The 187,461-nt window shown below is 66.0% G+C and carries 161 protein-coding genes, 7 tRNA genes, 1 other RNA gene, 8 pseudogenes and 1 riboswitch (1 of these 178 only partly in view); of the genes and pseudogenes, 111 read left to right on the top strand and 66 right to left on the bottom strand.

Annotated features, from left to right (window positions below):
• Together AC1D2F_RS09225 and AC1D2F_RS09230 are read left to right on the top strand one after the other, a co-directional pair.
• Nucleotides 1–216, top strand: the 3' portion of a protein-coding gene (locus AC1D2F_RS09225) for a DUF3073 domain-containing protein (protein ID WP_018774150.1). It extends 18 nt beyond the left edge of the window; only the last 216 of its 234 coding nucleotides appear in the window; the start codon falls outside the window, past its left edge; the stop codon is at nt 214–216.
• Nucleotides 217–461: 245 nt separating this feature from the next.
• Nucleotides 462–1,244: a VOC family protein gene (locus AC1D2F_RS09230; protein WP_476966580.1), complete on the top strand. Its 783-nt coding sequence runs from the start codon at nt 462–464 to the stop codon at nt 1,242–1,244.
• A gap of 77 nt (nt 1,245–1,321) precedes the next feature.
• On the opposite strand, the gene AC1D2F_RS09235 is transcribed toward AC1D2F_RS09230, so the two are convergent.
• Nucleotides 1,322–1,948, bottom strand: a complete 627-nt coding sequence (locus AC1D2F_RS09235; RefSeq protein WP_476966581.1) for a GntR family transcriptional regulator — start codon at nt 1,946–1,948, stop codon at nt 1,322–1,324.
• A gap of 112 nt (nt 1,949–2,060) precedes the next feature.
• On the opposite strand from AC1D2F_RS09235, the gene AC1D2F_RS09240 reads away from it, so the two are divergent.
• The 4 genes from AC1D2F_RS09240 to AC1D2F_RS09255 are packed head-to-tail and all read left to right on the top strand — an operon-like array spanning nt 2,061 to nt 5,770.
• Nucleotides 2,061–3,128 (top strand): succinylglutamate desuccinylase/aspartoacylase domain-containing protein, encoded by a 1,068-nt coding sequence (locus tag AC1D2F_RS09240; protein ID WP_364748517.1) that lies wholly within the window; start codon nt 2,061–2,063, stop codon nt 3,126–3,128.
• Between the two features lie 4 nt (nt 3,129–3,132).
• Complete coding sequence (locus AC1D2F_RS09245; protein WP_476966582.1) at nt 3,133–4,056, top strand: ABC transporter substrate-binding protein; 924 nt, start codon at nt 3,133–3,135, stop codon at nt 4,054–4,056.
• An 8-nt stretch (nt 4,057–4,064) separates the two neighbouring features.
• Entirely contained in the window at nt 4,065–4,991 is a 927-nt protein-coding gene (locus AC1D2F_RS09250) for an amino acid ABC transporter permease (RefSeq protein ID WP_364748513.1), read from the top strand.
• On the top strand, nt 4,988–5,770 hold the full coding sequence (locus AC1D2F_RS09255) for an amino acid ABC transporter ATP-binding protein (RefSeq protein WP_476966583.1): 783 nt from the start codon (nt 4,988–4,990) through the stop codon (nt 5,768–5,770). Before AC1D2F_RS09250 ends, AC1D2F_RS09255 begins: the two co-directional genes overlap by 4 nt.
• 84 nt (nt 5,771–5,854) lie before the next feature.
• Here AC1D2F_RS09255 and purM read toward each other — a convergent pair whose 3' ends face one another.
• The 3 genes from purM to AC1D2F_RS09270 all read right to left on the bottom strand — a co-directional run bounded on the left by purM (nt 5,855) and on the right by AC1D2F_RS09270 (nt 9,150).
• Nucleotides 5,855–7,024 carry a phosphoribosylformylglycinamidine cyclo-ligase gene (purM, locus tag AC1D2F_RS09260; RefSeq protein WP_476966584.1) on the bottom strand — a complete coding sequence of 390 codons (1,170 nt, stop codon included), beginning with the start codon at nt 7,022–7,024 and terminating at the stop codon, nt 5,855–5,857.
• Nucleotides 7,021–8,703 (bottom strand): amidophosphoribosyltransferase, encoded by a 1,683-nt coding sequence (purF, locus tag AC1D2F_RS09265; RefSeq protein WP_229995583.1) that lies wholly within the window; start codon nt 8,701–8,703, stop codon nt 7,021–7,023. The genes purM and purF overlap by 4 nt, the downstream gene beginning before the upstream one ends.
• 66 nt (nt 8,704–8,769) lie before the next feature.
• Nucleotides 8,770–9,150: a hypothetical protein gene (locus AC1D2F_RS09270; protein WP_229995582.1), complete on the bottom strand. Its 381-nt coding sequence runs from the start codon at nt 9,148–9,150 to the stop codon at nt 8,770–8,772.
• Nucleotides 9,151–9,240: 90 nt separating this feature from the next.
• On the opposite strand from AC1D2F_RS09270, the gene AC1D2F_RS09275 reads away from it, so the two are divergent.
• Nucleotides 9,241–10,089 (top strand): class I SAM-dependent methyltransferase, encoded by an 849-nt coding sequence (locus AC1D2F_RS09275; RefSeq protein WP_229995581.1) that lies wholly within the window; start codon nt 9,241–9,243, stop codon nt 10,087–10,089.
• A gap of 350 nt (nt 10,090–10,439) precedes the next feature.
• Here the strand turns inward: AC1D2F_RS09275 and bcp (AC1D2F_RS09280) are convergent, their stop codons facing one another.
• The gene (gene bcp / locus AC1D2F_RS09280; RefSeq protein WP_229995580.1) at nt 10,440–10,919 is read right to left on the bottom strand and encodes a thioredoxin-dependent thiol peroxidase; all 480 of its coding nucleotides are present in this window, start codon (nt 10,917–10,919) and stop codon (nt 10,440–10,442) included.
• Nucleotides 10,920–11,092: 173 nt separating this feature from the next.
• Between bcp (AC1D2F_RS09280) and AC1D2F_RS09285 the strand changes: the two genes are divergently transcribed.
• Entirely contained in the window at nt 11,093–12,091 is a 999-nt protein-coding gene (locus AC1D2F_RS09285; protein ID WP_229995579.1) for a serine hydrolase, read from the top strand.
• Nucleotides 12,092–12,155: 64 nt separating this feature from the next.
• On the opposite strand, the gene bcp (AC1D2F_RS09290) is transcribed toward AC1D2F_RS09285, so the two are convergent.
• The 12 genes from bcp (AC1D2F_RS09290) to AC1D2F_RS09345 all read right to left on the bottom strand — a co-directional run bounded on the left by bcp (AC1D2F_RS09290) (nt 12,156) and on the right by AC1D2F_RS09345 (nt 25,557).
• Nucleotides 12,156–12,635, bottom strand: a complete 480-nt coding sequence (gene bcp / locus AC1D2F_RS09290; protein WP_229995578.1) for a thioredoxin-dependent thiol peroxidase — start codon at nt 12,633–12,635, stop codon at nt 12,156–12,158.
• A gap of 45 nt (nt 12,636–12,680) precedes the next feature.
• Nucleotides 12,681–13,367: a winged helix-turn-helix domain-containing protein gene (locus tag AC1D2F_RS09295; RefSeq protein WP_229995577.1), complete on the bottom strand. Its 687-nt coding sequence runs from the start codon at nt 13,365–13,367 to the stop codon at nt 12,681–12,683.
• Nucleotides 13,364–14,707, bottom strand: coding sequence for an allantoinase AllB (allB, locus tag AC1D2F_RS09300; protein ID WP_364748502.1), 1,344 nt, complete (start codon nt 14,705–14,707; stop codon nt 13,364–13,366). Before allB ends, AC1D2F_RS09295 begins: the two co-directional genes overlap by 4 nt.
• On the bottom strand, nt 14,700–15,911 hold the full coding sequence (locus AC1D2F_RS09305; RefSeq protein ID WP_364748499.1) for a glycerate kinase: 1,212 nt from the start codon (nt 15,909–15,911) through the stop codon (nt 14,700–14,702). The genes allB and AC1D2F_RS09305 overlap by 8 nt, the downstream gene beginning before the upstream one ends.
• Nucleotide 15,912: 1 nt before the next feature.
• Nucleotides 15,913–17,703 (bottom strand): glyoxylate carboligase, encoded by a 1,791-nt coding sequence (gene gcl / locus AC1D2F_RS09310; RefSeq protein WP_476966585.1) that lies wholly within the window; start codon nt 17,701–17,703, stop codon nt 15,913–15,915.
• A 107-nt stretch (nt 17,704–17,810) separates the two neighbouring features.
• The gene (locus AC1D2F_RS09315) at nt 17,811–18,689 is read right to left on the bottom strand and encodes a 2-hydroxy-3-oxopropionate reductase (protein WP_229995573.1); all 879 of its coding nucleotides are present in this window, start codon (nt 18,687–18,689) and stop codon (nt 17,811–17,813) included.
• Nucleotides 18,690–18,880: 191 nt separating this feature from the next.
• Nucleotides 18,881–19,681: a hydroxypyruvate isomerase family protein gene (locus AC1D2F_RS09320; RefSeq protein ID WP_229995572.1), complete on the bottom strand. Its 801-nt coding sequence runs from the start codon at nt 19,679–19,681 to the stop codon at nt 18,881–18,883.
• Nucleotides 19,682–20,048: 367 nt separating this feature from the next.
• Nucleotides 20,049–20,210 (bottom strand): glycine zipper domain-containing protein, encoded by a 162-nt coding sequence (locus AC1D2F_RS09325; RefSeq protein WP_229995479.1) that lies wholly within the window; start codon nt 20,208–20,210, stop codon nt 20,049–20,051.
• A gap of 126 nt (nt 20,211–20,336) precedes the next feature.
• A complete protein-coding gene (locus AC1D2F_RS09330) occupies nt 20,337–21,149 on the bottom strand; it encodes a bifunctional allantoicase/(S)-ureidoglycine aminohydrolase (protein WP_476966586.1) in 813 nt (270 codons plus the stop codon).
• Nucleotides 21,146–22,432 (bottom strand): DUF6986 family protein, encoded by a 1,287-nt coding sequence (locus AC1D2F_RS09335; RefSeq protein ID WP_229995493.1) that lies wholly within the window; start codon nt 22,430–22,432, stop codon nt 21,146–21,148. The genes AC1D2F_RS09330 and AC1D2F_RS09335 overlap by 4 nt, the downstream gene beginning before the upstream one ends.
• A 78-nt stretch (nt 22,433–22,510) precedes the next feature.
• Complete coding sequence (gene aceB / locus AC1D2F_RS09340) at nt 22,511–24,109, bottom strand: malate synthase A (protein WP_229995481.1); 1,599 nt, start codon at nt 24,107–24,109, stop codon at nt 22,511–22,513.
• Nucleotides 24,110–24,144: 35 nt separating this feature from the next.
• A complete protein-coding gene (locus AC1D2F_RS09345; RefSeq protein WP_476966587.1) occupies nt 24,145–25,557 on the bottom strand; it encodes an NAD-dependent malic enzyme in 1,413 nt (470 codons plus the stop codon).
• Between the two features lie 205 nt (nt 25,558–25,762).
• On the opposite strand from AC1D2F_RS09345, the gene AC1D2F_RS09350 reads away from it, so the two are divergent.
• The gene (locus tag AC1D2F_RS09350; RefSeq protein WP_229995483.1) at nt 25,763–26,518 is read left to right on the top strand and encodes an IclR family transcriptional regulator; all 756 of its coding nucleotides are present in this window, start codon (nt 25,763–25,765) and stop codon (nt 26,516–26,518) included.
• A 98-nt stretch (nt 26,519–26,616) separates the two neighbouring features.
• Here AC1D2F_RS09350 and AC1D2F_RS09355 read toward each other — a convergent pair whose 3' ends face one another.
• Nucleotides 26,617–28,143, bottom strand: a complete 1,527-nt coding sequence (locus AC1D2F_RS09355; protein ID WP_364748490.1) for a nucleobase:cation symporter-2 family protein — start codon at nt 28,141–28,143, stop codon at nt 26,617–26,619.
• Nucleotides 28,144–28,251: 108 nt separating this feature from the next.
• The gene (gene pucL / locus AC1D2F_RS09360) at nt 28,252–29,160 is read right to left on the bottom strand and encodes a factor-independent urate hydroxylase (protein WP_476966588.1); all 909 of its coding nucleotides are present in this window, start codon (nt 29,158–29,160) and stop codon (nt 28,252–28,254) included.
• 365 nt (nt 29,161–29,525) lie between these two features.
• Between pucL and AC1D2F_RS09365 the strand changes: the two genes are divergently transcribed.
• The 6 genes from AC1D2F_RS09365 to AC1D2F_RS09390 all read left to right on the top strand — a co-directional run bounded on the left by AC1D2F_RS09365 (nt 29,526) and on the right by AC1D2F_RS09390 (nt 36,215).
• Nucleotides 29,526–29,726 carry a hypothetical protein gene (locus AC1D2F_RS09365; protein WP_476966589.1) on the top strand — a complete coding sequence of 67 codons (201 nt, stop codon included), beginning with the start codon at nt 29,526–29,528 and terminating at the stop codon, nt 29,724–29,726.
• Nucleotides 29,727–29,990: 264 nt separating this feature from the next.
• Complete coding sequence (locus AC1D2F_RS09370; RefSeq protein WP_476966590.1) at nt 29,991–30,485, top strand: nucleoside deaminase; 495 nt, start codon at nt 29,991–29,993, stop codon at nt 30,483–30,485.
• Nucleotides 30,486–30,502: 17 nt separating this feature from the next.
• Nucleotides 30,503–31,786, top strand: a complete 1,284-nt coding sequence (locus AC1D2F_RS09375; protein WP_476966591.1) for an XdhC family protein — start codon at nt 30,503–30,505, stop codon at nt 31,784–31,786.
• On the top strand, nt 31,777–32,715 hold the full coding sequence (locus AC1D2F_RS09380) for an FAD binding domain-containing protein (protein WP_476966592.1): 939 nt from the start codon (nt 31,777–31,779) through the stop codon (nt 32,713–32,715). Before AC1D2F_RS09375 ends, AC1D2F_RS09380 begins: the two co-directional genes overlap by 10 nt.
• A gap of 2 nt (nt 32,716–32,717) precedes the next feature.
• Nucleotides 32,718–35,579, top strand: a complete 2,862-nt coding sequence (locus tag AC1D2F_RS09385; protein ID WP_476966593.1) for a molybdopterin-dependent oxidoreductase — start codon at nt 32,718–32,720, stop codon at nt 35,577–35,579.
• Nucleotides 35,580–36,215 (top strand): uracil-DNA glycosylase, encoded by a 636-nt coding sequence (locus AC1D2F_RS09390; protein ID WP_476966594.1) that lies wholly within the window; start codon nt 35,580–35,582, stop codon nt 36,213–36,215.
• Here the strand turns inward: AC1D2F_RS09390 and nboR are convergent.
• Both nboR and aceE read right to left on the bottom strand, forming a co-directional pair.
• On the bottom strand, nt 36,212–36,835 hold the full coding sequence (gene nboR, locus AC1D2F_RS09395) for a nicotine blue oxidoreductase (RefSeq protein ID WP_476966595.1): 624 nt from the start codon (nt 36,833–36,835) through the stop codon (nt 36,212–36,214). The genes AC1D2F_RS09390 and nboR overlap by 4 nt on opposite strands.
• Nucleotides 36,836–36,916: 81 nt before the next feature.
• On the bottom strand, nt 36,917–39,658 hold the full coding sequence (gene aceE / locus AC1D2F_RS09400) for a pyruvate dehydrogenase (acetyl-transferring), homodimeric type (protein ID WP_476966596.1): 2,742 nt from the start codon (nt 39,656–39,658) through the stop codon (nt 36,917–36,919).
• Nucleotides 39,659–40,095: 437 nt separating this feature from the next.
• Here aceE and AC1D2F_RS09405 point away from each other — a divergent pair, with 437 nt between their 5' ends.
• The 4 genes from AC1D2F_RS09405 to AC1D2F_RS09420 all read left to right on the top strand — a co-directional run bounded on the left by AC1D2F_RS09405 (nt 40,096) and on the right by AC1D2F_RS09420 (nt 42,143).
• Nucleotides 40,096–40,515 (top strand): DUF3052 domain-containing protein, encoded by a 420-nt coding sequence (locus AC1D2F_RS09405; RefSeq protein ID WP_018773429.1) that lies wholly within the window; start codon nt 40,096–40,098, stop codon nt 40,513–40,515.
• The gene (locus AC1D2F_RS09410) at nt 40,512–41,027 is read left to right on the top strand and encodes a peroxiredoxin (RefSeq protein ID WP_229994462.1); all 516 of its coding nucleotides are present in this window, start codon (nt 40,512–40,514) and stop codon (nt 41,025–41,027) included. The genes AC1D2F_RS09405 and AC1D2F_RS09410 overlap by 4 nt, the downstream gene beginning before the upstream one ends.
• A gap of 31 nt (nt 41,028–41,058) precedes the next feature.
• The gene (locus AC1D2F_RS09415; RefSeq protein ID WP_476966597.1) at nt 41,059–41,964 is read left to right on the top strand and encodes an NAD-dependent protein deacetylase; all 906 of its coding nucleotides are present in this window, start codon (nt 41,059–41,061) and stop codon (nt 41,962–41,964) included.
• A gap of 103 nt (nt 41,965–42,067) precedes the next feature.
• A tRNA-Val gene (locus AC1D2F_RS09420) sits at nt 42,068–42,143 on the top strand.
• A gap of 68 nt (nt 42,144–42,211) precedes the next feature.
• On the opposite strand, the gene AC1D2F_RS09425 is transcribed toward AC1D2F_RS09420, so the two are convergent.
• Nucleotides 42,212–42,397: a hypothetical protein gene (locus AC1D2F_RS09425; RefSeq protein WP_229994465.1), complete on the bottom strand. Its 186-nt coding sequence runs from the start codon at nt 42,395–42,397 to the stop codon at nt 42,212–42,214.
• A gap of 184 nt (nt 42,398–42,581) precedes the next feature.
• Here AC1D2F_RS09425 and AC1D2F_RS09430 point away from each other — a divergent pair, with 184 nt between their 5' ends.
• The 5 genes from AC1D2F_RS09430 to AC1D2F_RS09450 all read left to right on the top strand — a co-directional run bounded on the left by AC1D2F_RS09430 (nt 42,582) and on the right by AC1D2F_RS09450 (nt 47,790).
• The gene (locus AC1D2F_RS09430) at nt 42,582–43,868 is read left to right on the top strand and encodes a glycosyltransferase (RefSeq protein WP_476966598.1); all 1,287 of its coding nucleotides are present in this window, start codon (nt 42,582–42,584) and stop codon (nt 43,866–43,868) included.
• 86 nt (nt 43,869–43,954) lie between these two features.
• The gene (locus tag AC1D2F_RS09435) at nt 43,955–44,233 is read left to right on the top strand and encodes a hypothetical protein (protein WP_364744024.1); all 279 of its coding nucleotides are present in this window, start codon (nt 43,955–43,957) and stop codon (nt 44,231–44,233) included.
• 248 nt (nt 44,234–44,481) lie between these two features.
• On the top strand, nt 44,482–45,312 hold the full coding sequence (locus AC1D2F_RS09440; RefSeq protein ID WP_364744021.1) for a fumarylacetoacetate hydrolase family protein: 831 nt from the start codon (nt 44,482–44,484) through the stop codon (nt 45,310–45,312).
• A gap of 166 nt (nt 45,313–45,478) precedes the next feature.
• Entirely contained in the window at nt 45,479–46,276 is a 798-nt protein-coding gene (locus AC1D2F_RS09445) for an IclR family transcriptional regulator (protein WP_476966599.1), read from the top strand.
• 164 nt (nt 46,277–46,440) lie between these two features.
• Entirely contained in the window at nt 46,441–47,790 is a 1,350-nt protein-coding gene (locus AC1D2F_RS09450) for an MFS transporter (RefSeq protein WP_229994470.1), read from the top strand.
• Between the two features lie 312 nt (nt 47,791–48,102).
• On the opposite strand, the gene AC1D2F_RS09455 is transcribed toward AC1D2F_RS09450, so the two are convergent.
• Nucleotides 48,103–49,167 (bottom strand): D-2-hydroxyacid dehydrogenase, encoded by a 1,065-nt coding sequence (locus AC1D2F_RS09455; protein ID WP_356815770.1) that lies wholly within the window; start codon nt 49,165–49,167, stop codon nt 48,103–48,105.
• Nucleotides 49,168–49,273: 106 nt separating this feature from the next.
• On the opposite strand from AC1D2F_RS09455, the gene AC1D2F_RS09460 reads away from it, so the two are divergent.
• The 3 genes from AC1D2F_RS09460 to AC1D2F_RS09470 are packed head-to-tail and all read left to right on the top strand — an operon-like array spanning nt 49,274 to nt 52,051.
• The gene (locus tag AC1D2F_RS09460) at nt 49,274–50,203 is read left to right on the top strand and encodes an NAD(P)-dependent oxidoreductase (protein WP_476966600.1); all 930 of its coding nucleotides are present in this window, start codon (nt 49,274–49,276) and stop codon (nt 50,201–50,203) included.
• Between the two features lie 13 nt (nt 50,204–50,216).
• Nucleotides 50,217–50,987, top strand: a complete 771-nt coding sequence (locus AC1D2F_RS09465; RefSeq protein ID WP_476966601.1) for an SDR family oxidoreductase — start codon at nt 50,217–50,219, stop codon at nt 50,985–50,987.
• The gene (locus tag AC1D2F_RS09470) at nt 50,987–52,051 is read left to right on the top strand and encodes an L-idonate 5-dehydrogenase (RefSeq protein ID WP_476966602.1); all 1,065 of its coding nucleotides are present in this window, start codon (nt 50,987–50,989) and stop codon (nt 52,049–52,051) included. Before AC1D2F_RS09465 ends, AC1D2F_RS09470 begins: the two co-directional genes overlap by 1 nt.
• 59 nt (nt 52,052–52,110) lie before the next feature.
• Here AC1D2F_RS09470 and AC1D2F_RS09475 read toward each other — a convergent pair.
• A pseudogene (locus AC1D2F_RS09475) lies at nt 52,111–52,839 on the bottom strand (FadR/GntR family transcriptional regulator).
• A gap of 278 nt (nt 52,840–53,117) precedes the next feature.
• Here AC1D2F_RS09475 and gndA point away from each other — a divergent pair.
• On the top strand, nt 53,118–54,554 hold the full coding sequence (gene gndA, locus AC1D2F_RS09480; protein WP_018773415.1) for an NADP-dependent phosphogluconate dehydrogenase: 1,437 nt from the start codon (nt 53,118–53,120) through the stop codon (nt 54,552–54,554).
• 106 nt (nt 54,555–54,660) lie between these two features.
• Nucleotides 54,661–55,494 carry an oxidoreductase gene (locus AC1D2F_RS09485; protein ID WP_476966603.1) on the top strand — a complete coding sequence of 278 codons (834 nt, stop codon included), beginning with the start codon at nt 54,661–54,663 and terminating at the stop codon, nt 55,492–55,494.
• Between the two features lie 68 nt (nt 55,495–55,562).
• Here the strand turns inward: AC1D2F_RS09485 and epsC are convergent, their stop codons facing one another.
• The 3 genes from epsC to msrA form a co-directional block, all read right to left on the bottom strand.
• The gene (gene epsC / locus AC1D2F_RS09490) at nt 55,563–56,147 is read right to left on the bottom strand and encodes a serine O-acetyltransferase EpsC (protein ID WP_229994476.1); all 585 of its coding nucleotides are present in this window, start codon (nt 56,145–56,147) and stop codon (nt 55,563–55,565) included.
• Nucleotides 56,148–56,186: 39 nt separating this feature from the next.
• On the bottom strand, nt 56,187–57,122 hold the full coding sequence (gene cysK / locus AC1D2F_RS09495; RefSeq protein WP_229994477.1) for a cysteine synthase A: 936 nt from the start codon (nt 57,120–57,122) through the stop codon (nt 56,187–56,189).
• Nucleotides 57,123–57,187: 65 nt separating this feature from the next.
• Nucleotides 57,188–57,712, bottom strand: a complete 525-nt coding sequence (gene msrA / locus AC1D2F_RS09500; protein ID WP_476966604.1) for a peptide-methionine (S)-S-oxide reductase MsrA — start codon at nt 57,710–57,712, stop codon at nt 57,188–57,190.
• A gap of 99 nt (nt 57,713–57,811) precedes the next feature.
• Between msrA and AC1D2F_RS09505 the strand changes: the two genes are divergently transcribed.
• The gene (locus AC1D2F_RS09505; RefSeq protein ID WP_476966605.1) at nt 57,812–58,741 is read left to right on the top strand and encodes a Nif3-like dinuclear metal center hexameric protein; all 930 of its coding nucleotides are present in this window, start codon (nt 57,812–57,814) and stop codon (nt 58,739–58,741) included.
• Between the two features lie 62 nt (nt 58,742–58,803).
• Nucleotides 58,804–59,541, top strand: coding sequence for a zinc ribbon domain-containing protein (locus AC1D2F_RS09510; protein WP_476966606.1), 738 nt, complete (start codon nt 58,804–58,806; stop codon nt 59,539–59,541).
• 7 nt (nt 59,542–59,548) lie between these two features.
• On the opposite strand, the gene AC1D2F_RS09515 is transcribed toward AC1D2F_RS09510, so the two are convergent.
• The 3 genes from AC1D2F_RS09515 to AC1D2F_RS09525 all read right to left on the bottom strand — a co-directional run bounded on the left by AC1D2F_RS09515 (nt 59,549) and on the right by AC1D2F_RS09525 (nt 62,166).
• Entirely contained in the window at nt 59,549–60,313 is a 765-nt protein-coding gene (locus tag AC1D2F_RS09515) for a YaaA family protein (protein WP_476966607.1), read from the bottom strand.
• 62 nt (nt 60,314–60,375) lie between these two features.
• Complete coding sequence (locus tag AC1D2F_RS09520) at nt 60,376–61,269, bottom strand: alpha/beta hydrolase (RefSeq protein ID WP_476966608.1); 894 nt, start codon at nt 61,267–61,269, stop codon at nt 60,376–60,378.
• A 45-nt stretch (nt 61,270–61,314) separates the two neighbouring features.
• Nucleotides 61,315–62,166: an SPFH domain-containing protein gene (locus AC1D2F_RS09525; RefSeq protein WP_229994483.1), complete on the bottom strand. Its 852-nt coding sequence runs from the start codon at nt 62,164–62,166 to the stop codon at nt 61,315–61,317.
• A gap of 108 nt (nt 62,167–62,274) precedes the next feature.
• Here AC1D2F_RS09525 and rnpB point away from each other — a divergent pair.
• The 8 genes from rnpB (at nt 62,275) to AC1D2F_RS09565 (ending at nt 69,713) form a co-directional block, all read left to right on the top strand.
• Nucleotides 62,275–62,668, top strand: an RNA gene (rnpB, locus tag AC1D2F_RS09530) — RNase P RNA component class A.
• 191 nt (nt 62,669–62,859) lie between these two features.
• Nucleotides 62,860–64,527, top strand: coding sequence for a GMC family oxidoreductase (locus tag AC1D2F_RS09535; RefSeq protein ID WP_476966609.1), 1,668 nt, complete (start codon nt 62,860–62,862; stop codon nt 64,525–64,527).
• A 231-nt stretch (nt 64,528–64,758) separates the two neighbouring features.
• Nucleotides 64,759–66,249 carry a glyceraldehyde-3-phosphate dehydrogenase gene (locus AC1D2F_RS09540; RefSeq protein WP_290369375.1) on the top strand — a complete coding sequence of 497 codons (1,491 nt, stop codon included), beginning with the start codon at nt 64,759–64,761 and terminating at the stop codon, nt 66,247–66,249.
• Between the two features lie 92 nt (nt 66,250–66,341).
• Entirely contained in the window at nt 66,342–66,551 is a 210-nt protein-coding gene (locus tag AC1D2F_RS09545; protein WP_229994485.1) for a hypothetical protein, read from the top strand.
• A 108-nt stretch (nt 66,552–66,659) separates the two neighbouring features.
• Complete coding sequence (locus AC1D2F_RS09550) at nt 66,660–67,457, top strand: HNH endonuclease family protein (protein ID WP_476966610.1); 798 nt, start codon at nt 66,660–66,662, stop codon at nt 67,455–67,457.
• A gap of 174 nt (nt 67,458–67,631) precedes the next feature.
• Complete coding sequence (gene ppk2 / locus AC1D2F_RS09555; protein WP_476966611.1) at nt 67,632–68,504, top strand: polyphosphate kinase 2; 873 nt, start codon at nt 67,632–67,634, stop codon at nt 68,502–68,504.
• Between the two features lie 30 nt (nt 68,505–68,534).
• Nucleotides 68,535–68,993 (top strand): DUF1579 family protein, encoded by a 459-nt coding sequence (locus AC1D2F_RS09560; RefSeq protein WP_476966612.1) that lies wholly within the window; start codon nt 68,535–68,537, stop codon nt 68,991–68,993.
• A gap of 9 nt (nt 68,994–69,002) precedes the next feature.
• Nucleotides 69,003–69,713, top strand: a complete 711-nt coding sequence (locus tag AC1D2F_RS09565; protein WP_476966613.1) for an alpha/beta fold hydrolase — start codon at nt 69,003–69,005, stop codon at nt 69,711–69,713.
• A 33-nt stretch (nt 69,714–69,746) separates the two neighbouring features.
• Here the strand turns inward: AC1D2F_RS09565 and def are convergent, their stop codons facing one another.
• The 4 genes from def to orn form a co-directional block, all read right to left on the bottom strand.
• Nucleotides 69,747–70,319 carry a peptide deformylase gene (def, locus tag AC1D2F_RS09570; protein WP_476966614.1) on the bottom strand — a complete coding sequence of 191 codons (573 nt, stop codon included), beginning with the start codon at nt 70,317–70,319 and terminating at the stop codon, nt 69,747–69,749.
• A 39-nt stretch (nt 70,320–70,358) separates the two neighbouring features.
• Complete coding sequence (locus AC1D2F_RS09575; RefSeq protein WP_476966615.1) at nt 70,359–71,513, bottom strand: acyl-CoA dehydrogenase family protein; 1,155 nt, start codon at nt 71,511–71,513, stop codon at nt 70,359–70,361.
• 136 nt (nt 71,514–71,649) lie between these two features.
• Nucleotides 71,650–71,722, bottom strand: a tRNA-His gene (locus tag AC1D2F_RS09580).
• Between the two features lie 201 nt (nt 71,723–71,923).
• On the bottom strand, nt 71,924–72,556 hold the full coding sequence (gene orn, locus AC1D2F_RS09585) for an oligoribonuclease (protein WP_476966616.1): 633 nt from the start codon (nt 72,554–72,556) through the stop codon (nt 71,924–71,926).
• 169 nt (nt 72,557–72,725) lie between these two features.
• Between orn and mptB the strand changes: the two genes are divergently transcribed.
• Nucleotides 72,726–74,351 carry a polyprenol phosphomannose-dependent alpha 1,6 mannosyltransferase MptB gene (gene mptB / locus AC1D2F_RS09590; RefSeq protein WP_476966617.1) on the top strand — a complete coding sequence of 542 codons (1,626 nt, stop codon included), beginning with the start codon at nt 72,726–72,728 and terminating at the stop codon, nt 74,349–74,351.
• Here mptB and AC1D2F_RS09595 read toward each other — a convergent pair.
• Nucleotides 74,348–75,031 carry a DNA alkylation repair protein gene (locus AC1D2F_RS09595; RefSeq protein ID WP_476966618.1) on the bottom strand — a complete coding sequence of 228 codons (684 nt, stop codon included), beginning with the start codon at nt 75,029–75,031 and terminating at the stop codon, nt 74,348–74,350. The genes mptB and AC1D2F_RS09595 overlap by 4 nt on opposite strands.
• A 77-nt stretch (nt 75,032–75,108) precedes the next feature.
• On the opposite strand from AC1D2F_RS09595, the gene map reads away from it, so the two are divergent.
• Nucleotides 75,109–75,876, top strand: coding sequence for a type I methionyl aminopeptidase (gene map / locus AC1D2F_RS09600; protein ID WP_476966619.1), 768 nt, complete (start codon nt 75,109–75,111; stop codon nt 75,874–75,876).
• A 9-nt stretch (nt 75,877–75,885) separates the two neighbouring features.
• Here map and AC1D2F_RS09605 read toward each other — a convergent pair whose 3' ends face one another.
• The gene (locus AC1D2F_RS09605) at nt 75,886–76,524 is read right to left on the bottom strand and encodes a GNAT family N-acetyltransferase (protein WP_476966620.1); all 639 of its coding nucleotides are present in this window, start codon (nt 76,522–76,524) and stop codon (nt 75,886–75,888) included.
• 25 nt (nt 76,525–76,549) lie between these two features.
• The gene (locus AC1D2F_RS09610; RefSeq protein WP_476966621.1) at nt 76,550–77,014 is read right to left on the bottom strand and encodes a LapA family protein; all 465 of its coding nucleotides are present in this window, start codon (nt 77,012–77,014) and stop codon (nt 76,550–76,552) included.
• Between the two features lie 193 nt (nt 77,015–77,207).
• Here AC1D2F_RS09610 and AC1D2F_RS09615 point away from each other — a divergent pair, with 193 nt between their 5' ends.
• Complete coding sequence (locus AC1D2F_RS09615) at nt 77,208–78,224, top strand: magnesium and cobalt transport protein CorA (RefSeq protein WP_229993394.1); 1,017 nt, start codon at nt 77,208–77,210, stop codon at nt 78,222–78,224.
• Nucleotides 78,225–78,288: 64 nt separating this feature from the next.
• Here AC1D2F_RS09615 and AC1D2F_RS09620 read toward each other — a convergent pair.
• Nucleotides 78,289–78,361: transfer RNA gene (locus tag AC1D2F_RS09620), tRNA-Arg, on the bottom strand.
• A gap of 243 nt (nt 78,362–78,604) precedes the next feature.
• Between AC1D2F_RS09620 and AC1D2F_RS09625 the strand changes: the two genes are divergently transcribed.
• Together AC1D2F_RS09625 and ettA are read left to right on the top strand one after the other, a co-directional pair.
• Nucleotides 78,605–79,183 (top strand): single-stranded DNA-binding protein, encoded by a 579-nt coding sequence (locus AC1D2F_RS09625; protein WP_476966622.1) that lies wholly within the window; start codon nt 78,605–78,607, stop codon nt 79,181–79,183.
• A gap of 459 nt (nt 79,184–79,642) precedes the next feature.
• Nucleotides 79,643–81,325, top strand: a complete 1,683-nt coding sequence (gene ettA, locus AC1D2F_RS09630; RefSeq protein ID WP_229993392.1) for an energy-dependent translational throttle protein EttA — start codon at nt 79,643–79,645, stop codon at nt 81,323–81,325.
• 97 nt (nt 81,326–81,422) lie between these two features.
• Here the strand turns inward: ettA and AC1D2F_RS09635 are convergent, their stop codons facing one another.
• On the bottom strand, nt 81,423–82,403 hold the full coding sequence (locus AC1D2F_RS09635) for an acyl-CoA thioesterase (RefSeq protein ID WP_229993391.1): 981 nt from the start codon (nt 82,401–82,403) through the stop codon (nt 81,423–81,425).
• A 96-nt stretch (nt 82,404–82,499) separates the two neighbouring features.
• On the opposite strand from AC1D2F_RS09635, the gene AC1D2F_RS09640 reads away from it, so the two are divergent.
• Nucleotides 82,500–83,159, top strand: coding sequence for a DUF8185 domain-containing protein (locus AC1D2F_RS09640; RefSeq protein WP_476966623.1), 660 nt, complete (start codon nt 82,500–82,502; stop codon nt 83,157–83,159).
• Nucleotides 83,160–83,181: 22 nt separating this feature from the next.
• Here AC1D2F_RS09640 and AC1D2F_RS09645 read toward each other — a convergent pair whose 3' ends face one another.
• The gene (locus AC1D2F_RS09645; RefSeq protein WP_476966624.1) at nt 83,182–83,640 is read right to left on the bottom strand and encodes a globin; all 459 of its coding nucleotides are present in this window, start codon (nt 83,638–83,640) and stop codon (nt 83,182–83,184) included.
• Nucleotides 83,641–83,644: 4 nt separating this feature from the next.
• The gene (locus AC1D2F_RS09650) at nt 83,645–84,304 is read right to left on the bottom strand and encodes a mechanosensitive ion channel family protein (RefSeq protein ID WP_229993389.1); all 660 of its coding nucleotides are present in this window, start codon (nt 84,302–84,304) and stop codon (nt 83,645–83,647) included.
• A 136-nt stretch (nt 84,305–84,440) separates the two neighbouring features.
• Between AC1D2F_RS09650 and AC1D2F_RS09655 the strand changes: the two genes are divergently transcribed.
• Complete coding sequence (locus AC1D2F_RS09655) at nt 84,441–85,454, top strand: NAD-dependent epimerase/dehydratase family protein (protein WP_476966625.1); 1,014 nt, start codon at nt 84,441–84,443, stop codon at nt 85,452–85,454.
• Between the two features lie 18 nt (nt 85,455–85,472).
• Here AC1D2F_RS09655 and AC1D2F_RS09660 read toward each other — a convergent pair whose 3' ends face one another.
• Together AC1D2F_RS09660 and pepN are read right to left on the bottom strand one after the other, a co-directional pair.
• A complete protein-coding gene (locus AC1D2F_RS09660; protein ID WP_364743979.1) occupies nt 85,473–85,958 on the bottom strand; it encodes an OsmC family protein in 486 nt (161 codons plus the stop codon).
• A gap of 85 nt (nt 85,959–86,043) precedes the next feature.
• Nucleotides 86,044–88,599: an aminopeptidase N gene (gene pepN / locus AC1D2F_RS09665; RefSeq protein WP_476966626.1), complete on the bottom strand. Its 2,556-nt coding sequence runs from the start codon at nt 88,597–88,599 to the stop codon at nt 86,044–86,046.
• 805 nt (nt 88,600–89,404) lie between these two features.
• Here pepN and AC1D2F_RS09670 point away from each other — a divergent pair.
• The 3 genes from AC1D2F_RS09670 to AC1D2F_RS09680 all read left to right on the top strand — a co-directional run bounded on the left by AC1D2F_RS09670 (nt 89,405) and on the right by AC1D2F_RS09680 (nt 92,022).
• Nucleotides 89,405–90,406, top strand: coding sequence for a hypothetical protein (locus AC1D2F_RS09670; protein WP_476966627.1), 1,002 nt, complete (start codon nt 89,405–89,407; stop codon nt 90,404–90,406).
• 150 nt (nt 90,407–90,556) lie between these two features.
• A complete protein-coding gene (locus AC1D2F_RS09675) occupies nt 90,557–91,048 on the top strand; it encodes a ribose-5-phosphate isomerase (protein WP_476966628.1) in 492 nt (163 codons plus the stop codon).
• Nucleotides 91,048–92,022: an Fpg/Nei family DNA glycosylase gene (locus AC1D2F_RS09680; RefSeq protein WP_476966629.1), complete on the top strand. Its 975-nt coding sequence runs from the start codon at nt 91,048–91,050 to the stop codon at nt 92,020–92,022. The genes AC1D2F_RS09675 and AC1D2F_RS09680 overlap by 1 nt, the downstream gene beginning before the upstream one ends.
• Nucleotides 92,023–92,150: 128 nt before the next feature.
• On the opposite strand, the gene AC1D2F_RS09685 is transcribed toward AC1D2F_RS09680, so the two are convergent.
• Nucleotides 92,151–92,221 (bottom strand) — tRNA-Gly (locus AC1D2F_RS09685).
• A gap of 131 nt (nt 92,222–92,352) precedes the next feature.
• Between AC1D2F_RS09685 and AC1D2F_RS09690 the strand changes: the two genes are divergently transcribed.
• From AC1D2F_RS09690 to AC1D2F_RS09725, 8 genes are all read left to right on the top strand, one after another.
• A tRNA-Pro gene (locus AC1D2F_RS09690) sits at nt 92,353–92,427 on the top strand.
• A gap of 68 nt (nt 92,428–92,495) precedes the next feature.
• Nucleotides 92,496–93,887, top strand: coding sequence for a trigger factor (gene tig, locus AC1D2F_RS09695; RefSeq protein ID WP_476966630.1), 1,392 nt, complete (start codon nt 92,496–92,498; stop codon nt 93,885–93,887).
• A 297-nt stretch (nt 93,888–94,184) separates the two neighbouring features.
• A complete protein-coding gene (locus AC1D2F_RS09700) occupies nt 94,185–94,823 on the top strand; it encodes an ATP-dependent Clp protease proteolytic subunit (RefSeq protein WP_229993399.1) in 639 nt (212 codons plus the stop codon).
• A 38-nt stretch (nt 94,824–94,861) separates the two neighbouring features.
• Nucleotides 94,862–95,521 (top strand): ATP-dependent Clp protease proteolytic subunit, encoded by a 660-nt coding sequence (locus tag AC1D2F_RS09705; RefSeq protein WP_026266422.1) that lies wholly within the window; start codon nt 94,862–94,864, stop codon nt 95,519–95,521.
• A gap of 133 nt (nt 95,522–95,654) precedes the next feature.
• Nucleotides 95,655–96,935 carry an ATP-dependent Clp protease ATP-binding subunit ClpX gene (clpX, locus tag AC1D2F_RS09710; protein WP_229993382.1) on the top strand — a complete coding sequence of 427 codons (1,281 nt, stop codon included), beginning with the start codon at nt 95,655–95,657 and terminating at the stop codon, nt 96,933–96,935.
• A 127-nt stretch (nt 96,936–97,062) separates the two neighbouring features.
• Entirely contained in the window at nt 97,063–97,668 is a 606-nt protein-coding gene (locus AC1D2F_RS09715) for a mycothiol-dependent nitroreductase Rv2466c family protein (protein ID WP_364744040.1), read from the top strand.
• 354 nt (nt 97,669–98,022) lie between these two features.
• Entirely contained in the window at nt 98,023–99,942 is a 1,920-nt protein-coding gene (locus AC1D2F_RS09720; RefSeq protein ID WP_364743969.1) for a glycoside hydrolase family 15 protein, read from the top strand.
• A 154-nt stretch (nt 99,943–100,096) separates the two neighbouring features.
• Nucleotides 100,097–100,390, top strand: coding sequence for a putative quinol monooxygenase (locus AC1D2F_RS09725; protein ID WP_364743966.1), 294 nt, complete (start codon nt 100,097–100,099; stop codon nt 100,388–100,390).
• A 101-nt stretch (nt 100,391–100,491) separates the two neighbouring features.
• On the opposite strand, the gene valS is transcribed toward AC1D2F_RS09725, so the two are convergent.
• Entirely contained in the window at nt 100,492–103,110 is a 2,619-nt protein-coding gene (gene valS / locus AC1D2F_RS09730) for a valine--tRNA ligase (RefSeq protein WP_476966631.1), read from the bottom strand.
• Nucleotides 103,111–103,193: 83 nt separating this feature from the next.
• Between valS and AC1D2F_RS09735 the strand changes: the two genes are divergently transcribed.
• The 3 genes from AC1D2F_RS09735 (at nt 103,194) to AC1D2F_RS09745 (ending at nt 105,633) form a co-directional block, all read left to right on the top strand.
• Complete coding sequence (locus tag AC1D2F_RS09735) at nt 103,194–103,583, top strand: DUF488 domain-containing protein (protein WP_476966632.1); 390 nt, start codon at nt 103,194–103,196, stop codon at nt 103,581–103,583.
• 27 nt (nt 103,584–103,610) lie between these two features.
• Nucleotides 103,611–104,402 carry an SDR family oxidoreductase gene (locus AC1D2F_RS09740; RefSeq protein WP_476966633.1) on the top strand — a complete coding sequence of 264 codons (792 nt, stop codon included), beginning with the start codon at nt 103,611–103,613 and terminating at the stop codon, nt 104,400–104,402.
• A gap of 166 nt (nt 104,403–104,568) precedes the next feature.
• The gene (locus tag AC1D2F_RS09745) at nt 104,569–105,633 is read left to right on the top strand and encodes a glycerophosphodiester phosphodiesterase (RefSeq protein WP_229993376.1); all 1,065 of its coding nucleotides are present in this window, start codon (nt 104,569–104,571) and stop codon (nt 105,631–105,633) included.
• On the opposite strand, the gene AC1D2F_RS09750 is transcribed toward AC1D2F_RS09745, so the two are convergent.
• Entirely contained in the window at nt 105,630–106,691 is a 1,062-nt protein-coding gene (locus AC1D2F_RS09750; protein WP_476966634.1) for an endonuclease/exonuclease/phosphatase family protein, read from the bottom strand. The genes AC1D2F_RS09745 and AC1D2F_RS09750 overlap by 4 nt on opposite strands.
• Nucleotides 106,692–107,121: 430 nt before the next feature.
• On the opposite strand from AC1D2F_RS09750, the gene ileS reads away from it, so the two are divergent.
• Genes ileS through ndk form a run of 4 tightly spaced genes read left to right on the top strand, consistent with a single transcriptional unit; the run spans nt 107,122 to nt 112,766 of the window.
• Nucleotides 107,122–110,472 (top strand): isoleucine--tRNA ligase, encoded by a 3,351-nt coding sequence (ileS, locus tag AC1D2F_RS09755; protein ID WP_476966635.1) that lies wholly within the window; start codon nt 107,122–107,124, stop codon nt 110,470–110,472.
• A gap of 3 nt (nt 110,473–110,475) precedes the next feature.
• Nucleotides 110,476–111,834, top strand: a complete 1,359-nt coding sequence (locus tag AC1D2F_RS09760) for a bifunctional folylpolyglutamate synthase/dihydrofolate synthase (protein ID WP_229993373.1) — start codon at nt 110,476–110,478, stop codon at nt 111,832–111,834.
• A 3-nt stretch (nt 111,835–111,837) separates the two neighbouring features.
• A complete protein-coding gene (locus AC1D2F_RS09765; RefSeq protein ID WP_229993372.1) occupies nt 111,838–112,293 on the top strand; it encodes a DUF4233 domain-containing protein in 456 nt (151 codons plus the stop codon).
• Nucleotides 112,294–112,352: 59 nt separating this feature from the next.
• Nucleotides 112,353–112,766 carry a nucleoside-diphosphate kinase gene (gene ndk / locus AC1D2F_RS09770; protein WP_090578496.1) on the top strand — a complete coding sequence of 138 codons (414 nt, stop codon included), beginning with the start codon at nt 112,353–112,355 and terminating at the stop codon, nt 112,764–112,766.
• A 97-nt stretch (nt 112,767–112,863) separates the two neighbouring features.
• Here ndk and AC1D2F_RS09775 read toward each other — a convergent pair whose 3' ends face one another.
• Complete coding sequence (locus AC1D2F_RS09775) at nt 112,864–113,535, bottom strand: vitamin K epoxide reductase family protein (RefSeq protein WP_229993371.1); 672 nt, start codon at nt 113,533–113,535, stop codon at nt 112,864–112,866.
• A gap of 478 nt (nt 113,536–114,013) precedes the next feature.
• On the opposite strand from AC1D2F_RS09775, the gene AC1D2F_RS09780 reads away from it, so the two are divergent.
• The 20 genes from AC1D2F_RS09780 (at nt 114,014) to AC1D2F_RS09875 (ending at nt 134,621) form a co-directional block, all read left to right on the top strand.
• Entirely contained in the window at nt 114,014–117,238 is a 3,225-nt protein-coding gene (locus AC1D2F_RS09780; protein WP_476966636.1) for an Rne/Rng family ribonuclease, read from the top strand.
• Nucleotides 117,239–117,384: 146 nt separating this feature from the next.
• Nucleotides 117,385–117,481, top strand: a riboswitch (TPP riboswitch).
• Nucleotides 117,464–119,188, top strand: coding sequence for a bifunctional hydroxymethylpyrimidine kinase/phosphomethylpyrimidine kinase (locus tag AC1D2F_RS09785; protein WP_476966637.1), 1,725 nt, complete (start codon nt 117,464–117,466; stop codon nt 119,186–119,188). Its footprint overlaps the riboswitch before it by 18 nt.
• A gap of 403 nt (nt 119,189–119,591) precedes the next feature.
• A complete protein-coding gene (gene rplU / locus AC1D2F_RS09790) occupies nt 119,592–119,900 on the top strand; it encodes a 50S ribosomal protein L21 (RefSeq protein WP_018773353.1) in 309 nt (102 codons plus the stop codon).
• A gap of 62 nt (nt 119,901–119,962) precedes the next feature.
• Entirely contained in the window at nt 119,963–120,226 is a 264-nt protein-coding gene (gene rpmA, locus AC1D2F_RS09795) for a 50S ribosomal protein L27 (RefSeq protein WP_009372867.1), read from the top strand.
• A 117-nt stretch (nt 120,227–120,343) separates the two neighbouring features.
• On the top strand, nt 120,344–121,933 hold the full coding sequence (gene obgE, locus AC1D2F_RS09800; RefSeq protein ID WP_229993369.1) for a GTPase ObgE: 1,590 nt from the start codon (nt 120,344–120,346) through the stop codon (nt 121,931–121,933).
• A complete protein-coding gene (gene proB / locus AC1D2F_RS09805) occupies nt 121,923–123,095 on the top strand; it encodes a glutamate 5-kinase (RefSeq protein ID WP_229993368.1) in 1,173 nt (390 codons plus the stop codon). The genes obgE and proB overlap by 11 nt, the downstream gene beginning before the upstream one ends.
• Nucleotides 123,096–123,121: 26 nt before the next feature.
• Nucleotides 123,122–124,519: a glutamate-5-semialdehyde dehydrogenase gene (locus AC1D2F_RS09810; protein ID WP_476966638.1), complete on the top strand. Its 1,398-nt coding sequence runs from the start codon at nt 123,122–123,124 to the stop codon at nt 124,517–124,519.
• An 80-nt stretch (nt 124,520–124,599) separates the two neighbouring features.
• Nucleotides 124,600–124,839 (top strand): hypothetical protein, encoded by a 240-nt coding sequence (locus AC1D2F_RS09815; RefSeq protein WP_229993366.1) that lies wholly within the window; start codon nt 124,600–124,602, stop codon nt 124,837–124,839.
• Nucleotides 124,840–124,894: 55 nt separating this feature from the next.
• Nucleotides 124,895–125,578, top strand: coding sequence for a nicotinate-nucleotide adenylyltransferase (nadD, locus tag AC1D2F_RS09820; protein WP_229993396.1), 684 nt, complete (start codon nt 124,895–124,897; stop codon nt 125,576–125,578).
• Nucleotides 125,579–125,585: 7 nt separating this feature from the next.
• A complete protein-coding gene (locus AC1D2F_RS09825; RefSeq protein WP_229993365.1) occupies nt 125,586–126,797 on the top strand; it encodes a hypothetical protein in 1,212 nt (403 codons plus the stop codon).
• 165 nt (nt 126,798–126,962) lie between these two features.
• Entirely contained in the window at nt 126,963–127,364 is a 402-nt protein-coding gene (gene rsfS / locus AC1D2F_RS09830) for a ribosome silencing factor (protein ID WP_364743944.1), read from the top strand.
• 154 nt (nt 127,365–127,518) lie between these two features.
• Nucleotides 127,519–127,591: transfer RNA gene (locus AC1D2F_RS09835), tRNA-Ala, on the top strand.
• A 188-nt stretch (nt 127,592–127,779) separates the two neighbouring features.
• A tRNA-Ala gene (locus AC1D2F_RS09840) sits at nt 127,780–127,855 on the top strand.
• A 219-nt stretch (nt 127,856–128,074) separates the two neighbouring features.
• Nucleotides 128,075–128,896: an amino acid ABC transporter substrate-binding protein gene (locus AC1D2F_RS09845; RefSeq protein ID WP_476966639.1), complete on the top strand. Its 822-nt coding sequence runs from the start codon at nt 128,075–128,077 to the stop codon at nt 128,894–128,896.
• 36 nt (nt 128,897–128,932) lie between these two features.
• Entirely contained in the window at nt 128,933–129,598 is a 666-nt protein-coding gene (locus AC1D2F_RS09850) for an amino acid ABC transporter permease (protein ID WP_229993362.1), read from the top strand.
• Entirely contained in the window at nt 129,585–130,421 is an 837-nt protein-coding gene (locus AC1D2F_RS09855) for an amino acid ABC transporter ATP-binding protein (RefSeq protein WP_290369346.1), read from the top strand. Before AC1D2F_RS09850 ends, AC1D2F_RS09855 begins: the two co-directional genes overlap by 14 nt.
• 71 nt (nt 130,422–130,492) lie before the next feature.
• Nucleotides 130,493–130,858: a zinc ribbon domain-containing protein YjdM gene (locus tag AC1D2F_RS09860; protein ID WP_229993361.1), complete on the top strand. Its 366-nt coding sequence runs from the start codon at nt 130,493–130,495 to the stop codon at nt 130,856–130,858.
• A gap of 13 nt (nt 130,859–130,871) precedes the next feature.
• On the top strand, nt 130,872–132,026 hold the full coding sequence (locus AC1D2F_RS09865) for an NAD(P)-binding domain-containing protein (protein ID WP_476966640.1): 1,155 nt from the start codon (nt 130,872–130,874) through the stop codon (nt 132,024–132,026).
• A gap of 106 nt (nt 132,027–132,132) precedes the next feature.
• Nucleotides 132,133–133,263 carry a class I SAM-dependent methyltransferase gene (locus AC1D2F_RS09870; protein ID WP_476966641.1) on the top strand — a complete coding sequence of 377 codons (1,131 nt, stop codon included), beginning with the start codon at nt 132,133–132,135 and terminating at the stop codon, nt 133,261–133,263.
• Between the two features lie 155 nt (nt 133,264–133,418).
• Entirely contained in the window at nt 133,419–134,621 is a 1,203-nt protein-coding gene (locus AC1D2F_RS09875) for an ROK family transcriptional regulator (RefSeq protein ID WP_476966642.1), read from the top strand.
• Nucleotides 134,622–134,673: 52 nt separating this feature from the next.
• Here AC1D2F_RS09875 and AC1D2F_RS09880 read toward each other — a convergent pair whose 3' ends face one another.
• Entirely contained in the window at nt 134,674–134,877 is a 204-nt protein-coding gene (locus AC1D2F_RS09880; protein WP_229993357.1) for a hypothetical protein, read from the bottom strand.
• Between the two features lie 429 nt (nt 134,878–135,306).
• On the opposite strand from AC1D2F_RS09880, the gene AC1D2F_RS09885 reads away from it, so the two are divergent.
• A complete protein-coding gene (locus AC1D2F_RS09885; protein WP_476966643.1) occupies nt 135,307–136,314 on the top strand; it encodes a methylenetetrahydrofolate reductase in 1,008 nt (335 codons plus the stop codon).
• 45 nt (nt 136,315–136,359) lie between these two features.
• On the top strand, nt 136,360–138,693 hold the full coding sequence (gene metE, locus AC1D2F_RS09890; RefSeq protein ID WP_476966644.1) for a 5-methyltetrahydropteroyltriglutamate--homocysteine S-methyltransferase: 2,334 nt from the start codon (nt 136,360–136,362) through the stop codon (nt 138,691–138,693).
• A 178-nt stretch (nt 138,694–138,871) separates the two neighbouring features.
• Here the strand turns inward: metE and AC1D2F_RS09895 are convergent, their stop codons facing one another.
• Nucleotides 138,872–139,378 (bottom strand): DUF2004 domain-containing protein, encoded by a 507-nt coding sequence (locus tag AC1D2F_RS09895; protein ID WP_476966645.1) that lies wholly within the window; start codon nt 139,376–139,378, stop codon nt 138,872–138,874.
• Between the two features lie 98 nt (nt 139,379–139,476).
• Between AC1D2F_RS09895 and AC1D2F_RS09900 the strand changes: the two genes are divergently transcribed.
• Nucleotides 139,477–140,871, top strand: a complete 1,395-nt coding sequence (locus AC1D2F_RS09900) for an aldehyde dehydrogenase family protein (protein WP_476966646.1) — start codon at nt 139,477–139,479, stop codon at nt 140,869–140,871.
• Here the strand turns inward: AC1D2F_RS09900 and AC1D2F_RS09905 are convergent.
• Both AC1D2F_RS09905 and AC1D2F_RS09910 read right to left on the bottom strand, forming a co-directional pair.
• A complete protein-coding gene (locus AC1D2F_RS09905; RefSeq protein WP_229994505.1) occupies nt 140,868–141,089 on the bottom strand; it encodes a hypothetical protein in 222 nt (73 codons plus the stop codon). The genes AC1D2F_RS09900 and AC1D2F_RS09905 overlap by 4 nt on opposite strands.
• 85 nt (nt 141,090–141,174) lie before the next feature.
• Nucleotides 141,175–142,095 (bottom strand): LysR family transcriptional regulator, encoded by a 921-nt coding sequence (locus AC1D2F_RS09910; RefSeq protein ID WP_229994507.1) that lies wholly within the window; start codon nt 142,093–142,095, stop codon nt 141,175–141,177.
• Between the two features lie 323 nt (nt 142,096–142,418).
• On the opposite strand from AC1D2F_RS09910, the gene AC1D2F_RS09915 reads away from it, so the two are divergent.
• From AC1D2F_RS09915 to AC1D2F_RS09965, 11 genes are all read left to right on the top strand, one after another.
• Complete coding sequence (locus tag AC1D2F_RS09915; protein WP_476966647.1) at nt 142,419–143,828, top strand: NAD(P)/FAD-dependent oxidoreductase; 1,410 nt, start codon at nt 142,419–142,421, stop codon at nt 143,826–143,828.
• A complete protein-coding gene (locus AC1D2F_RS09920; protein ID WP_476966648.1) occupies nt 143,825–144,556 on the top strand; it encodes a DUF1365 domain-containing protein in 732 nt (243 codons plus the stop codon). Before AC1D2F_RS09915 ends, AC1D2F_RS09920 begins: the two co-directional genes overlap by 4 nt.
• A complete protein-coding gene (locus AC1D2F_RS09925; protein WP_476966649.1) occupies nt 144,553–146,016 on the top strand; it encodes a class I SAM-dependent methyltransferase in 1,464 nt (487 codons plus the stop codon). Before AC1D2F_RS09920 ends, AC1D2F_RS09925 begins: the two co-directional genes overlap by 4 nt.
• A 492-nt stretch (nt 146,017–146,508) precedes the next feature.
• The gene (gene nrdH / locus AC1D2F_RS09930; RefSeq protein WP_018773329.1) at nt 146,509–146,754 is read left to right on the top strand and encodes a glutaredoxin-like protein NrdH; all 246 of its coding nucleotides are present in this window, start codon (nt 146,509–146,511) and stop codon (nt 146,752–146,754) included.
• Between the two features lie 182 nt (nt 146,755–146,936).
• Complete coding sequence (gene nrdI, locus AC1D2F_RS09935; RefSeq protein ID WP_414645465.1) at nt 146,937–147,341, top strand: class Ib ribonucleoside-diphosphate reductase assembly flavoprotein NrdI; 405 nt, start codon at nt 146,937–146,939, stop codon at nt 147,339–147,341.
• Nucleotides 147,342–147,412: 71 nt separating this feature from the next.
• Complete coding sequence (gene nrdE / locus AC1D2F_RS09940) at nt 147,413–149,533, top strand: class 1b ribonucleoside-diphosphate reductase subunit alpha (RefSeq protein ID WP_229994534.1); 2,121 nt, start codon at nt 147,413–147,415, stop codon at nt 149,531–149,533.
• 37 nt (nt 149,534–149,570) lie between these two features.
• Nucleotides 149,571–150,365, top strand: coding sequence for an NUMOD3 domain-containing DNA-binding protein (locus tag AC1D2F_RS09945; RefSeq protein WP_476966650.1), 795 nt, complete (start codon nt 149,571–149,573; stop codon nt 150,363–150,365).
• Complete coding sequence (nrdF, locus tag AC1D2F_RS09950; protein WP_476966651.1) at nt 150,362–151,336, top strand: class 1b ribonucleoside-diphosphate reductase subunit beta; 975 nt, start codon at nt 150,362–150,364, stop codon at nt 151,334–151,336. The genes AC1D2F_RS09945 and nrdF overlap by 4 nt, the downstream gene beginning before the upstream one ends.
• Nucleotides 151,337–151,794: 458 nt before the next feature.
• The gene (locus tag AC1D2F_RS09955; protein WP_364743914.1) at nt 151,795–153,552 is read left to right on the top strand and encodes a hypothetical protein; all 1,758 of its coding nucleotides are present in this window, start codon (nt 151,795–151,797) and stop codon (nt 153,550–153,552) included.
• Complete coding sequence (locus AC1D2F_RS09960; protein ID WP_364743911.1) at nt 153,549–153,680, top strand: hypothetical protein; 132 nt, start codon at nt 153,549–153,551, stop codon at nt 153,678–153,680. Before AC1D2F_RS09955 ends, AC1D2F_RS09960 begins: the two co-directional genes overlap by 4 nt.
• A gap of 392 nt (nt 153,681–154,072) precedes the next feature.
• On the top strand, nt 154,073–154,477 hold the full coding sequence (locus tag AC1D2F_RS09965; RefSeq protein WP_476966652.1) for a hypothetical protein: 405 nt from the start codon (nt 154,073–154,075) through the stop codon (nt 154,475–154,477).
• 116 nt (nt 154,478–154,593) lie between these two features.
• On the opposite strand, the gene AC1D2F_RS09970 is transcribed toward AC1D2F_RS09965, so the two are convergent.
• The gene (locus tag AC1D2F_RS09970) at nt 154,594–154,920 is read right to left on the bottom strand and encodes a transposase (protein ID WP_476966661.1); all 327 of its coding nucleotides are present in this window, start codon (nt 154,918–154,920) and stop codon (nt 154,594–154,596) included.
• Complete coding sequence (locus AC1D2F_RS09975) at nt 154,917–155,489, bottom strand: IS1595 family transposase (protein WP_476966653.1); 573 nt, start codon at nt 155,487–155,489, stop codon at nt 154,917–154,919. Before AC1D2F_RS09975 ends, AC1D2F_RS09970 begins: the two co-directional genes overlap by 4 nt.
• A 1,499-nt stretch (nt 155,490–156,988) precedes the next feature.
• Here AC1D2F_RS09975 and AC1D2F_RS09980 point away from each other — a divergent pair.
• The 3 genes from AC1D2F_RS09980 to AC1D2F_RS09990 all read left to right on the top strand — a co-directional run bounded on the left by AC1D2F_RS09980 (nt 156,989) and on the right by AC1D2F_RS09990 (nt 159,768).
• Nucleotides 156,989–157,462, top strand: a complete 474-nt coding sequence (locus AC1D2F_RS09980) for a hypothetical protein (protein WP_476966654.1) — start codon at nt 156,989–156,991, stop codon at nt 157,460–157,462.
• Nucleotides 157,463–157,950: 488 nt separating this feature from the next.
• Complete coding sequence (locus AC1D2F_RS09985) at nt 157,951–158,376, top strand: hypothetical protein (RefSeq protein WP_364746455.1); 426 nt, start codon at nt 157,951–157,953, stop codon at nt 158,374–158,376.
• A 579-nt stretch (nt 158,377–158,955) separates the two neighbouring features.
• Nucleotides 158,956–159,768 (top strand): hypothetical protein, encoded by an 813-nt coding sequence (locus AC1D2F_RS09990; RefSeq protein ID WP_476966655.1) that lies wholly within the window; start codon nt 158,956–158,958, stop codon nt 159,766–159,768.
• Between the two features lie 225 nt (nt 159,769–159,993).
• Here AC1D2F_RS09990 and AC1D2F_RS09995 read toward each other — a convergent pair.
• The 5 genes and pseudogenes from AC1D2F_RS09995 to AC1D2F_RS10015 all read right to left on the bottom strand — a co-directional run bounded on the left by AC1D2F_RS09995 (nt 159,994) and on the right by AC1D2F_RS10015 (nt 163,279).
• Nucleotides 159,994–160,808, bottom strand: a pseudogene (locus AC1D2F_RS09995) (aldo/keto reductase).
• A gap of 8 nt (nt 160,809–160,816) precedes the next feature.
• Entirely contained in the window at nt 160,817–161,440 is a 624-nt protein-coding gene (locus AC1D2F_RS10000; RefSeq protein WP_364746459.1) for a G1 family glutamic endopeptidase, read from the bottom strand.
• Between the two features lie 370 nt (nt 161,441–161,810).
• A complete protein-coding gene (locus AC1D2F_RS10005; protein WP_364746461.1) occupies nt 161,811–162,008 on the bottom strand; it encodes a zinc-binding dehydrogenase in 198 nt (65 codons plus the stop codon).
• 3 nt (nt 162,009–162,011) lie between these two features.
• On the bottom strand, nt 162,012–162,344 hold the full coding sequence (locus AC1D2F_RS10010; RefSeq protein WP_364746463.1) for a zinc-binding dehydrogenase: 333 nt from the start codon (nt 162,342–162,344) through the stop codon (nt 162,012–162,014).
• 422 nt (nt 162,345–162,766) lie between these two features.
• On the bottom strand, nt 162,767–163,279 hold the full coding sequence (locus tag AC1D2F_RS10015; RefSeq protein WP_364746464.1) for a hypothetical protein: 513 nt from the start codon (nt 163,277–163,279) through the stop codon (nt 162,767–162,769).
• Nucleotides 163,280–164,792: 1,513 nt separating this feature from the next.
• Here AC1D2F_RS10015 and AC1D2F_RS10020 point away from each other — a divergent pair.
• Both AC1D2F_RS10020 and AC1D2F_RS10025 read left to right on the top strand, forming a co-directional pair.
• Nucleotides 164,793–165,197: pseudogene (locus AC1D2F_RS10020) on the top strand (glycogen debranching N-terminal domain-containing protein); the annotation flags it as partial.
• Nucleotides 165,198–165,375: 178 nt separating this feature from the next.
• Complete coding sequence (locus tag AC1D2F_RS10025; protein WP_476966662.1) at nt 165,376–165,654, top strand: hypothetical protein; 279 nt, start codon at nt 165,376–165,378, stop codon at nt 165,652–165,654.
• A 365-nt stretch (nt 165,655–166,019) separates the two neighbouring features.
• Here the strand turns inward: AC1D2F_RS10025 and AC1D2F_RS10030 are convergent, their stop codons facing one another.
• Entirely contained in the window at nt 166,020–166,331 is a 312-nt protein-coding gene (locus AC1D2F_RS10030; RefSeq protein WP_364746466.1) for a hypothetical protein, read from the bottom strand.
• Between the two features lie 719 nt (nt 166,332–167,050).
• On the opposite strand from AC1D2F_RS10030, the gene AC1D2F_RS10035 reads away from it, so the two are divergent.
• From AC1D2F_RS10035 to AC1D2F_RS10055, 5 genes are all read left to right on the top strand, one after another.
• Nucleotides 167,051–168,220 (top strand): patatin-like phospholipase family protein, encoded by a 1,170-nt coding sequence (locus AC1D2F_RS10035; protein ID WP_476966656.1) that lies wholly within the window; start codon nt 167,051–167,053, stop codon nt 168,218–168,220.
• 15 nt (nt 168,221–168,235) lie between these two features.
• Nucleotides 168,236–168,625, top strand: coding sequence for a hypothetical protein (locus AC1D2F_RS10040; RefSeq protein ID WP_229994521.1), 390 nt, complete (start codon nt 168,236–168,238; stop codon nt 168,623–168,625).
• A gap of 845 nt (nt 168,626–169,470) precedes the next feature.
• The gene (locus AC1D2F_RS10045) at nt 169,471–173,712 is read left to right on the top strand and encodes an nSTAND1 domain-containing NTPase (protein WP_476966657.1); all 4,242 of its coding nucleotides are present in this window, start codon (nt 169,471–169,473) and stop codon (nt 173,710–173,712) included.
• 649 nt (nt 173,713–174,361) lie between these two features.
• Nucleotides 174,362–175,999 carry a sensor histidine kinase gene (locus AC1D2F_RS10050; RefSeq protein WP_229994523.1) on the top strand — a complete coding sequence of 546 codons (1,638 nt, stop codon included), beginning with the start codon at nt 174,362–174,364 and terminating at the stop codon, nt 175,997–175,999.
• On the top strand, nt 175,996–176,673 hold the full coding sequence (locus tag AC1D2F_RS10055; RefSeq protein WP_229994525.1) for a response regulator transcription factor: 678 nt from the start codon (nt 175,996–175,998) through the stop codon (nt 176,671–176,673). Before AC1D2F_RS10050 ends, AC1D2F_RS10055 begins: the two co-directional genes overlap by 4 nt.
• Nucleotides 176,674–176,711: 38 nt before the next feature.
• Here AC1D2F_RS10055 and AC1D2F_RS10060 read toward each other — a convergent pair whose 3' ends face one another.
• Both AC1D2F_RS10060 and AC1D2F_RS10065 read right to left on the bottom strand, forming a co-directional pair.
• Nucleotides 176,712–177,125, bottom strand: coding sequence for a hypothetical protein (locus AC1D2F_RS10060; RefSeq protein ID WP_476966658.1), 414 nt, complete (start codon nt 177,123–177,125; stop codon nt 176,712–176,714).
• 633 nt (nt 177,126–177,758) lie between these two features.
• A complete protein-coding gene (locus tag AC1D2F_RS10065; RefSeq protein WP_356815773.1) occupies nt 177,759–179,624 on the bottom strand; it encodes a glycoside hydrolase family 15 protein in 1,866 nt (621 codons plus the stop codon).
• A gap of 169 nt (nt 179,625–179,793) precedes the next feature.
• Here AC1D2F_RS10065 and AC1D2F_RS10070 point away from each other — a divergent pair.
• Nucleotides 179,794–180,936, top strand: a pseudogene (locus AC1D2F_RS10070) (IS3 family transposase).
• Nucleotides 180,937–182,220: 1,284 nt separating this feature from the next.
• Here the strand turns inward: AC1D2F_RS10070 and AC1D2F_RS10075 are convergent.
• Nucleotides 182,221–182,658, bottom strand: a complete 438-nt coding sequence (locus AC1D2F_RS10075) for a hypothetical protein (RefSeq protein ID WP_229994530.1) — start codon at nt 182,656–182,658, stop codon at nt 182,221–182,223.
• A gap of 330 nt (nt 182,659–182,988) precedes the next feature.
• On the opposite strand from AC1D2F_RS10075, the gene AC1D2F_RS10080 reads away from it, so the two are divergent.
• A complete protein-coding gene (locus AC1D2F_RS10080; RefSeq protein ID WP_229994531.1) occupies nt 182,989–184,860 on the top strand; it encodes a glycoside hydrolase family 15 protein in 1,872 nt (623 codons plus the stop codon).
• Between the two features lie 242 nt (nt 184,861–185,102).
• On the opposite strand, the pseudogene AC1D2F_RS10085 reads toward AC1D2F_RS10080, so the two are convergent.
• The 4 genes and pseudogenes from AC1D2F_RS10085 to AC1D2F_RS10100 all read right to left on the bottom strand — a co-directional run.
• Nucleotides 185,103–185,237, bottom strand: a pseudogene (locus AC1D2F_RS10085) (SCO1664 family protein); the annotation flags it as partial.
• Nucleotides 185,237–185,791 carry a DUF3090 domain-containing protein gene (locus AC1D2F_RS10090; protein WP_476966659.1) on the bottom strand — a complete coding sequence of 185 codons (555 nt, stop codon included), beginning with the start codon at nt 185,789–185,791 and terminating at the stop codon, nt 185,237–185,239. The pseudogene AC1D2F_RS10085 and the gene AC1D2F_RS10090, both read right to left, overlap by 1 nt.
• Before the next feature lie 24 nt (nt 185,792–185,815).
• Nucleotides 185,816–186,507: pseudogene (locus AC1D2F_RS10095) on the bottom strand (MSMEG_4193 family putative phosphomutase).
• Between the two features lie 215 nt (nt 186,508–186,722).
• Nucleotides 186,723–186,860: pseudogene (locus tag AC1D2F_RS10100) on the bottom strand (recombinase family protein); the annotation flags it as partial.
• Nucleotides 186,861–187,277: 417 nt separating this feature from the next.
• On the opposite strand from AC1D2F_RS10100, the pseudogene AC1D2F_RS10105 reads away from it, so the two are divergent.
• Nucleotides 187,278–187,461 (top strand): annotated as a pseudogene (locus AC1D2F_RS10105) (hypothetical protein); the annotation flags it as partial.

A 187,461-nucleotide genomic window follows, 5' to 3' on the forward strand; every position in this document is an offset into this window, starting at 1 on the left:
AAGGCAAAAGCTACCAAGCAGGCTCGGGACATCAAGTACTACTCCCCGAACACTGACTATTCGGCCCTTCAGCGCGAGCTCACGGGCCCGGGAAGTCGTGCCACGAGCCACTTCGCGGATGACCCGGTCGAACCGGATTATTCAGCGTATGTGGATAAGTACGCGGACGATGTGGAAGACGACGACGACGAGGTAGATTCCCGTCGCATAGGTTAGTCGACGCTTCCTTCCGGCAGTTCTCCCCGGGGGGATCCTTCCGGCACTGCGGTGCCAGCCAAAGATTTTCAGGCCGCCGGCCACACCTGTTTCAGGTGTGGCCGGCGGCTTCTCTTGTGCCCGTAGCGTCTGCCCGCGTCGTTTCGCCATGGTTTCGCCGGCGCAGTTGTCACAGACGGGGCCTCGGGCTAGGTTGTTGGTGCCGGATTTTCCCGGACGCGACCCCGATGCCCGGAAGGACTGCCATGACCATGCGCACAGAATTCGCTGAGGGCGAGCTCTGCTGGACGGACCTCCAGACCAGCGATGTGGAGGCGGCGAAGGCCTTCTACGCGGAGGTTTTCGGCTGGCGGTACGAGGATCTGCCCACCCCGGACGGGCGCAGCTACGCGAAAGCCTTCCTCGGCGACGCCTTGGTTACCGTGCTCGCGCCGCAGACCCCCGAGCAGGAAGCCGCCGGCAGGCCGGGCCGGTGGAACGTATATTTCGCGGTCGACGACGCCCGGGACCTGGCCGGGGAACTGGCCCATTCCCCCGGGCAGCTTGAATTCGGCCCCGAGGCGATCGGTGACACCGGCGTCATGGTCTTCTTCGCCCCGCCCGGCGGCGGCACCACGGGGGCCTGGCAGGCGGGCAGCCACTTCGGGGCCGGCCGGAGCCAGGAGGCGGGCACCTTGGCCTGGGCCGAGCTGCTCACACCCGAGCCGCAGGCCGCCGTCGGCTTCTTCCAGCAGCTTTTCGGGCACGAGGTGACCGAATACCCCCAGGACGACGGCGGCACCTACACTACGCTCATGGTGGGCGGCGCCGAAGTGGCCGGCATCGCCCGGGTTCCGGGCGATGCGCAGGACACCCTCGTGCCGGGGTGGCAGGTCTATTTCGGCGTCTCCGACGTCGCGGCGGCGGTGCAGGCCGCGGTGTCCGCGGGCGGCGTCGTGCTGATCGAACCGGACGAGGTCGAGGAAGCCGGCACCATCGCCACACTCAAGGACCCGCAGGGCGGCGTCTTCAGCCTGCTGGAGGTCTAAACAGATCGATTGCTCCAAAACCGCCCTTTTGGCGCTGCTAAGGGGCCGTTTTGGAGCACTCGATGAGGTTTAGGTCCTCAGTCCTTTTCGTGACAGAGGTCCAGCAGCGGAATCAGGGCTTCCGGGTCGCCGGCCCGCGCGGCGGCCAGAATTTTCCTGTGCGAATCCGCAACGCGGGCCAGCTTGGCATCATCCAGCGGATAGGACCGGCTGATCAGGCGCTGGACGGGGTTGTCCCAGACGGATTCGAGAGTGGTCAGAAGGAATCTATTCGGGCACGGTGCGGCCAGGCTCAAATGAAAGCCCCGGGTTGCGATGAACAGCGCCTCCGCGTCGGCGCTGGCGGATCCCTCGGCGATCAGCAGCTCCAGCCGGGCCAGCTCCAGGGGCGTGTACTTGGCGCCGCACTGCCGGATGGCCATGATCTCCAGTGCCTTGCGGACTTCATAGACCTCGGCAACGTTTGACGGCGTGAGCGTCGTCGCGAAGTATCCGGCTCCGGGTACCAGCGTCGCCAGGCCTTCGTGCACCAGCCGGTTCAGCGCGTCGCGGATCGGGGTGCGGGAAACCCCGTATTCGTCCGCCAGCTGCTCCTGGACCAGTGGAGCGCCCGGCTCAACCACGCCGTTGACGATCTCATCGCTGATCCGGTCGTAGACCTGCTCGCTCAGCGGCCGCATCTTCTTGGCAACTTGCGCAGCCATTCGCCTCAACCCCTTCTGATCCCACGAATTCATCAAGTCTACGTGCTTTACATCACAGTATTCACTGTATACAGTGAATCCAATCCTTCCCAGCCTAGCTGAAAGTCAGCCCATGCCCCTGCACATTCCCCGAATCCCCGGTGTCGATTTCCTTGCCACAGGCAGGCAGCTCGGCTATCTGGAGATCGAACATTCAGACAACGCCCACGACGCCGCCGTCATCCCGTCCCCCATCGCCGTCCTGAGCGGCGGGGCCGGGCCAACGGTCCTTCTGATCGCCGGCACCCACGGCGACGAGTACGAGGGGCAGATCCTGCTTCAGGAGCTCATTCGGTGCATGGACCCGGCGGAAGTCAGCGGTCGCCTGATTGTCCTGCCCGCGTTGAATATCGCCGCCGTCCGGGAAGGACGCCGCGTTGCCAGCGTGGACGGGGTGAACCTCAACAGGTCCCTTCCGGGCAACGCCGCCGGGGGTCCGGCACAGCAGATAGCTTCCATCGTGGCCGAGGACCTCATCCCGCTGGCGGATTTCGTCATGGACATCCATTCCGGCGGAATCGCCTCGGAATACGTGCCCTCGGCCTTCGTCTACCACGGACCCACGCCGGAACTTTGGGCACAAAAGACCGCAGCCGTGGCTGCATTCAACGTGCCGTATTCCGTCGTGGTGCAGCCCATGCTCAAATCCGGTTCCATCAGCGGCGCCGCCGACCGGGCCGGCGTCCCCATGATCTCCACCGAACTGGGCGGCAGGGGGACGGTTTCGCTGCAGATCCTGGAGCGCGCACGGACGGGACTCCGGTCGCTCCTGGGCCACTGGGGACTTCTCCCGGGCGATCCGCCCGCGGAACGATCCCCGGAACGGCCACCGGCCCAATCCCCGCTCCAATCCACGGTCCAGTGGGTGGAGCTCACGCCGCAGTCCCCGGTGAACTCCACCATGGCCGGGCTCTTCGAACCCACCGTTGAACTGGGGCAACGAGTCGCGGCGGGGGACCGCGTGGCCAGGGTTCATTCAGTGGAGGAACTCGACCGCCCGGCCAAGGAATTCTTCGCACCCATAGACGGGGTGGTTGCCATCGTTCGGCATCCGGCCCCCGTCAACGTCGGCACCACGCTGGTCAACATCGCCGTTGACCACGGAACCACCCACCCGGAAGGCAACTATGTCACATCGTAATTTCATGACCACCGGCACTTTGCTGCTCGCAGCCCTTGTCGGGCTGAGCGGCTGCACCAACGCGTCCCTCGACGCCGGAAGCGCCGCCGCGCAGCCCTTGCCCGGGCAGGGCGGTGCCATAGCCGCCGCGCCGCTCAGCCAGGCAGCCGCGGATCTGCTGCCCGGGGAGGTCAGGTCCAAGGGAACGCTCTTGGTGGGGACGGACCCCACGTTCCCGCCCTACGAGTTCTACGCTGAGGACAACAAGACAGTGACGGGATGGGACGCCGACTTCGCCAAGGCACTTGGGGAGACCCTTGGGCTGGAAGCCCGGATGGTCCCGGCCACCTTTGACACCATCCTCCCCGGGGTCGGATCGCATAAATATGACGTCGGGATCTCCGGATTCAATGTCACCGCAGAACGGAAAAAGAACGCCGACTTCGCCACCTACATGAACAGCGGCTCGGGCCTGGCCGTCAAGCAGGGCAACCCGAAGAATCTCGCCCTTGATGCCATGACGCTGTGCGGCACCAGGATCGGCGGCGAGAAGGGAACCTCCCAGGGCATCGAAACACTGCCGGCGTTCTCGAAGCAGTGCACGGATGCGGGCCAGTCCGCGATCGACATCCAGCTCTTCCCCTCCCAGCACGAGGCCAACCTGGCCCTCACCTCCGGCCGCGTGGACGGCGTCCTGTCCGGCGATATCGGCATGGCCTACGCCAGCAAACTCTCCGGAGGCTCCTTCGAGCTCGCCCCCGGCGCCGGCTGGGATCCCACGGCTGTGGGCATCGCCTTGCCGAAGGACTCGCCGCTGACCAAGGCCGTCGTGGCCGCTGTCGAGGCGCTCGTGGCCAGCGACACGTACACGTCAATCAACGCCAAGTACGGCATCCCCGATTCCGTGAAGGTCAGCGCGGACCAGGTCGGCGCGGGTGCCTCCCGATGAGCGGCACCATGAGCCTTTCAAAGACCACCAGCACCAGGGGAGAGTACACCGTGGTGACGGCCCGGCACCCGTGGCGCTGGGTCGCTGCAGCGGCGGTCACCGCCGTCGTCGTTCTGTTCCTTATCTCGGCTGTGACGAACCCGCGCTTTGGCTGGGACAAGGTGGCCCTGTACTTCCGGGACACCACAATCGTCAACGGCATTGGCATCACGCTGATGCTGACCGTCGTCTGCATGGCGGGCGGCGTCGCCCTGGGCGTCGTTCTGGCCGTGATGCAGCTCTCCGCCAACCCGGTGGTCAAGGGCTCGGCCGGTATGTACGTGACGGTTTTCCGCGGCACCCCGGTGCTGGTCCAGCTGCTGTTCTGGTTCAATCTCTCAGCTCTGTACCCGGAAATCACGTTCGGCATCCCGGGCGTCAGCTTGGATGCCAACCAGCTCATCACACCCCTGGCCGCGGCAATCCTGGGCCTGGGGCTCAACGAAGCGGCCTACATGTCGGAAATTGTCCGGGCCGGCATCCAGTCCATCGACCAGGGGCAAGGCGAGGCGGCGGGGGCGCTGGGCATGTCCCGCCTCCAGACCCTGTTCCGGGTGATTCTGCCGCAGGCGATGCGCGTGATCATCCCGCCCACCGGTAACGAGTTCATCGGCATGCTGAAGATGACCTCGCTGGTCAGCGTCATCGCGGTCCCGGAACTGCTGTATTCGGCCCAGATCATCTATTCCAAGAATCTCCAGGTGGTGCCGCTGCTGCTCGTGGCCAGCATCTGGTACATCATCGTCACCACCGTGTTCAGTGTGGGCCAGGGATACGTGGAGCGGCGGTTCTCCCGCGGTACGTCCCGGTCCGTGCCGCCGTCGGCCGCCGAACGCCTGCGGCGTTTCTTCAGGATCCACTCCCCGCAAGCCTCAGGAAGGGGCAGCCAATCATGACCACCGAGATAGCAGAGCCAAGGCCGCTGGTGCGGGCCGAGGGCGTCCGTAAGAGCTTTGGCAACAACGAGGTCCTCAAAGGCATCGATCTTGATGTCCGGCGCGGTGAAGTGGTGTGCATCATCGGCGCCTCCGGATCGGGAAAGAGTACCTTCCTGCGGTGCGTGAACCATCTGGAAAAGATCGACGGCGGCCTGCTCCGGGTGGAGGACCGTGTGGTGGGCTACCGGCTCAAGGGCCACAAGCTGCACGAGCAGTCCCACAATGAGATCTGCGCGGACCGGAGCGACATCGGCATGGTTTTCCAACACTTCAACCTCTTCCCGCACATGACAGTCCTGGAAAACCTCATGGAGGCGCCGGTGAGGGTGCTCAAACAGCGCAAGGACGAGGTCCGGAGTCGGGCGCTCGGGCTCCTGGAAAAAGTGGGACTGGCCGAGAAGGCGCAGGCCTACCCCCGGCACCTCTCGGGCGGGCAGCAGCAGCGCGTGGCGATTGCCCGCGCGCTCTGCATGGAACCGAAACTGATGCTCTTTGACGAGCCCACATCCGCCCTTGATCCGGAACTCGTCGGTGAAGTCCTTCGTGTTATGAAGGACCTTGCCCGGACCGGCATGACCATGATCGTTGTCACGCATGAAATAGGGTTTGCTCGGGATGTGGCCGACCGCGTGGTGTTCATGCACGGTGGCCGGATCCTTGAGGAAGGCCCCGCCGAAGCGGTCATCAACCATCCGCAGAACGACCGGACGCGAGCCTTCCTGTCCGCTGTGCTCTAGGCCTTAACCATCGAGTGCTCCGCACCTGCCGTTTTCAGGACTCAAAACGGCCGGTGGGGAGCACTCGACGTCGGGGCAGGCGGTCTAGGCGTAGGCGTTGACCAGCCGGACGGCGCCGCCGTCGACGCCCTTGGCGCCCTGGACGTAGTCCGGGCCCGTCTTGACGATGGAGTCCGAGTTCACCTCGACCGTGCCCATGACCCAGGACGGCAGGCCGCGGTCGTTGAGCCGGTTGACGGCGGCGTCGGCTGCTTCCGGCGACACGATGGCGACCATGCCGACGCCCAGGTTCAGGGTGCGCTCCAGATCGGCCAGCGGGACGTTGCCGAGTTCGGAGACCAGCTTGAAGATGGCCGGGAGTTCCCAGGTGGAGCGGTCCACGGTGGCCAGCAGGCCCTGCGGGAGGACCCGGGCGAGGTTCGCCGCGAGGCCGCCGCCGGTCACGTGGCTGAAGCCGTGGACGGCCCTGCCGGCCGCGGAGCCGTCGACCGGGAAGGTGCGTGCCAGATCCAGGCAGTCCGCGGCGTAGACGCGGGTGGGCTCGAGGAGCTCCTCGCCCAGGGTGCGGCCGAGTTCGGAGACCTGGCGGTCCAGGGCCCAGCCGGCGTGGTTGATGACGCGGCGGACCAGAGAGTAGCCGTTGGAGTGCAGGCCGGAGGAGGCCATGCCGATCACCACGTCCCCGGCGCGGACACGGTCCGGGCCGAGCAGCGCATCAGCCTCGACAACACCGGTGGCGGCACCGGCGACGTCATACTCGTGTTCGCCCAGCAGGCCCGGGTGCTCGGCGGTTTCGCCGCCCACCAGGGCGGTGCCGGCGACCGAGCAGGCGGCCGCGATGCCGCGGACGATGTCGGCGATACGCTCCGGGACCACCTTGCCGCACGCGATGTAGTCGGTCATGTAGAGCGGCTCGGCGCCCACGACGACGATGTCGTCCACCACCATGCCGACGAGGTCGAAGCCGATGGTGTCGTGGATGTCCATGGCCTGGGCGATTGCCACCTTGGTGCCGACGCCGTCGGTGGAGGTGGCCAGCAGCGGGCGCTTGTACGTGAGCAGCCGGGAGACGTCATAGAGGCCTGCGAACCCGCCGACGCCGCCGATCACCGAGGCGTTGTGGGTGGCCTTGACGGCGTCCTTCATGAGTTCGACGGCGCGGTCTCCCGCTTCGACGTCGACGCCGGCGGAGGCGTAGGTGATGCCGGCGTTCTGGGCGGCGTTCATGTCAGCGGCCGGGGAGGCGGAAGTCATACTGGCTCTTTCTTGTCGGCTGTGGTGACGCGGTCGGCATCGGTGAGCAGTTCTTCGAATTCGGAATCCGGCCCTGGATCGCAGCCGGTGGCGCCGGCCTTTTCGGCCGGGTCGTCGGAGATTGCGGTGCCGGGTTCGGCGTCGGGCGCCGCGGAAGCCGCGGACGGCGCCGTGCCGGAAGCAGCCGTGGCGGAGGCAGAGGGAAGTCCGCCGAGGTCCGTGCGTTCGAGCAGGTTCTTGCCGAGCTTGTCCGCCCCGGGCAGCTCGATCGGGTACTTGCCGGTGAAGCAGGCGGTGCAGAGGCGCTCGCGCGGCTGCCGGGTGGCGTCGATCATGCCGTCTTCGGAAATGTAGGCGAGTGAGTCGGCACCGATGGCCTGGGTGATTTCATCGATGGTGGCGCCGTTGGCGATCAGTTCCGCCCGGGAGGCGAAGTCGATGCCGTAGAAGCAGGGCCACTTGACCGGCGGGGAGGAAATCTTGATGTGGACGCTTGCGGCGCCGGCTTCCCGGAGCATCCGCACGATGGCGCGCTGGGTGTTGCCGCGGACGATCGAGTCATCCACCACCACAACACGCTTGCCGCGGATCACGGATTCGAGGGCGTTGAGCTTGAGCCGGATGCCGAGCTGGCGCAGCGTCTGCGAAGGCTGGATGAACGTGCGGCCCACGTAGGAGTTCTTGACGAAGCCGTGCGCGAAGGGGATGCCGGATTCCTCGGCGTAGCCTACGGCCGCGGGGGTGCCCGATTCCGGCACCGGGATGACGATGTCCGCTTCCTGGGTGTTTTCGCGGGCCAGCTGGCGGCCCATTTCCACACGGGATTCGTACACCGAGCGGCCCGCAATGGAGGCGTCCGGGCGGGCGAGGTAGACGTACTCGAAAACGCAGCCGGCCGGCGTCGCCTCGGCGAAGCGCTGCGAGCGGACGCCGTCCTCGTCGATCGCGATGAACTCGCCGGGTTCGATTTCGCGGATGAAGCTGGCGCCGACAGTGGCGAGGGCGGACTGCTCGGAGGCAACCACCCAGCCGCGTTCCAGCCGGCCCAGGCAGAGCGGGCGGATCCCGTAGGTGTCGCGGGCCGCGTAGAGGGTGCCCTCATCCATGAAGACGAAGCAGAAGCCGCCCTTGATCTTGGGCAGCAGCTCCATGGCGGTCTGCTCGAGGGACTTGCCCTCTTCGCCCTCCAGGAGTGCGGTGACCAGGGCTGTGTCCGAGGTGTTGCCCTGCTTCATCTCGCCGCTGAGGTTTCCGCCGTTGCGGTCCTCGATCATCGCCTTGAGCTCGGCCGTGTTGGTCAGGTTGCCGTTGTGGGCCAGGGCCACGGTGCCCGTGGACGTCGCGCCCAGGGTGGGCTGGGCGTTGGCCCAGTGGCTCGCACCGGTAGTGGAATAGCGGCAGTGGCCGACGGCCAGGTGCCCGGTCAGGGTGTTCAGCGTGGTCTCGTCGAAGACCTGGGAAACGAGTCCCATGTCCTTGTAGACGTTAATCCGCTTGCCGTCGCTGGTTGCAATGCCAGCCGACTCCTGACCGCGGTGCTGCAGTGCATACAGCCCGTAGTAGGTGAGTTTTGCTACTTCTTCACCGGGTGCCCAGACCCCGAAGACGCCGCATGCGTCCTGAGGGCCTTTTTCGCCTGGGAGAAGATCATGAGAAAGTTTTCCATCGCCGCGTGCCACTGGTCGATTATCTCACGATGTGCGCTAAGACTTTTCCGGCGGCCGTTTTATGACCTGCCGGCCTGCTCAGGCGCGGTTCTCGTCGTCGTCCGAGGTATCCGGAGTCTCCGGTGCGTCCGTTGCGGACTCGACGACGGCGTGCTCGGCGCGGCGGACGCTCATCCGGTCCAGCACCAGGGCTGTCGCGGCACCCAGGATGACGCCGCCGGCCGCGCAAAGGACCATGAAGAAGCCGAAGACCGAGCCGCGGTCGTAGCTCGCGTCACCGGGGAAAGCGTAGGCGATCACGGCCGCGGCGGCCACGCCCACGAGCCCGCCCAGGATCAGGAAGGGCACATATTTCGGCGCCCGGCGGACGGTCACCTCGCGGCGCTCCGGAACGCTGCCCTGGGCCGGCTCCCGCTGGGGGTCGGTGCCTGCTGTGCCGGGGGTTTCGTGGGAAGACATGCCATTAAGCGTACTGCCCTTGGACTCATTGCCGGGGCCCGGTTCCCGGAGCAGACTAGGGGCTACGTACAGACGAGCTAAGGAACGGCCATGTTAGCCTCAGCCGCCCGCATTCGCGACCAGCAGCGCATAATCTGGAATGAGTTCTCGGCGGGCTGGAACAAATGGGACGCTGAGCTGCTCGGCTGGCAGGCTCCGTTCGGGGAGGCATTGCTCGAGGAGTTGCCGCTGCGCCCCGACTCCCGGGTGCTGGATGTCGCGGCAGGCACGGGGGAACCTGGACTCACCGTGGCCAAGCGAGTGTCGGAGGGCAGGGTGGTCCTGGCCGACATTTCGGCGGGAATGCTCCGCGTGGCCGAGGAGAAGGCATCGGCCTGGGGCCTGACCAACCTGGACTTTGAGGTGTGCGACGCCGCAGCCATGCCCTTCGGGGACAGCACGTTCGACGCCGTGTACTGCCGCTTCGGGCTGATGTTCTTTCCGGTGATGTCCGCGGCCATGGCAGAGATGGCGCGCACCGCCCAACCCGGTGCCCGCGTCGGCGCCGTCGTCTGGGGGCGCGCGGCGGCAAATCCCTGGGCCAGCCTGATCCTGGGCACGATCGCCCGGCACCGGGAACTGCCCATCCCGCCCGCGGGCACTCCAGGTCTGTTCCGCTGCGCACCAACCGGGTTCATGACCCGGATGTTCAAGGACGCCGGGCTGGCAGAGGTGAGCGAGCGCCAAGTCAGCACCGACCTGGTGCACGAATCCCCCGAGAGCTACTGGGAGTTCATGACCGACATCGCCACCACCGTGGCGATGGGGCTGGCTAAGGCGGATGAGGAGTCGCGGGCCCTGATCCGCTCGGATGTGTTCGCGCTGTTGGGCCGCTACGAGCACGACGGCGCGATCCGGCTCCGGTCCACCGCCACGGTGGTGGCGGGAACCAAGGTGTAGCTCGGCGGGACGGGGCGGGTATTCGCGGCGTTTTCGGACGGGCGCACCGAGGACCCGCGCTGCAACCGAGGTAGTTCCATGCCCCGATGGTGGTCCGCCACGCTGGGCCGGACAACCACCCGCGGGCCGGGTGTGGAGAACTTTTCCGCGGCAGTTTCAGGCACGCGCCCAGCTATCGGACGGGCGCGCCCCGGATCCTCGCTGCATGTATCCGATTCAGCAGCGAGGGTCCGAAACCGCCGCGGAAACAGGTACGGCCCACGTCAGGGCACGCGGGTGCACCCAGTCGGGCGACGCCGGACGAGCGCTCCGACACCGGGGGAGCACTCCAGCGTCAGACGATCAGCGGGTCAGACGCCCAGCGCTTCCTTCAGCGACGCAACATGGCCCTGGGCCTTGACCTGGTACTGCGCCAGCGTCACCTTGCCCTCGGGGTCCAGCACTACGGTGGAGCGGACGATGCCCTCCGTGACCTCGCCTTGGACCAGCTTCTCGCCCCAGGCGCCGTATGCCAGGGCGACAGTGTGGTCCTCGTCGGCCAGGAGCGGGAAGGTCAGCGCGAAGTCGCCGGTGAAGTGGGCCAGGGCCTCGGGGGCGTCGGGGGAGATGCCCAGGACCTCGTAGCCTGAGCCCTGCAGGGACGCGAGGTTGTCGCGGAAGTCGCAGGCCTCGGTGGTGCAGCCGGGGGTCGCGGCCTGCGGGTAGAAGTACACAATGACGTTCTTGCCGCGGTAATCGGCCAGGGCAACCGGCTTGCCTTCGGCGTCCGGCAGGGTGAAATCCGGGGCCGGGGTGCCGGGCTGAAGCTTGACGGTCGTGTTTGCGCTCATGATGATCCTTCGGGGGAGTGGACAATGGGTCTGTGATGCACAACATCGTGGACCGAGGCTGTATTCCGCCGCCTGAGCCTATCAAGGACCCTTCCGGGGCGGCTTTGGCGGGCTCGGGCCTGACAGCTTTTTCATAGCTCCGGCATAGCTGCCGTAGCTAGATTGAAGTCATTATGGAACAGCAAAATCCACAGCAGCGACGATTCGGATTCCGGCGCACTCCCGGCCGCGGGCCCCGTCGAGGGACCGGCCGGGCACGGGCCCTGATGGGGGCGGCCTGTGCCGCGGTGCTGGCGGTCGTCCTGGCTGCAGGTATCTATTCCTTTGCGCAAGCCCGCTCGACGGCGGCGAATCTCACGACAACGTCGGCTGCGTCGGCTGCGCCGTCTGCCACGACCACAGCGGAGGCCAGCGCGTCGCCGTCAGCCAGTCCCGATGCATCTGCCCAGGCATCCGCCCCGGCTGCGGGCGCGGTGGACGCGGCACTGGACACGCGCATCCAGGCCATTCTCGATGCCAACAGCCAGTACCAGATCGGCGTGGCGCTGGTCGACCTCTCCCAGGGCGCCGGCTCCGCGGACGTCCACGAATACGGGGTCCGGGAGAAGTTCGTGGCCGCGAGCACTGCCAAAGTCCTGGCCGCGGCGGCCTACTACCACCTGGTCGAAACCGGGGCGGCCAGCCTCGATGACCCGTTGGGGAACTACACCGCCGGATTCCAGCTCCGCGAGATGATCCAGCAGAGCGACAACGACTCGTGGTCGCTGATCATGGATGCCGTGGGCCACGAGCAGTTGACCGAGTATGCGGCGTCGCTGGGCGTGAGCTATGACCCGAAAATCAATACACTGACCCCGGCGGAAATGGCGACAATCGTCTCCCGCGTCTACTCCGGGACGCTCCTGAATGCCGGGGACACAGCCCAGCTGCTGTCCTATATGCAGGACACCAACTACGAATCACTCATTCCCGCCGCAGTGCCGGAAGGGATCACGGTCTTCCACAAGTACGGGCTCCTGGGCGGTGAACTGCACGACGCCGGCATCCTCATCCGGGACGGCACCGCCTACGCCCTGGTGATCTATACCAAGGGCCAGGACCTGAGCGACGTCCCGGAACGCACCGAGGTGATCCATCAGCTGACGCAGGCGGTGGCGGGCGCCCTCTTCTAGGCCGCCTCTGGGACGAGCGTGTCAGGGGCCGCCCGCAGACGTCCGGAACGCTAAATCCGGTGCCCTAAATGCCGAGTTCCTCCCGCAGCGCCCGCACGTGGCCCTGCGGGCTGACCTGGTATTGCGCCAGGACCACGTTGCCGTCGGGACCGACAACCACGGTGGACCGGACCGTTCCTTCGCGGACCTCGCCCTCCACCAGCTTCTCGCCCCAGGCCCCGTACGCGAGGGCCACAGCGTGGTCCTCGTCGGCGAGCAGGGGGAACGTCAGCGCGTGCTCGGCGGCGAAGGCGGAGAGGGCCTCACGGGCGTCGGACGAGATGCCCAGGACCTCGTAGCCTGCGCCCCGGAGGGCAGCAAGGCTGTCGCGGAAGTCGCAGGCCTCGGTGGTGCAGCCGGGCGTGGCGGCGCGCGGATAGAAATAGACAATGACGCTTTTGCCGCGGTAATCGGCCAGGGAAATCCGGCGGCCCGCAGCATCGGGCAGCGTGAACCCGGGTGCTGGAGTGCCAGCCCGCAGTTTGGTGGTGACGATGGATTGCATGCAGTTTCCTTCGATCGAGGGTCGGGATGGTTGTGGCAGCGGACCTCAGATGCTGTATTCCGCCGGTCCGCGCACGGTCGCCCGCGGACCGGGGACGAAGCGGTAGCCGCCGCTGCGGACGGTGACGACGGCGTGCCGGCAGCCCTTGAGTTTCCGGCGCAACCGGCCGACGTAAACGTCGATGGACCGGGTTGCCGCGCCAGGGGTGTCGAACGCGTCGAGGCAATGCTGCAGTTCCTCCCGGCTGACCGTGCGGGAGCAGTTCTGCACAAGGCACCTCAGGAGGGTGAACTCCAGATCCGTCAGGGGCACCCGCTCGCCATCGAGCCTTGCGTCCCCGGCCGCGAGGTCGACGGCGAGCCGGCTGATGCTGCCGGGGGCGGGCGCCGGGCCCGCCCCGCCGTCGTCGTCCGGAGTGCCGTCCCCGGCGGGATCCCCGGTCGGGGTTCCCGGCAGGGCGCCGTCTTCTCCAGGGGACCGGACGACGGCGGACGTTGCGGCTCCGGCGGCGGGCCTAAAGTGGACTTCCGCCTCCGGGGCACTTCTTAGGGCGCGGCCAAGCACGAGTTCGGCCGCCCGGGCCAGACAGGCCGGGTCAAGGTCGGCGTTGTCCGGCACGGTGATCCAGACAGCCAGTCCCTTCGCCGCGAGGCCGGCCTGCCGCGGCTGTCCGTTGCGCCTGGCCCGTCCGTGAACGGCGCGTGCGGTGCCGGCCACGGCTGCCTGGCTCATACGTCGCCGCGGCGGATCAGCTTGCCGTTCGGAGTCCGGCCGTCGATCAGGGTGCCGCGGAGATAGGTCTGCCGGACGACGCCGGAAAGCGCCTTCCCGTCGTACGGGGTGATGGGGTTCTTGTGCTTGAGCTTGGAGGCGTCCACGACGTACGCCTCGTCCGGGGCAAACACGGAGAGATCGGCGTCGTACCCCACCGCCAGCTGGCCCTTGTTGGCCAGGCCGGCGAGCTGGGCCGGCCTGGCCGCCATCCACGAGAGAACCTGCTCCAGCGGGATGCCGCGGTGCCGGGCCTCGGTCCAGATCAGCGACAGGCCCAGCTGCAGCGAGGAGACCCCGCCCCAGGCCACGGCGAAGTCCCCGTTTTCCAGGTCCTTCAAATCCAGGGTGGACGGGGAGTGGTCCGAGACGATGCAGTCGATGGTGCCGTCCTGCAGCCCGGCCCACAGCAGTTCGCGGTTGGAGGCTTCGCGGATCGGCGGGCAGCACTTGTAGGCTGTGGCGCCGTTCGGGATTTCCTCGGCCGTCAGCGTCAGGTAGTGCGGGCAGGTTTCGACCGTGAGGCGAACGCCGTCGCGCTTGGCGGTCGCGATCAAGGGGAGCGCATCGGAGGAGGACAGGTGCAGGATGTGGGCGCGGGCGCCGGTCCGGCGGGCCCGTTCGATGACCTCGGCGACGGCCTTGTTCTCGGCCCCGCGCGGGCGGGACGCGAGGAACATCGCGTAGCGGTCGCCGCCCGGGTGGGGTGCGTGATCGATCGCGTGGGCGTCCTCGGCGTGGACGATCATGAGCGAGTCGAAGGATTTCAGCTCTGCCATGTCCTCTTCCATCTCGTCCGCTTCCAGGTGCGGGAACTCGTCCACACCGGAGTGCAGCAGGAAGCATTTGAAGCCGAAGACACCCTCGTCGTGCAGCGGCCGCAGTTCGTGCTTATTGCCCGGGATGGCTCCGCCCCAGAAACCGACGTCCACGAACACCTGGTCCTCTGCTACCTCGCGTTTGAGTTTCAGGGCCGCCACCGTAGTGGTGGGTGGGATGCTGTTCAACGGCATGTCGATGATCGTGGTGACGCCGCCGGCCGCTGCCGCCCGGGTGGCGGAAGCGAAGCCCTCCCACTCGGTGCGGCCGGGCTCGTTGACGTGCACGTGGGTGTCCACCAGGCCTGGCAGGAGGGTTTCGTCGTCGGCGAGCTCGATGACTTCACGGCCGGGGAGGCCGTCGCCCAGCGGCGCGATCGCGGTAATCACGCCGTCGCGGATGCCGACTTCCCGCGCGGCGAGGCCGGCCGTGGTCAGCACCTGCCGCCCGCGGAAGACGACGTCGTAGGTTTCTTCAGACACGGAGGGTCTCCTTTCCAGGAGCACTGTCCAGGGCGCGGGCACCCGGGACGGGGTGCGCCGCGTTGGTCAATTGCTCGCCGAGTTGCCGTCCGAGGCGCTCCAGCAGAGGAGCGGCCTCGGCTATACATGTGTCTACATTGCTTTCCAGCTCCGTCAAAGCGTGGACCGCGAGGAACCCGGAACTGCTGATCTGCTCCCCGGTCAGGACGGACCGGCCGCAGACAGCGACTACCGGAACCCCGGCGCGGCGGGCGGCCCGGGCAACGCCCACCGGAGTTTTGCCCAGCAGGGTCTGTTCGTCGAGGCTGCCTTCGCCGGTGATCACCAGGTCCGCGCCGGCCAGCCGGTCGGCCAGCCCGGTGAATTCAAGGACGACGTCGATGCCCGGCCGGCGGGTCGCGGCCAATACGGCGATCGCGGCGTAGCCCACGCCGCCGGCTGCCCCGGCGCCCGGCGCGTCCGCGGCCTTCCGTGCGCGGGGCCCGATTTCGGCCGCGAGCACGTCCACGAAGTGGGCCAGGGCGGCGTCGAGGGCAGTTACGTCCTCCGCCGTGGCGCCCTTTTGCGGGCCGAAGATCGCCGCGGCACCTTGGGCGCCGAGCAGCGGGTTGTCCACGTCGCTGGCGAGCACGAAGCGTGCCCCGTCCAGGCGGGATTCGAAGCCGGAGAAGTCGATCCAGTCCAGCCTGGCCAGGGCCGCGCCGCCGGGCGGCAGCTCGTTGCCGTGGGCGTCGAGGAACCTGGCGCCGAGTCCCTGCAGGACCCCGGCGCCGCCGTCGGTGTTGGCGCTGCCGCCGACGCCCAAAATGATCTGCCGGCATCCGGCGTCGAGCGCTGCCCGGATCAGTTCGCCGGTGCCCAGGCTGGTGGCGCGTTTGGCGTCCTTGACGCCGTCCGGCAGGACGGCCAGGCCGGACGCGGCGGCCATCTCAATGACCGCCTCGCGGCCGCGGAGCGCGAACTCTGCCCGGAGCGGCGCGCCGGTGGGGCCGCTGACGACGGCGCTTCGGCGGGTGAAGCCGGAGCCGACGGCGGCATCGAGGGTGCCCTCGCCGCCGTCGGCCACGGGAATCCGCAGTACCTCCAGATTACTGATCTGTCCGCTGTCGCGGGCGGCCGCGTGCAGCCCCGCTTCCAGGTGCCGGGCGACGTCCGGGGCCGAGAGCGAGCCTTTGAACTTGTCCGGCGCAATGACCACCCGCATCTCAGGCCTGCAGGGCCAGGATGGCGGTGGGGGCGTCCCCGGCGGTCTCGGCCAGGGCCTCGAACTCGTTGACGGCGTTGATCTCGGTGCCCATGGAGATGTTGGTGACCTTTTCCAGGATGACCTCCACCACCACCGGAACCTTGAACTCGCCCATGAATGCCTTGGCCTTGTCGAACGCGGCAGGAAGGTCCTCCGGGTTTTCCACCCGGATGGCCTTGCAGCCCAGGCCCTCCGCCACCTTGATGTGGTCCACTCCGTAGCCTCTTGCGGTTGCAGAGAGTTCGGTGGAGTTGATGTTCTCGAACGCCAAGGACACGTTTTGTTCCATGTTGAACCCCCGCTGGGACTGGCGGATCAGGCCGAGGTAGGAGTTGTTGACCACCACGTGGATGTACGGCAGGTTGAACTGCGCGCCCACGGCCAGTTCTTCGATCATGAACTGGAAGTCGTAGTCACCGGACAGGGCAACAACGGTCTGGTCCGGCTTGCCGCGGACCACGCCCAGCGCGGCGGGGGCGGTCCAGCCCAGCGGGCCGGCCTGTCCGGCGTTGATCCACTTGCGGGGGCCGAACACGTGCAGCATCTGGGCGCCGGCGATCTGCGACAGTCCGATCGTGGACACGTAAGTGGTGTCCTTGCCGAACGCCCTGTTCATTTCCTCGTACACGCGCTGGGGCTTGATCGGCACGTTGTCGAAGTGGGTCTTGCGGTGCAGCGTGGCTTTGCGTCCGGAGCATTCGGCAACCCAGGCGGTGTAGTCCGGCAGCGACCCGGCGGCGCGGCGTTCCCGGGCCAGTTCCAGCAGCCCGTCCACGGCGGCAGCGGCGTCGGAGGCGATGCCGAAGTCCGGGGAGAACACGCGGCCGATTTGGGTGGGCTCGATGTCGATGTGCACGAACTTGCGGCCGGCGGTGTAGGTGTCCAGCCCACCGGTGTGGCGGTTGGCCCAGCGGTTGCCGATGCCGATCACGAAGTCGCTGCGCAGGAAGTTCTCGTTGCCGTAACGGTGGGAAGTCTGCAGGCCCACCATGCCTGCCATCAGTTCGTGGTCATCCGGGATAGCGCCCCAGCCCATCAGGGTGGGGATCACGGGGACGTTCAGCAGCTCGGCCAGCTCCACCAGCTGCCCGGAGGCACCGGCATTGATGATGCCGCCGCCGGCCACGATCACCGGGCGCTCGCCGGCGGTGAGCATGTCCAGTGCCTTTTCCAGCTGCTTCCGGCTGGCCTTGGGCTTCTCCACGGGCAGGGGCTCATAAGTGTCGATGTCGAATTCGATCTCGGCCATCTGCACGTCGATCGGCAGGTCCAGCAGGACCGGGCCTGGGCGGCCGGAGCGCATCAGCTGGAAAGCCTTCTGGAAGGCGCCGGGAACCTGGCCTGGCTCCAGGATGGTCATGGCCAGCTTGGTGACGGGCTTGGCGATGGACTCGATGTCCACGGCCTGGAAATCCTCCTTGTGCAGCTTGGCAACGGGTGCCTGGCCGGTGATGCAGAGCATCGGGATGGAATCGGCCCAGGCCGCGTACAGGCCGGTGATCATGTCCGTGCCCGCGGGGCCGGATGTGCCGATGCAGATGCCGATGTTGCCGTCCTTGGCCCGGCTGTAGCCGTCAGCCATGTGACTGGCGCCTTCAACGTGGCGGGCCAGGGTGTGGCGGATGCCGCCGTGGGCCCTCATGGCCGAATAGAACGGGTTGATCGCCGCGCCTGGCAGGCCGAACGCCTCGGTGGCGCCCTCCTTTTCCAGGATGGCGACGGCTGCGTCTACGGTGCGCATCTTCGTCATGGTGTGCTCCTTGAAAGTCTGTTTTTGGGTGTGCTTGAGGTGCCGGCGTCGTCATTGACGACGTCGGGAGGCTGGGTTCAGGTGGTGACCGGCGCCTGGCCGGCGGTTTACTTCCGGCCGCTGAGCTGGAGGACCTGCTTGAAGAGGCCGGAGTGATCCAGGCCGCCGTCGCCCTGGTTGACAGTGGCGGCGACGAGCTGCGCGACGACGGCGCCGAGGGGGACGGCGACGTTGGCCTCGCGGGCCGCGGAGGTGACGATGCCGAGGTCCTTGTGGTGCAGGGCCAGGCGGAAGCCGGGGTCGAAGTTGCGGTCCAGCATCTTCTGGCCCTTCTGCTCCAGGACCTTGGACCCGGCCAGGCCGCCGCCGAGGACCTTGAGGGCGGCGTCCGTGTCCACGCCGTAGGCCTCGAGGAAGGCGATCGCCTCGCCAAGGACTTCAATGTTGACGGCCACGATCAGCTGGTTGGCTGCCTTGACTGTCTGGCCGGAGCCGGAGGGCCCCACATGGACGATGGTCTTGCCCACGGCGGCCAGGACATCCTGGGCGGTCTCGAAGTCGGCGGCGTGGCCGCCCACCATGATGGAGAGCGCGGCGTCGATGGCGCCTTGTTCCCCGCCGGAGACCGGGGCGTCGAGGGGACGGATTCCGGCGGCCCTGGCGTCGTCGGCGAGGCGCTTGGCGACGTCGGGGCGGATGCTGCTGGCATCGATCCACAGGGCGCCCGGCTTGGCGTTGGCGAAGACGCCGTTGGGGCCGCTGACCACGCCTTCGACGTCCGGGGAGTCCGGCACCATGGTGATGACGGTGTCGGCGCCCTTGACGGCCTCCGCGATGCTGCCGGCGCCCCGGCCGCCTTCGGAGACCAGTTTGTCGGTCTTGTCCTGACTGCGGTTGAAGCCTGTGACCGTGTGGCCGGCCTTGACGAGGTTGATGGCCATGGGCAGGCCCATGATGCCGAGTCCGATGACTGCGATGTTGCTCATTGTGGTTCTCTTTCTGAAGTCTTTTTATGCGTTTTAGCGCAGGTGTGCTTCTGTGCCGCGGCGGGTGCTGGTGGGTGGGCCCACGCCGGCCGGGTTCCCTGGCCGAGCTTGCGAGGTCAGGGTGCTGGTGGGTGGGCCCACGCCGGCCGGGTTCCCTGGCCGAGCTTGCGAGGTCAGGGTGCCGGTGGGGACTACTGCGAGACGCGCTGGCGGATGGCCCAGCTGAATGCGGTCTCCGCCGGTTCCTTGTATTCGAGGCCGATGTAGCCCTCGTAGCCGAGTGCGCGGCTGCGGGCGATCCATTCGCCGAGGGGAAGCTGCCCGGTTCCGGGAGCCCCGCGGCCGGGGTTGTCGGCGATCTGGATGTGGCCGAAGTCCTTGGCGTGCTTTTCGATGACGGCGGCGACGTCGTCACCGTTCACTGCCAGGTGGTAGAAGTCGGCGAGGAGCTTGATGTTCCTGGCGCCGGATTCCTGCTTGACCCGGGCGATGACGTCGAGGGCGTCCTGGGCCGTGAGCAACGGGTACTTGGGGGCGCCGCTGACGGGTTCCAGGAGCACCGTGCCGCCGATGCGGGCGATGCCTGCGGCCGCCGTCGCGAGGTTTTCGGCGCCAATGGCGTCCTGCTGCTCGGCGGATTCGCCGTCAATGCGGTTGCCGTAGAGGGCGTTGAAGGCCTTGCAGCCGAGGCGCTCACCGATGCCGGCGACGACGTCGATGTTGTCCTGGAATTCGGTGGAGCGCGCGGGCCAGGATACGAGGCCGCGGTCCCCGCCGGGCATGTCGCCCGCGTTGAAGTTCAGGCCCGTGAGCTGCACGCCGGCGTCGGTGATGGCGTTCTCAAACCGGGCAACCTCGGCGTCGGTGGGGACGGAGGTTTCGAAGGGCCACCAGAATTCGACGGCGTCAAAACCGGCGGCCTTCGCGGCGGCCGGGCGTTCCCAGAGGGGGAGCTCCGTCAGGAGGATGGAGCAGTTCACGGTGTACGTCATTGTGGGTTCCTTCCGGTGTGGGCGGGAGCTGGATCCCGGGCGTCTTTGCCTTGCAGATCCGATTACTAATTCCACTTCGTTGCCTGCTTAGTTCCTGCATGGTTTCCGCTTGGTGGAATTTAGATTCTGCTTTATGAAAAGTGTAGAGAAGTTGGGGCAGGGGAGTCAAGGGGTGGAGAGTCAATGGGGGTGCGTCGGGGAAGGGCCGGGCTGCGCGTCTGGGCGGCGCCTTGGGACTGTGGGGTCCTCGCGCGGCGGGCACAGCTTTGGTGCCCGGGCATTTCACGGCGCGGGCCGTTTCAGGTCAGGGGGCCGGCATTGGGTGACTGCCCCGCCGGGAACCGTCTGATCCCGGCGAAGGGCATCCCTACCGCTTCCTGGGGTCCTTCCGGACGCCCAGGCCCACGAGTGCGCCGACCGCAAGGCCGATCAACATGCCCGTGAACGGTTTGTCGGCGGTGGCGGCTCCGATGGCGAAGCCGAAGGCCGCGCCAAGGAGCAATCCGATCCACAGGGATTCGTACTTCACAGCCTCAGGCTAGCAAGCAACGCCCAGGCCACAAGGGCTCCCGGCCGCGGGCTCCGGAACCACGAATGAGTCCGCCCCGTCAGACGGGGYGGACTCCACTGCGTATTCGGTATTGGTGGATCGGTCTTAGATCAGGCGGATCTGGCGGTTGACGTCTTTGTACAGCAGGTACCGGAAGTTGCCCGGGCCGCCGGCATAGCAGGCCTGGGGGCAGAAGGCACGCAGCCACATGAAGTCGCCGGCCTCCACCTCAACCCAGTCGTCATTGAGCCGGTAGACGGCTTTGCCCTCCAGGACGAAGAGCCCGTGTTCCATGACGTGGGTTTCCGCGAAGGGGATGGAGGCGCCGGGCTTGAGCGTGACGATGTTGACGTGCATGTCGTGGGCGAGGTCCTCCGGGTCCACGAAGCGGGTGGTGGCCCAGGCGCCGTCGGTGTCGGGCATGGCCCGCGGTTCGACGTCCTGGTCGCGGGTCACGAAGGATTTCGCCGTGAAGCCGTCCAGCGGCTCATAGGCCTTCCGGATCCACTGGAAACTGGCGATCTCCCCGGACTCGTTCGCCACGGACCACTGGGCCCCGGCGGCGAGATAGGCGTAGCCGCCCTCTCCCAGCTTGTGGATTTCCCCCTCGAGGGTCAGGGCCAGGGCGCCCTTGGTCAGGAAGATGACGCCTTCGACGCCGGCCTCGGGCTCAGGCTTTTCCGCTCCGCCGCCCGGTCCCACCTCGACAATCAGCTGCGAGAACGTCGTGGCAAAACCGGCGATGGGCCGGGCAATGATCCAGGAGCGGGTGTTGGTCCAGCCGGGCAGCGTGCTCGTGACGATGTCCCGGAGCACGCCCTTCGGAATGACGGTGTAGGCCTCTTTGACGATGGCCCGGTCCGAGAGGAGCTGGGTCTGCGGCGGAAGCCCGCCCTCGGGGTAGAAATAGTTGCTCATGGGTGCGTTCCTTTAGCTGAGGGGGTGGAGGTGTTGGCCAGCCGGGGATGGGCCAGCGCGGTGAGTTGGGGGAGCCCGACGCCGGCCAGCGCCAGGACTTCTTCGGCACCGACGGCGCCGCATTGGACGCCGCGCAGAACGAAGGCCGCCAAGGCGCGTGCGGTGGCGGGTTCATCCATGACGCCGCCGGCGGTTTGTTCCACGTAATTGCGGAGCCGGGCAGCGGCGGCGGGCAGCCCTTGCCGGTAGAAGGCATAGGTTGCGGCGAACCGGCTGGGCAGCTGGGCCGGGTGGAGGTCCCAGCCCTGGTAGTAACCGCGTTCCAGCGAGCGGCGGACCAGGCGGCCGTGGAGCTGCCAGGCCTGCTCCACGTTCTCGCCCACCGGGATGATGTTGGTGGAGCCGTCGGAGAGCCGGATCCCGGTGCCGGCCACGGCAAGCTGCATGACTTCCTTGGCAAAGTCCGCCACGGGATGCTCCATGGACTGGTATTCGGCGGAGATCTGCAGCGAGGCCGAGTAGTCGTAAGTTCCGTAGTGCAGCCCGCTGATCCGGCCGGGCACCGCGTGCGGCAGGCGCGCCACCGGCGAGGTTCCGTCCGGGCCCAGGATGAGCTGCGGCGTTTCCACCTGCACCTCAAAGCGGAGCCGGCCCGCGGGGAGCGAGTGGACTTCCTCGAGGCGGGACACGGCGAAGGCCATGGCCTCCACCTGCGCCACCGTGGTGACCTTGGGCAGGGTGAGGATGAGCCCGTCCGGCAGTTCGCCGGCCGCGGCCAGCTGCGATACGAAGAGATCCAGGGTCCGCAGGCCCCGGGCGCGGGTGGCGGCCTCGAAGCACTTGAAGCGGATCCCGATGAAGGGCGGCGCGGTCCCGGCGGCGACCGCGGTGGCCACGGCGGATGCCGCGGCCGAAGCGGCGGCGTCCTCGGCGTCGTCGCCCCGGTCCCCGAACCCGTCCTCAAAGTCCAGGCGGAGGTCCTCGATCGGTTCGCGTGAGAGCTTGGCCCGGACCCGCGGCGCGACGGCGGCGGCCAGCTCGGGGTCCTGGCCCTGCAGCGCGCACAGGTTTTCGACTCCGCCGCGGGCGTCCACCGCAGCGAGGGCCTGGGCGCCCCAGTCCGCGGTGAACCCCGGGCTGAAGCGGTCGGCCGGGACGTAGACGGTGTGCACCGGCTGGCGGGAGCCGTCATCGCCAGGGTAGCTGCGCTCCAGCAGCCGGTCGGTGTCGGCGAGCTGCGCATCGATCCGGGCGAGATCGGCCCCCGAGAGGGCCGGCGTCACCGGACCCTGGCTTCGGGGCTGGCTCCGTAGATGACTGCGCGGCTGCGGCCTGGCGCTGGCGGAGGTGGCTGCCATGGCTCAGCCCACCAGCTCGTACGCCGGCGTGGTGAGGAAGTCCGTGTAGTCCTCGGACAGGCAGATGTCGCCAATGAGCTTGCTGGCGGGCAGGTAGTGCTTCGCGAAGGCGTCCTCGCCCACCTCGCCGCGGAGCTTCTCGGTTTCCTCGGCCAGGATCCCGGACACCAGCTCGCGGGTGACGGTCCGGCCTGTGTCGGCCAGCACCGAGTGGTTGCGGATCTGCTGCCAAACCTGGGACCGCGAGATTTCCGCCGTCGCGGCGTCCTCCATCAGGTTGTGGATGGCCACCGCGCCGTTGCCCGAAATCCACACCGCTGTGTAGGCGACGGCGACGTAGAGGTTCAGGCGCATGCCTGCCTCGGTGACCGTGCCATGGGCGGAGGCGACGTCCAGGAGCTGGTCCGCGGTGACCGAGACTTCCGGGCGCTGCCTGTCCAGCTGGTTCGGCCGCTCGCCCAGAACGGCGTCGAAGACGTCCCGGCAGACCGGCACCAGGTCCGGGTGGGCCACCCAGGAACCGTCAAAGCCGTCGTTCGCCTCGCGGGTCTTGTCCGCGCGCACTTTCTCGAACGCCTGGGCGGTCACCTCGGGTTCGCGGCGGTTGGGAATGACGGCCGCCATGCCGCCCATGGCGAAGGCGCCGCGGTGGTGGCAGGTCTTGACCAGCAGTTCGGTGTAGGCACGCATGAACGGCGCGGTCATGGCCACGGTGGCGCGGTCCGGCAGCACAAAGCGCGAGCCGGCGTCGCGGAAGTACTTGATGATGCTGAACAGGTAATCCCAGCGGCCCGCGTTCAGGCCGGAGGCGTGGTCGCGGAGTTCGTAGAGGATCTCGTCCATTTCGAAGGCTGCGGGGATGGTCTCGATCAGGACGGTGGCGCGGATGGTGCCTTGCGGAATGCCGAGGTAGTCCTGGGCGAAGACGAAGATCTCGTTCCACAACCGGGCCTCGAGGTGGCTCTCCATCTTGGGCAGGTAGTAGTACGGGCCATGGCCGTTCGCCAGCAGCTGCCTGGCGGTGTGGAAGAAATGCAGGCCGAAGTCCACCAGGGCGCCCACGGTGTGTTCGCCGTCGATCAGCAGATGGCGCTCGCCCATGTGCCAGCCGCGCGGGCGGGCGACAACGACGGCCAGCGGGGCATCGGTCCGGAGCGTATATTCCTTCCCCTCGGGGGAGGTGTAGGCCAGGGTGCCCGCCGCGGCGTCGCGGAGGTTCAGGATCGATTCGATCACGTTGGACCAGGTGGGGGTGCTGGCGTCCTCGAGGTCCGCGAGCCAGACCTTGGCCCCGGAGTTCAGGGCATTGATCGCCATCTTGGCCGGTGCGGCCGGGCCCGTCATTTCCACCCGGCGGTCCTGCAGGGCCGCCGGGGCTGGGGCCACCGTCCAGTCGCCCTCACGGATATCGCGGGTTTCCGGCAGGAAATCGAGCCGGCCGGTGCGGGCCACCTCGTCGCGTTTGACCGCGCGGGCCTTGAGCAGATCCCCGCGGGTGGCGGCGAATCGCTGGTGCAGTTGCTCAATGAAGGCCAGCGCCTCGGGAGTGAGGATCTCTTCCGCACGGTCAACGGGGCGGCGGGCTGAAATGGTGAGGGCCATTGTGGTCCTTCCTGGTCGGTGAATCAGGCGGCGAATCAGGCGTGGGTCGGCGCGGAGGCCGGGGCCGTCGCATGGGCGGCCGCGGCAACTGCGGCGGCGACGTCGGCGGCAACGTGGGGGTCGAAAACGCTGGGAATGATGTAGCTGGCATTGAGCTCATCGTCGGCCACCCGGTTGGCGATCGCCGCGGCGGCGGCCACGAGCATCTCGGAGGTGATGTCTGCGGCCCCAGCGTCCAGGAGCCCGCGGAAGAACCCTGGGAAGGCCAGGACGTTGTTGATCTGGTTGGGGAAATCGCTGCGGCCGGTCGCCACCACAGCGGCGTGCCGTGATGCGACCACCGGGTCGATTTCCGGCGTGGGGTTGGCCATGGCGAACACAATAGCGTCCTTGGCCATGGATGCCACCTGTTCTTCGCCGATCACGTGCGGTGCGCTGACGCCGATGAAGACGTCGGCTCCCTTGAGCGCTTCGTGCAGGGTGCCGGAGAACCCTTGTTCATTGGTGTTCTCGGCAATCCAGGTGCGGTGCTCGTCGTTGTACTGTTCGCCGAAGTGGATCGCTCCCGAGCGGCCGGCGGCGATGATGTTGCGGGCCCCCTGCGCCTTGAGCAGCGCAATGATGGCGGAGCCGGCGGCGCCGACGCCCGAAACGACAATCCGGACCTCGGCGAGTTTCTTGTCCACGACGCGCAGGGCGTTGGTCAGGGCTGCCAGCGTGACGATTGCGGTTCCGTGCTGGTCGTCATGGAAGACCGGGATGTCCAGTTCCTCGCGGAGCCGGGTTTCGATCTCGAAGCAGCGCGGCGCGGCGATGTCCTCAAGGTTGACGCCGCCGTAGACCGGGGCGAGTGCCTTGACGATCCGGATGATTTCCTCCGTGTCCTGGGTGTCCAGGCAGACCGGCCAGGCGTCGACGTTGGCGAACTGCTTGAAGAGCGCGGCCTTGCCTTCCATGACCGGCAGCGCGGCGGCCGGGCCGATGTTGCCGAGGCCCAGGACGGCGGAGCCGTCGGTCACGACGGCGATGGTGTTGCGTTTGATGGTCAGGTTCCGGGCGGCCTCGGGGTTTTCGGCGATCGCCAGGCAGACACGGGCGACGCCGGGGGTGTAGGCGCGGGAGAGGTCGTCGCGGTTGCGCAGGGCGACCTTCGGGACAACCTCCAGCTTGCCGCCGAGGTGCATCAGGAAGGTGCGGTCCGAGACGTTCCGGACCGTGACGCCGTCGAGCGCGTTGAGCGCGTCCTTGACGCGTGCGGCGTGGGCGTCGTCCGTGGTGTTGCAGGTGACGTCGACTACCAGGGTCTCGTGGTGGGACTCGGTGACGTCCAGGGCTGTGATCGCGGCGCCGGCGGCTCCGACGGCGGCGGCCAGTTCGCTGGTGGCCGTGACGCTGGACGGAGCCTCCACGCGCAGGGTGATCGAATTTCCGGGGCTGGGATTCGCCATTGAATTTCCTCCTAGTCGGCCCGTTGACGGGCTCTCGCTGAACTCAGTTATTTCGTATTATGGATATTATTATCTACTTTGTGGAAATACAAGCCCCGTAGCCCGTCGACGGCGGGCTGGCGGTACTGTATCTTGGGTCCACTAGGCACTTTTTTCACGATGTGGATAAAATTTGTCGTAAACAACCCCTCAGGAGAGCAAAGTTATGGCGGAAAAAGCCCCCGGAGGCGTGCAGTCCGTTGAACGCGTTTTCGAACTTCTGGAACTGATTACTGATGCCGGCGGTGACGTCACCCTCAGCGAACTCTCGTCCTCCACCGATCTGCCGCTTCCCACCATCCACCGGCTGCTGCGCACCCTCGTCACGCTGGGCTATATCCGGCAGCTGCCGAACCGCCGCTATGCCCTGGGCCCGCGCCTGATCCGGCTGGGCGAGGCGGCGAACAAGCAATTGGGGGCACTCGCGCGGCCGCAGCTCCAGTCCCTCGTGGAACGGCTCGGCGAGACCGCCAACATGGCCGTGCTGGACTCTGACATGGTGATGTACGTGGCCCAGGTCCCGTCCCTGCACTCCATGCGGATGATCACCGAAGTGGGCCGCCGCGGTTACATGCATGCCACAGGCATGGGCAAGGCGATCCTGGCCCAGCTGGACGATGAGACGGTGCGTGGCATCGTCACCCGGAAGGGCATGCCCACCCCCACTCCGAAGAGCATCGGCGACGTCGAGTCCCTGTTCGCCGACTTGAAGCTGATCCGCAGCCGCGGCTATTCCATCGATGAGGAAGAGCAGGAGATCGGCGTCCGCTGCTTCGCGATTGCTATCCCCAATGCGCCGACCCCCGCGGCGATTTCCGTCTCCGGGCCCGTATCCCGGGTGGACGAGTCCTTCGCGGACCGGGCGGTGCCGTTGCTGCGCGAGGCCGCCCTGGCGATTTCCCAGGACCTCAACAAGAGCTGACCTCCAGCGGCCGTGGCGCATTCTGCCAGGCCACGTTGCGGCCCCTTTACCGTCACGGGGAGGGGCCGCAACGCTCATGCCGGCCGGGGGCGCAGGGACTAGTGCCCGGATGTCGCGGCGGACTCCACCGGGACTTCCTTGCCGTCGGAGTCGATCAGTTTGCCGTTCTCATAGCGGTCGCCCTCGGCCAGGCACTGAAGGTCTTCCTCGCGGATGACCCGGCCGGTTCCGGCCACGAAGACCGACTGGTTCTCCGAGTTGCCCTTCTTCAAGTGGTTGAAGAGCAAGTTCAGCGTGATGGCCATGACGGCCGCGGAGCTGATGCCGGAGTGGAAAATCGTTCCGAACCAGCTGGGGAACTTGTCGTAGAAGGTGGGGGCGGCGATCGGGATCATCCCGAAACCGATGGAGGCGGCGACGATGATCAGGTTCATATTGTTCCGGTACTCCACCTTGGCCAGGGTGCGGATGCCGCTCGCGGCCACAGTGCCGAAGAGCACGATCCCCGCACCGCCCAGGACGGCCGTGGGAACCGCCGCGACCACGCGGCCGAGCACCGGCAGCAGGCCCAGCAGCACCAGGATGACACCGCCGGCCGCCACCACGTAGCGGCTCTTGATCTTGGTGACGGCGACCAGGCCAACGTTCTGGGCGAACGCGCTCTGCGTGAAAGAGCCGAAGACCGGCGCCACGAGGCTGGAAACCATATCGGCCCGCAAGCCCGCGGCGATCCGCTTCGAATCGACCCGGGTGCCCACGATCTCGCCGACGGCCAGGATGTCGGCCATCGTCTCGGTCAGGATCACCAGGACCACGATCAGCATGGAGATGATGGCGGCAGCCTCGAAAGTGGGCGCGCCGAGGTGGAACGGCGCGGGGAAGGCGACGATCGGGCCGTCGCCGACCTTCGAGAAGTCCGCCATGCCGGTCACGACGGCGACCCCCGTTCCGGCCACCATGGCCAGCAGGATGGACAGGCGGGAAATGGTGGCGTTGCCGACCTTGCTCAACAGGAGCACGAGGGCCAGGGTAATGGCCGCCAGCCCGATGTTGGCCACGCTCCCGTAGTCCTCCGCCTTCTTGTTCCCGCCCATGGCCCAGTTGGCCGCCACGGGCATCAGCGTGAGGCCGATGGTGGTGATGACTGTGCCGGTGACCACCGGCGGGAAGAACCGGACAATCTTGGAGAACACCGGGGCGATCAGCAACCCGATGGCTGCAGAGGCAATGACGGCGCCGAAGACGGCCGGGAGGCCACCTCCGCCGGTGACGATGGCGACCATGGTCGCCACGCTGGCGAAGGAGACGCCCTGGACCAGGGGGAGCTGGGAGCCGAAGAACGGCAGGCCCAGGGTCTGGAGCAGGGTTGCCAGGCCGCCCATGAAGAGGGCCGCGGCGATCAGGACCCCGACGTCGGCGGGCGCCAGGCCGGCGGCCTGGCCGACGATCAGGGGGACGGCGATGATGCCGCCGTACATGGTCAGGACGTGCTGGAAGCCGTAGGCGAAGCTGCTTCCGACGGAGAGCCGTTGGTCTTCGGGGCGCGGAGTGCCGCCGGAGCCGCCGGAGCCTCCGGTGCCGCCGGTGCGTGGCAGCCGGGCGGTCAGTTTCTTGCGTGCGTTCATGGCAGACCTTCTTGGTTCATGGCGGACGTCGTCGTCCGGCTAACAATGTCTGGCTAACGTTTACTTGAGTGCCGGCGCCGGAAGCCCGGGCCGGCCTGTTCGGGAGTCCTAGCAGAAGCCGGCGATCCCGGACCAGGCGATCTCGGCCGGTGCAGCGTCTTCACGCTGGACCGTGGCCTCGATCAGGCCGTAGGGGCGGTCGGCGGCAAAGAAGACCTCGTTGGGGTTGTCGAGGCCAAAGGGCGAGAGGTCAACGAGGAAGTGGTGCTTGTTGGGCATGGAGAACTTAATCTCGTCGATCTCGGTGTGCGCTTCAAGGACCTTGGCGCCCATGTCGAAGAGGGTCTGCTGCAGGGCGTGGGAGTACTTTTCGCTGAACCCCTCCAGCAGCAGGCTCTTGACGTCCTCGTAGCTCTTGTTGAAGTCGAACGTGCCGAAATCGGTGCCGGCCTTGAAGCGCCAGCGGGCCGATACGTCCGTGGCGAGGATGCGGTCGGACGTTTCCGGGAGGGTGGTGTACTTGTCCCGCGGGAAGCCGCTGAACCCGGACTGGGTCGACTTCAGCACGGTGAGGTCCTTGAGCCCGGCGATGAGGTGCTCGGTACCGCCGTCGCGGACAAGAACCGCGGTGCGGACTTCCTGGCCGCTGCGGACGAAAGAGTGGTCGTGCCCGGCCCCGTGGGCCTGGATCCGGTCCCATTTGTAGGACTCGGCCGCCCAGCGGCCGCCGGTGACCCAGCCGAAGTTCGAGGTAAAGTGCTTGCCCAGCCGCAGCAGGAAGGCTTCCGGGGAGCCGATGCCGTCCCGGGCGAAGGCGTAGATCGTGTTCTTTTGGGTGTCCGTGGCTACCACATGGCTGTTGTCGCCTTCGAGGTGGGCCGCCGCGAAGTCCCCCCGCAGCTGCGAGGTGACGTTCAGGTCTTCGATTTCATGGCGGTCGGCGTCCCTGGTGATCTTGACGACCCGGACTTCGGCTTTTCCGTACTGGTTGTGGCCGAGGACGATCTTGTTGCTCATGGTCTGATTCCCAACTTCAGGTATGTGGCACCAAAGTCCCACATAGAAATTAAGCGCTTGTTTCCTGCGCGTTTCTCATTCCGTCGGCCCACAAAAAAGAGCCGACATCAGTTGATGCCAGCTCATTACGACCCTGCCTGCTGCTCCCAGGTTACGTGACCTGCGCCACGAATTGGGATTAAGCGTAGCCCGGACCCGGCGTGGTGTACATCACTTTTCGAAAAATCCGTTTGTGACCGCGGTGGCCGCAGCCCTTGACCGCCGACTCCGGAGGCTTCTAGTCTTTTCCACATAACAATAAATTATTTCCAAATTGCGGAACTGCACTGAAGTGATCCGACCCGGTGCGAGGAAGCGGCCACACAATGAACGAGGAGGAGTCCATGGACTCGCAGGAGAAGGACAGCGCCATTGAATTTCCGGCGCCCGGGCAGGAGCTGTACCTGCCGTTCGGCGCGACGGACTTCGGTGCTACGGACCCGGACTTCTACATTCCGGCCGACTGCGAGCGGAGGGACCGCGGGTTTTCCCGATGGCTCCGCGCGCTGCCGCTCTTTGGCCGGTAGGCGTTACTTGGGGCGGTAGGGCGTTGGCGTGAAGACCCGGAAATAGAGATTTCACATAACGAAACCGGGCTTCCATCAACTAGGGCGCGCCGCGCAGACGTCCCGGTGCTACTGTCGATCTTGCCAACGGCGGGCAGCCCGATCCCGGGAAGCTATCTACCAGGCGCAACCTTCAAGGCACATGCTGAAGACTGGTCACCGTCGCATCCGGCCCTTGCGTTCCCGTCGCGGTGTACCGGCTTCCGCAGGTTAGGGAGTGGCAGCATGACTACAGCCGATACGGCCCGGAAGTTCCTGGCGAGATCCATCGAGTTGGCCACGGCCAACGTCCTGAACGGCGGCGGCCCGTTCGGCGCTGTGGTGGTCACTGCGGACGGGCAAGCGTTCGAAGGCGTCAACCGCGTCACCGCCACCAACGATCCCACGGCGCACGCCGAGGTCACGGCCATCCGGCGGGCCTGCAGCGAACTGGGCAACTTCGATCTCAGCGGAGCCACGCTCTACTGCAGCTGCGAGCCGTGCCCTATGTGCCTGGCGTCCGCGCTGTGGGCGCGGGTGTCACGAGTGGTGTTCGCCGCGGACCGGCACGATGCCGCGTCCGCGGGGTTCGATGACGCCGTCTTCTACGAATACTTCGAAAACGATCAGCGCGACGCGCTCATGCCGGTGGGCAGGCTGGAACTGACAGACCCGCAAGCTCCCGCGGCCCTGGATCCCTTCAACGCCTGGAACTCGTTCGAGTCCAGGACCGACTATTAGCGCCGGGGACTGCGGCCATGTTGGATCTGCTCCCGCACTTAGGCACATGGCGGCCTGCCGTGCCCGGGCAGCGCTGCGCGGTGGCCACCGTGGTGGGCGCTGCCGGATCGGTGCCGCGGCCCGTGGGCACGTCCATGTTGGTCTCGGAGACCGGGGAGGTGCTGGGAAGCCTGTCGGGCGGCTGCGTTGAAGGGGCCGTTGTGGAGGCGGCCCTGGAGGCACTGCGCGACGGCCGGTCGCGCCGGGAGTTCTTCGGCTACAGCCCCGAGGACGCGTTCGCCGCCGGACTGACCTGTGGTGGTGGGCTGGAAATCCACATCGAGCCTCTGGGCGCAGGGCCCGGCCGGCTATGGCTGGACAGCCTGGCCGGCCTGGCCAAGCGGCATCCGGCCGGCGGGGCGGCGCTGATCCGCAGGGTGGACGCCGGCGGAGGCGGCGCCGTCGTGGTTCCTGACCCGGCGGCTTTCCAGGTACTGGAGTCGGCCGAGCTCGCCGCGCTGCTGGGAACGGGCGGTTCCGCCGGTGCCGGGCGCGTACTGCTGGCCGCGGCAGCCCAGCTGGAACCGCTGCTGAGGGGAGGCCGTACCGGACTGGTCCGGATCGCGCCCGCGGGGGACTGCCAGCCGGAACCCGTGAGCCTGCTGGTGGAGAGCCGGCTGCCGGCGGCGCGCCTGCTGATCTTCGGCGCCAATGACTTCGGTGCGGCACTCCTGCCGGCCGCGAAACTCCTGGGCTTCCACGTCACGGTGTGCGATGCTCGCCCGGCGTTCGCGCAGCAGGACAGGTTCAGCGCCGCGGACGAGGTGGCCACTGCCTGGCCGCACCGGTATCTGGCGGACCAGGCGCAGGGTGGCCGCACCGACGCCCGTACGGCGATCTGCGTTCTCACGCACGATCCCAAATTCGATGTCCCGCTCCTGCAGGCCGCCCTCGGCCTGGACGTGGCCTATGTCGGCGCCATGGGGTCCAGGCGCAGCCACCGCGCGCGGATCGATGCCCTGCGGCAGGCCGGTGTGGCCGACGGGGACTTGGCCCGGCTGCACTCACCCATCGGCCTGGACCTCGGGGCCGTCACACCGGAAGAGGTCGCGGTGTCCATCACGGCAGAACTCGTGGCCAGCCGGAGCAAAGCCGCCGGCCTGGCCCAGGGCAGCGTGTCCCTGAAGGATGTCAGCGGCCCCATTCACCATTACGCCGCAAGTCATCACGACAGCGGTCATCACGCCAGCAGCCATCACGACAGTAGCCATCACGACAGCAGCGCCGGCATGCCGGAACCTCAGGAGGCCCAGTGGACATGAACACCATCGAGGCCGTGGTCCGCACCGCGGATCCGGCGCAGTGGCGCGAAGGCGACGCCTGGCTCGCGGGGGGCACCGTGCTTTTCTCCGCCGGGAGCCCCGGCCCCGGACAGGAACCGCTCCGGCGTCTCCTGGACCTCGGCTTCACGGACTGGACACCCCTGGCCGTCTCGGCGGCGGGCATCGAGCTGGCGGCAACCTGCACCATCGCGCAACTGTATGCCTTCCCTGATTCGGACGCTGGCCGGGGACTGGCCGGGGACTGGCCCGGCGTGGAGCTCGTCCGCCCCTGCTGCGAGTCCTTCGTGGCCTCCTTCAAGGTCTGGACCATGTCCACCGTGGGCGGCAACCTGTGCACCTCCCTGCCGGCCGGGCCCATGATCTCGCTCTGCGCGGCGCTCGACGGCACGGCTACCATTTTGGGCCCCGGCGGCGCCCGCCGCACGCTCCCCGTGCTGGAGTTCGTCACGGGCGACGGGACCAACGCCCTCGCTCCCGGCGAGCTCCTGCGCAGCGTGAGCCTGCCGGCGGCGGCCCTGTCCTCCCGGGTGGCCTTCCGCCGGCTGTCGCTGAGCAACCTGGGCAGGTCCGCGGTGCTGCTGATCGGAAGGCTCGACGCCGGCGGCTCCCTGGTCCTGACCGTCACCTCAGCCACCAAACGCCCCGTGCAGCTGCGCCTGACGTCCTCCGCGGCGGCGCTCGCCGACGCCCTCTCCGCCTCATTGGATGCCGCCATCCCCGATGAGCTGTACCAGGACGACGTCCACGGCCTGCCCGCCTGGCGCAAGGACATGACGTACCGGCTGGCCCATGAAATCCGGGCCGAGCTCACCGCACCGGCAGGCCGTGATCCGCTACGCGTATCCGGTGATTTCTGGCCGCCGCGGGGCAAGCCCTTAAGCGCCGGGTCCCGGACGGAAGAGGCCTGAACATGTCAATCGAGATCAACGGCAGCCCGGCGCAGGCCGAACCCCGTCCCGGGCAGTGCCTGCGGACGTTCCTTCGCGAACAGGGGAACCTCGGCGTGAAAAAGGGCTGCGACGCCGGCGACTGCGGCGCGTGCACCGTGCATGTGGACGGGGTGCCGGTGCACAGCTGCATTTATCCCGCAGTCCGCGCCGAGGGCCGCGCCGTCACCACGGTGGAAGGGTTGGCCGCCACCTGCGCCTCCGGCGGATCCGATGACCCCGACGGCACCGCACTCCATCCGATGCAGCAGCAGTTCCTGGACCGGCAGGGCTTCCAGTGCGGTTTTTGCACGGCCGGCATGGTGATGACGGCCGCGACCTTCGATGACGAGCAGAAGGCGGACCTGCCGCGGAACCTGAAGGGCAACCTGTGCCGGTGCACTGGGTACACGGCCATCGAGGACGCCGTCTGCGGGAGGGCGAGCCAGCCGGACACCCCTGGTACGGACACCCCTGGTACGGACACAGCATCGGAGGGGCGCGGCCGGCCGGAGCCGCGACCCGGACAACTGGGCGACGACGTTCCGGCACCCGCCGGCCTCGCCATCGTCACGGGGCAGGCCCGCTACACCCTGGACGTCCCGGCCGAAGAACTGCCCGGGCTGCTGCACGTGAAGCTGCTGCGCTCCCCGCATGCCCACGCCCGGATCCGCTCCATCGACGCCGCGGCCGCGCTGGCGATTCCCGGCGTCGCGGCGGTCTTCACCCACGAAGACTCCCCGGCGCAGCTGTTTTCGACCGCGCAGCACGAGCTCTACACCGACGATCCTGACGACACCCGCGTGTTCGATGACGTGGTGCGGTTCATCGGCCAGCGGGTCGCGGCCGTGGTCGCCGGCACGGTGGCGGCGGCGGAGGCAGGCGTGCGGGCCCTGAAGGTCGACTACGAGGTACTGGACGCCGTCTTCACCCCGGAGAACGCCATGCTCCCCGGGGCCCCCGCCCTCCATGGGGACAAGGACGCAGCCGCGGCCCGCATCAGCCAGCCCGAACGGAACGTCGTGGCCGAGCTGCATTCCGAGCTCGGCGATGTGTCGGCCGGTTTCGCCGCGGCGGACTTCATCCACGAACACACCTACCGGACCCAACGGGTGCAGCACATGGCGCTCGAAACCCATGCCTCCATCGCCTCCTTCGGCAGCGACGGGCGGCTGCTGATCCGCACGTCCAGCCAGGTCCCGTTCCTGGTGCGGCGGACCCTGTGCCGGGTATTCGGCCTGCCGGAAGAGCAGATCCGGGTGGTGGCGGGACGGGTAGGTGGCGGCTTTGGCGGCAAGCAAGAGGTGCTCACCGAGGACGTCGTGGCGCTGGCAGCCCTGAAGCTCAACCGCCCCGTGCAGCTTGAATTCACCCGGACCGAACAGTTCACCGCCGCCACCACCAAGCATCCCTTCACCATCCATCTCAAGGCCGGCGCCAGCCGCGACGGCAGGCTGACGGCACTGAAGCTGGAGGTGCTCACCAACACCGGCGCCTACGGCAACCACGCGACCGGGGTCATGTTCCACGGCTGCGGCGAGTCGCTGGCGGTGTACAGGTGCGCCAACAAGAAAGTGGACGCCCACGCCGTCTACACCAACACCGTGCCGGCGGGTGCCTTCCGCGGCTATGGGCTCAGCCAAATGATCTTCGCGATCGAATCAGGCATCGACGAGCTCGCGACGGGGATCGGCATGGACCCCCTGGAGTTCCGCCGCCGGAACATGGTCCGGGAAGGCGACGACATGCTTTCCATCCGCGACGAGCCCCAAGAGGACGTCCGCTACGGCAGCTACGGCCTGGACCAGTGCATAAAGCTGGTGGAGGACGCCCTGGCCCGTGGACAGGAACGCTACCGCGCGGCCGGCCTCGACAGGCTGGACCCTGACTGGGTCCTCGGGGAGGGGACGGCCCTGTCCATGATCGACACCGTCCCGCCACGCGGCCACTTTGCCCATTCCAGGCTCCGGCTGCTGCCCGACGGGACGTACGCCGCCGACGTCGGGACGGCAGAATTCGGCAACGGCACCACCACCGTCCACACGCAGCTCGCGGCCACCGCGCTGTCCACCACTGCCGCCCGGGTCACTGTGCGGCAGTCCGACACCGACCTCGTGGACCACGATTCCGGTGCGTTCGGATCTGCCGGCACCGTGGTGGCGGGCAAGGCGACGCTGGCCGCCGCAGAGGAGCTCGCCCTCCGCATCCGCGTCTTCGCCGCCGGCAGCCGCCGCGTGCAGCCCTCCGGCTGCGTGCTGGAGCAGGATGCCGTTCTCTGCGAGGGAACGCGGGTGCCGCTCACGGAGATTTACGACGCCGCGGAGCAGGCCGGCGTCGAGCTCGCCGCCGAAGGGCGCTGGGGCGGGACCCCGCGCTCAGTGGCGTTCAACGTCCAGGGCTTTCGGGTGGCAGTGAACACCGGGACAGGGGAGTTGCGGATTCTGCAGAGCGTGCAGGCTGCCGATGCCGGCGTGGTGGTCAATCCGCGCCAGTGCCGCGGCCAGATCGAAGGCGGGATCGCGCAGGCCCTCGGCTCCGCGCTCTACGAGGAGGTCAAAGTGGACGACGCCGGCCGCGTGAGAACGGACGTCCTGCGGCAGTACCACGTCCCCGCCTTCGCCGACGTGCCGCGCAGCGAGGTCTACTTCGCCGACACCAGCGACAAGCTGGGCCCGCTGGGTGCGAAGTCCATGAGCGAGAGCCCGTTCAACCCGGTGGCGCCGGCGCTCGCGAATGCCATCCGGAACGCCACCGGCGTGAGGTTCTCCGAGCTGCCGATCTCCCGGGACAAGATCTACCTGGGCCTGAAGGAAGCAGGGCTGGTCCCTTCCCGGGGAGCGCCCTGAATGGCCGATCCCGCGATCCGGGCCTTCGTCGATCGGCTGGCGTCCGTGCAGACCGGGCCGGACTGCCAGAACTTCTTTGATTCTGCCGCTGCCGGCAATGCCGTGCGCCGCCGGAACCTGGAGCTCTATCTGCAGGAAATGCTGGACCGGCGCCCGAAGGTGCTGCTGCTGGGCGAAGCGCCGGGATTCCGGGGCATGAGGATCACCGGGATTCCCTTCACAAACCGCTCCATGCTCGAAGGCCCTGCCAACGAGTTTGGGCTGTTTGGGCCGGGGAAGGGGTACGTGCTTCCGACCKATTCCGAAGGCATGGCCGCGGAACCGACGGCCACGGTGATGTGGCAGGTCCTGGCGGAGCTGGAGTTCCTGCCCCTGCTGTGGAGTGCCTGCCCGTGGCACACCCACGTGCCCGGGCGGCCGCTGTCCAACCGCACGCCAAGGGCTTCCGAGGCCGCCCTTGGAACTCCGTTTTGGCAGGCATTGATCGAGGCGTTTCGCATCGAAACCGTGGTGGCCGTGGGCAATGTGGCGCACCGCAGCCTGCAGCGGAGCGGCCTGGACGTCCCGAAAATCAGGCATCCGGCCCATGGCGGCAGGGCCGGGTTCAAGCGTGGCCTGCAGGAGCTGTTGGCTTAATCGAGGAGGTGCAGCTGGTCGGGTGAGTCGAGGTCCTCGCCGCCGGAGAGGTCGCTGCAGTCCACCAGATCAACCAGGTCCGGGTGGGTCCGCAGGAAGACACGTGCTCCGGCGTCGCCCGCCGCTGTTTTCGCGGCTTCAGCGCGAAGTCCGGCGTCGAGCAGCAGCGGATGTCCCCGCTGCAGCTTCCCCTCCGCATCGCGGTAGGCGGCCGCCGTCGCCCGGCCCGGCCGGTGGGCTGCCAGCAGCCGGGCCACGGTCTCCGGGGTGAGGCCGGGCTGGTCCACCAGCGCGATGAGCACATGGTCCTCGGGGGCCGCCGCGGCAACTCCCGTCCGGAACGAACTGCCCATTCCGGTGTCCCAGCCAGGGTTGTCGATGACCCGGTGACGGCTGAGGTCGGTAGCGGCGCGGACCGTTGCCGCGTCCGCGCCGAGGACTGTCACAACTTCCCGGCAGCCGCCCGCGAGCAGCACGTCAGCAAGCACTTCGACCAGTGTGCGGCCATGGAAGGGGAGCAGCGCCTTGGGCCCGAGTCCCAGCCGCGTCCCGGCTCCGGCGGCCAGCAGCACCGCCGTCGTTGATCCCGCCGTCGTGAGCGGTTCCGATGAGTCAGCCATGGTCCCAGCCTATGCACCCGGATGGCAGTTGGCGGCAGTCCCGGGGCGGAACACTGCCCGTCAACCGCCCACTCGATGGCGTCAGGCGTCGCCACCCGCTCCGCCGGTGGTCCCTGCGGTGACATCCAGGAGCTTGTAGCGGTCCATCGCATAGGCGGGCACCCCGCCGTCGACCTCTCCGCGCGAGGCCAGCAGCTGCAGGGTCTTCACCACAATCGAGTGCGTGTCGTTCTTGAAGAAGCGGCGTGCCGCGGCGCGGGTGTCCGAGAAGCCGAAGCCGTCCGCGCCAAGTGAGGCGAACTGGTGCGGCAGGAACTGGCGGATCTGGTCCGGCACGGCCTTCATGTAGTCCGTGACTGCCACGATCGGACCGGTGGCGCCGGCGAGCTGCTGGGCCACGAACGGGACGCGGGCCGGCTGGCCGGGGTTGAGGAAGGCCTCTTCCTCTGCTGCGAGCCCGTCCCGCCGCAGTTCGGTCCAGGAGGTCACGGACCAGACATCGGCGGAGACGCCCCAGTCCTCGGCGAGGATCCGCTGGGCTTCGAGGGCCCAGGGAACGGACACGCCGGAGGCCAGGATCTGGCTCTTGGGCCCTTCCGCGCCCGACGCCGACACCCGGTAGATGCCTTTCAGCACGCCGTTGACATCGAGGTTCTCGGGTTCGGCCGGCTGGAAGATCGGCTCGTTGTAGACCGTGAGGTAGTACATGAGGTTCCGGTCTTCCGACTCCGGACCGTACATCCGCTCCAGGCCGTCCCGGATGATGTGGCCCATTTCGTACCCGTATGCCGGGTCGTAGGTGATGACGGCCGGGTTGGTCGCGGCCAGGACGGGGGAGTGCCCGTCGGCGTGCTGCAGGCCTTCGCCGGTCAGCGTGGTGCGGCCGGCGGTGGCGCCGATGATGAACCCGCGGGTCATCTGGTCCGCGGCGGCCCAGAAGGAATCGCCGGTGCGCTGGAACCCGAACATGGAGTAGAACACGTAGACCGGGATGAGCGGTTCGCCGTGAGTGGCGTAGGACGTGCCCGCGGCGGTGAACGCGGCCACGGCCCCGGCCTCATTGATGCCCGGGTGGATCAGCTGGCCCTTGGCCGATTCCTTATAGGCAAGGACCAAATCCCGGTCCACGGACAGGTAGCCCTGGCCATCCGGGTTGTAGATCTTCGCCGTCGGGAAGAACGCGTCCATGCCGAACGTGCGGGATTCATCTGGCACGATCGGGACGATGCGGTGTCCGAAGTTCTTGTCCCGGAGTAGGTCCTTGAGCAGGCGGACGAAGGCCATGGTGGTGGCGGCCCGTTGCTTCCCGGAACCTCTTTTGGCCACCTCATATGTTGCGGGATCGGGAAGTTCCACGGGCGCGTGGTCCGGCCGCCGCTCGGGGACGAAGCCGCCGAGTTCCTTGCGGCGGCCCATCAGGTACTGGATCTCGGGGGAGTCCATGCCGGGGTGGTAGTACGGCGGCCGGTAGAGGTCCGCTTCCAGCTGCTCGTCGGTGATCGGGATGCGCAGGTGGTCGCGGAAGGCCTTGAGGTCCGCGAGGGTGAGCTTCTTCATCTGGTGGGTCGCGTTGCGGCCCTCGAAGTGCGTGCCCAGGCCGTAGCCCTTGACCGTGTGGGCCAGGATGACSGTGGGCTTGCCCTTGAACTCGGTCGCGGCCTTGTAGGCGGCGTAGACCTTGTTGTAGTCGTGGCCGCCGCGCTTGAGGTTCCAGATCTGGTCGTCGGTCAGGTCCTGGACCATTTCCTTGGTCTGCGGGGTCTTGCCGAAGAAGTGTTCGCGGACGAACGCGCCGGACTCGGCCTTGTACGTCTGGTAATCGCCGTCGACGGTCTCGTTCATGATCTTCACCAGCGAGCCGTCCTCGTCMTTGGCCAGCAGGTCATCCCACTCCCGGCCCCAGACCACCTTGATGACGTTCCAGCCGGCGCCGCGGAAGAAGGCCTCGAGTTCCTGCATGATCTTGCCGTTGCCGCGCACGGGTCCGTCGAGGCGCTGGAGGTTGCAGTTGATCACGAAGTTCAGGTTGTCGAGCTTGTCGTTCGCGGCGAGCTGGACCAGCCCGCGGGACTCGGGCTCGTCCATTTCGCCGTCACCCAGGAACGCCCAGACCTGCTGGTCCGAGGTGTCCTTGATGCCGCGGTTGTGCAGGTACCGGTTCGACTGGGCCTGGTAGATCGCGTTCATCGGCCCGATGCCCATCGAGACCGTGGGAAATTCCCAGAACTCCGGCATCAGCCGCGGGTGCGGGTAGGAGGACAGGGCGTGGCCTTCCTTGGACTTCTCCTGCCGGAAGCCGTCCAGGTCCTCCTCGGACAGCCGGCCTTCCATGAAGGCGCGGGCGTACATGCCGGGGGAGGCGTGGCCCTGGAAGAAGACCTGGTCCCCGCCGCCGGGGTGGTCCTTGCCGCGGAAGAAGTGGTTGAACCCGACCTCGTACAGGGTCGCGGCCCCGGCGTAGGTGGAGATGTGCCCGCCGACGCCGATATCGGCGCGCTGGGCCCGGTGCACCATGACCGCGGCGTTCCAGCGCAGCCAGGCCCGGTACTTGCGTTCGATTTCCTCGTCCCCGGGGAACGCCGCTTCCTGGTCCACCGGGATGGTGTTGACGTAGTCCGTGGTGGTGACCATCGGRACACCCACGCTCTGCGCSCCGGCCCGCTGGAGCAGGCTGCGCATAATGTACTGGGCACGCTCGGTGCCCTGTTCCTGAATCAGGGTATCCAGGGACTCCAGCCATTCGGCGGTCTCTTCCGGATCACGATCAGGCAGCTGGTTTGTCAACCCGCTGAGGATATGGGAGGTATCTTCTCCTGCAGCCACGTCCAACCTCTCTTTGAGCGCATCTATCGGCACCCTCAGCTCCGGGCAGGGTGACTGCCTGGCGTGAACGCGACGTGTGCGACATATCGGTTACAACAGCCCGGTCGTATGCGCCGGGCAAGGTCCAATCACGGTACGCCTGCCTGTAATTAGCAGGGCGGTTGCCCGCGCAGGCGTAGTCGTCATCAGCCACTCTAGCCGTGCGCGCTGGCGGATGCGTAGCCGCCCCATGGACCCGCCGCCGTATTTCACGGGCATACTGGTTGTGTGACGAAGCACTGCCCGGCAGCCTTCGGATCGTCTCGTGTGACGCAGAATATGGCGGATCGCGGGGCCAACAGCTTGAAGCGAGAGCTCAAAGGGTGTTGGCTTGGAGTAATGGAAATCACTAGTGCCATTGAAAACATGAAGCAATTCACAAAGCATAGGAGCAACACGTGAGCGAGGCCGACGCCGCCACTTCGGTAAATGTGGCGGAGAAACTGGGTTTCAAAGACGGGGACCTGATTCAGGAATTCGGTTATGACGACGATGTCGACTTCGACTTGCGAGACGATATCGAAGATCTCACGGGCTCTGAGCTTCTCGACGAGGACGATCACGAGGTGGTCGATGCCGCCATTCTTTGGTGGCGGGCAGGTGACGGAGACCTTGTTGACACCCTGGTCGATTCGCTGACCACTCTCACCGAGGGCGGCGTTGTGTGGGTCCTGACTCCCAAGTCCGGCCGGGACGGCTACGTGTCGCCGGCGGACATCCAGGACGCCGCGCCCACCGCAGGGCTCCACTACACCACCTCCGCCGGCGTCTCGAAGGACTGGAGCGCCACCCGGCTGGTCACGCGGAAGAACAAGTGACCCAAGCGGTCCAGCAGGAAGCCTCCGGGCCGGCCGCCGCCGTCGCGCCCGTTCCCGCTGTCGGCGATTTTGCCCCGGATTTCGAGCTCGCCAATCAGTTCGGCGAGCCGGTAACCCTCTCGGACTTCCGCGGGCGCAATGTCGTCATTGTCTTTTATCCCTTCGCTTTCTCCGGCATCTGCACCGGGGAACTGTGCGAAATCCGGGACAATCTGGCCCTGTTCGAAGATGCCGATGCCGCCGTGCTGGCAGTCTCGGTTGACAGCAAGTTCGCCCAGCGGGCCTACGCCGAAAAGGAAGGCTACGGCTTCGACCTGCTCGCCGACTTTTGGCCGCACGGCGCCGTGGCCTCGGCGTATGGGGTGTTCGACCCTGAGAGCGGCATGGCGCTGCGCGGCACCTTCATCATCGACGCGGCGGGAATTGTCCGCTACGTCGTGGTGAATCCCCGCGGCCAGGCCCGGGACCTTGCCGAATACCGGACTGCCCTCGCGGGACTCGGCGGGAACTGATCCGGTGAGGCAGCGGCGGCCAGGAATCGGGATGACCGGGTTTGCCAGCCTCCCGCCGGTCACGGCCGCCGGGACCGCCGCTGAGCTCCGGCGCAGCGAACTCGGGATCCTGCAGGACATCCACGGCCTCCTGTCCGGGCTACCGTTCGCCGTGCTGACCGGCGCTGGCCTGAGTACGGATTCGGGCATCCCGGACTACCGCGGCCCGGGCGCCGCGCCGCGGACCCCCATGACCTACCAGGAGTTCATCGGCGCACCCGGAAACCGGCAACGCTACTGGGCCCGCAACCACATCGGCTGGTCGCACCTGCGCCGGGCGGATCCCAACGACGGCCACGCCGCGGTGGCCCGGCTGGAGCAGCGGGGACTGCTCACCGGACTCATTACCCAGAACGTGGACCGGCTCCACGAGGACGCCGGCAGCGTCAACGTGGTGGACCTGCACGGCCGGTTCGACCAGGTTGTGTGCCTGGACTGCCACCGGCGCTTCAGCCGCCGGATGCTGGCCAGTGTCCTTGAGGAACTCAACCCCGGGTTCCTGGAACGGGCCCAGGCCGCCGGGGTGGTGGAAATGGCTCCCGACGCCGATGCCGCAGTCGAGGACTCCGGACTCATCGAATCGTTCGTCGTCGCCCGCTGTCCCGCCTGCGGGGGAACCTTGAAACCGGACTTTGTGTACTTCGGCGAAAACGTGCCCAAGGACCRCGTTGAGCGCTCTTACGCCATGGTGGACGCGGCCCGGGCGCTCCTGGTGGCAGGTTCGTCGCTCACCGTGATGAGCGGCCTGCGATTTGTCCGCCACGCCGCGAAACAGGGAAAAGCCGTGGTCATCATCAACAGGGGACCGACCCGCGGGGACGGCCTCGCCACCATCAAGCTGGAGGCAGGCGTCAGCGGGGCCTTGACCTGGCTCGCCGCCGAGCTGCCGCCACTGTAGCGGAGGGCCGGGCGGATTGGCTTGGCGATTGGCGCTTGGCCGGTGACATCCGGTACAGTAGCTGTTCGTTGGTTGAAGCGCTGAGGCGCGGATTCCGCGGTTTGGGTCTTTAGCTCAGCTGGTAGAGCGCCACGTTTACACCGTGGATGTCATCGGTTCGATCCCGGTAGGACCCACCACAGAAAACCCCGTCATTTCGGACCAAATGGTCCGCAAAAACGGGGTTTTGTGCTTCCGGTAGACCGGCTCAGGCGCTTTTCGGCGCCGATTCGTTGGGGCCGCTGATGGGCGCTACGTTCCCTTCAAGCAGGGCATATGCGTTGGCGAGCCGTTGCACGGCCTGCGACTGGTTGGTTGAAACGCCAACCTTCACGATCGAATCCAGCACAATAGCTTTCGCCTTCTCCAGTTTCTGAGCGTTCGATTCAGCCATGTTGGATTCCCTTTGGTTCTTCCAAGGCGCCCTGTGCGCCCCGGCACGGGACCGAACTTATCACTTGCCCCGCCTAATTCGGGAAATCTCCGTCATTATTGACACCGCATGCCTGCGCTATGCGGTTCGCGGGCAGGCCGGCGATACAGTTGAACGGGACGTTGAGACAATTTTGCGGAGGATCATGTTTTACGGAGTCACTCGCTACAGCCTCTTCTCACCCGGATCGCAGTCGTGGAAAACGTCCAGCAGCGGTGTCTTCAAGACTCCCGAAGAGTACATGGGGTATCTCTTTTCGGAACGACGGCTTGAGTTGCGGGAGGAAATGTTCTTCACCCGTTCCGTGCCGGCGCTGGCCGCCATGGCTGAAGATTACGACTACAAACACTTCGTTCTGTATTCCAGCCTTCTGCCGCAGCGCCATCAGGAGGTGCTGCTCGCGGCCGCGGCCCACTACCCGTTCCTGGTCCCGGTGGAATGGAACGACGTCGTCCGGGGAACTGGCATCGAAGAAGTGAAGCCCCTGATTGAGCAGGACCTCGCCAGCAAGTTCGACGCCGACGCCGGCGTGCAGCCGGTCGCGTGGTTCCGCCTAGACGACGACGACGTGCTCGCCACCAACTACCTGACACGGCTTGCAAGCTACCGGGCCTTAAGCAATGTCGGCATGGCCGTGTCCTTCGGCCTCGGCCTGACAGCCTACAAGGCCGACAGCGAACTGGTGAACCTTCGGGAGTACTACCACCCGAAGTCGGCGCAGGGCATGGCCTTCGTCGCTGCATTCGACCCGATCCGGGGCCGGCTCGAAATCAACACACCCGGTCCGCATCACGGTGTGGACCGGGTGATGCCGACCATCCTTGATTCCCGGGAGCACATGTTCTTCCAAGTGCGTCACGGCGATCAGGACTCAACGCTCAGCACCACCCCTTATGAACGCGCCGTCGCATCCTTGGCGCGGCTGGACAAACTTCCGGCTCTGCGGGCGGAAGGGATCTCCGCAGATAGGTGGCCAACCCTCTACCAAGACATCATCCGCGGTGAGCCCGCGGCGCATGAGCTGTCCTTCCCCGGCGCGGAACTCCTACGCCTGTCCCAAGAGACCGCGCTGGTGTTTCCCCTGGACCCGGAGATTACCCAGGGGCTGCTTGAGTTCGAGTTTGAGTTCGAGTCAGCGCAGCAGCTCAACGGGGCTTTTGCCGTCATCTCGTACGAGCTCAGTGCTGCAGAAGGCGTGGACGTTGAGGAACTGGGACTCAAACTTGGGCTGCGATCAAGCCCCGATTACGGATTGTACCGGCTGGCCTGGTCGCGCGAATCCCGCGGGGTGGTGCGCCACAGCCTGCCCCTGCCAGAAGGCCTTACGATTGCGGGCATCGCGCTGCGGGGCAAGAAGATACAGCCGGCAGATGTCTTCATCCGTTGGTGCGAGCCGCGTGTAGTGTCCTTGCACGCCGCCGACTACTACTGAGAGTCCGACGCCGGCCCGCGCTCCGAAAATGTCCGGGACCTAAAATGTCAGGGCTTAACCCTAATGTGACGGGCATGGAGCACGTAATGGTGAAGACAGGCCCGGACGGGCGGCCCCTGGCGGTAGTCCGCGGGGGCAGGGAATGGTTGATCGGGGTCGAGCCGGTCCGCTGGTTCGAACGGGTCAGCTGGTGGGAGGCCGAGCGCCGGATGCCCAAGGGCCTGAGCCGCGTTGACGTCGAGGTCTGGCAGGTCCAGGCAAGGCTTGGCCGCAACCGGGGATCGGCCCTGACCACCATGGAACTGATCCGGGACGGCCTCGGCGGCGGCTGGCGGCTCCGGGAAGCGGTCGCGGACGCCGCGTAAGATGGCGGGGCGGGCAACGATCGGCCGGTCCCGCCGGCTTCTGATGGTGGTCCCGGACACCGGCTCAACCCGGGCATTGGAAAAGCCTTCCACCGCGACTATTGGGGGATGCCGCGGTGGAAGGCTTGTAATGAATATACCGTGAACGTTTGGAAATGTGAAACACCGACGGCGTTTCACCGCGGCAGAATTACGCCATTCGATGGCCTATTCGCAGGCCCCGGGACCCTGCCGCCTAGGATGTTTTCATGACCGCCACGAGTGCCCGCCGAATCGCCAGAGTCCGCCCCCTTTCCCGTGCTGCCGACGACGAACACTTCTTTGTCACCAACGACGCACCGGACTTTGCCAGTGCGGCCGGCCGGGTGTGGACGGTAGCCACCTCTCCGTTCCCTGGCTCTGTGGCCAATGCCGGCAGCCGGCCGCGCGGCGGCTGGGAAATCGGCGCGACGGTGGATGAGGCATCGTTTACGTTCCTCGCGCCCAGCGTCCCGGCCAACGTCCTGGGCATGGCGCACAATACCGGCCGCGCAGGCCGCGACCTTCCGCCGCAGGCCTTCCACAAGGCGGCGACCAGCGTGGTCGGTCCGGGCGATGCAATTGAACTCCGGCCGGGGGTGGGTCGCGTCGAGCCTGAGGCCGAACTGACAATCGTCATCGGGCGCAAAGCCCGCGGATTGACGCCCGGCAACGCCAAGAGCGCAGTCCTGGGATACACCATCGGAAACGACGTCTCCGCCAGGGACCTGCAGGAATCCGACGAGCTGTGGATCAGCGCCAAGAGCCAGGACACGTTCACGCCTGCAGGGCCGTGGGTCGTCACGAAGCTGACGGAGGACCACCTGGCAATCGGAATCAAGCACAACGGGGTGGAGCTCAAGCCGGCCAGTTCCGCCGATCTCGGCTGGCGGGTAGAGGAAATCCTCGCCTATCTGACCTCCTTCATGACTCTTCACCCGGGCGACCTGGTACTGACGGGATTCCCCGCCGGGTCCGCGCCAATCATTCCCGGCGACACGGTCACGTGCCATGTTGCAGGCATCGGCGAGCTGACCAATCCCGTGGTGTCCGCCGCCTGACGAGCCGGCGGTCCACGACGGGCGGTGCTGCCAGGCGAACGGCGGTAAACGAGACCAGCCAGGTCCGGTTCACGGCGCCAGACATTATGATGGTTAGTGTTCAGCTGACTGGACGGTATTTGTTTGAGTGGCGCGGCAACTTGCGCGCGATACCTGGAGGAGAATCATGGCCGATTCCCGAGTTTCCCGAATCTCCGACGGATTGGGGAGCGCGTCACCGGCACCGGCTGTCACGCGCGCCGCCGCCGTGTTGGAGGCCCTGGCCGCGTCCGCGACCGGACGCCTCACGCTCAGTGATCTGGCCAGGGAGCTGGGAATACCAAAGTCCTCAACCTCCAACCTCCTGCTCGCGCTCGAGGAGGCCAGGCTGATCAACCGCCAGGGCGCGGAGTTCACCCTCGGCCGCAAATTGGTTGAGCTGGGTGCGGCGTATCTCAGCCGCCTCGACGAGGTCCAGGAGTTCTACCGGTTCTGTGAACAGGCTCCGACGCTGTCGGGTGAAACTGTCCGGATCGCGATGCTGGACGGAACAAATGTCATTTATCTTGCCCGCTATGAACGGCACCCCGCGGTACGCCTGACGTCCAACATTGGCGACAAGATGCCGGTCTCCCTCTGCGCCGTGGGCAAAGCCCTGATAGCGCGGCTGCATGACCATGACGTCGACGAGATGTTTCCGGACGACGCCGAACTGCCGGTCCTGACGCCGAAGTCGCTGCGCACCGGAGCCGAGCTCAAGGCGCAGCTCGATGTCATCCGGGAGCAGGGGTATGCGTTCGAGGACGAGGAATCCACCACGGGCGTCGTGTGCCTGGCCGTGGCTGTCCCGACGCGCGGCGCGCACGGTCCCAGCCTTGGYCTCTCAGTCACCGCGCTGAAGGCGACCTACTCGCAGGAGCAGGGCGCCATGATGGTCAAGGAACTCCAGGACCTTGCCCGGTCCCTGGGCAATCCCATGGGCTAGCCCCGTTCCGTCGGCTCGTCCCGGGTTGCCAAGAATAAGTCTGATTATTCATTGGCTAGTCGATCACCATGCTGTACGCTGTTCAGTATGGTGATCGACTCTTCGGGGGTTGCTCACATCCCACCAGACCAACGGGGGTCTGGAGTGTTCTTGAGGGAGTGCTTGTGACAACTAGTACTAATACACCGCTCGCTGAAGCGGACGGCGCCGTCGTCGATCCGGAACAGCTGCGACGGGCTACGCTTGCCAGCTCCGTGGGCTCCGCGCTGGAGTACTACGACTTCTACATCTACGGCCTGGCTTCGGCCCTGATCTTCGGCCCGCTGTTCTTCAAGCCGCTCGGCGAAGACGGGGCGCTGATCGCATCCTTCGCCACATACGGCGTAGGCTTCGCGGCCCGGCCCTTCGGCGGAATGGTCTTCGGCTACATCGGGGACCGGTTCGGCCGCAAAATGGTCCTCATCCTCACCATCACCCTCATGGGGTCCGCCAGCTTTGCCATCGGCCTGTTGCCGACCTATGAACAGGCGGGCATGCTTGGCGCCGTTCTGCTGGTGACGCTGCGCATCCTGCAGGGATTGGGCGCCGGCGCGGAACAGGCCGGCGCCACCACGCTGATCTCAGAAGTCGCACCGCGTCGCCGTCGTGGCTTCTTCGCCGCGCTTCCGTTCGTCGGCATCCAGCTGGGCACCTTGCTTGGCGCCGGCACGTTTGCCCTGATTGCCATGGCTGACAAGGCCACGCTGGAGGGCTGGCTGTGGCGGGTGCCTTTCCTGGCCAGTGTGTTCCTGATTTTAGTGGCTCTCTTCATTCGGCTCCGGCTGAAGGAAACGCCCGTCTTCCAGGAGCTGGAGAAGCACAAGAATGTCGCCAAGAACCCCATCGGCCAGCTGTGGAAGCACTCCAAGAAGAACACGCTGATAGGTATTGGCCTGCGGATGGGCGAAAACGGGAACTCCTCGATCTACTCCGCCCTGCTGATTGCCTTCCTGGCCGCCAAGGACGGAGTCTTCCCCGGCGACAAGTTCATCGGACCGGTCGGCCTGCTCATTGCCGCCGGCTTCGCCGCCGTTATGGTGATCACGTTCGGTGCGCTGTCCGACAGGTTCGGCCGCGTGCCCGTCTACCGCTACGGTGCGCTGTTCCAGGCCGTCATCGCCCTGCCTGCCTTCTACCTGGTGACGCTGGGCAATGTCACGCTTGTCTGGATAGTCATGGTGGTTGGCATCGCCCTCGGCGTTCAGTCCATGCTGGGCCCGCAGTGCCCGCTCCTGCCCGAACTCTTCGGGTCGCGCTACCGCTTCACCGGGGTGGCCATGAGCCGTGAACTCTCTGCAGTCATGGCCGGCGGACTCGTTCCGCTGGTGGGTGCCGCGCTCCTGGCTGTGACGGATCACTCCTGGCTGGTTCTCGCCATCTACTCGCTGGTCCTTGCCCTGATCTCGTTTGTCACCACCTTCTTCACGCCCGAGACGGTGGGACGCGACCTGCTCCTCACGGAAGATGCGCGCTAGGCGCACCCGCCCCTATCAACCCGCCGTGCGCGGGACCGCAGGCTGTGGCTCCTTCCACTCAGGAAGGGGCCACGGCCGCTTGTGCGACACGGGAAACGCCTGGCGACGCGCAAAATACCCAGCGCTTCCGAATACCCGCGTCGCCGGGCACTATGCGCGTCGCTGAGCGGAACTCGCCTCGCCAGGCGGGAATGCGAGTCGCCAGGCAGGACGCGCATGCCCTGCATCAACGCAGAGGGCGGCCCCTCCGTTTCCGGAGGGACCGCCTGGCGTGCGCTGCGGCGGGGGCCGCAGGATGGGGATAGAGCCGACTCAGTAGAAGTGCACCGTGTCCACGACGTGGGGGAGTTCGCCGCCGTCGAGGTAGGTCCGCAGGTTGCTGCAGAAGCGTTCGGCGATCAGCCGGTTTTCGGCTGCGCTGAGGGCCGAGGTGTGCGGGGACACCATCACCCTGGGGTGGGTCCACAGCGGGCTGTCCTGCGGGAGCGGCTCCACGGCAAACACGTCCAGGCAGGCGTAGGAGACCTGGCCGTTCCCGAGCGCCTCCAGGAGCGCCTCTTCATCCACCACGGTGCCGCGGCCCACGTTCACGAAGACCGTTCCGGGCTTCATGGCAGCGAAGACGTCGCGGCCGAAGAGCTTCTCGGTGTTGGGCGTGCCGGGAAGGGTGTTGACGACGGCGTCCGCGGTGCCGAGCAGGCCGGCGAGGCCGTCGTTGTCCGTGACCACCTCGATCCCGTCGATGGACTCCACGGTCCGCTTGGTGCCGCTGACGCTCATGCCCAGGGCGCGGGCGATTCGTGCGGTCTCGAGCCCGATCTCGCCGAGTCCGGTGACCACCAGGCGGGAGCCGTTGACCAGGCGGGTGGGGGTGCGGAGCTCGGGCCAGAGCTTGGCGGCCTGGTCCTGTGCCAGTTCCGCGCTGCGCTTGAAGCCGTTGAGGATGCCGAGGGCGGCAAACTCGGCGAGCGGCAGGGCGTGCACCCCGGCCGAGGTGGTGACCTTGAACTTTTGCAGCGTTGCGGCGTCCAGCCCCGATGCCTTCACGGCACCGCCGGCGCCGGCCGCCATGGCGTGGATCCACTCAAGGCGGGGATTGCTGCCGGCGATCCGGGCAAGGCCCGCGGGGCTCTCGTTGGGGAGCCCGTACAGGACCTGGGCCTTGTTGAGCATGTCCCAGTAGCGCTCTTCCTGCTCCGGCGTCCGGCGGAAGTCCGGATCTCCCGAATGGTCTGCGGGAAAGCGTTCCGGCGGCAACAGCTCGGGGTCGTAGAGGACGGTCACGGAAGGATCTACGGCGCGGATGCGTTCCACATGCTCTGCTTCGAGCGGGACGGCGATCGCGACGGTGGTTTTGGTCGTCATAGTGTTCATCATACTGAATGGAGGCTAGAATGCTGAACAGATTTCCAATATTGACTACGGCAGAGATTCACCACGACAGATTCACCACGACAGATTTACCACGATGGAGTGAGGCAACATGGAGCTGGACCGCAAAGAAGCCGGGTTTGTCGGCCTGGGACTGATGGGGGCGCCCATGGCCGCCAACCTCCTCGCGGCGGGGTGGGCCGTCAGTGCCTGGAACCGTTCGCCGGCGGCCCTGGACGCCTTCGAGGCCCTCGGCGGATCCCGCGTGGCAGCAGTCGAGGCGCTCCGCGACCAGCCGGTGATTGTCTTCATGCTCCCGGATCTGTCCGACATTGAGGCTGCCAGCGCCGCGCTCCTGGCCGGCTGGGCCGCGAGGCCGCCCGCCCCCGGAACCGCCGTGGTGGTGATGAGCAGCGTCTCGCCGTCTGGGGTCCAGGACTTCGGGAAACGGGTCGCTGAGGCGAGCGGAGGCAACGCCGTCGTCGTCGATGCGCCTGTCAGCGGCGGCACGAGAGGTGCGGTGGACGGAACACTCGCCATCATGGCCGGCGCCAGCGAAGCCGACTTCCGGCGGCTCCTGCCGCTCTTCAGCGCGATGGGCAGCACCGTGCGGCGGCTGGGTCCGGTGGGCTCGGGGTCGCTCGCGAAGGCCTGCAACCAGCTGATCGTGGGAACCACGACGGCGGCGCTCGCCGAGGCCGCGGAGCTCGCCGAACGCTCCGGCATGGACGTATCCGCGCTCTACGAGGTGCTCGCGGGCGGGCTGGCCGGCAGCCGGGTCCTGGACATCGTGGGGCCGCGGCTCGCCGCGAAGGACTACGAGCCCACCGGACCGGCCAAGTTCATGCACAAGGACCTGTCCTTCGTGCTCGACAGCGCCGCCACGGCCGGTGCCGCAGTACCGATGGCGGCCGCCGGCGTCGAGCTTTACGCGGAGCTCAAGCGCCAGGGGCTCGGGGACCGGGACCTCGCCGTCGTGCGGCAAACCATCTCCAATCTCAGTGACGACACACGTGAAAACCCAGCAGCGAAGACCAATTGAGGATCAGCGAACCATGAATGGACTTTTTGACCTGACAGGCCGGACCGCACTGGTCACCGGTTCCAGCCGGGGGATCGGCAACGCCCTGGCCCGGGCCCTGGCCGACGCCGGCGCCACCGTGGTGCTCAACGGCATCAACCCCGAGCGGCTCAAGGCCGCCGAGGCCGCGATGGCCGCGGACTACCCGCCGGGCCGTGTGCACAGCTGCGCCTTCGACGTCACCAGCGACTCCGAGGCCGCCCGGGGCGTCGCCTGGGTCGAGGAAAACGTGGGGCCGCTGGAGATCCTGGTGAACAACGCCGGCATCCAGCACCGCGTGCCGATGCTCGAGCTCGACGTCGCGGACTGGGAGCGGGTGATCTCCACGGACCTGACCAGTGCCTTCCTGGTGGGGCGGGAAGCGGCCCGGCACATGATTCCCCGCGGCCGGGGCAAGATCATCAACATCTGCTCGGTCCAGACCGACCTGGCACGCCCGACCATCGCCCCCTACATTGCGGCCAAGGGCGGCCTGCGGAACCTGACCCGCGCCATGACCGCGGAATGGGCGGCCTCGGGCCTGCAGATCAACGGCATCGCGCCGGGCTACATCCACACCGAGATGACGCAGAACCTCGTCGACGATGAGGCGTTCAACGCCTGGATCCTGGGCCGGACCCCCGCGCACCGGTGGGGGACCGTGCAGGACCTGGCCGGCCCCGCGGTCTGGCTGGCCTCCGACGGCTCAAATTTCGTCAATGGCCAGACGATCTTCATCGACGGCGGAATGACGGTGGTGGTCTGATGCGCGGCGTGGCAGGACTTCCGGCCACGGCCGCCGCAGTGGTGGCCCACGCGGCCGGCGATCTGCGGATCGAGGACATTCCCGTGCCCGCGCCGGCGTCCGATGAAGCCGTCATCGAAGTGGCCTTCGGCGGCATCTGCGGATCCGACCTGCACTACTGGCTGCACGGCGCCGCGGGGGAGTCCATCCTCAAGGCACCCCTGGTCCTGGGCCACGAGATCGTGGGAACCGTCATCCGCGCCGCCTCGGACGGGACCGGGCCCGCGGCGGGCACGGCCGTGGCGGTGCATCCCGCCACACCGGGCCCGGGCGGCGCCCGGTACCCCGGGGACCGCCCCAATCTTTCGCCGGGCTGCACCTACCTGGGCAGCGCGGCACGCTTTCCGCACACGGACGGCGCGTTCAGCCGGTATGTGAACCTGCCGGCACGGATGCTCCGGCCCTTGCCGGCCGGCCTCGAGCTGAGGACTGCCGCACTGGCTGAGCCGGCCAGCGTTGCCTGGCACGCCGTGTCGCGCGCCGGGGATGTGGCGGGAAAGACGGCGCTGGTGATCGGCAGCGGCCCCATCGGCGCCCTGGCGGTGGCCGTCCTCAAGCGCGCCGGTGCTCGGCGGATCGTGGCCGTGGACATGCATGAGCGGCCGCTGGAAATTGCCCGTGCCGTGGGAGCGGACGCCGTCCTCAAGGGGGACGACGCCGCGGCGATCGCGGCGGTGGAGGCGGACATCGTCATCGAGTCCTCAGGCAGCCACCAGGGGCTGGCCTCGGCGATCAAGGGCGCGGTCCGCGGCGGCAGGGTGGTCATGGTGGGGCTCCTGCCCTCCGGCCCGCAGCCCGTGCTGATCTCCCTGGCCATCACGCGCGAGCTGGAGCTGGTGGGCTCGTTCCGCTTCAACGACGAAATCGATGAGGTTCTCGGTGCGCTGGCCGACGGATCCCTGCTGGTGGATCCCGTGGTCACCCACGCCTTTACGCTGGACCGCGGACTGGAAGCGTTCGACGTCGCCAGGAACGCGGCTGTTTCCGGGAAGGTCCTGCTGGACTTCCGGCCGGCCCCGGCGTGAGGCGCCCGGCCGGCGTGAGGCGCGGCGCCGTCGTCGAGGCCCGGTCCGCCAGTGGCGCGCTAGTGCCGCTCGACCGGGACAAACACCCGCGGCTGGTTCTTCCAGCTCGGCTCCATCTCCGAGATGGTCTCCCGCATGATCCGGTTCGAGGCCTCGCGCGCGGCGGCGGCATCCCCGGCGGCGATGGCTTCGGCGACCTCTACGTGCCACTGCAGCGCCGTCTCCCGCGGGTGGTCCGGCATCAGGCCGTGGATGGTGCGGCCGGTCAGGGTTTCGGTCACCTGGCCCACCATGTTGGCGAACATCTCGTTGCCGGAGCCGGTCAGCAACAGCGAATGGAACAGGATGTCCAGTTCGAGGAACCGGGGAACGTCCCCGGCCTGGCCGGCGTCGCGCATGGCGTGCTAGATCTCCACGAGCTCCTGGCGGAGCTCCTCGGGGGCGTTGGCCGCTGCCAGCTCGGCGGCCACCGGCTCGACGGCGGTGCGGAGCTCGGCCAGGGAACGCAGCTGGGCGCCACGGCCCTCGCCGGCCAGGCGCCAGCGGATCACGAGCGGATCGAACGGGTTCCAGCGGCTGGAGGGCAGCACCCGGATGCCGACGCGCTTGATGGTCTCAACCAGGCCCAGGGACTGGAGAACGCGGACCGCCTCCCGGACCACCGAACGGGAGACCTTGAGTTCGTCCTCAAGGTGCTCGGCAAGCATGACGTGCCCGGGCGGCAGCTCGCCGGCCACGATCCGGGTTCCGAGGTGCTCAATGGCACGATGATGGAGACTGGTTGACATAGTCGTAAGCATAATGCGGCGGGCCTGGTCCCGGCCGACCGGCGGGGCGGGCGCCGGTGATCATAGACTGTTTATGACGCGCAGTATTCCGCTACGTGGGCGCTGCTTTCCCGCAGCCCGCGGAAATACATATGGTTTATGGACAGCCACAAATTCTCAAGAGCGGGTTCCGCCCTCTGCGGCGCACCTGCCCGAGTCCTAGATGAACGTCTTAGATGAACCGCCGTGCATCCATGGTCTACAGAAATCATGGTGCACAGAAATGAATTGGAGTTTTGATGTCAGCACACATCGGTGTTACCGGCCTCGCGGTGATGGGGGCCAACCTCGCACGCAACCTGGCCCGGAACGGCTTCACCGTTGCCCTGCACAACCGGTCGGTGGAAAAGACAGACACCCTGCTCGCCAAGTACGGCGATGAGGGCGACTTCGTCCGCACGGAAACCCTCCAGGAACTCGTTGATTCGCTGGAAAAGCCGCGCCGCGTGCTGATCATGGTCAAGGCCGGCAAGCCGGTCGATTCCGTGATCGAGCAGCTTGAGCCGCTCCTGGAGGCGGGCGACATCATCATCGACGCCGGCAACTCGCACTACGAGGACACCCGCCGCCGCGAGGCCGCGCTCGCCAAGAAGGACCTGCACTTCGTCGGCATCGGCGTCTCCGGTGGCGAGGAGGGTGCCCTCAACGGCCCCTCGATCATGCCGGGCGGTTCCAAGGAGTCCTACGACGCGCTTGGCCCGCTGCTGGAAAAGATCGCCGCCCACGTCGACGGCCAGCCCTGCTGCGCCTGGATCGGCACCGACGGCGCCGGCCACTTCGTCAAGATGGTCCACAACGGCATCGAATACGCCGACATGCAGGTCATCGGCGAGGCCTTCGACCTCCTGCGCTCCGGCGCCGGGATCGAACCGGCCGAGCAGGCCAAGATCTTCGAAGAGTGGAACAAGGGCGACCTCGCCTCCTTCCTGATCGAAATCTCCGCCGAGGTCCTCGGCCACGTCGATGCGAAGACCGGCAAGCCGTTCGTCGACGTCGTGGTGGATGCTGCCGGCCAGAAGGGCACCGGCCGCTGGACGGTCATCTCCGCGCTCGAGCTCGGCTCCCCGACCTCGGGCATCGCAGAGTCGGTCTTTGCCCGGGCCCTGTCCTCGCAGGCGGAGCAGCGCGTGCTGGCCCAGGAACTGCTCGCCGGCGGCGAGGCCGCCGTCGAGGTCCCCGAGAGCTTTGTCGAAGACGTCCGCCAGGCGCTCTACGCCTCGAAGCTGGTTTCCTACGCCCAGGGGCTGGACATGCTCACCTCTGCGGCCAAGGAATACGGCTGGGACCTGAAGCTGGATGAAATCGCCTCGCTGTGGCGCGGCGGCTGCATCATCCGCGCCGAGCTGCTCAAGGAGATCACCAAGGCCTACGCCGCGGCGGAGAAGCCGGCCAACCTGCTCTTCGCCCCGGCGTTCACCAAGGCGATCGCCGAGGTCCTCCCGGCCTGGCGCCGGGTAGTGTCCACCGCCGTGCAGCTCGGCATCCCGGTGCCGGTGTTCTCCTCCTCGCTGGCCTACTACGACGGCCTGCGCCGCAAGCGCCTGCCGGCCGCCGTCATCCAGGGCCAGCGCGACCTCTTCGGTGCGCACACCTACGGCCGCGTCGATGCCGAGGGCACGTTCCACACCCTTTGGGGCGAGGACAAGTCCGAGATCGAGGCAGTCGACACCCACTAGCCGCACCACGGACGGCCGGCACCTTCCAGATACTCTGGGAGGCGCCGGCCGTCCGTGTATCCGGCCGCTCCTGCCCAAGGAGTTCAGCGCCCAAGGAGTTCTGCACATGCCCCAGCCCGTAGCGTTTGTCACCGGTGCGTCCACCGGGATCGGCTTTGCCACCGCGAAGAAGCTTGCCGCGGCCGGCTTCACCGTCTATGCCGGGGCCCGCCGGGTGGAGAAGATGGAGCCGTTGAAAGCCTCCGGCGTCAAGGTGATGGCCCTGGACGTGACGGATGAGGACTCGATGGGCGCCGCCGTCGGGGAAGTGCTGGCCGCGCACGGCCGGATCGACGTCCTGGTCAACAACGCCGGCTACGGGACGTACGGTTCGCTCGAGGAGGTGGAGCTGGCCGAGGGGCGGCGGCAGTTCGACGTGAACGTCTTCGGGCTGGCGCGCATGACGCAGCTCGTGATCCCCGCCATGCGGGCCGCGCGGGCGGGCCGGATCATCAACATCTCATCGATCGGCGGCAAAATGTGCGAGCCGCTGGGCGCCTGGTACCACGCGACGAAGTTTGCGGTGGAAGGCCTGAGTGATTCGCTGCGGCTCGAGCTTAAGCCGCACGGGATTGATGTGGCCATCATCGAGCCCGCCGGGACGCAGTCCGAGTGGGGCGCCATTGCGGCGCAGGGGCTGCTGGCCAGCTCCGGGAGTGGCCCGTACGGGGCCCAGGCCAAGGTGGTGGCGGCTGCCCTGGCCACCACGGACAATGCTGCAACGTCGGCGCGGCCGGAGCTCGCGGCCGAGGCGATCCTGCACGCGGCGACGGCACGGCGCCCCAAGACCCGGTACCCGGTGGGTGCCAGCGCCCGGGGGATCCTGTTGCTGCGCCACCTGCTGCCGGACCGCGTGTTCGACGCCGTCCTGTGGAACATCTACAAGCGGTTCCCCGGGTAGGACCGCCCAGATCCGGTATTGGGTCTAGACGGCTCCCCGGGTAGGACCGCCCAGATCCGGTATTGGGTCTAGATGTGGTAATCGATCAGGTATTCGGCCGGGTCGACGGCGGGCTTGGTCTCGCGCTGCGCATCGCGGTGCCGCCAGGTGGCCGGCACGCCGGTGACGATTGATTCGGCCGGGGCATCCTTGACCACCACGGCGTTGGCGCCGACGGCGCTGTCCCGGCCGATAGTAATGGGGCCCAGGATCTTGGCCCCGGCGCCGATCACCACGCGGTCCTCGATGGTGGGGTGGCGTTTGATCTTGGCCAGCGAGCGGCCGCCGAGGGTCACGCCGTGGTAGATCATGACGTCCTCGCCGATCTCGGCGGTCTCGCCGATGACCACGCCCATGCCGTGGTCGATGAAGAAGCGCCGGCCGATGGTCGCGCCGGGGTGGATCTCGATGCCGGTGAGGAACCGGGCGAGCTGGGAGATGAGCCGCGCCGGGAACCGCAGGGCCGGGTTTTGCCACAGCCGGTGCGTCAGGCGGTGGAACCAGATCGCGTGCAGGCCGGAATAGGCGAAGAAGTTCTCAAAAGAACCTCGAGCCGCCGGGTCGTGGGACCGGGCGGCGTCGAGGTCTTCCTTCAGTCTTGCGAAGAAGCTCACAAAGACCTTTCTGGGGAATTGTGGGACAGCGGCAGGTACTTAGCCGCGGATGTCGTCGTACAGCACGGTGGAGATGTAGCGCTCACCAAAGTCGCAAACCACAGCAACAATGAGTTTACCGGCGTTCTCCGGGCGCTTGGCTAGCTCCAGGGCCGCCCAGACGATGGCGCCGGAGGAGATGCCGCCCAGGATGCCTTCCTTGATGCCGAGATCGCGGGCGACGCGGACGGAATCTTCCAGCGTGGCGTCGATGACCTCGTCGTAGACGTTGGTGTCCAGGATTTCCGGGACGAAGTTCGCGCCGAGGCCCTGGATCTTGTGCGGGCCCGGGGCGCCGCCGTTGAGGATGGCGGAGTCTTTCGGCTCGACGGCGACGATCTGGACGTCCGGCTTGCGTTCCTTCAGGACCTGCCCGACGCCGGTGACGGTGCCGCCGGTGCCGACGCCGGCGACGAAGATGTCCACCTTGCCGTCGGTGTCCGTCCAGATTTCCTCGGCCGTGGTGCGGCGGTGGACCTCCGGGTTGGCCTCGTTGGCGAACTGCTGGGCCCAGATGGAGTTCTCCGTGTTGGCCACGATCTCCTGGGCCTTCTCCACGGCTCCGCGCATGCCCTCGGAGCCGGGGGTCAGGACAATCTCGGCACCGTACGCGCGCAGCATGACCCGGCGCTCGGTGGACATGGTTTCCGGCATGGTCAGGATGACCCTGTAGCCGCGGGCCGCGCCCACCATGGCCAGGGCGATTCCGGTGTTGCCGGACGTGCCTTCGACAATGGTGCCGCCGGGCCTGAGGGCACCGGACTTCTCGGCAGCATCAATGATGGCGACGCCGATCCGGTCCTTGACGCTGTTGGCCGGGTTGTAGAACTCCAGCTTGACGGCCACTGTGGCGTCAAGGCCTTCGGTCAGCCGGTTCAGCCGGACCAGCGGAGTTCCGCCCACCAGCTGGGTTACATCGTCATAGATCGGTGCCATGTATGTATGCCTGTCTTTGAAGAGGGTTGACTGAGGTCAGCCTAACGAGCGCCTGCAGGCCCTAGCTAAGCATTAAGCCATGCAGAGTAATATTTCCTCGCCTTGGCCAGCTTCGGGTTGATGATGACCTGGCAGTAGCCCTCCTCGGGGTACTTGGCGAAGAAGTCCTGGTGGATTTCCTCGGCCACATGGAACTTCGGCAGCCGGCTGACCTCGGTGAGGATCGGGTGCCGCCACAGGGCCTGGTTCCGTTCGATCGCCTCCTCGAACAGGATCTTTTCCTCGGTGGTCTCGTAGAACATCGAGGACCGGTACTGGGTCCCGACGTCGTAGCCCTGCCGGTTCAGTGTGGTGGGGTCGTGGAGGACGAAGAACATGTCCAGGATGACCTCCGCGGGAATGACGTCCTCGTCGAACGTCACCGCCACCACCTCGGCATGGCCCGTGGTCCCGGAGCACACAGAGTAGTAGTCGGGGTTGTGTTCATGGCCTCCGGTGTAGCCCGAGACGACCGAGCTGACGCCCTTGGTTTTCTGGTAGACGGCGTCGAGGCACCAAAAGCAGCCTCCGCCGAGGACAAAAGTTTTCATGATCTCTTCAATGGTTCGAGGGCCCCGATGATTCCCCACCCACCTTACGAGAGTGTTACGAGTGACAGGGCCGCCCGCGGATAGGGTAAAAATGGGGGTATGGAACCTGTGAACACCGATGTTTCAGCGGAATCCGGCCGCGCTGCTGCCGCCGTCGACGGCGATGCCGGCACCGGGGAGGCCTCGGGCGCCGCGACGCTGGGCATGATCCAGCTGGCGGTGGAGGAGCTCTGGCCTGAATCGCTGGCCGAGGACTGGGACGAGGTGGGCCTCGTGGCGGGCCACCCGAACGCGGAGGTGCACAGGGTCATGTTCGCGGTCGATCCGACGACCGATGTGATCGAGGAAGCCATCGACTTCGGTGCCGAGCTGCTGATCACGCACCATCCGCTGCTGCTCAAAGGCGTGACGTCCGTCGCGGCGAACACGGCCAAGGGCAAGGCCGTGCACCGCCTCATCGAGTCCGGGACCGCGCTGATGACCGTGCACACCAACGGTGACTCCGCCGTCGGGGGCGTCTCCGACGTCCTTGCCGACGCGCTGGGCCTGCAGAACGTGGCCCCGCTGACTCCCGCGGCGAACGGTCTCCCCGAGGAAGGCATCGGCCGCGTCGGCGACCTCGAAGAGGTCCTGACGCTGGGTGATTTCGCCGCCCGCGTGTTCGGCATCCTGCCCTCTGTGGCCGGCGGCGTCCGGGTATCGGGTGACCGGGACGGGCTGATCCGGCGGGTGGCTGTCTGCGGTGGTGCCGGGGATTCCCTCTTCGGCGAGGTGCGGGCGAGCAACGCGGACGTCTACGTGACGGCGGACCTGAGGCACCACCCGGCCTCGGAAGCCCGGGAGGCGGCGGTCAACGACCGGCCGTACCTGATCGACGTCTCCCACTTCGCCAGCGAATGGCTCTGGCTGCCTGCGGCCGCCGAAGCGCTGGGCAATGTGCTCGCCGACCAGGGCCACGACGTCGAGATCCGGGTCAGTACCACCAACAGCGACCCGTGGGACTTCATTCTGACTCCGGGCGGGGACTAGAGTCTAGGGAGCGCCGATACGGTGCCCGGCTTCGGCCGGTTTGGATTTAGCGGAGGTAAATAGTGGCCAAGGCAGCACCGGCGGAACAGTTGAAGTTGCTCGAATTGCAGGGACTCGATGCCAAGCTCAAGTCCTTGTCCAACCGCCGACGAAGCCTTGAAAGTGACTCCCGGATCACCGACCTGGAAGCCGCGCTCAGCGTGGCCAACGGTGAACTTGGCGCCGCGAAGGTGGCCGTCCACGACGCCGAGCTCGAGCTCAAGCGCTCAGAGGCCGACGTCGAGCAGGTTGCCTCCCGGATCGAACGCGACGAGGCGCGGCTCAACAGCGGCACCGGCCTGTCCAAGGATCTCGTTGCCCTGCAGCGCGACCTCGTCTCCCTGAACAAGCGCCGCTCGGACCTTGAGGACGTCGAGCTCGAAGTCCTTGAACGGCTCGACTCGCTCCGCGCCCGCCAGGGGGCACAGCAGCAGATCGTGGACGACATCCAGGGCTCCTTCGGCTCCATCCGTGCCGAGCTGGACGAGCAGCTGGCCGAGATTGCTGCCGAAGCGACTGTGGTGCGCGGGCGGCGTGCCGAGTTCGCCGCCGGACTCGACGCCGGGATGCTTGCCGTCTACGAGAAGACCCTGGCCAAGCGCGGCGTCGGCGCTGCCCGGCTCTTCCACGGCACCTCGGAAGGCTCCGGCATGCACCTCAGCCCCGGCGACCTGGCCGAGATCAAGGCCGCGGCTGAGGACGACATCGTGTTCTGCCCGGACTCCGGCTGCATCCTGGTCCGCTCGGCCGAGTGGGCCTAGGCGGTTCCTAGCCCGGCAGGATGATGTTGAGCGTGTGCGGCTTTCGGGCCGTGCCCTCAACGAGTTCGGCAACCCACTTCTCCGCCGCCGCCTTCTGCAGCTGCGCCGGGGTTTGGGGAGCCTTGCCCCTGCGGCTGAGCAAATGCCGTGCCAGCTCGCCCCGGGTGTGCTTGGCAAAGTGGCTGACCACCTTGCGCATGCCGGCGGTCTCGGTGAAGACGTTCACGGCCACTGTCTGCTCCGGCGGGGGAGTCCAGGCCGCGGCGTAGGTGCTGGACCGGCAGTCCACTAACAGCTCACCCGCAGTGGCCGCCGCCAGGGCGTCGCCCAGTTGCGGCTTCCAGAACGAGGCCAGCCGTCCGACGTCGGGCAGCGAGATCCCCATCGAGAGGCGGTAGGCCGGTACGCGGTCGGCGAAGCGGATGGCGCCCCACAGGGCGGACACCACCAGCACCGAAGCGTCGGCCTTCTTCCGCTGCGCCGGGGTCAGGGAGTCGTAGCCGAGGGCGTCGAAGAGCACCCCGGAATACACCTGGTGGGCCGGGGCGGCAGGTTCCGCGTGCAGGCGGGTGTTGCGTTCGACGTCGGAACTCAGCGAGGCGCCGACGCCCAGCAGCGCCAGGGCGTCCTCGTGGGCGCTGACGGTGCCGAGGGCGTCCAGGACCCTGGCCCGGGAGCTGTTGAGGGCGGGAAAGCTCAAGGCGCTCCAGTCGGCGGCGTCCCCGCCCACAGCGGGAGTCTTGCCCTCGGAGGGCGGCAGCAGAATTAGCACCGTACGATCTTACCGGCGGCGGGGGCCGCGGGTGCCGCAGTCCGGGGCCGGCGGCGGAGGGTTCAGGCGAGGTGGTAGCCCAGAAATGACAGCACCTCGGGCAGGACGGACCGCCAGTAGCTGTAGTCGTGGCCGCCCGGCCGGAAACTCCCCTCGACATCGCCCGGCAGTCCTGCGCGGTAGGCACGGACCGTGGCGGCAAGCTCGTCCCCGGTGCCGCAATCGATCCGCTTGGGCACGGCCGCGAGCCGGGGCCGGAGCGCGAACACATCATGGGCCGCGAAGTCGGCCGGGCCGTCGAAGGCGGATTCCTGGCGTGGGTCGTAGTGGTCCCAGACCGCCGGGCTCATGGCCGCGACGGCGCGGACTCCGGGCAGCCGGCCCTGCGAGGCCAGCAGGAGGGCGCCGAAGCCTCCCATGGAGATGCCGAAGAGGCCGATCCTGCCAAGGTCGTAGCCCTGGCCGCCCAGGAACGGAACAAACTCCTTCACCAGCAACGACTGGGTGTCGCTGCCGTCGGCGCGGGGGTGCCACCACGTGTTTCCGCCGTCCACCGCGGCGATCGCGAACGGCGCCCCACCGGCGTCCAGGTGCCGCTGGAGGGCCTCATGGGCCGCCATATCCTCCAGCAGGACGGTGTGGCTGCCGCCCAGTCCGTGAAGAAACACCGCCACGGGCAATTCGGGCGGCACGCCGCCGGGCGGCAATTCGGGTGCAGCCAGCGACCAATGGCTGGCGATCCCGGGGCGGAAAGCCGAGACGAATGAACCTGTTCTGGTCCGGACTGTCAACGGGGCGGCGGGAGCCGGCAGCGCTGTCGCCGTCGGGCTGGCCGGCGCGGGCGGGGAGCTCTCGGGAGGCGCTATGCCGTCAGTACAGGCTGTCAGGGCGGACGCGCCAAGGCCGATTCCTGCCAGCTCAAGCAGCCGGCGCCGGGTCAGGGCAGACTTGTCCATCCCTCGATAATAGGCGCGCCGGTAATAGGCGCGCCGGTCCGGGCGTTACGCGGCCTTGATCGGTGACGCCGGTGATTCCGCCGGCGTCGCTGCGGGTGCAGCCGCCGACATCGCTGTCCGGGCCACATGGTCCTCGCGGGCCAGGAAGGCGGCCAGTTCGGCGATGGTGCTCATCAGGGGCGCCGGGAAGACGACGGTTGAGTTCTTGTCCACCCCGATCTCCACGAGGGACTGGAGATTCCGCAGCTGCAGGGCGACCGGGTGGGCCATCATGGTGTCAGATGCCGCGCCGAGCGCCACGGCGGCGATCGCCTCTCCTTCGGCCGCGATGATCTTGGCCCGCTTCTCCCGCTCGGCCTCCGCCTGCCGGGCCATCGCCCGCTTCATGCTCTCCGGAAGCTGGATGTCCTTGAGTTCAACGAGGGTTACTTCGACACCCCACTCCAGGGTCAGGGCGTCCAGGATTTTCCGGATGTCACTGTTGATGTGCTCGGTCTCGGACAGCGTCTGGTCCAAGCTGTGCCGGCCCACGACCTTGCGCAGGGTGGTCTGGGCGATCTGGTTGATAGCCGCCGCCACGTCTTCGATCGCCACAACGGACTTCACGGCGTCGATCACCCGGTAATAGGCCACTGCCGAGATGTCGACGCTGACGTTGTCCTGGGTGATGATGCCCTGCGACTGGATCGGCATCGTCACAATCCGCAGGCTCACCAGCTGAAGCCGGTCCACCACCGGGATGATGAACCGCAACCCGGGCATCCGGACCGCGACCACCCGGCCCAGCCGGAACAGGACGCCTAGTTCGTACTGGCGCACAATCTTGATCGACATCTTGGCGATAACAACCACCAGGACGATGGCGAGCAGCCAGATGATGATGGCGGTCCAGTTCATCGGGATCTTTTCCTTGACTAGCAGGAATCCTGCTCCAATTCTCCCACCGGCCGCCCCAAAAGACCCGGTGCGGCTGCGTCGTGGGGAGAACGTAGAATGGACAGCGGATGGGTTGACCAGGCGGCCGCGCGTCACGCAAGTGGCTCGAGGAACGTCCGGGCTCCGCAGAGCAGGGTGGTGGGTAACGCCCACTCGGGGTAACCCGCAGGCCAGTGCCACAGAGAACAGACCGCCTGCGTGCGGCGTGTGCTTGCACAGGCCGCACGGCAGGTAAGGGTGAAACGGTGGTGTAAGAGACCACCAGCTTCCCGGGTGACCGGGAAGGCTAGGTAAACCCCACCCGGAGCAAGGCCAGACAGGACACGTTTGAGGGCTGCTCGCCCGAGTGTTCGGGTAGGCCGCTGGAGGGCGTCGGCAACGGCGTCCGTAGATGGATGGCCGCTACTCCCTCGCCGGCAACAGCGCGGGAACACAGAACCCGGCGTATCGGTCAACCCATCCACCAAAACCGCCGGGTTACCCTGTCCTGCCCGGAGCGGGATTCGGCCCTCACAGGGTGCCGGCCGGGGGGCGCGTGCCTGCACGGTTGCAAGCTTGGGAAAACCTTGAGGCATGCTTGACATCATCCCGGCGAGCCCCGACACTTCAATGAACGCTTCAGGTGACGGTGCATGCGATGGTTGAGGAGTCATAGTGCCGGATGACGCAGCATACGACTATGTCATCGCCGGTGGTGGCACAGGCGGCAGCGTCCTGGCCGGGAGATTAAGTGAAGACCCAGCAGTTCGCGTGCTGCTGCTTGAGGCGGGCCGGTCCGACCGCCATCCTTTCATCCACATGCCCGCGGGCTTCCCGAGACTAAAGGGAGGCCCGTACCAGTGGGATTACAACAGCGTCCCGCAAAAGTACAGCAACGGCCGCAGCATCCCGCTCCCTCAAGGCCGCGTGCTCGGCGGCGGAGGGTCCATCAACTCCCAGGTCTTCACCCGGGGCGTGGCTGAGGACTACGACGGTTGGGTCGCGGACTACGGATGCGAGGGCTGGTCCGCCGCCGAGGTGTCCAAGTATTTCGTCCGCTCGGAGTCAAACTCCAGACTTTCAGGGCCCCACCACGGAACTCAAGGGCCTCTGGGCGTCTCTGACCCCCGGCGACCGCACACGCTCTCGGCGGCATTCGTGCAGGCGGGCCAGGAGTTCGGGCTACCCTACAACAACGATTTCAACGGCGCAAAGCAGCTCGGCGTCGGCTTCTACCAGACCACCACCAGGAACGGCCGACGGTGCAGTGCAGCCGTTGCCTATCTAAAACCCGCGCGCCAGCGGCCCAATCTTACGGTTCGAGTCAACGTAACCGTCTCAAAGGTGGTCATCAATAATGGCCGCGCCGTCGGCATCCAGGCCATCGAAGGCGGAGTGGAACGAACCTACGGCGCACGGCGTGAGGTGATCGTCGCCAGTGGCGCCTTCGGATCTCCGAAGTTGCTGCAGCTTTCGGGCATTGGAGACCCGGCGGACCTTGCTGCCGCCGGCATCGACGTTCTCCATGCGCTGCCGGGCGTCGGGAAGAACCTGCAGGACCACCTGGACTTGGACATAATCTACGAACTCAMCGACGACCACAGCCTGGACCGGTTCAATCGCGTGCGCCCGGCGACCGTCATGGCCGGCCTCGAGTACCTGGCCTTCCGCTCGGGACCGTTCGCGTCCAACCTTGTCGAGGCCGGTGGCTTCAGCTACGCCAACACGAATGAGAAGACCCCTGACCTGCAGTTCCACTTCCTGCCAGCGGCGAGGTCGGAGCCGGGCATAGCGTCGCTGCGGCCCGGGTTCGGGGCGACGCTGAACTCGTACTTCCTGCGCCCACGCAGTCGCGGGACAGTTCGCGTCGAGTCCTCAGATCCCAGAAGGACACCGCTCATCGATCCGAATTTCCTCGCGGATGACTATGACCTGGAGATGACGATTGCCGGCGTGCGGCAGAGCCGCCAGATCATGGAGCAGCCGTCGATGGCAGCGTTCATCAAGGCGGAGCACATCGGTGACGGCTCAAGGGTCAAAACCCGTGACGAGTATGTGAATTTCGTGCGCTCCTACGGACGGACCTCCTACCATCCGGTCGGCACCTGTGCGATGGGAACCTCCGATGATTCCGTCGTCTCGCCGCGGCTGAAGGTCCATGGTCTTGAGGGATTGCGCGTGGTTGACTCCTCGATCATGCCCCGCCTGATCAGTGCCAACACCCAGGCGCCCACGATCATGATCGCGGAAAAAGCTGTGGACATGATCCTCGAGGACGCAGGCAGGGCGACACCCGGCGTCGGTGGATTCGCCGGTTCCTGCAGCGTCCCAGACGGTGTGTGAGTCATTTCACGCGCAACAAGGCACCTCACCCTGCCGGGCCGCCCGTAGAATTGATGGTGAACGTAGAAGTTCTGCCGCCGGGTCTGCGTTCGCAGCCGGCGGATTTTTCTTTGCGCTCGATGAGGCGCCCGGGGTGGACCGAATCCCCGCCGGTGCCCGGTACCGGACACCCTCCGGCGGCCGACTTCCCCCTACGAGGACGTAGGGGGTGGATTCTAGGAAGGTAGTTCTGTGAGCCAGACGTCAGATTCTTGTCTTGATACGTGGATGGGCCGTGAGGCGCTCGCCGAGGCCATGATCCCCGTGATCGGCCGGCTGTACCGCGAGAACAACGTGGTGACCTCCATCCACGGACGCAGCCTGATCAACAAGTCCACCATGAATATCCTCAAGGCCCACCGCTTCGCCCGCCGGATGAGCAAGGAAGAACTGCGCCTCGAGGAAACGGCCCCGCTGTTGGAGGCCCTGACCAAGCTGGACCTCGGCGCAGCGGCAATTGATATTGCCCGCCTCACCGAGAAGTACCGCGCCGAGGGCGACGGCGCCAGCCTGGATGCCTTCCTCCGCGAGGAACTCGCCGAGGTTGTCGGCAAGCGCGGCGGCGACGACCGCACCAGCACCGACGTCGTCCTCTACGGCTTCGGCCGCATCGGCCGGCTCCTGGCCCGGCTCCTGATCGAAAAGGCAGGCGGCGGCCACGGCCTGCGCCTGCGCGCCATCGTGGTCCGCCGCGGTTCCGATAACGACCTTGCCAAGCGCGCGAGCCTGCTGCGCCGCGACTCCGTCCACGGCTCCTTCGAAGGCACCATCAAGGTGGACCTCGAAAACGACACCATCACAGCCAACGGCGTCCAGATCCAGGTCATCTACTCGGACAACCCTTCCACGGTGGACTACACCGCCTACGGCATCCACGACGCGCTCGTCGTGGACAACACGGGCCGCTGGCGCGACGCCGAAGGCCTGTCCCAGCACCTGTTGAGCAAGGGCGTCGCCCGCGTTCTCCTCACCGCCCCGGGCAAGGGCGAACTGAAGAACATCGTGCACGGCATCAACCACGGCACTATCGCCGACTCGGACACGATCGTCTCGGCGGCCTCCTGCACCACCAACGCCATCACCCCGGTGCTCAAGGCGATCAACGACCGCTACGGCGTGGTGCACGGGCACGTGGAGACAGTCCACTCCTTCACCAACGACCAGAACCTGATTGACAACTTCCACAAGGGTGACCGCCGTGGACGCTCTGCCGCGCTGAACATGGTGATCACCGAGACTGGTGCCGCCAAGGCCGTCGCCAAGGCGCTGCCGGAACTGCTCGGCAAGCTCACGGGCAGCTCCATCCGCGTCCCCACCCCGGACGTGTCGCTGGCCATCCTGAACCTGAACCTGGACAACGGCACCACCAAGGACGAAGTCAACGACTACCTGCGGGAAATGTCGCTGCACTCCGAGCTGCGCAAGCAGATCGACTACATCGATTCGCCCGAGGTTGTCTCCACGGACTTCGTCGGCTCGCGCCGGGCAGGCATCGTTGACGGCCTGGCCACCATCTCCAACGACAAGAACCTCGTCCTGTACGTCTGGTACGACAACGAGTTCGGCTACAGCTGCCAGGTGGTCCGCGTCATGGAGGAAATGGCCGGGGTCAACCCGCCGTCCTTCCCCGCCAAGGACGCCGCCTCCATCCTTGAGGCCGCCGGGCTGCCCGTAGAGGTCTAGTCCGCGGGGCCAAAGGTCCCTGACCGGGACATGTTCCTCCTTTCCCGGCCGATGCACTGGAATCGGCCGGGAAAGGGCACCACAATGGTGCCATGGAACAGAACCCGGCTCTTGAACACGAGACCACCCTGGAACACGCGCTGGACGTCGCACGGGGCAACGCGAAGGAAGCGAAGCGGCTGCTGGACGACGCCATCGTCAAACGCGGGGCCGGTGAAGTCAACGACGACCGGGTGAGCCAGCTCCAGGACCTGCTGGATCTGGCCAACGAAGACTTGAAACGGGTCACGCGGGACCAATAGCCCCGGCGTTCCGCCACCCGTCCCCAACACTGTGGACAACCTCCCGGGTGTCTGAACGCCCGGGTAGGCTCAGGGCGTGCAGCCAGAACGCCGCCAGCGGCCGCCCTCATGACCGTCACCTGGACGGAATTTCGCAACGCCCGGCGCCGCTCCCGCCAGGCGTGGGTTCTTCTGGCCGCAGCCGGACTGGCCCTCCTCGGCACCGTGGTCTGGTTCTTCACGGCCGGCCAGTTTGTCGTCGCGGAGCCGCAGACCCCGGGCCCCAGCGAGGCCCCCGTGCTTGCCGGCGGGTGGATGTACGCGGTGGACCCAGTCCGGGCCGTGCCGGAAGGACGCGCCGCCGGCGCGCTCGACACCCTTGCGGTCAAGGGACGGTCGGCGAAGGACAACTATGACCGGGGCGCCTTCGGCCAGGCCTGGCTCGACGTCGACCGCAACGGCTGCGATACGCGCAACGACATCCTCCGACGGGACTTGGCGGCCGCCGAATTCGTCCGCGGCTCCCGGTGCCAGGTGGCCGGCGGCACGTTCCAGGAACCCTACACCGGCCGCATGATCGCGTTCCGGCGCGGCGCCGAGACCAGCGCAGCGGTGCAGATCGACCACGTCGTGGCGCTGGGCGACGCGTGGCAAAAGGGCGCCCAGCAGCTCACCGCGCAGCAGCGCGAACACCTGGCCAACGATCCCCTCAACCTGATCGCCGTCGACGGTCCCGCCAACCAGGACAAAAGCGCCTCCGACGCCGCCACCTGGCTGCCGCCCAACAAGGCTTTCCGCTGCCACTACGTGGCCCGCCAGATTTCCGTCAAGGCCGCCTACCGGTTATGGGTCACGCCCGCGGAGAAGGAGGCGATGAAACGGATCCTCGCCTCGTGCCCAGGGCAGCAGACGATCGTTGCGCGGTGACGGCACTATGTCCTGTCCTGTCCCGTCCTTTCGTGCCTGGCGCAGGGATTCAGTGGCCCAAGCATAGGATCCGCCCCTCGCCCCTTCCGGGCTGGAGGACCCTTGCTGCCGTTCTGCTGTCCGGCGAGAATGGGCGCGGGACAAACCTCGCGCCGGAATACTGGAACGGAAACCATGGCACATCGCACGGACGATTCTGGCAAGGGGCACTCCGGTCACAGGAAGGGCTCCGCACGGCGGCGGGCTCGGCTCGACGTCGGAATCTACGAGGCCGAACTTCTCCGGCTCCAAGCAGAACTGGTTGCCCTTCAGGAGTGGGTCCGGAGCACCGGGGCGCGGGTTCTGGTTATCTTTGAGGGGCGGGACGCCGCCGGCAAGGGGAGCGCTATTAGGCGGGTCACCGAGTACCTGAATCCGCGGTTTGCCCGGATAGTAGCGTTGCCGGCGCCGACGGAGCGCGAACGCGGTGAATGGTACTTCCAGCGCTATGTGCCGCATCTCCCCGCAGCCGGGGAAATAGTCCTGATGGACCGCTCCTGGTACAACCGCGCCGGCGTCGAACACGTTATGGGCTTTTGCACCCCGGCGGAGCACAAACGCTTTATGGCGCAGTGCCCGGTCTTTGAACGGCTCCTCATTCAGGACGGCATTCTGCTCTTCAAGTACTGGTTCTCGATCAGCCATGCGGAACAGGAGCGGCGGTTCAAATCCCGTCTGGATGATCCCATGCGGCAATGGAAGCTCTCACAGATGGACCGGGAGGCAATCTTGCGCTGGGAAGACTACTCGCGGGCCAAGGACGACATGTTCATGCAGACGGACACCGCGGAATCACCGTGGTATGTCGTGGAAGCCGAAGATAAACGCCGGGCTAGGATCAACCTCATCGCCCACCTACTCGCCAGCATCGATTACAGCGAAGTACGGACAGAGCCGGTGACCTTGCCGGAGCGGCCGAAGGCCGTCAACTACACGCGCCCGCCGCGGGAGCTATTCCGCTATGTCCCGGACTTCGCGGCAAGCCTGGAAAAACCGGCCGAGGACTGAGCGCAATTGACTTGCTCAGTAGACTGCAGCATGGACATTGTGCGATACATAACGCCGCTGCTGGGCACGTGGCAGGGACAGAACCGCTCCCGGATCATGCCCACGGACGACTACCAGGACTCGGCGGCCACCGCCACTGTCACGGTGACGGCCGCGCACTTCGCGAGCGTCGCCTACACCTGGTCGGACGGTGAGAGCCCACAGGAAGGCCTGTTGCTCCTGGCCGGCGGGGCGTCCGACGCGGAGCCCGCCACTGCGGTGTGGGTGGACTCCTTGCACACGGGCAAGGCACTGATGCAGTTCTCCGGGACCGTGGACGGGGGCGGTGTCCTGCGGCTCAACGGCTGCTACGCGGCGCCGACCGGCCCGGACTGGGGCTGGCAGATCCACATCCACCCGGGGGAGGGCCAGGGCCGACGCATCACCATGCACAACGTCGTCCCAGGTGAAGACCCCTATCAGGTGGTGGAGCTGGTACTCGAACGGTAGGGTACCGGCATGGACATCATCCTCGTACCCGGATTCTGGTTGGACGCCTCGTCGTGGGAGGACGTCACCGCGCCGCTCACCGCTGCCGGGCATAAGGTCTACCCGCAGACACTGCCGGGCCTTGAATCTGCCGATGCGCCGCGCGCCGGGATTGGCCTGCGCACCCACATCGACGCCGTCGTGGCGAAGATCGATACCTTCGACGCGCCCGTGGCCTTGGTGGGCCACTCCGGCGGAGGGGCGATCATCCACGGCGCCGTCGATGCCCGCCCGGACCGGGTGGCCCGGGCAATTTACGTGGACAGCGGACCGCTCGCCGACGGTGGTCTCATCAATGACGAACTCCCGGCCGACGGCGACGACGTGCCCCTGCCGCCGTGGGAGCTCTTCGAGGATGCGGACCTCACCGACTTGACCGAGGACCTGCGTGCCATGTTCCGCGCCCGCGCCATCCCGCAGCCTCGCGGCGTGGCCCAGGACCGGCAGGAGCTCAAGGACGAACGCCGTTTCGAGGTCCCGGCCACCGTCATCGCCTGCGAATTCCCGTCCTCGATGCTGAGGGAAATGATTGCCGGGGGCCACCCGTACGTGGCGGAGCTCGCACGGATCCGCGACGTCGACTACGTGGACCTGCCCACCGGCCACTGGCCGCAGTTCACCAAGCCGGCCGAGCTCGGCGCCGCCCTCCTGGCCGCCGTCGACCGCACTTCGGGGAGCTAGCCGGCCGGGTCGCCCAGTCCGGCGGGAAATTCGTCAGTGGCCGAACGGGTCCGGGTCCACGCCCGGCATCCAGGTCAGGCCCGGAACGCCCCAGCCGCTGCGCTTGGCCTGCTTCATGGCCTTGCGCGAATAGCGGTCGATCAGCCGGTTCACGTAGAGCTTGCCGTCGAGGTGGTCGTACTCGTGCTGGATGACCCGGGCGAACCAGCCGGTTGCCTCGAATTCCACCGGCTTCCCGTCACCGTCGAAGCCCTGGACCCTGGCCCACTCTGCCCGCTTGAGCGGATACTGGCCGCCCGGGAAGGACAGGCAGCCTTCCTCTTCCTCGTCGGGGTCCGGCAGCGCGCCGGAAATCTTGGAAAGCGTCAGGACAGGATTGACCACGACGCCGGTGGGCGGGGCGCCGTCGTCGTTGTCGTACTTGTACACGAAGAGCCGCCTGCCGACCCCCACCTGGGGAGCGGCCAGCCCGACGCCGTTGGCGGCGTCGTTGGTCTCGAACATGTCGGCGATCAGGGTGCGGAGCTCGTCGTCGAAGACTTCGACTTCCGCGGCCCGGCGGTGCAGCACGGGCTCGCCCCAGATCGTAATGGGCAGGACGGTCATGTCAGGGGGTTCCTCAGGTGCTGTTGGAGACGCGGCGTCTCAGCCGGCAATGGTGCGGCCGACGACGTCGCGCATGATTTCGTTGGTGCCGCCGAAAATCGTCAGCAGCCGGGCGGCGAGGTAGGCCTGGGCCACCGGGTATTCCAGGATGTAGCCGTAACCGCCATGCAGCTGCAGGCAGCGGTCCGTAACGGACTTGGCGCGCTCGGACGCCCACAGTTTGGCGCGGGCAGCGCCCGCGGCGTCGAGTTCCCCGGCGTTGAAGGCGAGGATGGCCTGGTCCACGTAGGTTTCGGTGACCTCGACCTCTGTCAGGATGTCCGCGAGTTCGAAGCGGCTGTTCTGGAAATCGATGACCCGCTCGCCAAACGCGTTGCGGTCCTTCGTGTAGCGGACGGTCGCCTCGTAGATGGCGCGCACGACGGCGGAGCTGGCCACGGCGATCGCCAGACGGCCCTGGGGGAGCTGTTCGGCCGCGTACTGCAGGCCCTTGCCTTCCTCGCCCACCAAATCGGCGTGCGGGACGCGGACGTTGTCGAAGAACAATTCGGCCGTGTCGGAGGCCTTGAGGCCCATCTTGTCCAGCTGTTTACCGGTGTTGTAGCCCTCGCCCTTCTGGACCATGAACAGCGAGAACGAGTCGTGGTTTCCGCGTCCGGTGCCGCCGTCGGTGCGGGCCAGGACCAGGGAGGCGTCACCGGAGATGCCGTTGCCGATAAACGTCTTCTGGCCACTGATGAGCCAGTCGTCGCCGTCGCGGACGGCCTTGGTGCGGATGCCGCGCAGGTCGGAGCCGGCCCCCGGTTCGGTCCAGGCGACCGAGGTGACCTTGTCGCCGGAGACCATGCCCGGCAGCCAGCGGGCCTTGAGGTCATCGGAGCCGTAGGCCAGCAGATGGGGGAGGACCATGTCGTCGTGGAGGTGGAACGCCAGGCCGACCGCGAGGTGGTTGCTCTTGGCGAATTCTTCGTCGAGCACTGCCCGGAACCGGTAGTCGGACATCCCCATGCCGCCGAACTCTTCCGGCACGGCGAGGCCCAGCAGGCCCTGCTCGCCGGCCGCCGACCACAGTTCCCGGGACATCATGTGGTCCTCGTCCCACTGCGCGTAGTGCGGGGCAATCGCGCGCACGTTGAACTCGGCGGCCATCTCACGGAACATCTCGTGGTCTTCTTCAAAGAGCTTGCGCTTCACTGCGTTTCCTTCCAATGACAGATCCCGGGACGACTGCGCCGTACGGTCAAAAACTCGGTACAGACAACAAAGGCCGCACCGGATATCCGGTGCGGCCTTTGGAAAAGGTCGGACAATCACTGCCGTCCTTCATGAGGGTGAGCGACGGGGGTTGAACCCGCGACCTCCTGGACCACAACCAGGCGCTCTGCCAACTGAGCTACGCCCACCATGTGCCGTATCACGCCCTCCGGCGAACCGGCTGGCTGGAAAGGCAACGACAAATAGCTTACCTGTTGTTTGGGGGTGGTTTTGCCACTTTTGCGATTTTCACMAAAATTTCCGCGAAACGTGGCGCAGATTACATTCCTGCGCCACGTTTCGCGGGGGTGCCGGCGGGGTGCCGGCGGTTGGTTTCCGTCAGTGTGCCGCTACTGCGCCGGATTGGCGGCGGCTGCCTCGCCGCCCATGACGCGTTTGGCGATCCGCTGCGCCGTGGCACTGTCCGGGCCCGGCGCCGGGACAAACACGGCCTCGCGGTAATACCGGAGTTCGTCAATCGAGTCCTTGATGTCGCCGAGGGCCCGGTGCCCGCCCAGCTTGGCGGGGGACTGGAAGTAGGCCCGGGCAAACCAGCGGCGGGAGAGTTCCTTGATGGTGCTCACATCGATGACCCGGTAGTGCAGGTGCTCCACCACTTCGGGCATATCGCGGACCAGGAACACGCGGTCGGTGCCCACGGAGTTTCCGCCGAGCGGGGCCTTCCGGGGGTCCGGCACCCATTTCTTGATGTAGTCGAGCACCGCTGCCTGCGCTTCGGCCATGGTCTTGCCGTGCGGGAGCTCCTCAAGGAGACCGGACCGGGTGTGCATGTCGCGGACAAAGTCGTTCATCTGGGCCAGCGCGGCGTCGTCAGGCTTGATCACGACGTCGACGCCGTCACCCAGGATGTTGAGCTCCGAATCTGTCACCAGGGCGGCCACCTCGATGAGGGCGTCATTCTTGGTGTCCAGGCCGGTCATTTCGCAGTCAATCCAGACGATGCGTTCGTTAGTAATAGGCACCCGCCCAGCCTACCGTTCCGACGCCACAGAGCCGTCCGGTGCTAGGATTTCGGATACGCGGCCGTCGAATTATTTCGTCAACCGATTTCTTCAACGCGGCGCCCCGGGCCGGACAAAGCGGCTGGCTGTGGGCGGAAATATGGCCCACAACAGATTGGACGATCCTGACATGACGGCGCCTGTGCCTGCGGCGGGGGGAACGGCTGCCGGTACGTCCCGCACGTCCACGTCCCGCCCCTCTGCGTCCGGCCGGTCTGCGCTCGGCCCGGCTGAGCTCACCCCATTGGGGGACGGTGCCGTTGGCGACGTCGACAACCCCCGGTCCCCAATCCTTGCCGGGTTCCTGGGATCGCTGTTCATGACGATCGGTTCGATGGGTGTCGGCTGGCTCGCCCCCGCGTCCGAGCTCCGCCGTGTTCCGCTGTTCATCTGGATGCGCACCGAGGCCCTTGGCGTCGCCCTGTCCATTGTCCTTCTGGCCTTCGGCGGTATGCTCCTGGTCCGCGCCTGGCTGCGGCTCGGCCAGCGCGTCCGGGTCTGGGGAGCCGGCGCCCGCAAAGCCACGCTCCAGGCGACGGTGGCCTGGGGCCTGCCGCTGATGTTCTCCGTCCCGCTGTTCAGCCGCGACGTCTACGCCTATATCGGCCAGGGCCGGCTCATGGTGGAGGGCTTCAACCCCTACGAAAACGGCATCTCTGCGCTGTCCAACTACTTCCAGCTGGGCGCCGACAGGATGTGGACCGAGGCCCCCGTCCCGTACGGCCAGCTGTTCCTGTGGATCGAACAGTTCGTGGTCTGGGCCACCAATGTGCACCCCGAAGGCAGCATCATGCTGTTCCGGCTGGCCGCACTGGTGGGCGTCGTCCTCTGCGTGATCTATGTGCCAAAACTGGCCGAGCTGCACGGCGTGAACCCGAACCGGGCCCTGTGGCTGACGGCAGCCAACCCGCTTTTCCTCACCAACTTCATCGCCAGCGTCCACAACGACGCCCTCATGATTGGCCTTGCCCTGGCCGGCCTCTATTACTGCGCCACCCGCCGGGTCATCCTTGGCATCGTGCTGGTCACGCTGTCCATCTCGGTCAAGCCGATCACGGTCGTCTTCCTGCCGTTCATCGGCCTGCTCTGGGCTGGCAAGGGCGCCAGCTGGCCGCGCAAGTTCGTCTTCTGGGCCCTCACGGCCGGCATCAGCCTGGCCCTGCTGTACCTCATGAGCCGGGTCAATGGCTTCGGCTTCGGCTGGATCAACGGGCTGTCCGCGCCGGGCAGCATCTGGATCTGGTACGCGCCCGTTGGCCTGGTGGGCCTGATCGTGGCCTCCATCTCCAACGCCTTCGGGCTCGACGGCTGGGGACTGGCCAAGTGGGTGTTCGACGCCGGCAAGCTGCTCGCCGTCGGGATCGTGGCCTGGCAGATCTTCCGCGGTGACTACGACAGGCTGATGCGCCGGCTCACCCTGGCGTTCGCCGCCGTCGTGCTCCTGTCCCCGATGATCCAGTCCTGGTACATCGTCTGGCTCATCCCGCTCTTTGCCGTCACCGGCATCCGAGATGACTGGCAGGTCAAGGCGCTCTACTTCATCGTGTCCTTCTTTATGGTGTACGCGATCTCGGACCAGCTGGACGTCTTCCCGTACCTGCAGACCGCGGACCTCGGCCTGGCCCTGGCGCTGGCCCGCAACGCCGCCGCGATCATTGCCCTGCTGTTTGCCCTGTACCTGATCTTCCTGGACCCGAAGACCAAGCAGCTTTTCAGCAAGTCGGACGAGCCGGTCACCACACGTCCGATCATCTAGGCCGGCAGGTTCCTGAGCGCTTCCTTGCGGGAAAGCGGGCTGAGATCGTCCCAGTGCCGCTGCACGAACGCCCGCACCCAGGCCGGATCCGTCCTGGCGTACTGGCGCAGCGCCCACCCGATGGCCTTGCGGATGAAGAACTCCGGATCATCGAGGTTGGCCTCGATCACTGCGGCCAGGAGGGCCGTGTCAGTGGCCGCCTTGGCCCCCAGCTGCGCCGTAATGGAGGCCCGCCGGACCCAGAAGTCGTCGTCCCTGCTCCAGCGCCCCAGCACCGGCGTCAGCTCTGCCCGGTGCGCCTGCAACAGCGTGCCCAGCCGGTGCGCCACCCCGTCCACCAGGTCCCACCAGGCTCCGGTGCGGATGATTTCCTCGTACAGCGCCAGCATGCCCAGCTCCCCGGCGGCGAGTTTGAGCCCCGTGAGCTCGATCGCGGCATAGCGTTCCTCACGGCAGCTGGCCCTCCGCCACAGCGCGAGCACGGTGGACTGCAGCTCCGCCAGGCCGCCCGGCGGATGGGCCGCCGCCTCGGCTCGGACGATCCTGCGGACCTCGGGAACGCGCACGCCCAGCGAGGGCATCTGCGATTTCATGTAGGCCTGCGCCCCCGCGGCGCGGCCAGGATCGGCCGCCGCCTGCAGCCGGCCGCGGATCGCGTCAATCAGTTCAGTGGTGACCATGAGGCCACTGTAGACATCCTGGGGCGGGCTCTAGAGTTGAACCCAGCAAGCCGCGGCTCCGCGTCGAAAGGAAACCCATGTCCATGATCAAGAGTCCTGAAGAGATCGCACTGATGCGCGAGGCCGGCCGGGTGGTCGCCAACACGCTGGGGCGGGTCCGGGAGGCCGCCGCCGTCGGCGTCTCGCTCAAGGAACTGGACGAGGTCGCCGCGGCGTCCATCGCCGACGCCGGCGCCACGCCGGCGTTCCTGAACTACCGGCCGCGGTGGGCGTCAGTGCCGTTTCCCGGGGTCATCTGCGCCTCCGTCAACGACGCCGTGGTGCACGGCATCCCCAACGAGTACCGGCTGCAGGACGGGGACCTGCTGAGCGTGGACTGCGGCGCGTTCCTGGACGGCTGGTGCGGCGATGCCGCCGTCAGCTTCATTGTGGGGACCCCGGACCCGGTGGACCAGGCCCTCATCGACGCCACCGACGCCGCCCTGACCCGGGGGATCGAAGCGGCAAGGATCGGGAACAAGATGGGGGACCTCGCCTACGCGATCGGCGGGGCAGCGCGGCGGGCCGGCTACGGGCTGCTTGCCGATCACGGCGGCCACGGGATCGGCCGGACCATGCACGCCGAGCCGCACGTGCCCAACGACGGGCGTCCCGGCCGCGGCATCAAACTGACCGAGGGCCTGGTCATCGCCATCGAGCCGATGCTGATTCTCGGCCGCAAGGACGACTATTACCATGACGACGACGAATGGACCCTCCGCTCGGCGAACGGTCGCCGCGCCGCGCACAGCGAGCACACCGTGGCCATCACCGCGGACGGGCCTGTGATCCTGACGCTGCCCTAGGGCTAAGGGCTAAGGCCAAGGCCCACGGTAGGCTCCAGCCGGGGGTGCGGCCAGGCGGACGACGGCGCGTCCCGGCACCGCGTCGCTGACCACTGTGAAGCCGGCCGCCAGGAAAAGCCCCAAGGTGCCGTGATAGAGGTCTGCCGGGCCCGCCTTGGGCCGTCGCGCGGGATCAACCGGATAGCCCTCCACCACGGTGGCGCCGTGCGCGAAGGCGTGCTCGACGGCGGCTGCCAGCAGCGCCCCCGCCACACCGCTCCGGCGCTGGCCGGGGGAGACGACGAAACAACTGACTGACCACACCGGGTTCCCGCCGGGATCCCGGGCCACGTCAGGGGCCGACGTCAGGACCTTCGAGCGCAGGATCCTTGGATAGCACCCGCGGGGCTCGACGGCGCACCAGCCCACTGGATTCCCGTCGCGGAAGGCCAGGACACCGGGCGCCGGCTGGCCGCCGTCGAACTTGTCCCTCAACTGGCTCTTGCGGTCCTCCGGCGTCGACGCGGACCACTCGCTGCCGGTCACGGCGAAGAACCGGCACCAGCAGCGTGACGGTTCGCCGCGGACGCCAAAAAGACGCTCGACGTCGGGCCAGTCCGCCGCGGCGGTGGTAATGGCTGGCTGGCTCCGGGGGTCTGCTTCGCCCATGGATAGAGGGTAGCGCCTGGCGGCTTTAGCGCGTGCGCGTGCCCGGGCCGGCCTGTCGGCGGACACGATGCGCGGCGAGCCGCAGTTGAATGATGCGGGCCGCTCCGGCGATCGCGACCAGCACGCCGCCGCCGACGGCCGCGATGAACAAGGCAACGCCGAGCGGAACCGACCCCTCGAGGCCAAAGAACTTCACCTGCACATATTCCTGGTTCTGCAGGATGAAGGCGATGAGCACGATCAGCACCACCAGCGCACTGGCAACCGCGGCCCAGACCATTCCCGCGCGGGTGACCTGGCGCGTTTCCGGGGCWGGGGCAGGGGCAGGGGCAGGGGCCGGCGCCGGCGCCACGGGTGCCTCTGCACGGGAGGTTTCAACCGCGGAGGTCCCGGTCCCGGACCCGGATGTGGCGTCGGCGGTCCCCGGGTACTGGGTGGTCAGGGCATCGTCGGGATTGTTGGGGTCGAATCTGCGGGGTGTCTCGGTCATGGCGGCCGTGCCTTTCGATTGCGGGCAGGGCGCACAGACTTTCCCTGGCGCCCTGCCGGTCCACTCAATACTAAGCGTGCTGATGGCCGGCGGGGTGTCCGGGCGGTTGGGCGCGCGGTTCGGGCTGTTGGCACCGGCCCGGGCACGGTATAACGTCACAGCCAAGGGATTGCCTTGACGAGGAGGCGCGGCCGTGACCATTATCGACATCGCCGTCTATGTGGACGGTCACCGGACCGCCGACCCGGAAGGCCTCGAGGAAACGTATTTTCTCCTGCGGCAGCGCCAGGGCATGGCTTGGATCGGGCTCTACCGGCCGGAACCTGAGGAGCTGCGCTCGGTGGCCGAGGAATTCGACCTGAGCCACCTGGCCGTGGAGGACGCGCTCGCCGGCCACCAGCGGGCCAAGCTGGAACACTACGGCGAGACATTGTTCCTGGTGCTGCGGCCCGCCCGGTACCTGGACGAAGTGGAGAAGGTCGAGTTCGGCGAGATCCATGTGTTCGCCGGCCCGGACTTTGTGGTGACTGTCCGCCGGGCAGAGTCTCCCGATCTGGCCCGGGTGCGCCGGCGCATGGAATCCGAGCCGGAGTTCCTGGCGCTCGGTCCGGACGCGGTGCTGTACGCGATTCTGGACCAGGTGGTGGACGAGTACGAGCCGGTGGCCGCGGGGCTGGAAAACGACATCGATGAAATCGAAGATGACCTGTTCGCCGCCGATCCCGGCGTATCGCGCAGGATCTATGAACTCTCCCGCCAAGTCATCACGTTCCAGCGTGCGACAGCCCCGCTGGCCGGAATCCTGCAGACCCTTATGGGCAGCGGACCGGACGGGGTGCCGGACCCCGAACTGCAGGACCATTTCCGCGACGTCCTGGACCACGCCATCAGGCTGGGGGAGCGGGTGTCTGCCTTCCGGGCACTGCTGCAAAACGCGCTGGCCGTCAACGCAGCCCTCGTCGCCCAGCGGCAGAACGACGAAATGCGGCTCCTGACCGAATCGAGCTTCGCCCAAAATGAGCAGGTCAAGCGGATATCGTCGTGGGCTGCCATCCTGTTCGCCCCGACGTTGATCGCGTCGATCTACGGCATGAACTTCCGCGACATGCCCGAGCTCGACTGGATCTTCGGCTATCCGATGGCACTCGCGCTCATGATCGGCATGGGCGGTGCGCTGTTCCTGACGTTCAAACACAACAAATGGATTTGAGGATCCGGCTGAAATAGGAAGCGGCTCTGACCTTGCGTTGTCGCAGGTCAGAGCCGCTCTCTTGTGCCCCAGGAGGGAATCGAACCCCCGACCGGCGGATTAGAAGGCCGCTGCTCTATCCCCTGAGCTACTGGGGCACGGTGGCACCCGCCGGCCGCTGCCGGGGGATGCCTCAAAAAGTTTACAGTGCCGGAGCGCCGGTGGGGGTCAACGATGGCCGGTGGACGGTCCTGCGGCCCGGACCACTCCTCAACACTGCCCACGCTGCTGCCGGCAGCCGGTTTTCCACATGGCACAGCCGGGCCCTCCCCCGACGGCTGTTCGCGGCGGGATGCTGGAACTGCCCGGCAGGGCACGACAATTCGAGACAGGACATGAGAATGAGCGACAACATTACGGTCCGGGGCTTCGTCGCCTCGGAGATCAGAAGTTCGACCACCCCCGGCGGCGTGCCCACGGCGTCCTTCAGGCTCGGCGCCACCGAGCGCCGCTACGACCGCGGCTCCAGCACCTGGGTGGACGGCAACACCAACTGGTTCACTGTCCAGGGCTACCGGCAACTGGCCGGCAACATCGGCTGCAGCATCAAGAAAGGCCAGCGGGTCATCATCGTTGGCAGGCTGAAGATGCGCAGCTGGGAAAAGGACGGCAGGGTCTACCACGTCGCCGAGATTGACGCGGAGTCAGTCGGCCACGACCTCATGTGGGGCTCTGCCAACTTCACCCGCTCGGCCGCAGCAGGAAGCCAGCCGGCCGCAGGACCTGGTGCCGCTGGTGCGCCTGGCGGCGGAGACGGCGACGACGCCGGACCCCAGACCCAGTCCGGGGATACGGGCGGGGATACCGGCGGGGACGGCGACGGCGGTGCCGATGACCACACGACCTTCATCAACGACGCAAGCGGCGAGGAAGAGGAGGTGGACCAGGAGACCGGCGAACTGAAAGGGGCCGCCGCCTGAATCCCGGGCACCGGCGGGCAATGCCGGGCACCGGATTGGAGCACCACCGCGTGGCAGAATTGCCGATGCAACATGCAAGGAGCGCTGCGGGACGCGCCGCGGCCTCTGCAGGTGCGGTACCGGCGGCCGGTACTACCGCCGGGGGCGGCGCCGCCCGTCGCCGCGGCCGGGCCGTTCCGGCGGCCACAACCGTGGCGCTCCTGCTCGCAGCGTCCGCCTGTTCGATGCCGGCCGGGGGCAGCGGGGCCCAGGCCTCTGGCCCCGGGCGGCTGCCTTGTCGGCGTCCGGGACTGAACCGAACCGTCTGCGGCCGGGCACGGTTGCGGGTGCAATCGGCGCCACTGAGGCAACGCCAACTGCAAGGACAACGGCAATGGCTCCTGCAACAGGGCCTGCCAGGGGGCGCAGCGCGGCTCACGGAATGTGAGTTATCCCGGCCGAACCACTAGATTTGTAGGCATGGCGGAATTTATCTACACAATGACCAAGGCCCGTAAGGCTGTCGGCGAAAAACTCATCCTCGATGACGTAAGCATGTCCTTCTTCCCGGGGGCCAAGATTGGCGTTGTCGGCCCGAATGGTGCCGGTAAGTCCACCATTCTCAAGATCATGGCAGGCCTGGACACTCCCTCCAACGGCGAGGCCCGGCTCAGCCCCGGCTACACGGTGGGCATCCTGCTGCAGGAGCCGCCGCTGAACGAAGACAAGACCGTTCTGGGCAACGTCCAGGAAGGCGTCGGTGAAATCTACGGCAAGATCCTGCGCTTCAACGAGATCTCCGAGGAAATGGCCAGCCCCGACGCTGACTACGATGCCCTCCTCGAGGAAATGGGACAGCTGCAGGAAGCGATCGACGCGGCTGACGCCTGGGATATCGATTCCCAGCTGGAACAGGCCATGGACGCACTGCGCTGCCCGCCCGCCGATGCCGATGTCACCCTGCTCTCCGGYGGTGAGCGCCGCCGCGTCGCGCTGTGCAAGCTCCTGCTGCAGAAGCCGGACCTGCTGCTTCTCGACGAGCCCACCAACCACCTCGACGCCGAGAGCGTGCTGTGGCTCGAACAGCACCTCTCCAGCTACTCCGGCGCCGTCCTGGCCGTCACCCACGACCGTTACTTCCTTGACCACGTGGCCGAGTGGATCGCCGAAGTGGACCGCGGCCACCTCTACCCGTACGAGGGCAACTACTCAACGTACCTGGAGAAGAAGCGCGCCCGCCTGGAAGTCCAGGGCAAGAAGGACGCCAAGCAGGCCAAGCGCCTGACCGAAGAACTCGAATGGGTCCGGTCTAACGCCAAGGGACGCCAGACCAAGTCCAAGGCCCGTCTGGCCCGCTACGAGGAAATGGCTGCGGAGGCGGACCGCACCCGCAAGCTCGACTTCGAAGAGATCCAGATCCCGCCGGGACCGCGCCTGGGCGGACTCGTTCTGGAGGCCAAGGATCTCCAGAAGGGCTTCGACGATCGCACCCTGATCGACGGACTGTCCTTCACCCTGCCCCGCAACGGCATCGTTGGCGTCATCGGCCCCAACGGCGTCGGCAAGTCCACGCTCTTCAAGACGATCGTGGGCCTGGAACCGCTCGACGGCGGCGAACTGAAGATCGGCGATTCCGTCAAGATCTCCTACGCCGACCAGAGCCGCGGCGGCATCGACCCCAACAAGACCCTGTGGGAAGTCGTGTCCGACGGCCTCGACTACATCCAGGTCGGCCACGTCGAAATGCCCTCCCGCGCCTACGTGGCCGCCTTCGGCTTCAAGGGTCCGGACCAGCAGAAGAAGGCCGGGGTGCTCTCCGGTGGTGAGCGTAACCGCCTCAACCTTGCGCTGACCCTCAAGCAGGGTGGCAACCTGCTGCTGCTCGACGAACCGACTAACGACCTCGACGTCGAAACCCTCAGCAGCCTCGAAAACGCCCTGCTCGAATTCCCGGGCTGCGCCGTCGTGGTCTCGCACGACCGCTGGTTCCTGGACCGGGTGGCCACCCACATCCTGGCCTACGAAGGCGACGAGGAGAACCCCTCCAAGTGGTACTGGTTCGAGGGCAACTTCGAGTCCTACGAGGAGAACAAGGTCGAGCGACTGGGCCCGGACGCGGCCAAGCCGCACCGCGTAACGCACCGCCGCCTCACCCGCGACTAAGCCCACACGGCTTCAGCGCCACGAAAAAGCCGGCTCCCCGCGGGGAGCCGGCTTTTGTGTGCCGTGGTGTCTAAGTGCCAGCGGGCGGCCGGGCGGGCTAGCTGCGCTCGGCCTTGCGCATCTGGTGCTGCAGCACCTTGGACTGGACGGCGCCCTTGACCTTGTTCTTCAAATCGTTCGGGACGCGGACCATGCCTTCCTGGGCCACCGTCGCCACGTGCCGGCCGTCCCGGCTGAAGATCTTGCCGGTGGCGAGGCCCCGTGCGCCCTGGGCGCTGGGCGATTCCTGGACGTACAGGAGCCATTCGTCGACCCTGACCGGCCGGTGCCACCACATGGCGTGGTCCAGGCTTGCCACGGACATCCCGGGCGTAATCCAGCTCATCCCGTGCTTGCGGAGGATGGACTCCAGCAGCGTGTAGTCGCTCGCGTAGGCCAGGGCGGCCCGGTGCACGCCGGCGTCGTCGGGCATCGGACCGAAGGTCTTCATCCAGACGGCGTTGCGTGCGTCCTTGGGCCCCTTGGCCGAGACATACAGCGCCGGATCGACGTGGCGGATATCAAACGGCCGCTCGTACGCCCAGTGCCGGGCCACGGGGTGATCGAACTTGCCCAGCAGGTCGGCAGTGCTGGGCAGCGACTCGGGGTCCGGGATCCCGGCGGGCATCTCGGACTGGTGCTCGATCCCCTCGTCCTCGGCCTGGAAGGACGCGATCATCGACAGGATGGGCATGCCCTCCTGGTAGGCGTGGACCCGGCGGGCCGAGAACGACCGGCCGTCGCGCAGGCGCTGCACGCCGAACGTGATCGGCTTGTTGGCGTCTCCTGGCCGGAGGAAATAGCCGTGCATGGAGTGCACACTGCGGTCCGGATCGACGGTGCGGCTGCCGGCTATCAGGGACTGCGCCAGCACCTGGCCGCCGAAGACGCGGTGCCTGGGCTGCTGCTGGGAGGGGCCCATGAAGATGTCCTCGTCCGTCCGCGCGCCCTCAAGCTCGCCGAGGTTGAGGAGTTGGATGAGCGAGGAGGTGGGATCCTGGGTCGGGAGCCCCAGCAGTCCGGCTTCGGCTTCAGTCATGGTCTGACTCTAGACGGCACAGTCACACTGCTCAAAAGGGACACTGCTCAAAAGGCGGCGCGGCTCCCGAGAGGCGCAGCCGGTAGAGTCGGTAGTGTGTCTGATGTCCTAACCCAGCCCCTGCAGTTCTCCGATCCCCGCGACCTCGACGACCTGCGCACCTTCGCCACGCGCGCCAAGTCCATTGACGACGGCGCCATCCGGCTCCAGGCCGCGGGCCCAGTCCTGGCCGCCTACGTCTGCGTCCTGCGGCCCCGGCTCCTGGGCGAATCCACCCCCACCATCCTGGGCCTGCGGACCATGGCGCTGGCGCAGCCGGCGGACACTGACGTCACCGTGCCGCTGTCCGCCGTGCTGGACCGTTTGGCACGGGCGGGGGAGCACGACGTCGAACTTCCTGTCCCGCCGGTGACCGTCAGCGAGTCGTGGGCGGGGATCGGGGCGCCGCGGGCCGGCTGGGAACTGCTCGGCACGGTTCAGGACACCGTCCTGCGGGCCGCCGCCGAGGCCGGCATCAGGGAGATCGCCGCGATCATCCCGGACAAGCCGGGCGCGCTGATCGTCAATAACGCCCGGGCAACGGTCTGGGGCCGGGAACTGCCCGACGCCGCCGGGCTGCCGGCCGGCGCCGCGTTCGCCGCCCTCACCCTGGGCTTCCTGGCCGACGGCGAACAACGGCTCTACCGGGCCGGGCGCTGGTTCCGGCTCAGCGGCACCCGCGGCCACGTGCTGGTCCGGACCGGCACCGGGCTCTAGGAAGCTTCCCGGCACCCTCCGCTCAGGCCTCCGACGGGCTGTTCACCATGGAAAGGGCTGCCCGCTCCATGTAGTCCCAGAGCGTTCCCTCGTACAACTGAGGCAGCTCCAGGGCATCCACCGCGGCGCGCATGTGGAACAGCCAGCGTTCCTTGGCCTCCGGCGTCACCCGGAACGGCATGTGGCGCATCCGCAGCCGCGGGTGCCCGCGCTCCTCGCCGTACGTGGTGGGCCCGCCCCAGTACTGTTCCAGGAACATCAGGAAGCGCCGCTTGGCCGGGCCGAGGTCCTCTTCCGGGTACATGGCGCGCAACAGCGGATCGGTCGCGACGCCGTCGTAGAAGACGTCGATGAGCTTCACAAAAGTCTCGTGGCCGCCCACGGCGTCATAGAAGTTGTCTGTGTAGCCGGGCTGGCTGAATGGATCGTTTTGCAGCAGCTGCCTGGGCTGGCTGGGTTCGCCGGCGCTGGGAATCGTCATTTCTCTATTCTCCGGCCTTCTGCTGGGGTGCGCTGTCGGCCTCGTCCGCCGGCGGTGTCTCCGGCGGAATGTAAGTGCCCTGGGAGCGGTTGCCCACGCGCAGGATTTCGCCGTTGCGCAGGTACCAGATGGTGCCGTCGTCGGAGCGGACCCGGGTGATCCGCAGGTTCATGGCCTCGACGGTGCCCACCACCTCGGAGGTCTCGATGATGTCGCCAATGCCGTACTGGTCCTCGATCGTGATGAAGATGCCGGCGAGGAAGTCGCGGATCAGCTGCTGGGCGCCGAAGCCGATGGCCACACCGAGGATGCCGACGCTGGTCAGGATCGGGGCAATGTCCACGTTCAGGTTCTTGAGCACATACACGATGGTGAGGACGGCCACCAGGACGCCGACCACGCTGCTGAGCAGTGCGCCGATTGTCTGTGCCCGCTGGACCCGGCGCTCATGGTCCAGGGCGCGGAAGGCCGGAGCCACCCAGCGGAAGTGCGGCTTCTTGAAGAGCGTGCTGCCCGAGGCGACGCGCTTGGTGATGACGGAGATCACGAAGGATGCCACCAGCCACACGGCGACGCCGATCCCCAGGCTGATCAGGGCACCCGGCAGGTTGACGGCCGCRATGTCTTGGGCGGTGATTGGTTCGATGGTGGTAAGGCTGATCATCGGCGGGGGAAAACTCCTTGTTGCTGCGTCCCTGCTGCCGGCCGGCAGCGGGGCTGGGCGTCCGGATAGGCGGCCGGCGTTCGCCGGGCGCATAACACTCTGGTCTACTTCAACATTAGCGCCGTAGCGTGGCTCCATGCGCATCCTGGTACTCGGCGGAACGGTCTTCCTGTCAGCAGAAATAGCCCGGCAGGCCCTGGCCGCGGGCCACGACGTCACCTGCCTGGCCCGCGGTACCGTCGCTGCGCCGCCCGACGGCGCTACCTGGCTGCGCGCGGACCGCTCCCAGGGGGAGGCCGCCTACGTGGGGGCCGCCGGCAGCGGCGGGTGGGACGCCGTCGTCGACGTTTCGCGGGATCCTGGCCAGGCGCGGGAGGCGCTCGAGGCGCTGGCCGGCTCGGCCCGGCACTGGACCTTCATCTCCAGCTGCTCTGTCTATGCGGACCATTCGGTGGCCGGCGCCGCCGAAGATGCCCAGGTGCTTCCGCCGCTGGCGCCGGGGACGGAACTGAGCATGGATAACTACGGCGAGGCCAAGTCCGCGATCGAGCAATGGACCCGCCAACTGGCAGGGGACAAGGCGCACCTCTGCCGTGCCGGCCTGATCGGCGGACCCGGGGACGGCTCCGACCGTTACGGGTACTGGCCGGCCCGTTTCGCCCGGGACAACTATCCCGTCCTGGTCCCGGACATCCCCACCGACGCGACCCAGATCATCGACGTCCGCGACCTCGCGGCCTGGATCCTCACCGCCGCCGAAAACGGGATCACCGGGGCACTGAACGCCGTCGGCGAACCGGTCCCCTTTGCCGCCTACCTTGAGGAGTCGCGTCAGCTCGCCGACGCCGACTCCGAGGCCGTTGTGGCTCCCGAGGACTGGCTGGCGTCCCACGGCGCGAACTACTGGGCCGGTCCGGACTCGCTGCCGCTGTGGCTGCCGCCCGGCCATGATGGCTTCGAGACCCGCAGCAATGACGCTGCCCGGGCAGCCGGGCTGTCCATCCGGCCCTGGATGGACACGCTGCGGGACACCTTGGCGGATGAACGCCGCCGCGGACTCGGCCGCGAACGCAAGGCCGGGATGAGCCCGGAGACGGAACGCCGGATCGTGTCCGAGTACAAGGCAGAGGTCTCAGCCGGGCCCGGCTGACGGTGCCGGCTGACCTGTTCAGTCTGTCTGGCCCTCCACCACAGCCGTGGGCTCGTGCAACACCGGGAAGTTGACGCTGCGGGCAATGAAGCAGAGTTTGTTGGCCTCGACGTGAAGCTCCTCCAGAACATCCGGGGCCGCCGGTCCAGCCACCGTCACCGTGGGCTTCAGCGTGACGGATTCGAACTGCCCGCTGCCGTCCCGGTTGGTCCGCATCAGGCCCTCGGCCCGGTCCTCATAAGCTGTCACCACCACGCCGTGCTTCACGGCCACGTGCAGGAAGGAGAGCATGTGGCACTGCGAGAGCGCGGCCAGGAGCAGCTGTTCGGGGTTGTAGCGCTGCCGGTCCCCGTGAAAGGTCGGATCGGCGGAGCCGCGCAACACCGGCACCCCGGGGATCTCGACGTCGTGGTCGCGTGAGTAACCGCGGTATGTGGACGTCCCGGACCCGAGGTTCCCAGTCCAGCGGACAGTCAGCGCGTAGCGGTGTTCGTCAAGGCTCATGCGGCCAGTCTAGAACGACGGAACCCCGGCGCCGCGCGGGGGCGGCACCGGGGTTCCAGGATCGTCGGGGCAGGCTGTTGGCGTCCTAGCCGACGTCAGCCTGGCGGGCCCGCAGGGAGCGGGCCACGCCGTCGCGGTTCTCCAGCATCATCCGGCGCAGCGCCGAGCTGTCCTCCGGCAGCGAGGCCAAGAACTCATCCGTGCGGTCCACGGTGGCCTGCGTGGTCAGCTGGGCCGGGTAGAGCCCGACGACGATCTGCGAGGCCAGCGCGTGGGTGCGGTTGGCCACGATGCCCGGGACGGCCTCGAAGTACTTCTCGGCGTACGGCTCCAGCAGGGACGTGTCCAGGGCCCGGGTAAAACCGGTCACCGCGGAGCCCTGCAGGGCGTTGGACAGATCGCCCTTGACCACAATCGATTCCCAGGCTTCGGCCTTGGCCTCCGGAGTGGGGATGGCGGCCTTGGCCAGGGCCGCCGCGTTCTGGCCGTTGGAGGTGTTGTCGTGCGCCAGTTCCTCGTCGATCCGCTCCTGCCCGGCGCGGCCGCCTGCCACGAGGGACGCCAGCAGCTCCCACCGCAGGTCCTGGTCCACGCTCAGCCCGTCGAGGGTGAACGAGCCGTCCAGCAGCCCGGACACCGTGTCCAGCTGCCCGGCGCTGCGGGCCAGCAGGGCGTAGGACTTCACGAACTGCAGCTGCGCGTCCGAGCCGGCAGGCACCGCCGAGGCGAGCTCCCAGAGCTTGTCGGCCGCGGCTACGGCAGTGGCCGCCTGGTGCTCCTCGGCCACGTAGAAGGTCAGCGTGGTGGCAAGCTGCCGGAGCTGGACCATGATCACGGAGGAATCGGATTCCTCGGCAATGTTGGCCAGGATCAGGTCCACGTACCCGCGGGCCGGGGATTCGCCGTCGCGCGCCGCGTCCCAGGCCGAGCCCCACACGAGGGTGCGCGGGAGGCTCTGGCTGAAGTCCTTCAGGTGCGCCGTTGCGGTGGCGAGGGACTTCGGATCCAGGCGGACCTTGGCATAGGCGAGGTCGTCGTCGTTGAGCAGGATCAGGTCCGGCTGGGCCAGGCCGGCCAGGGCCGGAACTTCGGTGCGCTCGCCGTCGACGTCGAGCTCCTCGCGGTGCACCCGCTCCAGCCTGCCGGCGCCGTTGAGGTTGTAGAAGCCGACGGCGAGGCGGTGCGGCCGCAGCGTCGGTTCGCTCTCGATCGCCGACTGCACGATGGCGAAGGAGCCGATGGTGCCGTCCGCGTCCGCCGAGATCTCCGGTGTCAGGGTGTTGACGCCGGCGGTTTCCAGCCAGAGCTGGCCCCACCTTTCGAGGTCACGGCCGCTGGCCTTCTCGAGTTCGGCCATGAGGTCGCTGAGCTCGGTGTTCTGCCAGGCGTGCTTGCTGAAGTACTCGCGCACCCCGGACATGAATTCCTCCGGGCCCACCCAGGCGACGAGCTGGCGCAGCACCGAGGCGCCCTTGGCGTAGGTGATGCCGTCGAAGTTCACCTCAACGTCCTGGAGATCGTTGATCTCGGCAAAGATCGGGTGCGTGGTGGGCAGCTGGTCCTGCCGGTACGCCCAGGACTTCTCCACGGACGCGAAGGTGGTCCAGGCGTGGTCGAACTCGGTGTTCTCCACGGCGGCCAGGTGGGACATGTATTCGGCGAAGGACTCGTTGAGCCAGAGGTCGTTCCACCAGCGCATCGTCACGAGGTCACCGAACCACATGTGCGCGAGCTCGTGCAGCACGGTGATGGCGCGGCGTTCCACCTGGGCATCGGTGACCTTGCCGCGGAAGACGTAGCCTTCAAGAATGGTGACGGCCCCGGCGTTTTCCATGGCGCCGGCGTTGAACTCCGGCACGAAGAGCTGGTCGTACTTCTCGAACGGGTACGGGCAGCCGAACTGGGCCTCGAAGAACTCGAAACCCTGCCGGGTGAGCTCGAAGATGTTCTCGGCATCGAGGTACTGCATGAGCGACTTGCGGGCGAAGATGCCCAGCGGAGTGACCCGGCCTTCCGCCGACGTGACTTCGCTGCGCACCGACTGGTACGGCCCGGCAATGAGCGCGGTGACATAGGAGGAGAGCCRCGGAGTGGGGGTGAACTCCCAGACGGAGCGGGCGCCCCCGTCCGCGCCTGGGATGGTCTCCACCGGCACCGGTGTGGGGGAGTTGGACACGAGGTCCCAGTGCGAGGGGGCGGTGACGGTGAAGGTGAAGCTGGCCTTGAGGTCGGGCTGTTCGAAGACGGCGAACATGCGCCGCGAGTCCGGGACCTCGAACTGCGTGTACAGGTAGACCTCGTTGTCCACCGGATCCACGAAGCGGTGCAGGCCTTCGCCGGTGTTCATGTAGGGCGCGTCGGCGACCACGAGCAGGTGGTTCTCGGCCGCCAGGTCCGGGAGCTGGATCCGGACGCCGTCGGAGACCTCGCCCGGGTCCAGTTCGCGGCCGTTGAGGCTCACGCTGTGCACGGCGTGGGTCACGGCGTCGATGAAGGTCGAAGACCCAGGCTTGGCCCTGAACTTCACGGCCGTGGTGGACCCGAAGACTTTCTCGCCACGCGTCAGGTCAAGGCTGACCTCGTAGGAGTCGACGTCGATCAGGGCGGCGCGCTCGCGGGCTTCGGCGCGGGTCAGGTTCATACCGGGCAAAGGGGCCTCCAGAAGAAGATGGATACTGCCGGCCGGCCGCAGCCGCCGGCGATACTGTGAAATTATTCTTTCACGTCAGCGGCCTATGGCAAGTTAGCCCGATCACAATGTCCGGCGCCAACGCCCCTGCACCGAGTCCACGATTTGCCACGAATGGCCGCTAAGCCGATGCCCTTGGCGGCCATTCGTGTCAGATGAGTGCGGTGGGGCGGCGCGGCGTGGCGGGCACGTTGAGGTTGCCCCGGCTTCGGACCCGGGCACGGACCTTCGGAACCGGGGTGTGTGGTTTGCCCGTGTGCGCTTGAACTTCGATCCAAGTGCTTCCCGGAGCTCCGCCGGCACTCTCTCCATCGATTCGCCGCAGATGGCCGCTATGCCACCGTGCTTAGCGGCCATTCGTGTCAAGTGAGTGCTCTGTAGGGCGGGCACGTTGGCGTCGCCCCGGCTTCGGCCCCGGACTTGAACCAGGGCCGGGAGTCCAGCCGCGCTCCGTCAGCGCCGCGCGCACCCGGGTAACCGCGGCCGGCTCCATCCCAGGGGCGAACGGGGTCAAATGCCATTGGGTCAATACGACGACGCGCCACCCGGCATCCCTGGCGTTCTCATCCCGGAAGATGTCGCTGCGACGCTGGGCCGGACTGGCGTGATGCCCGCCGTCGTACTGAATCGCGATCTCTTCTTGCTCGTGGGCGGGTCCTGTACAACGTGCCTGATCCCACGTTTCCCTCCCGTCGACCTCCTGACCTGCGCGCACGTCCCCAGATCCCTCAAGGTGCGGCGGGGGTAGCGTTGGGGTATGGGAAAGATCCGTTACTCAGTCGATGCCAGGGCGCTGCGCTTTGCCATCGGTTTCCCCCTGATGCTGGCGGCCGGATTCGTGGTGTGCGCGCTTCTGGTGCGCCCGGATTTGCCCGAACCGCTGGCCGTCCGCTGGACTGGTGCCGGTGCCGCCGACTTCGCGCCGTTCACCGCCGTCACGGGAGCAGGTGCCGCGCTGATCGTGGTGATCGGCTGGGCCGTGCTGCTGCAGGCCGTTCCGCTGTCCCGCCCCGTGATGATGCGCCGCATCATGATGGGCGCCGGCCTGGCCATGAGCCTCTTCGTCACCACCGTCCTGGCAGCCGTGCTCGTGGGCCAGCTGGGATTGCCCGATGCGCGGGGATCCCATGTGGACGCCTCCGTTCTGGCCCTCGGCAGCGGCGCGGCCCTCGCCCTGGGCGTCGTCATGGGTTTCGTGTTCAAGGCCGACGAACGCTGGTCTGTCGATGACGACCTCGCCGTCCGCCAGGCCCTCGAGCGTGAACAGGATCCGGAACTGGCCAGGGACCGGGTCAGCCTCTGGGTCCACGCCCGCAGCTCGATCTTCGTCATGCTCGGCATCGCGACGCTTCTGCCCGCCGCCCTCCTCACCATTGCCGTGCCGTGGCTTGCTGCCCTCCTGGTCGCCGCGGCCCKGGTGGCCGCGGCGTTCCTGGTGGCCCGGATCCGGGTTGACCGCGGCGGCCTGCACGTCTTCGCGGCAGGCTTCGTCCGGGTCATGGAAGTTCCGGCCGCGGCCATCGACGCCGCCACGCCCCGGGACGTCAYGGCGGCGGACTATGGCGGGTGGGGATACCGGATCCACGGCAACACCACGGCGATGCTGGTCAGCAGCGGCCCCGCCGTGGTCATCGACCGCTCGGACGGGCGGCGGCTGGCGGTGAGCGGCGGAAGCGCCACCGCGGCGGACAACATGGCCCAAACGCTTTCCCGGGTGGCGGACAGGGCCCGGCGGAACGGCGGGACACCCGCGGTGTAACTCGTCCGTGTAAACAGCCGTGTAACACGAGAGCCCCGTGAGGCATCCGGCCAGCTAGAGCACCGCTCCGGAAGGCTCGGCCTAGTACGCTTGGACCAGACCCCAACCGCACCCGGCCGCCGCCCGGCGCCGCAACCGAACGGAACAGCCGTGACCATTTCTGACTTCCCCCGCGTGCACATCGCCACCGACCACGCCGGCATGGAGCTCAGCGCCCACCTCGTCAGCCACCTCAGTGCCAAGGGCTACGAGGTGCTGGACCACGGACCCAAGGTCTACGACGCCCTGGATGACTACCCGTCGTTCTGCATCAACGCCGCCCTCGCGGTCGTCGCGGACCAGGAAGCCGGAACCCACGCCCTGGGCATCGTCCTCGGCGGCTCTGGCAACGGCGAACAGATTGCCGCCAACAAGGTCAAGGGCGTGCGTGCCGCGCTGGCGTGGAACCTCTCCACGGCGCAGCTTGCCCGCGAACACAACGACGCCAACGTCGCCGCCGTCGGCGGCCGCCAGCACAGCGTCCAAGAGGCCACGGAAATCATCGAGGCCTTCCTGACGGAGCCGTTCAGCAACGACGAGCGCCACGTCCGCCGGATCGGCAAGATCGCCACATACGAGCGCACCGGCGAGGTCATCGACTAGTGCCGGAAGGGCATTCCGTCCACCGGCTGGCCCGCCAGTTCGGTGACGTTTTCGCAGGCGAGAGGCTGACAGTCTCGAGCCCGCAGGGCCGGTTCGCGCCCGGCGCCGCACTGCTGGACGGCCACGTCATGACAGCCGCGACCGCGCACGGCAAGCACCTCTTCCTCGAGTTCGAGCACGGGCTGGACCTGCATGTCCACCTCGGCCTCTATGGCGCCTGGAATTTTGGCGGCGACGCCAGCTTCCGCGGCGCGTCCAGCATCGGCGCGCCCCGGAAGGTGGGGGAGCGGGAGGTCTACGACGACGACAGCGCGGCTGAGCCGGCCGACGTCGTCGCCGCCTCGTCTGCATACGCAGGGCCGCCCGCGCCGGTGGGCGCCGTCCGCGTCCGGCTGGTGAGCAGGCACGGCTGGGCCGATCTCCGCGGCGCAACCACGTGCGAGGCAATCACGGAACCGGAGGCGGCGGCCGTGCTGGCGCGGCTCGGCCCGGACCCGCTGCGCAACCGGTCAGGGGACCGGGACGCCTTCATCGCCACGGTGGCGGGCAAACGCACACCGCTGGCGGGCCTGCTCATGGACCAAAAGGTGATTGCCGGCGTCGGGAACGTCTACCGGGCCGAACTGCTGTTCCGGCAGCGCCTCAACCCCTGGCTGCCCGGGGCTGAACTGTCAGTGGACGCGGCCCGCCGGCTCTGGGACGACACCGTGGCAATGATGTCCGACGGCGTCCGGGACGGACGGATCATCACGACGCCGCCGCGCTACTGGAATGGGGCCGGTGCCGGCGCGTCCCGTCGCGTGCTGCCGGAACCGGATGAGGCACACTTCGTCTACCGCCGGCACGGGCTGGACTGCCGTGACTGCGGCACGCCCGTGGCGCTCACGGAGTTGGGTGCGCGGAAACTGTACTGGTGTCCGCAGTGCCAGCAGGCCGGAGCAGGCATAAACGCCGCAGGCATGAAGCAGGCATGAAAGACGCATGACAGAGGCATGAATCGGGCATGAAAGATGCATGACAGAGGCATGAATCGGGCATGAAAGATGCATGAGGGCAAGAAAAAAGCCCCTCTCGCAGAGGGGCTTTTTTCGTCATATTTCCGAGGGGACGACGGGAATCGAACCCGCGTAATCAGTTTGGAAGACTGAGGCTTTACCATTAAGCTACGTCCCCGGGAACCTGCTGGAACTCCAGCATAACTTCCGGTCGGCTGTGCAAGCCGGATACAACTAAACCCAATTCAGGGCCCCGGTGTCAAATGTGCAAATCGGCAGTGGATGACCGTAGACTGTTCTGTGCACTTACGGGGTGTAGCTCAGCTTGGCTAGAGCGCCTGCTTTGGGAGCAGGAAGTCGCAGGTTCAAATCCTGTCACCCCGACTCTGCAAGCACTGCCAGCACGTGGCAATGCAGAACCCCATACCCCCCAAACCAGGAGTACTTAGACTGTGAAGAGCGCTGTCGAGAACCTCACCCCCACGCGGGTCAAGCTCAATGTTGAGGTCCCCTTTGAGGAATTGAAGCCCAGCATCGCAGAGGCATACAAGACTGTTGCTTCGCAGATCCAGGTCCCCGGTTTCCGCAAGGGCAAGGTCCCCTCCAAGCTCATTGACCAGCGCGTTGGCCGCGGCTACGTCCTGGAGACGGCCATCAACGAAGGCCTCAACGGCTGGTACCAGGCCGCCGTGCAGGAAACCGGCATCCGCCCCCTGAGCCGTCCCGAGGTCGAGATCACCGAGGTTCCGGACCCGTCCGCCACCGACGGTGAGCTCAAGTTCCACGCCGAGGTTGACATCCGCCCCGAGATCGAGCTGCCTGACTACGCCGGCATCAAGGTTGAGGTCGCTGCCGCCGAGTCTTCGGACGCCGACGTCGACAAGGCCCTGGACGAGCTCCGCGGCCGCTTCGGCACGCTGAAGTCCGTAGACCGTCCGGCCGCCGATGGCGACTTCCTGACGATCGACATCGCAGCCTCGATCGACGGCGCAGACGTTGACTCCGCCTCCGGCCTGTCCTACCAGGTTGGCGCCGGCACCATGCTCGAAGGCCTCGACGAGGCCGTCACCGGCCTCAGCGCCGACGAGGACGCCATCTTCGACACCACGCTGGTTGGCGGCGAGCACGCCGGCGAGTCCGCCCAGGTCAAGGTCACCGTCAAGGCCGTCAAGGAGCGCGAACTCCCCGTCGCCGACGACGACTTCGCCCAGCTCGCCAGCGAATTCGACACCCTGGCCGAACTCCGTGAGGACCTCGCCAAGCAGGCCGCCGAGTCCAAGGTTGTGGACCAGGGCGTCGAGGCCCGCGACAAGGTCCTGGACAAGCTCGTTGAGCTCGTTGAGGTTCCTGTCCCGGCATCGATCGTTGAAGAGCAGCTTGAGCAGCACTTCAACGCCGAAAACGCCCACGGTGAAGGCGAGCACGACACCGAGGAGCACCGCGCCGAGGTCAAGGCCAACACCGAGCGCGCCTTCCAGAACGAGATCATCCTTGACGCAATCGCCGAAAAGGAAGAAGTCAACGTCAGCCAGAACGAGCTGATCGACTACATTGTCACCACCGCCAGCCAGTACGGCATGGACCCGAACCAGTTCGCCCAGATCATCGATCAGAGCGGCCAGGTTCCCATGATGGTTTCCGAGGTCCGCCGCCGCAAGGCACTGGCCGTCGTATTGGGCCAGGCCGAGGTTACCGACTCCGAGGGCAACAAGGTTGACCTGAGCGATTTCGTCCGCCCCGGCGACGAGGCTGCCCCGGCCGCCGAGTCCGTTGAGGAAGCAACCGCAGAGGATGCAGCCACCGAGGCCACGCCGAGCGATGACCCCGCAGCAGTGAAGTTCTAGCATTGCCGCTGACGGCCCCCGGATCACCGATCCGGGGGCCGTTCGTTTTAAGCCCGCGCCTGCCGGCCATGTCCTGTTGACGCAGCCAGTTAAGCGCCGCGAAGGCCGTGCCTCCGGGACCCGGCTTGCGCGGTCCCGGCAATCGTGCGCCGTCAGCGAACAGCCCGGCGCCAGCGAACAAAGCGGGCCTGAAAACGGTTAGTGTCGCTGTAGGAAAGTTCAGTGATGTCGTCCAATGGCGTCACCGTCGCCAGCGAGAGGTAAGTACATATGTCACAGCAAGCAGGGGCACCCCGGATGGCCACGGTCGATCCGGCAGCCCAGGATAACTACATTTACAACCGCCTGCTGAAAGAGCGCATCATCTGGCTCGGCTCCGAGGTCCGCGACGATAACGCCAACGCGATCTGCTCCCAGCTGCTGCTGCTCTCGGCGGAGAATCCTGAAAGGGACATCTACCTTTACATCAACTCACCCGGCGGCTCCGTCACCGCCGGCATGGCCATCTACGACACCATGCAGTTCATCCCGAACGATGTTGTCACGGTTGCCACCGGCCTCGCCGCGTCCATGGGCCAGTTCCTGCTCTCCTCCGGCACCAAGGGCAAACGCTACGCCACCCCCAACGCCCGCATCCTCATGCACCAGCCCTCCGGCGGCATCGGCGGCACGGCGTCGGACATCAAGATCCAGGCCGAGCTGATCCTGCACATGAAGAAGGTCATGGCCGAGCTGACCGCTGACCAGACCGGCCAGAGCGTGGACACCATCCTCAAGGACAACGACCGCGACAAGTGGTTCACGGCCCCGGAAGCCCTCGAATACGGCTTCTTCGACAAGATCGCGGCGCACGCCGGATCCGTTGCCGGCGGCGGCGGAACCAACGCCAATGGCTCCGGCAACGCCGGCGGCGCTGCGACAGCCACCGAGAACTGACCGGCAGGTAGACAGCAATGAATTCAGGAGCAATGAACATGAACTACAACTTCGGTTCGACTGCCGGCAACCTGCCGAGCAGCCGCTACGTGCTGCCGCAGTTCGAAGAGCGCACCCCCTACGGCTTCAAGCGCCAGGACCCGTACACCAAGCTGTTCGAGGACCGCATCATCTTCCTCGGCGTCCAGGTCGACGACGCCTCGGCCGACGACGTGATGGCCCAGCTGCTGGTGCTCGAGTCCACGGACCCGGACCGCGACATCACGCTCTACATCAACTCCCCGGGCGGCTCCTTCACCGCCATGACCGCGATCTACGACACCATGACGTACATCCGGCCCGAGATCCAGACCGTCTGCCTCGGCCAGGCGGCCAGCGCCGCCGCCGTGCTGCTCGCGGCCGGCACGCCGGGCAAGCGCCTCGCGCTGCCGAACGCCCGCGTGCTGATCCACCAGCCCTCACTGTCCGGCGGACAGGGCGGGCAGGCCTCGGACCTGGAGATCCAGGCCGCCGAGGTCATGCGCATGCGGTCCTGGCTTGAGGACACGCTGGCCAAGCACTCCGGCCGAACGCCGGAACAGGTCAACAACGACATCGAGCGGGACAAGATCCTCACGGCCGCCGAGGCCATGCAGTACGGCCTCATTGACCAGGTCCTCGATTCCCGCAAGATCAAGCCCCAGGCAATCGCGCGCTAATCAGCAATTCGCGACGCGCCGGTGCGGCACTTTTACTTGGCCGCACCGGCGTCCGCTTTCCACCCAACAGGCCCAAAGTGACCTAGAGTGGAACATGTCACAGGCAGCAGCAAGCTACTAAAGGGGTTCACACATGGCTCGGATTGGCGAGAGCACTGATCTGCTGAAGTGTTCTTTCTGCGGAAAGAGCCAGAAGCAGGTCCGCAAGCTCATTGCCGGGCCCGGCGTCTACATCTGCGACGAGTGCATCGAACTCTGCAACGAGATCATCGAAGAAGAACTCGCGGAAGTAGCTGACCTGGGCAGTTTCGAGCTGCCCAAGCCCCGCGAGATCTTTGATTTCCTGCAGGAATATGTGATTGGCCAGGAACCCGCCAAGCGGTCGCTTGCCGTCGCGGTGTACAACCACTACAAGCGGATCCAGGCCGGCCACGCGCCGAAGAGCGGCAGCCTCGCCGACGGCGTGCACCACGACGACGTCGAGATCGCCAAGTCCAACATCCTGCTGATCGGCCCCACCGGCTGCGGCAAGACCTACCTGGCCCAAACCCTGGCCCGCCGCCTCAACGTCCCGTTCGCCGTGGCCGACGCCACGGCCCTGACGGAGGCCGGTTACGTCGGTGAGGATGTTGAGAACATCCTCCTCAAGCTCATCCAGGCCGCCGACTATGACGTCAAGAAGGCCGAGCAGGGCATTATCTACATCGATGAGATCGACAAGATCTCACGCAAGAGCGAAAACCCGTCCATCACCCGGGATGTCTCGGGTGAGGGCGTGCAGCAGGCGCTCCTGAAAATTCTCGAAGGTACCGTGGCCTCGGTCCCGCCGCAGGGCGGACGCAAACACCCGCACCAGGAATTCATCCAGATTGACACCACCAACGTGCTGTTCATCGTGGCCGGAGCTTTCGCGGGGCTCGAGGACATCATCGGTTCGCGTTCCGGACGCAAGGGCATCGGCTTCGGCGCCCCGCTCAACGAGGTCAAGAACACCACGGATTCTTACGGCGAGGTCATGCCGGAAGACCTGCTCAAGTTCGGGCTGATCCCGGAATTCATCGGCCGGCTGCCCGTCATCACGACCGTCTCGAACCTGGACCGCGCCGCGCTCATCCAGATCCTGTCCACGCCGAAGAATGCCCTCGTCAAGCAGTACCAGAAGATGTTCCAGCTCGACGGCGTCGAGCTCATCTTCGAGGACGAGGCCCTGAACACCATTGCCGACCAGGCGCTGGAGCGCGGCACCGGAGCCCGAGGGCTCCGCGCCATCATGGAGGAAGTGCTGCTCCCGGTCATGTTCGACCTCCCCAGCCGTGACGACGTCGCGAGCGTCGTAATCACGGAAGAGGTCGTGACCAAGAAGGCAGCGCCCACGATGATCGCCCACGACGTCAAGCGCCGCAAGTCCGCCTGATCCGGACCAGGCCAGCACGGGAATAAACAACCCGTACCGGTCGCTATGATCCTTGGCGCGCCGTGTAGGTGATCTGCCTCAGCGCATCCCCCAGACTTCCTTAAGGAGAACACCTGTGCCTGAAACCATGACCAACAAAGCCGACTTCTGGTTCGACCCGATGTGCCCGTTCGCCTGGGTTACCTCCCGCTGGATCGGCGAAGTGGAAGAAGTCCGTGACATCAAGACCGAGTGGCATGTGATGAGCCTCGCCGTGCTCAATGAGGGCCGCGAGGAGCTGCCCGAGCAGTACAGGGAGTTCATGAAGAAGGCGTGGGCTCCCGTCCGCGTCATCACTGCCGCCGCTGAACAGCATGGCGCGCAGTACATCAAGCCGCTCTACGACTCCATGGGCACCAAGATCCACAACGAGGGCAACAAGGATGTCGACGAGGTCATCGCCAAGTCGCTTGCCGAGGCGGGACTGCCGGCCGAGCTTGCGGCCGCCGGCCAGAGCGACGAATTCGATGCGCAGCTCCGCACCAGCCATGAGGCAGGCATCTCCCTGGTCGGACAGGACGTGGGCACGCCCGTCGTCGCCTTCAACGGCACGGCCTTCTTCGGCCCGGTCCTGACCCGCATCCCGCGCGGCGAGGAAGCCGGACGGATCTGGGACGCCACCGTGACCCTGGCTTCCTTCCCCTACTTCTTCGAAATCAAGCGCAGCCGGACCGAAAGCCCGGTCTTCAACTAGGCCTGAAGACACCGCGCCGGGTACTCTGCCCGGCCTGCCAGGAGCCCCGGCAGAACTACTCCGATGTAGTTCTGCCGGGGCTCTTGTGTATGCCAGACGGGGGGACAACAATAGAACTTACCCACTTCGAAAGAAGAGGGACGCAGGAACCAAAGATTCAGTGACACTCATCCGACGCAGCCTTCGGCAAAGTCAGATGATGGCTACCAGTGACGAGGTAGGAAGACCTGAAAGTCTAAGGATCCCGCCAGATTGTCTAAGACGTCACGTGACAATCGAAAAGTCGAAGCCCCACCAACGGCTAAACGCTGATGGGGCTTCCCCTTTGCCCAAAAACTGGCCAGAGTGTGCCCCATGAGCAGTTTCCAGAGCGGTGAACCAATCGCGGACTACGCACTCCTGTCCGACTGCCGCTCCGGTGCTCTGGTCAGCGCGGCGGGTTCTGTGGACTGGCTTTGCTTCCCCCGCTTTGACAGCCCCTCCGTGTTCGGCCGGCTCCTCGGCCCGGACGCGGGATTCTGGTCGATCCGGCCCGCCGGCGCCCACACCTCGACAAGGCGCTACCTCGGACCCACGCTGGTCCTGGAAACCACCCACATCACCGCCGGCGGGTGCATGACCGTCACAGATGCCCTCGCCCTCGGGGACGGCCGGCGCGGCCACGAGCTCGGGGCGGACTCCCCGGGCACCCTCCTGCGCCAGGTGTCCTGCACGCAGGGTTCCGTCGACGTCGACATCGTCCTGTGCGCCCGACCCGACTACGGCCTCGCGAGGCCACTTCTCACCGCGGCCGACGGCGGTCTCCTCATCCGCGCGGGGGATGTGGTCCTGTCGGTCTCGACCCCGGCGGCGTTCCGGCCGGGCACCGACACCAGCACCGGCGCCGGCGCCGACACCAGCACCGACGCCGGCACCGACACAGTGCACGCACGACTGAGCCTCCGCGCCGGCGACGTTGCAGGCTTTGCCCTCCACTCCCGGGCCCACCACTCCGGGTCCGGAGACTTCCATCCCGGCGGGCACGGTGCCCCCGTGTTCTGGAGCCAGGATGAGATTGGGCGCAGGCTCGAGGACAGCGTGCAGGGCTGGACCAGCTGGTCCGGGATGCACCAGAACTACCGCGGCCCCTGGCAGGAGCTCGTGGCCGGCAGCGGAAGGGTCCTGCAGGCGCTGAGCTACTACCCGAGTGGCGCGATCGTCGCCGCCCCGACCACGTCGCTGCCGGAGGTGGCCGGCGGCACGCGCAACTGGGACTACCGCTACAGCTGGATCCGGGACGCCAGCATGACCCTGCAGGCCCTCTGGGTGGCGGCCTGCCCGGACGAGGCCGGGAAGTTCTTCCAATTCCTGGCCACCGCGGCGGCCAGCCAGCTGGCCGGAGGCGAGGAACTGCAGATCATGTTCGGCATCGGCGGGGAACGTGAACTCCCCGAACGCGCGCTCGGCCACCTGCCGGGGTGGCGCGCCAGCACCCCGGTCCGGGTGGGCAACGGCGCCTGGAACCAGCGCCAACTCGACGTTTACGGCGAACTTCTCGACGCCGCCGCCACCTTGCCGGAATACCTCGCGGAACTGGCACCGGAGACACGGAAGTTCCTTGCCGACGCCGCGGACACTGCCGCCGCGCGCTGGAAGTCCACCGATCACGGCATCTGGGAAGTCCGCGGGGAGCGGCGCCACTACCTGCACTCCAAGCTCATGTGCTGGGTTGCCGTGGACCGCGCCATCTCCCTCGCCGGCATCCTGCAGTCAACAGAAAAAGTTCCGCACTGGACCGAGGCGCGGGACGCGATCGCGGCGTCCATCCGCACTGAGGGATGGAGCGAAGCAGCGAACGCCTACACCCAGGCCTACGGATCCGACGATCTCGATGCTTCTGCCCTGATGCTCGCCATCGTGGGATTCCTGCCGGCGGACGATCCCGGCATGATCGCCACGATTGAGGCTATCGAGGAGCGGCTCACGGACCCCCGCGGCCTCGTGTACCGCTACCTCGCCGACGACGGCATGGCAGGGGAAGAGGGCACGTTCCTGCTGTGCACCTTCTGGCTGGCGCACGCCCTGGCCCTGGCCGGACGCACCCAACACGCCCGGGCTGTCTTCGAACGGGCGGCCGCGTTTGCCACCGACCTGGGCCTGATGGCCGAAGAGGTCGCCCCGGACAGCAGCGAGCTGCTGGGCAACTTCCCGCAGGCGTTCAGCCACATCGGCCTCGTCAACGCGGCCTGGGCGATCAGCGAAGCGGAACGGCACAGCCGGGAATCCGGCGTCTAGCAGCGGAAGCCGGCCGGCGGATCGGGACCGAAGGAACAAGCCCTGTGGCAACGGTGTTGCCTCTGTTGGCAGGCAGCGGTCCGGGTGCCGTGATGTGAAGCATCCCGCCTGGCGGCGTCCTGTGTCCTGAGCCCACCCCGATCATTGGAGCACCATGCCCATCACCGCCCATTTTGACCTGAACTTCAAAACCGAAGCCGTGTCCACGGCCGCGGCCGTGCTCCGCGACATCCTTTCCGCTACCCGGGCGTTTGACGGCTGCCTCGGCGTCGATGTGCTGGTTGACAGCACGGATCCGGCGCACGTTCTCGTGGTGGAACAGTGGGCGTCGCTGGAGCACGACGAGGCCTACCGCACCTGGCGGGCCGGCGACGGCGCGAGCGGGCTGGGAGAGCTCCTGGCCGCTCCGCCGGTGCTGACGCGCTTCGAGACGTCCTTCAAAATCTGAGGCGCCCGGACGGCAAAGACCTGGTAAACAAAAGAGAACCCTCGGCCCGGCCTGGGCCGGGCCGAGGGCCCTCTTCCTCGGTATCGATGTGGCCGCAGGCCTTACGCCTGGGCCGGCGGCTCGGCCGGAGCCAGTACGACGTCACTCACACTGAGTTCTCCCTCACCGGCGACCAGCGCCAGCTCGCGCGCGTTGGCGGCGGCCTTGAGGTCGCCGAGACCGGCCTTCAGCTGCGTCGTGAGGGATTCCGAGGCCGTGATCGTCGCTGACAGCACCTCGGTGCGCTGCTTGACCTTCGCCTCGGACTTGGCCTTGCGGATGCCGCTGAGCGCGGTGCCGACCGTGGCCAGGAGGGTCGTGTCGCCGTCGACCGCGACGGCGGACGGCCACTGGGCGCGGTGCACGGAACCGGTGCGCCACCAGCTCCAGACCTCCTCCGTGGCGAACGGAAGGAACGGCGCGAAGAGCCGCAGGAGGGTGTCCAGGCTTGTCGCCAGCGCGGCCAGCACGGACGCCTGCTGCTCCTCGCCGGCCGCACCATAGGCACGGTCCTTGATGAGCTCCACGTAGTCGTCCGTGAAGTTCCAGAAGAAACTCTCCGTGATCTGCAGGGCCCGGGCGTAGTCGTAGCCCTCGAACGCCTTGGTGGCCTGGGCGACAACATCGGCGAGCTGGGCCAGGACGGCCCGGTCCAGCGGGTTGCTCAGCACGGACACGTCGCCGGAAACGACGGAGTCCTCGGTGGCACCGAGGTTCAGGACAAACTTGGAGGCGTTGAGCAGTTTGATGGCCAGGCGGCGGCCGATCTTCATCTGCGCGATTTCGTAGGCGGTGTCCGCGCCGAGTCTGGCCGATGCCGCCCAGTAGCGCACCGCGTCCGAGCCGTACTCCTCGAGGACATCGGTGGGCACGATGACGTTGCCCTTGGACTTGGACATCTTCTTCCGGTCCGGGTCCAGGATCCAGCCGGAGATGGCCGCGTGCTTCCACGGCGCCGTGTTTTGCAGCGCATCGGCGCGGACGGCGGAGGAGAAGAGCCAGGTCCGGATGATGTCGTGCCCCTGCGGGCGCACGTCGAAGGGGTAGACCTTGGCGAACAGTGCCTCGTCGGTGCTCCAGCCGCCCACGATCTGCGGCGTCAGCGAGGACGTGGCCCAGGTGTCGAGGACGTCAGCGTCGCCGGTGAAGCCGCCCGGCACATCGCGCTGGGCTTCTTCGTAGCCCGGGGCGGCGTCCGCCGCGGGATCCACGGGGAGCTGCGCGTCGGACGGGACGATCGGGGCGTCGTATTCGGGGTTGCCGTCGGCATCCAGGGGGTACCAGACCGGTACCGGCACGCCGAAGAAGCGCTGGCGGGACACGAGCCAGTCGCCGTTGAGCCCCGAGATCCAGTTCTCGTAGCGGGAGCGCATGAAGGCGGGGTGGAACTCGATCTCGTTGCCGCGGCCGATCAGCCGTTCGCGGCGGTCCTCGTCGCGGCCGCCGTTGCGGATGTACCACTGGCGTGAGGTGACGACCTCGAGGGGCTTGTCGCCCTTCTCGAAGAAGTTCACGGGGTGCATGATCTTCTTGGGCTCGCCGTCGAGCAGTTCCGCGGCGGCCAGGAGCTCCACCACGCCTTCCTTGGCGCTGAACACCGTCTTGCCGGCGATAGCCGCGAAGTTGGCGCGGCCTTCTTCGGTGGTGATCCAGTCCGGGGTCTCGCCGATGATGCGGCCGTCGCGGCCCACGATGGCGCGGGTGGGCAGCTGCAGTTCGCGCCACCAGGTGACGTCGGTGAGGTCGCCGAAGGTGCAGACCATGGCGGCGCCGGAGCCCTTGTCCGCCTTGGCGAGCGGGTGGGCCTTGACCTCTACCTCGACGCCGAACAGGGGGGAGGTGACCTTCTTGCCGAACAGCGGCTTGTAGCGCTCGTCGTCGGGGTTCGCCACGAGCGCGGCGCAGGCGGCCAGCAGCTCGGGGCGGGTGGTCTCGATGTAAATCTTCTCGCCGTCTTCGGTGAAGAACGGGTAGCGGTAGTAGGCGCCCGCGACTTCGCGGTCCTCAAGTTCGGCCTGGGCCACCGCGGTGCGGAACGTGACATCCCACAGCGTAGGCGCCTCGGCCATGTAGGCGTCGCCGGCGGCCAGATTGGCCAGGAAGGCCCGCTGCGAGATCGCGCGGGACTTGTCATCGATGGTCCGGTAGGTCAGGTCCCAGTCCACGGACAGGCCGAGGGTCCGGAAGAGGTGCTCGAAGACCTTCTCGTCCTCGACCGCGAGCTCTTCGCACAGCTCGATGAAGTTCCGGCGCGAGATGACGTCGAAGTCGCGCTGGTTCTTGGCCGGCTCGGCCGGGGGGCGGTAGCCGGCGTCGTACGTGACGGTGGGGTCGCAGCGCACGCCGTAGTAGTTCTGCACGCGGCGCTCCGTGGGCAGGCCGTTGTCGTCCCAGCCCATGGGGTAGAACACGTTCTTGCCGGTCATGCGCTGGTAGCGCGCCAGGACGTCGGTCTGCGTGTACGAGAACATGTGTCCGACGTGAAGGGATCCCGACGCCGTGGGCGGGGGAGTGTCGATCGAGTAGACCTGCTCCCGGGTGGTGTCCGGGTTGAACTTGTAGGTCCCTTCGTCAAGCCAGCGCTGCGTGAGCGCCTCTTCCAGCCCCTCCAAGGCGGGCTTGTCCGGAACGTTGATGGGGGCGGTGGTGGGCGTGTCTGTACCCTGATTGTCTTCAGCCATGGGTCAATTCTTGCAGTTCTTTTCAGTCCCGACTGCAGTCCACTGCAATGAACCGCACTATGCGAGGGCAATCCACTGCACTAATGTCCAGCACTATGGAGAAATCTGGGGCCAGATTTGCGATCAAGCGCATCTATGATGACCCTTCCGACGACGACGGCTGCCGGGTCCTGGTGGACCGGCTCCGGCCGCGGGGAGTCAGCAAGGAACGGGCCCAACTGGAGCTCTGGCTCAAGGACGTGGCACCGTCCCCGCCGCTGCGCAAGGAGTTCGGGCACATGCAGGAACGGTTCGCGGACTTCCGGGCGGCCTACGAGGCGGAGCTGGAARCCAACCCCGCCGTGCAGACGCTCTACGGACTCGCGGCCGAGCACGGGAAAGTGACCCTGCTGTTCGGTGCGCGGGACCCGGAGACCAACCATGCCCGGGTGCTGCAGGAGTTCCTGGAGCACAGCAGCAACAGTAGGAAATGAGCCCGGCGTTGCCGTTAGGGTGGTGCCATGACTGAGGGAATCGACAACAGCGCAAAAGAAGTCAGCGCAACAGCAGCCAAAGCAGCAGTAGTCACCGGCGCCAGCACCGGAATCGGCGACGCCACGGTGCGTGCGCTCCGCAAGGAAGGCTGGACCGTCTTCGCCGTCGCCCGCCGCGCCGACCGGCTCGAGGCGCTCGCCGCCCAAACCGGTGCCATCGCGCTTCCCGCCGACGTGACCGACGACGCCGATGTGGCCCGGCTGCTCGAGGAGGTGACCCGGGCCGGCGGCATCGACACGTTGATCAACATCGCCGGCGGTGCCCGCGGCGCCGACAAGGTTGCCGGAGCCAAGACCGAGGACTGGGAATGGATGTTCCAGGTCAACGTGCTGGGCAGCATGAAGCTCATCCGCGCGTTCCTGCCCATGCTGCGTGCCTGCGGCGAGGGCACCGTGCTGAACCTGACCTCCACCGCCGGGCTCTCGGCCTACGAGGGCGGCGGCGGCTACAACGCGGCCAAGTTCGCCCAGCACGCCCTGACCGGCGCCCTGCGGCTCGAAGAGGCCGAGCACAACCTCCGCGTGATCGAGGTGGCCCCCGGCCTGGTGCAGACCGAGGAGTTCGCCCTCAACCGCCTCGGCGACCAGGACGCGGCAGCCAAGGTCTACGCGGGAGTCGAGAAGCCACTGACGGCCGCCGACGTCGCCGATGTGGTCCGCTACGCCGTCGTGGCGCCGCACCACATCAACCTGGACCAGATCGTGATCCGCCCGGTGGCCCAGGCGGCCAACTACAAGCTGATCCGCAAGAGCCAGTAGGGCAGGTCTGGGCTTAGGTCCAGCCGCGTGGGCCGGGACGTCCGGCGGCGACTCCGGCCGTTCACCGTGGCGTCGTGTGCCGGTCAGGCTGCGCTGGTCCGGAGTTGGCCGCGGCGGGGCAGGGTGGCCCGTGCAACTGCACACCACCAGAGTGGAGAACTTTCCCATGCGAACCCCGACGAAGCTCGGCGCTGCCGTACTCAGCGCAGCCCTGCTGCTCGCCACCTCGGCCCAGGCAAACGCGGTCCAGGCCCCCGCGGCCGACACCAACGCCAACGGCCAGGACAACCACTTCGATCTCCAGGCCCACCGCGGCGGCATCGGCCTGACTGTCGAGTCAACCCTGGCGTCCTTCGCCAAGGGGATCGAGACCGGCGTCTCCACCCTCGAGCTTGACCTCCAGATCACCAAGGACGGCCACGAGGTCATCACCCACGACCGCAAGATCAGCGGCCAGAAGTGCCTGGACACGGCTCCTGTCACACCGAACGACCCCCAGTTCCCCTACGTCGGCAAGTACGTCAGGGACCTGACGTTCGCGCAGGTCCGCAGCCTGGACTGCGGCAGCCTCACGCTTCCCCAGTTCCCGGGCCAGGTTGCCTCCCCGGGCGCAAAGATGCCCACGCTGGCCGAGGTCTTCGCGTTGGCGGACTCCTACCGCGCCAGCCAGGTGAAGTTCAACATCGAAACCAAGGTGGAGGCCGGCGCGCCGCAGGAAACCGCACCGCGCGAGCAGTTCGTCGACGTCGCTCTCCGCGAAATCACGGCAGCCCACATGCAGAGCCGTGTCTCGATTGAGAGCTTTGATTGGGGTGCATTGCGCCTGGTCCAGCAGCGCGATCCGCAGATCCGCACTGTGGCCCTGACCAACAAGGACTTCCTCCAGGCGGGCCAGCCCGGCAAGTCGCCGTGGCTGGGCGGAATCGACGCCGATGACTTCGGCGGTGACCTTGTCGCCGCGGCCTCCTCCCTTGGCTTCGACGCCATCTCTCCGGTGCACGGCGCGCCGCAGAACGGCGCCGTGACGGATCCGGGCTATGTTCCCTATGCCACCGCCGACATGGTCCGCCGCGCCCACGCGGCAGGCATGCAGGTCATTCCGTGGACCGTTGATGACAAGCCCACCATGCGCGCGCTCATCGGTGCGGGTGTGGACGGGCTGATCACGGATTACCCGGACCGGCTCCGGGACGTGATGGCCGAGTCCGGCATGAAACTGCCGCGCAGCTAGTCCTCCGCCGGGACGGACAGCGTGGCCAGAACCGCCGCGTGGTCCGTCCCGGCTACCGGCATCACGGAATAGCCGCCGCTGCGAACCTGCGGGCCGGTCACGATGTGGTCGATCACCACGCCCGGCAGCGGGGGGCCATCCATGGGCCAGGTCGGAACCAGGCGGGCCAGGGCCGCGGCCCCGGCGTCGACGAGGGGGCCGCCGGGCCCGGCCCCCTCCGGCCCCTGAAGCATTTGGCGGAACTCGGCGTGGTCGAGGGTGGCGTTGAAGTCGCCCAGCAGCAGCAGGTTGCCCCGACGGGCGGCAAGGCGGCCCAGGGCGGCCAATTCGCTCCGCCACTGCCCGGCCCGGCCCCAGACCGGTGCCTTGGTGTGCACGTTGGTCACGGCAAGGGAGACCGGCCGGCCGCCGGCGTCGAGCTCCAACTGCACCGTGGGCATGTGGAAGGCGGAACCGTCCACGGAGTCCAACGGAACGATCGGGCGGGAGGAGTACACGGCTCCGCCGCCCGCGCCGTCCCTCGAGCGGCTGATCCGGTGCGGAAGCAGCGCGCCCAGCCCCTCAGCATCCAGCCGTTTTTCCAGGGCGGGGGAGAGTTCCTGGACGGCAAGGAGCGAGACGCCGTTTTCGCGCACCAGCCGAACCACCTCCGCGGCGTCCGCCTGGCCCTTCCAGGCGTTGAGGGTCATGACCTTCAGTTCCGCCGCCGGCGGGCGTGTCGTGGCCTGTTCCTGCCCTGTGCTCTGTTGCTCTCCATGCGGCGGATCGGCCTGCCGGGCCAGGAACCGGTCCGCCACCCGGTCCGGCGGGAACAGCCAGAGCAGCTGGAGGGCCAGGAGGGCACCGGCCGGGAGGGCCGCCCAGGGACGCCGTGCCGGCAACGCCAGCAGGAGGGCGGCGCCGGCGGGGAGCACGAACCAGGGTGTGAAGGCCACGAGCTGGACCACAGGCGCCGGCCACGGCGCCGGGACCGCCCGGAACACGGACACCACCACCACGGGCGCGGCGCAGAGGGCGGAGGACAGGTGCCAGCGGCGGCTTGAGCTGCGGCTCTTCACGGGTCGGCCCGAGGCGGCGGGACGGTCATGGCACGAGTCTATGCAGTCGGGCCGCCGGCGTCGCCCCTGGCCGCGGAGTTTGCTGCGCTGTGAAAGCCCGTATTTTCTCCGGTACCATCGACTTAGCAGCTTTGACCCGGCCATCACCGGTGAGCTTCCGGAAGAACACCCCCGCGTGCGGTGGAGACTCAGTCGCCACTGCGGGTGCCAGGGCCAGTAGAACCGGACGGGTAAGCCCGTCACAGCAGTAATGAGCGGCCGACGCCGGTGCAGCCCCTTTCTGGAAAAGGTGCGGTCCGGTGGAGGTAAGTGAGGTGGTACCGCGGTGCCGGTGTTGTCGAAAGACAGTTGTTGTCAAAAGACAGTGCAGGGGCCGTCCTCGCATCCTGAATGAATACATGTGTTCACCAGCTCAACCCAGGATGTCGAGATGACTTATTACCCCAAGGCCGCCGCCGCAGGCGCCGGCTCCACCACCTCCGCTTCCCACACCTCTGGTGTTCCGGTCTCCGTGAAGTTCCCGGAGATCGAAGAGCGCATCCTCAAATACTGGGACCAGGACGGCACCTTCCAGGCCAGCATCGACCAGCGCGATGCTGGCAAAGACGGGTCCAACGAATTCGTCTTCTACGACGGCCCGCCCTTCGCCAACGGCCTGCCGCACTACGGCCACCTCCTGACCGGCTACGCCAAAGACCTCGTGGGCCGCTACCAGACCCAGCGCGGCCGACGCGTCGAGCGACGCTTCGGCTGGGACACGCACGGCCTTCCCGCCGAGCTGGAAGCCATGAAGCAGCTTGGCATGACGGACAAGACCCAGATCGAGGCCATGGGCATCGACAAGTTCAACGACGCCTGCCGCGCCTCCGTCATGAAGTACGCCGACGAGTGGAAGAGCTACGTCACCCGCCAGGCGCGCTGGGTGGACTTCGAGAACGACTACAAGACTCTCAACGTCGAGTACATGGAGTCCGTGCTGTGGGCCTTCAAACAGCTGCACGAAAAGGGCCTCACCTACAACGGCTACCGCGTCCTGCCGTACTGCTGGAAGGACGAGACGCCGCTGTCCAACCATGAGCTGCGCATGGACGACGACGTCTACAAGAACCGCCAGGACCAGACTGTCACGGTCACGTTCCCCATCACGGCCGGGGAATCGGAGCTGTCCAGGCAGCTCGCCGGGGTGCAGGCGCTCGCCTGGACCACCACGCCCTGGACGCTGCCCACGAACCTGGCGCTCGCCGTCGGGCCCGCCATCAGCTACGTGGTCCTGCCCGCCGGCCCGCACGGGATCAAGGCCGCGGCAGCCGAAGCGCCCGTCACGGGCAGCTTCCTGCTCGCCGCTGACCTCCTGGGCGCCTACGCCAAGGACCTCGGCTACGGCGACGGGGCCGAGGGCGCCGCCGCCGCGGAAGCCGCCATCACCTCCCGCCACACCGGCGCCGAGCTCGACGGCCTGAGCTACGAGCCGCTCTGGGACTACTTCCACGACGCCGAAAAGTACGGCACCGAAAACGCCTGGCGCTTCCTCGAGGCCGACTACGTCACCACCACCGACGGCACCGGCATCGTCCACCAGGCACCCGCCTACGGCGAAGACGACCAGAAAATCTGTGAAGAGGCCGGCATCCCGGTGGTCCTCTCGGTCGACGAAGGCGCCAAATTCCTCCCGCTCTTCGGCCACGGCGACCTCGCCGAAATCGCCGGACTGCAAGTGTTCGAGGCCAACAAGCCCATCACCCAGGTGCTCCGCGCCCAGGGCCGCCTGGTCCGCCAGGCCAGCTACGAGCACAGCTACCCGCACTGCTGGCGCTGCCGCAACCCGCTGATCTACCGCGCCGTGTCCTCCTGGTACGTCGAGGTCACCAAGTTCAAGGACCGCATGTCCGAGCTCAACCAGGACATCAACTGGATCCCGGGCAACGTCAAGGACGGCCAGTTCGGCAAGTGGCTCGCCAACGCCCGCGACTGGTCCATCAGCCGCAACCGCTACTGGGGCAGCCCCATCCCGGTCTGGCAGTCCACGGACCCCGACTACCCCCGCACCGACGTCTACGGCTCCCTGGCCGAGATCGAAGCCGACTTCGGCCGCCTGCCGCTGAACAAGGCCGGCCAGGTGGACCTGCACCGACCCTTCATCGATGAGCTGACCCGCCCGAACCCGGATGACCCCCGCACCCCGGAGGAGGGCCAGTCCGTCATGCGCCGGGTCGAGGACGTCCTGGACGTCTGGTTCGACTCCGGGTCCATGCCCTACGGCCAGGTGCACTACCCGTTCCAGAACGAGGAATGGTTCGACACCCACAACCCGGCGGACTTCATCGTCGAGTACATCGGTCAGACCCGCGGCTGGTTCTACATGCTGCACATCCTCTCCACCGCGCTGTTCGACCGCCCGGCCTTCCGCAACGTCATCAGCCACGGCATCGTGCTGGGCTCGGACGGGCAGAAGATGTCCAAGAGCCTGCGCAACTACCCGGACGTCTCCGAGGTCCTGGACCGCGACGGCTCCGACGCCATGCGCTGGTTCCTGATGTCCAGCCCCATCCTGCGCGGCGGCAACCTTGTGGTCACCGAGCAAGGCATCCGCGACGGCGTCCGCCAGGTCATCCTGCCGCTGTGGAACGTGTACAGCTTCTTCACGCTGTACACGAACGCTTCCAACGGCGGGACAGGGTATGACGCCAAGCTCCGCTATGACGGCTACGCCGACACCCTGGACCAGTACCTCATGGCCAACACCGGGGACCTCGTCCGGAACATGACCGCCCAGCTGGACAGCTACGACATCTCCGGCGCCTGCGACGAACTGCGCAGCTACCTTGACATGCTCACCAACTGGTACGTCCGCCGCAGCCGCCAGCGCTTCTTCGACGAGAGCGTTGATGCCTTCGACGCGCTCTACACCGCACTGGAAACCGTCTCCCGCGTGGCCGCGTCCCTGCTGCCGCTGGTCTCCGAGGAGATCTGGCGAGGCCTCACCGGGGGGCGCTCCGTGCACCTGGCCGACTGGCCGGACGCCGGACTGTTCCCGGCCAACCCGGGACTGGTCGAAGCGATGGACCGTGTGCAGCAGATCTGCTCCACCGGCTCCTCGCTGCGCAAGGCCGCGAACCTGCGCGTGCGCCTGCCGTTGCAGGAACTCACGGTCGTGGCTCCCGGCGCGGACGCGCTGGGAGGCTTTGCCGCCGTCGTCGCCGATGAACTGAACCTGCGCTCGGTCCGCCTGCTCGACGCCGATGCCGCCTCCCCGGAGGAGTTCGGCATCGAGCAGAAGCTCGTGGTCAACGCCCGGGCCGCCGGCCCGCGCCTGGGCAAGAACGTCCAGCAGGCCATCAAGGGCTCCAAGTCCGGTGACTGGTCGGTCAGCGAAGCCGGGGTGGTCACCGCCGGCGGCCTCGAGCTCGAGCCGCAGGAATACACCCTGGAAACCGTCGTGGCTGAAGCCGCGGAGGGAACCGGAGCTGGTCCTGCCACAAGGGCCGCCGCAGTGCTTCCCGGCGGCGGGTTCGTGGTCCTGAACACCGAGGTCACCCCGGAACTGGAGGCCGAGGGCCTGGCACGCGACATGGTCCGCGCCATCCAGCAGGCCCGCAAGGACGCCGGACTCAATGTCAGCGACCGGATCAGCACCTCCGTCACGGCCAAGCAGGACGTCGTCGAAGCCCTGCTGGCCAACGCGGCGCTGGTCAAGACCGAAACCCTGACCATCGAGCTGGAAACTGTGACGGCCGACATCAAGGAACCGCTGGTCAGTGTTGCAAAGAAAGTTGGGGCCTAAACCATGACCGACGAATTCTCCGTAGAAAGCGTCTACGCCGAGCTGCTGGGCCGGGCGCCGGAAAACAAGATGGAACCTCGGCTCGCCCCGCTGCACCGTGCCATGGAAATCCTGGGGGAGCCGAACAAGGCGTTCCCGATCATCCACGTCACCGGCACCAACGGCAAGACGTCCACGGCCCGGATGATCGAGGCCGGGCTGCGGGCCCACGGCCTGAGCACGGGCCGGTACACGAGCCCGCACCTGTCCAAGGTCACCGAACGGATCAGCATCGACGGCGCCCCGGTGCCGGATGAGACGTTCGTCCGGATCTGGGACGAGATCCGGCCCTACCTGCAGATCGTGGACAGCGAACTCGAGGCGGCGGGCCAGCCCCGGCTGACCTACTTCGAGTGCCTGACCATCTTGGGCTTCGCGGTCTTCGCCGACCAGCCGGTCAACGTCGCGGTGATCGAAGTGGGCCTCGGCGGCATCACCGACGCCACGAACGTCGGCGACGGCCAGGTGGCCGTGGTCACCCCGATCTCCCTGGACCACACCGATTTGCTGGGCGACACCACCGGGGACATCGCCTTTGAGAAAGCCGGCATCATCAAGCCCGGCGGCTTCCTCATCAGCGCGGCGCAGCCCGTCGACGCGGCCCAGGTCCTCCTGGAGAAGGCCAAGGAGGTCAACGTGCCGTTCCGCTTCGAGGGCGTGGAGTTCGGCGTTGAATCCCGCACCGTCGCGGTGGGCGGCCAGATGGTCACCATCCAGGGCATCGCCGGCCGCTACGAGGACCTGCTGGTGCCGCTGCACGGCGCGCACCAGGCCGAGAACGCCGCCGTCGCAATTGCCGCGCTGGAAGCGTTCTTCGGCGGGGAGAAGGCGATCGACGCCGAGATCCTGCAGGAGGCCTTTGCCTCTGTCACGTCCCCGGGGCGGCTCGAGGTGGTCCGCACCTCACCGACCATCATCGTGGACGCGGCGCACAACCCGGAGGGCATCCGGGTCTCCGCCGAGGCCATCCACGAGGCCTTCAACTTCACCAAGCTGGTGGTGGTGGTTGGCGTGCTGCGGGAAAAGGACGCCGAGGAGATCCTGCGCCAGCTCAAGGAATCCCTGGGCGGCCTGGCCACCGAATACTGCTTCACCGAGTCCAACTCGCCCCGCGCCGTCCCGGCCGAGGACCTGGCTGAGGTCGCCATTGATCTTGGCTTCGGCGAGGACAACATCCATGTCGCTGCAAAGCTCGACGACGCCATCGAATGGGCCGTGGAACGCGCCGAAGCCGATGACGAACTCGCCGGCGGCGTCCTGGTGACCGGGTCCATCACGCTCGTCGCGGACGCCCGCATCCTGCTCGGAAAGGCGGACGCGTAAGCGATGGCGAAACTCACCAAAGCCCAGCGCGAATGGCGTCCGGGCATGCCCAAGAAGCGGCGTTCCACGAAGGTCATGTTCGCCTCCACGGTCCTGTTGCTGGAAGCTTTCGTGGTGCTCTTCGGAACACTGGCCGTCTTTGGCCTGCACCGGAACGAATATCCTGCGGCCCTGGTCTTCTCCGTGGGGATCGGCCTGTGCCTGGTCTTCATCTTCACCTGCGCGGTCCTCTCCAAGCCGTGGGGAGTGGCCCTGGGCTGGATCCTGCAGCTCGTCCTGATACTGGGCGGCCTCGTGGAGCCTGCCATGTACCTCGTCGGCGCGCTCTTCGCCGTGGCCTGGTGGTACGGGGTCCGGACCGGCATCCGGATTGACCGGGAGGCCGCGCAGCGGGAGCGCGAGCAGGCTGAATGGGATGCGGCCCATCCCCAGGGCCCCGCGCCCGGCAACGGCGCCTGAACCAGCGCCCGGGCCCCGTAGACTTGACCCGAACCCCACCCCAACACATTGGAGCAGCTGTGAGCATTGAGCGCACCCTCGTCCTGATCAAGCCCGACGGCGTCGCCCGCAACCTGTCCGGCGCCATCCTGAGCCGGATCGAAGCCAAGGGCTACACCCTGGCCGAGCTCAAGAAAGTCGATGCGAACCGCGAGCTGCTCGAGCAGCACTACGAGGAGCACGTCGGCAAGCCGTTCTACGAGCCGCTGGTTGAGTTCATGCTCAGCGGCCCGGTGGTCGCCGCGATCTTCGAGGGCCACCGCGTGATTGAGGGCTTCCGTATCCTCGCCGGGACCACGGACCCGACGACGGCGGCGCCCGGCACCATCCGCGGCGACTTCGGCCGCGACTGGGGCCTGAAGGTACAGCAGAACCTGGTCCACGGCTCGGATTCGGTGGAATCCGCCGAGCGYGAGATCAAGATCTGGTTCTAGGAATTTCCTGGACCCTCGCCTCACCGAGGTGACAGATAAGGCCAATGTTCACGCTGAACATTGGCCTTAACTGTTATCTCGCGGCGTTCGGGAGTGCTTAGTAGCCGGAGGTCCCGATGAAGACCTGGATGAAGGCGAAGAAGATTGTCGCGATGACGGCGACGTACAGCAGCGCCGTGATGATCCAGCCCGAGTCGCCGATCACCTTGGTGGGACCGGCGGGCAACGCGATCACCCCGTGGGAGATGTTGCGGACGCTCACCCAGACGAACAACGGGATCATCACGGCCCAGACGATCATGCAGAACGGGCAGAGGATGTGGATGGCGTACAGGGCCTGGGACCAGAGCCAGATAACGAACGCGAAGCCCAGCGTCACGCCCGCCTGCAGCCCCAGCCAGTACCACCGGGCGAATCTTGCGCCGGCCAGGATGCCCATGGCCGTGGTGATGATCACGGCGAAAGCCACGATGCCGATGAACATGTTCGGGAAGCCGAACACAGAACTCTGCGGCGTCTGCATGACCTGGCCGCAGGAGATCCACGGGTTCACGTCGCAGACCGTGACGTGGTTGGGGTCCTTCAGGACCTCCAGCTTCTCCAGCACCAGGGCGCCGGAAGCGAGCCAGCCAACGACGCCGGTGATCAGCAGGAGCCAGGCGAACGGGCGGTCGCGGGTCATCGTGGGAAGGGAGCGGTCCGCGGGCGCCGGGCCGGAACCCGGGTGCTGTACGGTCGCGTCACCGGCAGTGCTGGAGATGCTGGGCATGGAATATGAGTCCTTTGATCGTCTTGACCGTGTTCTTCTGGCCCGATTCTAACGCCGCAGGCTGGGCAGCGGCGGAGAACGGCCCCTGCCGCCCTGCCCAGCCGCTCCGAAAGCACTTCAGGCCCCGCCTACGCCAGCTTTGGCGGCTCCTGTGAGACAATGATCGTGGCTGGAACCCGATCCACATCCGGATTCCGGTCCGGCGATTTTGTTTCAAGACCGCCAATGATGAGCAGGGAGCTGCGGATCCTCTGATTCCAGCTGTCCCGCAATGCCATTGGACGGCACCTGGTTGTGGCATGTAGGTCAACGGGTTCCAAAACAATCTCGCCGGCCCTCCAGGGCTGCCGCACCCCACTGCCGGTGCGAACCTGAGGGTATCCAATTGACTTCTGTCAATGCCTGCGGGTGTTGACGCATATTTGCCCCAACGGGCGCCGAATGTGGCGGCGCATCAGGGGCAGGAGTGTCGCCACATATGGATAATGACCAGGTTGTAGCCGGTAACGAAGAGCTGGTAGTCGCCGCGGAAGCAGAAGCAACTGCGGAAGCAGAGGCTCCGGCAGCGCCGAAGAGGGCCGTTCGGACCCGCCGGAAGGCGCCCGTCGCAAAGGTCAACGCCGCGGCCGCCGCGGAGGCCGTGGCTGAAGCCGCGGTGCTGGCCGACGCGGCCGGCTCGGATGAGCCCGTCGCCCCGCGCCGCAAAGCAGCCGTCGCCGAAACCGCCGTACCCGAAACTGCTGCCCCCGAAACTGCTGTAAAGGCGCCCGCACGGCGCACCCGTGTCCGCAAGCCTGTTGCCGCCCCGGAACCGTTGCCTGCCTTCGCTGAAGAGCCCGCGGCAGAGGCTCCCGAGGCAGTCGCTGCTTCCGACGACGCCGCCGTCACGGAGACGGCCACAGAGAAGGTCGCAGAGACGGCCCCAGAGAAGCCGGTCCGGCGCCGCGCCAGCCGTGCCAAGGCCGCACCGAAAGCCGAAGACGTACCCGCAGCAGCGGTCCCGGCCGAAGAAGCCGAGCCGGCAGAAGCCGCCACGGCGGCCGAACCTGCGCAAGCCCCCGCACCGGCCCAGCCCGAAGAGCCGGAAGCCCTGCCCGAGGAAAGCCCGGCCACGTCGCTGTTCATGGAACCGGGTGCCCTCACTTCCGTGATCTTCCAGGCCCCCGACCTCAGCACCGTGGTGCGCCCGGTCCCCGTTGCCGCAGCAGCAGCGGAGCCCGAAGAGGAAGAAGGCGACGAGGACGAGGACGCCGGCAGCCGCCGTCGACGCCGCAGCCGTGGCCGGCGCGGGCGCACCCGTACGTCCGCCGAGTCCGACACCGAGTCCGAAGGCGCCGAGGACGAGGGCGACGAAGGTTCCGAGGCAACCCTCGAGGACGGCGTGACGTCGCGCCGCCGCCGCCGCCGTCGCCGCGGCGACCAGGACCTGGAACTGACCGGTGGGGAAGGCGACGATCCGCCCAACACGGTGACCCGCGTCCGTGCGCCGCGGGCCATGGCCGAGGCGCCGGTCAACAACCGCGTCACGTCCGTCAAGGGCTCCACCCGCCTGGAAGCCAAGAAGCAGCGCCGCCGCGAATCCCGCGACACCGGCCGCCGCCGCACCGTCATCACCGAGGCCGAGTTCCTGGCCCGCCGCGAGTCCGTGGACCGCCAGATGATCGTCCGCCAGCGCGACGACAGAATCCAGATCGGGGTCCTCGAAGACGGMGTCCTGGCCGAGCACTTTGTGTCCAAGACCCAGCAGGATTCCCTGATCGGCAACGTCTACCTGGGCAAGGTCCAGAACGTGCTGCCGTCCATGGAAGCCGCTTTCGTGGACATCGGCCGCGGCCGCAACGCCGTGCTCTACGCCGGCGAAGTGAACTGGGAGTCCGTCAACCTCGAAGGCAAACAGCGCCGGATCGAGAACGCGCTGAAGTCCGGCGACTCCGTGCTGGTCCAGGTCACCAAGGACCCGGTCGGCCACAAGGGCGCCCGCCTCACCAGCCAGATCTCGCTGCCCGGGCGCTACCTTGTGTACGTGCCCGGCGGCTCCATGACCGGCATCTCCCGCAAGCTGCCCGACGTCGAGCGCAACCGCCTCAAGCGGATCCTCAAGGACCGCCTGCCCGAGGACGCTGGCGTCATTGTCCGTACCGCGGCCGAGGGTGCCTCCGAGGAAGAGCTGACGCACGACATCAACCGGCTACGCGCGCAGTGGGAGGGCATCGAGAGCCAGTCGACGTCGACCAAGATCCTCGCCCCCGAGCTGCTCTACGGCGAACCTGACCTGACCATCAAGGTGGTCCGCGACGTCTTCAACGAGGACTTCTCCAAGCTGATCGTCTCCGGCGCGGAAGCCTGGGACACCATCGAGGCCTATGTCACCTACGTGGCACCGGACCTCGTGGGCCGGCTCGAGAAGTGGACCAAGGACACGGACATCTTCGCTGCCTGGCGCATCGACGAGCAGATCCACAAGGCCCTGGACCGGAAGGTCTTCCTGCCCTCCGGCGGTTCCCTCGTGATCGACCGCACCGAAGCCATGACCGTGGTGGACGTTAACACCGGCAAGTTCACCGGTTCCGGCGGCAACCTCGAGGAAACCGTCACCAAGAACAACCTGGAAGCGGCCGAGGAAGTCGTCCGGCAGCTGCGCCTGCGCGACATTGGCGGCATCATCGTGATCGACTTCATCGACATGGTGCTCGAATCCAACCGCGACCTCGTGCTGCGCCGCATGGTGGAGTGCCTGGGCCGGGACCGGACCAAGCACCAGGTGGCCGAGGTGACCTCGCTGGGCCTCGTGCAGATGACCCGCAAGCGGATGGGCACCGGGCTGCTGGAAGTCTTCGGCGAACAGTGCGAAACCTGCGCGGGCCGCGGCATCGTCACCCACGACGAACCGGTGGAACACCGCCGCGCCAACACGGTTGCCGCGGAGCACTATGTGCCGCGCGCCGAGGCGCAGCCTGCTGCCCGCACGGAGCGCAAGAGCCGTCGCCGCGGCAGGGGAGGCCAGGGCCCGGAGACGGCGCCGGCCGCACCCGCAGCCGTCCACGTCGAGCCCACCGAGGCCGAACGCCACGCCAAGGCTGAAGCCACCCGGGCCGCGCTGGCCAACATCGCCGCCGCGGCGCACGCCGCGCACCTGCACGACGGGGAGGCAGCCGCTGCCAGCGACGCCGGGGCCCGTAAGGCCGCCGTCGACGCCGTCACGCAGCTCGCGGCCGCCGAAGAGGCAGCCGGACGTCCCGCGACCGTGCTGACGTTTGGCGGTGAGCAGGTGGCCCTGCCGTTCGTGGAGCACGCCGAGGACACGCCGGAACCGGCCCTGACCCTGGACCTGCTGACCGAGGCCTTCGCCAACCTGGGCGACGCCGAGGCCGGCAAGCCGGCCGGGATGGACGCCGTCCAGGCCCCGCCCTCCGCGGCTTCCGCGGCACCGGAGGCGCCCGCAGCCGTGCGCACTGCGCAGGCGCCGGCTTCGCGGACAGCGGACACCACGGCTCGTGGCCGCCGCGGGCGCCGCAACCGGAGCGCCAGCCGCGCCCAGGGCGCTGCGAACGAGACCTCCGTGGAGCATCGCGAGGCGACGCGGCCGGCCGCGGCCGGATCGGTTCACGAGGCCAAGGCACCCGCCGCGGCCAGGCCGGCGTCCATCCCGGCCGGCAACGAGCCGATCATCCTCGGCGTGGGCGTACCGGCGTCGGAGCTGTAGTCCGCCGCGACTGATCGCTTCCCCGACCGGTCCCTTCGACTGGTTGGACTGCGGGACCGGGCCGGAGCGGGCGTAACAATACGTCCGCTCCGGCCCGGTCCCGCTCCTGCGTTAACGGGGCAGCCCGGTGGCAACGGCTAGGCTGGAACACTGACACGGGGTGCCGCGCATCAGCCGGCTGAGATCCAGACCCGTTGAACCTGTCCGGTTAGCACCGGCGAAGGGATGTCTGACTTGTCCGCGAGATCGAATCAGTCCGAGTTTCTGCCCAGCGATTGTCAGACGGCAGGGCCGTCCCCGTCCGTGCCGTCCCCGTCCGTGCCGTCCCCGTCCGCACCCCCGCGCATTCCCCGCGTGCTGGCCATCGCCGGCTCCGACCCCTCCGGCGGGGCCGGGATCCAGGCCGACCTGAAGAGCATTGCAGCGAACGGCGGCTACGGCATGGCCGCCATCACGGCCCTGACGGCCCAAAACACCCAGGGCGTGCGCGCCGTCCACGTGCCCCCGGCCGCGTTCCTCACGGCCCAGCTGGACGCCATCAGCGACGACATCGGCATCGACGCCGTCAAGATCGGCATGCTCGGCGACGCCGCGGTGATCGACGCCGTCCGCAGCTGGCTGGAAAAGGTGCGCCCCGACGTCGTCGTCCTGGACCCGGTGATGGTCGCCACCAGCGGCGACCGGCTCCTGCAGGAATCGGCCGAGGCCGCCCTGCAGGCCCTCCTGCCGCTGGCGGACCTCATCACGCCGAACCTCGCCGAACTCGCCATCCTGCTCAAAGAGCCCGCCGCGGCCGACTGGGCTGAGGCCTTGGCGCAGGGCAAACGACTGGCGGCCCTGACCGGCACCACCGTGCTGGTCAAAGGCGGGCACCTCAAGGACGGACACTCCCAGGGCGGCCAGCCCGGGGACGGACCCGTCGACGGCGGCGATGCCGCGGAGGGCGGGAACGGCGCGGGCGCCGGCTGCCCGGATGCATTGGTGAACACCGGGGGCCTGCTCGGCCGGGAAACGGTGGTGGTGCCGGGGGAGCGGATCGCCACGCGCAACAGCCACGGCACCGGCTGCTCCTTGTCCTCGGCCATGGCCACCGTGCAGGCCCGGGTGGGGGACTGGGAAGTGGCGTTGCGGGAGGTCAAGCCGTGGCTGCTGGGCGCGCTCCGCGAAGCCGCGGCCCTGGACGTCGGCTCCGGCAACGGTCCGGTCCATCACTTCCACCACATGCAGCAAACTGGCGATGTGCACGCCCTCAAAGACGACCAACGCGGCCAGGGCAGCCTCGACGGCCACGGTCCGGCGGAGGGCGAGTTCGCCGCTGCCTTGCGCGCAGGGGCCGCGGGCGATCTTGACGCCATCTACGCCCTGGACTTCATCCGCGGGCTGGCCGACGGGACCTTGCCCGAGCACGAGTTCGCGTACTACCTCGCCCAGGACGCCATCTACCTCAACGGCTACTCCCGGGTCCTGGCCCGTGCCGCCGCGATCGCCCCCACCGAGGCGGAGCAGCTGTTCTGGGCCCGTTCCGCACAGACCTGCCTGGAGGTCGAATCAGAGCTGCACCGTTCCTGGCTCAGCACCCGCCCCACTGCCCCCAACCTGGGCCCGGTGACGAAGTCGTACGTGGACCACTTGCTGGCCGCCTCGGTGGCCGGCAGCTACGCGATCCTCGTCGCGGCGGCGCTCCCATGCTTCTGGCTCTACGCCGAGGTCGGGGCCACCCTGCACCGGGAATTCCTTGCCGGCGGCGCCCCCGTGGCACACCCCTACGCCGACTGGCTGCGGACGTACGCCGATGAGGACTTCGCCGCCGCGACCCGGCAGGCCATCGCGTACACGGACACGGCGGCCAGACGGGCATCCGGGAGCGAGCGGGAGGCCATGGCCCTGGCTTTCCGGCAGTCATCGGGCTACGAAGTGGCCTTCTTCGACGCGCCGCGGCTGTACGCCTGACACGACCTGGCCCGCACAGCCGGTACGATGGTGGGGCACGGTTCCGGAAGTCCTTGCGGCAGCACAGCATCAAGACGGTCGAGATCACGGTCAAGAACATTGACACGGTCTTTGCTTCAAGACGTTGTGGCGCCTATCACGGACTACCAGCCGGAACCAGCCTCATTTGCGGCCGAAGGCAAAATTAGCGTATTCTAGATCTTCGGTGCTTACGCCAACACTTGGGTTATGACCCTGAGAACAGCCTGCTTGGAATTCCAAGTGGATTTGTTCCGGGGATAGCTCATGGGTTCCCCCGGGGAATCCACCGGCGTTGAGGCACAGCGTGAGCCGGTCCAAACAATTTGGCCCCAGGTTCCGCACGCAAATCTAGTAATAAACGTCGAGAGAAGTGAGTTCCCCAGTGGTGTACGCGATTGTCCGCGCAGGCGGCCGCCAAGAGAAGGTTTCCGTTGGAGACTTCGTTACCCTGAACCGCGTCCCCGGTGGAGCCGGCAGCACCTTTGAGTTGCCCGCACTGCTCCTGGTGGACGGTGACAAAGTCACGTCTGCTGCTGCGGACCTGGCCAAGGTAACGGTTACGGCTGAGATCCTCGAAGACCTTCGTGGTCCGAAGATCGTCATCCAGAAGTTCAAGAACAAGACCGGTTACAAGAAGCGTCAGGGCCACCGTCAGGAACTGACCAAGGTCAAGATCACCGGTATCAAGTAACTCTTCGTTACTGTTCAGGTTCCAGCAGATTCCCCAGAATTTTTTGAAGGCAGGCATTCCAAATGGCACATAAAAAAGGCGCGAGTTCCACTCGCAACGGTCGTGACTCCAACGCCCAGTACCTCGGCGTCAAGCGCTTCGGTGGCCAGGTAGTTTCCGCAGGCGAGATCATCGTCCGCCAGCGCGGCACCCACTTCCACCCGGGCGCCGGCGTCGGCCGCGGCGGGGACGACACCCTGTTCGCCCTGACCCCCGGTGCTGTCGAATTCGGCACCCGCCGTGGTCGCCGCGTTGTGAACATCGTGGCTGCTGCAGCTGCAGAGTAACAAAACGTTCTAAATCGGTGGGGCGGGCCATTAGGTCCGCTCCACCGGTGTTTTAACCGCATTACAATCATCTTGGGCCCCTTTGTGGGTCCGGGGAACAGCACTGAGGAGATCCACGTGGCGAGCTTTGTAGACCGGGTAGTACTGCACGTATCCGGCGGTACCGGCGGCCACGGCTGTGTCTCCGTTCACCGCGAGAAGTTCAAGCCCCTCGGCGGTCCCGACGGCGGCAACGGCGGCAACGGCGGCGACGTCATCCTGCGCGTCGATCTCCAGACCACCACCTTGCTCGACTACCACCACGCACCCCACCGGCACGCCACCAACGGCGGCCCCGGCATGGGCGACTGGCGCGGCGGCAAGAACGGCGAAACCCTGATCCTTCCGGTGCCCGTAGGTACCGTGGTGAAGTCCAAGTCCGGTGAGGTCCTCGCCGACCTCGTGGGCGAAGGCGACGAATACATCGCCGCCGCCGGCGGCATTGGCGGCCTCGGCAACGCCTCGCTGTCCTCCCAGAAGCGCCGCGCGCCCGGCTTCGCGCTGCTCGGCATCGAGGGTGAATCCAGCGACGTCGTCCTGGAGCTGAAGTCCATCGCTGACATCGCCCTCGTCGGCTTCCCCTCGGCCGGCAAGTCCAGCCTGATCGCCGCCATGTCGGCCGCGCGGCCCAAGATCGCCGACTACCCCTTCACCACCCTCATCCCGAACCTGGGCGTCGTCCAGGCCGGTGAGGTCCGCTTCACCATTGCCGACGTCCCCGGCCTGATCGAGGGCGCCAGCGAGGGCAAGGGCCTCGGCCACCACTTCCTGCGCCACGTCGAGCGCTGCGCAGCCCTCGTGCACGTACTGGACTGCGGCACGCTCGAATCGGACCGCGATCCGCTCTCCGACCTCGCCATCATCGAGGCCGAGCTGGAGAAGTACGCCGTGGACATGAGCTACAGCGGGTCCGACGGCGAAGTGGTTCCGCTGAACCACCGCCCCCGCCTGGTGGCCCTGAACAAGGTGGACCTGCCCGACGGCAAGGACATGGCCGAGTTCGTCCGCCCCGAACTGGAATCCCGCGGCTACAAAGTCTTCGAAATCTCCGCGACGAGCCACGAAGGCCTCCGCCAGCTCGGCTTCGCCATGGCCGAAATCGTCCAGGCCGCCCGCGACGCCGTCGCCGCGACCCCGCCGAAGGTGCAGGCCCCCGTGCTGCGCCCCCGCGCCGTCAACGAGACCGGCTTCACGATCCGCCGCGAAGAGAAAAACCTCGAGCCGCTCTTCCGCGTCCTCGGCGACAAGCCCGTGCGCTGGGTCAAGCAGACCGACTTCACCAATGAGGAAGCGATCGGCTACCTCGCGGACCGCCTGGCCAAGCTCGGCGTCGAAAATGAACTCTTCAAGCAGGGCGCCACACCGGGCGACACTGTGGTCATCGGCGAGGACGACGGCGTCGTCTTCGACTGGGAACCGACCATGATGGCCGGCGCCGAACTTCTCGCCTCACCGCGCGGCACCGACGTGCGCTTCGCCGACATCGGCGACCGCCCGACGCGTGGCCAGAAGCGCGACGAACAGCAGGAGCGGCGCGACGCGAAGGCCGCCGCCCGTGCGGAGCTCGAAGCCGAACGCAAGGCCGGCATCTGGACCGAGTCCGTCAGCGGACGCCGCGCGCGGCAGCCGCTCAAGGAGAGTGGACTGGGCGCAACAGATGACGAGTAAGACCGTCGTCGAGCACCGGTCGCAGCCCCTCAAGGCCCACACCCTCAGCGCCCCGGACCGCAGTGCGCTGTCCGGGGCCCGCCGGATCGTCGTCAAGGTGGGCTCGTCCTCGCTGACGTCCATCAAGGGCGGGATCTCCGAAGAGGCCCTGACCGGCCTCGCCGACGCCTTGGCGCACCAGCGCAACGCCGGCACCGAGATCATCCTGGTGTCCTCGGGCGCGATCGCAGCCGGCCTCGCCCCGCTGGGACTCGAGAAGCGCCCCCGCGACCTCGCCACCCAGCAGGCCGCTGCCAGCGTGGGCCAGGGCCTGCTGATGGCCCGGTACACCCACGCCTTCGGCGCGCACGGCGTCACCGTCAGCCAGGTGCTGCTGACCGCGGATGACCTCATGCGCCGCAGCCAGCACACCAACGCGTTCCGCGCGCTGAACCGGCTCCTGAACCTCGGCGTCGTCCCGGTGGTCAACGAAAACGACACCGTGGCCACCCACGAAATCCGCTTTGGCGACAACGACCGGCTCGCCGCCCTGGTGGCCCACCTGGTCCGCGCCGACGCACTCCTGCTGCTCTCCGACGTCGACTCCCTGTACGACGGCCCGCCGTCGCACGGCGCCAAACGGATTGCGCACGTCTCCGGCCCGCACGACCTCGACGGCGTCTCGATCGGCAGCACCGGCAAGGCCGGCGTGGGCACAGGCGGCATGGCCACCAAGGTCGAAGCCGCCAGCATGGCCGCCGGTTCCGGCATCCACGCCTTGGTCACGTCCACGCCGAATGCGGCTGCGGCACTGGCCGGCGAGGACGTGGGCACGTGGTTCTCCGTCAATGGCGCGCGCAAGCCGATCCGGCTCCTGTGGCTGGCCCACCTGGCCACCGTGCACGGCACCCTGGTGCTCGACGACGGCGCGGTCAAGGCCGTCCGCGACCGCCGCACCTCGCTGCTGCCTGCCGGGATCGCCGCGGTGAAAGGCCACTTCGAGGCCGGCGACGCCGTGGAGATGGTGTCTGTCGACAACACCGTGATTGCGCGCGGGCTGGTCAACTATTCCGCCGCCGAGCTGCCCCAAATGCTGGGCCGCTCCACGCGGGAATTGGGCAAGGCGCTGGGCCGCGGATATGACCGCGAAGTTGTTCATGTTGACGACCTGGTGCTGGTCTAGGTCCACTGGACGCCTAAACTGGAAGCATGACTGAGGCCCTGACTTCCGCCGCCGTGCCCGCCGCCGTGTCTGACGTGCCTGCCGGCACCGTTCCCGCCGGCACTGCCGTACCCGCCCAGGGTTTCGGCGCGGCGCCGGATCCGGCAGGGACGCCGGCCACGGCAACGGACATCGAAGCTGCCGTCCACGCGATCGCTGACCGCTCGCGCCACGCTGCCCGCAAGATGGCGCACGCCAACCGGGCCTGGAAGGACCGGGGCCTGCGCGCCATCGGCAAGGCGCTGGTGGAACACAAACACCAGATCCTGGCCGCCAACGCCAAAGATGTCGCGGCAGGCCGGGCCGCCGGCACGAGCGCCGCCCTGCTGGACCGCCTGACGCTGACCGAATCACGCATCACGGCCCTCGCCGCGGCGCTGGAAAACCTCGCCACGCTGCCCGATCCCGTTGGAAACGTCGTGCGGGGCCAGACCCTCCCCAACGGGCTGCGCCTGCGCCAGATCAACGTACCCATGGGTGTGGTGGCCGCGATCTACGAGGCCCGCCCGAATGTCACGGTCGACATTGCCGGACTGGCCCTTAAGAGCGGCAACGCCGTCATCCTGCGCGGCGGGTCCGCCGCTGCCGCCACCAACGCCGCCCTGATCACCATCCTCCGGGATGCGCTGGAATCGGTGGGCCTGCCCGCCGACGCCGTCCAGACTGTGGACCAGTACGGCCGCGACGGCGCCAGCGCCCTCATGCGGGCGCGCGGCCGGGTGGACGTGCTCATTCCCCGCGGCGGCCGCGAGCTGATCCAGGCCGTTGTGACGAACTCGTCCGTACCGGTCATCGAGACCGGTGAGGGCAATGTCCACATTTACCTGGACGCTTCCGCCGGCGAGGAAATGGCCGTCGACATCCTCCTCAACGCCAAGACCCAGCGGCCCAGCGTCTGCAACACGGTCGAAACGCTCCTGGTGCACTCCAAGTCAACCGTCCTTCCCGCCGTCGCTTCGGCATTGCGGGCAGCCGGGGTCACCCTGCACGTGGACCAGCGCATCCGCGCCGCACTGCCGGCCTCGATCCAGACGGTGCCTGCCACGGAGGAAGACTGGGCCACCGAATACATGAACCTGGACCTGGCAGTGGCCATGGTGGACAGCCTGGACGAGGCCGTCAGGCACATCCGGAAGTGGACCACCGGCCACACCGAAGCGATCCTGACCAACGACCTCGCCAACGCCGAGCGCTTCATCGCCGAGGTCGATTCGGCCGCCGTGATCGTGAACGCCTCCACCCGTTTCACCGACGGCGGCGAGCTCGGCCTCGGCGCCGAGGTGGGGATTTCCACCCAAAAACTGCATGCCCGCGGCCCCATGGGACTGACGGAACTGACCACCACGAAGTGGATCGTGCAGGGCGAGGGCCAGGTCCGGGGCTAACAACGCTGTAACATGGAACGGAAGACCGGAACGGCGGACACCTCCGCCGTCGTCAAATTTTGAACTCACTAGGGGAGAACATGCTGTCGCAGCAGATCGCCACTTTCGTCGCCGCCGTCGGCGAATCGGGCCACGAGGAACTCGCACCGCTCATCGCACCGCCGTTTGTCATTGGCGGCTCCCTGTTCGTGATTCTGGTCGTCTTGCTGTTGATCACGCTGTCCTACTCCAACCTGGGCAGGCGCCACGTGGCTGTCGAGGAGCACTCGGATCCGCACCGCCAGCACCCGAACAAGCACGATCACAGCCAAGGTCACTAATATTTCCGCCACCATGAGGCAGCGCGGCGCCCAGCGCCGCCTGCGTCTGGGTGTGATGGGCGGCACGTTCGATCCCATCCACCACGGACACCTTGTCGCGGCCAGTGAGGTCGCGGCCAAGTTCGACCTCGACGAAGTCGTGTTTGTGCCCACCGGCCAGCCCTGGCAGAAGATGGCCAAGAAAGTCAGCGAAGCCGAGCACCGGTATCTCATGACAGTCATCGCCACGGCCTCGAACCCCCGCTTCACCGTCAGCCGGGTGGACGTGGACCGTCCGGGACCGACTTACACGATCGACACCCTGCGTGACCTGCACACCCTGCGACCGGACGCCGACCTGTTCTTCATCACCGGCGCGGACGCCCTGGCCCAGATTTTGTCCTGGAAAGACATCGATGAACTCTGGTCCCTCGCTCACTTCGTGGGCGTAACCCGGCCTGGCCACGTTTTGGACGGCATGGGCCGCAAAGACGTCAGCCTCCTGGAGGTCCCGGCCATGGCCATCTCCTCCACGGACTGCCGCACGAGGGTGGCCGAAGGCAATCCGGTCTGGTACCTCGTGCCGGACGGGGTGGTCCAGTACATCGCCAAGTACGGCCTGTACCACGCCAGCACCGACTCAGTCCGCCCCGATTCCGAACACGCTGAGGCCACCAACGCCGGCAACGGCGCGGCAGGGGTCGACCCCGCACAGCACGATCCCACCTTCGAGATAACCCAACCAGCCAGCACTGAATGAGTTTGCCATGAGTCAGGAACAGCCTCCCATCCGCAGCCGCCGCGAAATGCGACAGGCCAGAGATGAACGTCTGGACACTCAGGGACCGGGCGAGCCGACCGAGGCCGAAATCACCGGCCGGAGCCGTCGCGTTGCCGACGCTCCCGTGGACTCTGTGCGTGGCGGTGCCGAACGGTCCTCTCAGGTCCGGGCACGGGACCGTGCCGCCTTGCGGACCATCAAGGAACTGGCTGAGAAAGAAGGCCAGCTGGCGCAGGGAGGGCCGCCCACCCGGCGCCAGCTGCGGCTTTTGGAGCTGGCGACCGAAACCGCCCCGGCCACCCAGGCCAACACCATCGTCCCGGTGTCGCCGCGGACCCGGGCCACCCCCGTGGTTTCCCCCGCTCAGAAGGACGCTGCCCCAAAGGATGCCGCCCAGAAGGGCGCGGTTCCGGCTGTGTCAGCATCCCCGGCTCCCAATGCTCCCGCGCCGGACAGCGCCGGACCCGGCCGGCAGACGCCCGAGGGGATGACCGTGGAGCAGGCGCTGGCCGCGCGCGAACTCCTCGCGGAGCAGGCCAAGAACCAAGTGGCCAAGATGGAGCACATCGCGGCCACGGATCCCGACGCCGTTGATCCGGCCGTCCTGGCCGAGCAGATCGCCCTGGCTGAGCGCGCCGCGATACTGAACCGCCGTGCCGCCGCCAAGCAGAAGCTCGCGGAACAAAACAGCCAGCCGGCGGTGCCCCGCAACGATCCGACCACGGCCAACAACCTGGCAATGGTCACGCCCTTGGAATTTGAGAAGGTTCCCGGCGTGGAGCGGCCCGTCATGAAGCGCCCTGCCACGTCGTATGTTCCGGTTGTCACCAACCCGGGTCCCCGGGTGGACGCGCCACGGAAACCCGGCGCGCGGCGTCCGGGCGTGTCCCGCCAGCGGCCCGCAGGCCCGGCTGGCAGCCGGGCAGGCGTCCTGGCCCGCGCAGAAGAAGCCGCCAAGGCCGGAACGGCGCGGCCGGCAAGCGCCGCGGCGAATTCCGCGGGGGAGACGGACGAGCGGTTGGTGGGCGGGGAGCCCGTGGCCGCGAATTCGGCCTACGGACTGGAACCCCTGGATGCCGCTACCGCCGGGCTGGGCCGGGCGCGGCGCCTGCGCCTGCTCCAGCTCGGCGTCCTGGCCCTGGGGATCGTCGCCCTCATCGCCGGCATCACCCTGATCGTCACCGGGCTGGCCCGCTAGGCCGGGGCCCGTCCAATGGCACCCCACTAAAACGGCACCGCGGCTGTTCGGCCCGTTTCCCACCGCAGCGTTCGCCCGACGGCTTCCCAAGTTCAGCTCTTGACCCCACAGTTTTCATTCCAAGCATTTTTCTTCACCATAAATTTCATCACTACAAGGAGTCCCGTGTCTGCAACCGATTCATCCATCATTACCGCCCGCCACGCAGCCCGCGCTGCCTCGGAGAAGCTTGCCGAGGACATCGTGGCCCTGGACGTCAGCGAACGGTTGGCCCTGGCCGACGTGTTCCTGATCGCCTCGGCCCCGAGCGAACGCCAGGTCAATGCGATCGTGGACGGCATCGAGGACGAGCTCGCCAAGTTTGACCAGAAGCCCGTCCGCCGCGAGGGCCGCTCCGGCGGTCGCTGGGTCCTGCTGGACTACTCCAACGTCGTCATCCACGTCCAGCACGAGGAAGACCGCATTTTCTACGCCCTCGAGCGCCTGTGGAAGGACTGCCCCGTCGTCGATCTGCAGCTGGGCGAGGACGCCTCCGCCAAGGCAGCCGCCGCCACGGACACGGAGTAGCAACCCGCGCACCGGCCACGCCCATTGGGGCGAATATGCCCGATTTGGAATTTTCCGAAGGGCTGGTCTAAGATATTTGAGTTGCTTCGGAGAGATCCGGACAAAGAACCGGAACTTTGCGCGTCAGCAGGCGTGCTCGGAGCAGCGAAAATTCGGGGCTGTGGCGCAGCTGGTAGCGCACCTGCATGGCATGCAGGGGGTCAGGGGTTCGAGTCCCCTCAGCTCCACCGGATAATCCGCCGGAATCGAAAGATTCCGGCGGATTTTTTTCTGCCCGGATCCAGGGTGCGGGGCTGCTCCAGGGCGTGCCGGGCGAGCAAATTCACGGGCCGGGGTGCCGATTAGCGCGAACGCGATTTGTGGTTTAAGCTAATCAGGTTGCTTCAGGGAAGATAAGAACTTCCAAGGCAAATGAGGGGCTGTGGCGCAGCTGGTAGCGCACCTGCATGGCATGCAGGGGGTCAGGGGTTCGAGTCCCCTCAGCTCCACCAACCAAGGGAACCACCGTCAGACGGTGGTTCCCTTTTTCGTACCCCCCGCAGGTGTGCAGCCGGTCAGAAAGCGCGTCCGTCAAGACCGTCTCATGACCGGACGTCACAAACTGTCATTTAAGCTCTCCACCCTGAGCTGGACCTTGCTATCGTCGCTAGGAGACGGCCGCCATGCGGCCAGCTGGAAGGCCATTTCCGGCTCCACGACTAAGGACCATCATGAAGCGCACACGACTTTCCGTTATCGGCCTCATTGCAGCAGCTGGACTCGCCCTGGCCGGCTGCGGCTCGGCGTCCACCACTCCGGCCAGCTCGGCGCCGGCCGCCGGTGCGGACACCTCCCTCAGCGACGTCAAGAGCGCGGGCGTGCTCAAGGTCGGCACGGAAGGCACCTACAGGCCGTTCACGTTCCACGCCAACGGCAGCGGTGAACTGACGGGCTACGACGTCGAGATCATGAACGCCGTCGCCGAGAAGCTGGGCGTCAAGCCGGCCTACCAGGAGACGCAGTTCGACGCCATCTTCGCCGGCCTCGACGCCAAACGGTTCGACGTCGTCGCCAACCAGGTTTCCATCACGGACGAGCGCAAGGCCAAGTACGATTTCTCCACGCCCTACACGGTGAGCACCGGCGTCGTCGTCACCAAATCGGACAACAACAGCATCAATTCCTTCGAGGACCTGAACGGCAAGACCACGGCGCAGTCGTTGACGAGCAACTGGTACAAACTGGCGCAGCAGAGCGGTGCGAACGTCGAGGCCGTGGAGGGATGGGCGCAGGCGATCACGCTGCTCAAGCAGGGCCGCGTCGATGCGACCATCAACGACAAGCTGACGTATCTGGACTACCAGAAGACCGACAACGACACCGCCATCAAGGTTGCCGCCGAGACCACTGACAAGTCGCTGAGCGCCTTCGCCCTGCGCAAGGGATCGACCAGCCTGACCGACGCCATCAACAAGGCCCTCGGCGAGCTGGCGGCCGACGGCACCCTGACGAAGATCTCCCAGAAGTACTTCGACGCCGACGTCACGAAGTAGCCCTGTGACAGCCGCCGAGAAACGCCGCGTCCGGGTATGAGCATCAACTGGGAACTCGTGTGGTCATCGCTGGGCCCCCTCCTGTCGGGTGCAATCTTTGGCACTATTCCCTTGGCGCTGGCGTCGTTCAGCCTGGGCCTCCTGCTGGCCCTGGTAGTTGCCCTCATGCGGCTGAGCCGCAACCGGCTCATCTCCGCGGTGGCGAGGATCTACATCTCCGTCATCCGCGGAACCCCGCTCCTGGTCCAGCTGTTCGTCATTTTCTACGGGCTCCCGTCCGTCGGAATCACCATCAGCCCCTGGCCCAGCGCCATCATCGCGTTCTCCCTGAACGTCGGCGGCTATGCCGCGGAGGTCATCCGGGCGGCCATCCTGTCCGTTCCCAAGGGCCAGTGGGAGGCCGGCCACACCATCGGAATGTCGCGCCACCAGACACTGGTGCGGATCATCCTGCCGCAGGCGGCGCGGGTCTCGGTCCCGCCGCTGTCCAACACCTTCATCAGCCTGGTCAAGGACACCTCGCTGGCGTCGCTGATCCTCGTCACCGAACTGTTCCGCGTGGCGCAGCAGGTGGCGGCTTTCAGCCAGGAGTTCATGCTGCTGTATCTGGAGGCGGCCGTGATCTACTGGATCATCTGCCTCGTCCTCGCCAGCGGACAGTCCGCCCTGGAGAAGAGATTGGACCGCTATGTCGCCCACTGAACCGCTTCCCCCGGAACCGCTTGAACCGCCGCCCCCTGGGAATACGCTTCCGGACGCCGCTGTCCCGGTGGACGCCCTGCTGACCGTCACGGGCCTGCGCAAGGCGTTCGGCCACCATGTTGTGCTGAAATCCATCGACCTTGAAGTCCGCCGCGGCGAAGTGGTTACGTTGATCGGGCCGTCCGGGTCGGGCAAGACGACAGTGCTCCGGTGCCTGAACGGCCTCGAAATGCCCGACGCCGGCGTTGCCGAGTTCGCGGGGCAACTGACCGTCGACTTTTCCACTCCGGTGGCGAAGAAGCAGGTGCTCGCCTTACGGGACCGCAGCGCCATGGTGTTCCAGCACTACAACCTCTTCCCGCACAAGACCGTCTTGGAGAACGTGATCGAGGGCCCGGTCCAGGTGCAGAAGCGGCCCAAGGCTGAGGCGATCCAGGAGGCACGGGAACTGCTGGAGCGCGTCGGCCTGGCCGGCAAGGAGAACAGCTATCCGTTCGAGCTCTCCGGCGGCCAGCAGCAGCGTGTCGGGATTGTGCGTGCCCTCGCCCTGCGCCCGCAGCTGCTGCTCTTCGACGAGCCGACCTCGGCGCTGGACCCCGAACTCGTGGGCGAGGTGCTGACCGTCATCAAGGAACTCGCGGACGAAGGCTGGACCATGGTGGTGGTCACCCACGAGCTCGCGTTCGCCCGCCAGGTGGCCGACGAAGTCATCTTCATGGACGGCGGCGTGGTGGTCGAGCGCGGCCACCCCGACACCGTGCTGCGGGACCCGCGGGAGGAACGCACGCGGCAGTTCGTGGATCGCCTGCTGAACCCGTTCTGAGGCAACCAGCCAGCGGCGGCCAATAGCGGCCAGCAAAGCGGCGATCCAAAGCGGCGACTAAACTTGGACGCGTGAACGATACCCTGCCCCCGTGCCCCGAATGCTCCAGCGAATACACCTATGAAATGGGGGCGCTCCTGGTCTGCCCGGAGTGCGCGCACGAATGGTCCGCGTCCGCGGAAACTGACACAGACGCCGGCGGCGCCGCCCCTGCCGACGCCGTCGTCAAGGACGCGGTGGGCAACGTCCTCGCCGACGGCGACACCGTCACAGTGGTCAAGGACCTGAAAATCAAGGGCAGCTCCACGGTCATCAAGGTCGGCACTAAGGTCCGCGGTATCCGTCTGGTCAACGGTGTGGGCGACCACGACATCGACTGCAAGGTGGACGGCGTGGGCCCCATGCAGCTCAAGTCCAGCGTCGTCAAAAAGATCTGACCGGGGCCGGAGCGTGACTGTGGAGACGGCGCGCCGGGCCGACGTCGTCGTGGTCGGCGCCGGGCAGGCGGGGCTGTCGGCGGCCTACCACCTTCAGCGCCACGGCTTCATCCCGGCCGGCCCTGCCGGGGCCGGCACGGGGCAGACCGCGGCAGAAGGACCAGCAGCGGCGGAGGCCCCGCCTGCGGGGACGTATGTCGTGCTCGACGCCGAGGACGGGCCCGGCGGCGCCTGGCGGCACCGCTGGAAGAGCCTGCTCATGGCCACGGTGAACGGCATCAGCGACCTCCCGGGAATCCCACAGCCCGACGTGGATCCCGCCGAGGCCAGCTCCAGTTTCCTCACCCGCTATTTCGGCGGGTACGAACACGACCTCGGCCTCGCGATCGAGCGGCCCGTTAAAGTGCACTCGGTGACCCGGGAAGACGCTGATCCCGCCGGACGGTTGACCATCACCACTTCCAGCGGCGGGTTCTCTGCCCGCGCCGTGATCAACGCGACCGGCACCTGGACCCGGCCGTTCTGGCCCATCTATCCGGGCAAGGCCAGCTTCCGCGGCCGGCAATTGCACGTTGCCGACTACGTTTCCGCCGGCGAATTCCGCGGCCAGCATGTCATCGTGGTCGGCGGCGGGATCTCGGCTGTCGGGCTGCTCGATGAAATCTCCAAGTTCACCAGCACCACGTGGTTCACGCGCCGGGTACCTCTCTGGCGCGAGGCCGCCTTCGACCGGCAGGCGGGCCACGACGCCGTCGCCCTCGTTGAGGAGCGGGTGCGCCAGGGCCTCCCGCCGCAGAGCGTCGTCTCCGTGACGGGCCTGATCTGGACCCCGGCCCTGCGCGCCGCCGCGGCGCGCAGCGTCCTTGACCGGCACCCCATGTTCACCGCGATCGAGCCCGACGGCGTGCGGATGGCTGACGGCAGCTTCCTGGCCGCCGGGGTAATCCTGTGGGCCACGGGATTCCGGGCCGAACTCGAACACCTCGCCCCGTTGCACCTGCGCGGACCTGGCGGCGGCATCGCGATGGACGGCACCCAGGTCGCGGCCGAGCCGCGGGTCCACCTCGTCGGCTACGGGCCGTCCTCGTCCACGATAGGCGCCAACCGTGCCGGCCGGGCCGCCGTGGCGGGCATCGTCACACTGCTGGCCCGGACCGGTATAACGTAAAACGTAAAACGTAAAACACTGCAGTGCAGTACCCAGGGCCCACGTACCGGGTCCCGGCACCCCAGCCAAATTCCCAAGCCCAAGTAGAAACGGCGGYACAACGCGCGTGACGGACAACAACTTCGAATCGCTCTTTGCCCGGCTGGGACGATTCCCCGACGTCGAGGCCGCCAACCTGCAGGCCTGGGATGCCACGGACAAGCTCCTGCTGGAGGCCGCCGCCGGCCTGCTGCAGCCCGGGGGACGGCTCACAGTCATGGGGGACCGGTACGGTGCCCTGACACTCGGGGCGCTGACGCTCGGGGCGCACCCTGTCCGGGTCCACCAGGACCTCATCACCGGTGAACGGGCGCTGCGGGCGAACGCCGAGGCCCTGGAGATCGACGCCGGCTTCGAACACCTCCCGTTGGGCGCCGGCCTGTTGGCGGGCGCGTCCCTGGTCCTGCTCCAGTTGCCCCGGTCCCTGGCGGAACTCGAGGAGATCGCCGACGCCGTCGCCCGCTACGCCGCTCCCGACGTCGTGCTGCTGGCGGGCGGACGCGTCAAACACATGAGCCTGGGCATGAACGCCGTGCTGGCGCGCTACTTCGAGGACGTCCAGCCCCAACTGGCCCGGCAGAAATCACGGCTCCTGCTGGCCCGGCGCCCCAAGCCGGTCCCGGCCGCGCTGCCCTTCCCGGTCACTGAGGTCAATGACGAACTGGGCCTCACGGTCTGCGCACGCGGCGCCGTGTTTGCCGGCACCGGGCTGGACATCGGAACCAGGTTCCTGCTGGACTTCCTGCCCCGGATGCCGCCCGCCACCCGTGCCGTTGACCTTGGCTGCGGCACCGGAATCCTCGCCGCGATGTACGCCCGTGCCAACCCCGGCGCCCGCGTCACCGCCACGGACCGGTCCGCGGCCGCCGTCGACTCTGCCCTCGCCACGTCCCGGGCGAACGGCCTGGACGGCCGGATCGACGTGCTCCAGGACGACGCCATGAGCTCTCTGCCGGACGCCGGCGCGGACCTGGTCCTGCTCAACCCGCCTTTCCATCTTGAAGCGGCCGTCCACTCCGGCGCAGGGATCAAGCTGATCGAAGCGGCAGGCAGGGTGCTCGCCCCGGGCGGGGAGCTCTGGACCGTGTTCAACAGCCACCTGCACTACCGGCCGGCACTCGAACGCCTGATCGGGCCCACCCGCGAGGTCGGCAGGAATCCGAAGTTCACCGTGACGGCAAGCACCCGGCGGCCGTAGCGGCAGAAACATTGTGTCTGAAAAGCGCAAGTGTGGGCGCAGGCCTGCACGTAACGTACGATTCTGACAACTGCTGTGCGTGGCCAAAGACGTTAGAGGTATCAGTGACCGAGTTCCGGCAACCCTCTCCGAGGCGAGGGACCAACCTACCGAAGATGGGTGACTTCAACCTCACGGTTATCTTGGACGCCATCCGCCGCGCGCCGGGCGGCTTGAGCCGGGTGGAGCTCGCCCAGATCGTCGGACTCTCGCCGCAGACCATCTCCAATATTTCCCGCCGCCTGCTGGACCAGCACCTGATCGTCGAGGCAGGCAAGGAAGGCACCGGACCGGGCAAGCCAAGGACCATGCTCCGGCTCAATCCCGCAGGAATGTATGCGGTGGGCGTGCACCTGGACCCCGCCGTACTCACGTTCGTCGTGCTGGACCTGCTCGGCGCCGTCGTCAGGCACTCACGGATCAGCACCCCGCCCGGCACCGACCCCCGGGCGGTCATTGACACCATCTCGGACGAAATCAAGCGGCTCATCATGGACTCCGGGGTGGACCCGGAACGGATCGCCGGGCTCGGGGTTGCCTCACCGGGCCCCATCGACCTCAACGACGGCGCCGTCGTGGACCCGCCGCTGCTGCCGGGCTGGGACCACGTGGGGCTGCGGGATGCCCTGGCCGAAGCCACAGGCCTGTCCACGATCATGGACAAAGATGTGACCGCCGCAGCCGTGGCCGAAACCTGGGCCGGCGGCCCCAGCGGCGAGGGCAGCTTTGTCTTCATGTACATGGGGACCGGGATCGGCTGCGGGATCGTCCTCAACGACGAAGTGGTCCGCGGAACCTCGGGCAACGCCGGGGAAATCGGACACATCATCGTGGACCCGGGCGGCGCCCTTTGCGACTGCGGACAGCGCGGCTGCGTGAAATCCTCCGCCATTCCGCAGGTCCTCGTGGCGCAGGCCGAGGCGGCCGGCGTACTGGATGGATCGCTCCAGGAAAGGAGCGCGCCGGCGGTCCAGGAGCGGTTTGCCCAGTTGTGCGCGATCGCCGACGCCGGCAACGAAGAGGCCAAGGAAATCATTCGACGGTCCGCCGTGCTTGTGGCCCGTGCCGTCTCGGCCATCACCAACGCCCTGGACGTGGACCGCGTGGTCTTTGGGGGCCCGTTCTGGACGTGCCTCTCAGCGGCCTATCTGGAGCTAATCCCGGCCCTGGTGGACGCGAACAGCGCCACCCGGAAGATCCACGGGATCGAAGTGGTGGGCACAGGAGTGGGCGAGGACGTCGGCGCCGTCGGTGCCGCCTGCCTGGTGCTGGAACACACGCTTGCCCCGCGCTCCCAGCGCCTCCTCCTCGAAGGATAGACGTCGCTGGTGGGCTGACCCGGCCCGGCCGCCTCAGCGGGCCAGCCGGGCGTCAGTCGATGTCCTCAACGACCGTCCCATAAGGAATAGTGTCGTCCAGATGCGCCTGGTGGCCGGTGGGGCCGCGGTTGTAGGAGACCCGCACCCCGTGCGACTTATCTGCGGCCGACTGCATGAGGACGGGCCGGACCGTGTTGATGAAGCTCTCGCTCTTGCCGGCGAGGTACTCCTTGTAGCTGGCTGGAAGCTGAATCATGGCAACAGGATAGTCCTGACCGCGTGCGTTGGGGAGAGCGGCCGTGCCGGCCGGAAACCGCCCCTTCGGCGAACATAATTCTGCCCGGCACCGCAAACGGCCGTAAAGGTGCGTCTTAATTCGGGCGCCGACTTGAAGGGCCCCGCTGCCCGGCCTTAGAGTTCTATACAAGTTACCTCAGTAACGTGTCAGCGATCCTCCGCTGAAGGCTGCCCCCAAGGCAGCCCAGGAGGGTGTGGGTGCCCCCATGTGGGCCTGACATTTGCTCACGGACAACTTCGTATCAGGCGTAACAGTCGCGGCTGCGCCCTGCTGAAGTTCCCTCCGTGTTCCCCAAACTCAATTCACTGCCGACGGTGTTTCCGTATCTGTATCCGGTCATCCGGGTTTCCGGTCTCCTGACGGCAGTGTTCACAGCCAAGGACGCAAATGTCACCACCAAGCCTTATCGACACCCATCCCAATCTTGGCGGCGCAGCCCCTGTTGCGCTGTCCTACGAGCTGTTTCCGCCGCGGTCGCCCGCGGCCGCCGAATCCCTCTGGACCACCATCGGCGAACTGGAAGCCACGGACCCGGACTACGTCTCCGTGACCTACGGCGCCAGCGGCTCCAACCGCAGCACCGCCGTCGAACTCATCAACCGGCTCGTGCAGGAAACGACGCTCCGGCCCCTGGCCCACCTGACCTGCGTTGGGAACTCCCCGCAGGAACTGGCGGAGATCATCGGCGAACTGCTCGACGTCGGTGTCCGCGGCATCCTCGCCCTGCGCGGTGACCGGCCCAAAGACGGCGCAACCCCGTCGCCGGGATCGCTCCGGTACGCCCAGGACCTGATCGAACTCATCCGCCGCGTGGAGCAGCGCCGCTCGGCACTGCTGTGCGCCGGCAAGGTGGCGGTCGGCGTCGCCGCCTACCCGACCCGGCACCCGGAATCCCCGAGTGAGGCGCACGACATCGAGGTCCTGCTGGCCAAGCAGCGCTCCGGCGCCGACTTCGCCATTACCCAGGTCTTCTTCCACACCGAGCAGTACGCCGACCTCCTGACCCGGGCACGCCGGGCCGGGGTCACCATACCGATCATTCCCGGGGTCATGCCGCTGACCAGCCTCCGGCGGCTCGCCCGCCTCGGCGAGCTGACCGGCGTGGAACCGGCCCCGGAACTCATCGAACGCCTCGCGGCCGCCGATACCGACGCCGAACGGACCCGGATCGGGGTCAGCGCCACGGTGGATCTCGCCAACGCGGCCCTGGCCGCCGGGGCCCCCGGCATCCACCTTTACACGTTCAATGAGCACGCCGCCGCCCTGGACGTGCTGGACAAACTCGCCCTGCCCCGGCCGCGAAGCGGCAACCGCGGCAACCGGCAGGGCGGCAACCGGCACGGCGCCGGCCGCATCAGCGCCTCCCGGCGTGCCGCCAGCCAGCTCGCCAGCTGAGCACCCACCTCCGTCATCTGTCAACGACAACTTCAAGGACTTCCCATGACTGAACTTCTCACCACCCCCTTCCCGTCCGCCTCGATCCTCGGCTACCCGCGAATCGGCCGCCGCCGCGAACTCAAGAAAGCCGTCGAGGCCTACTGGGCCGGCAAGATCGACGCCGCAGCCCTGGACGCCGCCGCCAAGGAAATCCAGCTCGGCACCGCCAAGCGCCTCCAGGGCCTTGGCCTGACTGAAGCCGCGGCCGTCCCCGGCACCTTCTCCTACTACGACCAGGTGCTCGACGCCGCCGCCCACCTCGGCGCCGTGCCGGCCCGGTTCGGGAACCTCCTCAACGCTGAGGGACAGCTCGACATTGACGGCTACTTCACCCTGGCCCGCGGCAACAAGGAACAGCAGCCGCTGGAAATGACCAAGTGGTTCGACACCAACTACCACTACCTCGTGCCGGAAATCGGCCCGGAGACCAACTTCGCGCTGACCTCCAACCGGATCGTCGAGGAATTCGAGTACGCCCTCGCCAACGGCGTGGAAACCCGCCCGTACATCGTCGGCCCGGTCACGTTCCTGCTGCTGAGCAAGGCCTCCGACGACGCCCCGGCCGGCTTCAGCCCGCTGTCCCGCCTCGAGGACATCCTCCCCGTGTACGCCGCACTGCTTCAGAAGCTTGCCGCCGCCGGCGCCAGCTGGGTCCAGCTCGACGAGCCCGCCCTCGTGGTGGACCAGGACACCCCGGCCGTGGAAATCCAGGCCGCCGTCGCCCGTTCCTACGAGGCCCTCGCCGCCACGGCCCAGCGCCCGCAGCTTTTCGTCTCCACCCCGTACGGCGCGCTCAACGGCCAGCTCGGCACGCTCGCCGCCACCGGCATCGACGCCCTGCACCTGGACGTCTTCAAGGGCGAGGTCCCGTCCGCCGCGGCCCTGGCCGCGCTGGGCAACAAGACCCTCGTCGCCGGCGTCGTGGACGGCCACAACATCTGGCGCAACGATCTCGCCGCCTCCGCGAAGAAGATCGCCGAACTGAAGAAGTCGGTGGCCAAGCTCGCCGTCAGCACCTCCACCTCCGCCCAGCACGTCCCGCACGACGTCGACGAGGAAGTCCAGCTGTCCGAGCAGCTGCGCAGCTGGCTGGCCTTCGCCGACCAGAAGGCCGTTGAAGTTGTCACCCTCGCCGGTCTGCTGAGCGACCCCGAAGCCGTCCAGCCCGCCATCGACGAGGCCACCCGCGTCATCGCCTCCCGCGCCGAGGCCGAGGGCGTCCGCCGCGGCGACGTCCGGGCCCGCACCTCCGCCCTGACCGACGCCGACTTCAACCGCTCCGCCTACGCGGTCCGCGAGGCAGCCCAGGAGAAGGCGCTGCACCTGCCGCCGCTGCCCACCACCACCATTGGATCCTTCCCGCAGACCTCGGAAATCCGCACCGCCCGGGCCCGCGCCAACCGCGGCGACCTCACCACGGAGCAGTACGAGCAGCTCATGAAGGAAGAGATCAAGCGCGTCGTGGAGCTGCAGGAAGAGCTCGGCTTCGACGTCCTGGTCCACGGCGAGCCCGAGCGCAACGACATGGTCCAGTACTTCGCCGAGAACCTCGAAGGCTTCGACGTCACGGTGCACGGCTGGGTCCAGTCCTACGGCTCGCGCTGCACCCGTCCGTCCATCCTGTGGGGCGATGTCACCCGTAGCGCCCCGATCACGGTGGAATGGGCCAAGTACGCGCAGTCCCTGACCAGCAAGCCGATGAAGGGCATGCTCACCGGCCCGGTCACCATCCTCGCCTGGTCCTTCGTCCGCGATGACCAGCCGCTCGGCGAGACCGCCAACCAGGTGGCCCTGGCCCTCCGCGACGAGATCGCCGACCTCGAAGCGGCCGGCATCAAGGTCATCCAGGTGGACGAGCCGGCCCTCCGCGAACTCCTGCCCCTGCGCAAGGCCGACCAGGCCGCGTACCTGGACTGGTCCGTGAAGTCCTTCCGCCTCTCCACGGCCGGTGCCGCGGACGCCACCCAGGTCCACACCCACCTGTGCTACTCCGAGTTCGGCGCCATCATCGACGCGATCGACGGCCTCGACGCCGACGTCACCTCGATCGAGGCCGCCCGCTCCCGCATGGAGGTTGTGCACGACCTCGAGTCCCACGGCTTCGGCCGCGGCGTGGGCCCGGGTGTCTACGACATCCACTCGCCCCGCGTCCCGGGCGAGCAGGAAGTCACCGAGCTGCTGAGCACCGCGGTCAAGCACGTCCCGTCCCGCCAGCTCTGGGTCAACCCGGACTGCGGCCTGAAGACCCGCGGCTACGCCGAGACCGAAGAGTCCCTGCGCAACCTGGTCACGGCCACCAAGACGGTCCGCGCCGAACTGCTTCAAGCCGCCAAGTAACTGGCCTCTAAATAAGCAGCCGCCACGTAACGCGTTCCACCCAAAACGACGCCGGCCGGTCATCTCGCAAGGTGGCCGGCCGGCGTCGTACGTTCTCAATCATCGATTGCTGAGCAGTCGCCCTTTTGGGCGCTCAAAAGGGCACCTGCGGAGCAGTGGATCCAAGTTCGCCGGCGATTCAGGATTCCCAGAGGATTTCGTCGTCGACGACGCCGTCCTCATCCGCGGAGGCGACGAGGACCTCGTCGGTGAAATGCTGGCCCAGCGTGAAGTCGAGGACGAAGTAGCGCTCCGGCTGGCCGGGGTAGATGCCCACGTGGCCGAGCTTGAGCGCCTTGAGGAAGACCTCGTCGGTCAGCTGGCTCTTGTCGTCGACGCCGAAAACCTTCTTGAGGTGTTCGTCCTTGATCGCGTTGCAGTGGAAGTGGCGGTACTCCTGGGGGCTGGTGCCTTCCTGGTCCAGTTCCTCGGCGATCATTTCGCGGACCTGGTCCACGAGCTCGGGCAGGAAGCGCAAGCGGTAGTCAACTTTGTGCATGGCCGCTTCATCGAAATGGTCATGCGCGTTGACATTCAGGTCAAGCTCCACGGTCTGGCCAGCCAGCTCATGCGTGGCGGTGAGATTATGGTCCCTTCCGTGGTTGAGCTCGACCTCGCCGAAGTGCTTGCTCGCTACCTTGTTCATATGTTCAACATAGTCCTGAAAACCGGACCATTCCAGCGTTGGCAGGGTTTTATCGGGTGCCGGACCGGCGGATGGCCGTGTGACTGTACATTGATCGGATGCAGCATGTAATCTCGCCCGTCGTCCGTGCCCGTGCCGTGTTCGACGCCGGGACCACGCGTCCACTCACCTGGCGACTGGATCAACTGCGCGGGCTGCGGCGCATGCTGGCGGAACGGCAGGCGGACTTCGCCGAATCCCTCGCCCACGATGTGGGCAAGCACCACACCGAGGCGCAGCTGGCGGAGATCGGATTCGTTGACGCAGAGGCGGCACATCTGGAGCGGCACCTGGAAAACTGGCTGCGGCCCCGCCGCGTGCAGGTGCCTCCCGCAGTCCAGCCGGCCCGTGCCTGGACCGAACTCACTCCGCTGGGCGTGGTGCTGGTGATCGGGCCGTGGAATTACCCACTGCAACTGCTGCTCGCCCCGCTGGTCGGAGCCCTGGCCGCGGGAAACACAGTAGTGCTCAAGCCGAGCGAACACGCCCCGGCCACCTCGGCCGCGCTGGCCCGCTGGATTCCCGAATACCTGGCCGGCGCCGCCGAGGTGGTTGAGGGCGGCATCCCGGAGACCACAGCGCTGCTGGCCGAACGCTTCGACCACATCTTCTTCACCGGGGGAGAGGCCGCGGCCAAGGTGGTGATGCGCGCGGCCGCCGAACACCTGACTCCCGTGACGCTGGAGCTCGGCGGCAAGTGCCCGGCCTATGTCGATGCGTCCACGGACCTGGCCACGGCGGCCAAACGGATCGCCTGGGGCCGGTTCATGAACGCCGGGCAGACGTGCGTCGCCCCGGACTACGTCCTGGCCCGCGAGGAGGTCCTGGAGCCGCTGCAGGCCGAGCTGATCAAGGCCATCACGGCGCTCTTCGGAACGGACCCGGCGGCGAGCCCGTCCTACGGCCGGATTGTCGATGACCGCCACTTCGCACGGCTCGCCGCCCTGGCCGACGCCAGCACAGTGGTGCACGGCGGACAGCGCGACGCCGCAAGCCGGTACCTAGCGCCGACCCTGCTGCGGCCGGCGCCCGGCGACGCCGTCATGGCCGAAGAAATCTTCGGCCCGCTGCTGCCACTGGTGCCCGTGCGCGGGCTCGACGCGGCCATCGGGGAGGTCAACAGGCGCGCCAAACCGCTGGCCCTCTACGTCTTCAGCAAGGATCCCGCGACGCGCCGTGCCTTCGCCGAGCGGACCTCGTCCGGGGCGTTGTGTTTCGATGTTCCGGCGGCCCACCTCTCCGTCCCCGGGCTTCCGTTCGGCGGGGTCGGCGGCAGCGGCATGGGCGCGTACCACGGGGAACATTCGGTGCGGACGTTCTCGCATGAGCGCTCCACCCTGGACAAGCCGCTGTGGCCGGACACGCTGGAACTCATCTACCCGCCGTACACCCGGACCAGGCACCGGATCATCGACGCGCTGGTGGCGCCGGTCGGAAAGCGGGTCAGGTCCTAACCGGCTTCCACACCGTCCCATTCGACCTCGACCCAACGCGTCCCCTCGTCGTCCCAGGACTCCGAGTGCCCCAGCAGGGCTATGTCCTCGAAGCTCGCCTCGATGCCATGGCGCTGCAGCGTGTCCCGGAGTTCCTCAGTGGCCGCCCGGATGGCCGCGGCGATTACCTCGGGGTTGTCGGAAGAGACGGGCCGGGAGGCTGAATAGCTTTTGTTCATGGCCCCCATCCTTCTCGATCGGGCGCCGGAGGGAAACCCCTCCGCAGTTCTTAGACGTGTGGTCTTTCAGCTCGGCCCTTCGGGCTCAATCCTTTCGCACGGTGCTGAGCCTGTGCATCGTCTCGGCCAGCAGTTCCACGAACAGCTGGACCTGGGCGGTCCGCTTCTCGTTGATCAGCAGGGCGAAAACATTGCGGGCCAGCCTGATCTCCGGAACATCGAGGACCACGACGCCGGCAGGCCGGTGCCGCAGGGCCAGCTCGGGGACCAGGGCGGCGCCGAGCCCGGCGGCCGCCATTTCCAGGCTGGCATGGAAGTCATCGCTGTAGGCCACCACACGGGGGTGCAGGTTGCAGCTCGCGAAGAGGCGTTCGATCACCGTGGCATCGGATGTGCCCGGGTGATGCATGATCCAGGGCATGTCCGAGAGATGCGGGGCGGCCACCTTGGAATCCGTGCCGATGCCCCAGGCCGCGGGCAGCACCACCCGGAAGTCGTCGTCGCCGATCCACTGCCGGTCCACGGTGTGCGGCCAGGCGAGGCCGGACTGTCCCACCTGGTACACCAGGGCAACGTCGAGTTCGCCGCCGGTCCGCAGCCCCTGGATGGTCTGGGCCGGTTCCGCGACCGAGACCCGCAGGTCGATGCCGAGCTTCTTCCAGGCCGGGTTCTGCAGGATCGGCGGCAGCACATAGGTGGCAAGGCTCGGGAAAATGCCCAGCCGCAGCTCCTGGCTGGGGCTCTCCTGCGCCCGTGAGGCGGCGGCCATGAGCGTCTCGATATCCGTGAGCACTTTGGCTGCGTGCCGTGTCATGACGACGGCGGCTTCCGTCGGCTGGATGCTGCGGGCCGCCCGCTGGAACAAGGTGACGCCGGTGTCGCGCTCCAGTGCCGACATTTGCTGGGAGACGGCCGAGGCCGTGTAGCCGAGCCGGGCCGCGGCGGCCGCAAACGATCCAAGCCGGATCACTTCGACAAGGGTCCGAAGATGGACGGGGTTGATCAAGGGCTGCCCTTCGCCTGGTAGCAGGTCCAATGTGGCGGGTCCACGGGACGGGACCGGAAATCCCGCTTCATTGTGGCATATCCGGCCTACCCCGGGCGGCCCGGGCGGGCTTGCGCGGAATGTCTGCACGGCACGGCCATGCCCATGCAGGAGACTTCGAGGGGCCCCACCCAAGCGCCGGGTGCCGGCGTCGCAGGCGGTGAACTGAAAGCCGACCTGAAAAATGCGGAATCCATACTCATCCGGCCGCCCGACGGCAACGAATAGCCCACAAGAGACTTCGGGCTAGAGAAGTATTTGGGCTAAACAACAGGAGTAGACCAGTGTCGCAAGCAGCAGGGATTCCGGGAGGACGGCGGGTCGCCGTCATCGGCAGCGGAGTGGCGGGGCTGACCGCCGCCTACGTGCTGAACGGGCGGGACCGGGTGACCCTCTTCGAGGCGGACGCCCGGCTCGGCGGCCACGCCCACACCCACGACGTGAAGCAGCAGAACGGGCCCACCCTGGGCGTGGACACCGGCTTCATCGTGCACAACGAGCGGACGTACCCCACACTCCTGCGCCTGTTCGCCGAGCTCGGCGTCGAAACCCAGGACTCCGAAATGAGCATGTCCGTCCGCTGCGACGGCTGCGGCCTGGAATACGCCGGCGCACGGCCCAACGGGAGCGGCATCATTCCCCGGCCGTCCACCCTGCTGCGCGGCCGCTACCTGCGGATGCTCTTGGAAGTCACCCGGTTCCACCGCCGGGCCCGCGCCCTGCTGGCGGAACCCTCCACGGGAACAGGCACCTCCGCCGGCACAGGACACGAGCTCACCCTGGGCGAGTTCCTGGCCCGGGAAAAATTCAGTAGCTACTTCATCTCGCACTTCATGACCCCGGTGGTCAGCGCCGTCTGGTCCTGCGACCCCACCACCGCGCTGGCCTACCCAGCCCGCTACCTGTTCACCTTCCTGGGCCACCATGGCCTGCTCGGCGTCAAAGGCTCGCCGCAGTGGCGGACGGTCACCGGCGGCTCGCGCAGCTACGTTGACAAGGTGGCCAAGACCCTGCCGGACATCCGGCTCGCCAGCCCTGTCACCACGGTGCACCGGCACGCCGACGGCGTCGACGTCACGTCCGCGCTGGGTGCCGGGACTGTGCGCGAGACCTTTGACGCCGTCGTGATCGCCACCCACCCGGCACAGGCCCTGCGCATGCTCACCGGTGCCTCGGCCGCCGAGAGGGATGCCCTTGGCGGCATGCCGTACTCGGTGAACCAGACCATTTTCCACCGCGACGAAGCCGTGCTGCCCGCTAGCCCGAACGCCCAGGCATCCTGGAACTACCGGCTGCCGTCCTGCGATGCCCGGCCGGACAAGGTCCTGGTCAGCTACGACATGACCCGGCTGCAGCGGCTGGAGCCCGCGGACGGCGGCCGGTACATCGTCAGCCTCGGCGAATCCGAACTGATCGACGGCGCTGCGGTGCTGGACCGGATGGTCTACGAGCACCCGCAGTACACCCCGGAGTCGCTGAAGGCGCAGCAGCGGATCCTCGGACTCGGCGACGAGCGCCTGGCCTTCGCCGGCGCCTACCACGGCTGGGGATTCCACGAGGACGGCGCCTTGTCCGGCCTCAAGGCCGCCGCCCGGCTGGGCCGTGACTGGGACGATGCCGCCGCCCTGAACGAGGAGTACCGTTCCGTGGCCGTAGATCCTGACCTGCAGGCCGTCTCCGCGGAGGGCTCATGAGCGCAATTGCAGCCATCTACCGCACGTCCATCTCGCATGTGAGGCGCACCCCGCTGCGCAATGCCTTCACCTACCGCAGCTACTGCTGGTATGTGGACGTCGACCACCTCCCGCAGTTCCCGCGGCTGCTCCGGCCGCTGGCCAGTTTCCGGGTGGAGGACCATCTCGGCGACCCGGACGGCACGCTGCGCGGCAATGTGGAACGCTACCTCGCCACCCAGGGGATCGGGCTCGACGGCGGACGCATCGCCATGCTGGCCAGTGCCCGGGTGTTCGGGCACGTGTTCAACCCGCTAAGCGTGTTCTGGTGCCATGACAGCGCCGGTGAGTTGCGCTGCGTCGTCGTCGAGGTCCACAACACGTACGGGGAGCGGCACTGCTACCTCCTCGAAACCGATGCCACTGGCCGGGCGAGCGTCCCGAAGGCGTTTTACGTCTCCCCGTTCAACGACGTCGACGGCGAGTACCGCATGAAGCTCCCCGAACCCGGCGAACGGCTTGCCGTATCGATCGTCCTGGAGCGGGAGGGCCAGCAGCCCTTCATCGCCACCATGGACGGCGTCCGCCACGAAGCGACGCTGCGGAACATCGTGTCCGCGGCGCTCGCGGTACCTCTGGCCCCGCTGCGTGTTGCGGCGCAGATCCGCTGGCAGGGCATCAGGCTGTGGGCACGCCGCCTGCCCATCATCAAGAAACCACACCACCCTTCACAGGAGGCAGTTCAGTGACTATGACCGAAGCGACCGGATCCGGCGCGGGACGGGCCAGGGGCGCCACGCGCAGCGGAGCCGTCAGCAGCAGGGTGCCTTACACCGTTCCCCAGCCGCCCGTCGCCATCGACGCCGCCATCTGGCCCAGCATCGCGACAGTGCCCTCGAGCCTGAAGGCCCGTGTGGCCGGACGCGCCGCGGACGCCATCTTCAAGGCGGCCGTGCGCAGGCTGCCGCTGGAAGTCCGGTACCCGGACGGCACGATATTGGGCAAGACGGCGCTGGGAAAGGCGCCGGGCAATGCCGTTCTGGAGCGGGATGCCTCGGACCAGGCACCCGCCGAGCAGACGCCCGCCGGCACCGCCTACCCCGTCATGACCATCAACCGGCCCGACGACTTCGCCGCCCGGCTCGGCGACGGCGGCCTGATCGGCCTGGGCGAGTCCTTCATGGCCGGCGACTGGGACGCCGATGACCTCACCGCCGTCATGGAGGTGTTTGCCTCCCGCGTCGGCACGCTCGTGCCCGGGCCGCTGCAGAAGCTGCGCGGCCTGTACCTCCCGCGCCAGCCGCGCAGGGAACGGAACACCGAGAAAAACACCCGCTCCAACATCTCGCGGCACTACGACCTCTCCAACGAGCTCTTCGCCTCGTTCCTGGACAGCACCATGACGTACTCCAGCGCCCTCTTCCCGGAAAACGGCGACGCCCTGCGGAGCGTGGCCTGGGACGGGCTGGCCGCCGCGCAGCAGGCCAAGATTGACCGCCTCCTGGACAAGGCCGGCGTGAAGGAAGGCACCCGCGTCCTGGAAATCGGCACCGGCTGGGGCGAGCTCGCCCTGCGCGCCGCCTCCCGCGGCGCCACCGTCTACTCCGTCACGCTCTCCAGCGAACAGCAGGAACTCGCCCGCCGGCGCGTGGCCGAGGCCGGCTACGCCGACGCCGTCACGATCGAGCTGAAGGACTACCGCGCTGTGGAGGGCGAGTACGACGCCGTCGTCTCGGTCGAAATGATCGAGGCCGTCGGCTTCGAATACTGGGCCACATACTTCCAGACAATCGAGCGGGTCCTGGCCCCGGGCGGCAAGGTGGCCATCCAGGCCATCACGATCGCCCACGACCGGCTCATGGCCACCCGCACCAGCTACACCTGGGTGCACAAGTACATCTTCCCCGGCGGGGTCATTCCGTCCGTCCGCGCGATCGAAGACATCACCGCCAAGCAGACCGGACTGCGCGTGCGCGAACGCCTCGCCATGGGCGACCACTATGCCCAGACCCTGCGGCTCTGGGAGGAGCGGTTCATGGCCCGCGAAGACGAGGTGGGGGCCATGGGCTTCGACGCGGTCTTCCAGCGGATGTGGCTGTTCTACCTGTGCTACTCCCGGGCCGGGTTTGAAACGGGCTATCTCGACGTGCAGCAGATCGTGCTCGACAGTGCCCTTACGAACGGTGCCGCCACCAAGGGCGCGGCCTAGCCCGAGCACCAGCCGAGGTCCTGAATAGGTCCTGAATAGGTCCCCGTGGCGCCGGTCACGGCATGACGGCGCAGGGTATGAGGACTCGGGTGTTAGAACAATCACCATCTGATGAGGCGGGCACCACGGTGCCCGCCTTATTCGTGTGCCCGGACACCAGATGTAGTGGCCGGCGCCACCGTGACGCGCCCGCACGGAGGGGCGCGACACGCCGTCTGCGGTGCGACACGCGGGGGTGATTAATGTGGGTAACTACTGCACAGGGTGTGGATTTCGTCCGCCAAAATGGCGGAAATCCGGACATTTGGAGGGCCCCCTCCTGTGGATTAACGGTGGGTTAAATGACATACTTGTAATACATCATCTTGGGGTCCGCGTGAGGCTCTTGCACTACATGTAGTATCGACATACAGTTCCAGCAGAGCATCAGCGCGGGACAGTCGGAGCCGGGGAAGCGCTCCGAAGAAGACTTCAACAAAGGGGACTAGGACCATGACCGTTACGGTTTACACGAAGCCGGCCTGCGTTCAGTGCAACGCGACCTACCGCGCGCTGGACAAGAAGGGCATCGCCTACCAGAGCGTCGACATCTCCCAGGATGCGGAGGCCCTTGAGCGCCTGAAGTCCCTGGGCTACATGCAGGCCCCCGTTGTCGTCACCGACCAGGATCACTGGTCCGGTTTCCGCCCGGACAAGATCGAAGAACTGGCGCAGGCCGCCGCCGTCGCTGTAGCCTGAAACGCCCCGTAGCCTGAAACGCCCAATCGCCTGAAACACTCAGGGACGCCGCTACCAGGCAAGAATTCACGGTAGATGAGGTGACCACCGTGGTTGTAACAACTGAAGATCGGGTAGCTGCCACGGCTGACAGCGGGGAAGCGGTCAGCACAACAGCTCCCGAACTAACGCACTGCCGCCTCATCTACTTTTCCTCCACCTCCGAAAACACGGCCCGCTTCGTCGCGAAGCTGGGAGTCGACGCCGCCAGGATCCCCCTCTACCCGAGGGACGCTCCGCTGGTGGCCCGGGAGCCCTACGTGCTGGTGGTGCCGACCTATGGCGGCACCGGGGGAGAGGGATCTGTTCCAAAGCAGGTCATCAGGTTTTTGAACGACCCGGGCAACCGGAAGCTGATCCGCGGAGTGATCGGCGCAGGGAACACGAATTTCGGGGACAACTACTGCATGGCCGGCGACATCATCGCCGCCAAGTGCAAGGTCCCGCACCTATATCGCTTCGAACTCATGGGGACGCCGGAAGACGTCAACCGCGTACAACAAGGATTGGAAGAGTTTTGGACACGACTGTCGCAGACACAGCAGTAACTGAGGGCGCAGGCACCCACGCGGCCACCGCCACCTCCGTTGACAAGCAGGAGAAGCAGGAAAAGCACGAGATGCCGGCCGCCTACAAGGGCCTGGGCTACCACGAGCTCAACGCCATGCTGAACCTCTACGGCCCCAACGGAGAGATCCAGTTTGAGGCCGACCGCGAGGCCGCGCACCAGTACTTCCTGCAGCACGTGAACAACAACACCGTGTTCTTCCACGACCTCGAGGAAAAGCTCGACTACCTCGTCAAGAACGAGTACTACGAGCGCGAAACCCTCGACCAGTACACGATGAACTTCATCCGCGAGCTCTACAACCGCGCGTACAAGAAGAAGTTCCGCTTCGAGACCTTCCTGGGCGCGTTCAAGTTCTACACCTCCTACACGCTGAAGACGTTCGACGGAAAGCGCTTCCTGGAGCGCTACGAGGACCGCGTCTGCATGGTGGCACTGCACCTGGCCCGCGGCGACGAGAAGCTCGCCACCCAGATGGTGGACGAGATCATCGAAGGCCGCTTCCAGCCGGCCACCCCGACGTTCCTGAACGCCGGCAAGAAGCAGCGCGGCGAGCTGGTCTCCTGCTTCCTGCTCCGCATCGAAGACAACATGGAGTCGATCGGCCGGTCCATCAACTCCGCGCTGCAGCTCTCCAAGCGCGGCGGCGGCGTGGCCTTCGCGCTGACCAACATCCGCGAGGTCGGCGCGCCGATCAAGCAGATCGAGAACCAGTCCTCAGGCGTCATCCCCGTGATGAAGCTCCTCGAGGACAGCTTCTCCTACGCCAACCAGCTCGGTGCCCGCCAGGGAGCCGGCGCGGTGTACCTGCACGCGCACCACCCGGACATCTACCGCTTCCTGGACACCAAGCGCGAGAACGCGGACGAGAAGATCCGTATCAAGACCCTCTCGCTCGGCGTCGTCATCCCGGACATCACCTTTGAGCTGGCCAAGCGGGACGAGGACATGTACCTGTTCTCCCCGTACGACGTCGAAAAGGTCTACGGCATGCCGTTCTCCGACGTCTCGGTCACCGAGAAGTACTACGAGATGGTGGACGATTCCCGGATCAAGAAGACCAAGATCAAGGCGCGCGAGTTCTTCCAGACCCTCGCCGAGATCCAGTTCGAATCCGGCTACCCGTACATCATGTTCGAGGACACCGTGAACCGGGAAAACCCGATCGACGGCAAGATCATCATGTCCAACCTGTGCTCGGAGATCCTCCAGGTCTCCCAGCCCACCACGTACCACGATGATCTGTCTTACGACCAGACCGGCAAGGACATCTCCTGCAACCTGGGTTCGCTGAACATCGCCAAGACCATGGACTCGCCGGACTTCGGCCTGACCATCGAGACGGCCATCCGGTCCCTCTCGGCCGTCTCGGACATGTCCAACATCACCTCGGTGCCCTCGATTGCCCGCGGTAATGACCAGAGCCACGCGATCGGCCTCGGCCAGATGAACCTGCACGGCTACCTGGCCCGCGAGCGGGTCCACTACGGTTCCGAGGAGGGCCTGGACTTCACCAACATCTACTTCTACTCGGTGGTGTACCACGCGGTCCGCGCCTCCAACCTGCTGGCTATCCAGACCGGCCAGACCTTCGGCGGCTTCGAGAAGTCCAAGTACGCCACCGGCGAGTTCTTCGACAAGTACACCGAGCAGGAATGGGTCCCGCAGACCGAGAAGGTCGCGGAGCTGTTCAAGAACATCCACATCCCCACGCAGGATGACTGGCGCGAGCTGAAGGCCTCCGTCATGGAGCACGGCATCTACAACCAGAACCTGCAGGCTGTGCCGCCCACCGGCTCGATCTCCTACATCAACAACTCCACCTCCTCGATCCACCCGGTGGCGTCCAAGATCGAGATCCGCAAGGAAGGCAAGCTGGGCCGCGTGTACTACCCGGCGCCGTACCTGACGAACGACAACCTGGAGTACTACCAGGACGCGTACGAGATCGGCTACGAGAAGGTCATCGACACCTACGCCGCCGCCACGCAGCACGTGGACCAGGGCCTGTCCCTGACACTGTTCTTCAAGGACACCGCCACCACACGCGACATCAACAAGGCCCAGATCTACGCCTGGAAAAAGGGCATCAAGACCATCTACTACATCCGTCTCCGCCAGCTCGCGCTGGAAGGGACCGAGGTGGAAAATTGTGTCTCGTGCATGCTTTGATCAACTGAAATCGGTAGATTTCGAGTGATCGGTTGAAATGATGGAAACGACGACGGCGACGGGCGGCTTGGTCTACGGCATCCGGCTTCGGCGGGAGGTCGAGTACCGCTATGTCGGTATCACGACCAAGACGGCCAGTCGTCGTTTCCATCAGCACCTGCGAGTGGCCGCCGAGGGTCGCAAGACGCCGTTCTACGACTGGCTCCGAAAACACGATCCGGCTGATCTCATCGCGGACGAGCTGGATTGGATTGAAGGCCTGCCCGAGCTGGGGCAGGCGGAGATCGAGTGGATCAGCTACTTGCGACGAGAAGGGGATCGTCTTCTGAACATTGCCGATGGCGGCCTCGGGCCGACCGGCGTCGTCTGGACCGAAGAACAACGCGAAGCCGCCCGCATCAGGAACACGGGCCGCAAGGGGCTTAGCCGTTCAGGGGCAGAGAACCCGTTTTATGGCGGCAAGCACAGCCTGGAGCAGCGGAAGAAGTGGGCGGAGGACCGCAAAGGAACTAACTCCGGACCGGAGAACCCGAACTTTGGGAAGTTCGGCGCGGAGCATCCAAGTTTTGGGCATTCGGTCAGTGAAGAAACCCGCAAAGCACTTTCAGAAGCCAAGAAAGGTGCCGGCAACCCGAACTTTGGGAAGCAGGCCAGTGCCGAAACCCGTGCGAAAATGTCAGCAGTAAGGAAGGGCCGTCCCATGCCTTCCAGTCAGCGAAACGCCCATACCAGACATCACACCAACAAAGGCATAGAGAAAGCCGACTGCAAGTATTGCGTCGAGGACTCAGCCAAACCCAGTCTCTCTTCAGAAAGCGAGTCGGAGTCATGACAGAAAAAGTAAAGCTTCTCAGCCATGTTGAGGCGATCAACTGGAACCGCATCCAGGACGACAAGGACGTGGATGTCTGGAACCGCCTGGTCAACAACTTCTGGCTGCCGGAGAAGGTGCCGCTGTCCAACGACGTGCAGTCGTGGGCCACGCTGACCCCGGACGAGCAGCAGCTCACCATGCGCGTGTTCACGGGCCTGACCCTGCTGGACACCATCCAGGGCACCGTCGGCGCCGTGTCGCTGATTCCGGACGCCCTCACCCCGCATGAAGAGGCTGTCTACACGAACATCGCGTTCATGGAGTCCGTGCACGCCAAGAGCTACTCCTCGATCTTCTCCACGCTGGCCTCCACCAAGGAGATCGACGAGGCGTTMCGCTGGTCCACCGAGAACGAGAACCTTCAGAAGAAGGCCCAGATCGTCATGGACTACTACCAGGGCGACGACCCCCTCAAGCGCAAGGTGGCCTCCACGCTGCTGGAGAGCTTCCTGTTCTACTCCGGCTTCTACCTGCCGATGTACTGGTCCTCGCGGGCCAAGCTGACGAACACGGCCGACCTCATCCGCCTGATCATCCGCGACGAGGCTGTGCATGGCTACTACATCGGCTACAAGTTCCAGAAGGGCCTGGAGAAGGTCTCCGAGGAGCGCCGGCAGGAGATCAAGGACTACACGTTCGAGCTGCTCTTCGAGCTGTACGAGAACGAGGTCCAGTACACGCACGACCTCTACGACTCCGTCGGCCTGGCCGAGGACGTCAAGAAGTTCCTGCACTACAACGCCAACAAGGCCCTGATGAACCTGGGCTACGAGGCCATGTTCCCGGCCTCCGTCACCGACGTGAACCCGGCGATCCTGTCGGCCCTGTCGCCGAACGCGGACGAGAACCACGACTTCTTCTCGGGTTCGGGTTCGTCCTATGTGATTGGCAAGGCTGTCAATACTGAGGACGACGACTGGGACTTCTAGTCCTCTGAGAGATGTCACCCTAATTGGAAGTACGGCACCCTATTTGGAAGAAACGCATCGTCTAGTTGGAAGTTGTGAGGTTCCACGCTACGTGGCCATTTCCCAACTTAGATGGCCACGTTTCACGGTAGTTGGCCAACTGATTCCCTCAGCTGGCCAACTACCGGGCCCCTTTCAAGCGTTCCCTGACGAGTTCGGGCTGATGCCCACAGCATGAGCCGGGCTTCTTCACTCAATGACCGCTGCGCCGGGCTTCATATCGCCCACAGGTAGACCCCAGCCAACGATTGCTTGAACGTGTGCCGGCGAGCCGAGACCCCGATTTCCAAGGACGTGGAACGTCCTTTAGATGGAGCGAACACAACGAGGGCGAGATATATCCATCGTGCGGAAAAGCTCCCCGGCGGTCGACGCCTCAAAGACAGCTGAACAGCACGGGCCGGTGAATGGAGGGCAGCATGGCGCCTAAAGGGCTGAGCCAGAGCAGGATCAACTGGTCCCAAATCAGTGAAGTTGACTTCAACCAAGTCGTAGAAGTCCTGCTTCTCAAAATGTATGACAAGAAGCCGTACAAGGCGGAGGTCCTCAGAGGCGCCGGTGGTGATGGCGGCATCGATGTTGCGGTGCGGCTGGAAGACCGGGTGGTCAAGATCTTCCAGCTTAAATACTTTCCTGAAGGTTTCACTGGTGGGTTCCGGGATTCACGCCGCCCCCAGGTGCGGAAGTCATTCGAGACCGCCTGGAAAAACCATGCCCCGGATGAGTGGATTCTAGTGATGCCGCCAGATCCACATAAGAATGAACGCGACTTCGTTGACGGGTTTGCAGCGAGCAAGGACGTGGATGTTGATATCTGGGGACAGGAAAAGCTGGCAGCGGCATTGACCGATCATCCGGAGGTTGAACGTGCCTTCCTTAGGGACGAGCTAGTAGATGTGCTGCGGATGATCAACCAGGAGAAAGCCGGCCTGGTAGGCAACGCGGATCTCTCTGAACGAATTGGCGCTCTTCTATCGCTCGCCAATACGCGAAGTAGGTACTGGGACACAACTTTGATCACCAGTGGCAACGTTGTCTTTGAGGACTACGTCGCCAAGCACCCAGAGGCCATGGAGAAGGAGCCGATCCACACCCAACTTACGCTTAGCTTCGGACCAGAGCACAAGGATGTGGCAGAACAGCTCCAAGAGAACTTGGCTTACGGGCTGCTGAATGATTTTGATCTGCCTGGCAGTGCGGCCTCTTTTACTCGTATCGGACCAGCGTGGGTTGCACCTCTACCTCAGATGAACATCGAGAAAGTGCGACTATCTCCAGCTGCATTTGAAAAGTCTGAGGGTTCGCATGCGCCACCCATAACACTTAACGTCCTAGATCAGCATGGTTTCATCAGAGGACGATATGAAGGCCGTATAGCGCAACGAGCCAAAGGTGGCGTCGGAGCGACCTTCAAATGTCAGTTCATGAATGTAGTAACGCTCATCTTCAAGCTGCCGTGGTCCGAGAATGCGGGTGAAGGCAGCTGCAATCTCACATTCAACGCGCCCGGTGGTTCTGTACGAGATGTGCACGCGGCCATCAGAATGCTTCGTATCCTTCGATCAGGGAACAAGATCGAGATGTATGCCGGCGGGGGGCGTCTTGCATCTCTGGTGTTGCACGCCCTTCAGGATTCCGGAGGCAGCAGCGATGAGTGGACCGAATCGTTGGTGGATGACCTGTATGTCATTGAGCAAGCCCTCGGAGACGTCTGCTTCGCCGTTCCGGATCAAACAACGCGCACCGAGCGCGTTGAAATTCGCATTGCCCGGCTTCTTCTTGAGGGCTACCAGACGGTTATGCCTCCTGGGCGGAGCTTGACGATGACTCTGTCTGGCGGAACCGATGATGGACTAGAGAGGCTCCTGCTGGAGGGTGGCGCAATCTGGGCTCAACAGCCCACGACCGCTGTTGAAATCCTGGGAGGTAAATACAATCTGGGAGCGGGATATACCTATCACCCCAACGTGAAGGCCGTGGATGGTGAGCGTATTTGGCAAGACCTCAAAGCCGGGGAAGGGGCCGGCGAGAAGGTCAGGCTGAAAGCTGCCGATGGCACGCCTTTCCGGGTTTGGCTCCAGACTGTCACCGGATCAGAAGAGGGCAGCCAGCCTCTATACAAGCCTTGGGGCATACCGACGATTGATGATCCGATACTAGAGGGCGTACATAAGTGACCGCGGATCACGAGAAGGTCAAGCGGGCGCATGAACTGAAGGCGCGGGGTCTCAAACCATCGGACATCGGCAAGATCATCGGAGCCAGCCGCGCTACCGTCTACCGGTACCTGAGCATGCAGTCCTGAGCAACGACGGCGTCTATCCCGAAAGCCATATTCGAACTCACGTATTGGGTATCTGCTTAGCTGAAGTAGTTTCTGCGAGGATGTGAGGCTGCGTTGGGCCGCACCCGCGCCGTTGCCGCCGTCATTCGCGTCGGTCCGGCTCCCCGCGGGAGCGCCGCGGCCATCGAGGAGAGGTCCTCTGGGTGGAAGGCGCGGTGTGATGCCGGGCTGCCGCGGATTAGGGGAGCGAGTCGGTCGCCGATGGGGCACCGGGTCCATCATCCGAACTGTCGGAAACGGGCACCGGACAGACGTCGACCTCGAGCGGTCTCCTGCCTACGATTGGAGCGTCACGCCCCAGTCGACGTGGCATTAGTTCCGGTCCATGCACCGATCCAATTGGCAAGGAGATCATGATGCTCGGAGAACAAATCGGGGAACTCAACGGACAAACCATCAGCACGCGGGTTCTGGAAGACATTGGTCTCGGTCCGCGCACCGAACTGACCGACCATCAGGTCGGCACGCTCTGCGGTGTCCAAGTTGACGCCACGGTCACCTACCTCGGCACGATTCGTCCCGGTGGCACGGTCGCCGGCGCCGGAAACGGTTTCGTCGTCACCGCAAGCGGGCAGACTGCGACCTTCACCGGCCACGGCGTCGGTAGATTCACCGGTCCGGGCCAACTCACCTGGCGGGGTGCACTGTTCTACGAAACCACGTCAGACGAGTTGAGCAGCCTCAACGGGATCGCGGTCTTGTTCGAGTACCAGGTGGCCGACGGCAAGTCCGAAGGCCGCCTGTTCGAGTGGAAGTAGCGCTGCACGACTCGGAAACCGACCTGATGCCCCCCTGTCCCGGTGAAGGATCCCTCGCCGGGCGGGCAGTTAGTTGCCCCGACCGCCTTGGTCACCAGGTCCCGATGGCGATCGATTCACTCGGGGGCTCGGTGAGGGTCCGCCTCGTGGGGAATGACTAGGTCCTTCAACGGCGCCGGGTCTGTGTTCGTTGCCTGCTGGAGGAGCCGATAGAACAGCAGCCCGCGGTTCTTGGCGGTGCGGCGGTTGAAGCGGAAGGTGAACTCGTTGAGGTAGTAGGCCAGCTGCTCCCTCGAGATGCCCTGGTGCAGGGTGCCGTCGATCCAGCGTTTGAGCTGGGAGGCGGCCATGTGGACGGCGGGCATGTTGACGTGCGCGGGGATGACCGATCCGAGCTGGGTGAAGTACTCGTGCTTGTAGCCGAGGTCGGCGAAGCGCCTCAGCTGTCTTGCCCCGTCGGTGGGATGGTGGAACCGGGGGCGACGACGCGCTGGCCGAACTTCACCAGGGCGAGCCTGCGGTCGGCCGGTCCGGGCTCGAGGCGGATCCGTCCGATCCGGTTGTGGTCCAGGTGCTCCGCGGCGACCAGGACCGAGATCTTGTCGGGGCCGACGCCGGGCATGCCGCGGTGGACCCCACCGATGAAGCTCTCGTCGACCTCGACAAGCCCGGAGAGCATCTCGCGGTCGGGCCGGACCATGGCCCGGCGCAGCTTGTGCATCCACGCCCACGCCGTCTCATACGATCTCATCCCCAGGACCCGCTGGAGGCCGAGAGCGGACACGCCGTTCTTCTGAGACGTCACGAACCACACCGCCGCGAACCACGTGCGCAGCGGAGTGCGGGTGAGGGCGAAGATCGTCCCGGCCGTCACCGACGTGGCCGGCGCCGGGCAGGTGGATGCACCAAGTGCCCGCCAAGTATCAGGGCCATACCCAAAGAGGTGAAGTATCACCTGCACGCCTGGGACGGGCACTAACACCTTCTCCTGGGCTGATGAGTCTGTGCACATTTGTTGAAGAGTAATACCCAAAGCCTGCTGCGGATGCGCCAGAGCGAGACCGGGCCGGTACCTCAACGGCATTGGGCAGCCCTCTGTGGGCGCTTCGGACGGAGCTTGGGAGGAATACTGGCGCCGTACGGAAGAGGCAGTGGAAGAAGCCCCCAAAAGATTCCTCCAAGGATGCTCGTACCAAAGTCCATCCGGACCTAATCGGACGAGACTGAATACTCCACCGGTCGAAGAACGGGCGACAGCAAGAGTGCGTTCATGTGCATCTTGTGACGGCGGGGCGTCGGCCCAGATCAGGCCAAGTCAGCCCTGGTCTGACTCGCAGGACGGCAGTTCAGCGTTCGATTCTGACAGCTTCCACGACGTCTTCCGCGTGCAGTGTGTTGGCCTGCCAGGACTCGAAACGACCATAGTTCCTCGGGTCAAGGATGTTCTCCCATCCCTGCTCGACTGCGGCCCTCAAATCCGCTGGCCGTTGCGCGATTCCTGCACCCCAGGCTCCCGCCCCCTGAGCCTGGCCCAGAAATCGTCGAACACGCGATTCATGCGGGCGATGTAGCCTTCATCGCTTTCGTCCGGGAGTGCGGGGATATGGGGGAACTTGTTCAGGACCGCATGCCAATCGCCATGGTGCGAGGGCAGCACCCGTTCCCGTGGCACCTTGCAGGTCAGCAGAACTTGCCCGATGGATTGCTTGCAGATGTCCGCTAGATCCTGGCGCGTGATCCGTGCCTAGAACCAGACGGCACCGTCACTCCCGGTGCTAAGTCGTGCTGCCATCTGCCGGAGCATCCAGTCATAGGCGCCGGCATGCAATGGCTCGACCAGGGAAGGTTCGGGCACAAGCACACCGGTTGAACGGAGGGCATCGAAAGCTTCGTCGCTCTGGATGGTGTGGAGAAGGAGCTGGTCTGCGGAGGTGTCGTAGCCAATCCGGCCCGGCAGGACGGCGTCCGCAGGGCCTCGCCGGTGAGATCCTTTCTGCTTACGCGTGGAACTTGACCACCTCGACCACTCCCCGCCAACTCGCGGCCGACTTTCTGGATGCGCTCCGGGACGGTTCTGATGGTCTTGATGCGCGATCCCGGATGAAGTCTTCGATCTGGGCGCCGTGGCGTTCCAGGTGGATATCGCGGCTGCCGTCGGAGCGGAGAGGTCGCTCGCGCACATCATGTCCCGGATGTTCAGGGTCTTGCCGGCGGTCACGGCCGGGCGGCCGGTTCGACCAGGGTGACGCCGGTGGCTTCGGGAAAGGAGTGGGCTTCGAATTCTCCGCTGGACGGGACGCCGGGCTGGACACGGTTCTGGTTGCTCATGCCCTCCTGTGTGCGGCTGGCCGCCCGCAGTGGCAGCTGCATGCGGACAGGGGCCATTGGACTCATCCGTGGCCGACGTTGGCGCGCCATGCTTGGGGCACGTCCCGGTGGCCCATGCTGGTGCAACGCGATGGTCCTATCAAGATGGCATGCGACATGCTCGATCCGAGAGGCAGGCACAAAATGGCAAACGTTACGCGCATCGACTGGACGATCCAGACCGGACAAGAGTTCTGGAGTGGCACGGACGACACAGTCATACTTGAGATCTACCGTGATGAGACGCTGCTGAAGCGCGGCAGTCTCGAGCCGGGACGCACGCCTCGCCTCGATCGCGGCTCGGTCGCGACATACTACTGGGTGTTCCAGAATCCGGATGGCCTAGGCGTCTCCGTTTCAGGAACTGCTGTGCCGTACTACGAGGTGTTCCGCGATGGGGTTGCGGGGCATCTGCGCGTGAAGCTAGTTGYCACGGGCGATGACGCATGGGAAAAGGTATCCATCGACAGCACCGTTTACACTGGCAATCTCCGCTCGGTACCCGGGACGATAGACAGCGTTAAGTGGGTCGAGGACTACGAGCCCTTTTTCTTTGGACAGGATGTGGTGATTACCACGACCCCACCGGGTTACGCCGAATGGAACCTCTACTATTGACCGGACCTCGGTGCTCACGCAGCAGCCCCTTCCTGCTCGGCGCGCGCGAGTGGGCCGTCAACCTCGAAGAGCGGCCTGCGGTATTTATAGATGACACCCGAGTCGCGTCCTCACTGCATCGCCCGCGGGGCCACATTCCCTTGACGAATGCCGGCCGGGCGGGTAGGACGGAGTCAATTGCGGGTATTCCGATCACAATCCGCAGATGAGCGTAACCCCAGAATTCGGGGCACCCGTTGCCTGTTCCTCTGGAACTTAGTCGCCGAGCAGATCGAAATTATCATGTCGTAAACGGGCAAATGGGGGCCAGGGAATAGCCCCGGTGAAGGACTTTCGCGGGTGCCGCACAACTGCTTCATCGGAGTCAGGAGTCTCAGTAGGGCGGATATAGAACAACCTGTAGTCGGGGTGGAGTCTAGATCCCCTACGCGACGCTAAATCAAGCCAGGCCACGCTTATTTGATGGGTGAGAAGCTATGAATGAGTCAATGCTTACGGAGATCGACGCTATCGCTGCCACGGGCAACGCAGTGTTGGCTGGTGGGGACGATGGCGTGGTTGAAGTCGTGAAGGCGGCTATCCTAGCCGATGTTTCCGCCGCGTTCTACCTTACGCAAGAGCAGTCACGGGCGGTCAAGGATTGGTACTGGACTCCAGAAAGAATCCGAAGCAGGGGACTTAGGGAAGTATCCGAAGAGGAAAGTGAGCGCATCAAATTGGAACTGGGCCTGGACCTCCCCAACTTTCGATTCACACCGAAAAAGTGCGAATGCGGGCATCTGTATGGTGCTTTCGATTTCCTGCAACAGGGCATCAAGCAGCACGGCCTGGAAACCGTACGGTCTGTGTTCACTTTGAAGTACGCCACCCTGTTGCAGGTGAACCCCACATTTAAAGCAGTTTGCCCCCATTGACAACCGGCCAATCAACGAACGGCCAAGTGACGAACAGCCAAGTGTCAACAGAATGACGATTGAACTCGGTGGCATCGAGTACGAAGGTCCCACGTATGGTGGATGCTGCTGTTGTGCGTAGAGCCCGTGAGTAAAAAGCCTCGTCTACACGGACGTTTCGTCACCCGGTGCATGGTGTTCAACCGGGTCTAGGTCTCGTCCTTCGGGCTAGTGGTGATCGGGGCCGTTGAGCCTGCTGTGCATCTCCGGCAGGGTGTACTCGGCGGGCGGGCGCATCTTCTCGGCGCGGAAAGGGGACGACGACCAGGGCGGTGCGCGGCATCAGCAGCGCCCGGCCTCGGCCCTCGTGCGAGTGGCGGCGGCGGGGCAGCAGCGCGCAGTAGTCGTTCGTGGAGATGTCGTCGGCGCGGGGATCAGGTTCACGGGTCATGCCCGTCATGTGTGCGGAACGCGGCCTCACCGGTAACGGCAAGGCCCTCACTGGGGTAACAAGTATGCGTTGACAGTCCGGACGGTGACGGAGCACCCTAGTGCCTGTTGGGCTGGGGCGCCGGAGAATCAACGACGATGGGGGACCCCATGATCACTGTCCGGTTCACTTACATCACAGGCATCAAGCGGGGCCTTTTCCGTAGTGCCAAACTGTCGGGCACGTGGAACAGCTGGGGCGATATACCGATGCAGGAGATCGTCGCGGATGACGGCTGCCCGGCTTTCGAAGCGACCGTGAATTTCGACGACACTCTGGCCGGCCAGGAGATCCGGTGGGGCGTCCGGCTGGACGGGCCAGCGGGCGCGAACCAATGGGGGATCGTCACCGAGGACCCGGACCTGGCGGTGATCAGACCGGAATGCCACACCATCCTGCCGGCGGCCGAAGGACAGGCGACGGCCCGCTACTTTCTGACGCTCAGTCGGTTCCTGGGCGCCCAGAAGTTCTACCAGGGCGGCGCGGAACAACTCAGGTTCGCGGTCTGGGCGCCCAACGCGCAGAACGTTGAAGTTGTCTTCGGAGCGAAGGACAACGGCTACATCGACGACGGCGGGACCGGCATCGACGCGAACCGTCCCGTGGTGCCGCTCAAGAAGATCGGTGCCGGCATCTGGGCCAGCGATCCGCTGCTGGACTTCCAGTCCTATGTCGGCTTGCCATACATGTACCGCGTCCAAAACGCCCAAGGCGCCACACGGATTCGCACGGACATCCACTCCCGCTGGCAGATCGGCCGCKGCGATATAAATCCGAAGGACAAGCCGTGGGACGGGAGCCCGGATACCCTGGACGGCGGCGTCAGCTGCAGCGTCGTCATCGACCAGGACGTGGTGCGCGAAGAGTTCGAACCGACCACCGACCCGCCGAAGCAGATCAACGACGACGAGTTCTGGTCCTAGGAGTTCACCGCGGGGTTGCCGGTGCCAGTACGGCTCACAGACCTGGTGATTTACGAACTCCACATCGGGTCATTGGGATTCGGCAAAACGGGCCCGGGCACCTTGCAAAAATTGCAGCCGAGTACCGGCTGGGCTGAAGCCTGCAACGAAGTCGAAAGGTGTGGCGGTTCCCTGTTGGGAGGGAACCGCCACACCTGTCTACGGATGAGTGAGCAATAGCCTTGCTCAGTAGCCGACGGGCATCCTGAGCGTATAGGGCTCTTCCATGGCTTTGATCTCGTCGTCTGTCAGCTTCACGGCGAGGGCGGCGACCGCGTCGGGGAGGTGGTGCTCCTTGGTGGCCCCGACAATCGGCGCGGACACGACAGGGTTTTTCAGCACCCACGCAAGGCCACGTGCGCCATGGGAATTCCCCGCGCTTCTGCATTCTTTTGAACGGCGTCGGCAATGGGCTTGTCCGCTTCGCTGAAGCTCCGCTCGGCGACGGGGTCATTGGCCGCCCGTGCGGTGGCACCGCCCCACGGGCGGGCGAGCCGTCCCTTCGCGAGCGGGCTGTAGGGGATGCCTCCCACGCCTTGGTCAGAGAGGAGGCCGAACATTTCGCGCTCCTCTTCACGGTGCATCAGGCTGTACTGGTCCTGCATCGACACGAAGCGCGTCCACCCGTGCAGATCCGCGGCGTGCTGCATCTTGGCGAACTGCCAGGCCCACATCGCGGATGCGCCGATGTAGCGGTCCCAGGCGTCATCAAGGCTGGACCAGTACGCATTGCACCGCTCAGTGGTCTGGTACTTCTTCTTATCCACGGGGGCCTGGCGCTGGACCACGGCGTCGACGGTGAACGTCTGATACGTCCGGCTGCTGCCCACCGTCCTGAGGGACAGAACCTTAAATCCCGCGCCGTCGTCGTAGAGATCCCGCAACCACCGCTCGCACTTTGCGACTGCCGTCTGTTCCGTGGCGACGTTGTCGAGGGGGGCGGAATCCTTGGCGGCGTCGGTTTTCGCGTTCTCGCCAATGGAGTAGGTGACGACTCCCACTTGGCAGGTCAGGCAACACGCACGATCTTGAACGCGTAGTCATTGAGGCGGACCGGCTTGGCCAGGGTGGAGCCGTCAAGGTCCACCATCGTAACGGCTTCGCCGCCGGTGAGTGAGCGGCTCCCCGCTGTCGTATAGGCGGATATCTCGTCGAAGTAGACGACGCCAAAGTGTGCCAGGGGGTTTGACGACGGGTGGTCGACGGTGCTCCGGCTGATCCCGGCGTTGACGGTTACGGCGGGCGGGAACCCGGAATTGAAACTGAAGTTCACCGTCTGCGACCTGGTCTCGTTCGCCAGGACGTAAGTGGCCCTACCGGGAGGGGACGTGCTAAGACATATCCCCGCGCTAATCACGTCGCCGGGTTGGACCGGGAGCCCGACCGTATCGACATTGAGGGCGGTGATCGTGGCTGTGACGTTATTCGTGGAGTCGACGGTCATTTCGACGTGTACGTCAAGGAATCCGAGACCCACGAACGTACGAAACTTATTGAGGCCTTGAGCGTTGGGAGTGTGCCGCAAATTAGGCACGGTCCAGGTGACCGCCAGGGTCGTAAACGGGTCACCGAAGCTGTCGAGCGTGTAGCCACAGGTTCCGACGGGGTACAGCAGCAACGCTTCGGGCGCCATATCGGACCCCGTCTGCGGTGGTCGAGGCACTTCCGCCTGCAGGTGTTCGAACGTGCGATAGCGGCGTGCCTGCCGATCCCACAGGGCGGACAGCCCAGGCTGGCTCTGACGATCGGGTCGCCGGGGGAGACCGTATCTGGCCAAGCTCTTCGGGTCGGCGGTTAACGGGTCGAAGTCCGCCGGTGGCGGTGTGGCCCCTGCCTCTTCGCGGCTGAAGCGTACCTCATTGGTCACGCCGTTCTCCCTTCCCGCGCTCCGGCACTACAGCCTTGGAGATGGTGCTGGCCATGCTAGCTCAGCCCGTGTACAGGCACCAGAGTCATTCGTGTCTCGCGAAAGATGCTCGCGGAACTCGGATCCGATAGGCGCCCTAGGCGACGGTGTTTGGGATGGTGACCACGACTTTGCCGAACTGGCTGTTGGACGCGAGGTACCTGTAGGCGTCGGCGATGTTGGCCAGGTCAAAGACCGCGTCGATGGTTGGTGTGAGGACCCTTTTTTCGAGGCCTTCGCTGATGAAGGCGACAGCCTTGTGGAGGTGGCTGTCATCTGCGTCCACTTCGTTCATGTCTTAGCCGCGGATGGTGATGCGTTTTTCCAGCATTGACAGGACCGGCAGCGATGTCGGGTCGCTGCTGAGGGCGCCGTAGATGACAACAGTGGCATAGGTGGCTACTGCATCAATAAGTTGAGCCAGCGGTGGCCCTGCCACCGGGTCGAAGATGACCTGCACACCGGCGCCGCCGGTAATTTGGTCCAGGCGGGCGGTGACGTCTTCACTCTCCGTGGCGATAACCGCTGACGCGCCGGCATCGAGGAGTTGTTGGCGCTTCGCTCCGGTCCGCGTCACGGCCACCGGCTTGGCGCCCACAATGTTGGCGATCTGGATGGCCGCGAGACCCACGCTGCTGGACGCGGCAGGGATCAGTTGTTTTCGTATACTCAGGCCAGATAGGCCAGATAGGCCAGATAGGCCAGATAGGCCAGATAGGCCAGATAGGCCAGATAGGCCAGATAGGCCAGATAGGCCAGATAGGCCAGATAGGCCAGATAGGCCAGATAGGCCAGATAGGCCAGATAGGCCAGATAGGCCAGATAGGCCAGATAGGCCGAAGAGGGGCGGTCCTGGTGGACCGCCCCTCTTCTTTCTTATTCCGGGGCCCAAGAAAACCTGGATCAACCAACCAAACGAAACCTCAAACTGTCACAGACAGCGTGATCTATTCCCGAATCCCACATGGAGGTCCGTTGGCCGCTTGATTCCACCGGCCAGCCGACCGAGACGAGCTACAATCCGAGCCACCAGACGGCCGTGCTGTGAGGCAGTTATGAAATCGAGAGGTTGGCGCTGACACTCCACTTGGACCAACCCGTCCAGATGCCAAGGTCTCTCGAGCCTTCCTGGATGGAAGCCTTGTGGAAGACTTCCTCGTCTAGGGCCTCCCCGTTGACGAGCGTGCGGACGTTGTTTATGGTGAGCGTCTTGCCGGCCTCAACACGGTAGTTGTTCCACGACGATGCACCCAAGAAATCGTTGCCGTTGAAGGGAGGGAGATACGTGTAGTCGTCTTCCCAACGTTCTTGCTTGATGAGCACGTCCCGGGCCTTCGCGCAGTACACCTTTATCTTATAGTTGACCAGCGTGACCTTGTATTTGGTGTAGCCTGCAAATTCCGGCCTCTCTGCTTTGACCGAGCAGACAGTTTGGGTGGTGGCTGCCTGGGCCGGGGCGGCCAAGGCAAAGGGAACGGTTGTCAGTGCGAGCGAAGCCGCGGCTATGAGAGCAATTTTGCGGCGTGCAGTTCGGGATTTTTTTGCTGGTGTTGTTTTGGAAAACATTTGATTCACGCTCCTGGGCGATGATCGGGTGGACGTCCTTGACTCATGTGTCACATAGCGTGGGCAGCCGTGTCAGTCCTGATTGATTGGAAATGGATAAACCTCGAGAGGCCCAAATTCCGATTCCGGATTCGTTTAACCCGGTAACTCCATGTTGCGTCCGGGTTGGAATTGGGCACTACCGTGCCARCACGGTTTCCGAGAAGCAGGCTCCCCCGGAAAAGCGCTGCGGCAGTAGTGTCCCGAATCCGACCCTGTCATTCACAACGTTATCGACGACCTGGGGCAGCTTCCCTCAGGTGTGCTTGGCGCCCTGACATAGGCCCAGAATCATCACTTAGCTCCTGGAGGTTTTTTGCCTTTGTCAGGAACTAGCCTTGGCGGCTGCCGCTCTGCTGTCATGGTGCTACCTTTTATGCGCCGCGCCAGGACCTGTTGACTCCTGCAGCCGGTCAGCACGAGTCTCGTCGCCGATCAGGGCCTTGGGGGTCTGTGCCGTCCAAAGATGCTGTTGAGTCATGAACAAATACCATTCATCCCGCTGAGCAACATGCACTCGTCCCCGAAAACCGCCTCCCCATTTCCAACAACAACGAGTTCCGTCTAAGACTCCGTCGGTGCGAGAGCGCCGGCAAGGGCGGACAACAGTGCCAGCACGGAAGCCGTGGGTCGTGCGCGGTCTCAGACTGGAAGTCCCGGTTCAAGGAATCGAAAATTCCGCCAGATCAATCCACCTGCAACCATTCAAAAGGAAATCTAGTGAAGATCTGTCACTTTCAACGTTCCTCCATTCGTCATGGATACAAGAACGTTAACGTGCACGCTTATGGGACAGCACGCGGACGAATACTGGAAGAGTCCTGATTGCGGTCAGCCTAAACCCAATCGGATCCGTAAATGCTCTCCCTTCCGATGCTGCACCCGTCGTTAGGCAACCTCCGGGCATGCGTGGAGGCGGCAAACGCTCGCAGGGAGTGGTTCCTTGCGCGGATGCCGATTACAGGCCGTACCACCCTGGGTATCGCATGCCAGCGCCTTCGCTCAAGCGCCGACGGTCTCGTTGCAGAGCATGTGAGAGACGGGACTGCGCGTGATCGGCGCGCGCAGATACGTCAGGAATTGCAAATTGTTGGCCAAAATTGGCGATTAACCTGTCCAGGCATATACGGAGATATTGTCATCCTTTTTCGTCCGAAGCAGACACTGTTCCCCAAGCACCTCAGCTGAAGGCAGCGCTTCTTCGCGGGTGGCGGCATGGTGGCATTGGTTAGGCCTTCTCCGAGACTGCTGGGGTCAGAGTCAACGAGAGTCACGTTCAGCAGGACTGGCAGCCATCCTGCCAGCTAGTCGCCAGGCCAGCCACCACCCATTAGAGAGTCAACGCGCCGGGCCGGCATCATCTGGTGCACGGCCGTAGCGTCGGTTGGACAGATGAAGGCAGAAGATCGACTGGTCGATAACGGTGCGTGCGCTGCCGTGAAGGCGTTGAAGTCAATCCTTTGAAGGAACCGGGATGGCTGGGTGGAATGCTGACACTGCCGCCGGGCCTCTGGGCGCCGGGACGGTCACCTTGGTGGAGGGTTCGTCCTTTTGCATTTCCTCGGCGAACGGCGATCTCCAGCCTGAGTACCCGCACGGGGTTTTCTTCGAGGACACCTGCATCCTGTCCCGCTGGAATCTAACCGTTAATGGTGAGCCCTTGGAGTCGCTGGCCGCCAGGACGCAGGAGCCGTATCGTGCCCTCTTTGTCGGCCGCGGACGCTGCTCGGACGGGTATGCGGACAGTCCGCTGATCGTGGAACGCCTCCGCGAGGAAGGTGCCGGAATCCTGGAGCAGCTCACCGTCCGAAACTACTCACCGACCCCTGTCGAGTGCGTCGTTTCCCTTAAAGTCGAGGCGGACTTCGCGGACCCCTTTCGCTACGGCTTCATAGCCGAGGCGCAGCGCATCGCAACGGCCCTGTTGGAGGCGGCCGAGTACTCAGAGGGGCGGCTGCCCGAACTTTTCTGCGGCTTCAGCCGCGAGCACTTCGACGAACCCGTGCCCTACCCCACGGCCTGCTGGCCCCAGGCTTGGGCCGCCACCACCCCCCATCATGCTGGTCAAGAGCCTAATGGGCTACTACGCCGACGTTGCCCGCGGCGGCCTTTGGATGAATCCAGTGCTCCCGGATTCCTACGGCGACCTGCACATAACCAACGCCCCCATGGCCAACGGCCGGATGACCATCGACATCTCCGGTGCCACCGCCACCATCCAGGGGCTGCTCGAGGGCATGGTGTTCCAGCACGGATCTCGCCCTTGGGGGGGGCGACCCCGTGGAACAGGCCAGAAGGCGCGGAAAGGCTTAGCAGGATCGACACGTCGGCAGTGACCTTCTCATTTGTCCGAAAGTTCAGTGCGCGTCTCTGGGTAGTGGTGTTTCATCACTACAGAAACCCAATTGGCCACTTCGAGAGAACCGCCGCCCTTGGCTGGATACAGCATGCGCAGGTCTGCGGGACAGAGCATGCACACTAAGGCGTGATAAGCCCGGGACGGGCAGCGCGGCGCCTCGTCGTCACCAGGGTTATCAGCAGTCAAATAGCAACAAGCAATTAGTCGAAAGCTGGCTGACCACAGGGACTGGCGAGAAGAGCGAAGAGGACCCGCTCCGCTGAGAAGCTGAGATGCTCTTGGAGGTCCAAACAGGACCGCAGCAGAGGTCTCAAGCAGGACGCCAACCACGCCGAAATCGCGTTACTGTCGGCCGATGTCATTTGTCTCAAGGTGTTTCGCCATGGCATCGGCGGCCTCGATCCACCGCGTTGCGAGGGCCTTCGGGCTCAATGGCTGAAACAGGCTGTTCAGGACCTTTTCTACCGCGTCATACGCCGCGTCCCTGACGCGCTCCCGCGCGGCCGGGCTGCCGGAGCCCACCATGGCGTTTGATGTCGCGGTAATAGGCTTTCGGACCTCCGCCCCGTTGACTGTGGCGGACGCAGGGCTGGTGGTGTGGGCAACCGCGAGTCCGGCGGCGAGGGCTGGAGCGTCGCTTGGACCGCGAAACATGATGCCTATCATTTGTGATACTCCAATGGCTAGAAAGGGTCGGTCAGTCGTCGCTCCGAGCGTCGCCCAAGAATGTTCGGCGGGTGTGGCACGGCTGCTCCGGCGGGAGGGGTGCGGTTACTTCCGGATTTCATTAACCCCTGGCTCCATATTGCGTCGCGTTGGAATTGGGCACTACCGTGCCAGCACCGTTTCCGTGAAGCAGAGTGCCGCTGCGGCGGTAGCAGCCAGACACTGTCGTGCACGACGCAATTGACGAGCTGGGGAAGTTTCCCACAAGGGCGTTTGTCCGCAGGCCCAGAATCATCACTTAGCTCCTGAAGATTCTCGTATCCGCGTCAGGAACGGACTTTGGCGTCCGCCAAGATTGGTCGGAGCCCGCTCTGCCATCGTGGTGTTACCTCTTATGCGCCGCGCCAAGACTTGTTGTCTCCTGCATCCGGTCGGCACGAGTTTGGTCGCAGGCCGAGGCCTTGGGGTTTGTGCCGTCCAAGGATCTGTTTGAGTGATGGAATACCATTCCTCCGGCAGAGCAATTTCCGCCCCGTCCCGAAACCATCTCCCGCATTTCCAAGAGGGCTGGATCGCCAAAGCAGTTCTGGGGCGAAGTGGAGGTACAGGTCGGCTTTGAGTAGTGTGGCTGCACCGAAAGCACGTGCCCGGGGGATCTGCGTCCCGTAGCATGGTGTTACGCGGCTCACATGAGAAGAGGCGTCCAGATGCCCTACCAGATTCTGACCCGGGACGAGCATTTCGGCGGTGATGGCAGGCCGAAGCGCATTCTTGCACTTGACGGCGGCGGCTTGCGTGGCATTTTGAGCCTCGGGATTCTGGAAAAGGTCGAGGATCTGCTGCGGGAACGCCATGGCTGCGGCGACGGCTTCCGTCTTTGCCATTACTTCGACCTGATTGCAGGCACGTCGACTGGGGCGATCATAGCAGCGGCTCTTGCCCAAGGCAGGAGCGTTGGCGAAGTCAGGGACAAGTATTTCGGCCTTGGGCGGCGGGTGTTTGAACGAAACCTGTTGCGCCAGGTACTTCTGCGTGCCAGGTACGACGAGCGGGCTCTGGTTTCCGAGTTGAAGGATCTCTTCGGTGTGGACACCACCTTGGGCGGCCACGAGCTGTTGACCGGATTGCTGGTGGTCATCAAACGCCTGGACAGCGGCAGTCCGTGGCCGGTGAGCAACAACCCCCGCGGACGGTATTTCGTTGCTGGCGCCAACGGCCGGATGGGTAACCGGGACTATCCTCTGTGGCAGGTCGTCCGGGCCTCCACCGCTGCGCCGTCCTATTTCCAGCCGGAAACCATCTCCATCACTGGCGGACGCGGCGTGAGGCCCGTGACCGGGAGTTTCGTCGACGGTGGTGTCAGTCCCTTCAACAACCCTGCCCTGCAGGCGCTTATGTACGCCTCGTTGGAAGGCTACCGTGTGGGCTGGGAGACCGGTGCCGATAGGCTCCTGCTTGTATCGGTCGGGACAGGCGCGGTGGATCCTGCCGTCAGTATGGCAAAACTGACTGCCAGTCATGCCGTGCGGGCGCTGAAGTCCGTGCTGCAGGATTGTGCCGTGCTGCAGGAGACAATGCTGCAGTGGATGTCCGCCAGCCCTACCGCGAGGATGATTGACCGGGAATTGGGGGAGCTGGAGGGTGATCTTCTAAACGGTGCCCCGTTGATGAGTTACCTGCGTTATAACGTGGACCTGCGTCCGGAGAGTGTCCGCGCCCTGGACGGAACCCTTGCCGCTATGGACACCGTCCCCTCGCTGAGTGCGATGGATGCCCCGAGGAATATGGAGGCCCTCCACCGGCTGGGCAGGCTGGCCGCGGCACGGGATGTGCGGGAAACTGATTTTGGCAGTGTATTTGACCTGCCGCAGGCGTGAACGGAAGGGGCTATTATGAGGGAGCTCCGACGCTACAGGCGCTTTCCGGACCAGTACGTCGTCGCCATTCCTTTGCGTCTGGACACCGACGGGTTCAGCTACCGCAAGTGGGGCGGCGAACAGCAGTGCAAGCCCGGGGACTGGCTGGTGGACGACGACGGCGACATTCACACCGTCGACGCGGACGTCTTTGCGGCCACTTACCGCCGGATCCACCGCGGTGCCTATGTGAAATCCACCCCGGTCTGGGCTGAGGTCGCCTCGGAAGCCGGCAGCGTGGTGACCAAGGAAGGCCGCACCTACTACGACAGGGGTGACGTCGTCGTGTTCAACAACGAAGACGGCACCGATGGCTACGCGATGACCGCCGAAAGGTTCAATTCCCGCTACGAACCGGACCAGTGAGGGAAGCGGCTGTGTTGGCCTGCGGCGTGGATAGCCGGCAAGCACATCGGCTAGTGGAGGGTGACCTGGTGGGCGTGGGGGGGCTAACGCCCCTCCAGGGCCCCGGCCGCCAGACCCTGTGCAGCGGCTCATACAGTCAGAGCAGGGCCATTGTGACCTGTGCGATGCACTCCCAGTTCTCGAGGATTGTGCGTTCTCCAGTCAGCTCGAATCCGTTGCGACGGTACAACCCACGCGCGCATGACCCGGCGAAGACCGCGGAAGTGGGACAACAGAATATGCGAATGCAGAAGCCTGCTGTTCGTCTGAACAACGAATCCGCCGTCCGGAGATGGCGGTGTTTGTAGACCGCAGATTGGCCGCGTTCATCCTGTCGCATCCGAAATAGGATGGCGTGCATTTTCAGTGGAGTCGGGAAACGACTGCTCATTCGATGGAGGGCACGTTCTAGACGTCGCCATTGGCTGCTGGAAGCTGAGTTTGCGCGTGAGCCGTCCCATTCATCCGCCTGAGGAGTTAAGACAATTGCGATGAGGTTTAGGGCGACTTGAACTGGCCATTGCAGTGCRGTCCACTCAGGTGGACCATTGTCACCATGGGAAGGCCCTCGTTTCCCTCTGCCGGTGGAGGTTGCAGACGTACCAGTCATGATCGCAGGGCCGGGAAGCGCGTCATTTCCGTGCTGCCGGGACAGTCTTTGAAGCTTTGCAGGCGACGAAATTTTGGACATTCGTGCGCCATATCGGGACGGCCGACTTCCGGGCGTCGTGCGAGTCCGGCGTCCAGGGCGGTGACAGTACAATGTTGCTGCTACGCGGAGACCGGCCCTGTAGCGGGGTGATCACTTGTCACGCATCTTTCTGAGTCATTCGAGCCGGGACACCCCTCAGGCCATCGCATTGAAGCGGTGGCTGGTGCAGCAGGACCCCGGTCTTGCCGACGAGATTTTCCTGGATCTTGATCCAGTGACGGGTATTGCGCCGGGTGAGCGGTGGAAGGAGGCCCTGCTTCGGGCCAATGAGCGGTGCGAGGTGGTAATCTGCCTGCTCTCTGCCAGCTGGGAGGCCTCCCGCGAATGCATGGCCGAGTACCGGACCGCGGAGAATCTGGGAAAGCTGATCCTGTGTGCCCGGCTGGAGCCTCTGGAGGAGGAAGGCGTCACCGGCGAATGGCAGCGCTGCGACCTCTTCGGCAACGGACCCACCACCGACATTCCAATTGAGGGCCAAGACAGCCCTGTCGTTTTTCTCATGGATGGCCTCCGGCGGCTGCACCAGGGGCTGCGCCGTGCAGGGATCGGGGCCGAGCACTTCGCCTGGCCGCCGCCGAAGGATGCTGGACGGTCCCCCTTTCGGGGGTGGGAACCGTTCGAGGAAGCGGACGCGGCGGTATTCTTCGGCCGGGACGGACAGATCGTGCGGGGCTTGGATGCACTGCGTACCATGCGCAGCTCCGGCGTCGAGTCGCTGTTCGTGATCCTGGGTCCGTCGGGCGCGGGCAAGTCCTCGTTCCTGCGGGCGGGTCTCGTGCCGCGGCTGCGGCGTGAGGACCGGCAGTTCCTGGTGCTGGAAACCGTGCGCCCCGAGCGCAACCCGCTCACCGGGGACCGGGGCCTCGCCTGCGCGGTCCATTCCAGGCGCATCCATCTGGGACTGGACACCCCCACTCTGGGAGCCATCAAGGATGCGTGCACTCGGGTGGACACGGCACAACTGAAGGAGTGGCTGGCCGAAGCCCGGCAGGCGGCCGCCGAACGGCTGCTGGAGGTGCCGGTCGGGACACCGCCGCCGACCCTGGTCCTACCGCTGGACCAGGCCGAAGAGCTCTTCAGTGCCGACGCCGGCCCCCAGGCACACCGGTTCCTGGATCTGCTTGCCGGACTGCTGGATCACGAAGACGGGACCGTGCCGGCGTTAATTGTTGCCGCAACGGTCCGTTCGGATTTCTACGAACCATTGCAGACCGCACCTGAGCTGGCCGGGCTTAAAAGTGTCGTCTTCGACGAGCTCAAACCTATGCCGGTCGCCCGGTTCAGGGAGGTCATCCTTGGCCCCGCAGCCCGTGCCACGGGGGCGGGGAGACCGCTGGAAGTCGAGACTGTTCTGGTGGATCGGCTGCTGGAAGAAGGCGTTCAGGGCGCGGACACCCTGCCGTTGCTCTCGCTGACCCTGGCACGCCTGTACCAGGACTACGGCGGCGACGGAGATCTCCGTTTGGCCGAATACCATGCGATGGGTGGAATGCAGCAGGTGGTGCAACACGAGATCGACACTCTGCTGTCGCCGGACCCTGCAGTGCGGCGGGGCCAGTTGGAGCTGCTGAAATCTGCGTTCATTCCCTGGTTGGCGACCATCAACCCAGACAACGACCAGCCGGTTCGCCGGATCGCCCGCCTGTCCGATCTACCGAACGACGCCCGGCCACTCATAGACGCCATGGTGGGCCGGCGTTTGTTGGTCGGGGACGAGCGCGGCGGGGAGACCGTGATCGAAGTAGCTCTGGAGAGCCTGCTGCGCCAATGGCAGGATCTGGCCGGGTGGCTGGCCAGCGAGCAGGAGGACCTCAAGGAGGCCGACAACCTGGAACGCGCCGCAGCCGCTTGGGAACGCAGCGGCCGCAACGAGGCGTGGCTCTTCGAAGGAGAAAGGCTGAGTCGTGCCGAGACACTGTTCGGAAAACCCGGATTCCGGGAACGGCTGGAGCCTGCCCGCGAGTTCCTCCGCGCCTCCCGAAGCCGGGAGGAGGAACGGCTCGCAGCTCAGAAGAGACGTCACGATGCCGAACTACGGGCTGCCCGCGACAAGCAGGAAGTGGCCGAAACGCACGCAGCGGATTTACGGAAACGCTCTCTCATACTCAAGATCGTCCTAGCATCAGCGGTCGTTATCACCATGGTTGCCGCGGCTGGCTTCGTGTGGGCCTCCTTTGCAGAGCGCGAGGCCACCGCGCGCGACCGCGAAGCCACCGCTCTTCGTCTTGTATCGGAAGGTCTGTCCATGCTCGAAGGAAACCGCGGCGGCGGCGATGCAAACGGTCTGAAGCGCATCCTCGCCGCACAAGCGATTGCCTCGACAGCGGGAGGCGAAGGCGCACTACTAAGCGCTGTCAATATGAATCGCGACCTGCAAAAAATCATAGAAACGCCGGCCAAAATCAGCAGTATGGCGTTTAGCCCGGACGGCAACCGGATACTCACCGGCGGACCAGACGGTACGATGCGGCTGTGGGATGCTGAAACTGGCCAGGCTCTCGGCGAACCGATGAGTGGACATAAAGAGCTGGTAAACGGTGTCGCGTTCAGCCCCGACGGGCGCCGGATCCTTTCCGGCGGCGACGACGGCACGGTTCGAGTGTGGGACCCGGAGACGGGCCGGGCCCTCGGCACACCGATGACCGGACACGCGGGTGCGGTGACGAGTGTCGCGTTCGACCCCGACGGCCACCGGATCCTTTCCGGCGGTAACGACGGCACGGTTCGAGTGTGGGACCCGGAGACGGGCCGGGCCCTCGGCACACCGATGACCGGACACGCGGGTGCGGTGACGAGTGTTGCGTTCAGCCCCGACGGCCACCGGATCCTTTCCGGCGGTAACGACGGCACATTGCGGCTGTGGGACCCGGAGACGGGCCGGGCCCTCGGCGAACCGATCACCGGACACAAGGAGGCGGTGACGAGTGTTGCGTTCAGCCCCGACGGGCGCCGGATCCTTTCCGGCGGTAACGACGGCACGGTTCGAGTGTGGGACCCGGAGACGGGCCGGGCCCTGGGCGAACCGATGACCGGACACAAGGGTGCGGTGACGAGTGTCGCGTTCAGCCCCGACGGCCACCGGATCCTTTCGGGGGGTAACGACGGCACATTGCGGCTGTGGGACCCGGAGACGGGCCGGGCCCTCGGCGAACCGATGACCGGAAACAAGCGTGGTGCGGTGACAAGTGTCGCGTTCAGCCCCGACGGCCACCGGATCCTTTCGGGGGGTAACGACGGCACATTGCGGCTGTGGAACCCGGATACGGGCCGGGACCTCGGCAAACCGATGACAGGACACAAGGATGCGGTGACGAGTGTCGCGTTCAGCCCCGACGGTCACCGGATCCTTTCCGGCAGCCGAGACGGTACGGTGCGGCGGTGGGACGCCGAGAGGGGCCGGGCCCTCGGCGAGCCTTTGACCGGACACAAGGATGCGGTGACGAGTGTTGTGTTCAGCCCCGACGGTCACCGGATCCTTTCCGGCAGCCGAGACGGTACGGTGCGGCGGTGGGACGCGGAGACGGGCCGGGCCCTCGGCGAGCCTTTGACCGGACACAAGGATGCGGTGACGAGTGTTGCGTTCAGCCCCGACGGCCACCGGATCGTTTCCGGCAGCCGAGACGGTACGGTGCGGCGGTGGGACGCGGAGACGGGCCGGGCCCTCGGCGAGCCTTTGAACGGACACAAGGATGCGGTGACGAGTGTTGCGTTCAGCCCCGACGGGCGCCGGATCGTCTCCGGCGGCACCGATGGCACGATAAGGCGTTGGGACGCAGAGACGGGCCGGGCCCTCGGCGAGCCTTTGACCGGACACAAGGATGCAGTGACGAGCGTTGCGTTCAGCCCCGACGGGCGCCGGATCGCCTCCGGCGGCACCGATGGCACAGTGGAGCGGTGGGACCCGGAAACGGGCAAGTCCCTCGGTAAGCCGATGACTGGGCACTTGAATGGGGTGTACAGCGTGGCGTTTAGCCCCGACGGCCGCCGAATCAGCACCGGGGGTAACGACGGCACGGTGCGGCTGTGGGACGCGGAGACGGGTCAGCCCCTCGTTAGACCGATGACCGGACACCAGGGCTCGGTGTACAGCGTTGCGTTTAGCCCCGACGGCCGCCGAATCGCCTCCGGGAGCGACGACAGCACAGTGAGGCTGTGGCCCGCACCCCAGACCCCGTCCGACACATTGTGTACCAAACTTTCCCAGAACATCAGCCACAAACARTGGCGTGAGTGGGTGGCTCCGGGCATCGACTACATCGAGGTCTGCCCCGGCCTTACCGTTCCCCCGGACACGCCAGGCAACCGTCGGAAAAATACTAACCCAAGCCAAGATTGAGACCAGGCGGAAGCAAATCCACCCATGGGCAGAACGTGACCAGAGGACGAAGTAATAAGCCGAATATCCGTGTATATTGCTCTGGCCGGTGCACAGTGCTACAACGGAGGCACGACTCCGAGTATGAAAGATGCTGTGGGTCAAGTTGAGGGGCAGATTGCATTGCGGGCCCCACGTCATCACGACGGTGTGCTTGGTCGTCTTTCACCGTCATTTTCGTCCACCTTTGGAGGTGGGAGGGAAACTTTCTGTCCGCTGGAATGTGCGTCCGCATTGGGCCCGGGCCTTTGTACGGCGAATGACGACTCCTTCCGTTGCTCCGCGCCAGCAGAAGGCGTTCCCAAATTTGACCCAAGGGCTGGCTTGTTAATGACCGTGGCTGAGGCTGTAACACATGTAGCTGAGATGGAGATCCCGGCCTCGGAATTGCCCTGGGACGGAAGTGCAAATGACTCCGCGACAACTCACTTCTGTAATCGGGGTGACGACGGGCTTCGTAATCCTAGTCGTGGTCTGCGTCGATTGGTCACCCACAGCCCTACAGGACCCTGCTCGAACCTTAAGTTTGAATGCCCAAGGGGTACTCCGGTGGGGGGAGAATCCGAACCGGATTCCGTTTACAGTTTTTGAACTCACACTGTTCTTGGGCGTGGGCTTAGCATTCGTTCTGGCTGGTGTGACGGCGTGGCGGAGCCGGCCTTCCCGGAATCCGGGGCTGTTGTTGATTGTGGCGGGTTGGCTTTGGCTGGCGTCCGGGATTCGCCGTTCCAGCGACCCGGTGGCGTTTACGCTCGGTGTAACTCTTACGCTGATGTATCAGCCTCCTTTGCTGCAGTTGGCGCTCAGCTTTCCGTCAGGAACGCTGCGCGGCCGAGCTGAAAAAACTGCCGTAGCGTTCTTCTACATTTTTTGGCTGTTTGCCCCCGTAGCAGGCTGGGCCTTCTTTGATCCACGCCTCCATGTCACGGCAGGGGAGTCCACGTCCCGCAATCTGTTGCTTCTCTGGGACAGCCCGTCTCTCATGACCACCCTCGGGAACGCAATCCGCATATTTCAGATCTCGGTGGGAGTCGCGATCGTAACGGTCCTGATCGCCCGTTGGCGCGCAGGGACAAAGGCCTACCGGTCGGCATTCCTGCCGCTATGGCTTGCCGTAATCGTAAAAACAGCGGCCACCGTGTGGGTGTCCCTCGCGGTGATCCAACTGTCTGGATCTCTGTCCTCGGAAGCGTTGCTCTGGCAATATCCGGCGACCGCAATTGTGCCGCTGGCAGTATTGTTTGGTCTGTGGCGCTACCGTTTCGCGCGTGGCACATTGGGTGATCTCATGGTGGAAGTGGGCTCAGCCCCGGTTAGCGACAGACTAATCGGCGCGCTTCGGCGATCAGTCCATGACCCCACCCTCACTTTGCTGCGTTGGTTCCCCGATCAGGCGTCCTTTGTTGACAGCAAGGGAGTTCCCCAGGCGTTGCCGGATGGTTCAACCGGACGCGCCTCCATGGTCTTGGAACGCCACGGAACACCAATAGGGGCCCTGGTTTTTGACGAAACCCTCCAGGACCAGCCGCAGTTGCTTGCCGCCGTGCGCAGCGCAACGTCGCTGGCGTTGGAAAACCAGCAGATGGAACAACAGCTCCGGGACCAACTCATTGAGGTCCGTCGCTCCAGGGAGCGAATCGTAACGGCTGGCGACTCCCGGCGTCGCCAGCTTGAACGGGATCTTCACGACGGAGCTCAGCAACGTCTGGTTGCCGTGTCGATGGAGCTGGCGCGGGCCCAGCGGATGACGGATTCGCAGGAGGTACAAAGCCTAGTCGGGCAGGCAAGGGCCGAGCTTTTGGATGCACTTGACGAGTTGCGCGAATTGGCGAGGGGCGTGTATCCCCCCTCGCTTCGGGAGAGAGGTTTGGTGGGCTCCCTGACCGCGTTAGCGGAGCGATCATCACTGCCCATGGAGCTGGACCTCAGGACGGACCATAGGCTTCCGGCTCACGTGGAGCTGGCTGCCTACTTCATCTGCGCAGAAGCCGTCACCAATGCTACGAAGTATGCCAAGGCGGCCTGGGTGCGAATCTGCATCGACGGAAACGAAAAGGAGTTGCGAATGGAGATCGTGGACAACGGAATCGGTGGTGCGCGGCCGGGACTCGACGGCGGGTTGCTGGGGATTGCGGACCGGGCAGCGGCACTGGGAGGCTTATTGTCCATCGACAGTCCTGAAGGCAGAGGGACGACGATACTTGCCGTTCTTCCCTTCTCTACGGACCCGGAAGGCGACCTGCCATGACACTGCGTGTTGCCATCGCTGAAGACTCGGCATTACTGCGCCGGGGATTGTCCGCCCTGTTGCAGTCCGAAGGTCTAGAAGTCGTAGGTGAGGCTGCCGATGGCCCGCATCTGCTGGAAGTGATTGACAAACACGGGGCCGACGTAGCTGTGGTGGACATCCGGATGCCCCCCAGTTACACCATTGAAGGCATCCAGGCCGCCGAAACAATAAAAAGCAGACACCCCGAGATAGGCGTACTCCTCCTGTCCCAGTACGTGGAAACGGAAAACGCGATGTCCCTATTGAAGAATGGGGCCAAAGGCTTGGGCTACCTGCTTAAAGAGCGGGTGTCCGATGTTGACGAATTCATTGACGCCCTGCATCGCGTAGCTGCGGGGGGAACGGCCATCGATCCGGAGCTTGTTACACGACTGGTGACCCGTCCACACAAAGGTCACGATCGAGGCGATGACCTTACGAGCCGGGAGAAGAGCGTCCTTGAGTTAATGGCCGAAGGGCGCACCAACCAGGCAATAGGGAAGTCGCTCTTCTTGGGTGAGCGGACCGTAGAGGCCCATATTCGGAGTATTTTCCTTAAGCTCGAGTTGAGGCCCGAGCCCGAGGACCACAGACGTGTGCTTGCCGTCCTCACGTACCTTCGAGGAGTCGGACAGAGCCGAGGTACCGCATAAGTGGCCGTGGCCACGCTTCCGACGGGAGGACGGAATTACTAGGCAGCGATCGTCCCGTTCATCGAAACGCTATCGGCTGCTGCCCCGGCAATTTCGGCTGCCTCCAGAGGGGCCAGGAGGAGGGCCCGCTGGGCGGCGGACAGTGCGTGCGGGAAGGTGAGCGCCAGATGTGCCAGGTGTAGCGCGGCGACGATGTAATGCGTGCCCGCAGCGCTTCCGAGCGACCGCGCTACGCCGGTCCTAATGCGTTCTAGGTCCAAGGAATTCCCATAATTTGCTAGGGCCATCCGTGCGAGCATGTGCTGCGGATGCCTCTGGACCTTCCTGTCCATCTCGACCGTGGCCTGCAGCTGTGTTTTGGTCCAGCGATGATCCAAGAGTCGGCTCGAGTCCTCGTCACCCGTGCGTTGTCCCTGGTGGATCGTGCTTATCGATTCAGGTATGGACAACATGACGTACTCCTTCGGATTGCTGAGGCTAGGCAATGGAACTCGTCGGTTGATCCGTGCCATCTGGCTAGGTCCATAGTGCCTTCCGGCTTGTGGGGTCAGGATCCGTGCCAGCACGCTTTCTCGCGGAACGGACAGCGCAGCTCTGTCTCCGGCGTCGCCGGCCCCTCTGCCAAATGAGCCATGAGGTCTACGCGTGGGGCCGAAGGCAAACGCGACCCGCACTCACAGGTTGTCTCCACCAGGGCTTTGACCTGAGCGGCGCGGTAATCGGGCGGCTACAAATTGACCGGTGAGCGATGAAAACGATGCTGGCCATCAAGCAGTTCACCTGTGCACGGCACCAACTCTGAGCGCACCGCCAGACTCGCGCAGCATACTCGCACCTGCGGGCGCTGCATGGAATCAGTCAGCGGATGTAGGCGGGCCAGCGTGCAGCAGCTCCACAACTTTCCGCGGTAGGGCGACTGCAGGGTCCGTCGCACGCATTCGTTATCTCCCAAGGCGAGGAGACCAAGGACGACGGCCCGCTCGACGGCGAGGAGGGTGCGTAGTCATGCCGGGCCATCGCTCGTGCGGGATTACGTGAGCATCGCGGTAGGAAGCCCCGGCGCGCGCTGGGCCAACGTGGAGTGCCTAGCCCGTCGTCGTAGCGGTATCACGGGCCGCGCCGACAAGAGCGTCTGCAGCTCTTATAAGGGTCAGGTGTGAGAAAGCCTGCGGATAATTTCCGGCCATGCGGTTGCCGTTTGTGTCGTATTCCTCGCTTAGTAGTCCCAGGTCATTTCCATAGCCGATGAGCCTGTCCATTAGCGTCTTTGCTTCGGGAACCCGGCCGCTGCGGGCGTACTGCTCTACGAGCCAGAAAGAGCACGCAAGGAACGGATGCTCTCCGGGTTCAAGACCGTCCAGGCAAGTTTCCGTCCGGTAGCGAATCAGCAAGCCGGTCCCGTCGAGCAGATCGCGTTCCAAGCGAGACACCGTTCCCAAAATTCTGTCGTCGTTATAGGCCAGAAAGCCTACTTGTGGCAGAACGAGCAGGGACGCGTCGACCTCGGTGCCCCCATACGTCTGGGTAAAGGAGTTGATTTCACTGTTGAAACCCTGCTCCAAGATTTCGGCACGGAGTCCGTCCCTGATCTCCACCCATCGCTCCACCGGGCCGTCGAGCCCGTGTTCCTGTACAGCCCTTACTCCGCAATCCATTGCGGCCCACATCATGACGCGGGAATGGGTGAAGTCCCTTTTCTCACCCCTCATCTCCCAGATGCCGTGATCCTTGCGTTTGATGTTGTCCTCTACAAAGAGAAGCATTTTTCGCTGGAGGGGCCAGGAAAAATGATCCTCATGCACGCCTTGGTTGCGGAGCCTTGCCAAGGCAACCATGACTTCACCCACAACATCACCTTGATATTGGTGGACAGCCCCGTTGCCGACCCGAACTGGGGCGGAGCCTTCGTAGCCCGGCAAGTGGGCCAAAATCCGCTCGGGCAGGTCACGCTCACCAGAAACTCCATACATGATTTGAATATCGTGGGGGTCGCCGGCGATAGCCCTGAGCAGCCAGTTCCGCCACTGCAGTGCCTCCTGGTGGAAACCATGGGTCATCATGGCATCCAGCGTGAGGGCGGCATCACGCAGCCAGCAGTAGCGGTAATCCCAGTTGCGTTTACCGCCGAAATGTTCTGGCAGTGAGGTGGTCAGGGCGGCCACAATTCCCCCGGTCCTGTCATGCGTTAGTGCGCGCAAGACGAGCAGTGAGCGTTCTACTTCCCTGTCGTAGGTTCCTTGTGGGATGTAGTTGCTCGACCAGCTCCTCCAGTAGGTGGCAGTCGTTTGCAGCGCCCGACCGACGTCGATCGCTGGCGGAGGCATATCGTGGGATGAGAATGCCTGTAATTGCAGATCGAGTGTCTGACCGGCTTCGATGGTGAACTCACCCACGTGCGAATAATCAGGTCCAGCTAGGGGCAACGCATCCGCTCTAAGCATCACAGCTTGCGGTCCGGCGATGGCAAGCAGCGCCTCCCCATCGTCGTCGTGGATCCGATGAACCCACGGCACGATCTTTCCGTAGCCGAACCGCAGCACCAGTTCTTGGCGCATCAGGACGTGCCCATGTAAGCCCTGCACCCTGCGGATCAGTGCATTGCCTCTTCCACCGATTGGCATGTATTCGGTGACCAAGATTTCACCGGTTGCGGTTCGCCAACACGTCTCCATTATGAAAGTGGAGGGCAAGTACCGGCGGACGCACTGGGCGCGACCAGTGACCTGTTTATCCTCATGAGCTGGGGCGAGTAGCCACCGGCCGTGATCCGTGGTCCCAATTAAGGCTCCGAAAACAGATTCAGAGTCGAACCGCGGTAGGCAGAGCCAGTCGATACTGCCCTCTCGTGAGATTAGCGCGCCAGTGCGAAGGTCGGAAATAAAACCGTATTCCTCGATCCGTGGGGTCATGTTCCTAACATAATCACAACCAACGGTGCGCCGGAGGCACATTCCTGACCCGAGTATTTAAGTCGCGGTGACGAATCTTTATTACCGCCGCGCTAAGGCGACGTTCTTCGACACGTGCGCGCCGTGCTTGCCCTGCTGGCGCATCGGGACTGCCCCCGGTTTTGTTGACTCCTTGACCTAGCGAGCTTGTGCTCGTGGAAAGATGTTGACCATGCCCACGCCTTATAGGGCGGAGTTCCGCCAGGATGTTATTGATGTGGCCCGCAAGGGCGAGGCGCCGTTGGCGCACATCGCGAAGGATTTCGGGCTCTCGGTCACTACGCTGAAGCGCTGGATCGCCATCGCCGAGCGTAAGGAATCCGGGGCCGGCCCGGCATCGTCGGAGTCGGCCGAGATGCGGGAACTGAAGAAGCGGAACCGGTTGTTGGAGCAGGAGAATGAGATTCTGCGCCGGGCTGGCGCCTATCTTGCCAGGGACATCAACCCAAAATGATCTACCCGCTGGTCACGGATCTTGCCGCCGACGGTGTCCCCGTGGCGGTGACCTGCAGGGTGTTGGAATTCAACAAGCAAGGCTTTGACCCGTGGAGAGCCAGTCCGGTGACAGACAGGGACTGGGCCGATGCGCACTTGGTCAATGCCGCGCTGGGCATCCATGCCGATGATCCGGCGTTCGGGTACCGGTTTATCGCCGATGAACTCCCCGAGAAGGGTGTCACTGCGGGTGAGAACAGGGTCCAGCGCTTGTGCAGGGGCCACGRCATCTGGTCGGTGTGCTCCAAGAAGCGGGGCCTGAACCGGAGCCGGGGCCACCGGAACACGATGACCTGGTGGAGCGGGACTTCACCGCCACGGCACCGAACGAGCCGTGGTTGACCGACATCACGGAGCACCCCACTGCCGAAGGGAAGCTCTACCTCTGCGCGGTGAAGGACGTGTATTCCGGGAGGATCGTCGGGTACTCGATGGACTCGCGGATGAAGTCCTCGCTGGCCGTTGCCGCGCTGGAGAACGCGGTGCGGGCTCACCGTCCAGGAAGGAGCGTCGTGCACTCGGACAGTGAGCCTGTCCCTACCGGTATTCCCGGGGGTTCTTGACTCGCACAGTGATGGACCCGACAGGATCGATGGGCAGGGTCGGCGCGTGTGCGGATAACGCCGCGATGGAATCGTTCTTCTCGCAGCTGCAGAAAACGTCCTGGACCGTCAGCGGTGGCTCACCAGACAGGAACTGCGCCTCGCCATCACGACTGGATCGAAAGGACCTACACCGCCGGCGACGGCAACGACGGCTGGGAAAACTCACGCCCATCGAATATGAAACAATCAACCGGACCGCGTTCACAACGGACTAAAACCCCGAGTCAACAAAAGCCGGGGCAGACCCGAACTGCCCCTGGCCGATCCGGCAAGAACTAAGGGAACCGGCGCCCAAACTTCCAATTAGACCGGCTGGGATGACCCAGTTCACAGATAAGTGCCCCGCGGGATCCCGTCAAGTCCTTGTTGGAAGTTCTTTCAAAATGATCTACATCTCACATCGTCGGTGTGAGGTCGGAGGCTACTTGGCGGTTTGAATACTAGTTGGCGAAATGGGACTGGACGTTTGGCGAAGACCGATTTAGTTGGCGATGAGAGATGTCGACCTAATTGCTAGATCGGCACCCTATTTGGAAGAAACGCATCGCCTAGTTGGAAGTCTTCCAATTAGCTGCTGATTGCCAGCCAACTTGGTCCTTTTGACAACCTAGTAGGTCCCTGGCCAACGTAGTTGGTCCATTGGTCCTTAGGCCGTCAATGTTTAGGCCGGAGGCTACTTGGCGGTTGCCCGGCTGGTCGGCGAAACGGCTCAGCGTACTTGGCGAAGCCTGGGTAATTGGCGATACAGATGCTCGGTCTTAGTTGCGGGACTCGCAACTAAGGCCGAGGTGTCTTCGGCGCCTATCGCTGCTGAGCCCCATCGCGATAGCTCCTGTTCCCGTTCTGAATTATCTGGGATCCCGTTTGGAGGACGACAAGACCGAGACAGTCCTGTATCGCCGTCAACGCAAAGACGGAGTGGATGCATGGACCTGGCCGGGGGCGGGTCGCGCGGCGATAGTTCCTGCCTTCATCGTCGAACAGGGAGCTGGGCAGGACGTCGCCAGCGCTGCTGGTCCTTCGAAGAGGTAGTTGTCCTCGTGAGTCTGAGTGCGAGGGTGAGTCGTGAACGTAATCCAGGCCTCGGTCATGGCTAGTTCCACAAAGCATCGTTTCTGCCTTGGCCACGGGGAAGCGCTCAGCCCGAGCCTGGCCCATCCAGCGCCCTCTCCCGGCTACCCGTATTTAGGTTGTATTTTGRAGACGAAGAGACGGGCACCATCGATGGAAGGGTGTGAAACGCTGGGTGCGCGCAATAGCATGCTAGCGCATGAGTTCAGCGTCCAGCTGACCGAGATCGAGGTCGAGCAACGTCAACACAACTGGCATATTCGAGCTCTCCACTCAAGCCACGTCAACCGTAGATTCCTGAATGGCGGCGACAGCTCTGCCTACTCGAATCGGCTCAGCAGCTCGCCAACAACTGCGGTTAGGGAGTCATAGCGTGGCTCGCTTGTTTATCTATTTCATCGGCTTGGTAGTTTCGACACTCGCGATGTTCAATTCGGATCCGGACAAAGGATTCTTCGCAGTCTCCAGCGGTTTCGCGATCGGCTTCGCCATACCGCTGTTAGATACCACTTTTCGGCGATGAGCACGAGCCCGTCCGGGTCGGTGTCCCATTTGGTGGCGACGACGATGCACCAGACCGGGTGGTAGAGCTTTCCGGTGTGCGTCGCGTAGACCTGGCCGGCGGCGAGGCGCGGGGACCGGTCCACTCGGAGCCGGGTCGGGTGGACGGGAATGATCGTACCCAGGTCCTGTGCGTCCTTGTGCGCCTGGCGGGCGTGCCTGGCCCGGGTGCTCGGCTTCTTCACCGGAGCCGGGGAACGGTGCAGCCGGCGCAGTTCCTTCACGTTGCCGGAGACGACCCGGAAGCAGGGCTGGCCTTTGCCGGCGCCGCACGTCGGGCGGCGATGGGCATGTCCAAGCCACACGCGGGACGCCGCCGCAAAATTCGGGGCCAGCGGTAATGGCCAGAGCGATGCCCGGATGCCGGAGCGCCATGTTCGCGACGGCCGTGCAGGGGCTTCTCGACCCGCTCCGCGACGGGGAAGCACCAGCATGCCGCAAGGCCAGAGGTAGGCTCCGCTGATTCCCGGGAGGCGGCAGCGGTCCAGTGCTCGCGGGTTTCGTCGGCTCCTTGTAGAAGCCGCGAACCTGCGCCTATCATGTGGCTGACGTGGGCAGTCGACGCCCTGCGCAATGAAGTAGCTGACGTCCATGCCGCGGTCCGCCATCCTTCGGTTCCCGAGGAGTAGATCGTCATGAACGAGTATCCATTGATCGCCGACCATGGTCTCATCGGTGACCTGCAGACGGCGGCGCTGGTCGCCACCGACGGCACCCTGGACTGGTTTTGCAGTCCACGCTTCGACTCACCCAGCATCTTCGCGTCGCTGCTTGACCATGCCCGCGGCGGTCACTTCAGCACCCGGCCTGTCGCCGAAGCGTTCGCCACGAAGCAGCTCTACCTTCCTGACACGGCGATCCTCATCACGCGATTCCTGACCAAGGGAGGGGTCGGCGAACTGGTCGACTTCATGCCCAAGACCGGCACGTCGCCCAGCGAAGAGCATCGCCTGATCCGGATGGTGCGATGCGCGCGGGGACGGATTTCTTTCGACATCGAGGTGGCCCCCCGGTTCGACTACGGCCGGCGGACTCACCGGCTCAGCGTCGGCGGCGACGGCGCCCTCTTCGATGCCGGGGAGGCCCGGCTGGCCCTCAGCCGCATCGGCGAGGAGGGGGACGAAACTCCCGACAGCTATGACGCCACAGTCGACGGCGACCTGCACCTTTCGCTGAGTCTGGAGGAAGGCCAGGTGCGCGGCGTCGTTCTGGACACGGCTCCGGATGCTGAGCCGCGGAAGATACGTCCCGCAGAGGCCCAGCGGCTGGCAGACGCCACCGCGCACTTCTGGCAGAACTGGCTCAGCCAATCCACGTACACCGGCCGCTGGCGGGAGGTGCTGGAGCGGTCCGCCATCACACTGAAGCTGCTGACCTATGCGCCGACCGGGGCCCTGGTGGCCGCTCCCACCGCCGGCCTGCCGGAAGAGATCGGAGGGGAACGCAACTGGGACTACCGCTTCACCTGGGTGCGGGATGCATCCTTTTCTGTGCACACGCTGGTTCGGATGGGTTTCGTGGAGGAGGCCATCGCCTTCAGACGGTGGCTCGGCGACCGGGTTGCCGAACCGCTGGACAGCGGCACCGGCCCGCTAAACATCATGTACCGAGTGGACGGCAGCCGCGAACTCGACGAGGAGGTCTTGGCCGGCTGGGAGGGCTACCGCGGCTCATACCCGGTGCGGATCGGGAACGGAGCTGCCGGACAGCTTCAGCTGGACATCTACGGCGAAGCGCTCGACGCCATCCACTACATCGACCGCTTCGGCGTCAGGATCGGCCAGCCCGGATGGCTCGCCATTTGCGACGTGCTGGAGTGGCTCGCCGACAACTGGGACCGGCCGGACGAGGGAATCTGGGAGACCCGGGGCGGTCGCAAGGACTTCACGTACGGGAGATTGATGTGCTGGGTCGCGTTCGACCGCGCCATCCGACTCGCGACGGCGCATGGCCGGCCGGCGCCCCTATCGCGATGGATGGCCGAGCGGGACGCGATCTACAACCAGATTATGGACAAGGGCTGGAGCGCCGAACGTGAAGCCTTCGTGCAGCATTACGGCGATACGGTACTCGACGCCTCCCTGTTAAAGATGCCTCAGGTCGGCTTCGTGGCCCCGGAGGATCCCATGTGGCAGTCAACCCTCCGCGCGATGCACACCGAACTGGTGTCTGACAGCCTGGTCTTCCGCTACGACCCGAGCGCGTCTCCCGACGGGCTCGGCGGCCACGAAGGGACGTTCTCCATGTGCAGTTTCCTCTACGTGGACGCCCTGGCGCGAGCGGGCCGCATTGAGGACGCACGCCTTATTTTCGAGACGATGCTGACCTATGCCAACCACCTCGGCCTGTACGCCGAAGAGATCGCGGCCACCGGTGAGCAGCTGGGAAATTTCCCGCAGGCCATTACGCACCTCGCCCTCATCGATGCCGCAATGACTCTGAACGGCTGCCTGGACGCCGCGGAACAGAAGGGCCGCCCGGGGCGGGTGCGGAGAGTAGCGGGATAAGTTCCTCAGTGCGTCAGCCACCATTTCAGGGTGGCGGCAGCTATGCCGGCGAGGGCCAGCAGCATACCGGAGAGGAAAGTGCGGATTGAGGCACGTTGCTGCCGCAGATGACCCACCACCCAGCCGAGTGAGGCCAGCCGCAAGATGATGACGGCCATCGCAAGCAGCAGAGCCTGCTCAGCGTCCAGCCAGCCCAGCTTGGCCGCGCCCAACAGCAGCGCCGGTACGGCGGTCGCCGAGACGATGGGAACGGCGCCTGCTATCGGCTTATAGACGACCACCACGTCGCCGATGCTGCCCAGAAATGTAGCGTTTGAAGCCGTCGTGATGCGGCCGGTGAGCGTCAGCTCGGCGGTCACTAGGTCCGGCGCTGGCATCAGACCTCGGGAAGGGTGCAGATGTGCCCGTCGGCGTCTACGGGGTAACCGCAGAGCGAGCACGTCGGACGCCCGGCGCCCACGATCTCACGGGTGCGCTTGGCGAATGCGCGGGCGGTGCCGACCGGCATTCGCACCAGCAGCATTTCGGGCGCGTTAGCGCCGTCCTCATCAAGCGATTCGCCGTTGTCATCAGCATCGACATCGGTGATGGGGTGGGCCTCTATTACGACCTGGGCCGTGGTTGGGGCCCACCCTAAGCTCATGGCGCCGGTGCGAAACTGCTCCTGAACGGCCTCGAGCTGGTCATTGTCGACAAGTTCAATGGGAGTACTCGTGGGAACGCTGAAGGGGTTGCCCTCGACGGTGATGAGCTGGTCGAGAATTTCGTCGATCTTCTCCGCGAGCAGAGCCGACTGCTGCTTCTCCAGGGCAATACTCACGATCTGCGTCCCTGCGCGCACCTGCAGGTAGAACGTGCGCGCCCCCGGAAGGCCAATGGTGCCAACGACGACCCGATCAGGCCAGGCAAACTCGTGAACACGTGTAGGCATGTCAGTATTCTAGGCAGATGAGGTTCATGGCGCCTTGTGCCCTGCACCGCCGCCCACCGGCGCATCGCCAGAGTGGATGCCGTTCGACAGCCACGACAGATCACCCGCGTCGGTGTTGGTCGCGTAGACGCTCGGCCGACTAGCGCCGTAGCGCACGATCGATACGGACGCGGGGCCCACGTTAATACGCTGGAACAGGTCAAGGTGCATGCCGAGCGCGTCGGCGAGGATTGACTTGATGATGTCACCGTGACTCACCGCCACCCACACGGCCCCTGGCCCGTACTCGGCTTCGAAGGCTGCATCGTGGCGTCGAATCGCTGCCGCTGACCGAGCCTGCATCGCGGCCATGGATTCACCGCCGGAAAGACGACGGCGGACGGTTGCGACTGCACAACCGGCCACAAATCCTCGGTCGCGAGATCACTGAGCGTGCGGCCCTGCCACTGGCCGTAATCGCACTCGGTGAGATTGAGATCGACCGGCGCGTACGGCGTGCCAGCCTGGCGATCGAGGATGAGCCGGGCGGTCTGCTGACAACGCTCAAGAGGGCTCGACACCACCCCGACTACGGGCACGGCCGCGAGCCGGTCTCCGGTCAGAGCCGCCTGGTCGCGCCCGATCTGGTCCAGGCTGACGCCGACGGCTCGACCGGCCAGCAGTCCAGTGGCATTGGCTGTGGTGCGGCCGTGCCGCACGAGAATAGCTGTCGCCATCCACCCAGCCTAACCACCCGCTCGATGGCGGTGTGAACCGTACCGGGTCGCGCGTCGGACAGGCAGATAAGGCACTGGCGGAACCCTTCAAGCACGCCGATGCGCTCAAAGCCGCCCAGACGGACTCGGCACGCATTGACCAGCTCATGGCCGACGCAGCAAAACCGGAAGAACCGGCACAGCCAGACCCCCGGCCGATGTCGACCCCGCATGGAGGACAGGCGGTCGAGTTTGGTCACGACCAGGGTGTCCCCGTTTCGGCAGGCGGCCAGCGCTTCCCGGAGTCCCGGCCGTGCCCGGTTGGCGCCGGTGAGGCCCTGGTCCGTGAATGTCTTGTCCGGTGCCACTCCCAGAGCGAGAAGGGCGTTCTTCTGGGCGGTTAGGTCTTGGTCGTTGGTGGATACGCGGGCTTATCCGGTCAGCAGCCCGGTCTTGGTGTTGAATGTACCGTTTATCCCCCCCGTCACCGGGCATTTTTACGGGCGGGTCTTACGGGAATCGGCCGGCCGCGGAAAGACGGCGATCGTGATCTGGAAATCTTGGCTGGCGCTGGCGCCGGTGGGGGACCGTCTAACGGGCGGTCGCAACCTGGGGCCGGCCCACCGATGTCATTTTCCGAAGTCGTCTGCACGGAACGTCAGGAGTCCTCTGCACTACAGGAACAGCTCATCTGGGGCGGGGCGGGTCGAGCAAGGATCCAGCGGGCCCGCGTGATTGGTGGTGCGGTTTGGCTAATTCGTTGGTGAGGCGTGCATGCCACAATGAGGCCCATGACTCGAATCCTCATGATCGGCATCCACGCGCGAGCCCTCGACTATAGCAAGCTGCCTCCTGGCCTCGACGAGGCCACGATGACCGAACGGATCGAAGCGGGGTTCGGGGCCACTACGGCCGCCGGCTTCGACGCCGTCAACTGCCTGATCGGCACCTCCCCGGACGAGGCCGAAGCAGAGA

It is taken from the genome of Arthrobacter sp. P1_B3 (genome assembly GCF_056406615.1).

Excerpts from the sequence above, each read along its gene's own strand:
- AC1D2F_RS09230 (WP_476966580.1), top strand. The coding sequence starts at position 462 with ATGACCATGCGCACAGAATTCGCTGAGGGCGAGCTCTGCTGGACGGAC.
- AC1D2F_RS09235 (WP_476966581.1), bottom strand. The coding sequence starts at position 1,948 with ATGGCTGCGCAAGTTGCCAAGAAGATGCGGCCGCTGAGCGAGCAGGTC.
- AC1D2F_RS09240 (WP_364748517.1), top strand. The coding sequence starts at position 2,061 with ATGCCCCTGCACATTCCCCGAATCCCCGGTGTCGATTTCCTTGCCACA.
- AC1D2F_RS09245 (WP_476966582.1), top strand. The coding sequence starts at position 3,133 with ATGACCACCGGCACTTTGCTGCTCGCAGCCCTTGTCGGGCTGAGCGGC.
- AC1D2F_RS09250 (WP_364748513.1), top strand. The coding sequence starts at position 4,065 with ATGAGCCTTTCAAAGACCACCAGCACCAGGGGAGAGTACACCGTGGTG.
- AC1D2F_RS09255 (WP_476966583.1), top strand. The coding sequence starts at position 4,988 with ATGACCACCGAGATAGCAGAGCCAAGGCCGCTGGTGCGGGCCGAGGGC.
- purM (WP_476966584.1), bottom strand. The coding sequence starts at position 7,024 with ATGACTTCCGCCTCCCCGGCCGCTGACATGAACGCCGCCCAGAACGCC.
- AC1D2F_RS09270 (WP_229995582.1), bottom strand. The coding sequence starts at position 9,150 with ATGTCTTCCCACGAAACCCCCGGCACAGCAGGCACCGACCCCCAGCGG.
- AC1D2F_RS09275 (WP_229995581.1), top strand. The coding sequence starts at position 9,241 with ATGTTAGCCTCAGCCGCCCGCATTCGCGACCAGCAGCGCATAATCTGG.
- bcp (WP_229995580.1), bottom strand. The coding sequence starts at position 10,919 with ATGAGCGCAAACACGACCGTCAAGCTTCAGCCCGGCACCCCGGCCCCG.
- AC1D2F_RS09285 (WP_229995579.1), top strand. The coding sequence starts at position 11,093 with ATGGAACAGCAAAATCCACAGCAGCGACGATTCGGATTCCGGCGCACT.
- bcp (WP_229995578.1), bottom strand. The coding sequence starts at position 12,635 with ATGCAATCCATCGTCACCACCAAACTGCGGGCTGGCACTCCAGCACCC.
- AC1D2F_RS09295 (WP_229995577.1), bottom strand. The coding sequence starts at position 13,367 with ATGAGCCAGGCAGCCGTGGCCGGCACCGCACGCGCCGTTCACGGACGG.
- AC1D2F_RS09305 (WP_364748499.1), bottom strand. The coding sequence starts at position 15,911 with ATGCGGGTGGTCATTGCGCCGGACAAGTTCAAAGGCTCGCTCTCGGCC.
- gcl (WP_476966585.1), bottom strand. The coding sequence starts at position 17,703 with ATGACGAAGATGCGCACCGTAGACGCAGCCGTCGCCATCCTGGAAAAG.
- AC1D2F_RS09315 (WP_229995573.1), bottom strand. The coding sequence starts at position 18,689 with ATGAGCAACATCGCAGTCATCGGACTCGGCATCATGGGCCTGCCCATG.
- AC1D2F_RS09320 (WP_229995572.1), bottom strand. The coding sequence starts at position 19,681 with ATGACGTACACCGTGAACTGCTCCATCCTCCTGACGGAGCTCCCCCTC.
- AC1D2F_RS09330 (WP_476966586.1), bottom strand. The coding sequence starts at position 21,149 with ATGAGCAACTATTTCTACCCCGAGGGCGGGCTTCCGCCGCAGACCCAG.
- aceB (WP_229995481.1), bottom strand. The coding sequence starts at position 24,109 with ATGGCCCTCACCATTTCAGCCCGCCGCCCCGTTGACCGTGCGGAAGAG.
- AC1D2F_RS09345 (WP_476966587.1), bottom strand. The coding sequence starts at position 25,557 with ATGGCGAATCCCAGCCCCGGAAATTCGATCACCCTGCGCGTGGAGGCT.
- AC1D2F_RS09350 (WP_229995483.1), top strand. The coding sequence starts at position 25,763 with ATGGCGGAAAAAGCCCCCGGAGGCGTGCAGTCCGTTGAACGCGTTTTC.
- AC1D2F_RS09355 (WP_364748490.1), bottom strand. The coding sequence starts at position 28,143 with ATGAACGCACGCAAGAAACTGACCGCCCGGCTGCCACGCACCGGCGGC.
- pucL (WP_476966588.1), bottom strand. The coding sequence starts at position 29,160 with ATGAGCAACAAGATCGTCCTCGGCCACAACCAGTACGGAAAAGCCGAA.
- AC1D2F_RS09365 (WP_476966589.1), top strand. The coding sequence starts at position 29,526 with ATGAACGAGGAGGAGTCCATGGACTCGCAGGAGAAGGACAGCGCCATT.
- AC1D2F_RS09370 (WP_476966590.1), top strand. The coding sequence starts at position 29,991 with ATGACTACAGCCGATACGGCCCGGAAGTTCCTGGCGAGATCCATCGAG.
- AC1D2F_RS09375 (WP_476966591.1), top strand. The coding sequence starts at position 30,503 with ATGTTGGATCTGCTCCCGCACTTAGGCACATGGCGGCCTGCCGTGCCC.
- AC1D2F_RS09385 (WP_476966593.1), top strand. The coding sequence starts at position 32,718 with ATGTCAATCGAGATCAACGGCAGCCCGGCGCAGGCCGAACCCCGTCCC.
- nboR (WP_476966595.1), bottom strand. The coding sequence starts at position 36,835 with ATGGCTGACTCATCGGAACCGCTCACGACGGCGGGATCAACGACGGCG.
- AC1D2F_RS09425 (WP_229994465.1), bottom strand. The coding sequence starts at position 42,397 with ATGGCTGAATCGAACGCTCAGAAACTGGAGAAGGCGAAAGCTATTGTG.
- AC1D2F_RS09430 (WP_476966598.1), top strand. The coding sequence starts at position 42,582 with ATGTTTTACGGAGTCACTCGCTACAGCCTCTTCTCACCCGGATCGCAG.
- AC1D2F_RS09435 (WP_364744024.1), top strand. The coding sequence starts at position 43,955 with ATGGTGAAGACAGGCCCGGACGGGCGGCCCCTGGCGGTAGTCCGCGGG.
- AC1D2F_RS09440 (WP_364744021.1), top strand. The coding sequence starts at position 44,482 with ATGACCGCCACGAGTGCCCGCCGAATCGCCAGAGTCCGCCCCCTTTCC.
- AC1D2F_RS09455 (WP_356815770.1), bottom strand. The coding sequence starts at position 49,167 with ATGATGAACACTATGACGACCAAAACCACCGTCGCGATCGCCGTCCCG.
- AC1D2F_RS09460 (WP_476966600.1), top strand. The coding sequence starts at position 49,274 with ATGGAGCTGGACCGCAAAGAAGCCGGGTTTGTCGGCCTGGGACTGATG.
- AC1D2F_RS09465 (WP_476966601.1), top strand. The coding sequence starts at position 50,217 with ATGAATGGACTTTTTGACCTGACAGGCCGGACCGCACTGGTCACCGGT.
- AC1D2F_RS09470 (WP_476966602.1), top strand. The coding sequence starts at position 50,987 with ATGCGCGGCGTGGCAGGACTTCCGGCCACGGCCGCCGCAGTGGTGGCC.
- gndA (WP_018773415.1), top strand. The coding sequence starts at position 53,118 with ATGTCAGCACACATCGGTGTTACCGGCCTCGCGGTGATGGGGGCCAAC.
- AC1D2F_RS09485 (WP_476966603.1), top strand. The coding sequence starts at position 54,661 with ATGCCCCAGCCCGTAGCGTTTGTCACCGGTGCGTCCACCGGGATCGGC.
- cysK (WP_229994477.1), bottom strand. The coding sequence starts at position 57,122 with ATGGCACCGATCTATGACGATGTAACCCAGCTGGTGGGCGGAACTCCG.
- msrA (WP_476966604.1), bottom strand. The coding sequence starts at position 57,712 with ATGAAAACTTTTGTCCTCGGCGGAGGCTGCTTTTGGTGCCTCGACGCC.
- AC1D2F_RS09505 (WP_476966605.1), top strand. The coding sequence starts at position 57,812 with ATGGAACCTGTGAACACCGATGTTTCAGCGGAATCCGGCCGCGCTGCT.
- AC1D2F_RS09520 (WP_476966608.1), bottom strand. The coding sequence starts at position 61,269 with ATGGACAAGTCTGCCCTGACCCGGCGCCGGCTGCTTGAGCTGGCAGGA.
- AC1D2F_RS09525 (WP_229994483.1), bottom strand. The coding sequence starts at position 62,166 with ATGAACTGGACCGCCATCATCATCTGGCTGCTCGCCATCGTCCTGGTG.
- AC1D2F_RS09545 (WP_229994485.1), top strand. The coding sequence starts at position 66,342 with ATGGAACAGAACCCGGCTCTTGAACACGAGACCACCCTGGAACACGCG.
- AC1D2F_RS09550 (WP_476966610.1), top strand. The coding sequence starts at position 66,660 with ATGACCGTCACCTGGACGGAATTTCGCAACGCCCGGCGCCGCTCCCGC.
- ppk2 (WP_476966611.1), top strand. The coding sequence starts at position 67,632 with ATGGCACATCGCACGGACGATTCTGGCAAGGGGCACTCCGGTCACAGG.
- AC1D2F_RS09560 (WP_476966612.1), top strand. The coding sequence starts at position 68,535 with ATGGACATTGTGCGATACATAACGCCGCTGCTGGGCACGTGGCAGGGA.
- AC1D2F_RS09565 (WP_476966613.1), top strand. The coding sequence starts at position 69,003 with ATGGACATCATCCTCGTACCCGGATTCTGGTTGGACGCCTCGTCGTGG.
- def (WP_476966614.1), bottom strand. The coding sequence starts at position 70,319 with ATGACCGTCCTGCCCATTACGATCTGGGGCGAGCCCGTGCTGCACCGC.
- mptB (WP_476966617.1), top strand. The coding sequence starts at position 72,726 with ATGACGGCGCCTGTGCCTGCGGCGGGGGGAACGGCTGCCGGTACGTCC.
- AC1D2F_RS09595 (WP_476966618.1), bottom strand. The coding sequence starts at position 75,031 with ATGGTCACCACTGAACTGATTGACGCGATCCGCGGCCGGCTGCAGGCG.
- map (WP_476966619.1), top strand. The coding sequence starts at position 75,109 with ATGTCCATGATCAAGAGTCCTGAAGAGATCGCACTGATGCGCGAGGCC.
- AC1D2F_RS09605 (WP_476966620.1), bottom strand. The coding sequence starts at position 76,524 with ATGGGCGAAGCAGACCCCCGGAGCCAGCCAGCCATTACCACCGCCGCG.
- AC1D2F_RS09625 (WP_476966622.1), top strand. The coding sequence starts at position 78,605 with ATGAGCGACAACATTACGGTCCGGGGCTTCGTCGCCTCGGAGATCAGA.
- AC1D2F_RS09635 (WP_229993391.1), bottom strand. The coding sequence starts at position 82,403 with ATGACTGAAGCCGAAGCCGGACTGCTGGGGCTCCCGACCCAGGATCCC.
- AC1D2F_RS09645 (WP_476966624.1), bottom strand. The coding sequence starts at position 83,640 with ATGACGATTCCCAGCGCCGGCGAACCCAGCCAGCCCAGGCAGCTGCTG.
- AC1D2F_RS09655 (WP_476966625.1), top strand. The coding sequence starts at position 84,441 with ATGCGCATCCTGGTACTCGGCGGAACGGTCTTCCTGTCAGCAGAAATA.
- AC1D2F_RS09660 (WP_364743979.1), bottom strand. The coding sequence starts at position 85,958 with ATGAGCCTTGACGAACACCGCTACGCGCTGACTGTCCGCTGGACTGGG.
- AC1D2F_RS09700 (WP_229993399.1), top strand. The coding sequence starts at position 94,185 with ATGGCCACGGTCGATCCGGCAGCCCAGGATAACTACATTTACAACCGC.
- AC1D2F_RS09705 (WP_026266422.1), top strand. The coding sequence starts at position 94,862 with ATGAACTACAACTTCGGTTCGACTGCCGGCAACCTGCCGAGCAGCCGC.
- clpX (WP_229993382.1), top strand. The coding sequence starts at position 95,655 with ATGGCTCGGATTGGCGAGAGCACTGATCTGCTGAAGTGTTCTTTCTGC.
- AC1D2F_RS09715 (WP_364744040.1), top strand. The coding sequence starts at position 97,063 with ATGACCAACAAAGCCGACTTCTGGTTCGACCCGATGTGCCCGTTCGCC.
- AC1D2F_RS09720 (WP_364743969.1), top strand. The coding sequence starts at position 98,023 with ATGAGCAGTTTCCAGAGCGGTGAACCAATCGCGGACTACGCACTCCTG.
- AC1D2F_RS09725 (WP_364743966.1), top strand. The coding sequence starts at position 100,097 with ATGCCCATCACCGCCCATTTTGACCTGAACTTCAAAACCGAAGCCGTG.
- valS (WP_476966631.1), bottom strand. The coding sequence starts at position 103,110 with ATGGCTGAAGACAATCAGGGTACAGACACGCCCACCACCGCCCCCATC.
- AC1D2F_RS09740 (WP_476966633.1), top strand. The coding sequence starts at position 103,611 with ATGACTGAGGGAATCGACAACAGCGCAAAAGAAGTCAGCGCAACAGCA.
- AC1D2F_RS09745 (WP_229993376.1), top strand. The coding sequence starts at position 104,569 with ATGCGAACCCCGACGAAGCTCGGCGCTGCCGTACTCAGCGCAGCCCTG.
- ileS (WP_476966635.1), top strand. The coding sequence starts at position 107,122 with ATGACTTATTACCCCAAGGCCGCCGCCGCAGGCGCCGGCTCCACCACC.
- AC1D2F_RS09760 (WP_229993373.1), top strand. The coding sequence starts at position 110,476 with ATGACCGACGAATTCTCCGTAGAAAGCGTCTACGCCGAGCTGCTGGGC.
- AC1D2F_RS09765 (WP_229993372.1), top strand. The coding sequence starts at position 111,838 with ATGGCGAAACTCACCAAAGCCCAGCGCGAATGGCGTCCGGGCATGCCC.
- AC1D2F_RS09775 (WP_229993371.1), bottom strand. The coding sequence starts at position 113,535 with ATGCCCAGCATCTCCAGCACTGCCGGTGACGCGACCGTACAGCACCCG.
- AC1D2F_RS09785 (WP_476966637.1), top strand. The coding sequence starts at position 117,464 with ATGTCTGACTTGTCCGCGAGATCGAATCAGTCCGAGTTTCTGCCCAGC.
- rpmA (WP_009372867.1), top strand. The coding sequence starts at position 119,963 with ATGGCACATAAAAAAGGCGCGAGTTCCACTCGCAACGGTCGTGACTCC.
- proB (WP_229993368.1), top strand. The coding sequence starts at position 121,923 with ATGACGAGTAAGACCGTCGTCGAGCACCGGTCGCAGCCCCTCAAGGCC.
- AC1D2F_RS09810 (WP_476966638.1), top strand. The coding sequence starts at position 123,122 with ATGACTGAGGCCCTGACTTCCGCCGCCGTGCCCGCCGCCGTGTCTGAC.
- AC1D2F_RS09815 (WP_229993366.1), top strand. The coding sequence starts at position 124,600 with ATGCTGTCGCAGCAGATCGCCACTTTCGTCGCCGCCGTCGGCGAATCG.
- nadD (WP_229993396.1), top strand. The coding sequence starts at position 124,895 with ATGGGCGGCACGTTCGATCCCATCCACCACGGACACCTTGTCGCGGCC.
- AC1D2F_RS09825 (WP_229993365.1), top strand. The coding sequence starts at position 125,586 with ATGAGTCAGGAACAGCCTCCCATCCGCAGCCGCCGCGAAATGCGACAG.
- AC1D2F_RS09845 (WP_476966639.1), top strand. The coding sequence starts at position 128,075 with ATGAAGCGCACACGACTTTCCGTTATCGGCCTCATTGCAGCAGCTGGA.
- AC1D2F_RS09850 (WP_229993362.1), top strand. The coding sequence starts at position 128,933 with ATGAGCATCAACTGGGAACTCGTGTGGTCATCGCTGGGCCCCCTCCTG.
- AC1D2F_RS09855 (WP_290369346.1), top strand. The coding sequence starts at position 129,585 with ATGTCGCCCACTGAACCGCTTCCCCCGGAACCGCTTGAACCGCCGCCC.
- AC1D2F_RS09875 (WP_476966642.1), top strand. The coding sequence starts at position 133,419 with ATGGGTGACTTCAACCTCACGGTTATCTTGGACGCCATCCGCCGCGCG.
- AC1D2F_RS09880 (WP_229993357.1), bottom strand. The coding sequence starts at position 134,877 with ATGATTCAGCTTCCAGCCAGCTACAAGGAGTACCTCGCCGGCAAGAGC.
- AC1D2F_RS09885 (WP_476966643.1), top strand. The coding sequence starts at position 135,307 with ATGTCACCACCAAGCCTTATCGACACCCATCCCAATCTTGGCGGCGCA.
- metE (WP_476966644.1), top strand. The coding sequence starts at position 136,360 with ATGACTGAACTTCTCACCACCCCCTTCCCGTCCGCCTCGATCCTCGGC.
- AC1D2F_RS09895 (WP_476966645.1), bottom strand. The coding sequence starts at position 139,378 with ATGAACAAGGTAGCGAGCAAGCACTTCGGCGAGGTCGAGCTCAACCAC.
- AC1D2F_RS09900 (WP_476966646.1), top strand. The coding sequence starts at position 139,477 with ATGCAGCATGTAATCTCGCCCGTCGTCCGTGCCCGTGCCGTGTTCGAC.
- AC1D2F_RS09905 (WP_229994505.1), bottom strand. The coding sequence starts at position 141,089 with ATGAACAAAAGCTATTCAGCCTCCCGGCCCGTCTCTTCCGACAACCCC.
- AC1D2F_RS09920 (WP_476966648.1), top strand. The coding sequence starts at position 143,825 with ATGAGCGCAATTGCAGCCATCTACCGCACGTCCATCTCGCATGTGAGG.
- nrdH (WP_018773329.1), top strand. The coding sequence starts at position 146,509 with ATGACCGTTACGGTTTACACGAAGCCGGCCTGCGTTCAGTGCAACGCG.
- nrdE (WP_229994534.1), top strand. The coding sequence starts at position 147,413 with ATGCCGGCCGCCTACAAGGGCCTGGGCTACCACGAGCTCAACGCCATG.
- AC1D2F_RS09945 (WP_476966650.1), top strand. The coding sequence starts at position 149,571 with ATGATGGAAACGACGACGGCGACGGGCGGCTTGGTCTACGGCATCCGG.
- AC1D2F_RS09955 (WP_364743914.1), top strand. The coding sequence starts at position 151,795 with ATGGCGCCTAAAGGGCTGAGCCAGAGCAGGATCAACTGGTCCCAAATC.
- AC1D2F_RS09965 (WP_476966652.1), top strand. The coding sequence starts at position 154,073 with ATGATGCTCGGAGAACAAATCGGGGAACTCAACGGACAAACCATCAGC.
- AC1D2F_RS09975 (WP_476966653.1), bottom strand. The coding sequence starts at position 155,489 with ATGTGCACAGACTCATCAGCCCAGGAGAAGGTGTTAGTGCCCGTCCCA.
- AC1D2F_RS09985 (WP_364746455.1), top strand. The coding sequence starts at position 157,951 with ATGCTTACGGAGATCGACGCTATCGCTGCCACGGGCAACGCAGTGTTG.
- AC1D2F_RS10000 (WP_364746459.1), bottom strand. The coding sequence starts at position 161,440 with ATGGCGCCCGAAGCGTTGCTGCTGTACCCCGTCGGAACCTGTGGCTAC.
- AC1D2F_RS10005 (WP_364746461.1), bottom strand. The coding sequence starts at position 162,008 with ATGAACGAAGTGGACGCAGATGACAGCCACCTCCACAAGGCTGTCGCC.
- AC1D2F_RS10015 (WP_364746464.1), bottom strand. The coding sequence starts at position 163,279 with ATGTTTTCCAAAACAACACCAGCAAAAAAATCCCGAACTGCACGCCGC.
- AC1D2F_RS10025 (WP_476966662.1), top strand. The coding sequence starts at position 165,376 with ATGCTGGTCAAGAGCCTAATGGGCTACTACGCCGACGTTGCCCGCGGC.
- AC1D2F_RS10030 (WP_364746466.1), bottom strand. The coding sequence starts at position 166,331 with ATGTTTCGCGGTCCAAGCGACGCTCCAGCCCTCGCCGCCGGACTCGCG.
- AC1D2F_RS10035 (WP_476966656.1), top strand. The coding sequence starts at position 167,051 with ATGCCCTACCAGATTCTGACCCGGGACGAGCATTTCGGCGGTGATGGC.
- AC1D2F_RS10040 (WP_229994521.1), top strand. The coding sequence starts at position 168,236 with ATGAGGGAGCTCCGACGCTACAGGCGCTTTCCGGACCAGTACGTCGTC.
- AC1D2F_RS10055 (WP_229994525.1), top strand. The coding sequence starts at position 175,996 with ATGACACTGCGTGTTGCCATCGCTGAAGACTCGGCATTACTGCGCCGG.
- AC1D2F_RS10060 (WP_476966658.1), bottom strand. The coding sequence starts at position 177,125 with ATGTTGTCCATACCTGAATCGATAAGCACGATCCACCAGGGACAACGC.
- AC1D2F_RS10065 (WP_356815773.1), bottom strand. The coding sequence starts at position 179,624 with ATGTGCCTCCGGCGCACCGTTGGTTGTGATTATGTTAGGAACATGACC.
- AC1D2F_RS10080 (WP_229994531.1), top strand. The coding sequence starts at position 182,989 with ATGAACGAGTATCCATTGATCGCCGACCATGGTCTCATCGGTGACCTG.
- AC1D2F_RS10090 (WP_476966659.1), bottom strand. The coding sequence starts at position 185,791 with ATGCCTACACGTGTTCACGAGTTTGCCTGGCCTGATCGGGTCGTCGTT.